The organism is Nonomuraea wenchangensis, from assembly GCF_900111685.1.
In the GTDB taxonomy this organism is placed as follows: Bacteria; Actinomycetota; Actinomycetes; order Streptosporangiales; family Streptosporangiaceae; genus Nonomuraea; species Nonomuraea wenchangensis.
The window spans coordinates 54,615-249,595 of sequence record NZ_FOHX01000015.1; the positions used below are offsets into that span (position 1 = coordinate 54,615).

Annotated in this window: 174 protein-coding genes and 1 pseudogene (1 of these 175 only partly in view); 89 read left to right on the forward strand and 86 right to left on the reverse strand. The window is 71.6% G+C overall.

From position 1 onward, the window contains the following. The 3 genes from BMW85_RS34910 to BMW85_RS34920 form a co-directional block, all read right to left on the reverse strand. Positions 1 to 2,057: the 5' portion of a hypothetical protein gene (locus BMW85_RS34910; RefSeq protein WP_091090192.1), read on the reverse strand. 37 nt of this gene lie to the left of the window's left edge; only the first 2,057 of its 2,094 coding nucleotides appear in the window; the start codon lies at positions 2,055 to 2,057; its stop codon lies beyond the left edge, outside the window. A gap of 193 nt (positions 2,058 to 2,250) precedes the next feature. Beyond that, positions 2,251 to 3,426, reverse strand: a complete 1,176-nt coding sequence (locus tag BMW85_RS34915) for a THUMP-like domain-containing protein (protein ID WP_091090194.1) — start codon at positions 3,424 to 3,426, stop codon at positions 2,251 to 2,253. 11 nt (positions 3,427 to 3,437) lie between these two features. Beyond that, positions 3,438 to 4,034 carry a MarR family winged helix-turn-helix transcriptional regulator gene (locus BMW85_RS34920; protein ID WP_091090197.1) on the reverse strand — a complete coding sequence of 199 codons (597 nt, stop codon included), beginning with the start codon at positions 4,032 to 4,034 and terminating at the stop codon, positions 3,438 to 3,440. A gap of 90 nt (positions 4,035 to 4,124) precedes the next feature. Here BMW85_RS34920 and BMW85_RS34925 point away from each other — a divergent pair, with 90 nt between their 5' ends. The 5 genes from BMW85_RS34925 to BMW85_RS34945 all read left to right on the forward strand — a co-directional run bounded on the left by BMW85_RS34925 (position 4,125) and on the right by BMW85_RS34945 (position 9,099). Beyond that, positions 4,125 to 5,075, forward strand: coding sequence for an NAD-dependent epimerase/dehydratase family protein (locus BMW85_RS34925; RefSeq protein ID WP_091090199.1), 951 nt, complete (start codon positions 4,125 to 4,127; stop codon positions 5,073 to 5,075). A gap of 198 nt (positions 5,076 to 5,273) precedes the next feature. Beyond that, positions 5,274 to 5,585 (forward strand): co-chaperone GroES, encoded by a 312-nt coding sequence (gene groES, locus BMW85_RS34930; protein WP_020542252.1) that lies wholly within the window; start codon positions 5,274 to 5,276, stop codon positions 5,583 to 5,585. Positions 5,586 to 5,654: 69 nt separating this feature from the next. Next, positions 5,655 to 7,274: a chaperonin GroEL gene (gene groL, locus BMW85_RS34935; RefSeq protein WP_091090202.1), complete on the forward strand. Its 1,620-nt coding sequence runs from the start codon at positions 5,655 to 5,657 to the stop codon at positions 7,272 to 7,274. Between the two features lie 263 nt (positions 7,275 to 7,537). Beyond that, the gene (locus tag BMW85_RS34940) at positions 7,538 to 8,206 is read left to right on the forward strand and encodes a DUF7711 family protein (RefSeq protein WP_091090206.1); all 669 of its coding nucleotides are present in this window, start codon (positions 7,538 to 7,540) and stop codon (positions 8,204 to 8,206) included. A gap of 257 nt (positions 8,207 to 8,463) precedes the next feature. Further along, positions 8,464 to 9,099 (forward strand): sigma-70 family RNA polymerase sigma factor, encoded by a 636-nt coding sequence (locus tag BMW85_RS34945; protein WP_085995996.1) that lies wholly within the window; start codon positions 8,464 to 8,466, stop codon positions 9,097 to 9,099. 304 nt (positions 9,100 to 9,403) lie between these two features. Here the strand turns inward: BMW85_RS34945 and BMW85_RS34950 are convergent, their stop codons facing one another. Together BMW85_RS34950 and BMW85_RS34955 are read right to left on the reverse strand one after the other, a co-directional pair. Continuing rightward, positions 9,404 to 9,781, reverse strand: a complete 378-nt coding sequence (locus BMW85_RS34950) for a DUF5319 domain-containing protein (RefSeq protein WP_091090209.1) — start codon at positions 9,779 to 9,781, stop codon at positions 9,404 to 9,406. A gap of 136 nt (positions 9,782 to 9,917) precedes the next feature. Beyond that, on the reverse strand, positions 9,918 to 10,928 hold the full coding sequence (locus BMW85_RS34955) for a helix-turn-helix transcriptional regulator (protein WP_091090212.1): 1,011 nt from the start codon (positions 10,926 to 10,928) through the stop codon (positions 9,918 to 9,920). Positions 10,929 to 11,410: 482 nt separating this feature from the next. Here BMW85_RS34955 and guaB point away from each other — a divergent pair, with 482 nt between their 5' ends. The 5 genes from guaB to BMW85_RS34980 all read left to right on the forward strand — a co-directional run bounded on the left by guaB (position 11,411) and on the right by BMW85_RS34980 (position 16,353). Beyond that, positions 11,411 to 12,892 (forward strand): IMP dehydrogenase, encoded by a 1,482-nt coding sequence (gene guaB / locus BMW85_RS34960; RefSeq protein WP_091090213.1) that lies wholly within the window; start codon positions 11,411 to 11,413, stop codon positions 12,890 to 12,892. 4 nt (positions 12,893 to 12,896) lie between these two features. Then, entirely contained in the window at positions 12,897 to 14,018 is a 1,122-nt protein-coding gene (locus BMW85_RS34965) for a GuaB3 family IMP dehydrogenase-related protein (protein ID WP_177241039.1), read from the forward strand. 110 nt (positions 14,019 to 14,128) lie between these two features. Continuing rightward, on the forward strand, positions 14,129 to 14,713 hold the full coding sequence (locus tag BMW85_RS34970) for a TetR/AcrR family transcriptional regulator (RefSeq protein ID WP_091090217.1): 585 nt from the start codon (positions 14,129 to 14,131) through the stop codon (positions 14,711 to 14,713). Next, positions 14,710 to 15,531: an alpha/beta fold hydrolase gene (locus BMW85_RS34975; protein WP_091090219.1), complete on the forward strand. Its 822-nt coding sequence runs from the start codon at positions 14,710 to 14,712 to the stop codon at positions 15,529 to 15,531. The genes BMW85_RS34970 and BMW85_RS34975 overlap by 4 nt, the downstream gene beginning before the upstream one ends. Before the next feature lie 24 nt (positions 15,532 to 15,555). Further along, positions 15,556 to 16,353: a phosphotransferase family protein gene (locus tag BMW85_RS34980; protein WP_245775240.1), complete on the forward strand. Its 798-nt coding sequence runs from the start codon at positions 15,556 to 15,558 to the stop codon at positions 16,351 to 16,353. A 23-nt stretch (positions 16,354 to 16,376) separates the two neighbouring features. Here the strand turns inward: BMW85_RS34980 and BMW85_RS34985 are convergent, their stop codons facing one another. The 4 genes from BMW85_RS34985 to BMW85_RS35000 are packed head-to-tail and all read right to left on the reverse strand — an operon-like array spanning position 16,377 to position 20,112. Next, positions 16,377 to 17,201 (reverse strand): class II fructose-bisphosphate aldolase, encoded by an 825-nt coding sequence (locus tag BMW85_RS34985; RefSeq protein WP_091090223.1) that lies wholly within the window; start codon positions 17,199 to 17,201, stop codon positions 16,377 to 16,379. A gap of 9 nt (positions 17,202 to 17,210) precedes the next feature. Further along, positions 17,211 to 18,110, reverse strand: coding sequence for a 1-phosphofructokinase family hexose kinase (locus BMW85_RS34990; RefSeq protein WP_091090224.1), 900 nt, complete (start codon positions 18,108 to 18,110; stop codon positions 17,211 to 17,213). Beyond that, complete coding sequence (nagA, locus tag BMW85_RS34995; RefSeq protein ID WP_091090227.1) at positions 18,110 to 19,243, reverse strand: N-acetylglucosamine-6-phosphate deacetylase; 1,134 nt, start codon at positions 19,241 to 19,243, stop codon at positions 18,110 to 18,112. Before nagA ends, BMW85_RS34990 begins: the two co-directional genes overlap by 1 nt. Next, entirely contained in the window at positions 19,240 to 20,112 is an 873-nt protein-coding gene (locus BMW85_RS35000) for an SIS domain-containing protein (protein ID WP_091090229.1), read from the reverse strand. Before BMW85_RS35000 ends, nagA begins: the two co-directional genes overlap by 4 nt. A gap of 125 nt (positions 20,113 to 20,237) precedes the next feature. Here BMW85_RS35000 and BMW85_RS35005 point away from each other — a divergent pair, with 125 nt between their 5' ends. Genes BMW85_RS35005 through BMW85_RS35015 form a run of 3 tightly spaced genes read left to right on the forward strand, consistent with a single transcriptional unit; the run spans position 20,238 to position 23,302 of the window. Beyond that, positions 20,238 to 21,008, forward strand: coding sequence for a DeoR/GlpR family DNA-binding transcription regulator (locus BMW85_RS35005; RefSeq protein WP_091090231.1), 771 nt, complete (start codon positions 20,238 to 20,240; stop codon positions 21,006 to 21,008). Between the two features lie 48 nt (positions 21,009 to 21,056). Further along, positions 21,057 to 22,793 (forward strand): glycerol-3-phosphate dehydrogenase/oxidase, encoded by a 1,737-nt coding sequence (locus BMW85_RS35010; RefSeq protein WP_245775241.1) that lies wholly within the window; start codon positions 21,057 to 21,059, stop codon positions 22,791 to 22,793. Next, on the forward strand, positions 22,790 to 23,302 hold the full coding sequence (locus BMW85_RS35015) for a mycothiol transferase (protein ID WP_091090236.1): 513 nt from the start codon (positions 22,790 to 22,792) through the stop codon (positions 23,300 to 23,302). The genes BMW85_RS35010 and BMW85_RS35015 overlap by 4 nt, the downstream gene beginning before the upstream one ends. Positions 23,303 to 23,311: 9 nt before the next feature. Here the strand turns inward: BMW85_RS35015 and BMW85_RS35020 are convergent, their stop codons facing one another. The 3 genes from BMW85_RS35020 to BMW85_RS35030 all read right to left on the reverse strand — a co-directional run bounded on the left by BMW85_RS35020 (position 23,312) and on the right by BMW85_RS35030 (position 28,924). Next, positions 23,312 to 24,568, reverse strand: coding sequence for a S8 family serine peptidase (locus tag BMW85_RS35020; RefSeq protein WP_091090239.1), 1,257 nt, complete (start codon positions 24,566 to 24,568; stop codon positions 23,312 to 23,314). Positions 24,569 to 24,690: 122 nt separating this feature from the next. Continuing rightward, the gene (locus tag BMW85_RS35025) at positions 24,691 to 26,643 is read right to left on the reverse strand and encodes a beta-propeller domain-containing protein (protein WP_245775242.1); all 1,953 of its coding nucleotides are present in this window, start codon (positions 26,641 to 26,643) and stop codon (positions 24,691 to 24,693) included. A 31-nt stretch (positions 26,644 to 26,674) separates the two neighbouring features. After that, positions 26,675 to 28,924 (reverse strand): protein kinase domain-containing protein, encoded by a 2,250-nt coding sequence (locus tag BMW85_RS35030; RefSeq protein ID WP_091090243.1) that lies wholly within the window; start codon positions 28,922 to 28,924, stop codon positions 26,675 to 26,677. 73 nt (positions 28,925 to 28,997) lie between these two features. Between BMW85_RS35030 and BMW85_RS35035 the strand changes: the two genes are divergently transcribed. The 3 genes from BMW85_RS35035 to BMW85_RS35045 are packed head-to-tail and all read left to right on the forward strand — an operon-like array spanning position 28,998 to position 33,201. Next, positions 28,998 to 30,503 carry a succinic semialdehyde dehydrogenase gene (locus BMW85_RS35035; protein ID WP_091090244.1) on the forward strand — a complete coding sequence of 502 codons (1,506 nt, stop codon included), beginning with the start codon at positions 28,998 to 29,000 and terminating at the stop codon, positions 30,501 to 30,503. Next, a complete protein-coding gene (locus tag BMW85_RS35040) occupies positions 30,500 to 32,149 on the forward strand; it encodes an FAD-dependent oxidoreductase (protein ID WP_091090247.1) in 1,650 nt (549 codons plus the stop codon). Before BMW85_RS35035 ends, BMW85_RS35040 begins: the two co-directional genes overlap by 4 nt. Positions 32,150 to 32,202: 53 nt before the next feature. Then, positions 32,203 to 33,201: a PLP-dependent cysteine synthase family protein gene (locus tag BMW85_RS35045; RefSeq protein WP_091090250.1), complete on the forward strand. Its 999-nt coding sequence runs from the start codon at positions 32,203 to 32,205 to the stop codon at positions 33,199 to 33,201. Here the strand turns inward: BMW85_RS35045 and BMW85_RS35050 are convergent. Next, positions 33,182 to 33,925, reverse strand: a complete 744-nt coding sequence (locus BMW85_RS35050) for an N-acetyltransferase (RefSeq protein ID WP_177241040.1) — start codon at positions 33,923 to 33,925, stop codon at positions 33,182 to 33,184. The genes BMW85_RS35045 and BMW85_RS35050 overlap by 20 nt on opposite strands. 88 nt (positions 33,926 to 34,013) lie before the next feature. On the opposite strand from BMW85_RS35050, the gene BMW85_RS35055 reads away from it, so the two are divergent. After that, positions 34,014 to 35,504, forward strand: a complete 1,491-nt coding sequence (locus BMW85_RS35055) for a DUF885 family protein (RefSeq protein WP_091090254.1) — start codon at positions 34,014 to 34,016, stop codon at positions 35,502 to 35,504. Between the two features lie 37 nt (positions 35,505 to 35,541). On the opposite strand, the gene BMW85_RS35060 is transcribed toward BMW85_RS35055, so the two are convergent. Then, on the reverse strand, positions 35,542 to 36,480 hold the full coding sequence (locus tag BMW85_RS35060) for a hypothetical protein (RefSeq protein ID WP_091090257.1): 939 nt from the start codon (positions 36,478 to 36,480) through the stop codon (positions 35,542 to 35,544). Between the two features lie 97 nt (positions 36,481 to 36,577). Between BMW85_RS35060 and guaA the strand changes: the two genes are divergently transcribed. The 4 genes from guaA to BMW85_RS35080 all read left to right on the forward strand — a co-directional run bounded on the left by guaA (position 36,578) and on the right by BMW85_RS35080 (position 41,518). Then, entirely contained in the window at positions 36,578 to 38,125 is a 1,548-nt protein-coding gene (gene guaA / locus BMW85_RS35065; RefSeq protein ID WP_091090262.1) for a glutamine-hydrolyzing GMP synthase, read from the forward strand. Between the two features lie 152 nt (positions 38,126 to 38,277). Next, the gene (locus BMW85_RS35070) at positions 38,278 to 39,468 is read left to right on the forward strand and encodes a PP2C family protein-serine/threonine phosphatase (RefSeq protein WP_091090265.1); all 1,191 of its coding nucleotides are present in this window, start codon (positions 38,278 to 38,280) and stop codon (positions 39,466 to 39,468) included. Beyond that, the gene (locus BMW85_RS35075; RefSeq protein ID WP_091090267.1) at positions 39,465 to 41,054 is read left to right on the forward strand and encodes a sensor histidine kinase; all 1,590 of its coding nucleotides are present in this window, start codon (positions 39,465 to 39,467) and stop codon (positions 41,052 to 41,054) included. Before BMW85_RS35070 ends, BMW85_RS35075 begins: the two co-directional genes overlap by 4 nt. Continuing rightward, complete coding sequence (locus BMW85_RS35080; protein WP_091090269.1) at positions 41,051 to 41,518, forward strand: response regulator; 468 nt, start codon at positions 41,051 to 41,053, stop codon at positions 41,516 to 41,518. The genes BMW85_RS35075 and BMW85_RS35080 overlap by 4 nt, the downstream gene beginning before the upstream one ends. On the opposite strand, the gene BMW85_RS35085 is transcribed toward BMW85_RS35080, so the two are convergent. The 11 genes from BMW85_RS35085 to BMW85_RS35135 form a co-directional block, all read right to left on the reverse strand. Then, a complete protein-coding gene (locus tag BMW85_RS35085; protein ID WP_177241041.1) occupies positions 41,515 to 42,648 on the reverse strand; it encodes a carboxylate-amine ligase in 1,134 nt (377 codons plus the stop codon). The genes BMW85_RS35080 and BMW85_RS35085 overlap by 4 nt on opposite strands. 25 nt (positions 42,649 to 42,673) lie before the next feature. Next, positions 42,674 to 44,149 carry a hypothetical protein gene (locus BMW85_RS35090; protein WP_091090273.1) on the reverse strand — a complete coding sequence of 492 codons (1,476 nt, stop codon included), beginning with the start codon at positions 44,147 to 44,149 and terminating at the stop codon, positions 42,674 to 42,676. Between the two features lie 34 nt (positions 44,150 to 44,183). Next, positions 44,184 to 44,885: a polysaccharide deacetylase family protein gene (locus BMW85_RS35095; protein ID WP_177241042.1), complete on the reverse strand. Its 702-nt coding sequence runs from the start codon at positions 44,883 to 44,885 to the stop codon at positions 44,184 to 44,186. A gap of 78 nt (positions 44,886 to 44,963) precedes the next feature. After that, positions 44,964 to 45,662, reverse strand: a complete 699-nt coding sequence (locus tag BMW85_RS35100; protein WP_091090278.1) for a class I SAM-dependent methyltransferase — start codon at positions 45,660 to 45,662, stop codon at positions 44,964 to 44,966. Between the two features lie 10 nt (positions 45,663 to 45,672). Then, the gene (locus BMW85_RS35105; RefSeq protein WP_091090280.1) at positions 45,673 to 46,836 is read right to left on the reverse strand and encodes a glycosyltransferase; all 1,164 of its coding nucleotides are present in this window, start codon (positions 46,834 to 46,836) and stop codon (positions 45,673 to 45,675) included. A gap of 110 nt (positions 46,837 to 46,946) precedes the next feature. Then, positions 46,947 to 49,043 carry a hypothetical protein gene (locus BMW85_RS49940; RefSeq protein WP_177241043.1) on the reverse strand — a complete coding sequence of 699 codons (2,097 nt, stop codon included), beginning with the start codon at positions 49,041 to 49,043 and terminating at the stop codon, positions 46,947 to 46,949. 293 nt (positions 49,044 to 49,336) lie between these two features. Next, positions 49,337 to 50,416, reverse strand: coding sequence for an acyl-CoA reductase (locus BMW85_RS35115; protein WP_245775243.1), 1,080 nt, complete (start codon positions 50,414 to 50,416; stop codon positions 49,337 to 49,339). A 557-nt stretch (positions 50,417 to 50,973) separates the two neighbouring features. Then, entirely contained in the window at positions 50,974 to 51,999 is a 1,026-nt protein-coding gene (locus BMW85_RS35120; RefSeq protein ID WP_091090287.1) for a LuxE/PaaK family acyltransferase, read from the reverse strand. Positions 52,000 to 52,072: 73 nt separating this feature from the next. Then, on the reverse strand, positions 52,073 to 53,356 hold the full coding sequence (locus BMW85_RS35125) for an AMP-binding protein (RefSeq protein WP_091090290.1): 1,284 nt from the start codon (positions 53,354 to 53,356) through the stop codon (positions 52,073 to 52,075). 533 nt (positions 53,357 to 53,889) lie between these two features. Next, positions 53,890 to 54,642 (reverse strand): SDR family NAD(P)-dependent oxidoreductase, encoded by a 753-nt coding sequence (locus BMW85_RS35130; protein WP_091090292.1) that lies wholly within the window; start codon positions 54,640 to 54,642, stop codon positions 53,890 to 53,892. 919 nt (positions 54,643 to 55,561) lie between these two features. Then, positions 55,562 to 55,810, reverse strand: coding sequence for an acyl carrier protein (locus tag BMW85_RS35135; protein WP_091090572.1), 249 nt, complete (start codon positions 55,808 to 55,810; stop codon positions 55,562 to 55,564). Between the two features lie 137 nt (positions 55,811 to 55,947). Here BMW85_RS35135 and BMW85_RS35140 point away from each other — a divergent pair, with 137 nt between their 5' ends. The 3 genes from BMW85_RS35140 to BMW85_RS35150 all read left to right on the forward strand — a co-directional run bounded on the left by BMW85_RS35140 (position 55,948) and on the right by BMW85_RS35150 (position 60,633). Further along, positions 55,948 to 56,811: a hypothetical protein gene (locus BMW85_RS35140; protein ID WP_091090295.1), complete on the forward strand. Its 864-nt coding sequence runs from the start codon at positions 55,948 to 55,950 to the stop codon at positions 56,809 to 56,811. Further along, complete coding sequence (locus tag BMW85_RS35145) at positions 56,808 to 58,517, forward strand: hypothetical protein (protein WP_143082512.1); 1,710 nt, start codon at positions 56,808 to 56,810, stop codon at positions 58,515 to 58,517. Before BMW85_RS35140 ends, BMW85_RS35145 begins: the two co-directional genes overlap by 4 nt. A 229-nt stretch (positions 58,518 to 58,746) precedes the next feature. Continuing rightward, complete coding sequence (locus BMW85_RS35150; protein ID WP_091090300.1) at positions 58,747 to 60,633, forward strand: glycosyltransferase family 2 protein; 1,887 nt, start codon at positions 58,747 to 58,749, stop codon at positions 60,631 to 60,633. Here BMW85_RS35150 and BMW85_RS35155 read toward each other — a convergent pair. Further along, a complete protein-coding gene (locus BMW85_RS35155) occupies positions 60,630 to 61,754 on the reverse strand; it encodes a DegT/DnrJ/EryC1/StrS family aminotransferase (protein WP_091090302.1) in 1,125 nt (374 codons plus the stop codon). The two genes, BMW85_RS35150 and BMW85_RS35155, sit on opposite strands and share 4 nt — an antisense overlap. Next, positions 61,754 to 62,731, reverse strand: a complete 978-nt coding sequence (gene pseB, locus BMW85_RS35160) for a UDP-N-acetylglucosamine 4,6-dehydratase (inverting) (RefSeq protein ID WP_091090304.1) — start codon at positions 62,729 to 62,731, stop codon at positions 61,754 to 61,756. Before pseB ends, BMW85_RS35155 begins: the two co-directional genes overlap by 1 nt. 83 nt (positions 62,732 to 62,814) lie before the next feature. Between pseB and BMW85_RS35165 the strand changes: the two genes are divergently transcribed. Continuing rightward, a complete protein-coding gene (locus BMW85_RS35165) occupies positions 62,815 to 63,552 on the forward strand; it encodes a cytidylyltransferase domain-containing protein (RefSeq protein ID WP_091090306.1) in 738 nt (245 codons plus the stop codon). After that, a complete protein-coding gene (locus BMW85_RS35170) occupies positions 63,549 to 64,520 on the forward strand; it encodes a PseG/SpsG family protein (protein WP_091090308.1) in 972 nt (323 codons plus the stop codon). Before BMW85_RS35165 ends, BMW85_RS35170 begins: the two co-directional genes overlap by 4 nt. On the opposite strand, the gene pseI is transcribed toward BMW85_RS35170, so the two are convergent. Together pseI and BMW85_RS35180 are read right to left on the reverse strand one after the other, a co-directional pair. Beyond that, a complete protein-coding gene (gene pseI / locus BMW85_RS35175; protein ID WP_091090311.1) occupies positions 64,513 to 65,556 on the reverse strand; it encodes a pseudaminic acid synthase in 1,044 nt (347 codons plus the stop codon). The two genes, BMW85_RS35170 and pseI, sit on opposite strands and share 8 nt — an antisense overlap. Next, positions 65,553 to 66,044, reverse strand: coding sequence for a GNAT family N-acetyltransferase (locus tag BMW85_RS35180; protein ID WP_091090314.1), 492 nt, complete (start codon positions 66,042 to 66,044; stop codon positions 65,553 to 65,555). The genes pseI and BMW85_RS35180 overlap by 4 nt, the downstream gene beginning before the upstream one ends. A 150-nt stretch (positions 66,045 to 66,194) precedes the next feature. Between BMW85_RS35180 and BMW85_RS35185 the strand changes: the two genes are divergently transcribed. Genes BMW85_RS35185 through BMW85_RS35195 form a run of 3 tightly spaced genes read left to right on the forward strand, consistent with a single transcriptional unit; the run spans position 66,195 to position 69,602 of the window. Then, on the forward strand, positions 66,195 to 67,640 hold the full coding sequence (locus BMW85_RS35185) for a glycosyltransferase family 2 protein (RefSeq protein ID WP_177241044.1): 1,446 nt from the start codon (positions 66,195 to 66,197) through the stop codon (positions 67,638 to 67,640). Between the two features lie 48 nt (positions 67,641 to 67,688). Continuing rightward, positions 67,689 to 68,540 (forward strand): CDP-alcohol phosphatidyltransferase family protein, encoded by an 852-nt coding sequence (locus BMW85_RS35190; RefSeq protein WP_245775244.1) that lies wholly within the window; start codon positions 67,689 to 67,691, stop codon positions 68,538 to 68,540. Positions 68,541 to 68,561: 21 nt separating this feature from the next. Next, positions 68,562 to 69,602 (forward strand): sulfotransferase family protein, encoded by a 1,041-nt coding sequence (locus BMW85_RS35195; RefSeq protein WP_091090321.1) that lies wholly within the window; start codon positions 68,562 to 68,564, stop codon positions 69,600 to 69,602. Positions 69,603 to 69,629: 27 nt separating this feature from the next. Here the strand turns inward: BMW85_RS35195 and BMW85_RS35200 are convergent, their stop codons facing one another. The 8 genes from BMW85_RS35200 to BMW85_RS35235 all read right to left on the reverse strand — a co-directional run bounded on the left by BMW85_RS35200 (position 69,630) and on the right by BMW85_RS35235 (position 79,971). Next, entirely contained in the window at positions 69,630 to 70,691 is a 1,062-nt protein-coding gene (locus BMW85_RS35200; RefSeq protein WP_091090323.1) for a glycosyltransferase, read from the reverse strand. Then, positions 70,688 to 73,336, reverse strand: coding sequence for a bifunctional glycosyltransferase/CDP-glycerol:glycerophosphate glycerophosphotransferase (locus BMW85_RS35205; protein ID WP_091090325.1), 2,649 nt, complete (start codon positions 73,334 to 73,336; stop codon positions 70,688 to 70,690). The genes BMW85_RS35200 and BMW85_RS35205 overlap by 4 nt, the downstream gene beginning before the upstream one ends. Positions 73,337 to 73,429: 93 nt before the next feature. Beyond that, the gene (locus tag BMW85_RS35210) at positions 73,430 to 74,152 is read right to left on the reverse strand and encodes an SRPBCC family protein (RefSeq protein WP_091090327.1); all 723 of its coding nucleotides are present in this window, start codon (positions 74,150 to 74,152) and stop codon (positions 73,430 to 73,432) included. A gap of 94 nt (positions 74,153 to 74,246) precedes the next feature. Further along, positions 74,247 to 75,101, reverse strand: a complete 855-nt coding sequence (locus BMW85_RS35215; protein ID WP_091090329.1) for an FAD binding domain-containing protein — start codon at positions 75,099 to 75,101, stop codon at positions 74,247 to 74,249. After that, positions 75,098 to 77,497 (reverse strand): xanthine dehydrogenase family protein molybdopterin-binding subunit, encoded by a 2,400-nt coding sequence (locus BMW85_RS35220; protein WP_425434400.1) that lies wholly within the window; start codon positions 77,495 to 77,497, stop codon positions 75,098 to 75,100. The genes BMW85_RS35215 and BMW85_RS35220 overlap by 4 nt, the downstream gene beginning before the upstream one ends. Beyond that, positions 77,494 to 77,976 carry a (2Fe-2S)-binding protein gene (locus tag BMW85_RS35225; RefSeq protein WP_091090331.1) on the reverse strand — a complete coding sequence of 161 codons (483 nt, stop codon included), beginning with the start codon at positions 77,974 to 77,976 and terminating at the stop codon, positions 77,494 to 77,496. Before BMW85_RS35225 ends, BMW85_RS35220 begins: the two co-directional genes overlap by 4 nt. Positions 77,977 to 78,050: 74 nt before the next feature. Next, positions 78,051 to 78,284 carry a hypothetical protein gene (locus tag BMW85_RS35230; RefSeq protein WP_091090333.1) on the reverse strand — a complete coding sequence of 78 codons (234 nt, stop codon included), beginning with the start codon at positions 78,282 to 78,284 and terminating at the stop codon, positions 78,051 to 78,053. Next, the gene (locus BMW85_RS35235; protein WP_177241045.1) at positions 78,274 to 79,971 is read right to left on the reverse strand and encodes a PspC domain-containing protein; all 1,698 of its coding nucleotides are present in this window, start codon (positions 79,969 to 79,971) and stop codon (positions 78,274 to 78,276) included. The genes BMW85_RS35230 and BMW85_RS35235 overlap by 11 nt, the downstream gene beginning before the upstream one ends. 113 nt (positions 79,972 to 80,084) lie before the next feature. Between BMW85_RS35235 and BMW85_RS35240 the strand changes: the two genes are divergently transcribed. The 3 genes from BMW85_RS35240 (at position 80,085) to BMW85_RS35250 (ending at position 83,042) form a co-directional block, all read left to right on the forward strand. Then, positions 80,085 to 81,299 (forward strand): ATP-binding protein, encoded by a 1,215-nt coding sequence (locus tag BMW85_RS35240; protein WP_091090338.1) that lies wholly within the window; start codon positions 80,085 to 80,087, stop codon positions 81,297 to 81,299. Further along, complete coding sequence (locus BMW85_RS35245) at positions 81,296 to 81,928, forward strand: response regulator (RefSeq protein WP_091090340.1); 633 nt, start codon at positions 81,296 to 81,298, stop codon at positions 81,926 to 81,928. Before BMW85_RS35240 ends, BMW85_RS35245 begins: the two co-directional genes overlap by 4 nt. Before the next feature lie 121 nt (positions 81,929 to 82,049). Continuing rightward, positions 82,050 to 83,042, forward strand: coding sequence for a L,D-transpeptidase (locus BMW85_RS35250; RefSeq protein ID WP_091090342.1), 993 nt, complete (start codon positions 82,050 to 82,052; stop codon positions 83,040 to 83,042). Between the two features lie 74 nt (positions 83,043 to 83,116). Here the strand turns inward: BMW85_RS35250 and pcrA are convergent, their stop codons facing one another. Beyond that, positions 83,117 to 85,354: a DNA helicase PcrA gene (gene pcrA / locus BMW85_RS35255; protein ID WP_091090344.1), complete on the reverse strand. Its 2,238-nt coding sequence runs from the start codon at positions 85,352 to 85,354 to the stop codon at positions 83,117 to 83,119. 127 nt (positions 85,355 to 85,481) lie between these two features. Here pcrA and BMW85_RS35260 point away from each other — a divergent pair, with 127 nt between their 5' ends. Next, complete coding sequence (locus tag BMW85_RS35260) at positions 85,482 to 86,201, forward strand: PIG-L deacetylase family protein (protein WP_091090346.1); 720 nt, start codon at positions 85,482 to 85,484, stop codon at positions 86,199 to 86,201. Positions 86,202 to 86,218: 17 nt separating this feature from the next. Here BMW85_RS35260 and BMW85_RS35265 read toward each other — a convergent pair whose 3' ends face one another. From BMW85_RS35265 to BMW85_RS35295, 7 genes are all read right to left on the reverse strand, one after another. Next, positions 86,219 to 86,647 carry a PIN domain-containing protein gene (locus BMW85_RS35265; RefSeq protein WP_091090349.1) on the reverse strand — a complete coding sequence of 143 codons (429 nt, stop codon included), beginning with the start codon at positions 86,645 to 86,647 and terminating at the stop codon, positions 86,219 to 86,221. Beyond that, positions 86,620 to 86,853 carry a type II toxin-antitoxin system VapB family antitoxin gene (locus BMW85_RS35270; RefSeq protein ID WP_091090352.1) on the reverse strand — a complete coding sequence of 78 codons (234 nt, stop codon included), beginning with the start codon at positions 86,851 to 86,853 and terminating at the stop codon, positions 86,620 to 86,622. Before BMW85_RS35270 ends, BMW85_RS35265 begins: the two co-directional genes overlap by 28 nt. Positions 86,854 to 87,059: 206 nt before the next feature. Continuing rightward, positions 87,060 to 87,752: a CPBP family intramembrane glutamic endopeptidase gene (locus BMW85_RS35275; protein WP_091090353.1), complete on the reverse strand. Its 693-nt coding sequence runs from the start codon at positions 87,750 to 87,752 to the stop codon at positions 87,060 to 87,062. A 46-nt stretch (positions 87,753 to 87,798) separates the two neighbouring features. After that, positions 87,799 to 88,056 carry a WhiB family transcriptional regulator gene (locus tag BMW85_RS35280; protein WP_091090576.1) on the reverse strand — a complete coding sequence of 86 codons (258 nt, stop codon included), beginning with the start codon at positions 88,054 to 88,056 and terminating at the stop codon, positions 87,799 to 87,801. Positions 88,057 to 88,153: 97 nt separating this feature from the next. Further along, positions 88,154 to 88,819: a neutral zinc metallopeptidase gene (locus BMW85_RS35285; RefSeq protein WP_091090356.1), complete on the reverse strand. Its 666-nt coding sequence runs from the start codon at positions 88,817 to 88,819 to the stop codon at positions 88,154 to 88,156. A 4-nt stretch (positions 88,820 to 88,823) separates the two neighbouring features. Further along, positions 88,824 to 90,287, reverse strand: a complete 1,464-nt coding sequence (locus BMW85_RS35290; RefSeq protein ID WP_091090358.1) for a glutamate-cysteine ligase family protein — start codon at positions 90,285 to 90,287, stop codon at positions 88,824 to 88,826. 65 nt (positions 90,288 to 90,352) lie between these two features. Beyond that, entirely contained in the window at positions 90,353 to 91,147 is a 795-nt protein-coding gene (locus BMW85_RS35295) for a hypothetical protein (RefSeq protein WP_143082513.1), read from the reverse strand. 278 nt (positions 91,148 to 91,425) lie between these two features. Here BMW85_RS35295 and sucC point away from each other — a divergent pair, with 278 nt between their 5' ends. From sucC to BMW85_RS35310, 3 genes are all read left to right on the forward strand, one after another. Next, positions 91,426 to 92,607, forward strand: coding sequence for an ADP-forming succinate--CoA ligase subunit beta (gene sucC / locus BMW85_RS35300; protein WP_091090363.1), 1,182 nt, complete (start codon positions 91,426 to 91,428; stop codon positions 92,605 to 92,607). 3 nt (positions 92,608 to 92,610) lie between these two features. Further along, positions 92,611 to 93,486 (forward strand): succinate--CoA ligase subunit alpha, encoded by an 876-nt coding sequence (gene sucD, locus BMW85_RS35305; protein WP_091090365.1) that lies wholly within the window; start codon positions 92,611 to 92,613, stop codon positions 93,484 to 93,486. Between the two features lie 135 nt (positions 93,487 to 93,621). Further along, positions 93,622 to 95,259 carry a cell division protein PerM gene (locus tag BMW85_RS35310; protein WP_091090367.1) on the forward strand — a complete coding sequence of 546 codons (1,638 nt, stop codon included), beginning with the start codon at positions 93,622 to 93,624 and terminating at the stop codon, positions 95,257 to 95,259. 15 nt (positions 95,260 to 95,274) lie between these two features. Here the strand turns inward: BMW85_RS35310 and BMW85_RS35315 are convergent, their stop codons facing one another. Then, positions 95,275 to 95,694: a hypothetical protein gene (locus BMW85_RS35315; protein WP_245775245.1), complete on the reverse strand. Its 420-nt coding sequence runs from the start codon at positions 95,692 to 95,694 to the stop codon at positions 95,275 to 95,277. A gap of 74 nt (positions 95,695 to 95,768) precedes the next feature. Between BMW85_RS35315 and purN the strand changes: the two genes are divergently transcribed. The 3 genes from purN (at position 95,769) to BMW85_RS49945 (ending at position 98,233) form a co-directional block, all read left to right on the forward strand. Beyond that, positions 95,769 to 96,398: a phosphoribosylglycinamide formyltransferase gene (purN, locus tag BMW85_RS35320; RefSeq protein WP_218156069.1), complete on the forward strand. Its 630-nt coding sequence runs from the start codon at positions 95,769 to 95,771 to the stop codon at positions 96,396 to 96,398. Further along, on the forward strand, positions 96,395 to 97,933 hold the full coding sequence (gene purH, locus BMW85_RS35325; protein WP_091090375.1) for a bifunctional phosphoribosylaminoimidazolecarboxamide formyltransferase/IMP cyclohydrolase: 1,539 nt from the start codon (positions 96,395 to 96,397) through the stop codon (positions 97,931 to 97,933). The genes purN and purH overlap by 4 nt, the downstream gene beginning before the upstream one ends. A gap of 123 nt (positions 97,934 to 98,056) precedes the next feature. Continuing rightward, positions 98,057 to 98,233, forward strand: coding sequence for a hypothetical protein (locus BMW85_RS49945; RefSeq protein ID WP_177241046.1), 177 nt, complete (start codon positions 98,057 to 98,059; stop codon positions 98,231 to 98,233). A 114-nt stretch (positions 98,234 to 98,347) separates the two neighbouring features. On the opposite strand, the pseudogene tnpA reads toward BMW85_RS49945, so the two are convergent. Then, positions 98,348 to 98,623 (reverse strand): annotated as a pseudogene (tnpA, locus tag BMW85_RS35330) (IS200/IS605 family transposase); the annotation flags it as partial. On the opposite strand from tnpA, the gene BMW85_RS35335 reads away from it, so the two are divergent. After that, entirely contained in the window at positions 98,583 to 99,401 is an 819-nt protein-coding gene (locus BMW85_RS35335) for an IS200/IS605 family accessory protein TnpB-related protein (protein WP_091090377.1), read from the forward strand. The pseudogene tnpA and the gene BMW85_RS35335 sit on opposite strands and share 41 nt — an antisense overlap. On the opposite strand, the gene BMW85_RS35340 is transcribed toward BMW85_RS35335, so the two are convergent. The 3 genes from BMW85_RS35340 to BMW85_RS35350 are packed head-to-tail and all read right to left on the reverse strand — an operon-like array spanning position 99,384 to position 105,462. Then, on the reverse strand, positions 99,384 to 100,307 hold the full coding sequence (locus BMW85_RS35340) for an ROK family protein (protein ID WP_091090379.1): 924 nt from the start codon (positions 100,305 to 100,307) through the stop codon (positions 99,384 to 99,386). The genes BMW85_RS35335 and BMW85_RS35340 overlap by 18 nt on opposite strands. Next, complete coding sequence (locus BMW85_RS35345; RefSeq protein WP_218156071.1) at positions 100,307 to 101,257, reverse strand: DUF7158 domain-containing protein; 951 nt, start codon at positions 101,255 to 101,257, stop codon at positions 100,307 to 100,309. The genes BMW85_RS35340 and BMW85_RS35345 overlap by 1 nt, the downstream gene beginning before the upstream one ends. Then, on the reverse strand, positions 101,254 to 105,462 hold the full coding sequence (locus BMW85_RS35350) for a glycoside hydrolase family 38 N-terminal domain-containing protein (protein WP_091090384.1): 4,209 nt from the start codon (positions 105,460 to 105,462) through the stop codon (positions 101,254 to 101,256). The genes BMW85_RS35345 and BMW85_RS35350 overlap by 4 nt, the downstream gene beginning before the upstream one ends. 319 nt (positions 105,463 to 105,781) lie before the next feature. Here BMW85_RS35350 and BMW85_RS35355 point away from each other — a divergent pair, with 319 nt between their 5' ends. After that, positions 105,782 to 106,627: a bifunctional methylenetetrahydrofolate dehydrogenase/methenyltetrahydrofolate cyclohydrolase gene (locus BMW85_RS35355; protein ID WP_091090386.1), complete on the forward strand. Its 846-nt coding sequence runs from the start codon at positions 105,782 to 105,784 to the stop codon at positions 106,625 to 106,627. Between the two features lie 24 nt (positions 106,628 to 106,651). Here the strand turns inward: BMW85_RS35355 and BMW85_RS35360 are convergent, their stop codons facing one another. The 6 genes from BMW85_RS35360 to BMW85_RS35385 form a co-directional block, all read right to left on the reverse strand. Continuing rightward, positions 106,652 to 108,310, reverse strand: coding sequence for a thiamine pyrophosphate-dependent enzyme (locus tag BMW85_RS35360; protein WP_091090388.1), 1,659 nt, complete (start codon positions 108,308 to 108,310; stop codon positions 106,652 to 106,654). A 9-nt stretch (positions 108,311 to 108,319) separates the two neighbouring features. Continuing rightward, positions 108,320 to 109,078: an ABC transporter permease gene (locus tag BMW85_RS35365; protein ID WP_091090390.1), complete on the reverse strand. Its 759-nt coding sequence runs from the start codon at positions 109,076 to 109,078 to the stop codon at positions 108,320 to 108,322. Continuing rightward, complete coding sequence (locus tag BMW85_RS35370) at positions 109,075 to 109,878, reverse strand: ABC transporter permease (RefSeq protein ID WP_177241048.1); 804 nt, start codon at positions 109,876 to 109,878, stop codon at positions 109,075 to 109,077. Before BMW85_RS35370 ends, BMW85_RS35365 begins: the two co-directional genes overlap by 4 nt. Beyond that, positions 109,875 to 110,843, reverse strand: coding sequence for an ABC transporter substrate-binding protein (locus BMW85_RS35375; protein WP_091090392.1), 969 nt, complete (start codon positions 110,841 to 110,843; stop codon positions 109,875 to 109,877). Before BMW85_RS35375 ends, BMW85_RS35370 begins: the two co-directional genes overlap by 4 nt. A 109-nt stretch (positions 110,844 to 110,952) precedes the next feature. After that, on the reverse strand, positions 110,953 to 111,816 hold the full coding sequence (locus tag BMW85_RS35380) for a MurR/RpiR family transcriptional regulator (protein ID WP_091090395.1): 864 nt from the start codon (positions 111,814 to 111,816) through the stop codon (positions 110,953 to 110,955). Next, positions 111,813 to 113,261 carry a glycoside hydrolase family 3 protein gene (locus BMW85_RS35385; protein ID WP_091090397.1) on the reverse strand — a complete coding sequence of 483 codons (1,449 nt, stop codon included), beginning with the start codon at positions 113,259 to 113,261 and terminating at the stop codon, positions 111,813 to 111,815. Before BMW85_RS35385 ends, BMW85_RS35380 begins: the two co-directional genes overlap by 4 nt. 87 nt (positions 113,262 to 113,348) lie before the next feature. Between BMW85_RS35385 and BMW85_RS35390 the strand changes: the two genes are divergently transcribed. Continuing rightward, positions 113,349 to 114,884, forward strand: coding sequence for a glycoside hydrolase family 10-like protein (locus BMW85_RS35390; RefSeq protein WP_245775246.1), 1,536 nt, complete (start codon positions 113,349 to 113,351; stop codon positions 114,882 to 114,884). A 201-nt stretch (positions 114,885 to 115,085) separates the two neighbouring features. On the opposite strand, the gene BMW85_RS35395 is transcribed toward BMW85_RS35390, so the two are convergent. Then, positions 115,086 to 115,736, reverse strand: coding sequence for an FHA domain-containing protein (locus BMW85_RS35395; RefSeq protein WP_020543670.1), 651 nt, complete (start codon positions 115,734 to 115,736; stop codon positions 115,086 to 115,088). 181 nt (positions 115,737 to 115,917) lie between these two features. Here BMW85_RS35395 and BMW85_RS35400 point away from each other — a divergent pair, with 181 nt between their 5' ends. From BMW85_RS35400 to BMW85_RS35415, 4 genes are all read left to right on the forward strand, one after another. After that, the gene (locus BMW85_RS35400) at positions 115,918 to 117,039 is read left to right on the forward strand and encodes a citrate/2-methylcitrate synthase (RefSeq protein WP_091090402.1); all 1,122 of its coding nucleotides are present in this window, start codon (positions 115,918 to 115,920) and stop codon (positions 117,037 to 117,039) included. Positions 117,040 to 117,109: 70 nt separating this feature from the next. Then, a complete protein-coding gene (locus BMW85_RS35405) occupies positions 117,110 to 117,415 on the forward strand; it encodes a DUF3017 domain-containing protein (RefSeq protein WP_091090405.1) in 306 nt (101 codons plus the stop codon). A gap of 53 nt (positions 117,416 to 117,468) precedes the next feature. After that, the gene (locus BMW85_RS35410; RefSeq protein WP_091090406.1) at positions 117,469 to 118,683 is read left to right on the forward strand and encodes an NADP-dependent isocitrate dehydrogenase; all 1,215 of its coding nucleotides are present in this window, start codon (positions 117,469 to 117,471) and stop codon (positions 118,681 to 118,683) included. A 193-nt stretch (positions 118,684 to 118,876) separates the two neighbouring features. Then, positions 118,877 to 119,911, forward strand: coding sequence for a polysaccharide deacetylase family protein (locus tag BMW85_RS35415; protein ID WP_245775247.1), 1,035 nt, complete (start codon positions 118,877 to 118,879; stop codon positions 119,909 to 119,911). Between the two features lie 16 nt (positions 119,912 to 119,927). Here BMW85_RS35415 and BMW85_RS35420 read toward each other — a convergent pair whose 3' ends face one another. Then, a complete protein-coding gene (locus tag BMW85_RS35420) occupies positions 119,928 to 121,055 on the reverse strand; it encodes a saccharopine dehydrogenase family protein (protein WP_091090581.1) in 1,128 nt (375 codons plus the stop codon). A 182-nt stretch (positions 121,056 to 121,237) separates the two neighbouring features. Between BMW85_RS35420 and BMW85_RS35425 the strand changes: the two genes are divergently transcribed. Next, the gene (locus BMW85_RS35425; RefSeq protein WP_091090410.1) at positions 121,238 to 123,361 is read left to right on the forward strand and encodes a serine/threonine-protein kinase; all 2,124 of its coding nucleotides are present in this window, start codon (positions 121,238 to 121,240) and stop codon (positions 123,359 to 123,361) included. A 55-nt stretch (positions 123,362 to 123,416) separates the two neighbouring features. Beyond that, positions 123,417 to 124,403 carry a malate dehydrogenase gene (locus BMW85_RS35430; RefSeq protein ID WP_091090413.1) on the forward strand — a complete coding sequence of 329 codons (987 nt, stop codon included), beginning with the start codon at positions 123,417 to 123,419 and terminating at the stop codon, positions 124,401 to 124,403. Between the two features lie 270 nt (positions 124,404 to 124,673). Here BMW85_RS35430 and galE read toward each other — a convergent pair whose 3' ends face one another. Further along, the gene (gene galE / locus BMW85_RS35435) at positions 124,674 to 125,621 is read right to left on the reverse strand and encodes a UDP-glucose 4-epimerase GalE (RefSeq protein WP_091090416.1); all 948 of its coding nucleotides are present in this window, start codon (positions 125,619 to 125,621) and stop codon (positions 124,674 to 124,676) included. Between the two features lie 86 nt (positions 125,622 to 125,707). On the opposite strand from galE, the gene BMW85_RS35440 reads away from it, so the two are divergent. After that, on the forward strand, positions 125,708 to 127,021 hold the full coding sequence (locus BMW85_RS35440) for a hemolysin family protein (protein ID WP_091090418.1): 1,314 nt from the start codon (positions 125,708 to 125,710) through the stop codon (positions 127,019 to 127,021). A gap of 14 nt (positions 127,022 to 127,035) precedes the next feature. Beyond that, entirely contained in the window at positions 127,036 to 128,040 is a 1,005-nt protein-coding gene (gene trpS, locus BMW85_RS35445) for a tryptophan--tRNA ligase (RefSeq protein ID WP_091090420.1), read from the forward strand. A 19-nt stretch (positions 128,041 to 128,059) separates the two neighbouring features. Here the strand turns inward: trpS and BMW85_RS35450 are convergent, their stop codons facing one another. Then, a complete protein-coding gene (locus tag BMW85_RS35450; RefSeq protein ID WP_091090422.1) occupies positions 128,060 to 128,767 on the reverse strand; it encodes a DUF8817 family protein in 708 nt (235 codons plus the stop codon). A 42-nt stretch (positions 128,768 to 128,809) separates the two neighbouring features. On the opposite strand from BMW85_RS35450, the gene BMW85_RS35455 reads away from it, so the two are divergent. After that, complete coding sequence (locus BMW85_RS35455; RefSeq protein ID WP_091090424.1) at positions 128,810 to 129,589, forward strand: TetR/AcrR family transcriptional regulator C-terminal domain-containing protein; 780 nt, start codon at positions 128,810 to 128,812, stop codon at positions 129,587 to 129,589. A 2-nt stretch (positions 129,590 to 129,591) separates the two neighbouring features. On the opposite strand, the gene BMW85_RS48795 is transcribed toward BMW85_RS35455, so the two are convergent. From BMW85_RS48795 to BMW85_RS35465, 3 genes are all read right to left on the reverse strand, one after another. Beyond that, complete coding sequence (locus tag BMW85_RS48795) at positions 129,592 to 129,786, reverse strand: hypothetical protein (RefSeq protein ID WP_143082515.1); 195 nt, start codon at positions 129,784 to 129,786, stop codon at positions 129,592 to 129,594. A gap of 87 nt (positions 129,787 to 129,873) precedes the next feature. Then, on the reverse strand, positions 129,874 to 131,064 hold the full coding sequence (locus BMW85_RS35460; RefSeq protein WP_091090426.1) for a helix-turn-helix domain-containing protein: 1,191 nt from the start codon (positions 131,062 to 131,064) through the stop codon (positions 129,874 to 129,876). Between the two features lie 140 nt (positions 131,065 to 131,204). Then, entirely contained in the window at positions 131,205 to 131,669 is a 465-nt protein-coding gene (locus tag BMW85_RS35465; protein WP_091090429.1) for a MarR family winged helix-turn-helix transcriptional regulator, read from the reverse strand. A gap of 80 nt (positions 131,670 to 131,749) precedes the next feature. Between BMW85_RS35465 and BMW85_RS35470 the strand changes: the two genes are divergently transcribed. Then, on the forward strand, positions 131,750 to 132,604 hold the full coding sequence (locus BMW85_RS35470; protein WP_091090432.1) for a haloalkane dehalogenase: 855 nt from the start codon (positions 131,750 to 131,752) through the stop codon (positions 132,602 to 132,604). A 98-nt stretch (positions 132,605 to 132,702) separates the two neighbouring features. After that, positions 132,703 to 133,656, forward strand: a complete 954-nt coding sequence (locus BMW85_RS35475; RefSeq protein ID WP_091090434.1) for a YihY/virulence factor BrkB family protein — start codon at positions 132,703 to 132,705, stop codon at positions 133,654 to 133,656. On the opposite strand, the gene BMW85_RS35480 is transcribed toward BMW85_RS35475, so the two are convergent. Continuing rightward, positions 133,645 to 134,772: a D-alanyl-D-alanine carboxypeptidase family protein gene (locus tag BMW85_RS35480; protein ID WP_091090436.1), complete on the reverse strand. Its 1,128-nt coding sequence runs from the start codon at positions 134,770 to 134,772 to the stop codon at positions 133,645 to 133,647. The genes BMW85_RS35475 and BMW85_RS35480 overlap by 12 nt on opposite strands. 84 nt (positions 134,773 to 134,856) lie before the next feature. Here BMW85_RS35480 and BMW85_RS35485 point away from each other — a divergent pair, with 84 nt between their 5' ends. Next, the gene (locus tag BMW85_RS35485) at positions 134,857 to 135,051 is read left to right on the forward strand and encodes an SCO4848 family membrane protein (RefSeq protein WP_245775248.1); all 195 of its coding nucleotides are present in this window, start codon (positions 134,857 to 134,859) and stop codon (positions 135,049 to 135,051) included. Here BMW85_RS35485 and BMW85_RS35490 read toward each other — a convergent pair. Next, complete coding sequence (locus BMW85_RS35490) at positions 135,038 to 136,390, reverse strand: peptide ligase PGM1-related protein (RefSeq protein ID WP_091090443.1); 1,353 nt, start codon at positions 136,388 to 136,390, stop codon at positions 135,038 to 135,040. The genes BMW85_RS35485 and BMW85_RS35490 overlap by 14 nt on opposite strands. 547 nt (positions 136,391 to 136,937) lie before the next feature. Here BMW85_RS35490 and BMW85_RS35495 point away from each other — a divergent pair. Beyond that, positions 136,938 to 138,164 (forward strand): M20 family metallopeptidase, encoded by a 1,227-nt coding sequence (locus BMW85_RS35495; protein WP_091090445.1) that lies wholly within the window; start codon positions 136,938 to 136,940, stop codon positions 138,162 to 138,164. On the opposite strand, the gene BMW85_RS35500 is transcribed toward BMW85_RS35495, so the two are convergent. Beyond that, positions 138,145 to 140,031 (reverse strand): Xaa-Pro dipeptidyl-peptidase, encoded by a 1,887-nt coding sequence (locus BMW85_RS35500; RefSeq protein ID WP_091090448.1) that lies wholly within the window; start codon positions 140,029 to 140,031, stop codon positions 138,145 to 138,147. The genes BMW85_RS35495 and BMW85_RS35500 overlap by 20 nt on opposite strands. 260 nt (positions 140,032 to 140,291) lie before the next feature. Here BMW85_RS35500 and BMW85_RS35505 point away from each other — a divergent pair, with 260 nt between their 5' ends. The 6 genes from BMW85_RS35505 (at position 140,292) to BMW85_RS35530 (ending at position 147,155) form a co-directional block, all read left to right on the forward strand. Next, the gene (locus BMW85_RS35505) at positions 140,292 to 141,362 is read left to right on the forward strand and encodes a BMP family lipoprotein (RefSeq protein ID WP_091090450.1); all 1,071 of its coding nucleotides are present in this window, start codon (positions 140,292 to 140,294) and stop codon (positions 141,360 to 141,362) included. 82 nt (positions 141,363 to 141,444) lie between these two features. Beyond that, on the forward strand, positions 141,445 to 143,055 hold the full coding sequence (locus tag BMW85_RS35510) for an ABC transporter ATP-binding protein (RefSeq protein WP_091090453.1): 1,611 nt from the start codon (positions 141,445 to 141,447) through the stop codon (positions 143,053 to 143,055). Then, complete coding sequence (locus tag BMW85_RS35515) at positions 143,055 to 144,200, forward strand: ABC transporter permease (protein ID WP_091090455.1); 1,146 nt, start codon at positions 143,055 to 143,057, stop codon at positions 144,198 to 144,200. Before BMW85_RS35510 ends, BMW85_RS35515 begins: the two co-directional genes overlap by 1 nt. Next, on the forward strand, positions 144,197 to 145,477 hold the full coding sequence (locus BMW85_RS35520; protein WP_091090456.1) for an ABC transporter permease: 1,281 nt from the start codon (positions 144,197 to 144,199) through the stop codon (positions 145,475 to 145,477). The genes BMW85_RS35515 and BMW85_RS35520 overlap by 4 nt, the downstream gene beginning before the upstream one ends. Continuing rightward, the gene (locus tag BMW85_RS35525) at positions 145,474 to 145,875 is read left to right on the forward strand and encodes a cytidine deaminase (protein ID WP_091090459.1); all 402 of its coding nucleotides are present in this window, start codon (positions 145,474 to 145,476) and stop codon (positions 145,873 to 145,875) included. The genes BMW85_RS35520 and BMW85_RS35525 overlap by 4 nt, the downstream gene beginning before the upstream one ends. Continuing rightward, the gene (locus BMW85_RS35530) at positions 145,875 to 147,155 is read left to right on the forward strand and encodes a thymidine phosphorylase (protein WP_091090462.1); all 1,281 of its coding nucleotides are present in this window, start codon (positions 145,875 to 145,877) and stop codon (positions 147,153 to 147,155) included. Before BMW85_RS35525 ends, BMW85_RS35530 begins: the two co-directional genes overlap by 1 nt. A gap of 18 nt (positions 147,156 to 147,173) precedes the next feature. Here the strand turns inward: BMW85_RS35530 and BMW85_RS35535 are convergent, their stop codons facing one another. Next, positions 147,174 to 147,572: a MarR family winged helix-turn-helix transcriptional regulator gene (locus BMW85_RS35535; protein ID WP_091090465.1), complete on the reverse strand. Its 399-nt coding sequence runs from the start codon at positions 147,570 to 147,572 to the stop codon at positions 147,174 to 147,176. 205 nt (positions 147,573 to 147,777) lie between these two features. Here BMW85_RS35535 and BMW85_RS35540 point away from each other — a divergent pair, with 205 nt between their 5' ends. Genes BMW85_RS35540 through BMW85_RS35555 form a run of 4 tightly spaced genes read left to right on the forward strand, consistent with a single transcriptional unit; the run spans position 147,778 to position 150,555 of the window. After that, positions 147,778 to 148,467: an AMIN-like domain-containing (lipo)protein gene (locus BMW85_RS35540; RefSeq protein WP_091090466.1), complete on the forward strand. Its 690-nt coding sequence runs from the start codon at positions 147,778 to 147,780 to the stop codon at positions 148,465 to 148,467. A 4-nt stretch (positions 148,468 to 148,471) separates the two neighbouring features. Beyond that, a complete protein-coding gene (locus BMW85_RS35545; protein ID WP_091090469.1) occupies positions 148,472 to 148,822 on the forward strand; it encodes a cupin domain-containing protein in 351 nt (116 codons plus the stop codon). A gap of 24 nt (positions 148,823 to 148,846) precedes the next feature. Beyond that, a complete protein-coding gene (locus BMW85_RS35550) occupies positions 148,847 to 149,920 on the forward strand; it encodes an adenosine deaminase (RefSeq protein ID WP_091090470.1) in 1,074 nt (357 codons plus the stop codon). Beyond that, positions 149,917 to 150,555 (forward strand): hypothetical protein, encoded by a 639-nt coding sequence (locus tag BMW85_RS35555; protein WP_143082516.1) that lies wholly within the window; start codon positions 149,917 to 149,919, stop codon positions 150,553 to 150,555. Before BMW85_RS35550 ends, BMW85_RS35555 begins: the two co-directional genes overlap by 4 nt. Positions 150,556 to 150,567: 12 nt before the next feature. Here BMW85_RS35555 and BMW85_RS35560 read toward each other — a convergent pair whose 3' ends face one another. From BMW85_RS35560 to BMW85_RS35590, 7 genes are all read right to left on the reverse strand, one after another. After that, a complete protein-coding gene (locus BMW85_RS35560) occupies positions 150,568 to 151,308 on the reverse strand; it encodes an enoyl-CoA hydratase/isomerase family protein (protein WP_091090474.1) in 741 nt (246 codons plus the stop codon). Beyond that, positions 151,305 to 152,783 (reverse strand): AMP-binding protein, encoded by a 1,479-nt coding sequence (locus BMW85_RS35565; protein WP_245775249.1) that lies wholly within the window; start codon positions 152,781 to 152,783, stop codon positions 151,305 to 151,307. The genes BMW85_RS35560 and BMW85_RS35565 overlap by 4 nt, the downstream gene beginning before the upstream one ends. Beyond that, positions 152,743 to 153,435, reverse strand: a complete 693-nt coding sequence (locus BMW85_RS35570) for a TetR/AcrR family transcriptional regulator (RefSeq protein ID WP_091090475.1) — start codon at positions 153,433 to 153,435, stop codon at positions 152,743 to 152,745. Before BMW85_RS35570 ends, BMW85_RS35565 begins: the two co-directional genes overlap by 41 nt. A 90-nt stretch (positions 153,436 to 153,525) precedes the next feature. After that, positions 153,526 to 155,154, reverse strand: coding sequence for a phospho-sugar mutase (locus tag BMW85_RS35575; protein WP_091090478.1), 1,629 nt, complete (start codon positions 155,152 to 155,154; stop codon positions 153,526 to 153,528). Next, positions 155,151 to 155,954: a purine-nucleoside phosphorylase gene (locus BMW85_RS35580; RefSeq protein ID WP_091090480.1), complete on the reverse strand. Its 804-nt coding sequence runs from the start codon at positions 155,952 to 155,954 to the stop codon at positions 155,151 to 155,153. Before BMW85_RS35580 ends, BMW85_RS35575 begins: the two co-directional genes overlap by 4 nt. Before the next feature lie 3 nt (positions 155,955 to 155,957). Further along, a complete protein-coding gene (locus tag BMW85_RS35585; protein ID WP_091090482.1) occupies positions 155,958 to 157,280 on the reverse strand; it encodes a M20/M25/M40 family metallo-hydrolase in 1,323 nt (440 codons plus the stop codon). Beyond that, complete coding sequence (locus BMW85_RS35590; RefSeq protein WP_091090485.1) at positions 157,277 to 158,257, reverse strand: Lrp/AsnC family transcriptional regulator; 981 nt, start codon at positions 158,255 to 158,257, stop codon at positions 157,277 to 157,279. The genes BMW85_RS35585 and BMW85_RS35590 overlap by 4 nt, the downstream gene beginning before the upstream one ends. 109 nt (positions 158,258 to 158,366) lie before the next feature. Here BMW85_RS35590 and BMW85_RS35595 point away from each other — a divergent pair, with 109 nt between their 5' ends. Next, complete coding sequence (locus tag BMW85_RS35595) at positions 158,367 to 159,671, forward strand: MFS transporter (RefSeq protein WP_091090487.1); 1,305 nt, start codon at positions 158,367 to 158,369, stop codon at positions 159,669 to 159,671. Positions 159,672 to 159,697: 26 nt separating this feature from the next. Here BMW85_RS35595 and BMW85_RS35600 read toward each other — a convergent pair whose 3' ends face one another. Then, positions 159,698 to 160,144: a gamma-glutamylcyclotransferase family protein gene (locus tag BMW85_RS35600; protein WP_091090489.1), complete on the reverse strand. Its 447-nt coding sequence runs from the start codon at positions 160,142 to 160,144 to the stop codon at positions 159,698 to 159,700. Between the two features lie 71 nt (positions 160,145 to 160,215). Between BMW85_RS35600 and BMW85_RS35605 the strand changes: the two genes are divergently transcribed. The 7 genes from BMW85_RS35605 (at position 160,216) to BMW85_RS35635 (ending at position 170,527) form a co-directional block, all read left to right on the forward strand. Continuing rightward, positions 160,216 to 161,610 (forward strand): NAD(P)H-quinone dehydrogenase, encoded by a 1,395-nt coding sequence (locus BMW85_RS35605; protein WP_091090493.1) that lies wholly within the window; start codon positions 160,216 to 160,218, stop codon positions 161,608 to 161,610. Positions 161,611 to 161,747: 137 nt separating this feature from the next. Next, positions 161,748 to 164,033 carry a TIM-barrel domain-containing protein gene (locus BMW85_RS35610; RefSeq protein ID WP_091090495.1) on the forward strand — a complete coding sequence of 762 codons (2,286 nt, stop codon included), beginning with the start codon at positions 161,748 to 161,750 and terminating at the stop codon, positions 164,031 to 164,033. Between the two features lie 19 nt (positions 164,034 to 164,052). Next, a complete protein-coding gene (locus BMW85_RS35615) occupies positions 164,053 to 165,357 on the forward strand; it encodes an ABC transporter substrate-binding protein (RefSeq protein ID WP_091090497.1) in 1,305 nt (434 codons plus the stop codon). Next, positions 165,358 to 166,221, forward strand: a complete 864-nt coding sequence (locus BMW85_RS35620; protein ID WP_091090500.1) for a carbohydrate ABC transporter permease — start codon at positions 165,358 to 165,360, stop codon at positions 166,219 to 166,221. After that, the gene (locus BMW85_RS35625) at positions 166,218 to 167,039 is read left to right on the forward strand and encodes a carbohydrate ABC transporter permease (protein ID WP_245775250.1); all 822 of its coding nucleotides are present in this window, start codon (positions 166,218 to 166,220) and stop codon (positions 167,037 to 167,039) included. The genes BMW85_RS35620 and BMW85_RS35625 overlap by 4 nt, the downstream gene beginning before the upstream one ends. A gap of 10 nt (positions 167,040 to 167,049) precedes the next feature. After that, positions 167,050 to 169,932: a glycoside hydrolase family 3 protein gene (locus tag BMW85_RS35630; protein WP_091090502.1), complete on the forward strand. Its 2,883-nt coding sequence runs from the start codon at positions 167,050 to 167,052 to the stop codon at positions 169,930 to 169,932. A 103-nt stretch (positions 169,933 to 170,035) separates the two neighbouring features. Next, the gene (locus BMW85_RS35635; protein WP_091090504.1) at positions 170,036 to 170,527 is read left to right on the forward strand and encodes a DoxX family protein; all 492 of its coding nucleotides are present in this window, start codon (positions 170,036 to 170,038) and stop codon (positions 170,525 to 170,527) included. Here the strand turns inward: BMW85_RS35635 and BMW85_RS35640 are convergent. Next, a complete protein-coding gene (locus BMW85_RS35640) occupies positions 170,484 to 171,230 on the reverse strand; it encodes a glycoside hydrolase family 16 protein (protein ID WP_091090506.1) in 747 nt (248 codons plus the stop codon). The two genes, BMW85_RS35635 and BMW85_RS35640, sit on opposite strands and share 44 nt — an antisense overlap. A gap of 189 nt (positions 171,231 to 171,419) precedes the next feature. On the opposite strand from BMW85_RS35640, the gene BMW85_RS35645 reads away from it, so the two are divergent. From BMW85_RS35645 to BMW85_RS35655, 3 genes are all read left to right on the forward strand, one after another. Further along, entirely contained in the window at positions 171,420 to 174,092 is a 2,673-nt protein-coding gene (locus tag BMW85_RS35645; protein WP_177241050.1) for a cellulose binding domain-containing protein, read from the forward strand. Positions 174,093 to 174,430: 338 nt separating this feature from the next. After that, on the forward strand, positions 174,431 to 174,634 hold the full coding sequence (locus BMW85_RS35650; protein ID WP_281249646.1) for a DUF3696 domain-containing protein: 204 nt from the start codon (positions 174,431 to 174,433) through the stop codon (positions 174,632 to 174,634). A 32-nt stretch (positions 174,635 to 174,666) separates the two neighbouring features. Beyond that, the gene (locus BMW85_RS35655; protein ID WP_091090588.1) at positions 174,667 to 175,107 is read left to right on the forward strand and encodes a hypothetical protein; all 441 of its coding nucleotides are present in this window, start codon (positions 174,667 to 174,669) and stop codon (positions 175,105 to 175,107) included. A gap of 222 nt (positions 175,108 to 175,329) precedes the next feature. On the opposite strand, the gene BMW85_RS35660 is transcribed toward BMW85_RS35655, so the two are convergent. From BMW85_RS35660 to BMW85_RS35675, 4 genes are all read right to left on the reverse strand, one after another. Beyond that, positions 175,330 to 175,659, reverse strand: coding sequence for a hypothetical protein (locus tag BMW85_RS35660; protein ID WP_143082517.1), 330 nt, complete (start codon positions 175,657 to 175,659; stop codon positions 175,330 to 175,332). Beyond that, complete coding sequence (locus BMW85_RS35665; protein ID WP_245775251.1) at positions 175,656 to 175,835, reverse strand: hypothetical protein; 180 nt, start codon at positions 175,833 to 175,835, stop codon at positions 175,656 to 175,658. The genes BMW85_RS35660 and BMW85_RS35665 overlap by 4 nt, the downstream gene beginning before the upstream one ends. Positions 175,836 to 176,067: 232 nt before the next feature. Beyond that, on the reverse strand, positions 176,068 to 177,246 hold the full coding sequence (locus tag BMW85_RS35670) for a helix-turn-helix domain-containing protein (RefSeq protein ID WP_091090516.1): 1,179 nt from the start codon (positions 177,244 to 177,246) through the stop codon (positions 176,068 to 176,070). After that, positions 177,224 to 177,883, reverse strand: a complete 660-nt coding sequence (locus BMW85_RS35675; protein ID WP_245775252.1) for an HAD family hydrolase — start codon at positions 177,881 to 177,883, stop codon at positions 177,224 to 177,226. Before BMW85_RS35675 ends, BMW85_RS35670 begins: the two co-directional genes overlap by 23 nt. A gap of 360 nt (positions 177,884 to 178,243) precedes the next feature. Between BMW85_RS35675 and BMW85_RS35685 the strand changes: the two genes are divergently transcribed. After that, complete coding sequence (locus tag BMW85_RS35685) at positions 178,244 to 178,723, forward strand: hypothetical protein (RefSeq protein WP_245775253.1); 480 nt, start codon at positions 178,244 to 178,246, stop codon at positions 178,721 to 178,723. On the opposite strand, the gene BMW85_RS35690 is transcribed toward BMW85_RS35685, so the two are convergent. Genes BMW85_RS35690 through BMW85_RS35700 form a run of 3 tightly spaced genes read right to left on the reverse strand, consistent with a single transcriptional unit; the run spans position 178,686 to position 182,234 of the window. After that, positions 178,686 to 179,609, reverse strand: coding sequence for a carbohydrate ABC transporter permease (locus BMW85_RS35690; protein ID WP_091090524.1), 924 nt, complete (start codon positions 179,607 to 179,609; stop codon positions 178,686 to 178,688). The genes BMW85_RS35685 and BMW85_RS35690 overlap by 38 nt on opposite strands. Beyond that, entirely contained in the window at positions 179,606 to 180,580 is a 975-nt protein-coding gene (locus BMW85_RS35695; RefSeq protein WP_091090526.1) for an ABC transporter permease, read from the reverse strand. The genes BMW85_RS35690 and BMW85_RS35695 overlap by 4 nt, the downstream gene beginning before the upstream one ends. Before the next feature lie 10 nt (positions 180,581 to 180,590). After that, complete coding sequence (locus BMW85_RS35700) at positions 180,591 to 182,234, reverse strand: extracellular solute-binding protein (RefSeq protein ID WP_091090528.1); 1,644 nt, start codon at positions 182,232 to 182,234, stop codon at positions 180,591 to 180,593. Between the two features lie 185 nt (positions 182,235 to 182,419). Between BMW85_RS35700 and BMW85_RS35705 the strand changes: the two genes are divergently transcribed. The 12 genes from BMW85_RS35705 (at position 182,420) to BMW85_RS35760 (ending at position 191,714) form a co-directional block, all read left to right on the forward strand. After that, positions 182,420 to 183,646 (forward strand): ROK family transcriptional regulator, encoded by a 1,227-nt coding sequence (locus BMW85_RS35705; RefSeq protein WP_091090530.1) that lies wholly within the window; start codon positions 182,420 to 182,422, stop codon positions 183,644 to 183,646. Positions 183,647 to 183,745: 99 nt separating this feature from the next. Next, the gene (locus BMW85_RS35710; RefSeq protein ID WP_091090533.1) at positions 183,746 to 186,517 is read left to right on the forward strand and encodes a glycoside hydrolase family 3 protein; all 2,772 of its coding nucleotides are present in this window, start codon (positions 183,746 to 183,748) and stop codon (positions 186,515 to 186,517) included. Then, positions 186,514 to 187,518: a LacI family DNA-binding transcriptional regulator gene (locus BMW85_RS35715; protein ID WP_091090535.1), complete on the forward strand. Its 1,005-nt coding sequence runs from the start codon at positions 186,514 to 186,516 to the stop codon at positions 187,516 to 187,518. The genes BMW85_RS35710 and BMW85_RS35715 overlap by 4 nt, the downstream gene beginning before the upstream one ends. 143 nt (positions 187,519 to 187,661) lie before the next feature. Then, positions 187,662 to 188,096, forward strand: a complete 435-nt coding sequence (gene gvpJ, locus BMW85_RS35720; RefSeq protein ID WP_091090538.1) for a gas vesicle protein GvpJ — start codon at positions 187,662 to 187,664, stop codon at positions 188,094 to 188,096. 7 nt (positions 188,097 to 188,103) lie between these two features. Next, entirely contained in the window at positions 188,104 to 188,904 is an 801-nt protein-coding gene (locus BMW85_RS35725; protein WP_091090539.1) for a GvpL/GvpF family gas vesicle protein, read from the forward strand. A gap of 3 nt (positions 188,905 to 188,907) precedes the next feature. Beyond that, on the forward strand, positions 188,908 to 189,132 hold the full coding sequence (locus BMW85_RS35730; protein WP_091090542.1) for a gas vesicle protein GvpG: 225 nt from the start codon (positions 188,908 to 188,910) through the stop codon (positions 189,130 to 189,132). A 2-nt stretch (positions 189,133 to 189,134) separates the two neighbouring features. Next, entirely contained in the window at positions 189,135 to 189,434 is a 300-nt protein-coding gene (locus tag BMW85_RS35735; RefSeq protein WP_091090543.1) for a gas vesicle protein GvpO, read from the forward strand. A 13-nt stretch (positions 189,435 to 189,447) separates the two neighbouring features. Then, positions 189,448 to 189,786, forward strand: a complete 339-nt coding sequence (gvpJ, locus tag BMW85_RS35740; protein WP_091090546.1) for a gas vesicle protein GvpJ — start codon at positions 189,448 to 189,450, stop codon at positions 189,784 to 189,786. After that, positions 189,779 to 190,555, forward strand: a complete 777-nt coding sequence (locus BMW85_RS35745) for a GvpL/GvpF family gas vesicle protein (RefSeq protein WP_091090548.1) — start codon at positions 189,779 to 189,781, stop codon at positions 190,553 to 190,555. Before gvpJ (BMW85_RS35740) ends, BMW85_RS35745 begins: the two co-directional genes overlap by 8 nt. Continuing rightward, positions 190,552 to 190,770 carry a gas vesicle protein gene (locus BMW85_RS35750; protein WP_245775254.1) on the forward strand — a complete coding sequence of 73 codons (219 nt, stop codon included), beginning with the start codon at positions 190,552 to 190,554 and terminating at the stop codon, positions 190,768 to 190,770. Before BMW85_RS35745 ends, BMW85_RS35750 begins: the two co-directional genes overlap by 4 nt. Beyond that, positions 190,767 to 191,057: a gas vesicle protein K gene (locus tag BMW85_RS35755; RefSeq protein ID WP_091090551.1), complete on the forward strand. Its 291-nt coding sequence runs from the start codon at positions 190,767 to 190,769 to the stop codon at positions 191,055 to 191,057. The genes BMW85_RS35750 and BMW85_RS35755 overlap by 4 nt, the downstream gene beginning before the upstream one ends. Positions 191,058 to 191,084: 27 nt before the next feature. Next, positions 191,085 to 191,714 (forward strand): TetR/AcrR family transcriptional regulator, encoded by a 630-nt coding sequence (locus BMW85_RS35760; RefSeq protein WP_091090553.1) that lies wholly within the window; start codon positions 191,085 to 191,087, stop codon positions 191,712 to 191,714. Here BMW85_RS35760 and BMW85_RS35765 read toward each other — a convergent pair. The 3 genes from BMW85_RS35765 to BMW85_RS35775 form a co-directional block, all read right to left on the reverse strand. Then, on the reverse strand, positions 191,695 to 192,225 hold the full coding sequence (locus BMW85_RS35765; RefSeq protein WP_091090555.1) for a GNAT family N-acetyltransferase: 531 nt from the start codon (positions 192,223 to 192,225) through the stop codon (positions 191,695 to 191,697). The genes BMW85_RS35760 and BMW85_RS35765 overlap by 20 nt on opposite strands. A 92-nt stretch (positions 192,226 to 192,317) precedes the next feature. Next, the gene (locus BMW85_RS49950; RefSeq protein WP_177241051.1) at positions 192,318 to 193,562 is read right to left on the reverse strand and encodes a hypothetical protein; all 1,245 of its coding nucleotides are present in this window, start codon (positions 193,560 to 193,562) and stop codon (positions 192,318 to 192,320) included. Between the two features lie 231 nt (positions 193,563 to 193,793). Beyond that, positions 193,794 to 194,981, reverse strand: a 1,188-nt coding sequence (locus BMW85_RS35775; protein WP_143082518.1) for an ATP-binding protein, incomplete at its 5' end; no start/stop codon positions are given.

Sequence of the window (194,981 nt, forward strand, 5' to 3'; positions counted from 1 at the left end):
GCCAGGGCCAGCATGGTCTCCTCCAGCGCGCCCAGGCGCTTGGTGAGGTCGGCCGCGGCCGGCTCGACGATGCCGGTGACGGTGCGGGCCAGCTCGTCCCGGTCGGGGCGCGAGCCCACCAGCTCGGTCAGCGCTTCGGCGGCGGCCGTCAGGCGTTCGGCCTGCTCACCGGCCTGCGAGCCGAGCAGCTCCGGCAGCCCCAGCGACGCGGGCAGCCCGTCGACCCGGCGGCCGACCGCGTCGATGCGGCCGTCGATGGCGTCGAGGTGCTCGCCGGTCTGCCCGGCGCGGGCGGCCAGCCCGGTGAGATGGGTGTCGAGGCCGTCGAAGCGGGCGTCGAAGCCGTCGAATCGTCCGCCCAGGTGCTCCTCGGCCTCCCCCAACCGCTCGTCGAGCGCGTCGAGCTGGGTGTCGAGCCTGTTGAAGTGGCCCTCGCTGCGGTTGGCGGTCTCGCCGATGCGCTGGTCGGCGGCGGCCACCCGGTCGTCGAGCGCGGTGAAGCGGGCGTCGAGGCGGGTGCCCAGCGCGTCGAAGCGGTCGTCGTGCCGGCTCAGGTGGCCGTCCACCGTGCCGAGACGCTGGCCGAGCGCGCCGAGCTGGCCGTCCATGTGGGTGAGCCGCGTGTCCACGCCGCCCATGCGGCCGTCGAGGCCGTCAAGACGGGTGTCGATGTCGGCCAGGCACTCGTCGGTCGACTCCAGCCGCCCGTCGAACCCGGTGAGCCTGGTGTCCAGGCCGGTCAGCCGGCCCTCGACGCGGTCGATCCTGGCGTCCACGCTCGCGAGGCGGTCGGCCAGGCGCTGCTCGCTCTCGCCGAGCTGCATGGTCAGGCGCTGCTCGCTCTCGCCGAGTTGCACGGCCAGGTGCTGGTCGGTCTCGTCGAGGCGGGTCGTGAGGCGCTGCTCGATGGCGGCGAGGTGGCCGTCGAGGCGTTCGTCGGTCTCCAGCAGGCGGATGGTCACCCGCGCGTCGGTCTCCTCCAGGCGGGCGGTGAGCCGCCTGCCGGTCTCCTCCACGCCGGCGGCGGCCTCGTCCAGCTTGGCGGTGAACCGCTGGTCGGTCTCGTCGAGGCGGGCGGTGAGAGCGCGGTCGGTCTCCTCCAGGCGGGCGGAGAGGGCGCGGTCGGTCTCCTCCGTCCGGACGGTGAGGGCGCGGTCGGTCTCGTCGAGCCTGGCGGCGAGGTTGCGGTCGGTCTCGCCGAGGCGGGCCGACAGGTTGCGGTCGGTCTCCTCCAGGCGGGCCGTCAGCCGCTGGTCGGTCTCCTTGAGCCGGGTGGTGAGGCGCTGGTCGGTGGCGTCGAGGCGGGCGGTGAGCTGCTTGCCGGTCTCCTCCAGGCGGGCCGCGCCGTCGTCGAGGCGCGCGGTGAGGCGCTGCTCGACGGCCTCGGCCTGGACGGAGAGCTGTTCGGCGGTGGCGGTCAGCCGGTCGTCGACGCCCTCGGACAGCTCGCCGACGACCGCCTCGACCCGGTCGGTGCGGGAGATCAGCTCAGCCACCGACCTGTCGAGCCTGGTGAAGCGGCCCGCCGCGGCCTCCATGCCGGCATGGAGACCGGCCAGCATGCCGGCGAAGTCGGACATGCCCTTGGTGATGCCGTCGGTGGTCTCCAGCACGGACTGCAGGCGCTTGAGCGCCTCGTCGACGTTCTCGCCCACGGTGCCGAGATCGGCCCAGAGGCTCGGCAGCTCGGCCACCGGGGCGACGCGGGCGTCCACGTGGCTGACCCGGTCGCCGACGGCGTCCACGTGGTCGCGTACGGCCTCGACGTGCTGTGCCAGCCCCTCCGCCCACATCGGCGGCTTGACGGAGATGTCCTCCAGCCGCCCGTTGACCGACTCCAGAGCGCCGCTGAGGCCGCCCAGCTCGCGCTCGCGCACCTCCCGCAGCAGCCACTCCATGCCTTCGAGCCGCTGGCGGATCTCGTCGAGGACGGCTCCCTGCGTGCGCTGCTCGTAGACGTGGTCCTGTGACGCGCGGTTGAGCAGGTCTCGCATCCTCTCGGAGACGTTCGTGTAGCCCCCTGCCGTGAGAAGGGTCGTGTGGTTGGAATTGTCCACCGAAAGGCTCCTTCGCTCGCCGGCGGTCTGCCGCGCAGCGGTGGGATAGGTCCGGTTTGCACGTGAATTGGCGAGAACGCGACAACCGCATCAGGGGGAGAACTCCCGCCCGCCAACCTTAGCCCTTCGATCAAGGTCAGTAAGCGCCGAACGGAAAGATCGTGGCCGACGAGAGATCGACCGTTGTCCGTGGTCAGGCAGCGGGGGAGGTGTCGCAGATAAACGCATATGGGCGCTCCATAATGCGAGTCAGGATGATTACCGCTGACTTTTCCCCATTGAGCCGCAAGTCTGCCCGGAGTCGTTCGATGTCGAGAGCCGAGCCGCGCTTCTTGATGGTGACATTTCCGATTTGTCGCTCGCGCAGCGCCGCCCGGAGTTTCTTCAGCGAGAACGTCATCACCTCGTCCACCGCGTAACGCGCGGCCCACGGGGTGTCGATCGGCTCGTCGGCGGCGATGTAGGCGATCTGCTGGTCGAGTAGCCGCCCGCCGACCAGGTCGGCCACCTCGCGCACCAGGTGCGCCCGGATCGCGGCGCCGTCGGGCTCGTAGATGTAGCGGCCCAGCGCGCCGACCGGGGCAAGGCTCTCGGGGCCGGCGGCGGCCAGGGTGTGGCCGCCGGGCAGCAGGGTGGCGCGGCGCGTCGAGCGCATGCCGGGGCCGGTCCGGATGGCCGCCTCCTTGACCTCCCCCTTGTAGGAGACCCACTCGACCTCGGAGGACTCCGGGAGGTAGGAGTAGGGGATCCCCGGGGCGACCTTGACGCAGGCGCGGTCGGCCCGCGCCACCAGGTCGAGCACCGTCGGCCACGGCGGTGAGTACGCCAGCGGGTCGAACGTGCGGCCCCGCCCCGTCCGCCGGGCGGGGTCGGCGAAGAGCACGTCGTAGTCCTCCGGCCGCACCGCCCCCGCGTTGCCCACGACCACGCTCACCCGGTCGGCGACGCCGAGCGCCTCGGCGTTCGCCCTGGCCACGGCGACGGTCAGCGGGTCGATGTCCACGGCGGTCACCGTGCAGCCGGCGCGCGCCAGGGCGAGGAGGTCGCCGCCGACGCCGCAGCAGACGTCGATCACGCTCGCTCCGGCCAGGCGGCGGGCGCGGTGCTCGGCCACCTCCTTGCGGGTGGACTGCTCCAGGCCGTGCGGGGTGAAGAACATCACCTCGGCGTCCTCGCCGAACTTCGCCCGCGCCCGTTCGCGGAGTGCCGCCTGGGTGAGCGCGGCCGAGGTGAGCGGGGCGTCGTACGTGCGGCGCAGCCTGGTGGCGGCGGCGACCGGATCGGCCCCCGTGGCGGTCAGCTCCACGGCCTCGGTGAGCGCCTGCCGGCCGCGGGAGGTCAGGAGCTGTCGGAAGGCGTCGAGGTCCACGTTGCCCGACGTTATCGCGTCGCGGAACCCCTCGTGACGCCGCTCGCGCCGGCCCCTGTGCCGCTCGCGGCTGCGTCCCCGGCGGCGTCCCCGGGGGTGCACGAGAGGGCGGGGGTGTCGCCCAGGGACAGCAGGAGCTTGCGGAGCAGGGCGGCCAGGGTGTCCCGGTCGCCCGCGGAGAGCCCGGCCAGCAGGCGGGCCTCGTTGGCCGCGTGCCGTTCGAGCACGTCGTCCGCCACCCGCCGGCCCTCGTCGGTCAGCCCGACGAACGTCATCCGCCGGTTGCCCGGGGCCGGCCACCGGTCGACGAGCCCGCGATCGAGCAGGTGGTCGATGCGGTTGGTGAGCGCGCCGGGGCTCACCATGGCGGCGGCCGAGAGGTCCTTCATGCACATGCGGACGTTCTCGGCGCGCCGGAGCGTGGCGAGCACGTCGAACTCCCACGCCTCCAGCCCGTGCTCGGCCAGGAACTCCCTGGCGGCGCGGTCCAGCAGCCGCGAGGCGCGCGTGACCCGGCCGATCACGCCCGTGGGGGAGACGTCGACGCCGGGCCGGGCCAGCGCCCACTGGCCGATGATCTCGTCCACCGCGTCGATCGCGTCGTCCATGCGGTCGATCCTACGACATTGAAATGTTCGACGCTGGACGCTATCTTCGGCGTGGAAGACTTCGATGTCGAACTTTTTGAGGTGAGAGTGATGCGGGTACTAGTGATCGGCGCGACCGGTTACATCGGGTCGGCCGTGGTCGAGCGGCTGATCGCGGGGGGCCACGAGGTGACCGCGTACGTACGCCCGGCGGCCGACGGCGCGAGACGGGTGCCGGCGGCGGCCGGCGAGCGCTACGGCGACCTGTCGGACCCGGCGGCGCTGCGGGCCGCGCTCGCGCCGGACGCCCGCCAGGGCGTCGGCCGGGGCGTCGATTCGGACGCCGGCCAGGGCATCGAGCCGGGCGCCGGGCAGGGCGTCGAGGCGGGCGCCGGCGCGGGGTTCGATGTCGTCGTGCACGCCGGGCAGCTCACCGGTGACCGTGAGACCGACCTCGCCGTCGCCGGTGTCCCATCCGCCGCGGGGGCGCGGATGGTGTACCTCAGCGGGGTCTGGGTGCTCGGCGCGATCGACGGCGGGGACGAGGGCAGCCCGGCCCGGCCGATTCCGCTCGTGGCGTACCGGGACGAGGTGGAGCGGGTGGTGCTCGGCGGCGGCGGCTCCGTCGTACGGCCGGGCGTGGTGCACGGCCGGGGCTCCGGCATCCCGGCGCTCCTTCGCGGCCTGGCCGCCGAGCGCGGCACCGGCGTGTACGTCTCGGCCGGCGGCACGGTGCCCACCTGGACGTTCGTGCACGTGGACGACCTCGCCGACCTCGTCGCGGCGGTCGTGGAGCGCGGCGGACCGGCCGTCTACCACGGCGTGAGCGAGGAGGCAGTGCCGCTCACGGACGTGGCCGAGGCGGCGGCCCGCGCGGCCGGCGTCAAGGAGGTCGCCGAGCCCTGGCCGCTGGAGGAGGCCGCGAAGGCGCTCGGGGCCGAGTTCGCCGAGGCCCTGGCCCTCGGCCAGCGGATCGGCGCCGCCCGCACCCGCCGCGAGCTCGGCTGGGCCCCGAGCCGGCCGGGCGTCGTCGCCGAGCTCACAGAGGGCTCGTACGCCTGATCGACACCCGTTGTTCCGATCGCTGTCAGCAGACTTGGACGCGTTCGTGTTGACTGTCAAGGCCCTCTTGCATATGTTTCCTGTTGGCACTCTCCCCTTGAGAGTGCCAACGTGCGACGAGGCAGGTCTGACACCCGCGACGGCAGGCCCAGCTGGTCGCCTCTTCTGATCATTCACATCTGAAGGGGAGGTCCGATCGTGACGACCGCCACCAAGGTTCCCGTTAAGCCGCTCGGCGACCGCATTGTGGTTCAGCCGCTTGAGGCCGAGCAGACCACGGCTTCCGGCCTGGTCATCCCTGACACCGCCAAGGAGAAGCCGCAGGAGGGCCGAGTGCTCGCGGTGGGTCCGGGCAACTGGGACGAGGACGGCGAGAAGCGCATTCCGCTCGACGTCTCCGAGGGCGACATCGTCCTCTACAGCAAGTACGGCGGCACCGAGGTCAAGTACAACGGCGAGGAGTACCTCGTGCTCTCCGCCCGCGACGTTCTCGCGATCATCGAGAAGTAGGCCGGATGCGTCGAGCCCCGGGCGCTTTAGGGCGGCCGGGGCTTTCGACGCCAGGAGAGGACTTTCAGCATGGCGAAGATCCTGGAGTTCGACGAGAACGCGCGGCGCGCGCTGGAGCGCGGCGTCAACGCCCTCGCGGACGCCGTGAAGGTTACCCTCGGCCCGCGGGGCCGCAACGTCGTCATCGACAAGAAGTTCGGTGCGCCGACGATCACGAACGACGGTGTGACCATCGCTCGTGAGATCGAGCTGGAGGAGCGCTACGAGAACCTCGGCGCCCAGCTCGCCAAGGAAGTGGCCACCAAGACCAACGACATCGCGGGTGACGGCACCACCACCGCCACCGTGCTCGCCCAGGCGCTGGTTCGTGAGGGCCTGCGCAACGTCGCCGCCGGCGCCTCGCCGCTGTCGCTCAAGCGCGGCATCGACAAGGCCGCGAAGGCGGTCAGCGACAAGCTGCTCGACAGCGCCCGCGAGGTCGGCGACAAGAACGAGATCGCCAACGTCGCCACCATCTCCGCCCAGGACGCCAAGATCGGCGAGCTGATCGCCGAGGCGTTCGACAAGGTGGGCAAGGACGGTGTCCTCACCGTCGAAGAGTCCAACGCCATGGGCATGGAGCTCGAGTTCACCGAGGGCATGCAGTTCGACAAGGGCTACCTGTCGGCCTACATGGTGACCGACCCCGAGCGCATGGAGGCCGTCCTCGAGGACGCCTACATCCTGCTCACCCAGGGCAAGGTCTCCTCCATCGCGGACTTCCTGCCGCTGCTGGAGAAGATCGCCCAGACCAAGAAGCCGCTGCTCGTGGTCGCCGAGGACGTCGAGGGCGAGGCCCTGGCCACCCTGGTCGTCAACAAGATCCGCGGCCTGTTCCGCTCCGTGGCCGTCAAGGCCCCGGGCTTCGGCGACCGCCGCAAGGCGATGCTGCAGGACATGGCCATCCTCACCGGCGGCCAGGTCGTCAGCGAGGAGGTCGGACTCAAGCTGGAGCACGTCGGCCTGGAGGTGCTCGGCACCGCCCGCCGCGTCGTGGTGACCAAGGACACCACGACCATCGTCGACGGCGCCGGCGACGCGCAGGCCATCGAGGACCGCGTCAAGGAGATCAAGCTCGCCATCGAGCAGTCCGACTCCGACTGGGACCGCGAGAAGCTGCAGGAGCGCCTGGCCAAGCTCGCCGGCGGCGTGTGCGTGCTGCGCGTCGGCGCGGCCACCGAGGTCGAGCTCAAGGAGAAGAAGCACCGCCTTGAGGACGCGATCTCCGCCACCCGCGCGGCGATCGAGGAGGGCATCGTCTCCGGCGGTGGCTCCGCGCTCATCCACGTCGGCAAGGACCTCGACGACCTTGGCCTGAGCGGCGACGAGGCCACGGGCGTCGGCATCGTCCGCCGTTCGCTGGTCGAGCCGGCCCGCTGGATCGCCGAGAACGCCGGCCTTGAGGGCTACGTCGTCACGCACAAGATCGCTGAGCTGTCGGCGGGCCACGGCCTCAACGCCGCCACCGGCGAGTACGGCGACCTCATCGGCCAGGGCGTCATCGACCCGGTCAAGGTCACCCGTTCGGCCGTCCAGAACGCCGCCTCGATCGCGGGCATGCTGCTCACCACCGAGGCGCTCGTGGTGGACAAGCCCGAGGAGGAGGCTCCGGCCGCCGGTCAGGGTCACGGTCACGGCCACGGCCACTGATCGGCCCTTTCTTCCGCTACACCTGTCACGGCCCGCATCCCGCTGCCGCCTTCGGGCGGAGGGGGAGGCGGGCCGTGGCGGTTTCCGGGCCCCTGGCCGCGTCGATGCCCCGGCGGCTCCGTGGCCTCGGCGGCCCCGGGGCTCTGGTGTCTCCGTGGCCTCGGCGGCTCCGTGGCTCTGGTGTTTCCGAAACCTGGCGGCTCCGGGGTCTGGCGGGGGGCGGGCCGGCGGGGTGCGTACGCTGGGCGTCGGGAGGTGGCGGGGTGCAGTATCGGCGGGCGGTGCAGAGGCTGCGGCGGCTCGCCGAGACGTGTGACCAGACGCGCCGGGTGGCGGCGGCGGAGCCGTTCCTGCGGGCGGCGTACGTGTTCGGCGACCTGCTGGAGGGAGCCGACCCGGTGGACGCCCTCGAGGTGGTTCTCGTGCTGAACCTGCCGCCCGAGGAGGTCACCTGGGGCTCGCAACCGCCGGGGACGGCCTGGCTGGTGGACTTCCTGGAGCTGGACAAGGGAGGGATCGCCTACTGGTGGCGCTCCCGCCGGGACCCGGTGTGGAACCACCACATCAGGGAGCCGGTGCGGTTCTGGTCCGTGGAGGAGGGGACGGACCAGGGCGTGCTCGACGCCCTCCGCGACGGCCGCGCCGGCCTGCTGCGGCGCGAGACTCCGGACAGCGGCCAGGAGGTACGGGCGCGCACCGCGGAGGAGTTGGAGGCGGCGCTCGAACACCTGCGTGAGGTGCACCGCTCCTACTGGGACCGCAAGTGGCGCCGGCAGCATCGCGGCGTCGGCCGTTACCCGGAGCATCATCTGTGGGAGGCGGTGCAGGGCTATCTGGAGCTCCTGGACGTCGGCGACGAGGACGACAAGGACGACAAGGGCGATGAGGACGGCGACGGCCACGGCGGCGACGGCGGCGGCGCGCCTCGTTAGGGCTCGCCCGCCGGTGCCCGGACTGGAGTTCTGTTCGGTTGGGGAAGTGTGGGAAAAGGTGGATTAATGGCGTAAACCCGCGGTGCGCGATAAGCGTCTGTCTCTGACAATTGTCGTGCATATCGGCTTATCGGGTGAAATATTATGTCAGGCCAAAGGCTTAGTGTGATCGGTCGATTACCTATCGTTATCGCCGCGTCAATGTGACCAATCCGTAGCCGTTCGCGATGACGACAGGCCCGATCAGTGAGGGCATCATGCCTATCGTGAGCGAGGGAAGCGTCGCCGACGCCAAAATTGGGGTAAGGCTCGCGTCGAGACTTCCGGCACGGACGGATGACTCCGACCTAAGGGAACTGACGAGCCTCGCCGTACAGGGGGATCGCAGCGCGATCGAATCCCTGCTCGGCGAGTTGCGTCCGATGGTGGTGCGGTATTGCCGCGCCAGGCTGGGCAGGGTTTCAGGGCAATATCACATTGCCGATGACGTGGCCCAGGAGGTCTGCATCGCGGTGTTGTCCGCGTTGCCGCGCTACCGCGACATGGGGCGGCCGTTCGCCTCGTTCGTCTTCGGGATCGCCTCGCACAAGGTGGCCGACGCGCTGCGCAGCTCGGTGCGCTCCGCCGTGCCGACGCAGGACCTGCCGGACGGGCCGGACGAGGGCCCGGGGCCGGAGGAGACGGTGGTCCGCTACATCGAGGTCGAGCACGCCCGCCGGCTGCTCGCCCGGCTGCCCGAGAACCAGCGCGAGCTGCTGCTGCTGCGAGTGGTCTCCGGTCTGTCCGCCGAGGAGACCGGTAATGTACTCGGTATGTCACCAGGTGCCGTCCGCGTCGCCCAGCATCGGGCGCTGGCCAGGCTGCGGCAGATGGCGGAGCTGGAGTCCGCTTGACGCCAGAGCACGAGACCGACGCGCTGTTCGATGTGCTCGGTCGTGGAGAGCTGCCCGGCCCCTGCTCGGGTCACGCCGGCGACCCCGCGGTGCGCCTGCTGGCCGCGCTGGTCGGTGACGTACTGGACCGGGACGTTCTGGGGCGGGACGTTCTGGATGGGGACCCTGTGGGGCGGGAAGCTGCGGATCGGGACGCGCTGGGCGGGCTCTGTGCCCTGGGAGGACGGCCTCGGCTTTCCGAGGTCGGCGACGCGGGCCGGGGCCGCTCCTCAGAGTCTTCCGATGGTTCGCCTGATGATCTCGGTCAGCGACGCTCCTCCGTGTCGATGACGCCGTCGACGTAGCCTCTGGCGTATTCCCAGGTCACGTAGTCGGCGGGGTCGGGGTGGAAGGCCGGCTCGTGCACCTGTGGCTGGCCTTTCTCGATCATCTGCCGGAGGTTGCCGCGCAGCAGCTCCCAGTCGAAGTAGTGCTGCTCACCGCATTCCGGGCAGTCGAGCACGAGACCCAGCACCCCCTGCGGTTCGAGCAGGGAGCGGAAGACCTCGACGTCGGCGAGGTCGGTGATGGCCTCGTCACGTTCGGACGCGGTCAGTGGCTCAGCGTCGTCGAGCGCGCCCATCGCCGAGGAAGGGTCGTTCGGGTCGTCCGCGAACGGGTCGCGGGGGACGTCTTCCAGCACCTTCCCACCATATGACCGATGCGGCCCGCGCGGTGAGTATCTGACACCGGCGGTGAGTGTCCCGCACCGGTGACGGTCTTGACCCGGTCATCCTCCGCCCTCGGCCAGGCCATCGCGGAAGACCTCCCGCCCCTGGTCAGCTCAGCCAGCCGCGCCTGGTCGCCTCGACGCCCGCGTGGAAACGCGTCTGCGTGCCCAGCTCGGACATGGCGTCGGCGAAGCGGGCGCGTACGGTCCGGACCGAGACGCCGAGCTGGCGGGCGATGGAATCGTCGCACATGCCCTGCGCGGCCAGGCGCAGCACCTGCACCATCCCCTCGGCCTTGCGGCCCCAGGGGAGCGGCACCGCCCGCCCCCACAGCTCGTCGAACAGCGCGCGCAGCACGCCGACGACCACGGGGGTGCGGACCAGATAGAAGTTGTAGGCGTGGTCGGGCAGGTTGCCGCCCCAGAACGGCGGCAGGCCCGCGACCTCCGGCCCGGCCGTCATGAACCAGCTCGGCACCCGGCGCAGGGTGCGCACCTGGCCGCCGGTCTCGATGAGCTCGGTGAGCTGGGCGCGGACGCCGGGCAGCGCGAGCGTGTCCACGGGAATGACCGCGTACACCGTGAGAAGTTTTCGTTTTTGCGCATCAATCCAGGGATCCGCAAATTTGCGGACAAAATCCGTCATAGTGCGCTCATCGGGGATCGCCGTCACCAATTCCATCCCCGGCGACTGCACCGCGATCCCGACGACGCTTTCGTAGAGCACGTCGGCGCCGTTCGCGAGTTCGACCGTGAAGGATCCGCTCTGGTAGTCGCGGCCGGCGTCGTAATCGCGGATCAGGCCGCGGATCGAGCCCAAGGCGGAGTCGATCATCCGGCTCTCCTCGGCCAGCCGGTCGAGGCGCTGGGCGATCACCCGGCCGAGCGCGGCGGCGGGGTGCCGGGCGAAGTACTCCCCGGAGTGCTCGTCCACCACCCCGAGCCTGACCAGGTCGTCGAGCTGGCGGCCGACCTTGTCCACGGGGCCGTCCGTCGCCTGGGCGATGTCGGTGCGCGTGGCCCTGTGCAGGCGCAGGATCGCGGTGTAGAGGGTGCGCTGGGCCGGGTCCAGGCCCAGCGTCTCCAGCGGATCTGACCGGGTGCGGGACTCGTTGCGCATTGTGTGCGGCTCCGTAGGGGGAACACGGGCGTGCCGTGAGAATAACGCCGCTTGACGCCCTTGTCCGCTTCTTGCGACGACCGGCGGTTCCCCCGCGGCCACCGGCACGCCCGGCGTGCAGCTTCGTGCAACTGCACCTATGGACATTGCGGCGCTCCCGGTGCGTAACGCAGGATTTACGTAGCGTCGGCATCTCGTCAGAGTGCGGCAGCGCAGCCCATCAGGACGCGGAGGGGGGTTCGGTGGTGCGTGGCGCCGCGGCATTGGGTTGCCGGTGGCCGGGGGATGGGACGGATCACCGACCGTCCCATCCCCCGGCACTTTGTGTTGCGGTGGATGCCGGGAGTACGACGGACCGTGGGGGTCATCGTCCTCCCGGCATCCGCGTGTCGGCCGGGCGCGATGCGCGAGGTCGGCGGTACGCGTTTGGCGGCAGGCCATAGACTGATGCGCATCAACGCAACGGCAGAGGGGGCCGCAGCATGTCCAAGTTCACCGAAACAGGACTGACCTTCGATGACGTGCTGCTGGTGCCAGCCTATTCAGACCTGCAGCCGGGCGAGGCCGACACGGCCTCCCGTCTGTCGCGCGGCATCACGTTGTCCATCCCGCTCGTCTCGGCGGCCATGGACACCGTGACCGAGGCCCGCATGGCGGTCGCCATGGCCCGGCAGGGCGGCATAGGCATCCTGCACCGCAACCTCGCGGTCGAGGAGCAGGCGCAGCAGGTCGACCTGGTCAAACGGTCCGAGGCCGGCATGGTGACCAACCCCGTCACCTGCAGCCCCGACGACACGCTGGCCGACGTGGAGCGGCTGTGCGCGACCTACCGGATCTCGGGCGTGCCCGTGACGGACGTGTCCGGCGGGCTCGTCGGCATCGTCACCAACCGCGACATGCGCTTCGAGACCGACCAGTCGCGTCCGGTGCGCGAGGTCATGACGAAGATGCCGCTGGTCACCGCCCCGGTCGGGGTGTCGCGGGACGACGCGTTCGCCCTGCTGCGGCAGAACAAGATCGAGAAGCTGCCGCTGGTCGACGAGGACGGCCGGCTGCGCGGCCTGATCACGGTGAAGGACTTCACCAAGAGCGAGCAGTATCCCCTGTCCACCAAGGACGCCGACGGCCGGCTGCTCGTGGGCGCGGCGGTGGGGGTCGGCGGCGACGCCGACCTGCGCGCCAAAGCGCTCATCGAGGCCGGGGTCGACGTCATCGTCGTGGACGTGGCCCACGGCCACTCCAAGGGCCTGGCCGACATGGTCGCCAAGGTCAAGGCCAACAGCAAGGTCCAGGTCATCGGCGGCAACATCGCCACCAGGGCGGGCGCCCAGATGCTGGTCGACGCGGGCGCCGACGCGGTCAAGGTCGGGGTCGGCCCCGGCTCGATATGCACCACCCGGGTGGTGGCCGGGGTGGGCGCGCCGCAGGTCACGGCCATCTACGAGGCGTCCAAGGCCGCCGCCCCCGCGGGCGTGCCGGTCATCGGCGACGGCGGCCTCCAGTACTCCGGCGACATCGTCAAGGCCATCGCGGCCGGCGCCGACACGGTCATGCTGGGCTCGCTGCTGGCCGGCTGCGAGGAGTCGCCCGGCGAGCTGATCTTCATCAACGGCAAGCAGTTCAAGTCCTACCGCGGCATGGGGTCGCTGGGCGCGGTGCGCAACCGCGAGCGCGGCGGCACCTCCTTCAGCAAGGACCGCTACGCCCAGGGCGACATCAGCGGCGAGGACAAGTTCATCCCCGAGGGCATCGAGGGCCAGGTGCCCTACCGCGGCCCGGTCGCGGCCGTCGCGCACCAGCTCGTCGGCGGGCTGCGCCAGGGCATGTGGTACGCGGGATGCCGCACGATCGAGCGGATGCACACCGACTGTGAGCTCATGCCGATCACCGCGGCGGGCCTCAAGGAGAGCCACCCCCACGACATCCAGATGACCGTGGAAGCTCCGAACTATCACAGAAGGTAAGTTCATGACTCAGCAGGTGGAGATCGGCCGGGGGAAGACCGGGCGGCGGGCGTACGCGCTGGACGAGATCGGTCTGGTGCCCTCGCGGCGGACCCGCGACCCGGAGGAGGTCTCGATCGCCTGGCAGATCGACGCCTACCGGTTCGAGCTGCCCGTTGTCGTCGCGCCCATGGACAGCGTGGTGTCGCCGGCCACCGCCATCGAGATCGGGCGGCTCGGCGGCCTTGCCCCGCTCGACCTCGAAGGGCTCTGGACGCGCTACGAGGACCCGCAGCCGCTGCTGGAGGAGTGCGCGGCGCTCGACGCCGAGGCGGCCACCAGGCGGCTGCAGGAGATCTACGCGGCGCCGATCAAGGAGGAGCTGATCGGCCGGCGCATCGAGGAGATCCGCGCCTCGGGGGTCACCACGGCGGTCCGGCTGTCGCCGCAGCGCACGGTCCAATACCACAAGGCCGTGATCGACGCGGGCGTCGACATCTTCGTCATCCGCGGCACCACCGTCTCGGCCGAGCACGTCTCGGGGCGGGCCGAGCCGCTCAACCTCAAGCAGTTCATCTACGAGCTGGACGTCCCGGTCATCGTGGGCGGCTGCGCCACCTACACCGCGGCCCTGCACCTCATGCGCACGGGCGCGGCCGGGGTGCTGGTCGGCTTCGGCGGCGGCGCCTCGCACACCACCCGCAACGTGCTGGGCGTGGCGGTGCCGATGGCCACGGCGATCTCCGACGTGGCGGCGGCACGGCGCGACTACATGGACGAGTCCGGCGGCCGTTACGTCCACGTCATCGCCGACGGCGGCATGGGCACCTCCGGCGACATCGCCAAGGCCATCGCCTGCGGGGCCGACGCCGTCATGGTGGGCTCGCCGCTGGCCCGCGCGGCCGAGGCGCCCGGCCGGGGCTTCCACTGGGGCTCCGAGGCGCACCACCCCGACCTGCCCAGGGGGCGGCGGGTCGAGTTCGGCACCGTGGGGACGCTGGAGCAGATCCTGCACGGGCCCTCCAGCGTGGCCGACGGCTCGATGAACCTCATGGGCGCGCTCAAGCGCACGATGGCCTCCACGGGCTACTCCGACATCAAGGAGTTCCAGCGCGTCGAGGTCGTCGTCTCGCCGATCCAGCGCTGACCGTCCCGCGACGCGACGGCCCGCCTTCCATCACCGGGAGGCGGGCCGTTCTTTTTGGCTCTGCTAACCTAGTCATCCTAGGAAGGAAGCTAGAGGCATTAGGAGAGCGGATGGCGCGAGCGGGGCTGACGGCCGAGCGCATCACGCGGGCGGCGGCCGACCTGGCCGACGAGGTCGGCTTCGACAACGTCACCGTGTCGGCGCTGGCCCGGCACTTCGGCGTCAAGGACGCGAGCCTCTACTCGCACGTCAAGAACCTGCGCGACCTGCGCACCAGGGTGGCGGTGCTCGCCGCCGGCGAGATGGTGGACCTCATCGCGGCGGCCGTGGCCGGGCGGTCGGGCAAGGACGCCCTCGCCGCCTTCGCGGGCGCCTACCGCTCGTACGCCCTGCGCCACCCCGGCCGCTACGCCGCCACGCAGAGCAAGGTGGACCTCGCGCAGGTCGCAGACCTGGCGCCGTTCCTGCGCACCGGCGAGCTGACGTACGGGATGCTGCGCGCCTACGACCTGGCCGAGCCCGACCTCACCGACGCGGTGCGGCTGCTGCGCAGCACCTTCCACGGCTACACCAGCCTGGAGGCCGCAGGCGGCTTCCAGCACTCCCGGGACGTGGACGCGTCCTGGGACCAGGCGATCGAGGCCCTGCACGTGCTGCTGACGCACTGGCCCAGGGCGAGCAAGGAGGAACGATGAAGACCGGCACGCTGCGCGTCCCCGGCGCCGAGCTGTTCCACGAGGTGCGGGGCACGGGCCCCATGCTGCTGCTGGTGCCGGGCGGGGGCGGCGACGCGGGCACCTTCGACGGCATCGCCGACGTGCTCGCCCGCGACTTCACCGTGGTCGCCGCCGACCCACGCGGCTACTCCCGCAGCCGCCTCGACAGCCCCGAGCCCGTGGACCAGCGGGTGGAGACGCAGAGCGAGGACTGCGCCCGGCTCATCGACCACCTGGGCGGCGGCAGCGCGTACGTCTTCGGCGGCAGCGACGGCGCGATCGTCGTGCTCGACCTGCTCGCCCGCCATCCCGGGCGGGTGCGGCGGGCCGTGGTCCACGAGCCGCCGTGCGTGGCGGTGCTGCCGGACGCCGCCGAGCAGCTGGGGTTCTTCGGCAGGGTGTACGACATCTACCGGGCCGAGGGGCTGGCCGCGGCGGGGGCGTACATGAGCGAGGGCATCGGCGGCACGCTCAGGCCGCTGCCGGATCCGGCGACGCTGTCACCCAGGGCCGCCGAGCGGGTGGTCAGGACGGTGGCGAACATGCCGCTGTTCATGGAGCACGAGCTGCGGCAGTTCACCGCGTACGAGCCCGACCTGGAGGCGCTGGCGGCCGTCGCCGACCGGCTGGTGCTGGCGGCGGGGCGGGAGACGCGGGGGCATCTGCCCTACCGGCCGGCGGCGGAGCTGGCCCGGCGGCTCGGGCGGGAGCTGACCGAGTTCCCCGGCGGGCACGGCGGCTACACCGAGGCGCCCGAGGAGTTCGGCGAGCTGCTGGCGCGGACGCTGCGGGGCTGAGCCGCCTGCCCTAACATGCGCGGGATGGCCGATCTTCAGCACACCCACGAGGTGGCGTTCGACGGCGACGTCGTCACCAAGCGTTACCGCGCCTCGAAGCCGGGCGCGGCCGAGCGGGAGTGGCGGGCGCTCACCCTGCTGGCCGAGCACGCGCCGGGGCTCGCGCCTGAGCCGATGGCGTTCGAGCCGGGCGTGGTGCGGATGAGCCGCCTCGCCGGGGAGCCGCTGCGCGGGCTGCCCGTGACGGGCGAGCACCTCACGGCCCTGGCCGGGGCGCTGGCCGAGCTGCACGCCGCCGTTCCCCGGCCGGTGCTGCGGGAGGTGCCGGTGCGGCCGTGGCAGCGCGAGGCGGTCCGCGACTGGCTACGCGGGCAGGGGGCGCGGTGGCGCTCCCGCGACCCGCTCGCCGACCGGGCGGTGCGCGAGGGGCTGCGCTGGCTGGAGGGGTGGCGGCCGGACGGGAGCGGGGTGCGGCCGGTGTTCGGGGGCGGTGACGGCAACCTGGCCAACTTCCTGTGGGACGGCGGCCGGGTGCGGGTGGTCGACTTCGAGGACTCGGGGCGCAGCGATCTGGCGTACGAGCTGGCGGAGCTGGCCGAGCACGTGTCCATGTGGGTGGACAACCGGGCGGAGGTCGGGGCGGAGCTCGTCGCCCGGTTGGAGCTGGGCGCGGCGGAGGAGCGGCGGCTGCGCGGGTGCCGCCGGTTGCAGGCACTGGTCTGGCTCTTCCTGCTCGCGCAGGACGACCCGGATAATCCGCGCAACCCGCCCGGCACCTTCCGGCGCCAGGCGGAGCGGGTGCTGGCGCGGCTGGACGCCTGACACTCGGCCCGTACGCCTGAGACTCAGCCAGCCAGTACGCCCAGCAGGTGGCTGACCTCGCGGCTCACCGCGTCGCGGCCCGCCTTGACGTACTTGCGCGGATCGACCACCCGCTCGTCATGGCCGAGATAGTCGCGGATCGCGCCGGTGAACGCCTTGTTCAGATGGGTGGCGATGTTGATCTTCTTCATGCCGTGCCGCACGGCGGCCCGCAGGGTGTCGTCCGGCACCCCCGACGAGCCGTGCAGCACCAGCGGCACCGGCACCGCCCCGCGCAGCTCGGCGATGAGGCCGAGGTCCAGCTCGGCGGACTTGGTGGTCATGGCGTGGGAGGTGCCGACGGCCACGGCCAGCGCGTCCACGCCGGTCCGCGCGACGTAGTCGACGGCCTCGTGCGGCTTGGTGCGCGCGCCGGGCGCGTGCACGCCGTCCTTGCCGCCGACCTCGCCCAGCTCGGCCTCCACCCACACGCCGCGTCCGTGGCACCAGGCCGCCACCTCGGCCGTGGTGCGGACGTTGTCCTCGTCGGGCAGGGCGGAGGCGTCGTACATGACCGAGCCCAGGCCCAGCTCCACCGCCTCCTCGACGAGCGCGCGGTCGGTGGCGTGGTCGAGGTGCACGGCGACCGGCACCGCGGCGCGCCGGGCCACCGCGAGCGCGCCCAGCGCGATCGGCTCCAGCGCGCCGTGGTAGCGGACGCAGTTCTCGCTGATCTGCAGCACGACCGGCAGGCCCAGGGACTCGGCCCCGGCCACGATGGCGGTGGCGTGCTCAAGCTGGATCACGTTGAAGGCACCCACCCCCGCGGGTGACTGACGGACGATGTCGCCGATGGGGGAGAGGGGCATGGTCGCTCCTTACGTGATGACGATCTGGGGAAGGACGGCGGCGTAGACGTCGCGGTCGAAGTCGCCGGCCACCGGGGCGGCCACCGCCGCGGCGCCGAGCGCCGCCGCCCGCCGCAGCCGGTCCGGCCACGGGGTCGACTCGGCCAGGCCCAGCGCCAGCCCGGCGACCAGCGAGTCGCCCGCGCCGGTGGGGTTGCCGCGCACGGTGTAGGGCATCCGGGCCCGGAACGTTCCCTCGCCGGTGACGGCGAGCAGCCCGTCGGCGCCCAGGGACACCACGACCGACTCCGCGCCCTGGTCGCGCAGCGCCCGCGCGCCCTCCTCGGGCGCGCCGGGCACGGCCCTCGCCAGCTCCTCCGCGTTGGGCTTGACGACCGCGGGCCGGCCCTTGGGGGCGTGGCGCAGCGGGTCGCCGTCGGCGTCCACGATGACCGGCGCGGCGGTGAGGCCGCTGAGCGTGGCGTAGAAGTCCGCGGGGACGCCGCGCGGCAGGCTGCCCGAGAGCACCACCACCTCGGCGCGGGTGGCCAGCTCGGTGTAGTGCCGGGTGAACGCCGCCAGCTCCTCGCCCGTGACCTCGGGGCCCGGCTCGTTGAACAGCGTCGTCGCCGGCCGCTCGCCGGTCTCGGAGACCGCGAGCGTGGTGCGGGAGTCGCCCGCGACGGCGAAGACCGCGCTCGGCAGCTCCGCCGCGCGCAGGTCGTCCTCGACGGCCTGTCCGGTCGGCCCGCCGGCCAGGCCGGTGACCAGCACCTCCCGGCCGAGCGCGGCCAGTACGCGGGCCACGTTGACGCCCTTGCCGCCCGCACGCCGGTGCACCGTCCCGACCCGGTTGACGCCGTCCCATTCGACGGCGGGCACCTGGTAGGTCACGTCGAGCGCCATGTTGAGCGTCACCGTGAGGATCATCAGGGCTCCGTGACCCAGACGCCGTCCTTCATGACCGCGTCCACCTCCAGGTCGGAGGAGAGCACGACCAGGTCGGCGGCCTTGCCGGCGGCGATCGAGCCGATGCTCCCGGCCAGGCCGAGCACCCGCGCGGGCGTCAGCGCGGTCACCTGGACGGCGTCGGGCGGCGACAGGCCGAGCTCGCGCACGGCCCGGCGGAAGGCGACGTCCATGGTGAGGGTGGAGCCCGCGATGGAGCCGCCCTCGGCGAGCCTGGCCACGCCGTCGTCGACGCGTACGCGCATGGAGCCGAGCTGGTAGTCGCCGTCGCCGAGCCCCGCGGCCGACATGGCGTCGGTGACGAGCACCGTGCGGCCGGGCCCGGCCACCTCGTACGCCAGCCGCAGCATGGCCGGATGCACGTGCACGCCGTCGTTGATCAGCTCGACCGTCACCCGCTCGTCGTCGAGCAGGGCCGCGATGGGGCCGGGCGCGCGGTGCCCGAGCTGCGGCATGGCGTTGTAGAGGTGGGTGGCGAGGCTCGCGCCCGCCTCGATGCCGGCGATGGTCAGGTCGTAGTCGGCCTCGGTGTGGCCGATGGCGGCGATCACGCCCTCGGCCACGGCCAGCCGGATCGTGTCGAGCGCCCCGGGCAGCTCGGGCGCGATGGTGAGCATGCGCACGTGCCCGCGCCCGGCCTTGACCAGCTCGGCGAACTCCTGCGGCGACGGCTCGCGCAGCGCCGCAGGGTCGTGCGCGCCGCAGCGGCCGCGCGCGATGTAGGGGCCCTCGAAGTGGATGCCGGCCAGCAGTCCTTCCTCGCAGAGCTCGGCCAGCGCCGCCGCGGCCCTCGCCAGGCCCTCGGGCGCGTCGCTGACCAGGCTCGCCATCGTGGTGGTGGTGCCGTGGCGCCGGTGCAGCGCCACGGCGGTGCGCGCCTGGTCGAGGTCGCCGGTGGGGAAGGAGCCGCCCGCGCCCCCGTGGTTGTGCACGTCGACGAAGCCGGGCACGACGTGCCGGCCGCCGAGCGCGAGGCCGGGGCCGGGGGCGCTGCCCTGGCCGACGTGCGTGATCCGGCCGTCTTCGATGGTCAGCCACCCCTCGTGCACACCTTCGGTGGTCACGATCCGGGCGTCGGCGAGAGTAAGGCTCATGGAGAAAGGATCACAGATCGCGTGAGGTGCATGGGCTCGTCGGGGTTGAGCCCGGCGGCGAAGGCGCGGGCGACCGCCACCCGCTGGGCGCGGATGAGCTCGGCCATCGGGTCGAGGCGGCTCTCGACGAACGTCGCGCCGGTCCGTTCGACCTGCGCGCGCAGGCCCTCGGGGGCCTCGCCGAGCATCCAGGTGACGCGGCCGGGGGCGCCGATGCTGATCGGGCCGTGCCGGTACTCCATCGCCGGGTACGCCTCCGTCCACGACCGGGACGCCTCGCGCATCTTGAGCGCCGCCTCCTGCGCCAGCCCGACCGTCCAGCCCGCGCCGAGGAAGCTGAACTGCTCGGCCTCCACCAGCTCGGCGGGCAGGGGTGCGGCCACGGCCTCCTCGGCGTCGGCGACGGCCTGGGTCAGGTCCTCGCCGAGGCTCGCGCGCAGCAGCGCGAGCTGCGTGGTGGCGAACCTGGTCTGCACGACCGACCGCTCGTCGGCGTAGTCGAGCACGACGACGTCGCCGGCCGCCTCCATGATCGGCGTCTTGGGGTCGGCGGTGATGGCCGTGATCCTCGCGCTGACGTGGCCCAGCAGCTCGAGCACCTCGGTCGTGGTGCCGGAGCGGCTCAGCGCGAGCACCCGGTCGTAGGCGCGGCCGACCGGGAACTCGGAGGCCGCGAAGGCGTCGGTCTCGCCGTGCCCGGCCCGCTCGCGGAGCGTGGCGTAGGCCATCGCGATGAACCACGAGGTGCCGCAGCCGACGACGGCGACCCGCTCGCCCTCGCGCGGCAGCGCGTCCGCGGGGACGTTCGCGACGGCACGCCGCCAGCACTCTGGCTGGGACGCGATCTCGGCTTCGGTGTGGGTGGTCACCCGGCCTCCCCAGGATTGATTGTTTCTGCATCTTTTATAGCAGGAAAGTGCAAGATTGGGCAGTGGTGGCTCCACCCCTCCCGGTGTGCCACGCTTGCTGCGGACCACATCCGCTAGGAGGCCACGTGTCCCGCTACGACCGCTGGAACGCCATCCTCGAACTGCTCGCCCAGGAGGGGCGGCTGACGGTGGAGGACGCGGCCCAGGCGCTCGAGGTGTCCACCGCGACCATCAGGCGGGACTTCGACCAGCTCGCGCAGCAGCAGATGCTCATGCGCACGCGCGGCGGCGCGGTCGCCCAGAGCGTCAGCTACGACCTCCCGCTGCGCTACAAGACCGCCCGGCACGCCGACGAGAAGAACCGCATCGCCATGGCCGCCGCCGAGCTGGTCCCGCCCGGCGCGGTGGTCGGGCTCAACGGCGGCACCACCACCTCCGAGCTGGCCCGCACCCTGGCGATCCGGCCCGCCCTGGAGAGCGGTTTCACCGTCGTCACCAACGCGCTCAACATCGCCGCCGAGCTGACCGTCCGCCAGCACGTCAAGATCGTGGTGACCGGAGGGGTGGCCAGGCAGCAGTCGTACGAGCTGATCGGCCCGCTCGCCTCCGGCGTCCTGGAGCAGGTGACGCTGGACATCGCCTTCCTCGGCGTGGACGGCCTGGACGTCGAGCTGGGCGCCTCCGCGCACCACGAGGGCGAGGCCAGCGTCAACAACCTGCTGATCAGCAGGGCCGCGCAGGTCGTCGTGGTGGCCGACTCCTCCAAGATCGGCAAGCGGGCGTTCTCCCGCATCTGCCCCATCACCAGGATCGACACGCTGGTCACCGACGACCGGCTCTCCGACGAGCTGGCGGGCGCGCTCAGCGACGCCGGGGTGAAGGTCGTACGCGCCTGAGGCTTATCTGTGGGTATGTAGGGGCTCAGGACGCTATCAGGGAGTGTTATGGCCTCGGGGATGGGTGCGGCCAGGCTCGGTCCAGCCGAGCGTGCCGCGGCGCTGGAGCGGATGGCCGCGCGTGAGCTGGACGTGGTCGTGGTCGGCGGCGGAGTGGTGGGGGCGGGGGTCGCGCTCGACGCGGTGACCCGCGGTTTGGACACGGGCCTGGTGGAGGCGCGGGACTTCGCCTCCGGCACCTCGTCCCGTTCGTCCAAGCTCATCCACGGCGGACTGCGCTACCTGGAACAGCTCAACTTCGAGCTGGTGCGCGAGGCGTTGCAGGAGCGCTCGCTGCTGCTCCAGCGCATCGCGCCGCACCTGGTCAGGCCGGTGCCGTTCCTGTTCCCCCTGACGCACCACCTGTGGGAGCGGCCGTACGTGGGCGCGGGAGTGGCACTGTACGACATGCTCGGCTTCGCCTCGGGCCTGACCCGGGGCGTTCCCGGCCACCGGCACCTGTCGCGCTCGCGCGCGCTCCGGCTGGCCCCGGCGCTGAAGAAGTCGGCCTTCACCGGGGCCGTCCAGTATTGGGACGCCCAGGTCGACGACGCCCGCTACGTGATGATGATGCTGCGCACGGCCGCCGAGTACGGCGCGCACGTCGCCCCGCGCACCCAGGTCGTCGGCTTCCTGCGCGAGGGCGAGCGGGTCACCGGCGTGCGCGTGCGCGACCTGGAGTCCGGCGCCGAGCAGGAGATCCGGGCCCAGCAGGTGGTCAACGCGACCGGCGTGTGGACCGACGACATCCAGGAGCTGGTCGGCGGGCGCGGCCAGATCCACGTCCGCGCGTCGAAGGGCATCCATCTGGTCGTGCCGCGCGACCGCATCCACTCGCTGACCGGGATCATCCTGCGGACCGAGAAGTCGGTGCTGTTCGTCATCCCGTGGGGCCGCCACTGGATCGTCGGCACCACCGACACCCACTGGACGCTCGACAAGTCGCACCCCGCCGCCTCCCGCGCCGACATCGACTACCTGCTCGACCACGTCAACGCGGTGCTGTCGACGCCGCTGACCCGTGACGACGTGGAGGGCGTATACGCCGGGCTGCGCCCGCTGCTGTGGGGCGAGTCCGACGAGACGTCCAAGCTGTCGCGCGAGCACGTCGTCGCGCATCCGGTGCCGGGGCTGGTGATGATCGCCGGCGGCAAGTACACCACCTACCGGGTGATGGCCCGCGACGCCGTGGACGCCGTCGCGCACGGCCTGGACCAGCGGGTGCCGCCGTCGTGCACCGACCGCGTCCCGCTGGTGGGCGCCGAGGGCTACCAGGCGCTGTGGAACTCCCGGCACCGCCTCGCCCACTCCTCCGGCCTGCACGTGGCGCGGATCGAGCACCTGCTCCAGCGCTACGGCTCGCTCATCGACGAGGTGCTGGAGCTGATCGAGCGGGACCCGTCGCTGGCCAGGCCGCTGAACGGGGCCGACGACTACCTGCGCGCCGAGATCGTGTACGCCGCCACCCACGAGGGCGCCCGGCATCTCAACGACGTCCTGACCCGGCGCACCCGCATCTCGATCGAGACCTTCCACCGGGGCCAGGCGGTGGCGCAGGAGGCCGCCGAGCTGCTGGCCGGCCCGCTCGGCTGGAACGACGAGCAGGTCAAGCGGGAGGTCGAGTACTTCACCAAGCGCGTCGAGGCCGAACGCCGCTCCCAGGAGCAGGACTCCGACCAGGAGGCGGACGCGATCCGGCTGGGCGCGCCGGAGATCGTCCCCGTCGTCGTCCCGGACCGGGCATGAGCGGCGGCGAGCCGTCGCGGCAGCTCTCCGACCCGCGTGAGCTGCTGGAGGGCTACCTCGACCACTACCGCGCCGAGGTCCTGCGGCTGCTGGAGGGCTTCCCCGACCCCGAGGTGAGCCGGGTGCCGTCCGGCTGGACGCCGGTGGCGATGCTCAAGCACCTGGCGTCCATGGAGCGGCGCTGGTTCGTGTGGGACCACGCGGGCGAGCCGCTGGACGATCCCGACGACGACCGCGACGAGTCCGGCGCGCTCAGGACCGGCGAGTCGTTCGCCGAGGTCAAGGCGTTCTACCTGGCGCAGTGCGAGCGTTCACGTCAGTTGGTCGCCGCAGGGCGACTGCCGGACCGGGCCTCGCGGATCGGCCGCTTCCGCGAGGAGGAGCCTCCGACGCTCGGGTGGATCATGTTCCACGTGCTGGAGGAGTACATGCGGCACGCCGGGCACCTCGACATCGCCCGCGAGCTGGCCGAGGCGGATCAGCGGGCGGCCCCGGGGGCCGCCCGCTGATGAGCAGGATCAGTACTTCGTGGCGTCGTGCACGTCGAGCAGCGGCTCCTTGACGCCGTCGCCCGAGTCGTCGGTCCAGTTGAAGTTGCCGGTCGAGATCAGCGTGCTGCGCACGGCCAGCGCGCCGGCCCGGTTGGTGGGCTTGCGGGTGCCCGCGGTGAGGAGGCCGGCCGCGCCGGCCACGTGCGGGCTGGCCATCGAGGTGCCGCTGATCGTGTTGTAGCCGCCGTTGCGCCAGGTCGAGTAGATGCAGGTGCCGGGCGCGGTGATCTCGACGGTGGAGCCGTAGTTGGAGTAGAACGCCGAGGTGTCGTCCTGGTCGGTCTCGCTGCGGCACGACAGCGTGCTGCCGCCGGCGCCGCCGGCCAGGCCGTCGTTGTCGGTCAGCGCCGAGACGGTGACGACGTCGGCGTGGTTGGCCGGGAAGAAGCTGGAGGTGTTGGCGTGGCTGTTGCCTGCCGCCACGACGACCACGATGCCGGCGTTGGTGGCGTTGGTGATCGCGCTGCTGATCGCGCTGCTTGAGCAGCCGCTGCAGCCGAGGCTCAGGTTGATGACCTCGATGGTGGCGGCGCGGGCCACCACCCAGTCGATGCCGGCGGCGATGGCGGACAGGGTGCCGGAGCCGGCGGAGTTGAGCACCTTCACGGCGTGGATGCGGGCGCCGGGGGCGACGCCGACCGCGCCGATGCTGTTGTCGAGGGCGCCGATGGTGCCGGCCACGTGGGAGCCGTGGCCGTTGTCGTCGGTGCCGGAGTTGTTGACGCAGATGCCGGTCTGGCAGTTGGTGCGGGCCACCACATTGAGGTCGGGGTGGGTGTAGTCCACGCCGGTGTCGACGACCGCGACGTCGGTGTTGATGCGTACGTCGTCCACGCCGTCGATGTCGAGGTTGGGGTTGCTGGGGCCGAAGATCCGGCGTACGCCCGTGGGAACGGTCTGGGCGAAGGTGTGGACCTCGGCGTCGGGCTCGACGCTCAGCACGTTGGGGTTCTTCTTGAGCCGCTCGGCCGCCTCGGCGGTGAGCTGGGCGGTGTAGCCCTTGAAGGCGTGCTCGTACACGCCGACGAGCCGGCCGCCGTACTGGGCGGTCTGGTCGGCGGCGAGCCTGCTCGGCGCCTCCCGGGTGATCGGCCTGAGCTGGACGATGTACGTGCCCTCGTCGGCGGTCGCGCCGGTCGTGACGGCGGCCGACGCGCCGAGCGGCGTCAAGGGTAACGCCAGCGCGCCGACGAGCAATGCGAGCAGGGGGGTGAGTGATCGCATGGCAGCGTGAGCCCTTTCTCGATGAAGATCGGACAGGTTGCTGTCAGCAAAAGTTTCACGACTTGTCGGGTAAGTCCATACAAAAGACGCCTGTTAACTACTAACAGGTATCTTTTGCTTGCCTAACGGAGTGGGATCCACGCTTGTGAGTCGAGGCTCGCCGCGTCGTTGACCTGCAGCCCTTCCTGCGACAGCGTCCAGACCGAGGACCCGATGACGATCGAGCGTTGGATACCGGGCTGGTATGGCTGGTCGCTGCCCTGTTGCCGCTGCGCCGGATGCCTGATCATGCCGAGCTTCGACACCCCGGAGTCGTCGATCCGCAGCACCAGCGCGCCCGACCCGTCCTGCTGGTAGAGGGGGATCACCGACAGGCCCGTCTTCGGCCAGTACAGGAACGCGTGCGGGTCCCACTCGGCCTCCGAGCCGGACTCCTTCTGGAAGAACCGCGACAGCACGCGCGGTGCGGCCGGGTCGCTGACGTCGAACAGCGAGATCTGCGTGCCCAGCGTGCGGCCCTTGTCGCTGGCCTCCTGGCCGATCCCGATCAGCCGCCCCTCGGCGCCCGGATGCAGGTACGCCGAATAGCCGGTGATCTTCAGCTCCCCCGTCACCCTCGGCCGCGCCGGATCGCGCAGGTCCAGCGTGTAGAGCGGGTCCACCTGGCGGAAGGTGACGCAGTAGCCGACCGGGCCGATGAAGCGCACCGAGTAGATGCGCTCGCCCTCGCCGAGACCGCCGACCTCACCGGTCTTCGCCAGCGTGCGGGCGTCGAGCACGTGGACGGTGCTGGAGCTCTCGCGGCCGTCGGCGGAGACGATCGTGGTGGCGGCCCGCAGGTGGCCGTCGTACTCCGACAGCGAGTACTGGTTCAGCAGGCGGCCCGCGACCTTGCCCGAGGCCACGTACGCGGGCGGGCCGGGCGAGCCGACGTCGAAGCGGTGGATCTCGGTCTCCTCCGGCGGCGCCGTCGGGGTCGGGCTCGGCTCCGTGGGTGTCGGCTCCACGGCCGGGGCCTCGCCGGTGGCCGGGGTCTCCTCGACGGGCAGCTGCGGCAGCGGGAACCACCAGCGCGGGTTGCTGGCGACGTACAGGCTGGTGCCGGTGCCGTAGACGATGTCGCCGTCGGCGGCCAGCGCGATCGGGTCGGTGCCGGCGGCGGTGAGGCCCTGCGCCAGGTCGAGGGTGTGGACGGTCAGCAGCGACGTCCCCGTGTAGTCGGCCGGGTGGCTGATCCGCTCGCACGGCACTGAGCTGTCGGTGACCTTGCCCGCGGCGTCGGTGATCTGGAGCTTCGGCAGCCAGGCGTCGAGCGGCGCGCGGCGGACCGTCTCCTGGTTGCGCTTGAGCTGCTCGGCCTCCGTCGTGTTCTCGGCCTGCGGGAACTCGATCTGCGGCTGGCTGCGGGTGACGATGCGGACGGTCGAGCCGACCATGCGGGCGTCCACGTACGTGCCCGACGGCTTGACCGTGCCGATGACCTTCGGCCGGCCGCCCGCCAGGTCCACGAGCACGTACCGGGTGTCGCCCATCGGGACCATGCGGGTGCTCTTGACCATGATGTCGCCGTAGCCGCGGAACAGCACCAGCGCCCGGTCCCCGGCCATCAGCAGGTCGGCGGGGGCGTAGTAGTGCTGGTCGCCCTCGGTCAGCTTGAGCGAGCCCGTCACCTTGCGGGTGGCGGTGTCGATGATCCGCAGGGTGCCGTTCGTGACGGTCACGACCCGGTCGCCGTCGGTCTTGACCAGGTCGGGCTCGTCCACACCGGCCTCGTGCACGTTCGTGGTGGAGTGCTCGGGCGTGCTCTGCTTCGCCGTGGCCGCCGTGTCCGAGCGCTCCATCATCATGGGCATGACGCCGCCCAGCCCCCAGGGGGACACGTTCGCGGCCGCGTGCTCGCGCAGGCCCGCCAGCAGGTCGTCGCAGCCGCTGTAGGACACCAGGCGGATCGCGCCCAGCGACGACGGCTTCTGGCGAGCGGGCGGCTCTTCCGCGGACTTCCCCGCGGAAGAGGTGCAGGCCGCCACCGCCGCCAGCGCGGCGACGGTCGCGACCGTACGGATCAACGTTCTCATGCCCCTATCACGGCTCGCGGGGGCGGGCGGTTCAGGAGCGGTGCTGCGGATTGACGGTGAACGCCGGGCTGAAGTCGAGGTCGTCGGGCACGTCGAGCAGCCTGCGCACCAGCTTTCCTGTGAAGTCGACCACCTGGATCTCGTCGACGTCGTTGTTGTCCTGCTCCCAGCAGTAGAGGTGGCTCTCGTCGTAGAAGCCGAGCACCTTGTCGCAGTCGGAGCCGAACTTGTGCACGCGCTCACCGGTCGCGGTGTCCCAGACGCAGTGGTCGCCGTCGCCGCCGTTGGGGCAGTTGGTGACGAAAGTCTTGCCGGAGGGCGAGAAGACGCTCTGCGTGCCGGCCGACAGCGTGCCGATGCCGGGCAGCGAGCGGGTCGCCTTGCCCCGGGTGTCGAAGAAGCGCAGGCCGCGGTTCTTCTCGTCGCCGTAGACGTTGATCGCGCCCTCGTCCTCGGCGTCGAAGCCGAAGGCGGTGTCGCGGACGGCGGTGTCGCTCACGTTGACCACGTCGGCCTTCTTGGCGGTCACGTCCACGAGGACGAAGCCGAGATAGACCCACTTGTCCGCGCCGGTCTTGCGCTCGATGTTGAGCAGGATCTTGGTGCCGTCCTTCGACCAGTCCCGGATGCTGCTGATCAGCGGCGACTTGACCGTCTTGATCGTCGAGCGCTCGCCGGTCGTGCGGTCGGTGACCACGACGAAGTCGTGGTTGTCGGAGCTGTAGTCGCGGCCCCGGGTGGCGAGGTAGCGGCCGTCGGGGGAGACCCTGGACTCCCAGTTGCCGGCGTACTTGGTGAACGACGTGCCCTGCAGCGAGTCGCGCGCGTAGTCGGTCCAGTCCTCCTTCTTCTTGTCGTAGACCTCGTAGGAGGTCAGGAGGACGGCGTCGGAGGGGGTCTCGTAGAGGTGGATGGCGCCGCCGGCGAGCGTCCTGCGCCGGCCCTCGCGCGGGACGCCGGTCTCGGGGGACGGCGACGGGGACGTGCTCTCCCGGGTGCTGGTGCTCTCGGAGGGGGGTCCGGACGCGACGACCTTGGCGCCGTTGTTCGACTTGTCCAGGCTGACGATCACGATGACGCCCGCGAGCAGCAGTAACGCCACGCCGGCGGTGATGCCGGCGATCAGCGGGCCGCGGCTCTTGGGGCGGGGCGGCTGCTGGCCGTACATGCTGGGGTAGGTCGGCTGGCCGTACGGCGGGGCCGGCGGCTGCCATGGCTGGGACATGGGCGGCGGGACGTGGCTCCCGTGGGCGACCGGGAGCGGACCCGACTGCGGGTACGGCACCGGCCCCGACGCCGGACCGCCCGGGTGCGGGCCGGAGTGCGGGCCTGACATCGGCCCGCTGGGCTGGGGGCCCGAGGGCCGGCCGGGTGGCGGGTAGGCGGCAGAAGGGCCGTGCGGGGCCGGCGGGCCGGCCGGGCTCTGGGGCGCGGCCTCGGCGGCGGCCTGGGCGAGGATGCCCGAGCCGGCCGCCGGATGCTGGAGCAGCCGCATGATCACCTGCTCGGCGGTGGGCCGCTGGGCGGGGTCCTTGTTGAGGCAGTCGGTGACCACGTCGAGCAGCTGGCCCTCCAGCACGCCGAGGTCGGGCTGCTGGTTGAGCACGCGGTTGATCACGGCGGGCATGGTGTCGCTGCCGAACGGCGCCCGCCCCGACGCCGCGTAGACCATCGCGCTGCCCCAGGCGAACATGTCGGCCGCCGGCCCCACGGTGTGCCCCATGATCTGCTCGGGCGGCATGTAGGACGGCGTGCCCACGACCATGCTGCTGATCGTCGAGGTGGCGTCGAGCGCGCGGGCGATGCCGAAGTCGATGACCCGCGGCCCGTCGGCGCCGATGATCACGTTGGCCGGCTTGAAGTCGCGGTGCACGATGCCGGCCTGGTGGATGGCGGCCAGGGCGGTGGCCGTGCCGATGGCCAGCCGGTGCAGCACCGATCCGGTGCGCGGCCCCTCCTCCTGCACGACGCGGTGCAGTGAGGGGCCCTCGATGTACTCGCTGACGATGTAGGGGCGGTCCTGCTCCACGCCGGTGCCGAGGACGGCGGCCGTGCAGAACGGCGCCACCTGCTGGGCCACCTGCACCTCGCGCAGGAACCGCTCCACGCTGACGGCGTCGCCGGCCTGGTCGGGGCGCAGCCATTTGACGGCCACGAGCGTGCCCGACTGGTCCTTGGCGAGGTAGACGACGCCTTGACCGCCCTCGCCGAGCCGGCCTAGGAGTTCCAGGCCCGCCAGCCGCTGCGGATCTCCTGGGCGTAGCGGAGCGAAGGATGCCATGTAGGGATTGTTGCGCTACCACGCGGATCCGCAAAAACTACCGGTGAGTAGGCAAGCGGAATATCCTTCTGCCATGCGTGCCACCGCCCCCGGCAGGACCCAGGACATCATCTCGCCCTTCACCGGCGAGACCATCGCCGAGCTCGCCCTCAGCGACGTCGAGGACGTACGGGCGGCCTACCGGCGGGCGCGCTCCGCCCAGGCCGCGTGGGCCGCGCGACCGGCCGCCGCGCGGGCGGAGCCGTTCCTGCGCCTGCACGACGCGATACTCGACCGCCGCGACGAGATCCTCGACCTCGTCCAGGACGAGACCGGCAAGGCCCGCAAGCACGCCATGGAGGAGGTGCTCGACGTCGCGGGCTGCAGCCTCTACTACGCCCGCCGGGCGCCCCGCCTGCTCGCCCCGGCCCGCCGCCAGGGCATCTTCCCGCTCGCCACCCGGGTCACCGAGCTGCGCGAGCCCAAGGGCGTGGTCGCGGTGATCTCCCCGTGGAACTACCCGCTGTCGCTCGGCGTCACCGACATCGTCCCCGCGCTGCTGGCCGGGAACGCCGTCGTCCACAAACCGGACACGCAGACCGCCCGGTCCACGCTGTGGACCATCGACCTGCTCGCCGAGCTGGGCATGCCGCGCGAGATCTGGCAGGTCGTGCTGGGCGAGCCGGCCGACATCGGCGACGCGCTGCTGGACCACGCCGACTACGTGGCGTTCACCGGCTCCACGCGCGGCGGCAGGAAGATCGCCGAGGAGGCGGCCAAGCGGCTCATCGGCTGCTCGCTGGAGCTCGGCGGCAAGAACCCGATGCTGGTGCTCGACGACGCCGACCTGGACGTGGCGGTGCAGGGCGCGCTGCGCGCCTGCTTCACCAGCGCGGGCCAGCTCTGCCTGTCGACCGAGCGCCTGTACGTGCACGAGTCCGTCTTCGAGGAGTTCGCCCGCCGCTTCGTCAGGCAGGTCGGCAACCTCAAGCTGGGCGCGGGTCACGACTGGTCGGTCCAGATGGGCTCCCTGTCCTCGCGGCGGCAGCTCGACGCGGTCGCCGCGCACGTGGACGACGCCCTCGCCAAAGGCGCGCGGCTGCTGGCCGGCGGCCGGGCCAGGCCCGACCTCGGCCCGCTGTTCTACGAGCCCACCGTGCTCGCAGGCGTCACCGAGGACATGGAGCTGTGCAGGAACGAGACGTTCGGCCCGGTCGTGGCGCTCTACCCGTTCGGGACCGACGACGAGGCGGTGGAACTCGCCAACGACACGGTCTACGGGCTCAACGCCTCCGTCTGGACCACGGATGTGGCGCGCGGACGCCGGCTCGCCGCCCGGATCAAGGCCGGCACGGTCAACATCAACGAGGGGTACGGCTCCGCGTACGCCTCCTACGACGCCCCCATGGGCGGCATGAAGTCCTCCGGCCTCGGCCGCCGCCACGGCGCTGAGGGCCTGCTGCGCTACACCGAGCCGAAGACGGTGGCCGCGCAAGCGGGCTGGCTGGGCTTCGAGCCGCCGTTCGACCTGACGGCCGAGGCGTGGGCCGGGGTCCTGGCCGGCACGCTCAAGGCGATGCGGAGGCTCGGCGTCCGATGAGCTTCGACGTCCTCGTCATCGGCTCGGGGTTCGGCGGCAGCGTCGCGGCGCTGCGCCTGGCCGAGAAGGGCTACCGGGTCGGGGTGCTGGAGGCGGGCCGCCGCTTCGACGCGACCACCCTGCCCGTCACCTCCTGGCGGATCCGCGACTTCCTCTGGGCGCCGTGGCTGGGGCTCAAGGGCATCCAGCGCATCCACCTGCTGCGTGGCGAGCGGGGCAGCAAGGTGATGGTGCTGGCGGGTGCGGGGGTCGGCGGCGGGTCCCTGGTGTACGCCAACACGCTGTACGAGCCGCTCGCCCCGTTCTTCGACGACCCGCAGTGGGCGGGCATCACCGACTGGCGGGCCGAGCTCGCCCCCCACTACGACCAGGCCAAGCGCATGCTCGGCGTGGTGCCCAACCCCACCTTCACCCCCGCCGACGAGCTCATGACCAGGGTCGCCGCGAAGATGGGCGTGGCCGACACCTTCCGCCTTGCCCCGGTCGGCGTCTACTTCGGGCCGGACGGCGTGGACCCCTACTTCGGCGGGGCGGGGCCGGAGCGGCGCGGCTGCGTCGAGTGCGGCGCGTGCATGACAGGCTGCCGCTTCGGCGCCAAGAACATGCTGACCGAGAACTACCTCCATCTCGCCGAGCGGGCCGGGGCCAGGATCTACGCGGAGTGCACGGTCACCTCGGTGCGGCCCCTGCCGTCCGGCGGCTACCAGGTGTCCGCGCACCGGACGGGCTCGCCGCTGCGCCGCCGTACGTTCACGGCCCGGCAGGTGGTCTTCGCGGCGGGCACGTACGGCACCCAGCGCCTGCTCCACAAGCTGCGCGGCGAGGGCGTGCTGCCGCGGCTGTCGTCCAGGCTGGGGGCGTTGACCCGGACCAACTCCGAGGCGCTGCTCGGCGTCGAGCGCCTGGGGAGCGGCGGCGAGAAGCTCAACGGCGGCGTGGCGATCACCTCCTCCATCCACCCCGACGCCGAGACCCACATCGAGCCCGTGCGCTACGGCGACGGCTCCAACGCCATGGGCCTGCTCCGCACCCTGCTCGTGGACGGCGGCCAGAACCGCCTGCGCGCCTTCGCCCGCGAGGTGACCAGGCAGCCGCTGCGCGCGCTGCGCCTGCTCGACCTGCGGCGCTGGTCGGAGCGGACCGTCATCGCCCTGGTCATGCAGGCCAAGGACAACTCGATCACCGTGCGCCGGAGCCGGTTCGGGCTGCGCTCCTCGCTGGGGCACGGCGAGCCCAACCCGACCTGGATCCCGGCCGGGCACGAGGCCGTGCGGCACGCCGCCGCCGAGATCGGCGGCATGCCCGGAGGGACGTGGCTCGACCTGTTCGACGTCCCGACCACGGCCCACTTCCTCGGCGGCTGCGCGATCGGCGACTCGCCAGGCGCGGGGGTCATCGACCCCTACCACCGCGTGTACGGCCACGAGGGGCTGCACGTCGTGGACGGCTCGGCGGTCTCGGCCAACCTGGGCGTGAACCCGTCGCTCACCATCACCGCCCAGGCCGAGCGCGCCCTGTCGTTCTGGCCCAACGCGGGGGAGCCCGATCCGCGTCCGCCGCTCGGCTCGGCGTACGCGCGGCTCGCCCCGGTCCGGCCCCGCCACCCGGCGGTCCCGAAGGGCGCCCCCGCCGCCCTCCCCGAGTAGGCCCCTGGCGAACGCGCGGGCTCCGGCGGGCCCGAGGATGGCAGGGTGAGGGGGTGACCTGGACCACGTCCGCGCTCGCGCTCCTCGGGCCCGAGCCGCCGACCCCGCTGATCGAGCTCCCGGTCGCCGCGCCGGGCGTCCGGCTCCTGCTCAAGGACGAGTCGCGGCAGCCCACCGGCAGCCTCAGGCACCGCCACGCGCGGGCCCTGTTCCAGCGGGCGATCGCCGAGGGCCTGGTCTCCGAGGGCACGACCGTGGTGGAGGCCACCGGGGGCAACGCCGCCGTCGCGCAGGCGTGGTTCGCGCGGCGGCTCGGCCTGCCCTACGTCGTGGTGATGCCCGGCGAGCGCACCGAGGCCCGCGCGCGGCCGGTGGAGGCGCTGGGCGGCGAGTGCCGCTTCGTGACCCCGCCGCTCGCCATCTACGACGCCGCCCGCGCGCTCGGCGGCCACTTCCTCGACCAGTTCGGCCGCGCGGCGCCGCACGACCTCGCCGACGAGCTGTTCGGCCAGGTCCGGCCCGACTGGGTGGTGACGGGCGCGGGCACCGGCGCGACCTCGGCCGGTCTCGGCGCGCGGGCCCGCGAGCTCGGCCTGCCCTGCCGCGTCGCGGTCGCCGACCCCGACAACTCCGCCTACTTCCCCGGCTGGACCCTCGACGCCTCCGACTACGGCACGGGCATGCCGTCGCGGATCGAGGGCATCGGCCGCCCCCGTGTCGAGCCCGGCTTCCGTTTCGACCTCGTCGACCTGGTCGTGCCCGTGCCCGACGCGGCGAGCGTCGCTTCGGCCCGCCGCCTGCGCGAGGTCACCGGCCTGCCGGTCGGCCCCTCCTCGGGCACCGCCCTCTGGGCGGCGCTGGAGCTGGTCGAACGCCTGCGCGCCCGGGGCGAGGGCGGCACGGTCGTGTCGCTGATCGGCGATGCCGCCGAGCGCCACCTGGCGACCTGCCATGACGACGCGTGGGCGGCGGCGAAGGGCCTCGACGTGGCGCCGCACCTGGGCACGCTCCGCGACCGCGTTCACGGGCCCGTCAGCTCAGCGGGTGGCTGACCCAGACGTTCGGCTCCACGTAGACCGCGTGGTCGTGCTCGGCGCGGCAGAGCACCGGGGTCAGCGCGCCCGGCACCTCGACCTCGCCCGAGCGGTCGAAGGGCAGGCCGGTCCACGTCCGCCACTCGGCGAGCGTGCCCGCCACCACCATCGACCGCGGGGCCACCTTCACGATCTTCCCACCCGCCCGCACGTGCACCCGCAGCCACGGGTCGTACGGCAGGCCGTCCTCGCGGGTGCGCCAGGCGTACTCCGCCATGGGGGTCCTGGGCTCCAGGTGCTTGTGGTTGGGGCGGACGGGGGCGACCAGCTCGGCGAAGCCGAGGGCGGCGGCGCGCTCGCGCATCGCCCGGAGCATGACGCCCGACAGCCCCCCGCCCTGCCGGTCCTTGCGTACGCTGATCTCCAGCGCGGAGACGCCGTTCGGGCGCTGTCCCCGCTCGCGGGCCAGCCAGCCGCGCCGGATCACGCCGTCCCAGCCGTCGTCGGGCAGCTCGGCGGCCTCCGACCGATAGGGCATCATGCAGGCCCGCGCCACCGGCCGCCCCGGGTCGGCGTCGTCATCGGCCACCAGCACGTACTCCGCGTACGTGGTGTCGGTGAAGGGGTAGAACAGGTCGGCGAGCGGGTCGTTGAGCGCGAACTCCGGCCAGGTGTGGTCCATCTCCCACAGCGTCGCGGCGAACTCCGGCCGCTCGGCGAGAGTGGTGATCGTCAGGGCCATGCTGATCATTGTCACATCCCCCTTCACCGGCAAGCGCCCGGTTTTTCACCCCTTAAAGGGATTTATCGCCGTGCGCTACCGTCGGCCCATGACAGAACTCACCCCCAGGCTGCGCGCGGTCGCCGACCTCATCGTGGCCGAGGCGCGCGAGGCCGGCGGCAGGCACGAGTACGACGGCCACGTCCAGGACCTGTCGCCCGAGGGCGTGCGCGCCGGGCTGGCGCGGCTCGGCGAGGGCGCCGCGCCCGGCGATCCGCACGACGCCGAGCACCTACAGGTGTTCGAGGAGAGCCTGCGCTTCCAGTTCGGGGAGCTGGAGCTGCACCGGAAGAACCCGATGCCGCACCTGTCCAACCTCGAACTGGCCTGCTACGACCGCGACTACGGCCCCGCCGAGGACCGCGACCGGGCCAAGGCCGCCCACCTCGCGCTCTGGCCCGAGGCCGTCGAGGGCGCGATCGCCTCCCTTGACCAGGTCAGCGCCCCCGTCGCGCGGTCGCTCATGGGCGCGGTCAAGGGCCTCGCGGCCGGCGTCACCGACGAGGCCGCGCTGGCCGCCCACGGCCGGCTCGTCGCCCACCTCGAACGCGCCGCCACCGAGGGCGACCCCGACGCCGCGCTCGGCACCGACGCCCTCAGCAGGCTCATGGGCACCGCCGAGGGCCTGCCCGTGGACCTCGGGCGGCTGGCCGAGCGCGCCGACGCCGAGCGCGACCGGCTCATGTCGCTGCTCGCCGAGTCCTGCGCCAGGCTCGGCCGCTCCGAACCGCCGCTGGAGGTCGCGAGGGAGCTGGTCAAGGAGCACCCCGACGCGGACGAGGTCATCGAGGCGGCCAGGGCCGGCACCGCCAAGGCCATCGCGTTCACCAGGGAGAAGGACCTGGTGCCGTACCACGACGGCGAGTGCCTCGTCGGCCCCGCGCCCGAGTCGCGGAGCTGGGCCATGGCGATGATGGCGTGGAACGCGCCCGCCGAGCCCGAAGGCCCGTCCTGGTACCACATCACGCCGCCGGACCCGTCCTGGCCGCGGCAGGAGCAGGAGGAGTGGCTGGAGGTCTTCAGCCACACGACGCTGCCCGCGATCAACGTCCACGAGGTCGCGCCCGGACACTTCTCGCACGCCCGCGCCATGCGCCACGCCCCCTCCGAGGTGCGCAGGCTGCTCATGTCGAGCGCCTTCGTCGAGGGCTGGGCGCACTACGCCGAGGAGCTGTGCGTCGAGGAGGGCTTCGAGCCCGACGACCCGCGCTTCGAGATCGGCGTCTGGCTGGAGGCGCTCCTCCGCGTCACCCGGCTCGCCTGCGCGATCGGCGTGCACACCGGGCAGTTCACGGTCGAGGAGGGCGCGCGGCGCTTCGAGTCCGACACGCACCTGCTCGGCCCCGCGGCGCTGTCGGAGGCCAGGCGGGCCACGTTCGACCCCACGTACGGCCGCTACACCTGGGGCAAGCTGCTCATCCTCGACCTGCGCGAGCAGGCCCGCAAGGAGTGGGGCACGGGCTTCACGGTGCAGCGCTTCCACCGGGAGCTGCTGGCGCTCGGCGCGCCGCCGCTGGGACTGATCGGCGCGATCCTGTAGGCGTCCTGACGGGCCCGCCCAAGCTCCGGCGGGCCCGTCACCAGTGGCGCTCGTGGGTCAGGACCCGCACCACGTCGCCCTCGCGCCGCACCAGCAGGCGTACGCAGTCGCCCGGCAGCACGTCCTTATAGGTGCCGTGATCCACCGCGAACGCCTTGGCCCGCTCCGAACGCCCGTCGTGCAGCGCGAGGTAGCGCGTCTCCCGCTCGGTGTCGTACCACCGTTTGACGACGTGCCCGGCCACCTCGTGCCGGCGGGGGCCGCCGGGGGCGTAGCCGGCGGGTTCGATGCCGGCCCCCTGCCAGCCGCTGCCCGTGAAGATCCACTCCCGCTGCGGCGCCGGTCCGGCCGCGACCTCCCTGCCGCGCGCGGTGAGCAGGAACCCCCGCCCGCCGAGCAGCAGGCTCCCGCCCGCCACGAACGACACCATCGTCGCGATCCCGCCCAGCCAGGACACCCCGGCCTCGGCGACGGTGACGTACCAGGGGGCGGCCAGCGCGACGGCCAGCCCGACCGGCACGAGCAGGCTGGGCCAGCGCCGCCGGGCCAGCCCCAGCTCGATCGCCCGCCGCCGGACCAGCGGCGCGAACTCGCCCTCCAGGTCGGCCCCGTCCGGCATGAGGGCGACGAGCGGCGACTCGGCCTCGTCGGCGAGATCGAGGCCCGCCAGCCGCGCCCGCACCCGCTCCAGCGCCCACCGCTGGTACGCCGGCAAAGCCTCCTCCCCGGCGAAGGGCGCCAGGGCGAGCCGGTCGCCCTCGATCCGCGCCGGCCCGCGTTCGGCCAGCTCGGACAGCGTCGCGTGGAACACCTCCTGCGCCCGCATCCCGCGCAGCAGCTCGCCCACCGCCCGCGGAGCCGGCTCCCCTGCGGGCGTCGGGGACGCGGCGGGCCGCTCCCTGCCGGCCACCACGACGGCGACGGCCAGCGCGGCCGCCCAGAGCGCCCAGGCGGTCGCCGGCCAGACAAGATCCATCGTCCTGTGTTAGCACGAGAGCCCGCGGCAGGCCAGGCGTAATATCCGGGACCGATAGACTGGAGTCACCGCACTTCGCCTTTGGGGGGTTCTCTCGGTGTCAGAATTCGACACGGTGCTGGTGGTCGACTTCGGCGCACAGTACGCGCAGCTCATCGCCCGGAGGGTGCGCGAGTGCCATGTCTACTCGGAGATCGTCCCCTCGACGATGCCCGTCGAGGAGATGATGGCGAAGAACCCCAAAGCGATCATCCTGTCCGGCGGGCCATCCTCGGTCTACGCCGAGGGAGCTCCGCCCGTGCCGCACGGCCTGTTCTCGACCGGGGTGCCCACGTTCGGCATCTGCTACGGCTTCCAGGCGATGGCCCAGGCGCTCGGCGGCACGGTCGCCCGCACCGGCACGGCCGAATACGGCGGCACCTCGCTCGACGTGCTCGACGAGGGCGTCATCTTCGCCGGGCTGCCGGCCAGCCAGCAGGTCTGGATGTCCCACGGCGACAGCGTCGCGGCGGCGCCCGAGGGCTTCACGGTGACCGCCTCCACGCGTGAGACGCCGGTCGCCGCCTTCGAGCACCCCGGCCGCGGTCTCTACGGCGTGCAGTTCCACCCGGAGGTGCTGCACTCCGAGCACGGCCAGGCGGTGCTCAGGCACTTCCTGGAGGCGGCCGGCTGCCGGCCGAGCTGGACCATGCTCAACATCGTCGAGGAGTCCGTCGAGGCGGTGCGCCGCCAGGTCGGCGACGGCCGGGCGATCTGCGCGCTGTCCGGCGGGGTCGACTCCGCGGTGGCCGCCGCGCTCGTCCAGCGGGCCATCGGCGACCGGCTGACCTGCGTCTTCGTCGACCACGGGCTGCTGCGCAAGGGCGAGGCCGAGCAGGTCGAGCGCGACTTCGTGGCCGCCACCGGCGTCAAGCTGCGGGTCGTCGACGCCGCCGAGCGTTTCCTCAAGGCGCTGTCGGGCGTCACCGACCCCGAGGAGAAGCGCAAGATCATCGGTCGCGAGTTCATCCGCGTCTTCGAGGACGAGCAGCGCGCCATCATGGCCGACGGCCCGGTCGACTTCCTGGTGCAGGGCACCCTCTACCCCGACGTCGTGGAGTCGGGCGGCGGCACCGGCACCGCCAACATCAAGTCGCATCACAACGTCGGCGGCCTGCCGGAGGACCTGCAGTTCACGCTGGTGGAGCCGCTGCGCACGCTGTTCAAGGACGAGGTCCGCCGCGTGGGCGAGGAGCTGGGCCTGCCGGCCGCGATGGTCTGGCGGCAGCCGTTCCCCGGCCCCGGCCTCGGCATCCGCATCGTCGGCGAGGTGACCCGCGAGCGGCTGGAGATCCTGCGCGAGGCCGACGCGATCGCCCGCGAGGAGCTGTCGCGGGCCGGCCTCGACCGGCAGATCTGGCAGTGCCCGGTGGTGCTGCTGGCCGACGTGCGCTCGGTGGGCGTGCAGGGCGACGGCCGCACCTACGGCCACCCGGTGGTGCTGCGCCCAGTCACCTCCGAGGACGCGATGACCGCCGACTGGTCGCGGGTCCCCTACGACGTGCTGTCGCGCATCTCCACCCGCATCACCAACGAAGTACGCGAGATCAACCGGGTGGTCCTCGACGTGACCAGCAAGCCCCCGGGCACCATCGAGTGGGAGTGAGCCCATCGATTGGCCGAGCCGCGCATAATCGTGACAACGGGGGGAAGTGAATCTGGCTCTGCGCCAACTCGCGACCAGGTTGGTGACGGGACGCCCGAGGCGCCGGCCGGCGCGGGGGCACCTGGCGCTGGCGGGAAGGATGACACGCCTGTATGCCCCAAGCTGGTGAGCACGCTGGTGAGCACGGCGGCGCGGCGCCGCTGGTCCTGCTGGTCGAGGACGACCCGCAGGACGCGCTGATCGTCCGCGAGCTGCTGGAGGACAGCGGCCTGGCCGTACGCCTGGAATGGGCGCGCTCGGTGAAGCAGGCGCGGCAGGCGCTGGCGCGGCTGCGCCCCCAGTGCGTGCTGCTCGATCTCGACCTGCCCGACGCCTACGAGTTCTCGGCGCTGTCGGCCGTGCTGGAGGAGGCCGGCGACGCGGCCGTCGTGGTGCTGACGGGCCTCGCCGAGGAGCAGGCGGGCCTCGCCGCGGTGACCGCGGGCGCGCAGGACTACCTCGTCAAGGGCCGGGTGGAGGCCGAGTGGCTGGGCCGGGCGCTGCGTTACGCCATGCAGCGCAAGCAGGCCGAGCAGGCCGCCGTGGCGCTGCACGCCGAGCGCGTACGCGCCAAGGAGAACGCCCGGCTCGAACGCGGCCTGCTGCCGACCCCGCTGCTGGAGACCATGCCGATCCAGGTCGCCTCCCGCTACCAGGCGAGCCGCGGCTCCCTCACCCTCGGCGGCGACTTCTTCGACGTCGTCGAGTCCGACGACAAGGTCGTGCACGCGGTGATCGGCGACGTGTGCGGCCACGGCCCCGACGAGGCGGCGCTCGGCGTCTGCCTGCGCATCGCCTGGCGGGCGCTGGTGCTGAGCGGCATGGAGGGCGGCGCGCTGCTGCGGCAGCTCCAGCGCATCCTGGACGCCGAGCGGTCCAGCTCCGAGATCTTCGTGACGATGTCCACGCTCGTGCTGGAGCCGGACCGGCGCACGGTGCGCCTCTGGCGGGCCGGCCACCCCGGCATGCTCGTCCACACCCCCGAGGGCATCTCCCTGGCCGAGCCGGCGCAGGGCCCCGCGCTCGGCCTGCCCTTCGAGAGCGAGTGGGAGCAGCACGTCATGGAGCTGCCGCCGGGCGGCGGGCTGACGCTGTTCACCGACGGGCTGTTCGAGCGCCGCCTGCCCGGCGAGCGGGCCCGCTGGCTGGGCGAGGAGGGCCTGCTGGAGCTGGCCAGGCGGCGGGCGCACCTCGACGGTCAGTCCTTCATCGACGCGCTGGTCGAGGACGTCGAGACCGCCGCGCCCGAGACCGCCGCCGACGACCTCGCCGTGGTCCACCTCCGCTGGAAAGACGAGCTGTGAACGATTCCCCCGCGCGCGGCTGGCGCCGCCTCACGGTCCACGCCTGGTTCGTCGCCGTGCTGGCGGTCGCGGCGGTGCTGGTGATCGTCTGCGCCGTGGTCGCCACCATCATGCTGGACCGCACCGCCCGCCTGTCCGACCAGCTCATCGACCGGCTCTCCCCGGCCAGGATCGAGGCCGCCCAGCTGGAGAACGCCCTGCTCAACCAGGAGACCGGCGTCCGCGGCTACCTCCTCACCGGGCGGCGTGACTTCCTGGACCCGTACACGCAGGGCGTGCGGGCCGAGCAGAGCAGCGTCGAGCGCATCGCGGCGCTGCTCCAGGAGCATCCGCGGCTCGTCGCGGAGGTCGAGACGGTCCGCGCGGACGCGGCGTCGTGGCGGCGGGCGTACGCGGAGCCCGCGATCGCCGCCAAGCGGGCCGACGCCACCGTCTCCGAGGCGGGCAACGAGGGCGGCAAACAGACTTTCGACGCGATCCGGTCCCGCCTCGACCGGCTCTCCGCGGAGCTGACCGGGGCCCGCGCCGCCGAGCAGGCCGACCTGCGGGCGGCGCAGCGCATCCGCGACTGGGCCTTCCTCGCCATGATCGTGCTGTTCCTGCTGGCCGGCCTCGCGATGGCGATCCTGCTGCGCCGGGCGGTCGGCCGGCCTCTGGACGAGCTGCGGGTGGCCTCCCGGCACATCGCGACCGGCGACTTCGACCATCCGATCCCCGAACGGGGCCCGGCGGACATCCGCGAGCTGTCCCGCGACGTGAACCTGATGCGCAAGAAGATGGTGCACGCGCTGCAGGAGTCGCACGAGCACCAGGGACAGCTGCGCGCCCAGGCCGCCGACCTCGACGCGCAGGCGGTGGAGCTGCGCCGCTCCAACGCCGAGCTGGAGCAGTTCGCGTACGTGGCCTCGCACGACCTCCAGGAGCCGCTGCGCAAGATCGCCACGTTCTGCCAGCTCCTGCAGAAACGCTACGGCTCGGTGCTGGACGAGCGCGGCGCCCAGTACATCCACTTCGCCGTGGACGGCGCGACCCGCATGCAGGTGCTCATCAACGACCTGCTCAGCTTCTCCCGCGTCGGCCGCATGTACGACGACCGCAAGCCGGTCGAGCTGGAAGACGTGCTCGACAAGGCGCTCGACGACCTCGGCGCGGCCGTCGAGGAGTCGGGGGCCCGCGTCGAGCGCCCCGCCGAGCTGCCCACCGTCATGGGCGACCGGACGATGCTCGGCCTGCTCTGGCAGAACCTCCTCGGCAACGCGATCAAGTTCCGCCGCGCGGGGGAGACCCCGGAGATCCGCATCACGTGCGAGCCCGGCGACGAGGGCGAGTGGGCGTTCGCGGTCGAGGACAACGGCATCGGCGTCGAGGCCGAGTTCGCCGAGAAGATCTTCGTCATCTTCCAGCGCCTGCACAACCGCGAGACCTACGGCGGCACGGGCATCGGCCTGGCGATGTGCCGGAAGATCGTCGAGAACCACGGTGGCCGCATCTGGCTCGACACCGGCTACACCGGAGGCACCCGCATCCGCTTCACCCTGCCCGTCTCCGGGCCCCTTTCCGAGCCCGACCAAGAAAGCGACTCATGACCACAGCGCAGGCCATAGAAGTGCTCCTCGTCGAGGACGATCCCGGCGACGAGCTGATCACCCGCGAGGCGTTCGAGGACAACAAGATCCAGAACAACCTCCACGTCGTCAGGGACGGCCTGGAGGCGCTCGACTTCGTCTACCGGCGCGGCGCCTACGCCGACGCCCCCCGCCCCGACCTCATCCTGCTCGACCTCAACCTGCCGAAGTACGACGGCCGCCAGGTCCTGGAGAAGATCAAGGGCGATCCCGAGCTGCGCGCGATCCCCGTCGTCGTCCTCACGACCTCCTCGGCCGAGGAGGACATCCTGCGCAGCTACGACCTGTTCGCCAACGCGTACGTCACCAAGCCCGTCGACCTGGAGCGGTTCCTGGCCGTCATCCGCCAGATCGACGAGTTCTTCGTCACCGTGGTGCGGCTGCCCGGCCGCCTCCAGGCGCCGGGCAGCATGCCGGGCGCCTAGGCCGCCGGCCGGTAGGAGGACGGGCCGTCCCAGGAGCACTCCCGGGTCTCGTCGAGCAGCAGGTCCACGACGTCCGACAGCCGGCCCTCCCGCTGGTAGGCCCGCCGCTGCCGGGCGGCCGAGCTGCCCCGCGCCAGCGCCTCGCGGGCCAGGACGGACACCAGCTCCCAGTCGCCCGCCTCCTCCAGCTCGGGCCGCAGCCCGTCCACCAGGTTCATGAACACCTCGGCGGCGGGCCGCGGCACGCCCTCGACCGGGTCCACGAGGTCGCCCTCCAGCCCGGACCGGGTGGCCTGCCAGGTGGCCGCGCGCACCGGCTCCAGCTGCATCTCGCGGTACGGGTCCCGCCGCACCGCCGCCAGCTCCCGGACCACCAGCGCCCGGAACAGCCCGGCGATGAGCGCGATGTCGTCCACCCGCGGGCAGGAGTCGCAGATCCGCAGCTCCACCGTCGGCACGTGCGCGGACGGCCGCACGTCGAAATAGATCATCCCGGGGTCGGTGATCGTGCCGGCCTGGATGAGATCCTGGATCATCCGCTCGTAGTCGGCGGCGGAGTCGAACTTCGCCATCGGCCCCGACGTGGGCCAGCGCTGCCACACGAGCGTGCGGTAGCTGGCGTACCCGGTGTCCTCGCCGAACCAGAACGGCGAGCTGCACGACAGCGCCAGCAGCGGCGGCAGCCACGGCGTCACGCTGTGCGCCACCGCCGTCGCGAGGTCCTTGTCCTGGATCTCGACGTGCACCTGCGTGCCGCAGATGAGCTGCTCGCGGGTGAGGAGCTGGTAGTCGTCCAGCATGCGCTCGTAGCGCGGGTCGTCCGACACCTTCATGCGCGACTTGTCGGCCAGTGGCACCGTGCCGGCCGCGACGATGCCCAGCCCCAGCTCGCGCGCGGCCTGCACGAGCTGTCCGCGCAGCTCGCAGAGGTCCGCGGCGAGGTCCTCCAGCCGGGCGAAGGGCGCGCTGTTGGCCTCGATCGTGGAACGCTGCAACTCCTCGGAGAAACGTCCCTTGGGCAGGGCGTCGAGCAGGGGCCCCGAACGGGTCGAAAGGTGCCTGGTCCGCAGGTCCACGATGTGGAACTCCTCCTCGACCCCCACCGTGAAGGATCCCGTCTGACCTGCCATGATCTCTCCCGCCTCTATGCCCTGTTCAAGGAGCCGTCCTCTTTCCAGAAATGAGCCGTTTGCACCTGTCAAAGGCATCCGTGAAGCGGGCCAGGCGCCACAGACTGCCGAGGAGCAGCGGCGCCAGCAGCGCCCCGATGAGGATCGGGGCGGCCATGTAGCGGAAGTCCTGGGCCGAGATGTTGACCAGGACCGCCAGCTGCTGCCCGGCGACCACGGCCGCGACGCCCAGCACGTACCGGTTGCGCCCGGCCAGCGCCCCCGCCGCCACCGCCAGGTACGACAGGTAGGCCCACGACGCCCCCCGCCACAGCGCCCAGTCGTACTCGGGGGCCAGCGACCCCGTCAGCCAGGGATCGGCCACCTGGTACAGCTCGTACGACAGCGGGCGCAGCGAGAACACCCACCGGCCGGGAAAGTCCGTCACCCTGCCGGGCCCGACGTAGGTGTCGGCGGTCGGCCGCAGCGACAGCCGGTACGTCGTGCCGCCCGTCAGCAGCGGGTCGCCCGCCGGCCGCCAGGCGATCGCGCCCCGGCACAGCCGCGTCTCCACCATCAGCCCGGGATCCTCGACCAGCAGCCGCCGCCACAGCGCGAGCAGCTCGCCGGCGCGCGCGTCGGCCTGCTGCCAGCTGAAGTCCTCCCGCCAGATCAGCGTGTTGACCGTGGAACAGGTGCCGCCCCACCACCAGCGGTCCAGCGGCGCCACCGACTCCAGCAGCGCCCGGTCCCGCTCGCCGAACAGCTTCGGCCGGTCACGGAACGCCACCGCGACGTCGCCGAAGGCCGTGTGGTAGACGTACGTCGGGGACGGGGGGACGATCCCGAACCGGGGGAGCACCGCGTTCGTCAGCACCAGCGGCAGCGCCGCCGCGACCACGCCGGCCAGCAGCAGCCGCACCCGGCGGGTCCGTACGACGAGGGCCAGCACCGCCACGGCCACGCCCACCACGACGAAGCCGTTCGCCCGGAACAGCCCGAGCGCCAGTGCCAGCGCCGCCAGCCCGGCGAGCCCCGGCCCGCTCACCCGCCGCGCCGCCGCGAAGCGCGCGCACACCCCCGCGACCGCCACCGCGCAGATCGTGAACGGCACGTCCTTCCACAACGTGACCGTGAACGCCCCCACGGGCGGCGCGAGCGGCATCAGCATCGCCACCGCCGTGGTGGGCCGGCGCGGCGCCCCCACCGCCTTCAGCGACTGCGCCAGGAACGTCAGCGCCGCCGCCATGGCCGTCGTCTGCCCGAACGTGACCGCGCCCAGGTCACCGGTATGCGTGAAGCTCAGCCACAGCAGCGCGTCGTAGAGCACCGAATGATCGCTCACCCACGGGCCGGCGATCGTGTGGCTGAGGTAGAGGACCGAGTCGCGGCTGAACAGGCCGGGGTAGAAGGCCGCCCACCAGCACGCGAGCACCGCCTGGGCGACGAGGAAGGTGGCGAGCGCAGGCCACCAGGGGCGCCGGGGCCGGGTCAGGCCCGCCGGGGCGTCGTCGCTCCCCATGATTCTCGCCATCGGAGCAGGGAGTCGGGCGTCGTCAGGGGTAGCTCACTCCGGCCCCCAGCGCCTTGCCGCCGCCGCGGGCCAGCGTCGGGACGGTGACGAGGTGGTAGCCCTGCTTCTTCAGCTCCTTGAGTATGCCCGGCATCGCCTTGACGGTGGCCGGGACCGTGTCGTGCATGAGGATCACGCCGTCACGTCTGGCCAGCTTGAGCACGGTCGCGGTGATCTTGCGGGCGTCGCGGAGCGACCAGTCGAGCGTCGTGCCGGTCCACATGATCTGCGACATCCCGGCCTCGTCGGCGATCCGCAGCACGCGGTCGTCGGTGTGCCCGTAGGGCGGGCGGAACATCGTCGGCCGGTATCCCGTGGCCTGCTGGATGACGTCCCGCCCGAGCCGGATCTCCTGGCTGATCTCCTCGTCCAGCAGCGCCCTGAGCGACTGGTGCGAGTAGGTGTGGTCACCGACCGCGTGCCCCTCGGCCAGCGTCTGCCTGGCGATCTTCGGGAGCTCTTCGACCCGCTTGCCGACCAGGAAGAACGTCGCCTTGGCGTTCGCCTTGCGCAGCGTCTTGAGCAGCGTGGGGGTCTGCGCGCCGGGACCGTCGTCGAAGGTCAGCGCCAGGCACTTCACGCGGGCGCAGTCCACCCGCGCCTCGGCGGCGGAGGTGGCGGCGGCGGTGGCGGCCGGGGCGGACGACAGGGTCAGGGCGGCGGCGAGGAGGGCATGAGTCACCACGACCGCAAGCCTAGAGCCAACCGGGCCCGCCCGCGCCCCCATCCTCCCACCAAGATCACATCTTGCGGCCCGGCTGGATCAGCGCTTCAGCCGGGCCCGCAGGAACAGGCTCACCCCGCGCAACGACCTGACCGGCAGATACCGCTCAGCCCGGATCACCGCCGACAACCCCGCGTTGAGCAGCGTCGGCACCTTGCTCAGATCGCTCCCCACCGACCGCCGCCGATGCCACTTGACCACGGGCCGCAGCAGCACGTTCCAGCTCCAGACGCGGTCCACCTGCAGCCCGGCCTTCTCGACCACGATCGTCAGCGACTCGCGCCGGTAGCGGCGTACGTGCCCCACCGCGTCGTCGTGCGCCGACCACAACGCCATGTCGCACGGCACCGCGATCAGCACGTGCCCACCCGGCGCCAGCACCCTCGCGATCTCCTCGGTGACCAGATGGTCCTCGCGTACGTGCTCCAGCACGTCGAACGCGGTCACCAGATCGACGCTGCCCGACCCGAACGGCAGCGCCCGCGCGTCCGCCCGGACCGCGGGGACCCCGCGTGACCGCGCCATCTCCAGGGCCGACTCGTCCATGTCGGTGGCGGTCGCGTCCCAGCCCGCCTCGGCGAGCACCCGCGTGTTGCCTCCGCCCGCCGCGCCGATGTCCAGCGCCACTCCGGGCCGGCCCAGCTCGCGCAGCTCCCGTCGCAGGATCGCGCGGCGCTCGCGGTACCACCAGTGGGCGTCTTCCAGCGCGATGAGCCGGCGGATCTCCTCGGTCTCCATTGATGTGTTCTCAGTTCCTCGTGAGGGGTGACGTGGCGGCGCGGATCACCATGAGCAGGCAGTACGCGGCGACGACCACGCCCACCTCGGCCATCCGCCCGGCCTGTGGCGGCAGCGTGTGCAGGAGGGCCACGGTGAGCGCGAGGTTCACGGCGAAGAACAGCGCCGTGCGGAAACTGAGCACGGCGCCGGCGGTGCCAGCCAGGACAAGCGCGCACGTGGCCGCCGTAGCGGGTTCCTGGAAATCCCGCATCGGCCAATAAACCATTGCATAGAGAACGGCGGAGAACAACACGTGCAGCGAGCCGGCGAACGCCCAGCCCGGCGGCCCTCCTCCTCGCAGGCGGGCCGGCCGCGCGTCCGGATGGCACGGCACCAGCTCGGGCCGGGCCAACGGAACACGGGCCCGCCCCGCCGCCATCGACCACGCCACCCGGGCGAGGCCCCGCAGATCGTCGAGCGCCGTACGGGCCACCTGGACCCGCGAGTCCAGGTCCTCGACCCAGTCCACCGGCACCTCGTGCACGCGCAGCCCGTTGTGCTCGGCGAGCAGCAGCAACTCGGTGTCGAAGAACCAGCCGTCGTCCTCGACCTTGTCCATGAGCGGCCGTACCACGCGGGCCCGCGCCGCCTTGAACCCGCACTGCGCGTCGCTGAACCCCGCACGGAACCCGTGCCTGAGCAGCGCGTTGTACCCGCGCGAGATCACCTCCCTGCGCACCGAGCGGCGGATGCGCGCGCCACGACCCAGCCGGGTGCCGATCGCGATCTCGGAATGCCCGCTGGCCACCGCCGCGACCAGCGGGAACAGCGCGTCGAGGTCCGTGGACAGATCCACGTCCATGTACGCCACGATGTCGGCCTGGCTCTCCCCCCAGGCCGCCCGCAGCGCCGCGCCCCGGCCGCGTACGTCGATCCTGCGCGCGTGCACGCGGTCGTACTCGCGGGCCAGCGCAGTCGCGACCGGCCAGGTCGCGTCGGTGCTGCCGTTGTCCACGATCGTGATCCGCCACGGCAGCGGGAAGCCGCCGTCGAGGAAGGCCGCCAGCGTACGGACGCAGCCGGGAAGGGCACGCTCCTCGTTGAGCACGGGGATGACGATGTCGACGCTCGCCGGACGGGCCGCCGTGTCCAGGACGCGGAAGGTCGGCTGCATGGCGGAACGCGTGTCCATCGAGTCCCCTGATCCCTTGCCTGGGTGGCCGTCGTTCAGGGAAATGGTGCTGGGGCCCCTCGCGGGGCGGGTGCGTTTTCTGCGCGCATTCCCCGAAGGGGGGCATCCTTTTACCCGGCCGGAAGTTCGTACACGGCGAACGCCCTGTTGCTGAAGCGCAGGGCGGCGTAGCCGTCGAGCCGCGGATCGATCCTGGTGAGAAGCCACCGCACCCCGTAGCCGGTGGCGAGCCGCCGCACGTTCTCCCGCGTCGGCGCCGCGAACACCGCGTCGTTCGCGGCGAGCCGCGCCGTGTCCGCGAACGGCACGCTCAGGTAGGACCCGCCGTACGCCCTGGCCCGGGACAACGTGCTCTCGGCGTACGCCCACCCTTCCACGAGCACCCGCCGCTCACTGAACCCCGCCACCCAGTAGTGCCTGCTGTCGCACCCCGGCGCGATGACCGGACGACAGTGCAGATCCGTCGCGACGACGTCACCGGCCCGCGAGTGCTCCCGCAACCACCGCGCCGCCTCCCGCCCACCGCGCGGCACCACCCGTTCCCGCCGCCCCTCGTCCGGCACCACATGCCGAACCATCTCGACCGCCGACGCCGGCACGCCGTACCCCGCCATGACCCCGACCACCACCAGAACCACCCCCGCCCGAGCCGGAACAAGGGGCCTCCGCCGCACCACGACCACGACCACCACCACCGTGACCGCCACCAGCACCAGATAGGGCCCCACCACCCCCATCAACCCACCCAGATCAGGTTCGACCCGCACGAACCCCCGCACCATCCCCTGGACCCCGGCGACCACCATGGCCACCCCCGCGCCGAGCGCCACCGCCACGCCCACCGCCCGCGCGGCCGACCTCCCCTCACCTGCCCACGCCCGCCCGGCCACCCCAACCCCGCAGACAGCCGCAACCGACAGATAAGGCCGGACACTCTCCAGGAAGTACAACTGCGACTCCGCCGGATGCCCCAGCACCAGAACCGCCCCGACCCCGGCACCCCCCATCCCGACCAGCAACAGAACCTCCGGCTCCCTGAGCCGCCGCCACCCCAGCCCAGCCACCCCGCCCCAGACACACGCAAGGCAGAACAACTGCACCGCCGCCAGCACCCCCAGAACCCCCGCCGGGTCGCCCTGAGAAACCCCGGTCACGCCGCTCCACAACACCCGCATGGTCGCGAACGGCTCGATCTCCGTCCCCTGAGTCCCCCTCCCGAACAGCACCGCCTGCGCCACCACCAGCCCCCCGAGCGCGAGCCCCGCCACCCCCAGCCACCGCCCCGGCGCCCGCCGCTCCACCACCCACCGAACCCCCGCCACCAGCACCGCCCCGGCCAGCAACAACGGCAGGAACGTCGCCTTGGCCCCGGCCAGCACCGCCACCAGCAGGACCAGCACCACCCAATCCCGCCCCCGCACCCCACGCACCAGCAGCAACACCACAGGCGCGAAGAGCAGCGCCCCGAACGTCTGCGTGGGACTGGCCCAGGCCGTGAACATCGACCGCGTCGTGAACACCACGCCGTCCTGCAGCACGGGCCCGAACAGGAAGTACGTGACCCCGACCGCCGCCACCCCGGCCGCCCAGCTCCCGCCCACCCGCCGCCCCACCGCCGCCACCAGCACCACCAACGCGGCGGTCATCGGCAACGTGGAGAGCCGGTAGACCAGCGTGACGGGCTCGATCCCGGTCACCCAGCTCGTCGCCGCCATCTCGGCGTACACGAACCAGTGGTAGGGGAGCGGCTCACCCAGCACCGACGGGAACGTGGGCGGCACCTGCCGCTTGACCTCCCCGAGCAGCGCCAGGTGATAGGGCATGTCCACGTACGCCCTCCCGACCGGCACCCGATACAGGAACAGCGCACTCCACACCACCAGATACCCGACCACCCCGCCCAGCGCCCACCCGCACCACCCCGGCACCCGCTCCCGCCCCGCGTTCCTCCAGAACCGCCGCAACCCAGGCACCACCACAAAAACCCCGACCACCAGCACGGACGGAACCAGCACCAGCCGCGGCATCCCGACCGCCCGAGCCGGCAGGTAGGCCAGCACCTCGACCGCATACCCGACCGCCACCCCGGCCGCCAGCTCCTCCAACCCCGCCCACGCACGCCCACCGGTCAACGCCCGCCACAAAAGCACCCCCGGCAGCGCGACCCCACCTCCGAGATACGCCCCGAACACGCCCAGGTCCCGCACGGAGACCCCACACACCAGAAACACCACAACCACGCCGACACCCAGCGCCGACGCAGGCAACCACCCCACAATTCGCCCCACCAGGGGACCACCCACCAAACCCCCGCCCACCCTCCGCCCGCCGAACTCACGTCACCACGGCGGCCCCCACCCACCCGCAATCCCTCAAGAGCGACGCAGAGGACGCCATCGGGGGACGTCGCCGAGGGACGTCGCCGGGGGACGTCACCAGGGGGGGACGTCATCGAAAGGCGCCGCCGAACGACGTCACCGAAGAACGCCGCCGAACAACGTCACCGAAGGACGCTCACCAACCGCGTGAACTCAACCGGCAGATCAACCCCATCCCAAACCCGACCAAAGCTGAGCGCACTCCCCACCGGCACCATCCGATCAACCCCCCGCCCGCCCAACCCCCTGGCCAGCTCCTCCAACTCCTCCCGCCCGAACCCGAAGTGCGTCATCGTCTGATCCCGCCGCTCCACCACCGCGCCCAGCTCCGCCAGCCCTCTGAGCCGGCAGTGCACGAACGTCCCGGCCCCCAGCCACCGCCGCGGAGCCGCCGCCTCCTCCGCCAGGGTCACGTTCGCCAGCGCGTTCCCCCGGAACTCCACGCTCTTCGCCACCCCGTCGGCGGCCAGCCCGTACGTGGCCACCCGTTTCTCCACGGCCATCCCCGGCTCCACACCCCACCCGCGCCCGTCGAGCACCCGCGCCACCTGATCGATGAAGTCGGCCCGAGCCGCGTCGCAGTCCTTCTCCGCCCCCACCCAGAACACGGTCCGCGGTGACGAGCAGGCGGCCTGATCGAACCAGTAGGCGTCGTTGACGAACCCCTCGGCCACGTTGACCCGAACCGCCCGCTCCGCGCACAACCAGGCCGCCGCCCGTACCACCGCGAACGACGACCGATCGGGAAAATCAAGCTCCCTGGCGTGCGGCGCGAGCGGGTGCCGCCGCACGTCCAGCACCGTACGGTCGCCGCCCCACACCACCCGCAGATCGCAGGCCGCGGACAAGGCCGCCGTCACCTCCTCATCCGACCGGTCATAGGTGACGATCCGCTGCGTCTCGCCCACGATGGGATCAGCCTCGGCCAACGCCTCGTGCAACGCCTCCAGGATCACCCCGGCGACCGCCCCGGCCCGCGGCGACAGCCGTACGACGTTGCGGTTGCCCATGAGCGCGGACAGAGCCCAGGAGTAGACGAAGACGGTGTCCACGTTCGCCGGCGGGATGTGGAAGACCAGCCCGCGCGGCACCCGTACGTGCTCGCCGTTGAGGGAGTCCAGGGTACGCGTCAGCTCGCTGGGCCGCAGGAAGAACCCGAGCGACCCGAGCTCGGGATGCCGCCGCGCCGGCCCAGACCGCAACAACCGCTTCCCGAACGCCCCCAGAAACCCCCGAACCCGCTCATCCCCAACCGCCAGCCCTCCACCCCGCAACCCACGGACCAGCACCTCAACGGGCACGACGCCCTGATGAGACCCAACTTCACCACCAAGGGACACGCCCCCAGAAAGGCCCACGCCCCTGACGACAGACGCACCCCCCTCAAACGCCCCGGCCTCGCCACGCAACCATCCATCCGCAACTGACACGACGCCCGTACGAGGGAACAGCACCCGCACCTGACGACCATCACCCTCTCCACCGCCCTGCCCCGACCCCAGGATCCCGCCCGACACCACCGCAACCGCCCCAGCCATCCCAGCCACCCCCACCGCCGTCCGAGCCGCCCCAGCCGACCCAACCGCTCCAGCGGTCGCCACCGACGCGTCCGCCCTTGCCCCGGTAGCGACGGAGGCGTCTGCCCGCGCCCCGGTCGCTACGGAGGCGTCCACCCTTGCCCCGGTAGTTACCGAGGCGCCCGCCCCCGCCCCCGCCGCCGACATCGACGCCTCTCCGGTCGGTGGCCCTCCGCTCGCCATCAGCGCTGTCCGAAGGTGTCGCTGCAGCCGCGTGCCTCTGCCCGTGGCAGCCTGCCCAGCACCTCGAACCGTTTTCCCGGCCAGGCCCCGTCATCGACGCCGCGCACCACGCCCAGATCCTCGGTGAGGAGCACGTGACCCGGATAGGACGTGGGCAGCGTGCTGACCACCTCGACCAGCCCCGGCACTCCGGGCGGCGCCTCCTCCCAGGTATCCGGGTCCCGGATCACGACGTCGGCGAAGTCCGGGCAGTAGAGGCCGTCCCCATCAGGCCCTTCAAGGAAGATCGTCCCGATCTGTTCGACCATCCCGTAGAAGTTGTGGACCCGGACGAGCCCGCACTCCGCCCCCAGCCGTCGCCGGAACTCCGCGTTGTCCACCGCCTGCTCGGCCAGCCGCTTCCACCCACCAGAGTGGATCAGCACCCCCTGCGACAGATCCAGGCCCAGATCCAGCAGGTAGAGCCACACCATGAAGGTGAACCCGAACACCAGGAACCGCCGGCCACCGTGCCGCGCCAGGAACGCCTTGGCCGCCTCGGCATCCACCCGCCCCTGCTCGTCCAGCACGAACGTGTGGTCGCGGCCGAAGTTCATCATCCCGAGCACCCCGGCCCCGCGGGCGCTGAGCGTCGCGTCGCGTACGACCGACCTGCTGTCGACCACCAGCATGGGCAGCCGCCGCTCGCCCAGCACCTCCTTGAGCGTCGCCGCGAGCATCCGTGTCTGCGCCGCCGCCGCCTCGCGGTCGAGATAGACGCGACTCGGCCGCTGCCCGGTGGTGCCGCTGGAGGTCAGCACCCGGAACACCCGCTCCGGCGGAACGCTGCGCAGCTCGTGCGTCTTGAACAAGCGCACCGGCAGCCAGGGCAGATCCACCAGCCGCTCGTACGGCGGCCGCACCCCGATCGCGTCCAGAATGCGCTGGTATGGCAGGCACGCCTGACGATGCCGCTCGGTCAGCTCGGCCAGCTCCCTCACGAGCCGAGCTTCCCGCTCCTCCTCGCGCAACGTGAAAACGCTCATCCCGAGCTCCTCGCATCCACTGAGCCCCACCGCCTCACGGCCGGTCGCGCCGTACGGCTCCCGGAAGTGCTGCTCATGCGCGTCCTTCCAGGGAGCGGTAGTCGACCTTTCCTGTGGCGAGCAGGGGCAGGCGGTCGATGGGACGTACGTCGAAACCGCTCCAGTGGAGCCGCAGCTCGGCCCCCAGCCGCCGGGCGAGCCCCGCGCAGCCGGCCGCGTCCAGCCCCTCTGCCCAGACCGTCACCCGGTCGTCGCCGCTGGTGGCGGCGGCCGGGCCCGCGTTGCGGAGCAGGCGTTCGACGTCGTCGAGGTTGACCCGTACGCCGAAGATCTTGGCGATGCGCTTGAGCCGCCCGGTGAGGTGGAGGAAGCCCTCCGCGTCCAGATGTCCGAGGTCGCCGGTGCGCAGGACGCCGCCGAGGTCGTCACCGCGGGCCAGGTCGGCGGCGGTCTCCGCGTAGCCCATCATGACGTTGGGCCCGTGGTAGACGACCTCGCCGCCGTCGATCTCCAGCCGCCCGCCGGGCACGGCCCGTCCCACCGAGCCGAGCTTGTCGGCCAGCCGGTCCGGAGGCAGGACGGCGATGCGGGCGGTGGCCTCCGTCTGCCCGTACATCACGAAGAACCGGTCCGCCCTCGCCGCGAACTCGCTGACCACCTCCGGAGCGAGCCGCCCGCCGGCCTGCGTGAGCGTGGCGATGGCCGGATGCTCGGAACGGTCGTAGCGCAGTCGGCGGAGCATCTCGTACTGATAGGGGACGGCGGCCAGGGACGTGCAGCGGTGCGCGTCCAGATGGGTCCAGAACGATCGCTCAAGCAGCCCCGCCTCCGTCAGCATCACGGTCGCGCCGGCCGCCAGATGGCTGTTGAGCACCGAGAGCCCGTAGCTGTAGTGCAGCGGCAGGCTCGTGGGCGCGACCTCGTCCGGGGTGATCGACAGGGCGGCGGCGATGCTCGCGGCGTTGGCGAGGACGGCCTGGCGGGACAGGCGTACGAGCTTGGGATTGCCGGTGGAACCCGAGGTGGCGAGGAGGACGGCGAGGTCGGGATGCGGCTCGGGCGTGTCGCGGCGCGCCGGCGAGGAGCCGTCGGCCGCGTGCGTGAACCCGAGCAGCGCCGCAGGCCGGAACCGCCCCGCCAGCTCCGCCAGCGTGCCCGGCGACAGGTCGGGATCCAGCAGCGCCACCGGCCGCCCGGAACGGAACGCCGCCAGATAGCGGAGCACGGAGGCGAGGTTGTTGCGCATCCCGCAGAACAGCGGGCCGGGCCGCAGCCGCGCCAGGATCTCGACCGTCCGGACGATCCGCCGCTCCAGCTCGCCGGCTCCGAGCACCACCCCTTCCCCGGCAATGATCATCCGCGCCTGAGGATGCGGAAAAACCCCTCCATCGGTGATCCCTGGAACGCCACCCATCTCCGAAACACCCGCCCCTGTCCCCGCCCCCGGCTCAGGTGCTGCGGAAGAAACGACTGCCGACCCGGCGGCGACCACCCCCGTCATCCCCGTCATCTTCGTCACCACTGTCACCCCTGTCACCGACGTGACGACCGCCTTCGCCGGCAACGCCTGTGCCGACGGAACGCCTGCTGTCTTCGGGGTATCCGGTTCTACTGATGGCTGGGCTGCCGTCTTCGGGGTCATCGGTTGTACCGATGGTGTGGGTGTTGTCTCCGGGGTGACCGGCTCTGCTGGCGGCGTGGATGCCGTCTTCGTGGTGATCGGGCCTGCCGGAGGGGCGGCTGGCGGCTTTGACGCGGCCGACCCCGCAGAAGGCTCCGGATGCGACGGCGATGGTGACGGCGGCTGGGGCGGCTCCACCCAAGCTGGTCGGAGTGGCTGCTGGTCGTCGGACCGGCCGTTCAGCTGGTCGTTGAGCTGGTCGTTTCCTGTCATGGCACCAGACCGCCGTCCACGCCGAGGACCTGGCCGGTGACGAAGTCGGCGTCGGGGGAGAGCAGGAACGCCACAGCGCTCGCGACGTCATCAGGACGGCCGAGGCGGCCGAGCGGCGTGGCGGCGATCGTGGCGGTACGGGCGTCGGGTTCGAGCGTGGACAGCATGTCGGTCTGGATGTAGCCAGGGGCCACGGCGTTGACCCTGATCCCGGAGCGACCCAGCTCTTTGGCGGCGGCGAGGGTGAGGCCGATGAGCGCCGCCTTGGAGGCAGAGTAGACGGCCTGCCCCGGGCCGCCCGCACGGCCCATGACCGAGGAGACGAGGACGATCGAGGGAGAGGTCCCGCGCCGCAGGAGCCTGAGCGCCCCCTGCAGCGTGTGGGCCGCGCCGATCGCGTTGATCTCGAAGAGACGGCCGACCGTCTCGGTGCGGACCATGCCGAGGAGACCGGCGGCGTGGATGCCGGCGTTGATGACGAGCGCGTCGAGACGGCCGTGGCGCTGGTGGATCCGCCGCATCATGGCCGAGATGAGGGTGGGGTCGGCGACGTCACCGTGCACGGAGTCCGTCAGACCGCCGGTCTGCGCCGCCACCTCGGCGGCGGCCTTCTCGGCGCGTTCCTCGTCGCGGCCGTGGAGCACGACGCGGTCGCCGTCGGCGGCAAGCCGGACTGCTGTCGCGCGGCCGATCCCTGTCGTTGAGCCTGTGATGAGGACGACGCGGGGGGAGGCGGTGGCCGGGCTCATGCGTCGCCCTGAGGAGCGGTCGGAGAAGGGCTCGGCTGTTGTAGGGCGGGTGCCTAGGCCGGTCCACGCGGTTGCGTAGTCCATGGCGGTGCCGGCGGTGCGAGGGCTGGGGGCGGCTGTCGTTCGTACGGGGCTGTTGCGGCTCGGCTCCGGTCGTGGAACGTCCGCTGCTTCGTCTTCGGAAGGCGCCGCAGCGGCAGGGCCGCCGGAAGCCGACGCTTCGACGGTGTACGCGCCGGTGAAAGCCGGCGCGGCGGCGGGCTCGCCCGGGAACACTACATCGGCCGTGAACTCGTACGGGGAGGCGACGGCGCTTGCTGGGCCGCTTGCGGGCGTTGCTTCAGTGTCGGGATCACTGGGAGACGCTGGTGTGATGGCGTGACCACCGGAAGGGGTCGGCTCGGCGGCGGCGGGGCCGTGCGGAGAGGCTGCCTCGGCGGGAGAGGCGCTCTGGGAGCAGGCTGCCGGAGCAGCGGCGGCGGCAGCGGCGGCGCTGCCGCCTTGTGGAGTCGTCGTGGTGTCGTCGTGCGGCGTCGCAGTGGTGTCCTCGTACGGAGTCACCGTGGCGTCGGCGTGCGGTGTCGCAGTGGTGTCGCTGTGCCGTGACGTCGTGGTGTCGCCGGTGTCCCTGGACGGGGGCGCGGGGGCGCGGAGCCCGGCCGCCTCCCGATCCGGTGCCGAGTCCGGTGCTGAATCCGGTGCTGGGTCCGGTGTCATCGCGTCCTCCCGTGTGCGGTAGACGCTGCCTGGTCCGTTGTCATGCCGCCCCCAATGGCTCGGACGATGGCTGGCCCGGTCTATGGCACCCCCGCTGGACCGGAGGTGAGCCGATGTGCGTCGCGAAGTGCGTCGTGGCGTCCCCCGACGCCTGCGCGCGTCGCCGGCGCGTCTGCGTGAACCCCGGTGCCCGGAGGTGCGCTCAGACGGCGGCGGTGCCGATGCCGTGCTGTTCGAGAAGCTCGGCCGCCGCCGCGAACGAGCTCATGTCGATCATCTCGTTGGTGTCGATCATGATGGAGAACTCGTCCTCCATCGCGGCGACCAGCGCCATGTGAGCCAGCGAGTCCCACTGCTGGATGGCGCGGTATTCGAGGTCGTCGACGGGTGCGTCGGCGGGAAGGTTGAGAGATCTGCGGAAGACGGCCCGCAACCGGTCGAGATGGCTCATGATCACTCACTAACTCTCTGTCCTCAGGCCACGACCGAGTGTAGCGGCATTTCCGGGTCAGGAGAAACCAAGGCCCCGCCGGGAGTAATGGAACCGTATAACGGCGAGTGGGGCATGTTCGGGGCTGGGAATGTCGCATGGGGCGCGCCAACCGCTACGGGGGAATGATGGACGAATCCAATCACTGGTACGGGCACTCGCGCATACTCGGCAGATACTGTGAGATGCCGGACGAGACGCCGAAGCGCATCCAGGGTTTCCTTCAGCACGGATGGAACTATCTGCACGGATTCCCGCCGAACGACCACTGGTGCAGCCCTGGTTATCCGCGTTTCGTATGGTCTGACGTGCTGCGTCGGCGAGGCTGGTCGATGGGCCGCAGAGGGCACTACCTGATCGGCGCGCCCTGGATCTACCTCCTCCATCTGGAGCCCGAACTGGGCGTCACCACAAAACGCGAAGGTACGATCTGGTATCCCTTCCATGGCTGGGAGAAGAGCTCTGTCAGGGGCGATCACGACCGGCTCGCCGCCGAAATCCGAGATGTCGAGACAGAGTCGGTAACGGTCTGCCTTTACTGGCTGGAATTCGCAAATCCGGACATCCGGCAGGCGTATGAATCGCGGGGATTTCGGGTTATTTGTCATGGTGAACGCGGCTCCCGCTGGGAGAGCAAGGGGCGCGACTTCCTGCGCAAGCAGCTGATCCAGCTGAGGCGTCACCGCAGGGTGGCCTCCAACCGGCTCGGCAGCGCGCTGTTCTACGGCGCGTCCGTGGGCTGCGAGGTCGCGGTGTACGGGGACCCCATGCAGTACGAGGACGAACGCCCCGAATACGGCGGCACCGCGCGCCGGATACGGCTCTGGCCCGAATTGCACGGCGTGCGCGTCGATCCGGGGCTGGCGGCCGAGGTGGCGGGGCGGGAGCTGGGATTCGAGTATCAGGCGACACCGGAGGAGCTACGGCGCATGTTCGGATGGAAGCGGGTGCGGTACGCATGAACGAGGCACCCGGGAACGTCCGCTTGGTCGGAGGGGAGATGCTGCTGTGGTCGGATATGGCCGACATGTCGGGCGGCGTCACCGACTGGCGAGGGGCGGCACTTGAGCTGATCAGGCGGATGGTGCCGGCGAGCGGCAAGGTGCTGCTGGTCGGACCGCACCCGCAGACGGTGGTGGACGAGGTGATCGCCCAAGCCGGGCTGACGGGGGAGGAGTCGGCCGCCCCAGCTGGGCTGGCGGAGGACGAGACGGTCCTCACCCCACTCGCGGGGAGGGTGGCCGTGCTGGTGCGGTCCTATCCTGACGCCTGCGCCCTCGCCGAACGCCACTCCGCCCTGGACGTCTTCTGCGGCAGGCTGGAGGCGTTCGCCGCCGACGAGCCGTACGATCTCGTGCTGGCGCTCGACGGCCTGCTGCGGACGCATTCCGCCGAGGCGCCGGCCGCGTCCTGGGCCGAGTCGCTCGACGCCCTGTCGGCCCTGGTCGCGCCCGGCGGGAGGCTCGTGCTCGGCGTACACAACGACCTGGGCGTGGACCGCCTCCTGGAGGCGCGCCCGGCCGACCGGGACGGCGGCGACGACCAGTGGGCGCCGCACGGCTTCGACCCCAGCTACCCCAGCGGGCCGGGAGCGTTGGACGCCGCGCTGGAGTCGGCGGGGCTGAGCGTGCAGCGCTGCTACGCGGCCTATCCGTCGCGGCACGCGCCGCGCGCGTTGCTCGCCCGCGAGGCGCTGGCCTTCGACCTGCCGGACGCGCTGGCGTTCCCGCTGAGCGCCAGGGACGGTGACCGCATGCTGGTGGCCGACCCGCTGCGCCTGACCCGCCTGGTGTTCCGGCACCGCCTGGGCGAGGAGCTGGCCCCGGCGTGGCTCGCCGTCACCGTACGGCCCCCGCTGCTCACCAAGGAGCGGGACGACGCCGACGCGGAGGAGCGTGCGTACACGGCACTGCCCCTCGGTCTCGTCCAGGAGGGCGGCACCCTGTACGAGCTCACCCACACCGGCCTCAGGCAACTGCCCGACGGCGGCGAACGTCCCATCCCCGCCGGCCGTGTCCTGGAGGAGATCCTCGTCGAGGCGTGCGCCCGCGAGGACACCGCGACCGTCCGCGAGCTGCTGACCGCCCTGGCGGACTGGGTGGAGGACGGCGGCGACCCGGCGGCGGCGGCCGACAGCCTCGTGTACGACGGCGTGAGGTTCGCCCCCATAGGCGACCTCCAGGGCCCGCCGGCCCCGCCCGACCCCCGGATCGTCCTGTGCCGGATCCTGCTGCGGTTCGCCGTACGCCTCCAGGCGGCCGGCCATCACCACCCGTGGCCGTGGCCGCTGGACGCCGACGAGCTCACGCTGACGTTGTGCGGCATGGCGGGCCGCTCCTGCGACCCGGGCGACCTCGACCGTGCCCGCAAGCTGGACGCCGAGCTGGGGCAGCCGGCCGAGCCGGCCGGGCACGCGCCGACGTACCGCGACCTGCTGGGCGCCCGTGACCGTCTGGCGGACCAGCTCGCCGCGGCCCTGGCCAGGATCGCGCGGCTGGAGACCAAGCTCTCCTACCGGGAGCGCGAGCTGGTACGGGCCAGGGGAAAGCTGCGCAGGACCCAGCGGAAGGCGACCGCCTACCGGCGCACGCTCGGCTACCGGCTCTCGCGCCGCCTGGCCCGGCCGCGCCGGGTGGCACGGAAGGTCATCCGCCTGCTGTCCGGCTGACCGCGCGACCCGGCCCGCGCCTCGGCCAAGGACCGCGAGGACGACAGCAGGCCCCACGACGTCCCGGGCGCCAGATGACGTCCCAGGTGCCGGATGACGACTCGCCCAGACGGCGACCCGCCCAGACGGCCCACGACCACCCAGACGACCAACCACCACCCACTCAGACCACTCAGACAGCGACAGATTCAGACGGCGACAGACGACGCAGCGACGACGAGGAGTACACGTGCCGGTTCTCTCGGTGATCGTCCCGTTCCACAACGTCGAGAAGTACATCGGCCCCTGCCTGGACTCCATCCGCGCCCAGACCCTGGACGACCTGGAGGTGATCTGCGTCGACGACGGCAGCGACGACCACGGCCCGGACGTCGTACGGGCCAGGCAGGCCGAGGACCCGCGCATCGCCCTCGTCGTCCAGGCCAACCAGGGCGTGGGCCGGGCCCGCAACGTCGGCCTGGCCCGGGCGACGGGCCGCTACCTGGCGTTCGTGGACGGTGACGACACGGTCCCGCGTGAGGCGTTCCAGCGGATGGTCGCCTCCCTGGAGGCCACCGGCTCGGACCTGGCCTGCGGCAACGTCATGCGCCTGCACCGCAACCTGCTGGTCCCGTCGTGGGCGCACCGGGAGGCGTTCGCCGAGCCGAGGCGGCGTACCCACATCACCCGCCACCCGCTGCTGATCCGCGACCGGATGTTGTGGAACAAGGTCTACCGCCGCTCCTTCTGGGACCGGCTGGGGCTGAGCTTCCCCGAGCGCATGTACGAGGACCAGCCCGTCGCCATGGCCGCCCACGTCGGCGCGCGTTCGGTGGACGTCCTCGCCAGGGTCGTCTACCACTGGCGCGAACGCGACGAGCCGGGCGCCTCGATCACCCAGCGCAGCCTGGAGGTGGGCAACCTGCGCGACCGCCTGCTGTCGGTGCTGGAGACCGCGGACCTGCTGGCCCGCCGCGCTCCCCGGCTGAAGCCCGCCTTCGACCGCGACACGATGGACATCGACATGAGCGTCGCCGCCGAGGCCGTGGCCGGGATGGGCGGCGCCGCGGATCCGGAGCTGGTCGGGCTGATCGTCCGCTACCTCGACGGCGTGTCCCGCGAGGCGTGGCTGAGCGTGCCGTTCGCGCGCCGGCTGCAGCTTCATCTCCTGCGCGGGCACTGCCTGCCCGAGCTGGGCGACGTGCACGCCCAGGCCCGCGACGGCCGGCTGCGGCCACCGGTACGGCCCGCGGGGATCCTGCGCAGGCGCTGGCACGCCCGCCATCCCTGGCTGCCGGGCGGCCTGTCGGACGTCTCGGAGGAGCTGAGGCTCGCCGCCCGCCTGGTGGAGCTCGGCTGGCGGCGCGGGGTCCTGGTGGGCGAGGGCCGGGTGGGCGTCGGCAGCTTCGACGTGGGCGTGCTGCGCCGGGCGCGGGTGCGCGTGTGGCTGGAGGAGCGCCGCACCGGCGAGCGCGTACGGCTGTCCGACCAGGAGTCCGCGCCCGCCTGGGAGAGCGTCGAGGAGGAGGACGGGGTGCGGCTGCCACAGCACGTGTTCCCGTTCGCCTTCGCCTTCGACCCGGCCGCGCTCTCGGCCGCGCAGCTCACCCGGCGCGGCCAGTGGGACCTGCGCCTGCAGCTCAGGGGGCACGGGCTGCGGCTGGAGGGCCGGGTGGCCGGGCCGCGCTGGCTGCCGCCCGCCGTTCCGGCCCCGCGGCGCGCGTCCGGCGTGTGGGTGGTGCCGGTCCGTACCGCGAAGGGGGCCTGGGGCCTGCGCCTGCGCCTGGCCGAGGTGATCATCGGCGAGTGCCGGATGGACGGCGGCGACCTGGTGTTCTCGGGGGAGCTGGCCGACGTCGGCGACGGCGAGCCGGTGCTGCGGCTGCGCCGCAGGAGCGACGGCGAGGAGATGTACTTCCCGGTGGCGCTCGCCGGGCAGGACTTCCACGCCAGGGTGCCGCTCGCCGACCTCGACGAGAGCGTGGGCCAGGAGTCGTGGTGGGAGGTCGTGATCGACCAGGGCAAGGCGCTGCGCCCGCTGGTGCGCACCGGGCAGCGGCCGGTCGCCCTGGTGGCCGACCGGCGTTTCCTGGTGGACCGGAGCGAGGACGGCTGCCTGCTGCTCGCCGAGCGCTAACGCAGGATCGCGGCCAGCGTGTCGACGACGCGGTCCTGCTCGGCGTCGGTCAGGTCAGGGAAGAGCGGCAGCGACAGCTCCTCGGCGTAGTAGGCCTCTGCGGCCGGGCACATGCCCCGCTGGTAGCCGAGATCCTCGAACACCGGATGCCAGTAGACCGGGATGTAGTTGACCTGCACGCCGATGCCGGCCGCCCGCATGCGGTCGTAGACCTCGCGCCGCCGCCCATGGCGGACGCGCACGGGGTAGAGGTGCCAGTTGGGCGACACGTACGCCCGCCGCACGGGCAGCGTGAGCCCGGGAACGTCGCGCAGCAGCACGTTGTAGCGGGCCACCAGCTCGGCGCGGCGCTCGCGGAAGCGGGCCAGGCGCCGGAGCTGGCTGACGCCGAGCGCGCACAGCACGTCGGGCAGCCGGTAGTTGAGCCCGAACGCGTGCACCTCCTGGTGCCAGCCGCCCACGCCGGGGTCGCGCTGCGCGGCCTGCTCGCGCACGAGCCCGTGGTTCATGAAGCGGGCGGCCCGCAGCAGCAGCTCGGGGTCGGCCGCCGCGACCGCGCCGCCCTCGGCCGTGGTGACGGTCTTGGTGGGGAAGAACGAGAACGTCGTGAGGTCGGCGAGCGTCCCCACCGGCTGGCCCTTGTAAGCGGCCCCCAGCGAGTGGGCCGCGTCGGCGATCAGCAGCGCGCCGGCCCGCTCGGCGACCTCCCGGAGCTGGTCGTAGTCGGCGGGATGGCCCGCGTAGTCGACGGCGGTGACCGCGCGCGTGCGGCCGGTGACGAGCGCGGTCACCGCGTCGGGATCGAGGTTGCCGGTGTCGGGCTGCACGTCGGCGAAGCGCACCCGCGCGCCGAGCAGCGCGGCCGTGGCCGCCGTCGCCACGAACGTCAGCGGCGTGGTGATGACCTCGTCGCCCGGCCGCACGTCCGCCGCGACGTAGGCGACGTGCAGCGCGGCCGTGCCGGAGGTGACCGCCACGCACGGCACGCCGCCGGTCCAGCGCGCCAGCTCGGACTCGAACGCGGCGACCGCCGGCCCCGTGGTCAGCCAGTCGCCGCGCAGCACGGTGGTCACCGCCGCCACGTCGCTCTCGTCGACGGATTGCCGTCCGTAGGGGAGCATCAGCCGGTCACCATGTCGCGCAGGTCGTCGACGGTGAGCCACTGGTCGTTGGTGTCGGAGCGGTAGGCGAAGCCCTCGGGCAGCAGCTCCCCGCTCTGCGGCGGGCGGTAGCCCCAGGTGGCGATCGTGGGCTGCACGACGTAGCGGTCGGCCAGCCGCAGCGTGCGGCGGCCGTCGTCGGGGCCGATCATCTCCTCGTGCAGCTTCTCGCCGGGCCTGATGCCGATCTCGTAGATGGGGCTCTGCGGCGCCAGCGCCTCGGCGAGGTCGGTGATGCGCATGCTGGGGATGCGCGGGACGTAGAGCTCGCCGCCCTGCATCAGCTCGAAGGAGTCGACGACGAAGCGGACGGCCTGGTCGAGGGTGATCCAGAACCGGGTCATGCGCTTGTCGGTGATCGGCAGGCTGTCGCCCTGCTCGGCGAGGCGCTGGAAGAGCGGGATCACCGAGCCTCTGCTGCCCACGACGTTGCCGTAGCGGACCACGGAGAAGCGGGTCTCGTGGGCGGCGGCGTAGTGGTTGGCGGAGACGAACAGCTTGTCGGCGACCAGCTTGGTGGCGCCGTAGAGGTTGATGGGGCTGGAGGCCTTGTCGGTGGACAGCGCCACCACCTTGCGCACGCCGCAGTCGATGGCGGCCTCCACCACGTTTTGAGAGCCGGCGACGTTGGTGCGGACGTATTCGAACGGGTTGTACTCGGCCGTGTCGACCTGCTTGAGCGCGGCGGCGTGCACGACGTGGTCGACGCCGTGCATGGCCCTGGTCAGCCGCTCGCGGTCGCGGACGTCGCCGATGAACCAGCGCAGCCGCTCGTCGTCGGCGAAGAGCCGGCGGACTTCGTACTGCTTGAGCTCGTCGCGGGAGAAGACCACCAGGCGCCGCACCCCGATCGAGTCGAGCGCGTGGCGGATGAAGGCCTTTCCGAAAGACCCCGTGCCCCCGGTGATCAACATCGACGACCCATGGAGAATGCTCACGTCGCCCCCTGAAATCATGTGCCGGGCGGTAGCATAACGCGATCGGCCTATGACGCACTGTCACACGGGGGAATGGGGCTTTCGTGCGTATTGTCGGAATCATTCAGGCCAGGATGGGATCCACCCGGCTGCCCGGCAAGGTGCTGCGACAACTCGGCGACGGTGACCGGTCGGTGCTCGGCTGGGTGGTCCGCGCGGCCCGCGAGTCGGCCGCGCTCGACGAGCTGATCGTCGCCACCACCACGCTCCCCGAGGACGACGCGGTGGCCGCCGAGTCCGCCGGGCTCGGCGTCCGCTGCCACCGCGGCCCGGTCGACGACGTGCTCACCCGGTTCACGCAGGCGCTGGGGGAGCGGCCAGGAGAGGCCGTCATGCGGTTCACCGCCGACTGCCCGCTGCTCGACCCGACGGTCGTCAGGGAGGCCGCGCTCGTCTTCCAGGCCGTCCCCGGGCTCGACTACCTCAGCACGAGCCTGGCCCGCACCCTGCCGCGCGGCCTCGACGTCGAGATCATCGCGCGGGCGGCCCTGGAGCGCTGCGACCGCGAGGCCGTCTCCTACCACCGCACCCACGTCACCTCCCACATCTACACCGAGGCCGCCGGCGACGCCCGGCTGCTCGGGCTCGCCTACCACCCCCTCGCCGCCGACCTCCGGCTGACGCTCGACACCGAGGACGACTGGCTGCTCATCTCCCGCGTGGTGGGCGAGCTGGGCGACCGCTGCGTGCCGATGCGGGCGCTGGTGAGCTGGCTGCGCGACCGCCCCGAGGTGTGCGGGCTCAACGCCCACGTACGCCAGAAGGCGCTGCAGGACGCGTGAGCGCCGGGCCGCGCGTCGGGTTCCGCTGCGACGCGGGCGCGGGCAGCGGGGTCGGCCACCTCGTCCGCTGCGTCGCCCTGGCCGAGGAGCTGCGCTCACGCGGCGCGCGCCCGGTCTTCCTGGGAGCGGTGCGCGACTCGCCCTGGGCACTCGCCCAGCTCCGCGAGCGCGTACTCCCGCTCACCCCCGCACCCGAGTCGCCGGCCGCCCTGGCCGCGCTGGCCCGCGCGCTCCGGCTGGACGCGGTCGTCCTCGACTCCTACGACCTGCCGCCCGGCACGGGCGAGGAGCTGCGCCGCCACGGGCTGCCCGTGCTCGCCGTCGTCGACGGCGACCCGCTCGGCCAGCACGCCGACCTCTACCTCGACCAGAACCTCGGCGCCGAACACCGTCCGTTCCCCGCCGGGCCGGTGCTGGCCGGCGCCCGTTACGTGCTGCTGCGCGACAGCGTACGCCGACGCGCCCGCGCACCCCGCCGCCCGGACCGCGTCCCGGACGTCCTGTGCTTCTTCGGCGGCACCGACGCCGCCGGGGTCGCCCCGGCCTGGGCGCAGGCCCTGGGCGCGACCGGCGTGCCGTTCACCGCCACGGTGATCAGCCCGGCCCCGTTCGCAGCCGAGTCGCCGATCACCGTCATCCCGCCCACCGACCGGCTGCCGGAGCTGATGGCCGCCGCCGACCTCGTGGTCACCGCCGCGGGCTCGGCCATCTGGGAGCTGCTCTACCTGGGCGTGCCCACGGCGCTCAGCTGGGTGGCCGACAACCAGCTCATCGGCTACGACGAGCTGGTGGGGAGGGGCGTGGCGGCGGGACTCGGCGGCGCGCCCGGCCCTGAGGCTGTGGCCGTCCTGGCCAGGCTGCTGTCCGACCCGGCCGCCCGCGAGGAGCACGGCCGCCGGGGCGGAGGGCTGGTGGACGGCCGGGGCAGGGAGCGCGTCGCGGACGCCCTCCTCGCGCTGGTCAGATGAGGTCCCAGGTCAGCGGCGTGCCCTTCGGCACGTCGCGGACGAAGCGCCGCCCCGTCACCTCGCGCGCCGCGTCCGGCGGCAGCCCTCCGGCGGGCCGGACCGACCGTACGTTGCCAGGCCCCACCTCCTCGCCGGCCCGCACGTCGCGCACCACGTAGAGGGAGCGGCGAAAGCGCAGCCCCTCCCGCTCGGACGGCCGCGGCCCGAGCACCGGCTCGCCCAGCGCCTCCCAGGCCCGCGCGCTCTCCGTCACCAGCGCGGCCAGCTCGGCCGGCTCCAGCGAGAACGCGGAGTCCACCCCGCCGTCGGCCCGCGCCAGCGTGACGTGCTTCTCGATCAGGCACGCCCCTAGCGCCACCGCCGCCAGCGGCACGCCGATGCCGGGCGTGTGGTCGGAGAGGCCGACGACCTCGCCGGTGAGCGCGGCCAGCAGCGGCAGCGCCCGCAGGTTGCTCTCCGCCGGCGCCGCCGGGTAGGAGGCCGTGCAGGCCAGCACGGCGAGCCGGGTGCAGCCCGCCTCCCTGGCGGCGGTCACGGCCGCGCCGATCTCGCCGGCCGTCCCCATGCCGGTCGAGATGATCAGCGGCTTGCCCGTGGCCGCCGCGAGCCGGATCAGCGGCAGGTCCACCAGCTCGGACGAGGCGATCTTGTAAGCCGGCACGTCCAGCTTCTCCAGGAATTCGACGGCCGTCGGGTCGAACGGCGAGGAGAAGGCGGCGAGCCCCCGCTCCCGAGCCCGCGCGAACAGCGGCTCGTGCCACTCCCACGGCGTGCGGGCCCGCTGATAGAGGTCGTAGAGGCGTTCGCCGCCCCACAGCGAGTGCGCGTCGCCCAGCCGGAACGCCGGCCCGTCGGCGTCGACGGTCAGCGTGTCCGGTGTGTACGTCTGCAGCTTCAGCGCGTGCGCCCCCGCGTCGGCCACCGCGTCGACGATGGCGAGGGCCCGCTCCAGGCTGCCGTTGTGGTTGCCGGACAGCTCGGCCACGACGTACGGCGGATGGCCGGGACCGATGGCCCGGCCCGCGATGGAGATCATGCGTCTTCCCTCCTGAGCTCGATGGCGACGACGTCGCGCGGCACCCCGTCGACGACCCGGCGGTAGGCGGCGACCTCGGCGAACCCGAAGCGCCGGTGCAGCGATCTGACCGGCGCGTTGTCGGCCAGCACCTCGCCCCGCAGGACCGTCAGGCCGAGCGGGCCGAAGGCGTGCTCGATGGCCTCCCGCTCCAGCCCGGCCCAGGCCCGCAGCAGCGCCCCCGACCGTTCGAGGCCGTCGAGGTCGAGGTAGAAGCCCCAGTCGGCGCTCGCGGGCGACAGGTCGGAGTAGGCGACCACGCCGGCGGGGACGCCGTCGTGGTCGTAGATCAGCACCCGCCGGGTGGCGTCGGCGCGGACGGCCGCCCACCAGCGGGCGTGCTCGTCGGCGCCGATCTCGTGCGTGGTGAAGCTGGCGGCGCGCACCCGCGGGTGGTTGCGCCAGCGCCGCATGGCCGGGAGGTCGTCGTCGTGCGCGCCGCGAAGCATTCCGCCCCCTACCGTTCGTGCCCGTCCTGATGCTCAACGTAGCCGATCGGGCCGCCGGTAAAGAGCTCTTCAGGCGCGGGTCCCCGGCGCGGGCGGCGCGGCATGCTGCCCTCGAACGCACTTCCGCGAGGTCAAGGAGCCGCATCGGCCATGATCCCCCTGCTCAGCGTCATCGTCCCGTTCCACAACGTGGAGCCTTACATCACCGAGTGTCTGAAGTCGCTCGCCGCCCAGTCGCTGGACGACCTGGAGGTCGTCCTGGTGGACGACGGCTCCCTCGACGGCGCCAGGCGTGTCGCCGAGGACTTCGCCGCCGCCGATCCACGGTTCGTGCTGGTCACGCAGCGCAACCAGGGCCCGGGGCCGGCCCGCAACGCCGGGATCCGGGTGGCGCGGGGCACGTACCTGGCCTTCGCCGACGCCGACGACGTCGTGCCGCCCGAGGCGTACGAGCGGATGATCGGCAAGCTCGCCGAGACCGGCTCCGACCTCGCCTGCGGGGCGGTGGGGCGGCTCGTGGACGGCGTGCTGGAGGAGTCCACGCTGCACGAGAAGGTGTTCAGGCGGCCGGTGCTGTGCACGCACATCACCGACAAGCAGGTGCTGGTGCGCGACCGTACGGTGTGGAACAAGGTCTACCGGCGTGACTTCTGGGAGCGCGCCGGGCTGACCTTCCCCGCCGGGATCTACGAGGACGTGCCGGTCGCCATGCAGGCCCATGTGCTGGCCGGCAGCGTGGACATGCTGGGCGAGGTGGTCTACCACTGGCGGCGGCGCGAGGAGGGGGAGGACTCGATCACCCAGCGCCGCAACGAGCTGTCCAACCTCAACGAGCGCCTGGCCGCCATCCGCTCGGTGCGCGCCTTCCTCGACGAGCGGGCGCCGGAGCTGCTCGACGGCTTCGACGCGCTGGTGCTGGAGAAGGACATCCTCTTCCTGTTCCAGGCGCTGGAGAGGTGCGAGGAGCCGGGCCCGCTGCTCGACCTGGCCCGCGCCTGGGTGGCCGAGCTGGGGCCGGGGGCGGTCGCCGCCGCGCCGTCGCTGCGCCGCCTGGAGCTGCACCTGATGACGCGGGGGCTGGTGGCGGAGCTGCGGAAGGTACGCGACTTCCGCCGCGCCCGCGCCGAGTCCGGCACCCGCGTGGTGCCGCGCGGCTGGCGTACCACCGGCTGGTACGGCGACTACCCGTTCTTCCGCGACCGCCGGCTGCGCATCCCCGACGAGGTGTTCGACGCCCGCGACGAGCTCAAGCTGCTGGCCAGGGTCGACTCCTGCGCGTGGACGGGCGCGGAGTACCGCGTGCGCGGCGAGCTGGCCGTCCACCGCGTGGACCGGCGGATCGACCGGATGAACCTGTGGCTGAGCGACGGCCGCCGCAAGGTGCCGCTGGAGGTGAGCAGGACGGGCCGTGGGGGGTTCGTGACCGCGTTCGACCCGGCGCGGCTGGCGGGCGGCGGGCCGGCCTGGCGGCTCCAGGCCCGTACGGAGACCCGCGGCCTGGTGCTGAAGGGCTGGTGCAGGGACGGCGAGGCCGGGGGCACGTGGCGATTCACCGTGCCGGGTTGGTCAAGAACCGGCATGGACATCCCCCAGTAGTTCCAGACAGTAATCGCCAGAGCGCGCCCCGTGTTCATGCTGGTTGGCATGAGGACCTATTCGCTCGATGACGTCCACGAGACACGCAAGCGGAGAGACTCCTGGTGGACCGTGTATTTCGTGGACCCGGTCGCCTGCCGGGTCGCACTGCCCGTCGCCAACCACACCCGGATCACACCCAACGGCCTGACCGTGCTCTCGCTGGTCCTCGGCGTGGCGTCGGCCACCTGTTTCGCCATGAACCAGCTCCTGGCGGGCGCTGCGATCTTCTATCTCAGCTTCATGATCGACTGCGTGGACGGCAAAATCGCCCGGCTGAAGGGCACGGGGACGCCCTTCGGCCTCTGGCTCGACTACGTGGGGGACCGGATCAGGGTCGTGCTGTGCGCCGCGGGCCTGGCGTACGGGCAGTACGCGGTGACCGGCGACGTCGGCTATGTGGTCCTGGGCGCGGCGGTGGCCGTGCTGGACCTTTTCAGGTACGTCAACGCGCCGCAGATGAAGCGGGTCCGCGAGGCCGTCAGGGACGAGCGCCAGGGGGTGGCGCACGGGACGGCGGGGCCGCTGGGACCGGCAATGGAGCCCGTGGGGCCGCCGGAGCCGGACGATGACACCCAGCCGCTGGAGCGGGTGCCGCGCCCGTCCGGCTTCTTCCGCCGGCTGAACAGGTTCCTGGCCCGGCACCGGGTGCGTTCGCACCTGATCAGCGGCATCGAGTTCCATGCGGCGGTGTTCGTGATCGCGCCTCTTGCGGGGGCATGGGCGCTGATCCCGCTCGCCGCGGCGGCCGGGGTGCTGCTGCTGGCCAACGAGGTCTTTCTTGTCTACCGGATGTGGCGCTTCACGCGCAGGCACGCCGTCGCCTCCTCTCGGGAGAGCCGAGAGCACGTTCTCGTCTAAGTTTTCGGGGGTTAGTACGAAATGTCCGACAGGCCAGTCTTCGTCATCGGATGCCCGCGCTCCGGCACCACGATGCTCCAGCTCATGCTGCACTCGCACCCGCACATGGCGGTGCCGCCCGAGACCCGCTTCCTCGTACCCGCCTACTACCGCCGCCGCGCCTGGGGCGACCTGCGGATCGACGCGCGCCGCAGGGCGCTCGCGCAGTGGATCGCGACCGACCGCAGCACCAAGTTCCGCGAACTCAAGATCGACAAGGACGAGTTCGTCCAGCAGGCGGTCGAGGGCCCCGGCTCGCTCGGCTCCGTGATCGGCACGGCCTTCCGGATGTACGCCGACCGCTTCGACAAGGCCCGCTGGGGCGACAAGCGCCCAAGCTACGTCAAGCAGGTCGACATGCTGCTGCGGCTCTTCCCCGACGCCCAGTTCGTCCACCTCATCAGGGACGGCCGCGACTGCGTGGCCTCGCTGAAGGAGATGCCCTGGTACACGCTGGACTCCTTCCACGCCGTCTCCACCTGGGCCGAGGCGATCGACGCGGGGGCCAAGCTCAAGCGCACCCTGCCCGAGGACACCTACTACGAGCTGCGCTACGAGGACCTCACCGACGACCCCGCGACCGAGCTGAAGAAGCTCTGCCACTTCCTGGAGGAGGACTTCTCCGTCTCGATGATCTCCCCGCGCGAGGCGGCCAGCGTCGCCGTGCCCGAGCACAAGGTCTGGCACAGCAACACGCACGGCGAGGTCATCCGCAGCCGCGTCGGGAGCTGGGCCAACCGGCTCGACGACTGGGAGATCTCCCTGTGCGAGCACATGCTCGGCGACCGCCTGGAGGCCATGGGCTACGAGCTGACCGGCGCGGCCAGGCCGGCCAAGGAGCACATCGTGGCCGCCCAGAAGACCATGCAGAAGCGCCGGGCCAGCCGCCTGCGCAAGCACATGCGCGACCGCTTCAACCGGCTGCGCGAGCCCAGCCCGGTGGCCGCCATGCTGACCACGCGCCAGCGCTCGCTGTCCGGCGTCCCGCGCCAGCGCACCGAGATCACCGAGCCCGCGATCTAGCGACCCCACGACATGGGCGTGGTTCGGTCAGCGGTCGACGTGGGCGAACAGCCGCTCCCAGCCGTCCAGCACGTGGTCGAGGCGGAAGGCCTCGGCCCGTGCGCGGGCGTCGGCCCCCAGCCGCCGCCGCTCCTCCACCGAATCCGCCAGCCGGCCCAGCTCGGCCGCGAAGGCGTCCACGTCCCCCGGCGGCACCAGCACCTGGCCCGCCGCGCGCACGCCGCCCGAGACGTCGAAGGCCACCGACGGCACTCCGTGCGCCCCCGACTCCAGCAGCACGACCGGCAGCCCCTCGTGCTCGCTGGTCAGCCCCAGCACCGCCGCCGACAGGTACTCGGCGGACATCTCCGCGGCCGGGACCGGACCGCGGAAGACCACCCGGCCGGCCACGCCCTCCCGCCCGGCGTGCGCGCGCAGCCGCTCCCGCTCGCCGCCGTCGCCGATCAGGTGCAGCTCCCACGGCTCCGGCACGCCCGAGCGGGCGAACGCGCTGATCAGCCGGTCGAACCGCTTGACCCCCTCCAGCCGGCCGACGCCCAGCACCCGGGGGACGTCGAGCGCGGCCATCCGCGCCGGCCAGTGGGCCAGCGGGTTGGGCAGCGCCTGGGCGTTCGGCAGCAGGGCGTGCTCGGCGAAGCTCATGGCGTCGTCCTCGCTGAGGAAGACCGCCTGGTCCAGCTCGGCGTAGTGCTTCCTGATCGAGCCCAGGTGCCAGCAGCCGCGGGCGTGGTCGTACGAGCCGTGGTACTGGCCGATCGACCGGGAACCGGCCGGTAGCAGGTCGCGCACCCGGATCACCGCCGACGGCGAGGTCATCACCGCGTATCCCGGCTCGATGCGGCCGAGCAGCCGGCGCAGCCGCCGGTCGGCGCGGACGCGGGCCAGGCGGTTGCCGGGTTCGGCGCGGCTGATGACGTGGTGGTGGTAGCGCGGGCGGTCCACGTACCGGAACGGGGAGCGGGCCCGGTGCAGGCCGATGACGTGCACGTCGTGGCCCCGCCCGGCCAGGCCCTGGGCGAGGGTGTGCGTGACCTGCTGGATGCCGCCCAGCGTGTCGGCGTCCACGCAGGCGAAGACGACACGGCTCATCGGCGGGCCCCCACCCGGAAGAAGTCGTCGACGATCCGCGCCGCCGCGTCGCCGCGCTCGTCGGCGCACCACAGCTCGCGGAAGGCCGCGTAGCGTGCGGCGTGGGCCGCGTGCTCCTCGTCCAGGCGCCGCAGCACGTCCACCAGCTCCTCGGTCGTCGTGACGCACGGGCCGGGGGCGATGGCGGGCAGGTCGTGGTAGACGCCGCGCTCGGACAGCCGGTAGTCGTCCCAGTCGTCGAGGTAGAACACCATGGGCCTGCCGGTGATCGCGTAGTCGCACATCAGGGACGAGTAGTCGGTCAGCAGCGCGTCCGAGGCCAGCATCAGATCGTTGACCTCCGGATACCGCCCGGCGAAGCGGACGAAGTGCCTGAGGTGCTCGGGCGTCTCGTAGCGCTCCACCGGATGGGTGCGCAGCACCACCACCCACTCCCCGGCCAGCTCCTCGGCCAGCAGCTCCAGGTCGGCCCGTACCGACTGGCCGCTGCCCATGGCCCGGTCGCGGTAGGTGGGCGCGTAGAGCAGTACCCGCCGCCCCGGCGGAAGGTCCAGGAGCCCGCGTACGTCGCCGGCCGGCTCGCCGCGCACCAGGGCGTCGCAGCGCGGCGTCCCGTACCGGTAGACCTTGCCGGTGTAGCCGTTGGACGGCACGAAGATGCGGGAGAACTCCGCGCTCGGCGACACCAGCGCGTCCCACCGCGCCACCGCCGCGCGCCACTGCGCGCGCGGCCGGTCGAAGTCGGAGCGCAGGTCGGGCGCGTCGAAGCCGATCGACTTGATGCCCTGGCCGTGCCAGGTCTGCAGGTAGCGGGTGCCGCGCGGCTTCGGGTAGTCCAGCGGGAAGCCGTGGCTGTCCACCCAGATGCCGGCCCGCGCCATCGTCCAGAGGTGACGCCAGCTTCCGCGCCGTACCCTGCGGGCGCCGGGCGGGACGCCGCCATGCCCCTTGGCCAGCGACCAGACGACCTCGATCGGCAGGTCTCGGCGGCGCAGCTCCTCGTAGAGGGCGCGCGGGCTGCCGCAGCAGCCCTTGCCGACGTCGGACTCGAACAGGGCGAGGTCCGGGCGCGGGCGCAGCACCTTGACGAGCACCTTGTACGCCCGCAGCTTGTTCCGCGGCGTGCCGACCCTCCGTACGAGCCCCCGCCACAGCCGCCCGCCCAGCCGCCGCGCGCGTGAGCGCCCGGTGCTCGCGGCCCGTACGCACAGGTAGGCCGCGTGCCCCTCGGCCTGCACCCGGCCGCCGGGCAGCTCGATCGGCCGCAGGCGCGGGTCCACGATGATCCGGTCGGTCGTCGTGTGCCCGTCGGAGACGCGGGTGAAGCCGATCCTCGGCTCGCACTTCCCTGCGGGCGTGAAGGCGACCTCGCTGACGTAGCCACCCTCGCCGGACGGCTCCGGCCTGATCGGCACACGTTCCCTGCCGACCTGAAGGAACGCCGTCCATTCCGCCGGCAGCGCGCCGAACGGGTCGAAGGTGCGCACGGTCATCCGCACCCGGTCCCCGTCGCGTACCGGCTCGCTCGCCTCGTGCCGCAGCCGGGCGGCGGCGAAGGGCAGCTCGGCCAGCCGCAGCGGGGTGATGTCCAGGTCGGGGGAGACCGTCGTCCCCCAGTACGTGCGCCCGTCGAGCCGCACCGCCGCCCGGGGCGCGGCCCGCGGCCCGGTGAGCGAGCCGGCCGCGACGCGCAGGTCCTCGATCCGGTCGTCGAGGATGAGCCGGCAGCACACCCGTTCCATGGGCGCGGCCTCCTCCAGCACCTCGGCCGGGAGCCGCGCCAGGTACGGCCGGATGATCGAGGCGAACTCCTTGACCCACACCAGGTCGCGGGCCGGCAGCGGGTTGAGGTAGACCCGCAGGTCCTGCCGGACGAAGCGGCGCTGCCGGTGCGGCACCAGGTCCACGGCCCCGTGGGCGCGCAGCCGGTCGTCGCTCATGCGGGCGGCGAGGACCCGCTGCCGGACGTTGTCCAGGTCGTCCACGCTCAGCGAGATCGAGACGCCGTCACTGGCGCGGTGCCAGTGGTAGACCGTCCACGGGACGACCGCGAAGCGGTGGGCGAGGGCGTACAGGCCGGCGGCGAAGACGTGGTCCTCGTAGTCGAGGTCCTCGGGGAAACGCAGCCCCCGCTCGCGCAGCCAGGCCGTGTCGTAGAGCTTGTTGGTGCTGAAGGAGTCGAGGAACAGCTCCGGGTCCTCGCGGATGCCGGCCACCACGCGGCGGCGGGCGAACAGCGACGGGTAGTAGGGCCGAAGCTTGCCGCTGGGCTCGTACAGGCGGGAGATCTGTCCCGAGACGAACTGGGCGCCGGTGCGCTCGATCTCGGCGAGCAGGCTCTTGCAGGCGTGCCGGGGCAACTCGTCGTCGCTGTCGAGGAACATGACGTACGGGGCCGCCGCGACGTCCGCGCCGTCGTTGCGCGGCGCCCCGCAGTGCCCGCTGTTGACCTTCCTGCGCACGTAGCGCACCCGCGGGTCCTCCGCGACCAGGCTCTCGGCCACCTCCCGCGTGCCGTCCGTGCTCGCGTCGTCGGCGATGATCACTTCGAGGTCGCGCAGCGACTGGCGGAGCACGGAGCGCACGGCCCTGGGCAGCCGGGCGGCGTCGTTGTACGTGATGACGACCACGCTGCAGTCCGGCATCCCAAGTCCCCCCGCTGGTCGAACCATCTGCGGGGAGGGCCCTGCCCCCGAGCTGCGTGAAGTGTCCGGACTTGATGGAGTATTTGCCGAAAATCACCGCCGCAGACGACGAACGATCCAGATGACGATCAGCAGCGCCGCGAGCGCGCCCGCCACCGGCGCCAGCCGCTTGAGCACCGGCTGCCCGGCGATCTCCAGCAGGTCGAGCGCCTCCTCGTCGGGGGAGCGCGAGGTGCGGACCGTGCCCTGCGCGTGAGGTGGCGCCGGCTCGGGAGTGGGCACGGCCGTCAGGTGCCGTTCCTCCTCGTTCGGCTGCTCCTCGGCGGGCTCCTCGGCGGGCTGCTCCTGGACCTGGGGCTGCTCTCGTGGCTCGGACAGCAGCTCGGCGAGGTTGCCGGCGAACCTGTCCAGCAGCCGCGAGCCCACCTCAGCCATCACCCCGCGGCCGAACTGCGCAGGCCGCCCCGTCACGTGGAACGTCGTCTCCACGGCCACCGCCGTCGACTCCTCGCGCGGCGTCAGCCGGGCCTTGACCGTGGCCGACGCCGTGCCCGAGCCGCGGGCCTCCTTGCCCGACGCCTGGATGGTGAGCGAGCGGGAGTCCTTGTCCACGTCCTCGAACCTGGCCGAGCCCCGATAGGTGACGGTGATCGGGCCGACCTTGACCTTCATCCTGCCGGTGAACTCGTCACCCTCGTGAACGTCGAGCGTGGCCCCGGGCAGGCAGGGGGCGATCCGCTCGACGTCGAGCAGGACGGCCCACGCCTGCTCGACCGGAACCGGAACAGTGAACTCGTGCTCGAACCGCATCGCCATCGATCCGCTCCTTCTGCCGATGGTTCCCGACACTACGACGCGGCGGGGGCGCCCGGAAGAGACGCCCCCGCCAGGTCCTCAGCGGACAGGCCCGTCAGGGCGTGCCCGTGGCGGCGCGCACCGCCCGATGGGTCAGCACCCGGGCCAGGTGCCTGCGGTAGTCCGGCCGGCCGTGCAGGTCGGCCGGCGGCTCGGTGTCCGCCGCCGCCTCCTCACAGGCCCGCCGCACCTGGTCGCCGAGCTCCGCGCCCTGGAGCGCCGCCTCGGCCGCGTGGGCCCGGACCGGCGTCGAGCCCATGTTCGTCAGCCCGATCCTGGCCTCGGCGATCGAGCCGTTCGACCGTCTGACCGCCGCGGCCACGCCGACGATGGCCCACGCCTGCGCCGTACGGTGGAACTTCTCGTAGTGGAAGCCCCAGCCTGGCCCCAGCTTCGGGATCCTCACCCCGGCCAGGATCTCGCCGGCGTCGAGCGCGTTCTCCAGATAGTCGACGAAGAACTCGGCGGCCGGGATCTCCCGCTCGCCCCCCGCCGAGCGCGCCACGAACACGCCGTCCAGCGCCAGCACCACCGCGGGCAGGTCGCCCGCCGGATCGGCGTGCGCCAGCGAGCCGCCGAACGTACCCCGGTGCCGGATCGCCCGATCCGCCACATGGGCGGTGGCCAGCGCCACCAGCGGGCAGCCGTCGTTGACCGCCTCGGAGCGCATCACCTCGTCGTGCGTGGTCAGCGCGCCGATGTAGACATGGTCGCCGCGGTCGTGCACGCCCCGCAGCTCCGCCAGCCGCCCCACGTCCACCAGCTTCGACGGGTACGCCAGCCGCAGCCGCAGCAGCGGCAGCAGCGACTGCCCGCCGGCCAGCACCTTCGCGTCCTCGTCTTCGGCCAGGACCTGCGACGCCTCGGCCAGCGAGTCCGGGCGCACGTACTCGAACTGCGCGGGAATCATCGGCGCGCTCCTTCCAGTGCCCGCCACACCCGCTCCGGCGTGCACGGCATCTCGACGTCGCGCACGCCGGACGGGCGCAGCGCGTCCACGACGGCGTTCACCACGGCCGGGGTCGAGGCGATCGTGCCCGCCTCGCCGACGCCCTTGACGCCCAGAGGGTTGCTGGTGGCCGGGGTCTCGGTCCGGTCGAGCTGGAACGTCGGCAGGTCGGCCGCCGACGGCAGCAGGTAGTCGGCCATCGTCGTGGTGAGCAGGTTGCCGTCGGCGTCGTAGACGGCCTCCTCGTACAGGGCCTGCGCGACGCCCTGCGCGATGCCGCCGTGCACCTGGCCCTCCACGATGAGCGGGTTCACCACCTTGCCGACGTCGTCCACGGCCACGTACGAGCGGATCCGCACCATGCCCGTCTCGGTGTCCACCTCCACGGCGCACAGGTGGGTGCCGTGCGGGAAGGAGTAGTTGTCCGGGTCGAACGTGGCGTCGGCGTCCAGCCGCGCCTCCACGCCCTCGGGCAGGTCGTGGGCCGTGAACGCGGCGTAGGCGAGCTCCTGGATGGTCCGCTGCGCGTCCGTGCCCCGCACCTTGAACGCGCCCGCGGCGAACTCCAGGTCGTCGGGCGAGCATTCCAGCAGGTGCGCGGCCAGCGTACGGGCCTTGTCCTTGACCTTGTCGCACGCCCTCAGCACGGCGATGCCGCCCACCACGAGCGAGCGCGAGCCGTAGGTGTCCATGCCCTTGTGGGAGATCGCCGTGTCGCCGTGCAGCACCGTGACGTCCTCGAACGGCACGCCGAGCGAGTCGGCCACGATCTGGCTCCACGACGTCACGTGGCCCTGCCCGTGCGGGCTGGTGCCGGTGATGACCTCGACCTTGCCCGTCGGCAGCATGCGGATCGAGCCGTGCTCCCAGCCGCCCGCGCCGTAGTTCGACTCGCCGAGCAGCCGGGACGGCGCCAGCCCGCACATCTCGGTGTAGGTGCTGACGCCGATGCCGAGCTGCACCGGGTCGCCCCGGTCCCGCCGGTCGGCCTGTTCGGCGCGCAGCTTGTCGTAGCCGAACATCGACAGCGCCTTGTCCGTCGCCGCCTCGTAGTTGCCGGAGTCGTAGGTGAGCCCCGCGATCGTGGTGTACGGGAACTCCTCGTGCCTGATCCAGTTGCGCCGGCGCACCTCCAGCGGATCCACGCCCAGCTCGGCGGCGAGCTCGTCCATCATGCGCTCGATGCCGAACGTCGCCTCCGGCCGGCCCGCGCCCCGGTAGGCGTCGGTCGGCATCTTGGTGGTGAACACGCCGGTGCAGGCGAACTCGTAGGCGTCCATCTTGTAGATCGCGTTGAACATGGCCGCGCCCAGCATCGGCACGCCCGGCGTGACCAGCATCAGGTAAGCGCCCATGTCGGCCAGCAGATCGACCCGGAGCCCGCGCAGCCGCCCGTCGGCGTCGGCGGCCAGCCGCAGGCGCTGGAGCTGGTCCCGGCCGTGGTGCACGGTCAGGTTGCCCTCGGAGCGGCTCTCGGTCCACTTGACCGCCCTGCCGAGCCTGCGGGCCAGCAGCAGGCAGAGCACCTCCTCGGCCGTCACCTGCAGCTTCGAGCCGAACCCGCCGCCGACGTCGGGCGCGACCACCCGCAGCCGGTGCTCGGGGATGCCGGTCACCACCGCCAGCATCACCCGCAGGACGTGCGGGATCTGCGTGGAGGTCCAGACGGTGAACGTGTCGCCGTCGGTGTCGGCGAGCACCGCCCGCGGCTCCATCGCGCTCGGGATGAGCCGCTGCTGGCGGAAGGTGCGCTCGATGACGACCGGCGCGTCACGGAAGGCCGCCTCGACGTCACCCGAGACGATCTTCGTGCTGAACGCCTTGTTGCCCGCCTCGTGCACCTTCGGGCTGCCGTCGGTCAGCGCCTCCTCCATGTCGAGCACCGCGGGCAGCGGCTCGTAGTCGACCTCGATGGCCTCCAGCGCGTCGGCCGCCTTGTAGCGGTCGGTGGCGATCACGCAGGCCACGGCCTCGCCGACGTACCGGACCTCGGAGACCGCCATCGGCGGGTGGTCGGGGATGACGATGTCCTCGCTGACCGGCCACGCGCACGGCAGGCTGCCCTGCTCGTCCGCGAAGTCCTGGCCGCTGAAGGCCGCCACGACCCCGGGCAGCCCGCGTGCCCCTGACACGTCCACCCGGGTGATCCTGGCGTGCGCCATCGGGCTGCGCAGGAAGACCACGTGCAGCAGGCCGGGACGGGTCAGGTTGTCCGTCCACCGCGTACGCCCCGTCAGCAGCCGCGCGTCCTCCTTGCGCCGCCGTGGCCGGCCCAGCTCCGGCGTGGCCGCCGGCTCGTTGATCTGGTCGCTCTGCGCTATCTGCTCGGCCACCGCGCCGGTGTCCAGCTCGCTCACTGCGTGCTCACCGCCTGACCCATCTCCTGGGCGCCCCGGCGCACCGCCCGGACGATGTTGCAGTAGCCGGTGCAGCGGCACAGGTTGCCCTCAAGCCCTTGCCTGATGGCGTCCTCCGACGGGTCCGGGTCGTCCCGGAGCAGGTCGATCGCCGCCATGACCATGCCGGGGGTGCAGTAGCCGCACTGCAGCGCGTGCTCTTCGTGGAAGGCCCGCTGCATCGGGTGCATCGAGCCGGCCGTGCCGAGGCCCTCGATGGTGACGACCTCGCAGCCGTCGGCCTGCACGGCCAGCACCGAGCAGCTCTTGGCGCTCTTGCCGTCCAGCATGACCGTGCAGGCGCCGCAGTTGCTGGTGTCACAGCCGATGGGGGTGCCGGTCCTGCCGAGGCGGTCTCTGAGCAGATGGACGAGCAGGAGTCGCGGCTCGACGTCCTCCTCGTAGGTGATTCCGTCCACGGTGACGGAGATTCGGGGCATACGTCCTCCCTCTCAGGAGCGGGGGGAAAGGCGGACACACCCGAAATTACGCTTGTGTTACGTCCGGTCAAGGGTCACTTACCGCGAACCGCCCTCGCGATGATCGCCACGAGGCCCGCGAAAGCCAGCCCGAGCACCAGCACACCCATCAGGACCAGGGCATCCGTGAGCGCACGGGTCACCACCAAGATCCCGAGCACGAGGAAGAGCACGCCGCTCAGCAGCGCCATCCAGTCCGTACGGTGCACCCGCCGGGGCCGCTCCACCTCGTACGCCGCCCGGTCCCACGGCCCCGTCTCACGCCCCACGCCGCACCTCCATGTCGCCGAGCCCGCCCTTCAGGTCGAGCACGATCGTCGAGACCTTGCCCTCCGGCTTCGTCTCCGGCTCCAGCACCTGGTTGACGCGGACGTTCACGCCGCCGTGGATCCGCTGGTCGATGCGGATGTCGCCGACCCGGTTGCTGGCGTGCACCTCCAGCCGCACCGTGGGCGGCACGATCACCTCCAGCTCGCCCATCGAGATCCTGGCCTCGACGGACGCGGTCGTGCCCGGGGGCAGCTTCAGCTCCGACAGGTCCAGCAGGCCCTGGCCCGCGCCGACGTCGTACACGGGGACCGAGGCCAGCTCGCTCAACGTGCTCGGCGCCCACTCGGAGGGGCCGAAATTACGCGGCAGGCCGCCCAGCGCGAGGCCGGCGCTCACCGCGAGCGCCACCGCGACGCCGGCGGCGACCAGCCCGGCGCCGCGGCCCCACCAGGTCGCGACCAGGAGGCCGGCGCCGATGGTGATGAGCATCGCGCCGCCGACGATGGTCGGGCTCACGCCGGCGGCGGACCTGGTCTGGACCGCCACGACGATCCCTCCAATGATGATGGCGAGCAGGATGGTGATGACGCCGATGAACGACTTGGGGCGCGGCGCGCGCTGCGGGCGCCTGGGCGTGGGGCGGGTGTAGAGGGCCGGGTCGTACGGCGAGGAGTAGTCGCCGGCGCGCCTGGCGGGGTCGAGGGGCCGGTAGGGGCCTTTGGGCGCGAACGGCTCGCCGTAGGCGACGGCGGTGCGCGGCCGATACGCGGCCGACTCGTCCTGGTCCTCGTCCTCGGGCAACCACCGCCCGGCCGCCTGCGGCCCGGCCGTCTGGTGCTCGGCCGTCTGGTGCCCAGCGGCCTGGTGCCCGGCCGTCTGCTGCCCGGCAGCCTGCGGCCCGGCCGTCTCGTGCCCGGCCTCGTGTGCGGCCTCCTGCGCGGTCGTCCCGTCCCCGGTTTCGTGCGCGGCCGGCTCGTGCGGCGGCACGGGGTGCTCCGCCGTCACCGCGTCGTCCACGCCCACCTCGTCCACGCGGGGCTCGGTCGCGGGCGCTCCAACCGTGTTCGCCGAGTTCGCCGTGTTGGCTGGGGGTGCCGTGGGGGCCGCCTGCGTGGCGGGCGTGAAGTGCGCGGCCGGTGCCGAAGGCATGGTGGGCGTCGGGTGGGGAGCGTGGCGGACCGGCGGTGTGGGCTGCGGGCTCGCGTACGTGGGCGCGGGCTGCCCGGCCCGTGGCCGCTGCCTCAGCCGCTCCGGCATCGACCGGGCCAGCCCCAGCAGATCGACCCCGTTGGCGTGCGCGGCCAGCAGCGACACCGCCAGGAACACGCCCACCACGAGCGTCCCCGCGTCGATCCAGATCGTCGCCAGGTTGAGCCCCAGCCCGACCCCGAGCACCGCCGTCAGCAACGCCAGCACGGTCTCGGCGTCGAAGTCGCGCCGCGTCCACTGCTCGATGATGCCCGGGCTCCCGTTCGGCTCCTTCATCAACAGGAATGCCGCGATATACAAGAAAAGCCCCACGCCCGAGCCGAGCAGCAGCACGGCGAAGGCCACCCGGAACACCACCGGGTCGATCCCGGTGTGGCGGCCCAGCCCCGCGCACACCCCCATGAAGATGCGCCCTTCGCCGCTGCGTCGCAGTACGGTGGGGGGAGCTGCCGGATCCCTGGGCGGAGCTTCTGTCATGCCACCATCGTGGCCCCACCGGCGCACCGCCCGCATCCGGGACACCCCTGACCCGACCCGGGGGTCGTTCCCTGATGCCCGGTCCGCCCCTTACGTGTGACGATGACGGTGTTATGGCTGACCAGAAGACACTCGCCGAGCCGGGCACCGGCGGAGAAGCGCCGTACCGGCGGATGATGCGCCCGATGGAGGGCCGCCTGCTCGGCGGGGTGGCCCAGGGCCTGGCCGCGCAGCTCAAGCTCGATCCCGTGGTGATCAGGCTGATGTTCGTGCTGCTCAGCGTGGTGGACGGCGTCGGCATGGTGGCCTACGCCGTGCTGTGGATGGTCACGCCACGCGAGCCGTACGAGGGGCCGCAGCCGCAGCGTGACTGGAGCCAGCTCTCCGCGTTCACCGCGATCGGGGTGGCGCTGGCCGCGTTCGGCTGGCTCACCGGGGCGTCGGCGGGCGGCATCGGGATGTTGCCGTTCGCGGTGGGCGGGATCGGCGCGCTGATCCTGTGGCAGCAGGCCGACCCTGAGCGCCGCCGGAGCTGGATGAGCGGGGCGACGCTCAGCATCAGGAAGAACCGCGTGCGCACGGTGCTCGGCGTGGGTCTGGTGGTGATCGGGGCGGCCGGGTTCCTCTACTCGCAGGGCGAGCTGGCCCAGGCGCGGCCGGGGATGCTGTTCACCGTCGTGGTGGTCGGCGGCCTGGCGGTCATCGCCGCGCCCTGGCTGGCCGGCCTGTGGAAGGAGCTCCAGCTCGAACGGCGCGAGCGCATCAGGCAGGAGGAGCGCGCCGAGGTCGCCGCCATGGTGCACGACTCGGTGCTGCACACCCTGACGCTGATCCAGCGCGTCGCGCACGACTCGCGCGAGGTCACCCGCCTGGCCCGCTCGCAGGAGCGCGAGCTGCGCAACTGGCTCTACCAGCCGGCCCAGGACGCCGACGCGACGGTGGCGGCGGCCGTGCGCAGGATCGCGGCCGAGGAGGAGGACGCGCACGGCGTGCCGATCGAGGTCGTGTGCGTCGGTGACGTGCCGTTCGACTCGGGCGGCCGGCTCGCGGCCATGATGAAGGCGGCCCGCCAGGCCATGGTCAACGCGGCCAAGTACAGCGAGAGCGACTCCATCTCGGTGTACGCGGAAGTCGAGGGTGAAGAAGTGGCCGTTTTCGTGAAGGATCGGGGCAAGGGCTTCGATCTCGACGCGGTCCCCCTCGACCGGATGGGGATCAGGGAGTCCATCATCGGAAGAATGGAACGCCACGGTGGCTCCGCCCGGATCCGCACCGAACCAGGCGAGGGCACGGAAGTGATGTTGACCATGAAGGTGGAGAGAGAATGACGCGCGTGCTGATCGTCGACGATCACCGGCTCTTCCGCTCGGGCGTACGCGCCGAGCTAGGCGACTCGATCGAGGTCGTGGGCGAGGCCGAGGACGTCGAGTCGGCCGTCAAGGCGATCGCCGAGCTGCAGCCGGACGTCGTCCTGCTGGACGTGCACATGCCGGGCGGCGGCGGCCAGGAGGTGCTGCGCCGGGTGCTCGGCGCCGGCTCGACGGTCCGCTTCCTCGCGCTGTCGGTCTCCGACGCGGCCGAGGACGTCATCGGCGTCATCCGGGGCGGCGCCCGCGGCTACGTCACCAAGAACATCAGCGGCAAGGAGCTGACCGACGCCGTCCGCCGGGTGGCCGAGGGTGACGCGGTGTTCTCGCCGCGGCTGGCGGGGTTCGTGCTGGACGCGTTCGCCTCCTCCGAGGCGCCCTCGATCGACCCGGAGCTCGACTCGCTGACCCAGCGGGAGCGGGAGGTGCTGCGGCTGATCGCGCGGGGTTACGCGTACAAGGAGATCGCGAAGGAGCTGTTCATCTCGGTGAAGACCGTGGAGACGCACGTGTCGTCCGTGCTGCGCAAGCTGCAGCTCTCCAACCGCCACGAGCTGTCCCGCTGGGCCACCGCGCGCCGGCTGGTCTGAGGCCGATTCGGCCGGATTTGGACCGTTACAGGATAGTTATCGGCTAACTGCCTACGAATCAGGCGTCTCGTTTGTCACACAGAGAGGTACCGAATGAGCACTTAGTCCAGGAGTAACCCCCTTGAAGCGCGTCACCCGGATGCTTCCGGCTCTGTTCGCCCTGGTCGTCGCGACGGCCTGTGCGGCGGAGACCGCCCCCATCCCGCAAGCCCGCCCCACGGCGGCGGCCCCCCAGGGCCAGGCCGCCGTCGCCCCGGCCGCGGCCACCACCACCCCGTCGCCCACCCCGACGACCACGGCCAAGATCAAGCTGGGCATCGCGGACATCACCCCCATGGGGGAGAAGACCGAGAAGGTGGGCGTCGGTTTCCCGATCATCGTCACGTTCGACCGTGACGTGAAGACCAAGGACCGCGCCACGGTCGAGGCCCTGCTGCAGGTGGAGTCCGACAAGCCCAACGAGGGCGCCTGGCGGTGGGTGTCGACCCGAAAGATCATCTATCGGACGAAGGCGTACTGGAAGCCGTACCAGAAGGTGCTCTTCACCGCGCGGCTGTCCGAGCTGCCCGGCAACACCGGCGCCAAGAACGTCTCCCGCCGCTTCGCCGTCGGCTCCCAGAACATCTCCCTCGTCGACACGCGCAAGCACGTCATGAAGGTCTACCGCAACGGCAAGCTGGCCAAGAAGATCCCGATCAGCGCCGGCCGCGGCGGCCTGGTGCGCGGTGGCGTGGACGTCTACCTCACCACCAGCGGCACCCACCTCACCATGGGCAAGAAGGCCGTCGAGACCATGACCTCCTCCTGGATGGGCGTGACGGATCCGAAGGACCCGCGCTACTACAAGGAGGAGATCCCCTGGGCCGTGCGGATCTCCGACAGCGGTGAGTACGTCCACCAGAGCGCCGGCTACTACCAGTATCTCGGCCGCTCCAACCAGAGCCACGGCTGCGTCCGCGCCACCCCCGAGGGGGCCAAGTGGTTCTACACGATCGCCCAGCGCGGCGACGTGGTGAAGATCACCGGCACCAAGCGCAAGCTGCAGTGGAACAACGGCTGGAGCTACTGGCAGCTCAGCTACAGCCAGTGGAAGAAGGGCAGCGCACTGAAGTAGAGCTTCCCGAACGAGACGAAGGCGCGCCGCCGGCAGATCCTGGACGCCGGCGGCGCGCCTTCGCGTCGGTGCACCTAAAGCTTCTCCAGCGGCGCGTACGCCAGCAGCAACGTCTTCTCCCCGCCGCTGCCGAAGTCGACCTTGACCTTGGTCTTCTCCGCCACGCCGTCCACCGACACCACCGTGCCGAGGCCGAACTGGTCGTGCGTCACCCGGTCACCGGGCGTCAGCGACGGCACCTTGCGCCCGCCCGCGCCCGCCGCGCCGCCCCTGGCCGGCGCCGGCCGCGCCGCGGGCTCCCTGCGGGTGGCGGCGCTCCACGCCGACTTCTCCGGATCGGTGCGCCAGTCGATGAGCGTGCCCGGCACCTCGTTGACGAAGCGCGAGGCCGGGTTGAACGCCGGCGCCCCCCACGAGCTGCGCACGGCCGCCCGCGTCAGGTAGAGCCGCTGCTGCGCCCGGGTGATGCCGACGTAGGCCAGCCGCCGCTCCTCCTCCAGCTCCTTGGGCTCGCCCAGCGACCGGACGTGCGGGAACACGCCGTCCTCCATCGCCGTCAGGAACACCACAGGGAACTCCAGGCCCTTGGCGGTGTGCAGGGTCATCAGCGTGACGACCCCCTGCCCGCCGTCGGCCTCGGGGATCTGGTCGGCGTCGGCCACCAGCGAGACCTGCTCCAGGAACTCGACCAGCGTGCCCTCCGGGTTGGCCTCCTCGAACTCGGAGGCCACGGAGATCAGCTCGTTGAGGTTTTCCAGGCGGGACTCGTCCTGAGGGTCCTCGGACGCCTCCAGCTCGGCGCGGTAGCCGGTGGCCACCAGCACCTCCTCGGCCAGCGCCGACGGCGGCACGCCCTCGGCCTTGGCGATCAGCTCCTCCAGCATCGCGACGAACTCGCGCACCGCGTTGAGCGAGCGCGTCGCCATGCCGTAAGCCTCGTCGGCCCGTCGCAGCGCCTCCCAGTAGGTGATCCGCTCGCGCGCCGCCAGCGCCTCGACCATCGCCTCGGCCCGCTCGCCGATGCCCCGCTTGGGCACGTTGAGAATGCGCCGCAGGGACACGACGTCGCTGGGGTTGGCCAGCACCCGCAGGTAGGCCAGCAGGTCCTTGACCTCCTTGCGCTCGTAGAAGCGCACGCCCCCGACCACCTTGTAGGGCAGCCCGGTGCGGATGAAGATCTCCTCGAACACGCGGGAGGCCGCGTTGGTGCGATAGAAGACCGCCACGTCGCCCGGCCTGACGCCCTCCTCGTCGCTCAGCCGGTCGACCTCCTGGGCCACGAACACGGCCTCGTCGTGCTCGTTGTCGGCGACGTAGCCGACGATCTTGGGGCCGTCGCCCTGGTCGGACCAGAGGTTCTTCGGCTTGCGCGACTCGTTGCGGGCGATGACGGCGTTGGCCGCGGCCAGGATGTTCTGGGTCGAGCGGTAGTTCTGCTCCAGCAGGATCGTACGGGCGTCGGGGTAGTCGCGCTCGAACTCCAGGATGTTGCGGATCGTCGCGCCGCGGAAGGCGTAGATCGACTGGTCGGCGTCGCCGACCACGCACAGCTCGGACTGGCTGGTGCCGGAGCGCACCTGCTCGCCGTCGGAGGTGCGCAGCTCGGGATGGCCGACCAGCTCCCTGATCAGGATGTATTGGGCGTGGTTGGTGTCCTGGTATTCGTCGACCAGCACGTGCCTGAACCGCATGCGGTAGTGCTCGGCCACGTCGGGGAAGAGCTGGAACAACGTCACCGTGTTCATGATGATGTCGTCGAAGTCCATCGCCCCGGCCTCGGTGAGCTTGAGCTGGTAGGACTTGTAGGCCTGCGCGAGCGTCTTCTCCAGGTGCGAGCCGGCCCGGTCGATCGCGCTCTCGTAGTCGATCAGCTCGTTCTTGAAGTTGCTGACCTGCGCCGAGAACGAGCGCGGCGGGTAGCGCTTGGGGTCGAGGTCCATCTCGCGGCAGACCATCGCCATGAGCCGCTGCGAGTCGGCCTGGTCGTAGATGGAGAAACTGGACGGGAACCCGAGCCGCTTGGCCTCCCGCCGCAGGATGCGCATGCACGCGCTGTGGAACGTCATCACCCACATGGCCCGCGAGCGCGGCCCGATGAGCTTGTCGATGCGCTCCTTCATCTCCTTGGCGGCCTTGTTGGTGAACGTGATCGCCAGGATCTCGCCCGGATGCACGTCACGCTCGGCCAGCAGATAGGCGATGCGGTGGGTGAGCACCCGAGTCTTCCCCGACCCCGCTCCCGCCACGATGAGCAGGGGGCTGCCGTGATGGATCACGGCCTCCCGCTGCTGCGGGTTGAGGCCGTCGAGCAAGGGGTGGTCAACAGAGACTTGGGTCGGCACCTATCTAGGTTAGGACGCCCCACCGACAACCGGCGCCCGGAATGCGATTCGCCGGCCGCCGGTTCTCCTGTCAAGAACACTCTGCGAAAGGGGAGTCATGCTGCCGCAGGCCGAGATCAACCGGGTGCTGTACGTGACCGCGCATCCCGACGACGTCGATTTCGGCGCGGCCGGGAGCGCGGCGCTCTTCGTGGACCGGGGGACCGAGGTCACATACCTGCTGGTGACCGACGGCGACGCGGGCGGCAACGAGCGCACGCTGGACAACACGGGGATGGCCGAGCTGCGGCGGACCGAGCAGCGCGCGGCGGCCAAGGCCGTGGGCGTCACCGACGTCCGTTTCCTCGGCTACCCCGACGGCCAGGTGGTGCCGTCCCTGGAGCTGCGGCGTTCCATCGCCCGCGTGATCCGGCAGGTGCGTCCCGACCTGGTGGTGACCCACCACCCCGACCGCAACTACCGTTTCGTCGCCCCGAGCCACCCCGACCACCGTGCCGTCGGCGGCGCCGCCCTGGACGCCGTCTACCCCGACGCCCGCAACCCGTATGCCTTCCCTGAGCTGCTGCTGGAGGAGGGGCTGGAGGCGTGGACGGTCCGCGAGGTCTGGCTGACCGGCGGGCCCGCGCCCGACCATTACGTGGACGTCACCGACGTCATCGACCGCAAGCTCGCGGCCCTGCAGTCGCATGTGAGCCAGGTGGCGCACGTGGAGGGGTTCGCCGAGGGGGTCAAGAGCCGCTTCGCCGCGTGGGGCGAGCAGGCCGGCTTCGGCCCTGGCCGCTACGCGGAGGCGTTCCAGGTCGTCCCCACGGCCTGACCGGGGCAGGCGCGCGCTCAGGGGATGGAGCCGGGCGGCGCCACCCAGAGCGCGGGCTGCCCGGTCACCTCGGCGATGAGGTCGAAGTCGCGGTCGTAGTGCAGCACCGTAGCCCCGTGCACCTCGGCGCAGGCGGCGATCAGCAGATCGCGCACCCCGACGCCGCGGTGCCGGGAGCGCGCGAGGAGCTGCTGCTGCACCTCCAGGGCCCGCCTCGCCACCGCCAGGTCGAGGGGGAGCGAGACGCACTGCCGCTGGGCGGCCAGGGCGGCGCGGCCCTGGACGGGGTCACGGGCGCCGTAGACCGCCTCCAGGTCGATGATGACGCAGGTGGCCACGGCTCGGGCCGCGAAGAGCGGGCGCAGCGCCCCGGCGACGACCTCATTCGTGCGGAGGCGGGCCAGGGCGCTTTTGTCGATCAGGTACAGCCGTCCTGGTGGCACCACGCATGCTTCATGATCTCCGGGTTCAGCAGATCCTCGCTGTTCCTCGTCCGCCAGAACTCGAACGCCTCGATAGCGCCCGCCTTCGCCGCGTCCCGATCGACGATCGCACGGAGCGCGGCGTGCACCGTCTCCGTCATGGTCGCCGTCCCGAGCTCCCGCTGGGCCGCTTCCAGAAGCTCCTTGTCGATGTCGATGACCGTGCGCATGCGGCATCACCTCCGTGCCCTCCATCAGAATGAGTGATCATGAACGCGCTTCCCTCCGGCGGCACCGGCCGTGGGAAGCGCGCTCACGGAAGGTAGAGCATCAACATGACGGAATTTTGGAGCGGTCCAATATCGGTGCAGGATCCTCGTCCTGCGAGGCAAGGATCTTCCTTCTCAGGTGGGGGGACGCCCCTCCGAGCAAGCAATCACTTTTTATCGTCTTTTTTCGCGGCGATTCGGGCGAAAAAGTAACCGAGCGAGTTCGTGGCCAGATGCAGCATGACCGGAGCCAGGAGGCCGCGCCGGCGTCGCAGCTCGCAGAAGAGCACGCCCGCCGCCGCAGTCGAGACCACGCTCCCCGCCACCACCCGCGCGGTGTCGAGCCGCGCGGGAGACTCGCCGGCCGTCAGGGCGCCGAGCGCCGGGTTGGCGCGGGCCATGTCGGCGGCCGGGAGGATGTGCCACAGGCCGAACAGGGCCGAGGAGAGCGCCGTGGCCGCCGGCGTGCCGTGCCGGCGGCGCAGCATGGCGTACAGGGCGCCACGGAAGCCGACCTCCTCCAGCAGGACCGTGGCCAGCGGCACCTGGACCAGGGCCTCCTCCAGCAGGCGGGCGCGCGACAGCGACAGGGCGCGCTCGTCGTGGAAGAGCGGCCTGGTGCGGGGCAGCGCGACGCCGGCGGTGTAGCCGGCGGCCACGACCCCCGCCAGGACGCCGCCCGCGACCGCGCCCCGCCGGCCGTGCTCGAACCCCATCTCCTCCCACGTGGCGCCCGACCTGCGCGCCATCGCCACCAGGGCGGCGGTGGCGAGGGCGGAGGTGAGCGGGCCCAGGCGGGGGGCGACCTTGTTGTTCATGACGTTGGCGGCGGCCAGCACGGCGACGGAGCGGAGGATCACCTCTGCAGGCTACGTCCGCCCCCGCCCGCCCGGCGGTCCCGTGAGGTCAGGAGGCGGCGGAGTCGCGCCAGCCGGCCGGGAAGCGGGAGCGGCGGCGCTCCTGCGGCGTCAGGCCGCCCCAGATGCCGTCCGGCTCGCCGGCTCGTAACGCGTACGCGCGGCACTCCTCCAGCACCTGGCAGCTCGCGCAGACCGCTTTGGCCCGCGCCTCCTGCAGCGGTGAGGGGGCGAGCGGGAAGAAGAGGTCAGGGTCGCTGGACCTGCACGCCCCCCGGCGCAGCCAGCCGATCTCCTCCAGTGGCATGGACCCACCGTACGGCTCCGACATGATCGACCACATCATCCTCCGGGTTGATGGGGGTATACGCCCTGGGATGACCTCCGCGCCCGGAACGCCGGGCTCAGCAGGCGCCCACGCCGCTCCGGTACCCCTCCGCGAAGGACGACTGCCGCTGCTCGGCGGTGCCGTGCGCGGCCGGGTCGAGCCAGTCGTCCGTGGGGTCGCCGGCCGCCTCCAGGCTCAGCAGCAGCTCGTCCTCGTCGCCCGGCTCCGCGCGCAGCGCGCCCCCGCTGACCAGGGCCGACAGGGTGCCGCCCGCGTAGCAGTCGGCCTGCAGCTCGGCCTGGACGTTGAGCTGGAACGCCGAGCGGAGCTGGGCCTGGACCGCGTGACCGAACTCGTGCGGGATGATCACGTACACCGAGCCGTCGCCCATGTCGTTCCACAGGCCCTCCATCCAGTCCCGGTCGAAGGCGATGAAGTGGCCGATCGGGCAGTAGAAGGCGTTGTCGGGCACGGCCGGCTGGCCGCCGCAGCTCGGCCCGGCGGAGCCGGAGTAGGGGATGAACTCGGTGATCGGCCGATAGGTCCGGCCGAGCCGGGCGAACTGCTGCTTCCAGAACTCCTCGGTCAGCGTCCGCGCCGAGACGACGTCGTCCTCGAACGTGTCCTCCTGCTGCGCGTCGCCGGGCGGGTTCATCGACGGCGGCCGGCCGAGGCCGCAGGACAGCAGGGAGCCCGCCACGAGGAGGAGGGCGAGCAGGCAGCGGAGGGGCGCGCGGGTCACGGGCTCAGACTTCCCACGTATGCACGGGCTCATTCGTATGCATACGCCCGATGTAGTCCAGGGTCATCGCCCGCAGCGCCTCGTGCCGGTCGCCGCCTTCCGCGCGTACCCGCCGTATCTGCCAGTCCGCGCCGGTGACCCCGCTCAGGCAGCGTTCCTCGATGATGCCGAGCAGCCGGTCGGCGACCGGCCGGTCCACGCCCCACAAGGCCAGCCCCTCGTGGGCCGCGGGCAGCAGCCGGCGCAGGATCAGCTCAGACGCGGGCACCTCGCCGAGGCCCGGCCAGTAGAGCCGCGCGTCGAGGCCGTGCCGGGCGGCGGCGGCCAGGTTGTCCTCGGCGGTCCTGAAGGACATCCGGCTCCAGATCGGCCGCTCGTCGTACGGCAGCACGCGCATCAGCCCGTAGTAGAAGGCGGCGTTGGCGGCGACGTCGGCGACGGTGGGCCCCGCGGGCAGGACGCGGTTCTCCACCCGCAGGTGCGGCAGGCCGTCCACGACCGCGTACACGGGCCGGTTCCAGCGGTAGATCGTGCCGTTGTGCAGGGTCAGCTCGTGCAGCTGGGGGATGCGGCCCTGCTCCAGCTCGGTACGCGGGTCCTCGTCCGCGCAGAGGGGGAGCAGCGCGGGGTAGTAGGTGACGTTCTCCTCGAACAGGTCGAAGACGCTGGTGATCCACCGCTCGCCGAACCACACACGCGGCCGTACGCCCTGCGCCTTCAGCTCGGTCGGCCGGGTGTCCGTGGCCTGCTCGAACAGCGCGATCCTGGTCTCGTGGTGCAGCTCCTTGCCGAACAGGTACGGCGAGTTGGCCGCGACGGCGACCTGCGCGCCCGCGATCGCCTGGGCGGCGTTCCAGTGCGCGGCGAAGGACTCGGGGCTGACCTGGAGGTGGAGCTGGACGCTGGTGCAGGCGGCCTCGGGCGTGATGCTGTCGGCGCGGGTGTCGAGGCGTTCCGTGCCCTCGATGCACAGGTGCAGGTCCTCGCCCCGGGCGGCGAAGATCTGCTCGTTGAGCAGCCGGTAGCGGGGGTTGGCCGACAGCGAGCCCTCCTCGACGTCCCGCTCGCGCAGGGTGGGGAGGATGCCGACCAGCATCAGGTGGCCGCCGAGGGAGCGGGCGCGCTCCTCGGCGTGGTTCAGCCGGGCGCGTACGTCGTCCTCCAGCCGCCGCGGCCCGTCGCCGCGGAGCTCCTGCGGCTCGACGTTGATCTCGATGTTGAACTGGCCCAGCTCGGTCGCCCAGTCCGGGCGCGCGATGGCGGCCAGCACCTCGGCGTTGCACATGGCGGCCTCGCCGCGCCCGTCCACGAGGTTGAGCTCGATCTCCAGGCCGGCGAGCGGGCGTTCGAGCTCGAACCGGGACTCGCGCAACATCTGGGCGAAGACGTCGAGGCACCGGCGTACCTTCTCGCGGTACTTCCTGCGGTCCTCACGGCTGAACACGACGACCGGCACGTCCCTGCCCATATCATGCAATGTCGCATGCCGAGGGCCACATGACCAGGCGGGACGCGCCGATCGGCGGGGAAAGCTCAGTACGCGTACACGTCGAACGCGCTCTGCGGGATCTCCTCCGGCACGGCGGAGTCCTCTCCGAGGTCGTTGGCGTCCACCCACGTGCTCTCGGCCGGAGCCTTGACGCTCACGCGGGAGCCCCAGCCGGTGTAGCGGGTCTCGGTGACGCCGACGGTCTTGCCGAGCACGCCGAAGTCGAGCGTCCAGGAGGTCCGCAGCCGGGTGACCAGGCCCTTGCCGTTCACGCCGAGCGCGTACGACACCTTGATCTTGCTGACCGGGCCCGTCAGCTTGCTCCCGTACGCCTTGGCGATGTCCTTGTAGGAGATCTCGCCCGTGTACGTGCCGCCCTTGGAGCTCTTCGCCTTCGTCAGCAGCAGCCTCAGCACCTTCGGCTCGAAGACGTCGACCGGCTGGTTCATGGTGGCGCCGGTGGGGGCGTCGGAATAACGCACCCACTTCTTGCCCTCGGGCAGATCCTTTCCGTAGATGCCGCCCTGCACGTAAGTGTGGCCGCCCACGCTGATCAGCCGGTCGGGGCTGAGGGACGTGCTGCGACGGTTCTTGGTGGAAACGTCGAGGGCGACGACGCCGCTCTTGCCGAACGCGAGCCGGCCGCTCGACTTCTCATTGGCCATGGTCTTTCCGTTGACCGTGGTGCGGGCCGTCTCGGTGAAACGCACGCCGTGACCGGGCACGTACTGCTTGCCCAGCGCCTTGACCGGGTCGATCGGGGCGGCCTGGGCGGCGGGCGTGGCGATCACGAGTGTCGCGGCGCAGGCACTCGCCAGGCCCGCGAGAAATCGCTTCATGGGATTCCCTTGATTCGGTTAATGAGGGGTCCGGGAATCCTGTCAATCGAAGATCACGAGCATATCTCGACCCCCTCGTACGGCGGTGCCGATTCGGTGCGCATTTCGTGCAGGCGTCGCTCTCCGGAAGTGAGATGACCGTCACACAAGGGGAGAACCGCGACCCGGTGACCTGGGCAGGGCGCGCTTCGGGCTAGGCTTCACTGGCGGAAACGCCCGGCACGCACGGGGTTGCCCGGGCCGTCGAACATCAGTCGGATAAGCAAGGACGGACCCTCGTGGACCTGTTCGAACATCAGGCGAAGGAGCTCTTCGCTGACTACGGCATCCCGGTGCCGCGCGGCATCGTCGCCAACACCGTGGAGGAGGTGCGGGCGGCGGCCGAGGAGCTGACCGGCCGCGTCGTTGTCAAGGCCCAGGTCAAGACGGGTGGCCGAGGCAAGGCCGGCGGAGTGAAGGTGGCCGACGACGCCGCCGACGCCGTCGGTAAGGCCACCGCCATCCTCGGCATGGACATCAAGGGCCACACGGTCCACAAGGTGCTCGTGGAGGAGGCCAGCGCGATCGCGGAGGAGTACTACTTCTCCTTCCTGCTCGACCGCGCCAACCGCACCTTCCTCGCGATCTGCTCCGCCGCCGGCGGCATGGACATCGAAGAGGTCGCCCACAACACCCCGGAGAAGGTCGCCAAGGTGCCGGTCTCGGCGCTGGACGGCGTCGACCGGGCCAAGGCCCGCGAGATCGCGCAGGCCGGCGGCCTGCCGGAGCGGGCGCTCGACGGCGCCGCCGAGCTCATCGAGAAGCTCTGGAACTGCTTCGTCGACGAGGACGCCACGCTCGTCGAGGTCAACCCCATGATCCTGTCCGCCGACGGCCAGGTGAAGGCGCTCGACGGCAAGGTCACGCTCGACGACAACGCCGTCTTCCGTCAGTCCGACCACGAGGCCCTGGCCGACAAGGCGTCCGAGGACCCGCTGGAGGCGCGGGCCAAGGAGAAGGACCTCAACTACGTCAAGCTCGACGGCGACGTCGGCATCATCGGCAACGGCGCGGGCCTGGTCATGTCCACCCTCGACGTGGTCGCCTACGCCGGCGAGGCGTTCCCCGGCAAGCCCTCCCCGGCCAACTTCCTCGACATCGGCGGCGGCGCCTCGGCCGAGGTCATGGCGGCCGGCCTGGAGATCATCCTCTCCGACCCCGACGTCAAGTCGATCTTCGTGAACGTCTTCGGTGGCATCACCGCCTGCGACGCCGTCGCCAACGGCATCGTCTCGGCGTTCAAGCTGCTGGAGAGCCGCGGCGAGGCCGTGACCCACCCCCTGGTGGTCCGCCTCGACGGCAACAACGCCCAGCTCGGGCGGCAGATTCTGGCCGACGCCGCGCTCCCGCGCGTCGAGCTGGTGGACACGATGGACGAAGCGGCCAAGCGTGCCGCCGAGCTCGCTGCGGTAGGTGCGTGACTTATGGCCATCTGGTTGACGGAGAACAGCAAGATCATCGTCCAGGGCATGACCGGCGGTGAGGGCACCAAGCACACCCGCCGCATGCTCGCCTCGGGCGCCAAGGTCGTCGGCGGCGTCAACGCCCGCAAGGCCGGCATCACCCACGAGGGCCTGCCGGTGTTCGGCACGGTCAAGGAGGCCATGGAGCAGACCGGCGCCGACGTGTCGGTCGTCTTCGTGCCGCCGGCCCACGCCAAGGCCGCCGTCAAGGAGGCCGTCGACGCCGAGATCCCGCTCTGCGTGGTCATCACCGAGGGCATCCCGGTGCACGACTCCACCGAGTTCTGGGCCTACGCCGTCGCGAAGGGCAACAAGACCCGCGTCATCGGCCCCAACTGCCCCGGCATCGCCTCCCCCGGCGCCTCCAACGCGGGCATCATCCCGGCCGACATCACCACCGCCGGCCGCATCGGACTCGTCTCCAAGTCCGGCACCCTCACCTACCAGCTCATGTACGAGCTGCGTGACATCGGCTTCTCCACCTGCGTCGGCATCGGCGGCGACCCCGTCATCGGCACCACGCACATCGATGCCCTCCAGGCGTTCCAGGACGACCCCGACACGGACGCCATCGTGATGATCGGTGAGATCGGCGGCGACGCCGAGGAGCGGGCCGCGGCCTACATCGAGGAGCACGTCACCAAGCCCGTCGTCGCCTACGTGGCCGGTTTCACCGCGCCCGAGGGCAAGACCATGGGCCACGCCGGGGCCATCGTGTCCGGCTCGGCCGGCACCGCCCAGGCCAAGAAGGAGGCCCTGGAGAAGGTCGGCGTCCGCGTCGGCAAGACCCCCTCCGAGACGGCCCGCCTCATGCGCGAGGTCATGCAGTCCCGTTGACCTTCTCGCGCCGGCGACACCGAAGCCCTGGCTTCCCCGTGTCGCCGGCGCGGGTCACGGGTGCTTTGAGGTAAATGGCGATCGGCGGCGCGTCAACCAAGCTTTGGTTGGGAAAGATTGAGAAAATCGCCTACTGTGACGGCGATTCTCGACCAGCTGCGGACTGCCCCCCGCTCGGTCCTCGGCAAGCTCCCCGGGGTCTCCGGCGACGACGACGAGACCCGCAGGCCGCTGCCGGTGTCGGGGATGCTGGCCGCCGCCTGCACGCTGGGGGTCGGCCTGGCCGCCCTCACCACGCTCACCCTGGTCGGCTGGATCGCCGCGCCGCGCGGCGCGCTGGGCTCGGGCCTGCCGGGCGTCTTCCGTACGGCCGCGCAGCTCTGGCTGGCCGCCCACCACGCCGGGTTCGCCATCCCCGGCGGCCGGGTCGGGCTGCTGCCGCTCGGCCTCACCATCCTGCCCGCGATGCTGCTCTACCGGGCCGGCCGGTGGATGGCCCGCGACGCCGACCTGCGGCTGCGCCTGCCCGCCCGGCTGCCCAAGAACAGCCCCCGCGAGCAGGCCAGGGCCCGCCGCCGCGCCCAGCTCGTGCTGGTGGCCCAGGCCGGGGTGTCGCTCGCGGCCCCCTACGCGCTGCTGGCCGGGCTGATCGCGCTCGTGGCGAGCAACGAGATCACCCAGCCGTTCCTCGGCGAGGTGCTGCTCAGCCACTTCGTGCTGGCGTTCCTCGCGGGGGCGCTGGCCACCGCGCGGATGATCGGGCCGTGGCGGGTCATGCTGCGGCTGCTGCCCGAGCGGGTGCGCGCGCTGACCGTCGGCACCGCGGTCGCCACCGCGCTGCTGCTGGTGGCCGGGCTGGTCCTGGTGCTGGTCGCCGTCGTGCTCAACTTCGGCCAGGTCAAGCAGCTCTCCGACGTCCTGTCGCCCGGGTTCGTGGGCGGCGTGCTGCTGGCGCTGCTCCAGCTTCTCTACCTGCTGAACGCGGTCATCTGGGCCTCGTCGTACATCTCGGGACCCGGGTTCGCGATCGGCGCCGACACCCTGGTCGCGCCCACCGGGGTGCAGCTCGGCACGGTGCCGAGCCTGCCGCTGCTGGGCGCGCTGCCGGAGAGCGGGCCGGTGCCGGCGTGGATGATGGCGGTGGTCGCGCTGCCGTTCGCGGCGGGGGCGGTGGCCGGGGTGTTCGTGGCCCGGATCTCGCCGTCGCCGTCGTACGAGGCCGCGCCGCTCTGGGGGTTCCTCACCGGCGTCTCAGCGGGCGTCGTCGCGGGCGTGCTGGCGGCGCTGTCCGGCGGCCCGATCGGCGGCGGCCGGCTCGCCACCGTGGGCCCCTCGCCCTGGGAGGTGGCGCTGTCGGTCGCGCTGGAGGTCGGGGTCGCCTCCGGGATCTCCGCGGGCGTGACCAACCTGCTGCTGCTCAGCAAGCGCGCCCGCACGCCGCTCGACAAGGCCGCCGCGCCCGTGCGCAAGGCGGGGGCCGCGATCGCGAAGGCGGCCAGCAAGGTCGGTCTCGCCGAGGCCGATCCGCGCCCGCTGCCCGGCCACTGGATGGACGCCACCGAGGCCGACACCCAGGAGATCCCGGTCATCAGGGACGACTGGCAGGACGAGCACGCCACGGCGGAGGCCGAGACCCTGGCCCAGGCCCGGCCGCGCCCGCCGGAGCCGGCCCCCGACCCGTCACGGCCGGCCCGCAAGGACATCGTGGACGAGTTCGACGACCGGGGCGGCCACGTCATCTACGTGGACCCGTACGCCTGGGACCGCGACTGAGCGCGCGGCCCCGGCTCAGGTCTCCATGGCGCCGAGGATCTCCAGCACGTCGGGCGGCAGCTTGCGCTGGGCCGCCTCCCTGAACTGGGCGAAGCACTCGCCCTGCGACGAGACCGTGGTCGCGCCCTTCATGCACTCCTGGTAGGCGGAGTATTCGTTCATGAGGTAGAGCTGCATGCCCGTGGCCAGGGCCGACAGCAGCAGCGCGATGGAGGACACGGTGATCCCGCCGACGGCCGCGCCCGTGGGTTTGCCGGCCCCCTTGAGCAGTGGCAGCGCCCGCAGGCCCGCCACGAGCGCGAACAGCGCCATGACCAGACCGGCCAGCGGCAACATGAACGTCATGGCGAGCGCCGCGATCGCCAACCAGATCGCGCGGCGCCCCGCCGACTCGGCGGGCTGCTGGCCTGCCGGTGCCTGCACCGGTGTCGACACCTGACCTCCTCTGCGTCGCCGGACCAGGAACAGATACCCTGGCAGCCCCACCCTGTTTCCTCATTGGAGTGTGCGTGTCAAAGGCTGGGCGGCTCGTCGTCCTCGTCTCCGGCTCTGGAACCAACCTACAGGCCCTTCTGGACGCTTCCGCCGACCCGGCGTACGGTGCTCGCGTGGTAGCGGTCGGTGCCGACAGGGAGGGAATCGAAGGGCTGGCCAGGGCTACCAGGGCACAAGTCCCGACTTTCGTCGAAAAACTGGGCGAGCATCCGACGCGCGCGGACTGGGACGCCGCGATCGCGGCCAGGATCGCCGCGTACGAGCCCGACCTGGTGGTGTCGGCGGGCTTCATGAAGATCCTGGGCACGCCCACGCTCCGGGCGTTTCCCGTGCTCAACACGCATCCGGCACTGCTGCCGTCGTTCCCGGGGGCCCACGGCGTGCGCGACGCGCTGGCCCACGGGGTCAAGGTCACCGGCTGCACGGTCATGCTGGCCGACGAGGGGATCGACACCGGCCCCATCGTCGCCCAGGAGGCCGTGCCCGTGCTCCCGGACGACGACGAGGCGGTCCTGCACGAGCGCATCAAGACCGTCGAGCGCCGACTGCTCGTCGAGATCGTCGGCCGGATGGCCCGCGAGGGCTGGACGGTCAGCGGACGCACCGTCCGCATCGGCAACCAATCAGGAGGGGAATCCACGTGACTCGCATCGCCATCCGGCGCGCGCTGATCGCCGTCTACGACAAGTCCGGCCTCGAGGAACTGGCCAGGGCCCTCGACGGTGCCGGAGTGGAGATCGTCTCGACCGGTGGCACGGCCGCCGCGATCGCGTCGTACGGGATCCCGGTGACCAAGGTCGAGCAGCTGACCGGGTTCCCCGAGTGCCTGGACGGGCGGGTCAAGACCCTGCACCCGCGCGTGCACGCCGGGCTGCTGGCCGACCTGACCAAGCCCAGCCACGTCGCCCAGCTCGAGGAGCTGGAGATCGACCCGTTCCAGCTCGTCGTGGTCAACCTCTACCCGTTCCAGCAGACGGTGGCCTCCGGCGCCGCAGACGAGGAGTGCGTCGAGCAGATCGACATCGGCGGGCCCGCGATGATCCGCGGCGCGGCCAAGAACCACAGCAGCTGCGCTGTCGTGGTCGACCCCGGCTACTACGGCGAGGTGTTCAAGGCGCTGAGCGAGGGCGGCTTCACGCTGACCGAGCGGCGCCGGCTGGCCGGCATCGCGTACGCGCACACGGCCTCCTACGACGTGGCCGTGGCCAACTGGTTCGGGCAGACGTACGGCGGGGAGGAGTTCCCGGTCTTCGCCGGGGTCGCGTACGAGCGCAAGGCCACCCTCCGCTACGGCGAGAACCCGCACCAGAGCGCCGCGCTCTACACGGACGGCACGGGCGGGCTCGCGGGCGCCGAGCAGCTGCACGGCAAGGAGATGTCCTACAACAACTACCTCGACTCCGACGCCGCCTGGCGGGCCGCCTGGGACTTCTCCGACCCGTGCGTCGCCATCATCAAGCACCAGAACCCGTGCGGCATCGCCGTCGGGGCCGACGTCGCCGAGGCGCACCGCAAGGCGCACGCCTGCGACCCGGTGTCGGCGTACGGAGGCGTGATCGCCGTCAACCGGCCGGTCAGCGTCGAGCTGGCCCGCCAGATCGCCGAGGTGTTCACCGAGGTGGTCATCGCGCCCGCGTACGACGCCGAGGCCCTCGACGTGCTGCGCGAGAAGAAGAACCTGCGCCTGCTGGCCTGCCCGGAGGGCCCGTCCGAGCCGACCGAGTTCCGCCGCGTGGACGGCGGCCTGCTCGTGCAGACGGTGGACCGGGTGGACGCGCCCGGCGACGCGGCCGACCGGTGGGAGCTCAAGGCCGGCGCGCCTGCCTCGCCCGAGGTGCTGGCCGACCTGGAGTTCGCCTGGCGGGCCTGCCGCTCGGTGAAGTCCAACGCCATCCTGCTGGCCGGCGACGGGGCCACCGTGGGCGTGGGCATGGGCCAGGTCAACCGCGTCGACTCCTGCCGTCTCGCGGTCACCCGCGCGGGTGAGCGCGCGAGCGGCTCGGTGGCCGCCTCCGACGCCTTCTTCCCGTTCCCCGACGGGCTGGAGGTGCTGGCCGAGGCCGGCGTGAAGGCGATCGTCGAGCCCGGCGGCTCCATCCGTGACGACCAGGTGATCGAGGCCGCCGAGAAGGCCGGCATCACCCTCTACTTCACCGGAACCCGCCACTTCTTCCACTGATCGTCACCAAAAGGGCGACATGAGTGGATCATGCCGCCCTTTGGCAATTTCCGGGGCAAGCATCGGTCATGAGCGGTTAGCCTAAAACCCGCCCTTCTACCCATCGAGTCTCCGGAGAAACCCTTGCTCGACACGATGCTGCAGGCCTTCGTCACCTTGAACGGCGTGGCGACCAGCCCCTTCGTCCTGCTGGTCTTCGCCTTCGCCGGCGCCTACCTCGGCATGCGCGTCGTGGAGATCGTGCCGTTCACCCGCCGCATCATCGAGCGCCGCGAGGCCCGCTTCGCCAACCGCGACTGACCCGCCCGGGAGCTCGACGATCGCCTGGCGACGGGGTCGGGCGGTCTCATCGGCCAACTCCACGCCCACGAGCAACTCGGCCACAGCAATCGCGGCGATCGTCGGCGTCGCCGATCACGGTGTCCACGGACGCCTTGCCTCGCTCGGCCGCGAACAGGACACGGCGAGATACGAGGGGGACCAGAAATGGCCGCCCCACAGATACCGGCGGATGTGGACCGGAAACTCCTTGCGCGGCAGCCGCGCCGAGACGCCTTTGAGAGAGTTGACCAGAGTCGAGAGCGCCACCTTGGGCGGATAGTGCTCAAGCAGGTGGACATGGTCGTGCTCGCCGTTGAACTCCACCAGCATGGCACCGAAGCTGTCGCACACCTCGATCATGATGTCTTCGCCGCAGCAGGCGGCGGCGGTGGAAGCCACTCTGGACGCCGCCAACCGAGCGGCGAATCTGGTCGCGGCACTGGCGTTCCAGCACCACTGTTTCCGTAACTTCGACCTGCGCAAGCACGCCTACGACCGGATCAAGGCCGAGTTCGGGCTGGCCGTCCAGGCCGCCCAGCATGTGATCAAGAAGGTGTGCGACGCCTATCGCACCCTGCACGCCAACCTGGCCGCCGGGCACCTGGGCAAGCCCGGATCATCGCGCCGGGCCGCCATCGAAGCCCGGCCGATCTCCTTCCGACCGCCGGCGGCCCAGCCGTATGACGACCGGTGCCTGTCCTGGCAGCATGACGCGCGGACGGTGTCGATCTGGACGACCGCCGGGCGGCTGAAAGGGGTGACCTTCACCGGCTCGGCGCGGCAACTGGCGCTGCTGGCCGCCCATCGACGCGGCGAGTCGGACCTGGTCTGCCGCGCCAAGAGCATCGTGACCGAGGCAGAACGCACCGGGCGCGGGATCGCTCTGGAGGATCTCCAGGGCATCCGCGAACGGGTACGGCTTCGCAAGCCCCAGCGGGTCACGCTGCACTCCTGGAGTTTCCACCAGTTCGGAGCTTTCATCGCCGACAAGGCGGTCCGGGCAGGAGTGGCCGTGATTCTCGTGGATGCGGCCTGCACCTCACAGCAGTGCTCGCACTGTGGGCATGCGGACAAGCGCAACCGGCCTGACCCGAAGCCATCGACGGCGAGGAGCTGCAAGCTCGGTCGTTCACGGCCGAGAAGCTGACGCGAAGGTCTGCCAGGCCAGGTTCGCGGCGCCGGCCAGTGAGGCGCGGACGCCGAGTGTGCTCTGCCTGACCCGCACCGACCGGACGAAGGCGAGCCCCGCCACGTCGTCGAGTGCCCGCTCCAACGGCTCGAACAGCACCTTCCCGGCCGCCGACACGCCTCCTCCCACGACCACGGTGCTGACCTCGACCGCCGCCGCCGTGGACGCGATCATCCCGGCCAGAGCCCGCGCTCCCCGCTCGAACGCGGCCACCGCCACGGGCTCCCTGGTGACCGCCGCCTCGGCGAGCAGCCGCGCATCCGCCTTCGCCGGGTCGCCTTCGGGGGTCCAGCCGTTGGCCAGGGCCCAGCGGACGAGGTTGGGGCCGCTGGCATAGTGCTCGACGCAGCCACGGCCGCCGCACGTGCAGCGTTCGCCGTACGGGTCGATGCTCATATGCCCGACATGTCCGGCGTTCCCGGTGGGACCCAGGAGCGGAGCGCCGTCGATCACCAGGCCGCCGCCGATGCCCGTGGACACGACGATCCCCAGCAGCGAGTCGCTGCTCCGGCCCGCGCCGAGCCAGTGCTCGCCGAGCGCGAAGCACTGCGCGTCGCCCGCCAGCACCGTGGGCAGGCCGGTCACCTTCCGTACCTCGTCACGCAGCGGGAACCCGCGCCAGCTCGGCATGTTGACCGGACTCACGGTGCCGGCGGCGAGATCCAGCGGCCCGGCGCACCCGACCCCGACGGCGACCGCCGGCACCTCGTCGCCGGTCACCTCCTCGATCAGCGCCGCCAAGGCGGTCATGACGTCCGTACGCGGCGTCGGCCGCGTGCCGGAACGCGACGCGGACCCTTCCTCGTCCACCAGCGCGGCGGCGAGCTTGGTCCCTCCGATGTCGACGGCGAGTACGTGGGCCATCAGTGCTTGTGGTGGTTGTCGGGCTGGCGAGGGTCGCCAGGGTGTTCCAGTCCGGGCACCAGCGCGACCTGCTCGGCACGCGTCCGGTCGAGCCATCGGGCGAAGGTCCTCCGGCGGGCGGCCCGCAGCAGGTCGGCTTGTGGTGACCATGGTCGCTGGTGTGGCTGTGGCGATGCTGGCATCGGTAGGATCGCTTCTCCTTCATCCGGCGGAGACGGTGGTGTTGTGGCGGCTGAAGCCGATCGGCCGGTGGAGGAGGAGTCCGGCGTGGCGAGGGCCACGTGCCAGCCCAGGCCGTCCTGGACCGGGCCGACCAGGGTGCCGTGCGGGTGGCTGGTGATGGCCTCGGCGAGGGCGGCCGGCAGCGAGGCGAGCTCCACCCGGCCGAGTGACTCCAGGTCGTCCGCGGTGGCGCGCTCGGCGGCGGCGCGGTCAGGGAACAGGCGGTGGCGTACGTGGTGGGCGCCGGTGCTCGGGCGGGACGGCCGGGGCCGCCACGCGGCGGGAACCGCGCTGTCCGCCGTGACGTGCTCGAACACGGCGCGCACCCAAGGATTGCCGTTGTAGGCGGCGGCGTTGATCGAGCCCAGTTCGACGGCCGCCAGGCGGTCCAGCGGCGGGCCGTCGAGTGGAGCCAGCCCTTCGACCCTGGCGGTGGCCTCGCACAGGACCTCGGTCAGGACGACCTGGGTCAACCACCTGGCGAGCTGGCGGGCCTCCGCGCTGCCCGGGGCGGGAAGGGCGGCCTTGAGCGGGCCGTGCCGAAGGGCGGCGATGCGGCGGTCGAGGAGGTCACGCGGGACCGGCCGACCGCCGACCCAGCCGATCACCCGACCGACACCGGGCGCGGTCGCCGCTCCCGTCGCGGGAGGACCGCCGGCTCCGACGTCGTCCGCAGCAGGAGGAGCCGTGGGGGTGACGAGCGACCGGGCATGGGAGCGGGAGGTCATCGGGTCACCTCCAGGCGGATCGCCGGGGTGTACTGGCAGCGGCCGTACCACATGACCTTGGCCAGAGCCCAGGCGTGGCCGGTCGGCGCGTCCTCGGGGACCTGGACCGGGAACGACACCTCGCCCGTCTCGCCCGCCCCCACGGCGAACCCCTGGATGACCTGCGGGAGCAGGGCCCAGGTGCCCCAGGGGGAGGCGAGCTGCGCCTCGCCGCGAATCTCGTCGGCGGTGGAGTTGTGCAGCCGGAGCGTGAGGGCGGCGCGGTCGCCGGGGCGCAGGCTGAGGGCGTCCGTGACCGGGGTGACGGACAGACCGGTGGGCCGGGCGTCGTCGGCGGTGGTGCCCCCGAGGGCGTCGCCCATGGACGGCGGCGGGCCAGGAACGGGGAGCTCGGGGAGGTCGTCGCCGACGGCGACGGTGGTGACGTCCTCGACGATCTGGCCGCCCACGGCGGTGCGGGCGGAGATGAAGTGCAGGCCCGTGGCGGGGGACGCGGGCGGGGTCACGGTCACCGGGAAGCGCAGGTGACCGCCGGGCGGAAGGCGGAAGGGACGCCGGGACGGGGTGGCGGCCCAGCCGCCGGGGACACGGAGGTCCACCACGCCCTCGTGGCTGTCGGCGGTGAGCTGGGAGGAGAGGACCACCTCCACCTCGAACGGCTCGGTCGCGGCGGGAACGAGGCCCGGCGTGATGGACACGGCGACCGGCAGGTAGCCGAGCGGGGCCGGACCCTTGTTGTGCAGCCAGTAGCGGCTGTAGACGGGCTGGGCGAGTTCGGTCGTGGCGCCGAGATCGGGCGCTTCGGAGGGTGGAGGTGGAGCGGGGGTCAGGTAGGTGGCGACCTCGAAGCCGGTCAGGGTGAGGTCGCGGACTGGGTTTCCGGCGTCTTCGCGAGCTTCGGGGCGTTCCAGCAGGTCGGCGGGGGTGAGGGTGTCGAGGGGGAGGACCGGGGAGCTGAGCTCGACCTGGGCGCCGAGGCCCGTGGACTCGATCAGGCGGAGGGTGACGCTCCCGTCGGTGGTGTCGGCCGGGCTGGGAAGGTGGCCGTGGGCGAGGGGGTTGCCGGTGGACTTCAGGGTGCTCAGCAGGACGTCGCGAGCCGGGGTGACGCTCAGAAGGGAGTGGGCCGGGGGGAGAGGGCCGTCCTGCGGGCCCAGGACGCGGGGGAGCAGCGGGGTGATGTGCTCCTGCCCCCGTGCGGGCAGGTGCAGGTCGCGCCAGTCGCCCTCGCCCGCCACCAGCGAATACGCGAACTCATGCGTCCAGTGCTGAAGCTGGAACCCGGAGCCGTCCGGAGCGGTGCGGCGCGGCGGATCGAGCCAGATGCCCGAGGGCCAGCCCGTGCACGACCGCATCAGCGACAGGTGCAGCGCCCCCGACGGGTCGACGGCGAAACCGGGCAGCCCGTAGGTGAGGAGCGCGACCGTGCGGAGGTCGAGGCGTTCGGCGCCCAGCGGGCACAGGGCCTCGATCGTGGCGTCGGCGAGGTCGGCCACCAGGTCGTCGACCGGGCCGGCGACGATCAGGGCGGGCAGGGCACGCAGGTCGCGCAGGTCGGCGCTGGGCTGCCAGACCTCGGCGAGCGGCCGTTCGGCCGGGATCCAGACCCGGGGCGCGCCGGACTTGAGCGCGTCGAGATAGGCCGGGTCGGCGCGGTCCAGCAGCTCGGCGGCCACCGGATTGGTGTCCGGGCCGCCGAGGACGATGCGTACGTCCGGCAGGTTGGAGTCGACGTCGAGCCAGCCGTAGCGGGTGCCGGGCGCGGTGGACGTGGTTGCCGTCACGCCGGCCCGCGCCAGGGCCACCACCAGGTCGCGGGCCTCCGGGGCGTCGGCGGCGTCGGGCACCACGACCTCGGCCACGCCCAGCGCCCGCGCCCCCGCCTCGCCGAGATCGACCTTCGCCGTGGCGGACAGGCCGAACCAGGTGTTGGCCGGGTTGTCGAGCGTCCACGGGTGCTCGGCCGCGTCGACGTCGGGCAGCGCGAACCCGCGGCCCACCACCGCCCCCGCCACGTCGGACACCGGCAGTGCGCCCTCCACGAAGGCCGGGAAACGCACCCGCAGCAGGCGGTCGGCGCCCGTGTGGTCGAGTACGCGGGTGGTGAAGTCGATGCGGTCGGAGCCGGTCAGCAGGGTGACGACCTGCTCGTAGGCGATCTCGCCGACCTGGCCGGTCACCGTGAGGCGGCTGCCGAGCGGGCTCCTCTCGGCGCGTACGTCCCGCGCGGGGCCCTCACCCGACCCGGTGACCGCGCCCGTGGGCATGAGGTGCCAAGGACCTTCGCCCATGTCGGGATGAGCCGGGTATTCGTGGTAGAGACGCAGCTCGTTGCCGAGCCCGGTGAGCAGCTCGCGCCCGGTGGCCAGATCGACGACCGAGGTCAGCGCGCCGCCCCTGGCCGGGTCGGCGCTCACCCGCCAGCGGTCGTTCGCGATGGTGGCGCCGTCGAGCGGACGCCAGGTCGCGGGCGAGCCCTCGACCACCTGGTAAGTCCGCCAGCCCAGCGACGGCACGTCCCGCGCCAGGAAGGCCAGCGTGCCGTCCTCGGCGACGGCCGGCACCTCCTCCTCCGGCTCCTCCGGCGACGGGCCGGCCACGGTGTGCCCCGGCGGCAGCGGCACGCGGACCAGGCCGTCACGGGCGAACGACAGCGTGTTGGTCACCACCACGCCAGGCCCGGCCAGCTTGACCTGCCCGGTGAGCGCGTCGAGCGCGTTGTCCCTGGCCTCGCCCGCCAGGTCGTACGCCTCCCGCCACCCCGTCAGCAGGTCGATGTAGACCTGGTCGGACTCGGACCCGGTGATCGCGTCGTGGTGCGCGCCGTAGGAGAGCTGCCGCCACACCTTGTCGAGCGCGGTGTGCGGGTAGCGGCCGAGGCCGAGCGCCGCCGCGAACGCCGACAGCCGCTCGGCGTCCAGCGCGGCCACCTCGGCGGCGCGCTGGGCCTGCTTGGTGTCGATGTAGGAGACGTCCTTGCCGGTGTAGACCGGGTTCATGTCGCGGGTCTGGGGGCTGTAGCGCGGCAGCTCGGCGCGTACGGCGTCCAGGAAGTCGCGCGGCGTGGCGCAGACGAACCGGGGCCACACGTAGCGGGCCGCCCAGGCGCGGTGGATGTCGGTGACCCACTTGTTGGGCGGCGTGTAGTCGGTGCCGACCGGCAGCAGGACGTGCCTGGTCGCGGCCACCGGCTTGAGCGAGCGATAGAGGTCGAGGACCGCCTGGCAGGCGTCCTCCAGGGTGGGCGCGGAGTCCATCCACCATCCGGCGGAGTAGTGGGCGGGCATGTAGTGGGTGAGCACGCCGCGCCCGGACGGCGAGATCCACTCGAACTCGCTCGGGAACTGCATGAGGGCCGCGTCCTTCTTGGCCTCCCGGAAGTTCTTGCTGATCGGGCCCCACTGGTGGAACGGGCCGCGCGCCCACGCGCTCCCGGTGAGCCCGGCCGCCGCGAGATGGCCGGGGAACTGCGGATCGTGCCCGAACACGTCGAGCTGCCAGGCCGTACGCGGATCGCCGCCGAGGATGTCGCGCTGGTAGCCGATGCCGTGGACGAGGTTGCGGATCGTGGTCTCGGCGCCGGTGAGGTTGGTGTTGGGCTCGTTGTAGGTGCCGCCCACCAGCTCGGCCCGGCCCTCGGCCATGAGGGCGCGCAGGTCGGCGCGGCGCTCGGGATGGGTGTCGAAGAACGGCTTGAGATAGTCGACCTCGGCCAGCACGAAACGGTAGTCGGGGTCGCGCAGCGCCAGCTCGATGTGCGCCTCGGCCAGCGCGAACGCGTTGCGCTCCCAGAGTGGCCGGGTGGTGGCGTCGGCGGAGAGCAGCTCCCACGGGCTGGTGTAGGCGGCCTGGGTGTTCCACCACACGGGGTCGTAGTGGAAGTGGGAGACCAGGTGCACGGTCCAGCCGGGCTCCTCGGCCGTGACCGTGACCTCCAGGGACTCCTCGCCGTCCAGGGTCAGCACGCAGGGCACCGCCGTGCCGGGCGGCACGGCGACCTCCAGCGGCACCTCCAGGACGCCGGCCGCGTCGGCGGGGACGGTGACCGCCCCGCCCGCCAGCCGGACGCCGTCGCCGCGCAGCTCCAGGACGGCCTCGCGATCGGCCCGGGAGGCGAGGGTGAGGCGCAGGACCTGGTGCGGGGCGGCCTCGGTGCCGACGAACAGGTCGGTCGGCTCGGCGGAGAGCAGGCGGCGGGAAGGCAAGGGGGACCTCCGGGTGAAGCGCGGACCTCCGGACGGAAGGTGGAAGGTGGAAGGAGCATGCCGGCGCCCGTAACACTAGGCCCTCGTGATGGCGATGACAACGATGTCATCTGCCACCTGTGGACAACGCCGACCGCCCCGCCCACCCCTGTGGACAACGCCGGGCGCAGGGCCCGCGAGGGGAACGGCCGCCGGGGCGCACGCCCGCGAGGAGAAACCGCCGCCCGGACGTGTCCGCGAGGGGGCGTGGCCGCCGGGGCGGCCCGGCGGAGGGGAGCGGGTGTGCGGCGGGTGGGGCCCGGCATGGAAGGATTGCGGCATGAGCGCAGTGAAACTCGACGGCAAGGCCACGGCCGCCAAGATCAAGGCAGACCTCACGACCCGGGTGGCCGCGCTCAAGGAGCGCGGCATCACGCCGGGCCTCGGCACCATCCTCGTCGGCGACGACCCCGGCAGCCAGATCTACGTGGCGGGCAAGCACCGCGACTGCGCCGAGGTCGGCATCGCCTCCATCCGCGTCGACCTGCCGGCCACCGCCACCCAGGCCGAGGTCGAGTCGGCCATCGACGAGCTCAACGCCTCCCCCGAGTGCACCGGCTACATCGTCCAGCTCCCGCTGCCCAAGCACCTCGACACCATGGCCCTGCTGGAGCGGATGGACCCGGCCAAGGACGCCGACGGCCTCCACCCGGTCAACCTCGGCCGTCTCGTCCACATGGTCGAGGCCCCGCTCCCGTGCACCCCGCACGGCATCGTGCTGCTTCTCCAGGAGTACGACGTACCGATCAAGGGCGCCGAGGTCGTCGTCGTGGGCCGCGGCATCACCGTGGGCCGCTCGCTCGGCCTCCTGCTGACCCGCCGCAGCGAGAACGCCACCGTCACCCTCTGCCACACCGGCACCCAGGACCTCGCCGCGCACACCCGCATGGCCGACATCGTCGTGGCCGCGGCCGGGGTGCCCGAGCTGATCAAGGCCGACATGATCAAGCCGGGCGCGGCCGTGCTCGACGTCGGCGTCTCCCGCGTCGAGGGCAAGATCGCCGGTGACGTGTCGCCCGAGGTCGAGGAGGTCGCGGGCTTCCTCACGCCCAACCCCGGCGGCGTCGGCCCGATGACCAGGGCGCTGCTGCTGTCCAACGTCGTCGAGGCCGCCGAGCGCCTCTGACGTCTCAGAACGGGCCCGTACGGCTCAGGGCTGGAAGTCGGGGTCGACGGTCACGCTCACGTCGAGCAGCAGGGGCTCCTCGCGGGCGGCCAGCGTGGGCACCACCTCCTCCAGCGCCGCGACCAGCTCGGTGTGACCGTCCACCTTGCGCGCGGGGCAGCCGAGCGAACGGGCCAGGGCGGCCAGGTCCACCTCGTTGAACGGCGGCCACGGGGCCTTGCCGCCCCGCTGGTCGGCCAGCCGGTCCATGATCGCGTAGCGGCCGTTCGCCAGCACCAGGAACAGCGCGCCCACCCGGTAGTGGGCGGCGCTCCACAGGGCGTGTACGCCGTACAACGCCGAGCCGTCGCCGACGACCGCGACCACGGGCCGGTCGGGGAGCGCCATGCGCAGGCCGACCGCCGCGGGGAGGGCGAAGCCGAGGCCGCCCATGGCGGCCGACACGAAGCCGAGCGGGTTCCTGGCGGGGACGAGCCGGTGCAGGTCGGGGCGGGAGGACGGGGTCTCCTCGACGAGCACGGCGTCGGCGGGCAGCCGCAGGGCCAGCTCATGCAGCACATGCGCGGCCCGCAACGGCCGCCCGCCGGCAGGCAACACAGGCAACACGACGCCGTCCGCCCCAGCGCCGCCTGCCCCAGCGCCGCCTGGCCCGGTGCCGCCTGGTCCGACGCCCGGCACCGAAGCACGGGTCGCGACGGCCGGCGCAGGGGTGGTGGGGAGGAGGGCTGACAGGCGGGTGCAGGTCGCGGCCGGCGCCGCCAAGTACGCCAGGTCGGCCGCGCTCCGATGAGCCTCCGACGGATCGTCGGTGACGACCACGACCGTCGTCCCCGGCGACACCAGCGGCCCCGGCACGTACGGGTACTGCCGGAACACCGGCGCCCCCACCGCCAGCACCACGTCGTACGCCCCCAGTGCCGCCCGCAGCCGCGCCCGGTCGGCGGGCAGCACCCCGGCGTACTGCGGGTGGTCCTGCGGGAACCCGGCCCGTCCGCCGAACGACTCCTGGAACACCGGGCACCCCAGCCGCTCCGCCAGCGCCACCAGGGACCCCCAGTCCGCCCCCGCCCCCGACACGATCGCCGGCGCGCGCGCCCCGGACAGCAGCGTCACGAGCGGCGCGAGGTCGGCGTCGGCCACGCCGGCGGGCCGTACCACCCGCGCGGGCACGGCGACGACGTCCTCGGCCCATTCGGCGTCCCAGTCGTCCATCGGCACCACGACCAGGGCGGGCCCGCGCCCGGTGACCGCCTCGTGGCAGGCGCGCGCGACGGCTCCGGGCACGTCCTGGGGGCGTACCGGCTGGTCCACCCGTACGGGGTAGTCGCCGGCGAGCCCGTCGAGCCGTCCGGCGAGGAACGGCTCCAGCGCCAGGTGCCGCCGGTCCTGCTGCCCGACCAGGATCACCAGCGGCGCCCGGTTGACCCGGGCGGTGGCGATGGCCCCGACGGCGTTGCCGAGCCCGGCCGTGGTGTGCAGCACGGCGAGGGCGGGGGCCTCGCGCCCGAGGGCGAAGCCGGTCGCCATGCCGACCACCGACCCCTCGTGCAGGGCCAGGACGAAGCGCAGGTCGTCGGGGAGCCCGGTCAGCAGCGACACCTCGGTGGAGCCGGGGTTGGCGAAGATCGTGGTCAGCCCGTGCCGCCTGAGCACGTCGAACGTGGCCTCCCTGACGGTGCCCACCGCGCCTCCCTAGCCTGCCGAACCGATGCCCGCCCCACCGCCGTGGTACCACGCCAGTACCCGCCGTTCCACCTGACGGAACAGGGCTGACAGCCCGAGCCCGAGCAGGCCGAGCAGCAGGATGCCGCTCCACATCTCGGCGATCTGGAACTGCCGCTGGAACAGCACGATCGTGAACCCGAGCCCGCTGGAGCTGGCGAACATCTCGCTGATGACTATGAGGATGATCCCGATCGACAGGGCCTGCCGCAGGCCGGTCATGATCTGCGGGCTGGCCCCGCGCAGCACGAAGCGGCGCAGCCGGGACTGCCCGCGTACGCCGTACATGCGGCAGGTGTCGGACAGCACCTCGTCCAGCGCGCGCACGCCCTCGACGGTGTTCAGCAGCACCGGCCACACGCAGCCGGAGACGATGACCAGCACCTTCATCGGCGTCTCGATCCCGGCCAGCAGCATGATCAGCGGCACCAGCACGGGCGGCGGGATCGCGCGGAAGAACTCCAGTACGGGCTCCAGCGTGGCGCGCAGCCGCGCCGACAGCCCGATCGGCACCCCGAGCGCCACGCCGAGCACCCCGGCCAGGGCGTAGCCGGCCAGCAGCCGGCCGACGCTCGGCAGCACGTCGTCGAGCAGCCGCGCGGAGAACCACGTCTCGGCGAACGCCCTGCCCACGGTCACGGGGTCCGGCAGGTAGAACGTGCTCCCGCTGACCGCCCACCACACGCCGACCAGCAGCGCGGGCAGCGCCAGCAGCCGGACGGCCCTCACGCCGCCGCCTCCGACCGTACGGAAGGATGCCAGGCCAGCACCCGGCGTTCGAGCAGCCGTACGGCGGCGTTGACCGCGATGCCGACCAGCCCCGCCAGCACGATCAGCGCGTACACGGCCGGGACGGCGCCGCTGCTCTGCGCCACCTGGATCTCCGCGCCGAGGCCGGGGCTGCCGATCACCAGCTCCGCGGTGACCGCCAGGATGAACGCCACCGCCGCCGCCAGCCGGAGCCCGGTCATCACGTACGGCAGCGCGGTCGGCCACAGCAGGTGCCGCACCCGCGACCAGGCCGACAGCCCGTACGCGCGGGCGGTGTCGTGGGCGACGGGGTCCACGGCGGCGACGCCGTACAGGACCTGGATGAGGACCTGCCAGAACGCCGCGTAGACCACGAGCAGGAGCGTCGAGCCGAGCGACGGCCCGAACAGCAGCGTGGCCAGCGGCACCAGCGCGACCGACGGGATCGGGCGCAGGAACTCGACGGTCGAGTTCGTCATGGCGCGCAGGCCGGGCACGATCCCGATGACCACCCCGGCGGCCACGGCGGCGGCGAAGGCGATGGCCAGCCCCAGCGCCCAGCCGCGCAGGGTCGCGCCGAGCGCCGCCCACAGCTCGGGCGTGCCAAGTTCGGCGGCCAGCGTGGCGAGGACGCGGGAGGCGGGCGGCAGGAACCGTTCGTCCACCAGGCCGAGCCGCGGCACGGCCTCCAGCAGCAGCAGGAGGCCGCCGAGTCCCACCAGCCCGTGGCCCGCGCGGACGAGCGCCGCCGCCTTCGGAGGGAGGCCGGGACGGCTCACGGCACGAGCGCCGCGACGTCGACCTTCTCCTTCAGCACCCCGTCCCGCAGCGCCAGGTCGGCGACGGTCTGCACGGAGGCCCGGTTGACCTCGGCCGGCCACTTCGGCAGTGTGATCTTCGCGATCACCTCGGGCGCGATCTTCGTGTACGTCCCGAGCACGTCCCTGACCTCGTCGGGATGCCCGTCGGCGTACTCCAGCGACTTGGTGATCGCCGCCGAGAACCGCTTGGTCAGGGCGGGGTCGGTGCGGCCGGTGGTGAAGTACATGGCGACGGTCAGGTCCGGGGCGGTGTCGGCGAAGTTCCAGGCCACGGGGCGCGCTCCCTGGCTGACGGCCTGGCTGACGAACGGCTCGACCACCCAGATCGCGTCCACCCGGCCGCTCTGCAGCGCCGCGGGCGCGTCGGGGAAGGGCAGCTCGACGAACTCGATGCCGCCCGGGTCGCCGCCGGCCTTCCGTACGGACGCGCGTACGGTCGTGTCGCCGATGTTCTTGAGCTGGTTGACCGAGATCTTCCTGCCCGCCAGGTCCTTCGGGCTCCTGATGGGGCTGTCGGGCCTGACCAGGACGGCGCTGAAGTCCTTGCCCTGCTCGCCGGTGGAGGAGACGCCGTTGGCGATGACCTTGACGTCGAGGCCCTGCTGCTTGGCGGTGAGCAGCGAGGTGACGTTGGCGAAGGCGAACTGGAACTGGCCGCTGACCGCGCCCGTGACGGCCGCCGCCCCGCCCTGGACGGGGGTGATGGTGAGGTCGATGCCCTGCTCGCGGAAGAAGCCCTTGGCGAGGCCGAGGTGGATCGGGGCGGTGTCGACGATGGCGATGACCCCGGCGTTGACCTTGGCCGGCCCGGACGCGCCGGGCCCGCCGGTCGCCGCGGGCTCCGCGCCGCCGCACCCGGCGGCGGACAGGACGGTGGACAGGGCGGCGACGGAGGCGGTGAGGAGGACGAGAGCGCGACGCACGGCTGCTCCTGTTGTGTTCGCTATGCGCACAGAACTTCTCTGACCGAACGATCCCGTATCGCGGAAGCTACGCCTCTCCTGGCTCGTGTCAAGGGATCACGGTCGCTCCTCAGCGGGCGCGGTAGCGGTCGGTCGCCTGGCGGGTGGCGCGGATGGCGGCGTCGGCCCGGTCGTACGTCCGCTGCGCGAGGCCCACGAAGATGCAGTCCACGATCAGCAACTGGCTGATCCGGCTGGCCAGCGCGCCGGGGCGGAAGGCCGTCTCGCGCCCCGCCGACACCAGCGTGTGATCGGCCAGCTCGGCGAGCGACGAGCGCGGGTTGTTGGTGATCGCGACGACCGCCGCCCCCGCCTCGGCCGCCGTCCGGGCGGGCACCAGCACGTCGGGCGTCTCCCCGCTGCAGCTGATCGCCACCACCACGTCACCGTCCTTGAGCAGGGCGGCGCTGGTCAGGGCCAGGTGGGCGTCGCTGAAGGGGTGGCTGGACAGGCCGATGCGCAGCAGTTTCTGCGACATGTCGGCGGCGACCAGGCCCGAGGCGGCGACGCCGTACACGTCCACCCGGCGGGCCGCCGCGATGGCCGACACCACTTCGCCGAGCTGCTCCGGGTCGAGCTGGGCGGAGGTGTCGGCGAGCGCGTCCGACTCGGCCCGCGCGACCTTGGCGATCACGTCGGTCAGCGGGTCGTCCGGGCCGAGGTCGCCGGGCACCAGCCGTTCGGGCTCCTTGGCGACGGCGGCGGCGAGGGCGAAGCGCATCTGCGAGTAGCCGCCGAAGCCGAGGGCCCGCGCGGTCCGTACGATCGTGGCCTCGCTGGTGCCGGAGACCGCGCTGAACTCGGTGATCGTGCTCCGTACGACCAGGCCCGGGTCGTCGAGGATGATGCGGGCGATGGCCTGGGCCGCCGGGGTGAGTGAGGGCAGCACGGCCCGTACGGCGGCGACGGGGCTGGCCGGCTCGACGGTGCTCACCTGGCCAGCCGTTCGGCGGCGGCCTGCGCGGAGACGCGGGAGATGCCGTGCGTGGCGACGTGCGTCGCGCCGGAGGGCGGGCCGGGGACGCCGGTGTCCACGACGATCGCGTCCGGACGGGCCGCGACCGCCGCGTCCACGACGTCCCGCACCCAGGTGTGCCGCGCCGCGTCATGCACCACCAACACCACCGGCCGCCCGCCGTCCGGATCTGGACTGCCGAGGTCGGGGAGGGGGGCGTCGCGTTCCAGGCGGACCATGGTCGTGCCGGGCAGCAGCGTGGTCAGTGCGGCGGTGATGCCGGTCGGTGTGTCCGGGTCCACGGCCTGGCTGAGCCGGGTGTTGACCTCGACGACGAGCGGCGCCCGGTCGAGCCGGGCGGTCCCGGTCACGGTGAGCGCCTCGCGGGCGGCCGTGAGGCCGACGCCGGGATCGACGTCGGCGCGGGCGGCCTCGCGGTCGGCGGGGCGGGCGGCGTACCAGTCGGACAGCGCCCGCACCCGCCCGGCCGCCTCGGCCAGGCGCTCCTCGGGCAGGACGCCGTCCCGTACGGCGGCCACGACGGCGTCGCGGATCTCGCGCAGCCCGTCCTCGCCGGCGATCCCGATGCAGATGGCGTCGGCGCCGGCGTTGAGCGCGCGCACCGCGATCTCGCCGGGTGAGGCCATCGCGGCCACCGCCCGCATCTCGATGGCGTCGGTGACGACCATGCCGTCGAAGCCGAGCTCGCCCCTGAGGAGCTCGGTCAGCGCGGCCTGGCTGAGCGTCGCCGGCGCGTCGGGGTCGAGCGCGGGCACCAGCAGGTGACCGGTCATGACAGACCGCACCCCGGCCTCGATCGCGGCACGGAACGGCGGGAGGTCGCGGGCGAGCAGCTCCTCGCGGGAGGCGTGCACGGTGGGCAGCGCCAGGTGGGAGTCGGTGACGGTGTCGCCGTGGCCGGGGAAGTGCTTGGCGCAGGCGGCCACGCCCGCGCCCTGCACGCCCCGGACGAACGCCGCCGTGTGCCGGGCCACCAGGTCGGGATCGGGGCCGAACGAGCGGACCCCGATGACCGGATTGGCGGGGTTGGCGTTGACGTCGGCGGAAGGCGCGTAGTCGAGGGTGATGTCCAGCTCCGCGAGCATGCGGCCGATCTGCCGGCCCACCCGCTCGGTGAGCCCGGCGTCGTCCACCACGCCCAGCGCCCTGTTGCCGGGGAAGGAGCTGCCGGCGCCCACTTCGAGCCGGGTGACGGTGCCGCCCTCCTCGTCGATGGCGACGACGACGCCGGGGTTCTCGGCGCGCAGCTCCTTGACGAGCGGGGCGCCTATGGCGTTGCGCGCGAACAGCACGACCCCGCCGAGACCCTCGCCCAGCGCGCGGCGCAGCCAGTCGGGGGCCGAGGTTCCTTCGAACCCCGGGTGCAGCACCGCCAGCGCCAGTCTGTACAGGTCACGGCTCATCGGCATTTTCCTTCACAGTTGTTGATCTGAAGGTAATTTTCTGTCATCGTCGCCTTCGATACAACCACTTCCGAGAGGCCACCCCCCATGCCGAGCAGAAGGACTCTTCTGAAGGGTCTCGCCCTCGCCGCCGCCGCCACGGCGGTGCCGCTGCCCGCCTTCGCCGAGACCGACGCCGCGTACGTGCCCCCGCTGCACCAGATGCGCGGCATGTGGATCGCGTCCGTCGTCAACATCAACTGGCCGTCCAAGCAGGGGCTCACCGCCGACCAGCAGAAGGCCGAGTATCTCGCCTGGCTGGACCTCGCCGTGCAGCGCGGGCTCAACTCGGTGTTCGTGCAGATCCGGCCGACGGCCGACGCCTTCTGGCCGTCGCCGTTCGAGCCGTGGTCGGAGTACCTGACCGGCAAGCAGGGCCAGGACCCCGGCTACGACCCCCTGGGCTTCGCCGTCGAGGAGACGCACAAGCGCGGGCTGGCCTTCCACGCGTGGTTCAACCCCTACCGGGTGTCGATGCAGGCCGACCCGGCCAAGCTCCACCCCGACCACCCCGGACGCAAGCACCCCGACTGGATCCTGCCGTTCGGCGGCAAGCTCTACTACAACCCCGGCATGCCGGAGGTCAGGAAGTTCTGCCAGGACGCCATGATGGACGCGGTCACCCGCTACGACATCGACGGCCTGCACTTCGACGACTACTTCTACCCGACGAACACCACGGCCTTCGACGACAGCGCCGCCTTCGCCCAGTACGGCGCCGGCTTCCCCGACCTCGCCGCCTGGCGGCGCAACAACGTCGACCTCATGGTCCAGGAGATGCAGCAGCGCGTGCTCCAGGCCAAGCCGGACATCGCCTGGGGCATCAGCCCGTCGGGCATCTGGCGCAACAAGGGCACCGACCCGCTGGGCTCCGAGACCAACGGCGGGCAGTCCTACGACAACCTGCACGCCGACACCCGCGGCTGGGTCAAGAAGGGCTGGCTGGACTACATCGCCCCGCAGCTCTACTGGTACATCGGCCAGCCGCCGGCCGACTACTCCAAGCTCGTCCCGTGGTGGTCGGACGTGGCGAGCGGCACCCGTACGCTGCTGTGGATCGGGCAGGCCGCTTACAAGGCGGGCGACCCCGCGCAGGCCGCCGAGTGGCAGGCGCCGGGTGAGCTGTCCAGGCACCTCACGCTCAACCGCGAGCACCCGGAGATCAGCGGCGACATCTGGTACAACGCCAACGACGTCAAGGTCGACAGGATCGGCTCGATCTCGACCGCGATCAAGGACCACTACCAGCGGCCCGCGCTCGCGCCCGTGCTGCCCAGGCTGGCGAACGGCGAGCCGCCGCGCCGCCCGGTGGTGGCGTACGCGCTGCGCCGCCACGGCGGCGTCGAGGTGCGGGCCGTGGCGACGGGCAAGGACGAGCCGTTCCTGTTCGCGATCTTCCGCTTCGACCGGCCGGCCGCCGGCGACGCCTTCGCCGACGCCCGCAACCTGGTCGCGGTCGTGCCCGGCGACCGCCAGATCCAGTGGACCGACCCCGACGGCAAGCGCGGCGACCACTACTACGTCGTGGCGGTGGACCGGGCCAACCGGACCAGCAAGCCCAGCAACGGTTTCAGGACCCTGTGAGCCGAGCCGGCCACGCGCGTCGCGGGCGTGCTCCGCGCACGCGCGTCGCCGGCCCGTCCCTGACCAGCCACGAGCACGGCGGGCGACGGCACCGGATCCCGTGAGGATCCGGTGCGCGGCGCTCGCCGCCGCTCCAACCCACGTCGTGGCTCCGAACGCTGCCGGAACCCCTCGCCGCGGCCCCGGTCGCGATGAGCTCGCCTACGAAGCCCTGCGCCCTGCCGGTGACGGCTGCTGCTCGGCCGGGGCTCCCGATGACCGCTGCGGGGGGACCACAGGGGTCGGGCGCACCAGTCCGAGCGCGACCACCTCGTTGGCGAGGCGGGTGCGCCGGTTGGTGCCCTCGGGGATCCTGAACTTCTGGTAGAGCCGCAGCAGGTGCTGCTTCACCGCGGCCTCCGTCACGACCAGGTCGTCGGCGATCTCGCGTGCGGTCGCGGGGGCGACGAACGCCTCGTCCGACAGCGCCGGCCGGCAGAGCGAGGTCAGCACGTCGACCTCGCGCCTGGTCAGCTCGGGCGCCGCGGCCCTGCGCAGCTCGACCTCGGGGGTGAAGTCCTCACGAGGGACTCCACCGATGCGACCCCGTGCCGCGCCGAACGAGACGACGTCGCCGTCGTCAAGGACCCTCCGGGCGATCGGCCTGCCGTTCACCCGCGTGCCGTTCCTGGACAAGCCCAGGTCGACGACATACAGGTAGGGTCCTCGTCTGACGAACTCGGCATGGAGTCGAGACACGCTGGGATCGGTGAGCCGGATGTCGACACCCCGGCCTCTCCCGACCGTCGTGATCTCGGGGCGCAACGGGATCACCTCACCGGTGTCCTCGATGCGTATGAACGGCCCCTCCACGGCAGTTCCTCCCCAGGTAGCCCGCCGTAACTATTACTACAGCTCCGGCTTACCCAAACGAGGGGATGGGGAATCGCCTTTGCCGAAAGGAGAATCGTACGCGAAATTGGTCTTGACCTTCGCGGCCGGTTTTACCAGCTCACAGGTAGACTTCGGAGGGAGATAAGCGGAGGAAGCAGTCATGGCGGACAAGCCCACGAAAGGTCTCGCCGATGTCGTAGCCGCGTCCACAGCGCTGAGCGACATTGACGGAAAGGCCGGCCGTCTCTTCTATCGCGGATACGACATCCACGATCTGGCCGGCCGCGCCACGTTCGAGGAGGTCGCGCACCTGCTCCAGCGCGGCAAGCTGCCCGACCGCGCCGAGCTCGCGGGCTATTCCGAGTCCCTGGCGGCGGGGCGCGAGCCCGGCCCGCTGGCCGCGGCCAACATCGACGAGATCGCCGGGAAGCAGACGCCCATGGAGGCGCTGCGCTCGCTGGTCTCGCTGTCGGCCGCCGACGACCCCGACAAGGACTCGATCGCGCCAGAGGCCAACCTGCGCAAGGCCGCCCGCCTGACCGCCCAGCAACCCGTGCTCGTCGCGCGCTACCACGCCGCCCGCACCGGCGGCAGCGTCCCCGACGCCGACCCCGAGCTGAGCATCGCGGGCAACTTCCTGCTCCAGGTCACCGGGCGCCGCCCCGGGCCGCGCGAGGTCGAGATCTTCGACGAGTGCCTGGTGCTGCACGCCGACCACACCATGAACGCCTCCACGTTCGCCGCCCGGGTGTGCGCCGCGACGCTCTCGGACATGCACTCCGCCATCGTCGCCGCCATCGGCACCCTCAAGGGCCCCCTGCACGGCGGCGCGAACGAGCAGGTCATGAAGACGCTGGAGTCGATCCCCGCCGACGGCGTGGCCCAGGCCGTCCGCGACAAGCTCGCCGGCGGCGAGAAGATCATGGGCTTCGGGCACCGCGTCTACAAGACCGAGGACCCGCGCGCCACGCACCTGCGCAGGATGTCCGCCGAGCTGGCCGAGGCCGCCGGCGACGACACGTACTATCGGATGTCCAAGGAGATGGAGGAGGTCGTCTTCGAGGCCAAGGGCCTCTACCCGAATGTCGACTTCTACGCCGCCTCGGTCTACCACTACCTTGGCATCCCGACCGACCTGTTCACCCCGGTCTTCTCGATCAGCCGCATGTCAGGCTGGACGGCACACGTCATCGAGCAGCACGCCGACAACCGCCTCATCCGCCCCGACAGCGAGTACATCGGTGAGACCGACCAGAAATGGAAGCCGATCGACGAGCGATGAGCCTGGGCCGGAGAGAGCGAGGAACGATGCCAACGCAGGCCCGTAGCGAATGCGACCATGAGCAGGTGCGTTGAGCGCCGACAGAAGCACAGAACGTGAGAGCTGGGGGCCGTACCCGCTGATTCTGGCGGGTGCGGTCGTCGGGGTGTCCCTGACTTTCCTGGTGGGCCCGCGCTGGGGCGGGTTCGCGCTGGGGGCCGTCATCATGGTCGCCGCCGCGCTGCGGTTCGCCGGCTACGCCGGCCAGCTCGCGATCAGGAGCAGGAGGAACGACGTCACCACCCTGGCCGTCTTCGGGTTCGTGCTGGTCCTGACCTCCTTGCTGCTCGACGACGATCAGCTGAAGGCGATGATCCTGTCCCTTTTCGCCCGATGAGCTGGCCGTCCGATAGCCTCAACGCATCAATTCATCGAAGGGGAACCATTCGCATGCCCAAGATCAAGGTGGAGGGTCCGGTCGTCGAGCTTGACGGCGACGAGATGACCCGGATCATCTGGCAGTTCATCAAGGACCAGCTGATCCTTCCCTACCTCGACGTCGACCTGAAGTACTACGACCTCGGCATCGAGCACCGAGACGCCACGGACGACCAGGTCACCATCGACGCCGCCAACGCCATCAGGAAGTACGGCGTCGGCGTGAAGTGCGCCACCATCACCCCGGACGAGGCGCGGGTCGAGGAGTTCGGTCTCAAGAAGATGTGGAAGTCCCCCAACGGGACCATCCGCAACATCCTCGGCGGTGTCATCTTCCGCGAGCCGATCATCATGTCGAACGTGCCGCGGCTGGTGCCGGGCTGGACCAAGCCGATCGTGGTCGGCCGTCACGCCTTCGGCGACCAGTACCGCGCGACGGACCTGAAGATCCCGGGCGAGGGCACGCTGACGCTGACGTACACGCCGAAGGACGGCTCCGAGCCGATCGAGCTCGACGTGTACGACTTCCCCGGCGCCGGCGTGGCGCTGGCGATGTACAACCTGGACGAGTCGATCCGCGACTTCGCCCGCGCCTCCATGCGTTACGGCCTCAACCGCAACTACCCGGTCTACCTGTCGACGAAGAACACCATCCTCAAGGCGTACGACGGCCGCTTCAAGGACATCTTCGCCGAGGTCTACGAGACCGAGTTCAAGACCGAGTTCGAGAAGGCCGGCCTGACCTACGAGCACCGCCTCATCGACGACATGGTCGCCGCGGCGCTCAAGTGGGAGGGCGGCTACGTCTGGGCGGCCAAGAACTACGACGGCGACGTGCAGTCCGACACGGTCGCGCAGGGCTTCGGCTCGCTCGGCCTGATGACGTCGGTGCTGATGACCCCCGACGGCCGCACGGTCGAGGCCGAGGCCGCGCACGGCACGGTGACCCGCCACTACCGCCAGCACCAGCAGGGCAAGCCGACCTCCACCAACCCGATCGCCTCGATCTTCGCGTGGACGCGTGGCCTGGCCCACCGCGGCAAGCTGGACAACACCCCCGCGGTCACCGAGTTCGCGAACACGCTGGAGCAGGTTTGCGTCGAGACGGTCGAGGGCGGCCAGATGACCAAGGACCTCGCGCTCCTGGTCGGCGGCGACGCCGCGTGGCTGACCACCCAGGACTTCCTGGGCGCGCTGGACGAGAACCTGAAGAAGAAGATGGCCTGACGGCCACCCCGAGACGGAACGGCCTCCACCCCGCGGCGTGCCGCCGGGCGGAGGCCGTTTCGCTTGCCGCCGCCCGGGCCGGGCACCCCGCCGCCCGGCTTTGCCCAGGTCTTGACGGTCACCCGGCGTGGCACAGTTGATCAGCTGGGTAAGAGCCCCCTCGTAACAGTCGTGCGCGTCTCGGGGGGTTCGAATGCGACTGCGTTTCCTGGGGGGATTGGGGGTGCTTGCCGCCGCGGCGATCCTGACGACGGGGTGCGACTCGCAGCCCGCAGACACCGTCAAGATGGCGGACAGCAAGGCCGACGCTGCGGCCAAGGCCAAGGCGAGCAAGGCCGCCAAGGTCCAGCGCGCCGCCGCGGTCAAGGCCAACGAGCTGGGCCAGATCCCGGTGCTGATGTTCCACCGCGTCGTGGAGAAGCCGGGCACGACCGACGACCGCTCGCCCGCGCAGTTCCGCGCGGACCTGGAGCGGCTGGTCAAGGAGGACTACGTGCCGATCACGGCCGCCGAGATGGTGGCCGGCAGGATCGACATCCCGGCCGGCAAGCACCCGGTGGTCCTGACCTTCGACGACTCCTCGCCCTCGCAGCTCACGCTCAACGAGGTGGGCGTCCCGCAGAAGGACACGGCCGTGGCGATCCTCAAGGAGGTCGCGGCCAAGCACCCGGGCTTCCGCCCGGTCGCCACCATGTACATCACCCGCGACATGTTCGGCAAGACCGTGCGCGAGGAGCAGGCCCAGACGCTGCAGTGGCTCAAGGACAACGGCTTCGACCTCGGCAACCACACCCGCGACCACATCAACCTGCGCGGCCGTTCGCAGAAGGAGGTCGAGGAGCAGATCAGCACGATCGGCAAGCAGATCGCGTCGCTGTCGGGCGTCAAGCCCACCACGATCGCGCTGCCGTACGGCAACCAGCCGAAGAACAAGAACTGGGCGCTGCACGGCCCGGGCTACCACCACGACGGCGCGTTCCTGGCCGGGTACACGCCCTCGCCGGCGCCGTTCAGCAAGGCGTTCGAGCCGGCCGGCATCCCGCGGATCAAGGTCATGGAGAAGAAGGGCGACTGCTCCCAGTTCTGCTCGGAGGCGTGGCTGGACTGGCTCAACAAGAACCCGGACATGCGGTACGTGTCGGACGGCGACCCGCGGACGGTCGCGTATCCGAAGTTCAAGAACCCTTACCTGCGCAAGACCTTCACCACCTGGGCCCTGCCCTATTGACGGGCCCTACTGACGCTCATCCGCGGGTCGTGAACGAGATGCCCGCGCGTACCAGCCGGTCGATCAGCGCCTGGCCCATCGCCGAGGCGGTGGTGAGCTGGCCCGCCCGCTCCGGCAGGTCGTCGAAGGCCAGGCACAGCGCGGACTCGCCGAGCATCTTGGCCGTCTCGTCGTAACCGGGGTCGCCGCCGGCGACCTCGGTGATCACCCGCTCGCCGCCGCCCTCGCCCAGGAACGTGACCCGGAACCAGCTCTTCGCGCGCTGCTCCGGCGACGGGCCCTGGCCGGGCCGCAGGCGGGCGCGGAGCAGGTCGCGGGCCGGCGGGAGCGCCGCGGCCACCGCCAGCGCCCCCGCGCCCGCCGCCACCGCGAGGGCGCGGGGGAGCGTGCGGACCGCGAAGTGCTGGCGGTAGGTGAAGTCGGGGCCGTAGCGGTCGAGCAGCCGGGCCGAGCGGCCCACGATCATCGGGTCGAGGGTGGGCATCGGCAGCGCCCAGCCGCCCACGTAACGCACCCCACCCGCCCTGGAGCTGACCCTGCGGCCTTTGGGGCGGGGCTCGGCCGCGCGGCGCTGTGCGGCGGCCTCGGCGGCCTGGCGGGGCCGGCCCGCGATGGTGAGCACGGTCGACAGCGTGCCCCCGGACGGCCGGCCGTTCACCCGCAGGAAGCCGCTGACGGTGAGCGGGACGTTCTCGGGGAGCAGGCCGACGGTGTGGAGCACGCCGAGGTCCCACGGGATCGAGTCGAAGCCGCAGGCGTGCACGAGCTTGGCGCCGGTGCGGGCGGCCAGGTCGTGGTGGCGCAGATAGGTCCGGTCGACGAACTCGGGCTCGCCGGTCAGGTCGAGGTAGTGGGTGCCGGCCTCGGCGCAGGCGGCCACCAGCGGCCCGCCGTGGGTGACGTACGGGCCGACCGTGGTGGCGAGCACCCTCGTCCTGGCGGCCAGGTCGGCGAGCGCGGGCCGGTCGGTCGCGTCGGCCCGCAGGATCGGCACGTCGAGGCCGAGCCGTTCGAGCTTGGCGGGGTCGCGGCCGGCCAACGCCCACCGTGTGCCGGGCGGCGCGGCGGCGGCGAGGTAGGCGGCGGTGAGTGCGCCGGTGAAGCCGCTCGCGCCGAAGAGCACGATGTCGTAGGGACGGTCCATGATCCTGAGCCTCTCCGCCGAGTCGCGCCCGCGCAAGGGCCTGCGTTGATCGGCAAAATTGCCGGTTTTCGTGACAAAGTGTGGCGAACCGTGACGTCACGAACGGTTAACGGATCCCTGTGAACTAGCTGAGCGTCGTAAAGTTTGCCTCGTTGGGATCGAGTAAACGTGGGGACAGACGAATGCCGCAGATCGCGCCACTGGTGGCCGGTGATCCCCCGCACCTGGGATCATTCCGGCTGTCCGGACGCATCGGCGAGGGCGGTCAGGGCATCGTTTACCTCGGTGTCAATGACGAGGGCGAGCGCGCCGCCATCAAGCTGTTGCACGTGAAATTCTCCGGCGACACGATCGCCCGCTCCCGCTTCGCCCGCGAGCTCAAGGCGGCGCAGCGGGTGGCGTCGTTCTGCACGGCGCGGGTGATGGAGGCCGACCTCGACGGCGACACGCCGTACATCGCGAGCGAGTACATCGAGGGCCGCTCGCTCAGGGAGCTGATCGAGACCGACGGGCCGCTGAGCGGCACCCCGCTGGACCGGCTCGCGATCGGCACCGCCACCGCGCTCACCGCCATCCACCACGCGCACATCGTCCACCGCGACTTCAAGCCCGACAACGTGCTGATCGCCGCCGACGGGCCGCGCGTGGTCGACTTCGGCATCGCGCGCATCATCGACTCCACCGGCACGATCACCAGCCGGGCCATCGGCACGCCCGCCTACATGGCCCCCGAGCAGATCGCCGGCGACGACGTCGGGCCCTACACCGACGTCTTCTCGTGGGGGGCGACGATCGCCTTCGCGGCGACCGGCCAGGTGGTCTTCGAGGGCAAGTCCATCGCGACCGTGCTCAACCGCATCCTCAACCACGAGGTCGACGTCACCATGCTGCCTGAGCCGCTGCGCGGCGTGGTGGCGGGGGCGCTGGCCAAGGCGCCCGCCGAGCGGCCCTCCGCCGACCAGATCCTGCTGCGGCTGCTCGGGCAGTCCACCGGCGTCGGTGCCTCCACCGCCGTGCTCACGCGCGGTGTGCAGGTCGCGGGCGACGACACGACGCCGTTCAGCCGGGTCAACGCGAGGTCCGTCACCGACCTGCCCGCCCGCAGGGGCGCGGGGTCCCTGGTGCCGGCCGAGCACGGCCCGCCCGCCCAGGGACAGCCCGGCACCGCCGGGCAGGGCCATGCCGGCGGCACCGGGCAGGGCCACGCCGGCGCCACCGGACAGGGGCACACCGGCTCAGCCGGCCAGGGACAGCTCGGCTCCGCCGGCCACGGGCACGCCGGGGCCGGCGGTGGGCGGGCGCACGAGGGTCAGGGGGCGGCGCTGACCACCCCGCCCGTGCCCCGGTCCGGCGACGTGGCCGGCGGCGGGCCGGGCGAGGGCGGGCAGCCCTCCTACCCCGCGCCCACCGAGCCGTCGTCGGCACCCGCACGGCGGCGGCGCTCCCGCTGGCGGCTGTGGGCGGCCTTCGCCGGCGTGCTCGTGCTGGTGGCCGGCGCCGCGATGGTCGCCGCGATGAACGGCTGGCCCCTGGCCTTCCGTGAGCAGGGCGCCGAGCCGACCACGCCGGGGGCGCCGTCGTACGCCTCCGTGGTGGACAAGGTGGCCACCACCGGCAGGATCGTCATCGGCGTCAAGGGCGACCTGCCCGGCGTCGGGCTGCAGAACGGCCAGGCGTTCGAGGGCTTCGACATCGAGCTGGCCCGGCGCATCGCGTCCGGCCTCGGGGCCAGGGAGACGGAGTTCGTCCGGGTCAGCAGGGACGACCGGCCCGCCGGGCTGGCGCAGGGCAAGCTCGACCTGGTCGTGGCGACGTACGTCATCGACGGCCGCACCCCGTTCGCCGGCCCCTACTACCTGGCACACCGCGACGTGCTCGTCCGCGCGGGCGGCGGCATCGACGAGCTCGGCGACCTGGCGGGCAAACGGGTGTGCGCCCCGAGCAGCCCGTCCGTCGGCGAGGTCCAGGACCGCGTGAAGGTCAAGCCCGTGCTCGCCGGCAACTACGCCGAGTGCATGGACCTCCTGCGCACCGGCAAGGTCGATGCCGTCCCTGGCGAGGACGTGATCCTGGCCGGCTTCGCCAACCGCGAGCCGCTGCGCTACAAGATCCTCGGCGCGAAGCTCAGCAACGAGCGCTACGGCGTCGGCATCCGCCCGGGCGACGCGGCCACCTGCAAGGCGGTCAACGGCATCATCGCCGACCTCTATCGCAGCGGCGCCATGAAGGAACTCATCGACCAGTATTTCGGCAAGGTCGACTTCAAACCGGAGCTACGGCAACCCGCGATGGAAACCTGCGGATGACGAGCGGGTAACATCCCCAACGTCCGACATTCTGCTGCGAGTTAGGGGAAAGGCCATGGCGTCGTCAGCCACTGCGCCCGTCAAGGTGACCGTCACCGGAGCCGCCGGCCAGATCGGCTACGCACTGCTGTTCCGCATCGCTTCGGGTCAGCTTCTCGGCGCCGACGTGCCGGTCAAGCTCAGCCTGCTGGAGATCCCGGCCGCCGTGAAGGCCGCCGAGGGCACCGCGATGGAGCTGGACGACTGCGCGTTCCCGTTGCTGTCCGGCATCGAGATCACCGACAGCCCCGACGTCGCGTTCGACGGCACCAGCGTCGCGCTGCTCGTCGGAGCCATGCCGCGCAAGGCCGGCATGGAGCGCGGCGACCTGCTCGGCGCGAACGGCGGCATCTTCGGCCCGCAGGGCAAGGCCATCAACGACCACGCGGCCGACGACATCCGGGTCCTGGTCGTGGGCAACCCGGCCAACACCAACGCCCTCATCGCGCAGCAGCACGCCCCCGACGTGCCGGCCGAGCGCTTCACCGCGATGACCCGGCTCGACCACAACCGCGCGCTCTCGCAGCTCGCCGCCAAGCTCCAGGTGCCGGTGACCGAGATCAGGAAGATGACGATCTGGGGCAACCACTCCGCCACCCAGTACCCTGACCTGTTCCACGCCGAGGTCGGCGGCAAGGTCGCGGCCGAGCAGGTCGACCACGAGTGGCTGAAGGACACCTTCATCCCGACGGTCGCCAAGCGCGGCGCGGCCATCATCGACGCCCGCGGCGCCTCCTCGGCCGCCTCGGCCGCCAACGCCGCCATCGACCACGTGTACGACTGGGTCAACGGCACCGAGTGGACCTCCGCCGCGGTCGTCTCCGACGGCTCGTACGGCGTGCCCGAGGGCCTCATCTCGTCGTTCCCCGTCCGCGCCGCCGGCGGGAAGTTCGAGATCATCCAGGGCCTGGAGATCGACGCCTTCTCCCGCGAGCGCATCGACGCCAGCGTGCGCGAGCTGGAGGAGGAGCGCACCGCCGTCAAGGAGCTCGGCCTCATCTGAGCCGCCCCGCCCGCGCCGGACGCCCCTCGCCGACCATCGGCGGGGGGCGTCCGCGTTGCCCGGCGCACCCGCCGTCCGTTCCGTCGCTCCGCGCGGGACAGGTCGCCTGCGGACCGGGGTGGGCGGTCGCCTCCGGGGTGGCGAACACCACTCCGGCGGCGGCGAGCAGGCTGCCTGCCACGATGAGAGCGCCAAAGATCGGTTTCGTGACCCTCGGTGAAATGCTCTTCACGTTTCGGTACTACAGCACATATAGCGCCGCCGTATGGCTCATTTGCCGGAAAGCGCCTCCCAGGCGTCGGAGACGATGTCGTGCAGCGACGGGCGGGCGGCCTTCCACCCCAGCTCGCGCTGGATCTTCGCGGACGAGGCGACCAGCACGGCGGGATCGCCCGGCCGCCGCTCGCCGAAGACCGCCGGGATCTCGTGGCCGGTGACCTCGCGGCAGACCGAGATCACCTCCCGCACGCTGAAGCCGGAGCCGCTGCCCAGGTTGTAGATCTTGTGCTCGCCGGGCGTGAGCGCCTCCAGCGCCAGCAGGTGCGCCCGCGCCAGGTCGGCGACGTGGACGTAGTCGCGCACGCAGGTGCCGTCCTGGGTGGGGTAGTCGGTGCCGAAGACGCTGACCGAGTCGCGCTCGCCGGTGGCGACCTTCAGCACGTTCGGGATGAGGTGGGTCTCGACCGCGTGGCGCTCGCGGAAGCGGCCGTAGGCGCCGGCCACGTTGAAGTAGCGCAGGCTCACAGCGGCCAGGCCGCGGACGCGGGCGAAGGCGCTCAGCGCCGTGTCCACGGCGAGCTTGGAGGCGCCGTAGGGGTTGGTCGGGCGCGTCGGGTCGCTCTCCTCGATGGGCGCGCGCTCCGGCTCGCCGTACGTCGCCGCCGTCGAGGAGAACACGATCCGGCCGACCCCCTTGTCCCGCATGGCCTCCAGCAGCGCGAGGGTGCCGCCCAGGTTGTTCGCCCAGTAGAGGCCGGGCTTCTCCACCGACTCGCCGACCAGCGACTTGGCCGCGAAATGGAGCACCGCGTCCACACCGTCCAGCGCGTCACCGGGCTCGGCGATGTCGGCGCGCACGAACCTGGCGCCCTCCGGCACCGCGTCCCGGTGGCCGGTCGACAGGTCGTCGAGCACGGTCACCTCGTGTCCCGCCTCCACGAGCTGGGCGGCGACGACGCTGCCGACGTATCCCGCCCCGCCGGTGACCAGCAATCTCATGTGGACTCCTGTTCAAATATGTTTGATTTTGTAAGGCTTGCTGTTCAGCATACGCGGGAAAGCACCCGTATACGCTGCCAACCACCATGTTTGACACCGTCGCGGCCAACGTCGCCCTGGTCCTGCTGTTCGTCCTGATCGGGGGCTTCTTCGCCGCCGCCGAGATCGCGATGGTCTCGCTGCGCGAGAGCCAGATCCGCAAGCTGTCCGACCGTGGCCGCAGGGGCGAACGCGTGGCCAAACTCGCCCGCGACCCCAACCGATTCCTCTCCGCCGTCCAGATCGGCGTCACCGTGGCCACCATGCTGTCGGCCGCGTTCGGCGCCGACCGGCTGGGCGCGCAGCTCACACCCGTCCTGCAGGGCTGGGGCGTGCCCGGCGGCGTCGCCCCGGTGCTCGGGCTGGTGCTGGTCACGCTGGCCATCTCGTACGTCTCACTCGTGCTCGGTGAGCTGGCGCCCAAACGCCTGGCGCTGCAGCGGGCCGAAGGGCTCTCGCTGTTCGTGGCCCCGTTCCTCGACTGGGTCGCCCGCCTGTCGCGGCCGATCATCTGGATGCTCTCCAAGTCCACCGACGTCGTCGTACGGCTGCTCGGCGGCAACCCGGAGGCCGACCGCGAGGAGGTCACCACCGAGGAGCTGCGCGACATGGTGGTCGGCCACCACGACCTGACCGCCGACGAGCGCAAGCTCATCGGCGAGGTCTTCGCCGCCGGCAAACGGCAGCTCAGGGAGGTGATGCTGCCGCGCACCGAGGTCGAGTTCATGGAGGCCGACACGCCGCTCGCCGAGGCCGCCGCGCTCGCCGCCCGGCTGCCGCACTCCCGCTTCCCCGTCTACCGCACCTCCTACGACGAGATCATCGGCTTCGTGCACGTACGCGACCTGCTCGACCCCGAGCTGTCCGGGCGCGTCGAGCCGGTCAGCGCGCTCGTCCCGATCCGCCCCGCCAAGTTCGTGCCCGCATCCAAGCGCCTGCTCAGCACGCTCAACGAGATGCGCGACGAGGGCCAGCACCTCGCCATCGTGGTCGACGAGTACGGCGGCACCGCCGGCATCATCACCCTGGAGGACCTGGTCGAGGAGCTGATCGGCGACATCAGGGACGAGTACGACATCGAGGAGGACGTCGTCGTCCTGCCCGCCGGCGAGATCGAGATCGACGGCCTGACCAACCTCAACGACTTCGCCACCGAGACCGGCATCAGGCTGCCCGACGGCCCGTACGAGACGCTGGGCGGCTTCGTCATGGCGGTGCTCGGCCACGTGGCGGCGCTCGGCGAGCGGGTCGAGGTGGACGGCTTCGACCTGGAGGTCATCGAGCTGGACGGGCGGCGGATCGCCCGGGTGCGGGTGAAACGCCGACCGGCCGTCGAGTCGCCGCCCGACCAGGATTCCTGACACAATTGCCTGCTATGGCCAGACCTCGTGTTCTCTCCGGCATCCAGCCCACCGCGGACTCCTTCCACCTGGGCAACTACCTGGGTGCGGTCCGTCAGTGGGTCACCATGCAGGAGACCCACGACGCCTTCTACTGCGTGGTCGACCTCCACGCGATCACCGTGCCGACCGAGCCCGCCGCACTGCGCCGGCGCAGCCGCGTGGCCGCCGCGCAGCTCTTCGCCGCGGGCCTCGACCCCGAGCGGGCCACCGTCTTCGTGCAGTCGCACGTACGCGAGCACACCGAGCTCGCCTGGATCCTGATCTGCCTCACCGGCATGGGCGAGGCGGGCAGGATGACGCAGTTCAAGGACAAGTCCGCCAAGTTCGGCGAGAGCGCGGCCAGCGTGGGGCTGTTCACCTACCCCATCCTCCAGGCCGCCGACATCCTCATCTACCAGGCCGACAAGGTGCCGGTGGGCGCCGACCAGAAGCAGCACCTGGAGCTGACCCGCGACCTCGGTCAGCGCTTCAACCACCGCTTCGGCGACACCTTCACGCTGCCCGAGCCCTACATCCTGAAGGAGGTCGAGAAGATCACCGACCTCCAGGAACCGACGGCGAAGATGTCGAAGTCGTCCTCCAGCCCGGCGGGCATCCTCGACGTCCTGGAGCAGCCGGGGCCGCTGCGCAAAAAGGTCATGCGGGCGGTCACCGACACCGGCACCGAGGTCCTGTTCGACGAGGAGAACAAGCCGGGCATCTCCAACCTGCTGCGCATCCAGTCGGCGTTGACCGGCACGCCGATCCCCGACCTGGTCGCCCGCTACGCCGGGCAGGGCTACGGCACGTTCAAGAAGGAGGTCGCGGAGGCCGTCGTCGAGACGTTCACGCCGATCCGCGAGCGCGCCGAGAAGCTGCTGTCCAACGAGGCGGAGCTCGACCGCATGCTCGCGGTCGGCGCCGAGCGCGCGGGGGCCGTCGCCCGGCTGACGATGGACCAGGTCCGCGACCGGGTCGGCTTCCTGCCCAAGCTCTGACGACCCCGGCGCCTCCGGCTCAGGGGTCGAGGCGGCCCGTGAGGTCCGTGGCGGCGGCGAGGTCGTCGGCCAGGGCCTCGCGCTCCGCCTCCGTCAGCTCCAGGGCGGCGACCTCGGCGAGCAGGCCCGCCGCCGCGTCCCGGTCGCCGGCGCGCAGCCGCAGCTCGGCCAGATAGACCAGGGCGGGCAGCCGCTGCGCGGGCGGCGCCGCCGCGTGCCTGGCGAGGCCGGTCTCCAGCAGCTTGACGCCGGCCGCCACGTCGCCGCGCGCGTCGGCCTGGCGGGCGGCGGCGGCGATCACCCGCGCGAGCCGTCCCTCCGCCGGGTCCGGCTCGCCGGAGTCCTCCTTGCGGCGGCTGATCCGCACCCAGTTGCCGCCGGGGTCCACCACGACGAACCCGCCCGACGTGCCCTGCACGCGCCGTGGCCGGGTCATCCTCGGGATCCCGGACACCGGCACCTTGCCGAACGCCGCCCGCAGCCCCGCCGCGAACGCCGCGTGCAGCGCCCCCGTGTCCGGCACCACCACGACCACGCTGCCCATGGACTGCTCGGGGTCGAACTCGGGCACGCCGAAGAAGTGCAGCTCGACCCCGCCGCGGCGGACGGCGGCGTACGGGTTGGGGCGCTCCTGGCGGTAGGTGACGTCGAAGCCGAGGGCGCGGTAGAAGGGCAGGACGTCGTCGAGCTGCCGGCAGGGCAGGAGGGGGATGACGGTCTCGGTCATGGAAACATCGTACGATGTTCGGAGTTTAAGGAGGCCCCTGTCATGGAGTACGCGGGCCGGGGCGACCCCGCACGGACCATGGCCCTGCTCTGGGACGGGCTCCCGGCCCCCCGGCGCGGGCCCAGGCAGCGGCTGGAGCTGGCCGCCGTCGTGGACGCCGCCGTCGCCGCGGCCGATCGGGCCGGGCCGGCCGCGCTGTCCATGCGGGCGCTGGCCCAGGAGCTGGGGATCGGCACGGCGTCGCTCTACACGTACGTGCCGGGCAAGGCCGAGCTGCTGGAGCTGATGGTCGACCGGGTGGTGGGCGGGCAGCCGCTGCCCGACGTCGCCTCAGGCTGGCGGGCCGGGCTGCGCGGCGTCGCCGAGGCCGACCTGGCCGCCTACCGGGCCCACCCGTGGCTGCTGCAGGTGTCCACTTCGCGGACCGTCTTCGGCCCCCACGTCCTCGCCAGGTACGAGGCCACGCTGGCGCTGCTGCACGGGCACGGGCTGGCCGCGGCCGACGTGGTGGGCTGTGTGGCGGCGGTGGACTCGTACACGCGGGGCGCCGCGGCGGCCGTGGTCGAGGCCGAGCAGGCGCCCGCGCAGACCGGCAGCAGCGACGACGAGTGGTGGGAGCGGCGGGCGCCGTTCCTGGAGGAGCGCATGAACGGGCGGTTCCCGCTGCTCGCCGCGCTGGAGGAGGCCGGGGCGTTCGGGGTGTCGGACACGGCGCTGCCGTACACGCTGCAGCGGGCCCTGGACCGCTTCTCCCTCGGCCTCGGCCTGGTCCTCGACGCGGTGGCCGGGCGGATCGCGACGGGCCCGGGGCGCGCGTCCTGACGTCAGCCTTCCCTGGCCTCCCGGTGGACGCGCAGGAGCGCGCGGAGGGCGGCCAGGCTCGGCCTGGTGAGCCGGAGGTCGCCGCGGGCGGCGGTCCAGCCGGCATGGTGTCGTGCGAACGCCCAGCCGGGGAACTCCCGTTCGGCTTCCTCAAGCAGTCGTTCCATGACGAGGTCGGCATACGGCGCTGTGGTCATGGACGCAGCGTGGCACCGGGACGCCGGTCCGTGACGAACTCGGGCTGAAGAACTCCGTGTTCGCCCGGACCGAACTGGGAGTTCGGGTCAGCTCTGGATGCCGTGGCGCTCGGCGAGCCGGCGGACCTCCGGCGCCCACGACGGCCTGGCCCGCCGCGCCAGCGCCCGGACCATCTCCCTGAGCAGCAGCTTGTGGTCCAGCTCCTCGGGGGACTCGCGCTCGATGCGCAGCAGGTGCAGCAGGCTGGCGGCGTCGTCGCCGAGGTCCTCGCAGGCGCGGGCGACCTCCCCGAGGTGGGTGGTGCGCCGCTCGATGGACGGGGTCGCGGCGAGGTCGATGTCGTCGGCGATACGCAGCACGTCCTCGGGGCGGCCGGCGTCGTTCTCGATGCTGGCGAGGTGGATGGCGACGTTGGTGGGGCCGAAGAAGGCGAGGTCGTAGACGTCGGAGTGGTCGCGTACCCGCTCGGCGAGGCGGCTCGCGGTGCCGCGCAGGCGTTCGCGCGCCCGGTCGTCGTCGCCCGAGCGGGACTCGCCGATGGCGGCCAGCAGGTGCAGCGCGCCGAGCGCTTTGAGGTGCCGGTCGTCGCCGTCGGGCACGTGCGGTTCGAGCAGTTCGATGCCCTGCCGGGCGACGTCGTACGCGATCTGGTGCATGTCGTCGGACAACATCGACTGCCCGAGGTTCCAGTACGCCCACGCGATCGTCAGCGGGTCCTCAGACTCCTCGGCGAGGCGCATGGCCCGGTCGGCCGCGAGGTGCGCGAGGTCCACCCGCTGCAGGTGCTTGAGCACCCCCCTGGCCAGCATGTAGGCGTCCGTGGCGACGCTGCGGGCGCGCGGCGTGCGCAGGGCGGCCAGGCTCTCGGCGTCGGTGACCAGGGACGGCAGCGCCGCCATGAGGATCGAGTAGCGCCTGGCCGAGGTGAACCAGGCGCTGCGGGCCGCGGCGACCCGTTCGGAGAGCTGGTCCGCGTCCGGCGGTTCGAGGTCGGGCGAGAGGGGCCGGCAGGTGAACATGGCCCGCTCGATGTCGCCGATCTGCGGCCTGCTGGGCTCGTGCGAGTCGCGGGGCGTCTCGCCGAGCAGCACCGCGGTCCGTACGCCGAGCACCTTGGCGATCTCGCGCAGGAGGGGGAGCGAGGGGGTGCGTTTGCCGTGCTCGATGAGTTCGATGTGTCGGGGGGTGCATCCTGACTGGGTGGCCAGCGCGGTGGTGCTCATGCCCCTTCGCTCGCGCTGAAGCCGGACCATCTGACCGGTCGTGATCTCGGTCATGGGCGTGGCGCCTCCTGCTCTGTCGCAACTGCCCACAGGCTAGGGCTCCAGGACCCCGCCTGTGAGTGGTTTCGGCACAGCCGAAAAAAGAGGGCGCGTTCGGTGTCTCCGCAGGTCAGAAAGGTGAAAGGGGTTCAGATTCAGCGGCGCGCGTGGTGCTCGTGGACGCGGGTCAGGAAGTCCGAAAACTGCTCGCGTTCGGCGGGCGTGAGCGGGGCCAGCAACTCGTCCTGGAGGGAGACGACGACCTCCTGGAGCCGGGCGAGATGCTCCCGTCCCTTTCCGGTGAGCCGGACGACGTTGCGGCGGCGGTCGGCGGGGTCGGGGGAGCGCTCGACATGGCCGCGCTCGGCCAGCTCGTTGATGACCGCGACCAGGTCGCTGCGGTAGATGCCGGTGCGCCGGCTCAGCTCGGCCTGGCTGACGGGCCCGCCCTCGCGCAGGGCCACGAGCGCGGCGTAGTGCCACTTGCGGGCGTCGAGGCGGGCCAGGCCCTCGCTCACCATCCGGTCGGCCTGCATCGCGACCAGCGACAACGTACGGCTGGGCAGGGCGCGCAGGGCCGCCGGGGTCGGCTGCCCCGCCATGGGGTCGTCGTCCGTCATGGGCAGAGCCTATTGCGTTAGTCGCCCTAACGAACTACCGTTAGTGTCACAAACGTTAGTCACGCGAACGGATTAAGGCCATGATGATCGACGTGCTCGGCTCCTCCCTCCACTACGAGGACTCCGGCGACGGCGTCCCCTTCGTCTTCCTGCACGGCAACCCCTCCTCCTCCCGCCAGTGGCGGAACGTGCTGCCCGGCGTGGCCGCCCCGGGCCGCCGCCTGCTCGCCCCCGACCTCATCGGCATGGGCCGCTCCGGCAAGCCCGACCTCCCCTACCGCTTCGGCGACCACGCCCGCTACCTGGACGCCTGGTTCGACGCGCTCGGCCTGGAGGACGTGGTGCTGATCGGCCACGACTGGGGCGGCGCGCTCGCCTGCGACTGGGCGGCCCGGCATCCGGAGCGGGTGCGCGGCGTGGCGCTCATGGAGGCGGTCGTCCGCGGGACCAGCCTGGACGAGCTGGGCGAGGGCCCGCGCCGCCGCGCCGAGACCATCCGCGGCCCCGAGGGCGAGAAGCTGGTGCTCGACGGCGACTTCCTCATCCGCACCGCCTACACCGGCGGCGTGCTGACGCCTCTGGACGAGGAGGACCTGCGGCCCTACCTGGAGCCCTACCCGACCCGCGAGAGCTGCAGGCCGCTGTTGGAGTGGGCGCGCTCGCTGCCGCTCGACGGGGAGCCGGCCGACGTGGCCGAGCGGGTGACCTCCTTCGGCAAGTGGCTGGGGGCCTCGGGCGAGGTGCCGAAGCTGCTGCTCACCTTCGACTCCTCGCCGACGCTGCTGATCACCCCGCAGGTGGCGGAGTGGTGCGCGGACAATGTCGCGGCGCTGGAGACCCTGCACCTCGGCCCGGCCGGGCACCACGCCACCGAGGACAGGCCGCACGAGATCGCCGCCGCGATCGCCGCCTGGGCCGCCCGCCACGGCCTCTGACGGGGACCCGCGCCTGTAGGCTCGCCGCTCGGCGGGCGTGCGGCGCGCCCCGCTGGGCAGATGCCGCACCGTGACCTGGTGAGGCCGGGAGGCGTGGAATGGCGAGTCTGTGGCGGCGCGTCGAGGCGGTCCGGGCCTGGGGGCGCCGGACGGTCGACCACTGGCGGGTGCGCAGGCTGTCGCTCGACCACCTCATCCGCGGCGTGCAGCGCTACCAGGGCCAGAACGGCGACCGGCTGGCCGGCGCGGTCACCTACTTCGCGTTCCTGTCGTTCTTCCCGCTGGTGGCGCTCGCGTACGCGGTGCTCGGCTACGTGGTGGCCACCAGCGAGGCCACCAGGGAGGCCCTCGCGGCCGCCATCACCGAGCGGCTGCCCGGCATCGCCGACCAGCTCAACCTCAAGTCCATCGCCGAGGCCAAGGCGACCGCCGGCATCATCGGCCTGCTCGGCCTCCTCTACGCCGGGCTCGGCGCGCTGGACGCCCTGCGCGGGTCGCTGCGCGAGATCTACATGACCACCCAGCCGCCGCTCAACTTCTTCCTCGGCAAGCTGCGCGACCTGAGCTCGCTCCTGATGATCGGGATCGCGATGATCACGTCCGTGCTGGTCGGCGGGTTCGCCACCAGCGCGACCGACAAGGTCCTGCACCTCGTCTTCGGCAGCGAGTCACCCCTGGCCACCTTCGGGCTGCGGCTGGCGGGCCTGGTCGCCGGGCTCGCCGCCGACTGGGTGCTGTTCCTCATCCTGCTCGGCTGGGTGGCCAAGCCGGTCCAGCCGTTCAAGGTGATCGCCCAGGGGTCGCTGATCGGCGCGATCGGGTTCGGCGTGCTCAAGCAGCTCGCCACCCTGCTGCTCGCCCACACGCTGCGCAACCCCGTCTACGGCACGTTCGCGGTGATCGTGGGCCTGCTCGTGTGGATCAACATCTCGGCCCGGCTCGTCCTGCACGTCGCCGCCTGGACGGCCACGGCCGGCTACTGCCCGCCGCCCGCGCCCACGCCGGTGCCCTCGCCGATCGTGAAACCGTCGGAGGAGGGCTCAGACACCTGAGCCGCCGCGCCGCCGGCGGCGGATGCCGTACACCAGCCAGACGACCCCGAACAGCAGTCCGCCGCCGATCACCGCGGCCCCGACGGCCTTGGTGTGGTCGGTCTGCCTCTGGGCGGCGGTGTCCAGCAGCGGCGGCTGGTGGGCGGGGGTCACCTGGGTGACCGGGCCGCCGGAGACCCGCGCCTGCGGCGCGGCCGGCGCCTGGGCCGGCAGCGGGTCCACGAGCTGCCCGACCGGGGTCACCTTGCCCCGCACCGAGAAGCCCCAGTCCATGAGCTTGCCGACCTCCTCCCAGAAGTAGCCCTCGTGGCGCATGACGCTCACCACGATCGTGTGGCCGCCGCGGGTGGCCGCGCCGACGAAGCTGCCGAGGGCCTTGGAGGTCCAGCCGTTCTTGACGCCGATCATGCCCTGATAGCGCCAGAGCAGCTTGTTGTGGTTGCTGATCTGGTACGTCTTGCCCTTCGGGGCCGGGAAGTTCGCCGTCTTCGTGCTGATGTAGCGGAGGAAGTCGGGGTTGGCCAGGCCGGCGCGGGCGATGAGCGCCAGGTCGTAGGCCGAGCTGCTCTGGCCGGGCTTGTCGAGGCCGCTCGGCGTCTTGGCGACGGTGTCGTTCGCCTGGAGCCGCTTCGCCTCCTCGTTCATCTCCCGCATGGTCTTGGCCAGGCCGCCGTTGACCTCGGCGAGCGCCATGGCCGCGTCGTTGCCCGAGGACATCATCAGGCCCTTGAACAGGTCGTCGACCCGGTACGTCGCCTTAGGCGTGAGCCCGACCGCGGTGCCCTCCTGGTTGCAGGCGTTCTGGCTGGGCCGGATCCTGAGGTTCTTGTTCAGCTTCGGGATCAGGGTGAGCGCGGTCAGCGTCTTCAGGGTGCTGGCCGGCAGGTAGCGCCCGTGGGCGTCCTTGGCGGCGAGCACCTGGCCCGTCTCCACGTCCGCTATGACGTACGACGTAGCCTTGGTCTTGGGCGGCTTCTTGACGCCCTCGGGGGCGACCAGGCCACGGCTGCCCAGCGCCGGGCCGCCCACGGGGGTGGCCGGGGCGGCGTACGCGGTCCCGCCGGTGAGCGAGGCCGACGCGACGAACGCCGTGATCAGTACGGTTTTGGTCCACATGGCGGGTCTCAGCGTAGCCCTGGATGAATGCCCATGTGGCGACACATCCCCCGATGATCCACCTTCGATACTAGAGAGATGGTCATGTCACGAAAGATCGCCGCGTTCCTCGTCGTACTGGGCGCGTTCATGATCTTTGAATGGATCAACCTCGGCTTCAACCTGGCCGACGGGCACCCCACCAGCTTCTACGTGGTACACGGCATCCTGATCGCGGTCAACATCGTGCTCGGCCTGGTCCTGATGTTCCTCGGGGTCCGCGCGCTCAGAGTGCGCTGAGGAGCCGGCGCGTGAGCGCGTGCAGCTCGTCCGCCTCCTGCCTGGAGTCGCCGATCGAGGTGAAGCCCAGCTTGCCGTGCTCGGGGATCGCGCCGAGCAGGTGGAAGACGTTGCCGGTGCGGCGTTCGTGGTCGAAGCCGAGACCGAGGCGGCCGGCCGCGCGCATGACCTCGCCTGGCGTGCGGCCGCGCAGGCAGCCGGCGGCGTAGTTGTCGGTCGCGGTGTAGTACTTCGGCTGGTCACCGGCCATGAGCAGGCCGGTGCCGGGGTCGTAGACGGCGCCGGTGGTCAGCGTGACGGCGCCGTACGGGTGCGTGGTGCCGCCGATGCGCAGGTTGATCTCGCAGAGCAGCGCCGCGTACCCGGCGTCGGCCTTGAGCGCGAAGAAGTCCATGCCGAACACGCCCACCACGCCGCGCTCGGCCAGGACCCGCGCGATGCGCCCTGCCGACGCGCCCACCTCGGCGCGGTACTCGGGGGCCGCGGGGAACGTGCAGCCCTGGTAGACCTGGCCGCTGTCGCCGCCGAGCACCTGGTCGTGCGTGGCCAGCACCCGGGCCTGCCCGCCCGGCGAGATGGCCGCGAGTGCGCTCGGGTAGTAGAGCGGCCGGTGCTCGATGTACTCCTCCACGACCGCGCCCCGGTCCCTGATCTTGGCGGAGAAGGCATCCCAGGTCTCGTCGCCGGCCGAGAAGTCGATCCGCGAGCGGTCGCTCTTGGTGACGATGGCGTTGCCCAGCCCGGAGTAGGCGTCGTTGAGCTTGATGATCACGCGCTCGCCCGGCAGGGCCTCGACGGCCTCCTCGATCTCCAGCGGCGTCCGCAGGTCGCCGAAGCCGCGCGCCATGGGCACGCCGGCCTCTTGGCCGAGCTCGCGGGCGCCGCTCTTGGAGCCGTAGTAGGCGAAGGAGGTGGCCGGACCGTAGATGGGGACGTTGAGTGACGAGGCGAGCTCCTCCTCCAGCTCGCTCAGCACGAACGGCACCAGCAACGCGTCGCCGTCGATCTCCGCCCGCAGCTGCTCCAGCACGTCGGGACGGCTGAGCAGGGTCCTGGTCAGCGGCTGGGACCAGGGGTCGTCGAGCGTGATCAGCGTGAGCCGCTTGGCGGCGTCCTCCGGGTCGGGCAGGAACGAGAAGTAGTAGTCGATGATGCCGGGATCGATGGGCACGGAGGAGAGGTAGACCACCTTTACCCCGGGTTCCCGGAGCGTCAGCAGGAGGAAGAGCAGGCGCTCCTCGTACGACCTGGCCGCCTTGATGCGGCGGAGCTCGTCCTGGGGAAGGGAGAGCGAGGGTACGACCACCAGGGTCCCCTCACTCGGCTCGAAGATGCTCAACCCAGCATACTTCTCCCCGAACGGGATAGTAGTGATCATATAGCGAGTGAAACACCGATTAACCCCGAAAACAGCCAGCGGCGAAGTGTGATGACCATGACAGAAGGTGACAGGATTCGGAATCGCTCACCACGTTTGGAAGTAGCGACGACGGGTCACCATCTAATGATCCCTTATGACTATTTCCGGACCAGGCGGAACATCACGTAAGGTGACAAGCAGGGGTTACGGACCTGCAGTCGGCTAACTTTTGGTGTATCTGTCGGCGCGGAGCCGCGGACGAGCGATAGAGTCGGACCCATCGCCACCGGGCTCACGGCCGACCGCTGTGCTCCCTGGCTGCACAGCGGCACTCGCGACCGACGCACGCAAGGCCCAAGCCGACGATCTCACGCACCCGAACCAGCGGGTGTGTTTTTTGATTTCGCCGAGTCGGCCCGCTTTTGACCGAGGCGGCCCACGGCGGGATGACGAGTACGACAGCGCACTAGCCGCGCCGGCTTCAGTTGCTTCCAGGGCGCGCGGCATTGGGACGGAGTGGTGACATATGCGGGGACGTGAGCTGCGGGGCGAACTCGACGCGTTCCTGGCCGAGAGCGAGCAGGATCTCGTGGCGTTCCGCCGCGACCTCCACATGCACCCCGAGCTGGCCTTCGCCGAATATCGCACGACACAGCGCATCGCCGAGCGGCTCACCGCCGCCGGGCTGAGCCCGCGGGTGCTCCCCAAGGGCACCGGCCTGATCTGCGACGTCGGCAGCGGCGACGGCCCCACGGTCGCCCTGCGCGCCGACATCGACGCGCTGCCGCTGCAGGACGAGAAGGACGTGCCCTACCGCTCGACCGTGCCCGGGGTCTGCCACGCCTGCGGTCACGACGTGCACACGACCGTGCTGCTCGGCACCTCGCTCTTCCTCGCCCAGCAGGCCGCGGCGGGCCTCCTGCCCGGCCGGGTCCGGCTGATCTTCCAGCCGGCCGAGGAGGCCCCTGGCGGCGCCCTCGAGGTCATGGCGCACGGCGGCATCAGCGGCGTGGACCGCATCTTCGGCCTGCACTGCGACCCGCGGGTGGACGTCGGCCAGCTCGGCCTGCGCGTCGGCCCGATCACCTCCGCCTGCGACCGGATGACCGTCCGGGTCTCCGGCCCCGGCGGCCACACCGCCCGCCCCCACCTGACCGCCGACCTCGTCTTCGCGCTGGCCAAGATCCTCACCGAGCTGCCCGCCGCGCTGTCGCGCCGGATCGACCCGCGCTCCTCGCTCAGCCTCGTCTGGGGCCGCGTCGAGGCCGGCTCGGCCGCCAACGCGATCCCCGACGACGGCGTGGCCGAGGGCACCGTGCGCTGCCTCGACGAGGAGGCCTGGCACGCCGCCCCCGACCTGATCAAGTCGCTGCTGGAGTCGGTCGCGAGCGCCTACGGCATCGAGGCCACGATGGACTACACCCGCGGCGTGCCTCCGGTCGTCAACGACGAGGTCAGCGTCGAGATGCTGGGCGAGGCCGCCGAGCGCGTGCTGGGCGCGGGCGCGGTCGTCCCGACCCAGCAGTCGCTCGGCGGCGAGGACTTCGCCTGGTATCTCGAGTCGGTCCCCGGCGCGTTCGCCCGCCTCGGCACCCGCTCGCCCGACGGCGTCACCTACGACATCCACCAGGGCACCTTCGACGTGGACGAGCAGGCGATCGCCATGGGCGTGCGCGTCATGGCCGCCACCGCCTTCACCGCCCTGTGGGACGTCGGGCCGCTCGACTCGACGGTCACCAGCGCGCTGGCGTGACCACCGGCAGCTTCAGCGCCGACTTGCCGGGCGCGACCGTGAACTTCGTGCCCGGCGGGTAGCGCAGGGTGTAGTCGTAGTCGGTGGAGATGATCACCAGGCCCAGCCGGTGGCCCTTCTTGAACACGTGGTCCGTCGGCTGGAAGTCCCAGGTGAAGTCATACTCCTTGCCCGCCTTCAGCGGTTGCGTACGGTCCGCGCGGACGCGGTTGCGGACGTCCAGCCAGCCCCGGGTGACGATCTTGTAAGGGGTCGTGGCCGTGCCCAGCGTCCGCAGCGCGGTGCACCCGGTGTCGCCAGGCACGCCCTGGCCGTAACACAGGGTCTCGCCCGTCGGCACCAGGGTGCCGTTGGCCCGCACGTCGGCCCCGTAGTCGACGAGCAGCGCCGTCAGGTACGGCGAGGCGCCGTCCCGCACCGAGGCCCGCACCGACACCGTCGGCGTCCCGGAGATCCGCACGTCGGCCGGCAGCTCACCTGTCGTGTACGCGAGCCGGTTCGGATCCGCGCCGGTGGCCTCGACGAGCTGCTCGGCCGTCCTCGTCTTCTGGTCGGTGAACGTCTCGCGCGGCGACAGCGGCCGCGGCAGCAGGCCCAGCTGCCCGCCGGAGCCCAGGTGGAGCGGGACGGACGCGGTGCCGGGCAGCGGCCACGAGGCGTGCCGCCCCCACTGGCCGGGGCCGATCTCGACGTCGGCCTGCGGCTCGCGCATGATGCCCGAGTCGATGCCGTGCAGCCAGTAGTCGAACCAGCCGTGGAGCTGGCGCAGCCACTCGGCGGTGCGCAGCGAGAACGGGTTCATGTGCGTGCCCTGGTGCAGCCAGATCTTGCGCGGCACGTGCCGCTTGGCCAGGGCGTACCACCATTGGGCGAACTGCTTGGTCTTGACGTTCCAGTCGTTCAGGCCGTGCACGACGAAGACGCTGGCCTTGACCTTGTTCACGTCGTTGAGGTAGTTGCGGGCGTCCCAGAGCGGGCTGTAGTCGCCGGTGATCCGGTCCTGGCCCGTGGTGATGGAGTCGATCAGGGCGCCGCACGCCTCCTGGCCGTTCTGCCTGGTGAGGACGTACTTGGCGAGCACGTCCAGGTCCTCGCCCTGGAAGCCTCCGGGGGCGAGGACGCCGCCGTTGGCGCGGTAGTAGTCGTACCAGCTGGAGATCGCGGCGATCGGGACGATCGTCTTCAGTCCCTCGACGCCGGTCGCGGCGACGGCGTTGGGCAGGGTGCCGTTGTAGGAGACGCCGATCATGCCGACCTTGCCGGTGGACCAGCCGGCCGCCACCGGGTTGCCGTCGGCGTCGAAGCCGCGGGCGCGGCCGTTGAGCCAGTCGATCGCGGCCTTCGGGCCGGCGGTCTCGTTGCGGTCGCCGGAGGTCGGGCAGCCCGTGGCCCGGCCGCTGCCGAGGTTCTCGACCAGGGCGATGGCGTACCCGCGGGGCAGGAAGTAGTTGTCGTAGTAGCCGGCGAAGGGCTCGGCGGCGAGCTTGTTCGCGAGTGATCTCAGCGTGGGGAGCGGGTTGCCGTTCTCGTCCACGTCCACGGTGTGGTTGGCGACGTCGTTGCCGCCCGCGTAGTAGGGACTGGCCTCCATGATGACCGGGACCTTGAGCCCGGCGTCGGTCTCCTTGGGGCGCAGGATGTCCACGGCGACCCGGTCGGGGGCTCCGTCGTTGTCGCTGTCGGTGCCCGCGACCTCGACGTACACGGTCTGCTTGATGGCGTCGGCGCGGGAGAAGACCGGCTGGGTCGCGTGGTTCTCGACCTTGATGCCGGGGGTGTCTGCTGCTGCGGCGGCGGGGGTGGTGCCGGTCAGAGCCGCGACGAGAAGCGCGGCCAGCGGCATGGCGAGTGCCTTACGGGAGGGCATGCTTGGAATCTCCGCCAAGATCGGCCGTCAAGCAAGAGGTGATTCCCACCCCAAAGTTGGGCAAAACAGCACAGCCCCGCTAGCGTGTCCGATGGCGCGGACCTCAGGTCACGGTCGCGCTTGATGTCGATAACGGAGCGGTTGCGACCCTGTGCGCCGGTTTGGTCTGCCCTGGTCAAGCAACTATCTTCCGTGCAGGTGCCGTACGTTTATTCGCGCCTGCGATGAACCCGACGGCGGGGAAATGGAAGGGAGTCGCCTTGCTCGGCAAGCGATTCAACAGGATGGCGCTCGGCTCCGTGGCCGGCGTCATGCTCATGGCAGCGGCCGCCTGTGGCGGCGACAGCGGGGGAACCACGGCCAGCGAGGCGCCGAGCAGCGCCGGAGCCTCCAGCGAGGCGGCGAAGGGCGCGCTCAAGGTCGGCCTGGCCTTCGACATCGGCGGGCGCGGTGACAAGTCCTTCAACGACGCGGCGTACGCGGGCCTGGAGAAGGCCAAGACGGACCTCGGCGCCGAGATCAAGGAGCTGAGCCCGGCGGCCGACGGCTCCAACCGCGGCGACCTGCTGCGTCAGCTCGCCGACGCGGGCTACAACCCGATCATCGGCGTGGGCTTCGCCTACGGCGATGACATCAAGAAGACGGCCGAGGAATACCCGGACATCCAGTTCGCGGTCGTCGACTCCGCCTCCAACGGGCCCAACGTGACTGGCCTGCTGTTCGCCGAGGAGCAGGGCTCCTACCTGGCGGGCGTCGCGGCCGCGCTCAAGTCGAAGGAAGGCCACGTCGGCTTCGTCGGCGGCGTCGAGAACGACCTGATCAAGAAGTTCCAGGCGGGCTTCCAGGCGGGTGTGAAGTCGGTCAAGGCGGACGCCAAGATCGATGTCACGTATATCAGCCCCGACGGCGACTTCTCCGGCTTCAAGGCCCCCGACAAGGGCAAGATCGCGGCCCAGAAGATGTACCAGGACGGCGCGGACATCGTCTACCACGCCTCCGGCGACTCCGGTCTCGGCGTCTTCCAGGCGGCGGCCGCGGCCGGGAAGCTGGCCATCGGCGTCGACTCCGACCAGCGCCAGACGGTCAAGGAGGCCGACCTGCAGAAGGTCATCATGACCTCGATGCTGAAGCGGGTGGACGTCGGCGTCTTCGAGTTCATCAAGGCCATCCAGGGCGGCGCCAAGGGCGGCACCGACACCGTCTACGACCTGAAGGTCGACGGCGTGGGCCTCTCCACCACCGGTGGCGAGATCGACGACATCAAGGACAAGCTCGACGCTGCCAAGCAGGACATCGTCGACGGCAAGATCACGGTTCCGGCCAAGCCGTAACCCTGGGCAGGACCGACATCGAGGGCCCGAAGGCAGCTTCGGGCCCTCTGTCTACCCCCGCCCTGCTCCTAGGAGAGGCGAAATGAGTGCTGACACCCTGGCCACGGCGCGACCCGCCGTAGAGCTGGAGGGCATCACCAAGCGTTTCCCCGGTGTCGTCGCGAACCATGACATCCGCATCGTCGTCGAACCCGGGACGGTGCACGCCATCGTCGGGGAGAACGGCGCGGGCAAGTCCACCCTGATGAAGATCCTCTACGGCATGCAGAAGCCGGACGAGGGCACCATCAAGGTGAACGGCGAAGAAGTGAGCTTCCGCTCGCCGAGCGACGCCATCGCCGTCGGCATCGGCATGGTGCACCAGCACTTCATGCTGGCCGACAACCTCACCGTGCTGGAGAACATCGTTCTCGGCGCGGAGCCCACCCGGGCCGGGCTGCTCGACACCGGCAGGGCCCGCGCCCGCATCGCCGAGCTGGCCGAGGCGCACGGCCTGCGGGTCGACCCCGACCGGCTCGTGGAGGACCTCGGCGTCGGCGACCGCCAGCGGGTCGAGATCCTCAAGGTGCTCTACCGGGGCGCCCGCATCCTCATTCTCGACGAGCCGACGGCCGTCCTGGTGCCCCAGGAGGTCGAGGAGCTCTTCCAGAACCTGCGCGAGCTCAAGGCCGAGGGCCTGACCGTCATCTTCATCTCCCACAAGCTCGACGAGGTGCTCGGCATCGCCGACGCGATCACCGTGATCCGGCGCGGCACCACCGTCGCCGCCATGCCGCGCGCCGAGGTGACCAGCGCCCGCCAGCTCGCCGAGCTGATGGTCGGCAGCGAGCTGCCCACCCCCGAGACCCGCGAGTCCACCGTGACCGACCGGCTGGCGTTCCGGGTCGCGCACCTCACCGTGGAGGCCGACGGCCACCACCCCGCGCCCAAGGGCGTCCCGGTCGAGGAGTACGCCGCCCAGCTGCGCGCCGACGGCACGCGGCTGCTGCTGGATGACGTGTCGTTCGACATCCACCAGGGCGAGATCCTCGGCATCGCCGGCGTCGAGGGCAACGGCCAGTCCGAGCTGATCGAGGCCATCATGGGCATCCGCGCCGCGCACGGCGCGATCGCGCTCGGCGAGCAGGACATGAGCTCCTGGCCGACGTTGCGCCGCCGCGAGGCCGGCATCGGCTACATCCCCGAGGACCGTCACCGCCAGGGGCTGCTCCTGGAGGCATCGCTCTGGGAGAACCGGGTGCTCGGCCACCAGACCAGGAAGCCCGCCAGGAAGGGCATCTGGATCGACCGGCGCGCCGCCAGGGAGGACACCGAGCGCATCGTCAAGGACTACGACGTCCGCACTCCGGGCGTCGAAACCCTGGCACTCGCGCTGTCCGGCGGCAACCAGCAGAAGCTCATCGTCGGCCGCGAGATGAGCGGCGAGCCCAGGTTCCTCATCGCCGCGCACCCCACGCGCGGTGTGGATGTCGGCGCGCAGGCCGCCATCTGGGACCATCTCCGCGACGCCCGTGCGGCGGGCCTCGCCGTGCTGCTGATCTCCGCCGACCTCGACGAGCTGATCGGCCTGTCCGACACCATCCGGGTCATCTACCGAGGGCGCCTCGTGGCGTCGCTCGACCCGTCCGACATCACGCCCGAGCGGCTGGGCGGCTACATGACCGGCGCCATCGCCGGCAATGAGGAGTCGTGATGCCCGCGGGGCTCAACCGGGCGCTGCTCACCGTGGCCGGCGTCGTCATCGCGATCGTGCTGGCCATCGCGATCTCCAGCGTGGCGATCACCGCGGCGGGCGCCAGTCCACTGGACGCCTTCGCCGCCTTCTTCGACTTCGGCGACAGCGAGCGGGCCCAGTCGAACGGCATCGCGGCCTTCCTCAACCGGGCGGTGCCGCTGTTCATCGCCGGCCTGGCCGTGTCCGTCGGCTTCCGCATGAACCTCTTCAACATCGGCGTGGAGGGCCAGTACCGGCTCGCCGCGATCGTCGCGGCCTACGTGGGCTCCACGTTCACCGCGCCCGCGCCGATCCAGATCGCGGTGATCATCATCGTGGCGGCGGCCACCGGCGGCCTCTACGCGCTCATCCCCGCGGTCATGAAGGTGACCAGGGGCGTGAACGAGGTCATCGCCACGATCATGCTCAACTACATCGCGCTCAGCCTGACGGCCTACCTGGTGCGCGGGCCGTTCGCGGGCGAGCGCGCGGCCGGGCAGCTCACCACGACCACTCCGAAGCTGCCGGAGTCGGCCATGTTCCCGAACCTCAACTTCATCTTCGACTGGTTCGGGCTGGTCGCGCCCACCCGCGGCGGCGGCCTGCAGGGTTTCCTGCTGGTGGCGATCGTGCTCGGCGTGATCGTCTGGATCGTGCTGGAGCGCACCCGCTTCGGCTTCGACGTCAAGGCCAGCGGGCTCAACGGCCCGGCGGCGCTCGCCTCCGGCGTCAACCCCAAGAAGATGATCATCGCGGCGATGGTGATGTCCGGCGGCATCGCCGGGCTCATCGGACTGCCCGAGATCCTCGGGGACAAGGGCGCGTTCAACTCCAACTTCACCGCGGGCCTCGGCTTCCTCGGCATCGCCGTGGCGCTGCTCGGCCGCAACAAGCCGGTCGGCATCGCGTTCGCCGCGCTGCTGTTCGCCTTCCTCGACCGGGCGCAGGGCTCGCTGCAGTTCGCGGGGGTGCCGTCGTCGGTGGTCACCATCATCCAGGCGGTGATCGTGCTGCTGGTCGTCATCGCCAACGAGGTCACGAACCGGCTGGCGCTGCGCATCGAGGAGCGCCGGGCGGCGCAGCAGCTCGGCAGGGACAATGATCCGGTTGAGGTGACCGCATGACCAGGGTACGCAAATACCACCTGACGCTCATCGGCGTCGCCGCGCTCCTGCTGGTGGTGTCGCTGGTGCGGGTCATCACCGGTCACAACGACATCACCTCGTCCGGCATGTTCTCCGCGGCCCTGCTGCTGGCCGTGCCCATCGGCCTCGCCGGGCTCGGCGGCCTCTGGGCCGAACGGGCCGGCGTGGTGAACATCGGTCTCGAAGGCATGATGGTGCTCGGCACCTGGTCCGCCGGCTGGGCGGGCTACCAGTGGGGCCCGTGGGCCGCGCTCGTCGCCGGCCTGCTGGCCGGCGCGATCGGCGGGCTCATCCACGCCGTCGCCACCATCTCCTTCGGCGTCGACCACATCATCAGCGGCGTCGCCATCAACCTGCTCGGCCCCGGCGTCACCCGCTTCCTGTCCGAAGTCCTCTACAAGGAGGGCACGACGGCCTCGGTGGCCGGCGCGGGCATCACCACCTCGCCGCCGCTCAGCTCGCCGCCGCCGACGCCGAGCCTGCCGCTGCTGTCGGACGGGCCCGACCTGCTCGGCAAGCTGGAGAGCACGCACTGGTTCCTGCTGTCCGACCTCGCCGGCCTGCTGCGCGGTCTGACGCACGAGGTCAACCTGCTGCTCGTGCTGGCGGTGCTGCTGTTGCCGCTGACGTACGCCGTGCTCTGGCGCACCTCCTTCGGCCTGCGGCTGCGCTCGGCGGGGGAGAACCCGTGGGCGGCCGAGTCGCTGGGCGTCAACGTCTACCGGATCAAGTACATCGCGGTCGTCATCTCCGGCGCGTTCGCCGGACTCGGCGGCGTGTTCCTGGTCTTCTTCGCCAACAAGTACGTCGAGGGCCAGACGCAGGGACGCGGCTTCATCGGCCTGGCCACCATGATCTTCGGCAACTGGCGGCCCGGTGGCCTCGCCGCCGGCGCGGCGCTGTTCGGCTACGCCGACGGCCTGCAGCTGCGCAGCAAGGAGGCCGTCGTCTCCTTCTTCCTGTTCGGAGCGGTGCTGCTGCTCGCCTACCTGGTGATCCAGATCCGCCGCCTGACCGCGCCCGACCGGCCCGCCGACCTGGTGGCCGGCGCCTCACGGCAGTACGTGAGGATGGCCTTCGCCACCCTCGGTATGATCGTGCTGTTCTGGCTCTGGCTGACCGTTGACCGGCTTCCGGACGAGTTCGTCTACATCACACCACACGTGCTCACGCTGCTCGTGCTGCTGGTGGCTTCGCAGCGGCTGCGGATGCCCAAGGCCGACGGCGTGCGCTATCGCCGGGGGGAACAGCATTGAGCGAGCACATTCAATGGGAGCCGCTGCGTGAGGCGGCGGCCGAGGCCATGCGCTACGCGTACGCGCCCTACTCGAAGTTCCCGGTGGGGGCGGCCGCCCTCGTCGACGACGGACGGGTCGTCACCGGGTGCAACGTCGAGAACGCCTCCTACGGCGTCGGCCTGTGCGCCGAGTGCGGGCTCGTGTCGGAGCTGCAGCGCACCGGCGGCGGCCGGCTCGTGGCCTTCACCTGCGTGGACGGCCACGGCGAGCTGCTGATGCCGTGCGGGCGCTGCCGTCAGCTCCTCTACGAGTTCGGCGGCGACGACCTGCTGGTCGAGACCGTCGACGGGCCCAAGACGATGACGGAGATCCTGCCGTACGCGTTCGGGCCGCAGGACCTCAGCCGGAGCTCGTGATGGACGCCATCGAGGTCATCCGCGCCAAGCGCGACCGCGGCGAGCTGACCACCGCCCAGATCGACTGGGTGATCGCCGCCTACACGCGCGGCGACGTGGCCGACGAGCAGATGTCGGCGCTGGCCATGGCCATCCTGCTCAACGGCATGAACCGGCGCGAGATCGCCGACTGGACGCAGGCCATGATCCGCTCGGGCGAGCGGATGGACTGGTCGGCGCTGGACCGGCCGACCGCCGACAAGCACTCGACCGGCGGCGTCGGCGACAAGATCACGCTGCCGCTGGCGCCGCTCGTGGCGGCCTGCGGCGCGTACGTCCCGCAGCTGTCCGGGCGCGGCCTCGGCCACACCGGCGGCACGCTCGACAAGCTGGAGTCCATCCCCGGCTGGCGGGCCTCGCTCTCGAACGACGAGATGCTGGACGTGCTCCGCACGGCGGGCGCCGTCGTGTGCGCGGCCGGCTCGGGGCTGGCCCCCGCCGACAAGAAGCTGTACGCGCTCCGCGACGTCACCGGCACCGTCGAGTCCATCCCGCTCATCGCCTCGTCGATCATGTCGAAGAAGATCGCCGAGGGCACGGGCTCGCTGGTCCTCGACGTCAAGGTGGGCTCTGGGGCGTTCATGAAGGACGTCACGACCGCCCGCGAGCTGGCCGAGACCATGGTCGCGCTCGGCACCGACGCGGGGGTCCGCACGGTCGCCCTGCTGACCGCCATGGACCGGCCGCTCGGGCGGGCCGTGGGCAACGCGCTGGAGGTCGAGGAGTCCGTCGAGGTCCTCGCCGGCGGCGGGCCCGAGGACGTGGTGGAGCTGACCGTGCGGCTGGCGCGGGAGATGCTGGAGGCCGCCGGGGTGTCCGGGGCCAAGGATCCGGCGAAGGCGCTCCAGGACGGCTCGGCCATGGACGCCTGGCGGCGGATGATCGCCGCCCAGGGCGGCGACCCGGACGCCGCGCTGCCGCGCGCGGCCGAGACCCTGACCGTGGAGGCGCCCGGCTCCGGAGTGCTGAGCCGGCTGGACGCGTACGCGGTGGGCCTGGCCGCCTGGCGGCTCGGGGCCGGACGGGCCCGCAAGGAGGACCCGGTGTCCTTCGGCGCGGGCGTCACCCTGCACGCCAAGCCTGGTGATGCGGTGCGGGCCGGTCAGCCGCTGCTGACCCTGCACGCCGACGACACGTCCCGCTTCGAGCGCGCGCTGGAGGCGCTGGACGGCGGCTACACGGTGAGCGAGGCTGCCGTGGACCACCTGCCCCTGGTCATCGACCGGGTCACCGCCGAGTAGCTCGCCCCGGGCCGGCGGTCAGCGGGCCGCCAGGCCGGGGAGGGCAGGGGCCTCGGCGAAGATCTCCTGGAGGACGGCGCGCTGCGTCGGCAGCGCCGCCGCATGGCGCGTGCGTCCTTCGGGCGTGATGCACACGAAGATGCCACGCCGGTCGGAGCTGCAGGCGTCGCGCGTGACCAGCGCGGCCTTCTCCAGCCGGGCGACCACCCGCGAGAGCGCGCTCTGGCTCAGGTGCACCTCGTCGCAGAGCTCCTGCAGCCGGAGTTTGCGGTCGTGGTGGACGATCCGGTCGAGCACCTCGAACTCGCTCGGCCCCAGCCCGTGCCGATCGCCCAGCTCGCGCTCCAGCGCGCACATGGCCTTGGAATGCATGGCCAGGACGTAACGCCAGGTGCCGACCACGACTTGCTCGTCCATGGGGCGGACAGTACCACCCGGCGAAAGCTCATGCAATGGCATCTAATGCAGGTGCATAATATGTATGTCCAGGTATCGCTCTGGGTGTCGGCGTCCCGGCAAGGCCGACATATGCGGATAAGGGCGGCCGGGCGGGCCGCGAAAAAACGCGGTCCGATCAGGGGAAACGCCGCTTGCGGTGGCGCGCGGTGGGCATTTACCGGGCATGCGACCGTCATCCCCGTCCGGCGTCCGGCCGCCGCGTCTCCGCGTCGCCGTCCACCTCGCCGGTCTAGCCGCGCTCGCCGTGCTCACCGCGTGCGGCCCGGCGACCCAGACCGCCATGTCCGGCGGCCCGCCCGCGTCCCGGTCCTCGTCGGAGGACCCGCGGGAAGACTCGTCGGGGGACCCCGTGGGGGAGGCGCCTGAGGACTCGTACGAGGACCAGGGCCCGTCGGGCGGCTCCACGACCTCCGGCGGCAGCACCTCGACCAGCACCAGCGAGGTGGACGTCGACCGGGACGACATGGAGCCGGCCGTCGTGACCTCCGTCCGCTACGCCGCCCACGACACCTACGACCGCGTCGTCATCGACCTCGACGGCGACGTGCCCGGCTACAACGTCAAATGGGTGGACGAGTTCGTCCAGGACGGCTCAGGCCGCCCGATCGACGTGCGCGGCGGGGCCTACCTGCAGATCACGCTCTTCCCCGCGCACGCGCACGACGAGAACGGCGTGCCCACCTGGAAGGGCGGCCCGGTCTACCCGGCCGACCTCGACAACCTCACCGACGTCGTACGCACCGGCGACTTCGAGGGCCGCGTCGGCATCGGCCTGGTGCTCGCCAGACAGGCGGCCTTCCAGATCCAGGAGCAGGGCGGGCCGAACCGGCTGGTGCTCGACGTGGCACACTGACCCCGTGGTGAGAAAGATCGAGGGCCCGGCCCGCATCCCCGTCCCCGGCGGAAAGCTCATCGACGAGCACATCGGCCGTGTCAACAGCGGCGACGAGGCGGTCTCCATCGCCCACATGACCGCCCCGCCCGGCTGGGAGGAGCCGCCGCAGACGCCGTCGTTCACCGAGTACACCCTCGTCCTGCGCGGCTCGGTGATCGTCGAGCACGACGGCGGCCGTACGGAGATCGCGGCCGGGCAGTCGGTGGTCACCGAGCCGGGCGAGAGGATCCGCTACAGCGCGGGCCCCGAAGGGGCCGAATACGTCGCCGTGTGCCTGCCCGCGTTCTCGCCCGACGGCGCCGGTCGCGACTGACGCCGCTGGTCATATCATGGGCGGATGAGTCCTCAGCTTGACGACATCCGGCGGGCTCCCAAGGTGCTGCTGCACGATCACCTCGACGGCGGGCTCCGCGCCGAGACGATCGTCGAGCTGGCCAGGGAGTCCGGCTACGACCGGCTGCCCACGACCGATTCCGACCAGCTCCGGCAGTGGTTCGAGGAGGCCGCGGACTCGGGCTCGCTCGAACGTTATCTGGAGACGTTCGACCACACGGTGGCCGTCATGCAGACGCGCGAGTCGCTGGCGCGGGTCGCCGCCGAGTGCGCCGAGGACCTCGCCGCCGACGGCGTCGTCTACGCCGAGGTCCGCTTCGCGCCCGAGCAGCACACCAGCATGGGGCTCAGCCTCGACCAGGTGGTGGAGGCGGTGCTCGAGGGCTTCGCGCGGGGCTCGGCCGGCCGGGGCATCCGGGTCGGCACGCTGCTGACCGCCATGCGCCACCAGGCCAGGTCCATGGAGATCGCCGAGCTGGCCGTGCGCTACCGCGACGTGGGCGTGGTGGGCTTCGACATCGCCGGGGCCGAGGCCGGCTACCCGCCCACCCGGCACCTCGACGCCTTCGAATACCTCCAGCGGGAGAACGCCCACTTCACCATCCACGCGGGCGAGGCGTTCGGACTGCCGTCGATCTGGCAGGCCATCCAGTGGTGCGGCGCCGACCGGCTCGGCCACGGCGTGCGCATCATCGACGACATCGCGGTCGGTGACGACGGCGGCGCCAAGCTCGGGCGGCTGGCGGCCTACGTCCGCGACAAGCGCATCCCGCTGGAGATGTGCCCCACGTCCAACCTGCAGACCGGGGCCGCCGCGTCCATCGCCGAGCACCCGATCGGGCTGCTGCGGCGGCTGCACTTCCGGGTCACGGTCAACACCGACAACCGGCTGATGAGCCGCACCAGCCTGTCGCTGGAGTTCGCCAAGCTGGTGGAGGCGTTCGGCTACGGCTGGGACGACCTGCAGTGGTTCACGGTCAACGCCATGAAGTCGGCGTTCCTGCCGTTCGACGAGCGGCTGGCGCTCATCAACGGGCGCATCAAGCCCGGGTTCGCGCAGCTCAAGTGGCAGCCGTGAAGCAGACCTACCGCTCCAGGTCCGCGTTCGTGATGGCGTGGTTCTGGCTGGCGTTCGTCGCCTTCAACGTCTACGACCTGATCAACAAGTACACCGGCAAGGCGTCGATGGTGGCGCTCGCCGTGCTGGCCGTGCTGACCGTCATCGTCTACGTCGTCGCGCTGCGGCCCGCCACCGTGTTCACCGAGCACGAGTTGGTGGGCCGCAACCCGCTGCGCACCGTACGGGTGCCGTGGGCGGCGATCGACGACGTCACCGTGTCCCACGCCATCAGCGTCCACCACGGCGGGGGCGAGGACGGGAGCGGCGACGGCGGCGTGCTGCGCCTCTGGACGCCGATGAGCAGCGCCAGGGAGCGGGCCAAGGCCCAGCGGCGCGGCATGCCGAGCCAGCGGCGGCGCGGGCGGTTCGCGACCGAGCCGGCGGTGAGCCGGGCCGAGCAGGCGGCGCAGGAGGCGCTGGCCGGCCGGACGCACGCCGACTGGGTGGGCGACCAGATCCGCGAGCGCGCCGAGGGCGCCCGCCGCCGCACCGGCGAGCAGCCGGTCCAGGTCCGCACCACGTGGGCGTACGACGCCATCGCGGTCGCGGCCGCCGCCCTGGCCCTGGTGATCGCCGCGATCGTCGTCCCCTAGACGCACCGGTGGTCAGTGTTGCCTGGGGGGTCTCGACTCGATGAAGCGGGTCATGCCCGCCTGGGCGATGCCGCTCGCCTCGACCTGTTCGGCGGCCGAGGTCTCGGCGGCGAAGGCGCGTTCGACGTCGGCGGCCGGCGGGCGCAGCAGCGCCAGGTGCACGGCGGTGGCGGTGCCGGGCTCGCTCCAGTGCCGCGCCCGCGCCACGGCCGTGTCCACCAGCGCCTCCGGGGCGACGAGCTCGTCCAGCAGGCCGGCGGCGAGCGCGTCGGCCGCGTCCAGCCGGGCCGAGTCGAGCACGAGCCGCAGCGCCCGGCCGCCGCCGACCAGGCGGGGGAGCAGCAGGCTGGCCGCGTTCGAGACCGACAGGCCGAGGTGGTTCTCGGGGAAGAAGTACTCGGTCGCGCCGACGCCGATGCGGGCGTCGAAGCACAGTGTCCACTCGGCGGCCCCGCCCACGGCCAGGCCGTTGACGGCGGCCACGACCGGCACCCGGCTCTCCAGCACCGCCCTCGTCATGTCGTGGAACAGCTCCACCTCGCCGACGAGCGAGCGCCCGGCGGCCTCGTGCAGGTCCTCGCCGGCCGAGAACGCCCGCCCGGTGCCGGTGACCACGATGCCCCTGCCGCTCCTGCCGTGCTCGCGGACGACGGCGGCGAGGTCGGCGCGCATGGCGGCGGTGAGCGCGTTCAGCTTGTCGGGACGGGTCAGCGTGATCACGGCCACCTCGTCGCGGACGGTTACCTCGATCATCGGCTCTCCTCCTGGAGGACGGGGATGGCGGGCGCGGCGCGCTGGTCGCGGCCGGGCGGGAGCAGGTGGCGCTTCTCGATGCGGGCCGACGGGGTCAGCGAGAACGCCTCCACGAACTCGACGTAGGCGGGCACCTTGAACCGGGCCAGCCGCTGCCTGGCGTGCTCGGCCACGCTCCTGGCCGTCGCCGCGTCGGCGGCGTGGCCGGGGCGGAGCTTGAGGAACGCCTTCGGCAGCTCGCCCCACAGCTCGTCGGGGATCGGCACCAGCGCCGCCTGGAGCACCGCGGGATGCTGGGTGAGCACGCTCTCGACCTCGGCGCACGAGATGTTCTCGCCGCCCCTGCGGACCATGTCCTTGATCCGCCCGGCGTGCACGATGTGGCCCCGGGCGTCGCGGACCCCGAGGTCGCCGGTGTGGTACCAGCCGCCGCGGAAGACCTGGGCGGTGGCCTCCGGGTGGTTCCAGTAGCCCTTCATCATGGGCAGGCCGCGGACCAGGATCTCGCCGGTCTCCTCGTCGAGCGTGACCTCCTTGCCGGGCGGCGGCAGGCCCATCCCGCCGGTCCCGACGCACTCCGCGTCGTCCACGGGGACGAGCAGGTCGGGGCCGCTCTCGGTGGAGCCGTACAGCTCGCGCCAGGGCGCGCCCCAGCGCTCCTCGAACTCCCGGTGCAGGTCGGGGCGGATGCCGGAGCAGAGCACCAGGCGCATCCGGTTCGCGCGGTCCTCGGGGGCGGGCGGCTGCTTGTGCAGCAGGAGCGGCATGGTGCCCAGCACGTACGTGAGCGTCGCCCCGTGCTCCCGCGCCGCCGGCCAGAAGCCGGAGGCGGAGAACCGTGGCAGCACGACCAGCGGGATCCCGCCGGCCAGGCAGACCAGGGTGGCCCACTGCGTGTCCATGTACGAGTACGCCTGCGTCATCATCAGCACGTCGTCGTCCCGCAGCCGTACGGCCTCGGCGACGACGCGCGCGGTCCTCAGCCAGTAGTCGTGGGTGAGCAGGCACGCCTTGGGGAAGCCGGTCGTGCCGGAGGTGTACTGGAAGTTGGCGACGTCCTCGGGCCCGGCGGCGACGACGGGCGCGGGCGCGTCCTCGGTGAGCGTGTCGAACAGGTGCACGGCGCCCGGGACGTGCGGGGCGTACTCCGCGGTGGTGACGGTGGCGACGGCCCCGGAGTCGCGCAGCACGTGCTCCAGGTCGGCGGCCCGGTAGCGGACGTTGACCGGCACCGCGACGCCGCCCGCCCTGAGGACCGCCAGCCAGGTGAGCGGCCAGGCGGGGACGTTGTCCAGCATGATCGCGACCCGGTCGCCGGGCCGGACGCCGCGCGCGGCGAGCGCTCCGGCCAGGCGGTCGGTGGTGGCGTCGGCGTCGGTGAAGGTCAGTGAGGGGTGACCGGGGAAGCGGAGGAACTCGCGGCGGCCGTGCCGGTCAGCGGCCTGCCTCAGCAGATGAGGGATCGTTTCTGACATGCGGCGGCTCCCAGGGGAACTCGGGCAGCAGAGAGGGGTCGGGGGCGGCGGCGGCCCGGACGGAGGAGCGTACGGCGGCCAGCCCGATCGCCACGAACTCCGCGCACACCTGCTCCAGCGTGGAGTCCCCGTCGGGGCGGTACCACTCGCTGGTGCCGGTGCACATGGACATGAGCGCGAGGCGGGTGAGCCGCTGGTCGGCGATGCGGAAGGAGCCGTCGGCGACGCCGTCGGCGATGGCGCGCCTCCAGTGCTCCTCGTAGGCGTCGCGCAGGGCGATGATCTCGTCGCGGGCGGGGGAGCCGGGGGTCAGGGAGCGGAGCTCGCCGTCCATGACCCGGGTCGTCATGGGGCTGAGTGCGTGGGTGGCGGTGAGCGAGCTGATCAGCAGGGCCAGGCGGTCGGCGGGGGCGTGGACGTCGCGCAGCATGTGCTCGGTGGCGTCGATGAGCCCCTGCTGCGCGCCGCGCATGAGGTCGGCGAGCAGGGCCTCCTTGCTCGCCACGTGGTGGTAGACGCCGGCGTTGGTCATGCCGACCTCACGGGCCAGGTCGCGGACGCTGGTGGCGGCGTAGCCGCGCCGGGCGAACAGCAGCACCGCCGCCGTCCTGATGCGCCGGCTCGCGTCCGCGTCCCGGTCCTTGAGGTCCATCGCAGGCTCCTACCGAACGTTCGGTCGTACCTATGCCGCGAAAGTACCTCACTCCATGGCAAAACGCCATGGATCAGTACCAGTTGCCGCTCAGAGCCCGAGCGCCACCGTGAGATCGGCTCCGACGGCGTTGAGAGCGGTGGTGGCCGTGACGCGGGCCTCGGTGACCTCGCCGGTGACCGGGACGACGACCTCCAGGTAGCACTTCAGCTTGGGCTCGGTGCCCGACGGGCGGACCACCACGCGGGCGTCGCCCTCCAGCCGGTAGCGCAGGCCGTCGGTGGGCGGCAGGCCGCCCGCGCCCTCGGCCAGGTCGTCCACCGCCAGGACCTTGCGCCCGCCCAGCTCCGCCGGAGTCTCGGCCCGCAGCCGGTCCATCGCCCCGGCGATCTGGGAGAGCTCGGCGACGCGGAAGGAGAGCTGCGTCGTGGCGTGCAGGCCGTAGCGGCGGGCCTGGTCGTCCAGCAGGTCCAGCAGCGTACGGCCGTCGCGCTTGGCGGCGGCGGCGATGGCGGCCACGGTCAGGGCGGCCCCGATGCCGTCCTTGTCGTGGACCGGCAGCCCGGCGTCGGAGCCGACGCTGTAGCCGATGGCCTCCTCGTAGCCGAACACCAGGCCGGGACCTGCCTTGATGATCCACTTGAAGCCGGTCAGCGTCTCGCCGTACCGGACGCCGTGCGCGGCGGCGATCTTGCCGAGCAGGGTGGAGGAGACGATCGTGGTGGCCACCATGCGGTCGCCGGTGGTGTGCGTGATGACGTGCTCGGCCAGCAGCCCGCCGACCTCGTCGCCGGTCAGCATGCGGCAGCCGCCGCCGGGCAGCGGCACGCCGACCGCGCACCGGTCGGCGTCCGGGTCGTTGGCCAGCACCAGGTCGGCGCCCGTCGCGGCGGCCAGGGCGACGGCGAGGTCCATCGCGCCCGGCTCCTCCGGGTTGGGGAAGGCGACGGTCGGGAAGTCGGGGTCGGGGTCGCGCTGCTCCTCGACCGACATCGGCGAAGGGAAGCCGGCGGCCAGGAACGCCCCCGTGAGCGTGGCCGCGCCCACCCCGTGCAGCGGCGTGTACGCCACCCGCAGGTCACGCGCGTCACCCAGCGGCAGCGCCGTGATCGCGTCGAGGTAGTCGTCCACGATGCCCTCGCCCAGCTCGGTCAGCGTGCCGGGGGCGCCGAGCGGGAGCTGGTCGACCGGGCCGACCGCGTCGATGGCGGCCGAGATGCGGCTGTCGATCGGCGGCACGATCTGCGAGCCGTCGCCCCAGTAGACCTTGTAGCCGTTGTCGCGCGGCGGGTTGTGGCTGGCCGTCACCGTCACCCCGGCGTCGGCCTCCAGGTGGCGGACGGCGAAGGCGAGGACGGGCGTCGGCAGCGGGCAGGGCAGCAGGGTGGCGTGCAGCCCCGCGCCGGTCAGCACGGCGGCGGTGTCGCGGGCGAACACGTCGGACTTGTGCCGGGCGTCGTAGCCGATGACGACGTGCTTGCCCGGCCCGAGCACCGCGGCGAGCCCGGCGGCGGCGCGCATGACGGTGACGCGGTTCATCCGGTTGGGCCCGGCGCCCAGCTCGCCGCGCAGCCCCGCGGTGCCGAACTCCAGCTTGGCGCCGAAGCGGTCCTGCAGCGCGTCGAGGTATTCGCGCTCGATCAGCGTGCCCAGCTCGGCCCGGGTGTCGGGGTCGGGGTCCTGCGCCAGCCAGGCGCGCGCCTGCTCGATCAGGTTCACAGCTTGTCCACCACCTGGGCCAGCAGCACGCCCATGCGGGCGGCCGTGGCGCGGCCGACCTCCAGGACCTCCTCGTGGTTCAGCGGCTCGCCCGCCAGGCCCGCGCCGGGGTTGGTGACGAGGGAGACGCCGAGCACTTCCAGGTTGGCCTCGCGGGCGGCGATGGCCTCAAGCACGGTGGACATGCCGACCATGTCCCCGCCGAGGGTGCGCAGCATGCGGATCTCGGCCGGCGTTTCGTACGTCGGCCCGCGGAAGGCGACGTAGACGCCGTCGGCGAGGGTGGGGTCCACCTCGCGGACCAGGGCGCGCAGCCGGCTGGAGTAGACCTCGGTGAGGTCGATGAAGGTCGTGCCGGTGATCGGGTTGGCGCCGGTGAGGTTGATGTGGTCGCTGATCAGGACCGGGTCGCCGACGTTCTGCGTCTCGGGCCGCAGGCCGCCGGCGGCGTTGGTGAGCACGAGCGTGCGGACGCCGGCCGCGGCGGCGGTGCGCACGCCGTGCACGACGGCGTCCACGCCGAGACCCTCGTAGAGGTGCGTGCGCCCGAGGAAGACCAGGGCGTGCCGCCCGGCGGCGGTGCGCACGACGCGGATCTTGCCGCCGTGCCCGGCCACCGCCGGAGCCCGGAATCCGGGCAGGTCCGTGAACGGGACCTCGCTCACCGTCTCACCGATCGCGTCGGCGGCGGGCACCCACCCCGACCCCATGACGAGCGCCACGTCGAAGGTGTCGAGGCCGGTCGCGGCGTGCAGCGCCGCGGCGGCCTCACTGGCCAGGGTGTATGCGTCTTTGCTCACATCTCAGTAGTTTAGGAGCAGCCTGTCCAGCACCCGAACGCCGAACTGCAGCGCCTCGACCGGCACCCGCTCGTCCACGCCGTGAAACATCGCCGCGAAGTCCATCCCGGCGGGCAGGCGCAGCGGCACGAACCCGAACCCGCGCACCTCAAGGTCGGCGAAGAACGTCTTGTTGTCCGTGCCGCCCGACATGCAGTAGGGGATCGCCCGCGCCGTCGGGTCCTCGGCCTTCAGCGCCGCGATCATCGACTCCACCAGCGCCCCGTCGAACGACGTCTCCAGCGCGATGTCGTGGTGGATGAACTCGCGCCGCACCTTCGGCCCGAGGAGTGAGTCGATCGTCTTGAAGAAGTCCTCCTCGAAGCCGGGCAGGAAACGCCCGTCGATCACCGCGGTGGCCTGCCCGGGGATGACGTTGGACTTGTAGCCGGCGGTGAGCTGGGTGGGGTTCGTGGTGTTGCGGAGCGTGGCGCCCACGAAGCGCACCAGCGGCCCGATCTTGTCCAGCACCGGCTGAGGGTCGTCCTCGTCGAACGGGATCCCGAACGCGTCCGCCACCTCGGTGAGGAAGGTGCGCACGGTCGGCGTGTACGTGAGCGGCCAGTCGTGCTCACCGATCCGCGCCACCGCGCGGGCGACCTCGGTGACCGCGTTGTCGCCGTTGAGCATCGAGCCGTGCCCGGCGGTGCCGTCGGCGATCAGCTTCATCCAGGCCAGGCCCTTCTGGGCGGTCTCGATGAGGTAGAGCCGCAGCGACGGGTCCACCTCCAGCGAGTAGCCGCCGACCTCGCTGATCGCCTCGGTGACGCCCTCGAACAGCTCGGGGTGGTGGGCGGTGAGGTATTTGGCGCCGTAGACGCCGCCGGCCTCCTCGTCGGCCACCCAGGCGAAGACGAGGTCGCGGCGGGGCCGCCGGCCCTCGCGCTTCAACTGGCGCAGCACGGCCAGCATCATCGCGTCCATGTCCTTCATGTCCACCGCGCCGCGGCCCCAGATGTAACCGTCGCGCACCTCCCCGGCGAACGGGTCCACCGACCAGTCGGCGGCGTTGGCCGGCACCACGTCCAGGTGGCCGTGCACCAGCAGCGCGGGCAGCGACGGGTCGGTGCCCTCCACGCGGGTGACGACGTTGCCGCGGCCCGGCTCGCTCTCCACGTAGGTGGCCTCGATGCCGACCTCGGCCAGCCGCGCCATGACGACCTCGGCCGCGGCCCGCTCGCCGGGGCCGCTGCCGTCCCCGTAGTTGCTGCTGTCCACGCGGATCAGCTCCACGCAGAGGTCGGCGACCTCCTTCTCGGCGGGCGTCAGGGAATCGGCAGCTGTCATGTCGTCTTCTCCAGGGTGAGCAGTCCGGACTTGCGGAGGTGGCCGCGCTTGTAGGCGCGGGTGATCAGGGTCAGGTCACTGTCGGCGATCTCGTCGTACGAGCCGACGACGCCGGTCATGAAACGGTAGAGGTCGGCCTCGTGTGCGGTGACCACCTGGACGATGAGGGAGTGGGTGCCCGAGGTGGCGGCACAGTAACGCACATTGGGGTGCCCGGCCAGCCGCTGTCCGACCAGGTCCAGCGCGTACGGCCGGACCTTGAGCCACAGCATGGCCTCCACCTCCAGCCCGAGCAGCGCGGGCTCGACCTCGGCGCGGGGCAGCAGCAGCCGCCGCTCCAGCAGCGAGCAGAGCCGGCGGCGGGCGGTCGGCACGGACATGCCGAGGTGTTCGGCGACGGCGCTGAAGGCGATGCGGCCGTCGGCGGTCAGCAGCTCGGCGATCTCCCGCTCCAGAGGTGTCAGCCGTTCGACGTCGGGCAGTGCGTCCGGGGGCGGCGGCGGGCTCAGCTCGGCCACCTCCTCCTCGGTCAGGTAGGGCGCGTGCCACTCGGCGACGGTGCGGAAGGTGTGGAGGACGACCTGCGTCTGTGTCTGCAGCACGCCGCCGACGGCGCTGATCTCGGTGGACAGGGTGCGGTGCAGGGCCTCCCGCGACGGCGAGACGAGCTCGCAGCCGAGGTCGGCCGCGCCGGTCAGGGCGTAGACCGAGCGGGTGTCGGGCCGGTCGGCGAGGGCCTCGGCGACCTTGGGCGCGCTGCCGGGCCGCACGTGGACGTGCAGGTGCGCGGGACGCCCGTGCCCGGTGCGGAAGTCGTCGTAGATGGCCGTGACCCGGACCACGCCCTCGGCGATGAGGCGCTGGAGGCGGCGCGCGACGGTGCGCTCGTGCTCGCCGACGACGCGGGCGATCTCGCCCCACGAGGCGCGCGGGCTCACCTGGAGGGCGGCGACCAGGCGCCGGTCGAGAACGTCCACCCGCAACACTCCCCATGTCGGGAAAGTAAAAAAATTACGAGACATTTGACTGATTCGCGCTTACCTTTGCACAGTAAGCCATCAGGCACCCGTCAGCAAAGGAGCCTCCGTGGCGACACCCCCTCTGTCGCGATCCCCCCTCGGCATCCCCAAGAGCCGAGTACGTCAGCTCATGGCGGCGAGCATCGGCAACGTCGTCGAATGGTACGACTGGTACGCCTACACCTTCCTCGCGATCTACTTCTCCTCCCAGGTCTTCCCCAGCGGCGCGGCCAACAGCCTGGTGCCGCTGCTCAGCTCGTTCGCGGTCTTCGCGGTCGGGTTCTTCATGCGCCCGCTCGGCGGCCTGCTGGTCGGCGCGTTCGCCGACCGCTACGGCCGCAAGTCCGCCATGACGTTCACCATCGTGCTGATGGGCGCGGGCTCGCTGCTGGTCGGTCTGACCCCCACGTACGAGGCCGTCGGCGTGCTGGCGCCGATCATCCTGACCCTCGCCCGGCTGGTGCAGGGCCTGTCGGTGGGCGGTGAGTTCGCCGCCGCGACCACGTTCCTGGTGGAGTCGGCCCCGCCCGGCCGGCGCGGCCTGTTCTCCAGCTTCCAGTACGTGAGCACCACCATCGGCCAGCTCCTCGCCTCCGGCCTGGCGGCGCTGCTGGCCACGGCGCTCGCCGAGAGCGACATGAGCTCCTACGGCTGGCGCATCCCGTTCGTCGTGGGCGCCGTGCTCAGCCTCGTGGGCCTGTGGATCCGCAAGGGCGCCGACGAGACCTCGGCCGTGGCGGAGGACATCAGGCGCGGCGATACGGAACGGCCGAAGCTGTTCGACTTCCTGCGGCACCACCCGCGTTCGGCGGCCACCATCGTCGGCATCACGGTCGCCGGCACCGTGGCCTACTACACCTGGACCAGTTTCCTGCCGACGTACGCGCAGATCACCGTCGGCTTCGACAAGGCCGACTCGCTCCAGATCGGCACCATCTCGCTGGTCTTCTTCATGATCCTGCAGCCGCTGCTCGGCATGCTGTCGGACCGGGTCGGGCGCCGGCCGATGCTGATCGCGTTCGGGCTAGGGTTCCTGGTCCTGCCGGTGCCGCTGCTCGGGATGCTCACGACGTCCTACGGCAGCCTGCTGGCCGTGCAGCTCGTCGGCATGGTGTTCCTCGGCTGCTTCACCTCGATCTCGGCCGCGGTCAACTCCGAGCTCTTCCCGACGCGGGTGCGGGCGGCGGGGGCGGGCTTTCCTTACTCGCTGACCGTGGCGCTCTTCGGCGGCACCGCGCCGCTCATCGGCACCGCGCTGCAGGAGGCCGGCAACCCCGGCCTCTTCCCGTGGTACATGTCGGCGCTGGCGCTGGTCTCCACGCTGGTCTACGTCTTCGTGCTGCGCGAGACCAAGGACCAGCCGCTGCGCTGACGATCAGGAACGAGCTGCGGGGCGGCTCAGAACGAGGTGCAGGGGCGCTCCCGCAGCTCCTTGACGTAGTCGTCGGGAGCGCCCGCCCGCTCGGCCGCCTCCGCGAGGCTGCCGAGGTAGCGGGCCGAGGGCAGGCCGCCCTCGTAGCCGTCGAGGACGTAGAACCAGGCGAGCACGTCGCCGTCGAGCGTCTGGACCCGCAGCCGCACCTTGTGGTAGGCGCCGCGGACCGCGCCCTCCCACTGGTCGAGCGAGGTCTCCTCCCACTCGGGCACGTCGTAGAGCACGACGAACACGTGCTCGTCGGCGTCCTCGACGATCGTGGCGAGCGCTCCGCCCCAGGCCGGGTCGTGCCCGCCGAAGGTCAGCCGCCAGCCGGGCAACCAGCCGACACCCCTGATCGGGGAGTGCGGGGCGCGCATGGCCATCTGCTCTGGATCGAGGTTGCTGCCGTAGGCGGCGTACACAGGCACAGCAGCCAAGACTAGCGCGTGGAGGGCCGACCCGTTCGATGTCACGCCGGAGCATGGGCGAGAATGGACATGTGACGAGGATCGTGATCATCGGTGGCGGACCAGGCGGCTACGAGGCGGCGCTGGTGGCCGCTCAGCTAGGTGGACAGGTCACGATGGTCGAGCAGGACGGCCCAGGCGGCGCGTGCGTGCTGACCGACTGCGTGCCGTCCAAGACGCTGATCGCGACCTCCGTCCGCAAGCAGGCGCTGCTCGACTCGCCCTCGCTGGGCATCTCCTTCGACGGCGGCGTCGACGGCGACGCCGGCACGGTCGGCGTCGATCTGCCGCTGGTCAACAAGCGGGTCAAGGAGCTGGCGCGGGCCCAGTCCGCCGACATCGCGGCCCGGGTCGAGGCCGAGGGCGTCGAGATCATCAGGGCCCGCGGCCGGCTGGTCGATCCGCAGGTCGTGCGGGCCGGCGACCGCACCGTCCGGGCCGACGTGGTGCTCGTGGCCACCGGCGCGACGCCGCGCGTGCTGCCGGGGGCCGAGCCCGACGGGGAGCGCATACTCAACTGGCGGCAGCTCTACGACCTGGAGGAGCTGCCCGAGCACCTGATCGTGGTCGGCTCGGGGGTGACCGGGGCCGAGTTCGCCGGCGCCTACCGCTCGCTCGGCTCCGAGGTCACGCTGGTCTCCAGCCGCGACCGCATGATGCCCAACGAGGACGCCGACGGCGCCGAGGTGCTCGAAGAGGTCTACCGCCGGCGCGGCATGAACGTCATGGGCCGCTCACGGGCCTCCTCCGTCAAGCGCACGGCCGACGGCGTCGTGGTCACGCTGGAGGACGGCCGCACGGCCGAGGGCAGCCACGCGCTGATGACGGTCGGCATGGTCCCCAACACCTCCGGCATGGGCCTGGAGGAGGCCGGGGTCCAGCTCGACCGGGGCGGCTTCATCAAGGTCGACAAGGTCTCGCGCACCTCCGCGCCCGGCGTGTACGCCGCCGGCGACTGCACGGGCGTGCTCATGCTGGCCTCGGTCGCCGCCATGCAGGGCCGCATCGCGGTGTGGCACGCGCTCGGCGAGGCCGTGCAGCCGCTGCGGCTGGCCACCGTGGCCTCCAACATCTTCACCGACCCCGAGATCGCGGCCGTCGGCGTGGCGCAGCGGGCCATCGAGGCCGGCGAGATCGAGGCCAACGTCGTCAAGCTGCCGCTGGCCACCAACGCGCGGGCCAAGATGCAGGGCTTCAACGACGGCTTCGTCAAGGTGTTCTGCCGCCCGCACACGGGCATCGTGCTCGGCGGGGTCGTGGTGGCGCCGCGCGCCTCCGAGCTGATCCTCGCCGTGTCGGTGGCCGTGCAGCAGCGGCTGACGGTCGACCAGCTCGCGCACACCTTCGCGGTCTACCCGTCGCTGTCCGGCTCGATCACCGAGGCGGCCCGCCGCCTCATGCAGCCGCAGACCGAGTCCGGGATCTGACCTCACTCCACGCGCACCGCAGGGGGCCGCCCTGCGGTGCTTGCGCATGCTCGTCGGCCGCGCCCAACCGTTGACGTTTGTTGGTATGGGCACCAAACTAACTCACGGAGTTGGCGCAGCCGTTCAAAGGAGCTTCCATGCCCTATCGCCCCCCATTGGTCGCGCACGAGTACTTTGTCGCGGATCCGCCGGAGCTGCCGGTCCGTACGCGAAACGAGGGCGGCCTGTCGGCGGTGACCTCGGCCGAGCTGGTCGCGGCCGACGGCGCCGAGGTGATGCTCAAGGCGGTCACCACGGCGGAGGAGACGCTGGTCGTCCAGGTGGGCGTGGCCGGCGAGGGCGTGATCCGGGTGCGGCTGTCGGAGGACGCGGCGGCCCGCCCCCGCTCGGCGGCGGCCATCGAGCTGGTGAACCCCGGCACGTACTCAGGGGCCCGTGCCGGGGTCGCGCCGGGCGAGCCGATCGTCGTGGACGCGGGCCCGCTCCGGGCCGAGATCCGGCTCGCCCCGTGGCACCTGCGCTTCACCGACGCCGCCGGGCGAACGCTGGTCGAGCAGGACCGCGGCCACATCGACATCAGCGGCCGGCTGCGTACGCTGCCGTTCGGCCGCTCCAGCGCGAACGGGAGCGCCGTCGCCTATCACGAGAGCTTCGCCGCCGCGCCCGACGAGGCGTTCACCGGCTTCGGCGAGTCCTTCACCCGGCTGGACAAGCGCGGGCAGCGCCCGCTCATGTGGAACTTCGACGCCTTCGGCGCGGAGTCGCAGCGCGCCTACAAGAACGTCCCCCTCTACCTGTCCAGCCGCGGCTACGGCGTGCTGCTCGACAGCGGCGCGCCGAGCGAGTTCGACGTCTGCCAGTCCACGCACAGCGTCGTGCAGCTCGTGGTGCCTGACGACGTCCTGGACTACTACGTGATCGCCGGGCCGACGCCGCCGGAGATCCTCGACCGCTACGACCGGCTGACCTGCCGTCCGGCGCTGCCGCCGAAGTGGGCGTTCGGCACCTGGATCTCCTCCGGGTTCTGCGTGGACAGCCAGGAGCGGGTGCTGAACCGGGCGCGCACGATCAGGGAGCGCGGGATCCCGTGCGACGTGCTGCATCTGGACACGTACTGGCAGAGCGACGGGCACTGGTCGGACCTGCGGTGGGACCCGGTCAACTTCCCCGAGCCGGAGCGGATGCTGGACGAGCTGCACGGGATGGGGTTCAAGGTCTGCCTGTGGATGAACCCGTACGTGTCGCACCTGAGCCCGGCGTTCGAGCCGGCCGCCAAGGCCGGATATTTCTTGAAGAATGAGCATGGTGAGCCGTACGTCGCCGACTGCTGGCACGGCTCCTTCCCCGCCTGCGGCATCGTCGACCTGACCAACCCGGCCGCCGTCGCCTGGTTCCAGGGGCTGCTGCGCGACCTGCTGCGCCAGGGCGTGGACACCTTCAAGACCGACTTCGCCGAGGGCGTGCCCGCCGACGCCGTCGCCGCCAACGGCATGACAGGCACCGACCTGCACAACGTCTACACCCTGCTGTTCAACGACGCCGTCGCCGACGTCACCCGCGAGGTCAACGGGCACTCGCTCGTGTGGGCGCGCTCGTCGTACCTGGGCGGGCAGCGCCACAGCGCCCAGTGGAACGGCGACACCTACACCAGCTACGCCGCCATGGGCAGCACGATCAGGGGCGGGCTCGCGCACGGCCTGTCCGGCGTGCCGTTCTGGAGCCACGACGCGGGCGGCTTCACCGGCCGCCCCAGCGACGACCTGTACGTCCGCTGGACCCAGTTCGGCGCCCTGTCCCCGCTGGTCCGCCTGCACGGCACGACCACCCGCGAGCCGTGGGAGTTCCCCGCCGTCGAGGAGCAGGCCGTGGCCGCGCTCAGGCTGCGCTACCGGCTCATGCCCTACCTCTACTCGGCGGCCGTCGAGGCCGCGGCCACCGGCGCGCCCATGATGCGGGCCCTCTGCGTGGACTTCCCCGAGGACCCGGTCGCCTGGCAGGCCGACCTGGAGTACCTGCTCGGCCGTGACCTGCTCGTCGCCCCCATGACCTCACCGGAGGGCGTCCGCCAGGTCTACCTGCCGCGCGGCACGTGGATCGACTACTGGACCGGCGACACCCTGGGCGGCGGCCGGTACGTCACCGCCACCAAGCCGCTCGACCAGATCCCGCTGTACGTCCGGCACGGCGCGCTCATCCCCGTCACCGACGCGGGCGACACCGTGACCGTGCCGGAGGAGATCACGCTCGTCGCCTTCGGGGGCGGCGACGGCACCACCAGCGTGCACGACGAGGACGGCGTGACGTTCGCCGTCGCCACCAGGCACGGCGACGAGCTGCGCGTCGCCGTCACCGGCCCGAAGCGCGTCACCGGGATCGAGATCGTCCCGGTGGCCGGAGCTCCCGCGCGGGCCGTCCTTCAGTAACACTCCCCTTGGAGGGATCATGGTGAGATTCAGAGGCGCCGCGGTGCTGGCCGCCGCGGTCCTGGTCCTGTCGGCCTGCGGCTCGGGCTCGGAGACCCCCGCGCCCGCGTCGAGCTCCCAGCCGCGCGTGCTGAAGCTCTGGCACTACGAGAGCGCCGACAGCGCCATGGGCAAAGCGTGGGACGAGGCGATCAAGAAGTTCGAGGCGTCGCACCCCAACGTGAAGGTCCAGTTCGAGGCCAAGGGCTTCGAGCAGATCCAGAAGACGGCCAGCATGGTGCTGAACTCCGACGAGGCGCCGGACATCATGGAGTACAACAAGGGCAACGCCACCGCCGGACTGCTGTCCAAGCAGGGCCTGCTCACCGACCTCACCGAGGAGGCCGCCAAGCGCGGCTGGGACAAACTCCTGCCCGGCGGCCTGCAGACCACCGCCAAGTACGACGACCGCGGCGTCATGGGCAACGGCAAGTGGTACGGCGTCCCCAACTACGGCGAGTTCGTGATGGTCTATTACAACAAGGACCTGTTCGCCAAGCACAAGGTCGAGGTCCCCACCACGTTCGAGGAGTTCACGGCGGCCCTGGACACCTTCGTCAAGGCGGGCGTGACGCCCATCGCCAACGCCGGCGCCGAATACCCGGCGCAGCAGATCCTCTACCAGCTCGCGCTCACCAAGGCGCAGAAGCCGTGGCTGTCGGCGTTCCAGTCCTACCAGGGCAAGGTGGACTTCCACGGTCCCGAGTTCACCTACGGCGCGCAGACCTTCGCCGACTGGGTGAAGAAGGGCTACATCGCCAAGAACTCCTCCGGCCTCAAGGCCGAGGACATGGGCGTGGCGTTCATGAACGGCAAGTTCCCGATGATGATCAGCGGGAGCTGGTGGTTCGGCCGCGTCGCCTCCACGATCAAGGACTTCGAGTGGGGGCACTTCCTGTTCCCCGGCGCCACGCTCTCGCCCGGCTCCAGCGGCAACCTGTGGATCGTCCCCGAGAAGTCGGAGAACAAGGACCTGGCCTACGACTTCATCGACATCACCATGAGCAAGGACATCCAGAACCTGCTCGGCAACTCCGGCGGGCTGCCCGTGGCCGCCGACCCGGCCGCGATCACCGACGCGAGGAGCAAGGAGCTGATCGAGACCTTCAACAAGCTCACCAGCACCGACGGCCTGGCCTTCTACCCCGACTGGCCGGCCCCCGGCTACTACGACGTCCTCGTGGCCGGCGTCCAGAACCTCATCAACGGCAGCAAGACGCCCGAGCAGGTGCTGGACGAGATCGCGGGGCCGTACGAGGACAACCTCGCCGACATTGGCAACTGAATGAGAGTGCGCACGAGGGGATACTGGCTCTACCTGGTCCCCAGCCTCGTCCTGTTCGTGGCCGTGATCGTCGTGCCGTTCCTGATGAACGTGGGCGCGAGTTTCACCCGCTGGTCCGGGGTGGGCACGCCGCGCTGGATCGGGTTCGACAACTACGCCCGGCTGCTGGAGGACGAGCGGTTCTGGCAGTCGTTCCAGCACAACGTGGGGCTGATCGTGGCGATGGCCGTCGTGCCGACCGCGATCGGCCTCGTGCTGGCGGCGGCGCTGTTCGACTACATCGGCAAGCGGTTCGGGCCGCGCACGGCCTCGGCGCTGCGCGCGGCGTACTACCTGCCGCAGGTCCTGCCGGTGGCGGTGGCCGGCGTGGTGTGGGGCTGGCTGCTGCACCCGTCGTACGGCGCCGTCAACGAGATGCTCGGGCTGGACCTCGACTGGCTCGGCGACCCCGACCTGGCGCTGGCCACGGTCATGGCCGTCATGGTGTGGTTCCAGCTCGGCTATCCGGTCGTCATCTTCATGGCCGGGTTGCAGCGTGTCGATCCGGCCTACTACGAGGCGGCCGAGATCGACGGGGCCTCCTGGTTCCGGAGGTTCTGGCACATCACGATCCCGCAGATCCGGCCGGAGATCTTCGTGGTGCTGCTGACGTGCACGATCGCCGCGCTCAAGGTGTTCGGGCCGATCTTCGTGCTGACCAGGGGAGGGCCGGGCAACGCGACCATGGTGCCGTCGTACTTCTCGTACCTGAACTTCTTCCAGAAGAGCAACGTCGGGTACGGCTCGGCCATCGCCACGGTGCTGGCGCTGATCATCATCGTGGTGACGTTCCTGTTCCTGCGCGTCCAGGAGCGTGAGCAGTGAGGGGGCCGGGGCGCTGGGCGGTGCTCGCCGCGCTGGCCGTGCTGGCGGTCGTCATGCTGTTCCCGTTCGCGCTGGTGGCGCTCAACGCGGTCAAGTCGCCTGCGGACTACAGCACGCAGGGGCCGCTCGCCCTGCCGGACGGGCTCTACCTCCAGGGCCTGGTCGACTTCTGGAACCGGGTCGGCTTCGGCGGCAAGCTCTGGAACAGCTTCGTCATCAGCGGCTCCGTGGCGGTGCTCGCCGTGGTGCTGTCGGTGCTCAACGCGTACGCGCTGGGCATCGGCCGGGTCAAGGGGCGGCTGTCGATCCTGGTGCTGTTCCTGGTGGCCAACACGCTGCCGCAGGAGGCGCTGGCCTACCCGCTCTACTACCTGGCCAAGGCCGTGGGACTGTACGACACCCAGCTCGCCGTGATCATCGTCATGACCGTGATCCAGGCGGCGTTCGGCACCTACCTGCTGAGCGCGGTGCTGGGCCAGTTCCCGAAGGAGATCCTGGAGGCCGCGGCCATCGACGGCGCGGGGCGGCTGCGCGCCCTGTGGCAGATCGTGGTGCCGATCAGCAGGCCCACACTCAACGTCCTGCTGATCTTCTTCTTCATCTGGACCTGGAACGAGTTCTTCCTGCCGCTCGTCTTCCTCATCTCCAACGACACCCAGACGGTGCCCGTCGCCCTCGCCGTCCTGCAGGGGGAGAAGTACATGGACGCCACCATGTCCAGCGCCTCCGCCCTGCTCGGCATCGTGCCGGCGGTCGCCTTCTTCCTGATCTTCCAGCGCACGCTGACCCGAGGTGTGACGGTCGGCGCCATCAAGTGACGGAGTGCCCATGCGTTCACGTGTCCCCTTGTTAGCCACCCTGACCCTGGCGGCCTCGCTGCTCGCGGTCCCGCCTGCCCAGGCGGCGGACTTCCCGTTCCAGAACCCGCGCCTGCCCCTGGAGCAGCGGGTGGACGACCTGCTCGGCCGGCTCACGCTGGACGAGAAGCTGGGCCTGCTGCACCAGTCGCAGGCCGCGATCCCGCGCCTCGGCATCGCCTACCACAAGAACGGCACCGAGGCCCTGCACGGCGTCGCCTGGTCCAACGACCTCAATGACGGCTGGCGGCAGAAGTTCGCCAGCGGCACGGTGTTCCCGCAGGCCGTCGGCCTGGCCAGCACCTGGGACCCGGCCCTCATCAGGAAGGTCGGCTCGGCCGTCGGCGACGAGGCGCGCGGCTACAACGCCGCCGACCCGGTGCTGTGGGGCACCCAGGTGTGGGCTCCCGTGGTGGACCTGCTGCGCGATCCGCGGGCGGGCCGCAACGAGGAGGGCTACTCGGAGGATCCTTACCTGACGGGGGCGATCTCGACCGCGTACGGCAAGGGCCTCCAAGGCGACGACCCCTTCTACCTGAAGACCGCGCCGGTGCTGAAGCACTACCTCGCCTACAACAACGAGACCGACCGCGGGATCACCTCCTCCAACCTGACGCCCAAGCTCAAGCACGAGTACTACGAGCCGGCGTTCAAGGCGGCGATCTCGGCGGACGCGGCGACCGGCGTCATGGCCTCCTACAACCTGGTCAACGGCCGCCCGAACCACGTCAACCCGGACCTCGACGCCGTGGTCCGCTCGTGGACCGGCAAGACCCTCTACAACGTCAGCGACGCCTGGGGGCCGCACGCGCTCACCGACCTGGAGCACTACTACGACAACAAGCCCGAGGCGTTCGCCGCCGTGCTCAAGTCGGGGCTCGACAGCTACACCATCGACGACAACAACAGCGGCCCGATGGTCACGCATCTCAAGTCGGCGCTGGACCAGGGCCTGATCGCCGAGTCCGACGTCAACGACGCGGTGCGGCACGTCCTGTCGATCAGGACGAGGCTCGGGCACTTCGACCCGGACGGCGGGCCGTACAAGAAGATCACGCCGGCGGTGATCAACAGCCCGGCGAACCAGAAGCTCAACAGGGAGACCGCGGCCAAGGCCGCCGTGCTGCTGCGCAACTCCGGCACGCTGCCGCTCGCCCGGCCGAAGTCCGCGGCCGTGGTCGGGCCGCTGGCCGACCGGCTGCACCGGGACTGGTACTCGGGGCAGTTCCCGTACGAGGTGACGCCGCTGGCCGGGATCAAGGAGCGGGTGAGCGACGTCAGCACCGGGCAGGGGCTGGAGCGCGTCGCGCTCAAGCACCTGGCCTCCGGCAAGTACGTCACCGCCACCGGCACCGGCCCCGACGACAATGCCGCGCTGCTCGACACCAAGCCCACGGCCGCCTCCCAGTGGGACCTCACCGACTGGACCGGCGGCGTCTCCACGCTGCGCAACGCGGGCAACGGCAAGCTGCTCGGCGGCGACTGGCGCTCGCTCGACACCGACGACGCCGAGCCCGACGGCTGGTACGTGCAGCAGCAGTTCGCCCTGGAGCGGCAGCCCGACGGCAGCTACCTCATCCGGTACGCCGGTTATGAGACGGTCGAGGGCTGGTACGCCCTGTCCGACCCGTACGTGACCGTCACCGCGGACGGCGCCCTCGCCCTCGCCCCGAAGGCCGAGGCGGCGAGGTTCGGCAAGGAGGTCGTCTCCGACGGCATCGCCGAGGCCGCCGCGCAGGCCGCCAAGGCGGAGGTCGCGGTCGTGGTCGTGGGCAGCCACCCGTTCGTGTCCGGCCGCGAGTTCCACGACCGCCCGAACCTGCAGCTCGGCGAGGGGCAGCGGCGGCTCATCGAGGCCGTGCGCAAGGCCAACAAGAGGACCGTCGTGGTGCTGGAGACCAGCTACCCGGTCGTCGTGGACGCCCCGACGCTGCTGTGGACCACGCACGCGGGCGCGGAGACCGGGCACGCGGTCGCCGACGTGCTCTTCGGCGACGTCAACCCGGCGGGCCGGCTCACCCAGACCTGGCCGGCGAGCGACGACCTGCCGAGCAGGTTCGACTACGACCTGACCAAGACCGGCATGACCTACCTGTACGGGAAGAGCCGGCCGCTCTACGCGTTCGGGCACGGGCTGAGCTACACCAGCTTCGGCTACCAGGCGCTCCGGGTCCAGGGCGAGCAGGTGACCGTCAAGGTCACCAACACCGGCCGGGTCCGGGGCGACGAGGTCGTGCAGCTCTACACGCACCAGCGCGAGTCCCGCTTCGTCCAGCCGGTCAAGCAGCTGCGCGGCTTCCAGCGGGTCACCCTGAACCCGGGCGAGAGCCGTACGGTCACCTTCCCGCTGAAGAAGTCCGACCTCGCGGTGTGGGACCACACGCGCGGCAAGTGGGTCGTCGAGAGCGCCACCCATGACGTGCTCGTCGGCTCGGCCTCCGACCGGATCAGGCAGGCGACGACACTGCGCGTGTCCGGCGAGAGCGTCCCGGTCCGTGACCTCACGCGGACCACCCGGGCCATGGACTTCGACGACTACTCGGGTGTCGTCTTCGCCGACGAGAGCAAGGTCGCGGGCGAGGTCGTCGAGGGTTCGGCGGGCGACTGGGTGTCGTTCACCAAGGCGTCGTGGGGCTCGCGGCTGACGGCGGCGGTGGCGTCGGCGGGCGGCGGCTCGTTCGAGGTGCGCTCCGGCTCGCCGACCGGCCCGCTGCTCGCCACCGTGCCGGTGCCCGCCACCGGCGGGATCTATCAGTACGGGACGGTGAGTGCGACGGTGAAGGCCGGGTCGGGCGCGCTGTACCTGGTGTTCAAGGGCGACCTGCGGCTGAAGGACTTCGCCCTGGCCCGATGACTTCCGTGGCGGCCATGAGCATGGTCGTGGCCGCCACGGAACCCTCTTTGGATAGTAGAGTTATCTAACATATAGATAGTGCTGCTATCCAAGAGGAGTCGTGATGACGGTAATCGTCCTGCTGGTCGCCACTTTGGCGTTCCGGTCGCTGGGCGCGCTGGGCGTGGCCCGGTTCGCCACCTGGCGGGTCAGCGCCGCCCACGGGCTGGCCGTCATGCTGGTCATGACGGCGAGCGCGCACTTCGTCCCCGCGAGCGTGACGTTCATGCCGAACCACGCCGACATGGTGGCGATGGTGCCGCCGTTCGTGCCGTTCCCCGCCCTCGTCGTCATCCTGACCGGCGTGCTGGAGCTGGCCGGGGCGGCCGGGCTCGTGCTGGAGCGCACCCGGCGGGCCGCCGGGATCTGCCTGGCGCTGCTGTTCGTCGCCATGCTGCCGGCGAACGTCCACGCCGCGCTCAACGACGTCACCCTCGGCGGCGAGCCCGCCACGCCGCTGTGGCAGCGCGTCCCCGAGCAGGTCCTCTACATCGCGATCGCGCTCTGGGCGGCTATCGAGGTCCGCGCGCGTAGCCTCGCACGTAGTCCACGGTGAACTCCTTCGGGTACGCGCCGGAGCCCGGACGGAACTCGTAGACGCCGAGCGTGAGCTGCATCGGGTAGGCGGGCGACTGCCGCACCGTCCGCACGTGCCGCCCGTCCACCTCGAACGACACCTGCTCCGGCGTCCAGTCGGCGGCGTAGACGTGGAACTCGCGGGCGTCGATCGGCAGCTCCTCCACGGTGAAGTCGTCGGTGATCGACGGGTCGCCGAAGGGGTGCACGCCCATGCCGACCCGTGCGCGGTCCGGGCCGACGTCCTTGCCGAAGATCTCGGCGACGCAGATCTCGGCCGAGCGCTCCGGCGCGTCCTCGTAGCCGATCATCCAGAGCGCGACCATGGAGTCCGGGTCGTCGAGGGCCTTCGCGCGCATCTCGATCCGGGCGTACTGCGGGGTGTAGAGCCGCCGCGCGGACTGCTCCTCGCGGACCACCAGGCCGCCGCGCCCGTGCTGGCCGACGGCGCTGGCGACCGGCCCGGAGAACACGCCCGTCTGGAGCGAGGAGACCCGCAGCTCGCCCTCGGCCTCCGGATTCCACGGCGGCTGGTCCTCCTCGACGCGCAGCCGCAGCAGCCCGCCGCCCAGCCGGTGGCGGGCCCGCGCCGCCTCCCGGCCGGTCCATTGCGGCAGGTAGTAGGGGATCCACTTCGTCTCGTCCAGGTGCTCGCCGTCGAAGTCGTCCTCGAACTCCAGCACTTCCGCTGCTCCTTTAATTCGTTGTACGTCCAAACTATTGACCTTCGACGCGGGGATGTGTGAGCCTTCTGGGGAAGCTCATGCGCGGAAGGCGCGGAGACGGTCAGGGTCTCGCACTCTGCTCGTGCATGGCGGTCATCCGATGCCTTGGGGCCGCCCTCCGGCGTGCCCGGAAAGGAAGAGCCGCGCATGCGAAAAAGGTTATTGGCCTGCCTGGCGACGTTCGCCGTCCTCCTGGTGGTGGCCGTCGTCAGGATGACACCGGTCTCGGCGGTCGCCTCGGATCCGTACGCGTACAAGAACGTACGCATCGACGGCGGCGGGTTCATCCCGGGGATCATCTTCAACCCGACCGAACGCAACCTCATCTACGCCCGCACGGACATCGGCGGCGCGTACCGCTGGAACCAGTCCACGAAGTCCTGGACCCCGCTGCTCGACTGGGCCGGCTGGGACAAATGGGGCTACAACGGCGTGATCAGCCTCGCCACCGACCCCGTACAGACCAACCGCGTGTACGCCGCCGTCGGCATGTACACCAACAGCTGGGACCCCAACAACGGCGCCATCCTGCGCTCCACCGACAAGGGCGACACCTGGCAGGCCACGGCGCTGCCGTTCAAACTCGGCGGCAACATGCCGGGACGCGGCATGGGCGAGGCGCTGTCCGTCGACCCCAACGACAACCGCGTGCTCTACTTCGGCACGCCCAACGGCAACGGCCTCTGGCGCAGCACCGACTACGGCGCCACCTGGGCCAAGGTCGCCAGTTTCCCCAACGCCGGCAACTACGCCCAGGACCCCAGCGACCCCAACGGCTACCTCAGCCACCGCCCCGGCGTCGTCTGGGTGACCTACGACAAGCGCTCCTCCAGCGCCGGCACCGCCACCAAGACCATCTACGTGGGCGTCGCCGACAAGGAGAACACCGTCTACCGCACCACGGACGGCGGCGCCACCTGGTCGCGCCTCGCCGGCCAGCCCACCGGGTACATCGCACACAAGGGCGTGCTCGACACCGTCAACGGCTACCTCTACCTCGCCACCAGCGACACCGGCGGGCCGTACGACGGGGGCAAGGGCGACGTGTGGCGCTACGCCACCGCCACCGGGACGTGGACGCAGATCAGCCCCGTCCCGTCCTCCTCCGGCGACGACTACTTCGGCTACAGCGGCCTCACCATCGACCGGCAGAAGCCCGGCACGCTGATGGTCGCCACCCAGATCTCCTGGTGGCCGGACGTCATCTTCTTCCGCTCCACCGACTCCGGCGCCACCTGGACCCGGGTCTGGGACTGGACGTCGTACCCGAACCGCAGCTTCCGCTACACCATGAACATCACCGAGAACCCGTGGCTGACCTTCGGCACCAACCCGCAGCCGCCCGAGGTCACCCCCAAGCTCGGCTGGATGACCGAGTCGCTGGAGATCGACCCGTTCGACTCCAACCGCATGATGTACGGCACCGGCGCCACCCTCTACGGCACCGAGAACCTCACCCAGTGGGACGCGGGCGGCCAGTTCACCATCAGGCCCATGGCCAAGGGGATCGAGGAGACCGCCGTGCTCGACCTGATCAGCCCGCCCAGCGGCGCGCCCCTGATCAGCGGCCTCGGCGACATCGCCGGCTTCCGCCACACCAACCTGGACGCCGTACCGCCGATGATGTTCACCCAGCCGCTGTTCACCTCCACCACCAGCCTCGACTACGCCGAGAAGAACCCGTCGGTGATGGTCCGGGCCGGCAACTTCACCGACGCCGACCGCCCCAACGACAGCCACGTCGCCTTCTCCACGGACGGCGGCGCGAACTGGTTCCAGGGCACCGAGCCGGGCGGCGTCAACGAGGGCGGCACGGTGGCCGCCGCGGCCGACGGCTCCCGCTTCGTGTGGGCGCCCAAGGGCATCACGCCCGTCTACTCGGTCGGCTACGGCAACTCCTGGCAGACCGCCTCCGGCCTGCCGACGGACGCCGTGGTCGAGTCCGACCGGGTCAACGCGAGCAAGTTCTACGGCCTGAGCGGCGGCCGCCTCTACCTCAGCACGAACGGCGGCGCCACGTTCACCGCCACCGCCGCGACCGGCCTGCCCACCACGGGCAAGTTCAAGGCCGTGCCCGGCATCGAGGGCGACCTGTGGGTCGCCGGCGACGGCGGCCTCTGGCACTCCACCAACAGCGGCACGTCCTTCACCAAGGTCAGCGGCATCACCAAGTCGGTGAACGTCGGCTTCGGCAAGGCGGCGCCCGGTGGGACGTACCAGGCGATCTACACGGTCGCCACGATCGACAACGTCACCGGCCTCTACCGCTCCGACAACGGCGGGTCGAGCTGGCTGCGCATCAACGACGACAAGCACCAGTGGGGCAACATGGGCGAGGCGCTGACCGGCGACCCGCGCGTGTACGGCCGGGTCTACCTGGGCACGAACGGCCGCGGCATCATCTACGGCGACCGCACCGGCCCCCCGGTCACCGTCACCCCGACGGCCACCGTCACCCCGACCGTGACCCCGACGGTAACGGTCAGCCCGACGGTGACCCCGACGGTGACCCCCACCACCGGCAGAGGCTGCACCGCGACCTGGCGTCCGGGCAACAGCTGGCCCGGCGGCTTCGGCGCCGAGGTGGCCGTCCAGAACACCGGCTCCTCGTCGATCACCGGCTGGAAGGTCACCTGGACCTGGCCCGGCAGCCAGACCATCACCTCATTGTGGAGCGGCACCGTCACCCAGTCGGGCACGAACGTGACCGTGACGAACGCCGCCTACAACGGCAACCTGGCCGCCAACGCGTCCACGTCGTTCGGCTTCAACGGCTCCGGCACAGCCACCACCCCCACCCTCACCTGCACCCCCGCCTGAAAAAAGGTCCTCGCTCCGCTCGGGCGTCTTTCCCCGGGGGTCGCGGCTCCGCCCCGATCCCCGGGCGAGAGGGCTTCCAGCCCTCTCGCGCTCTCCCGGATGACCGGCCACCAGACGCGCTGGGCCAGGAATTATGCCGCCTTATGACCCAGGACGTGCCCTCGGCGTCGGCAACGTAAGGCTTTGACCGCCTCTCATGCTGACGAGATCGGTGACTTGCCCGGCTCATGACCACTAAAGTGCCTGCTGGGAATGCTATGGCGCTCGGCGTGGGCCGCTGGAGAGACGAAGGTCGATGATCACATATCTCAGGCTGCAGAATTTCAAGGCTTGGGCGGATAGCGGAAAGACTCGAGCCTGAGGACTGCCTGCTCTACTTCTGTCAGACGGATGGCGCCGCATCCACGATCGACAGGCTCGACCTCGATCCCTTCGGTAACATCACGAACTGGCCCGACGATTTCTTCGGCAACCCATTCGAGGAAGCCGCCGCCATGAACCGCGCGGCACGTAACCGAGCGAATGATGAGAAAACCGGTTGAACCACCCGTCTCGTGTCGTCATCGACACCAATGTGCTGATCGTCGCCAATGGCAAGGCCGATCACGTGGGCTCCGGCTGCATGAACTCGGCAGCCGAGTTCCTGGAGCACGCCGAGAGCCGCGCAGTTGTCGTTCTCGACAGCTCTTGGCAGATCTTCGAAGAGTACGAGAGATATTGCTCGTTCAAGGGGCAGCCCGGGCTCGGCGACCACTTCTTCCTTCACCTGCACCGTCGGCAGGCAGACCCGCGCCGTGTCCAGAAGGTCCACATAACCCCTGACGGCGACGGCTCCTACGAGGAGATCCCTGACGGTTTACGGACCTTTGACCCATCCGACCACAAGTTCGTGGCGACGGTCATAGCGGACGAGCGTAAATCTGTGATCGTCAATTGCGCAGACTCGGACTGGCGGCAGGCCGCGCAGGAACTGACACAAAATCACATTGTGGTCATAGAAATCTGCGGCAGCTGACGCACGGGCCACGCCCCCACGAACCCTCGTTCGGCTTCAACGGCTCCGACCGCCACCACTCCCATTCTCCACTTGCACCCCGCCTGAGGAGCGACCCCAGAAAGGCCCTGGAACTCTTTCGCCTCGGATAGATCTTACGGGGGGCGGCCTGAACCCCTGGGTGTCCGTCAGGCCGCCCGAGGCCCCGCCGGCTGGGGTCGACATCCTGACCGGCGAGGCGGCTCATTGGGCCTGGCCGGCGAGCAGGCGGCGCCACCATTCGAGCGCTTCCCCGCGCCGCCACCGCTGGACCGTCCAGGACACGGGCGGCACGCCCCGGCGAGGAAGGGTGCGGCGGCGGATCTGGTAGACGCCGCCGCAGGCGACCAGCTCGTAGGCGGTCATGCGGCAGGAGCAGGTGTACGCGACGACCCGGCCGGGCGCGAGGCCCTGCCCGATCCACCGCAGCGCCGTACGCTCCGGGCGTGGCGCGGCCGGATGCGGCGAAATGCCTGGACAGTCCTCCTCCGCGAGGGCATCAGGTAGAGCGAGAACGACGGCGGACGCGGTCACCGGGCCATCCATAGGGATGGGCGAGTCCGCTCAGCAATGCTCTCCTGCTCCGCGATGGCCTGGCACAGCTTCACCAGGTCGTCGGCGTCGACCGTACGGTGCGCGCCCGCGTCCTCGACGGTCTGGGAGAACGGCCGCTCACGCGTCGCCCAGAACCGTCCGGCGTCACTGCGCATGATCCGCCATCCCGCGAACACCGGACGATCGGCGGCTGCATCCCTGTCGTGTGTCATGGGTCAGGACCACCATCCTGATCAGGGACCCGTCGGCGATGTAGGGCATCGGTGGCGGGTCCGCTTCAGCAGGCAGTGGTTTCGAGGCTCCTACCTGCGTCACCGGCTTGGACGACCCCAATCCTGATGCGCAGAGTAAACGTCAAATGACACACCGTGTGTCACGCGAGAGTTGTCAGGACAAGCCAAGCCATTCGGCGAAGCCGCACAGTTCATCACTGCTGGCGCGGTGGAGGCGCAGGAGCGTCTCGACGTCCTCGCGTACCCAGCGGTGCTCGCGCGTGTGTTGGGGCGCGATCCGGCGTGCGCTTCTCAACGCGTCGAAGGCGGCGTCTCTCATGCCGGCCCAAAGTCGGGCACGCGCCAATTCGATGAAGAAGCCACTCTGGCGTTCGGCGGGCATGCTGGACGGTGGCGCCCAGGTGTCCCCGATGTCGAGAGCAGGCCGCAGATGGCCGTCGCCGAGGCTGACGGCGAACGAGACCTCATGAATGCGCACCGAGTCCGGCCCGAAGGCCGTCCCGTAATAAATGCCCTCGGGGACGATGCCGCCGAGCCGCTGAGCCTCGACCTGATGGCTCAAGGCGTCTTCCACCTGACCGGCGCGGGCCGCGACGACGGCAGCGCGCATGTGCAGCGACCCCAGTACGCCCGTGTACTGGAGACTCGTTTCCTCACGCGTGCGAAGGCGGTCGATTTCGCATTCGAGGGCCCGGAGTCCCGCCCCGTAGGTGTGCGTGGCGAAGAAGACTTCGGTCCGTACGTAAGCCGCTGACGCCGCGAGCAGCGGGTCATCCACGAGCATGGAGGTTCGGCGCATCAGGTCGATCAGCCGGGCCGACAGGTCCAGGTAGCCGTACTTGTAGGCGACTGCGTCGGCCGCGCGGTACGAGGTGACCAACAGCGGTGCGAGAGCAGATGCCGTCCGAAGTCCTCGAACGAGCTCCCTGATCAGCTCTGGAAGCACGTAAGACAGCCGGACGTACTGGGATTCCAAGCGCCACCGGACCGCTTCGCGTACGGCGACTTGCAGCTCAGGCAGGGGGCGCACTGGACCCTCGTCGGGGAAGTCGCAGGTGGTGATCACCTGACGCAGGAGGGGGATCGTGCCGTGGACCCGACTGTCTGTGCGGTTGGTGCCATGCAGAAGCCGCGACGGATCGATACCAAGGGCCGCGGCGATGGCATCGAGAACTGTGTCGCCCGGGTTTCGGCTTCCCTGTTCCAGCTTGCGGATCATGCTGAGGGAGACGTTCGCTGCCCGTGCGAGATCGCTCTGAGTCATGCGGCGCGTGCTGCGGATCGCCGCGATGCGATCTCCCGCGCCTGCGCTATTTTTCCTCGCCGAGGGCATCAGGGCTCCGTCCGGTCAGCTCCAGGAGAGCGGGAAGGTCTGTGAGCCCGTTGATTCGCAGGTCGGCAGGTACGGCCGGGTCGTCGCCCCAGAGAAGCCCCCACGGCCCCCGTCGGATGAGGCAGGTGACGAGGCCCGCCGCCTTCGCTGGAATGACATCGTTCACAGGATGATCGCCGACGTAGAGCGTTTCCCTGGGGGCCACGCCGGCGAGCTTGATGACGCGGTCGAAGAAGGCGGTATCCGGCTTGGCCACCCCCCATTCCGCCGAGGTGGCAATGGCGTCAGCGGGAAGGCGCAGGCCGCGCAGCAGTTCGCCGACCTTGGCTGTCTGGTTCCCGGCGATGCAGACGCGTAGGCTCATGTCCTGCAGGGCCTGAAGTCCATCCCGCACGTCGGGGTACAGGTCGGTGTCGTCCAGAAACTCACCCCGACCGGCGTTCTCGCGATCCCTGTACGCCGCCTGGAGGTCGATGCCGGGGCGGATCATACGGAGCGCTTCGGCGTTGTCCAAGCCCAACGCCGTCACCGCGCCGACGAGCGCCGACATCGTGTGGCGGGATACCCCGAGCCAGTCAGCCCATGACCCCCAATACCGATCGTCGCTGACCAGCGTCTCGCCGATGTCGAACACCACAGACCGGACCACGTCGACAGCGTAAGCCGCTTGACTGCCCTCATGCGGGTGTCTTCACGACTGAGCTTCAGAACGGCTCCCGACGGCGCCCGGCCGATCTTCACTCCTGCGGAATTGAGTGCGTTCCTGTCGGGTGCCCGTCGGGGCGAGTTTGACGTGTGACTGCTTCTGCCGATGAATCCTCGAACCTGACCCGCGCCGCCTCGTACGCGGCCCCCGCGCCCGGCCGGCTCATGATCTCGGCCCTCTTGCCGGCCCAGGACGTGTGTTCTCCCATGACATCCGCCCTTCGTCCGTCACAGCAATAGCACGAGCGTAACGCGGGGAGCCCCGGGTAGCGGCCCGGGCATGCATACGCTCGTGAGAGGTCTGATCGCGGGAGCGGCCGGGACCAGCGCGCTCAACGCCGTCACCTACCTCGACATGGCGATCCGCGCCCGCCCCGCCAGCAGCACCCCCCAGCAGGCCGTGGACAAGATGGCGGACCTGGTCGATGTGGACCTCGGGGAGGGGGAGCAGGCGGACAGCCGCAGGGAGGCGCTGGGCTCGCTGCTCGGCTACGGCACCGGCGCCGGGGCGGCGCTCTGTTTCGGGCTCGCGGCCGAGCGGTGGCGGCCGTCGTGGCCGGTCGGGGTGCTGGCGCTCACCGCACTGGCCATGGTGGGCTCCAACGCCCCGCTGACGCTGCTCGGCACCACCGACCCGCGCTCGTGGTCGGCCACCGACTGGATCTCGGACGTCGTGCCGCACCTGGCGTACGGCGTCACCGCCTACGCCGCCCACCGCCTGCTGAGCACGAGCGTCACCCCTTCACGGCGCCGACGATCACGCCCTTGGTGAAGTGCCGCTGGACGAAGGGGTAGATGATCAGGGCGGGCAGCACCGCGATCACCACGATCGCCATCTTGATGGCCAGCGTCGGCGGGGCGTCCCCGGTGACCCCGGCCGTCGCCGCCGGCAGCGGGTTGGAGTCGACGACGTACTGGCGCAGGATCAGCGCGAGCGGCCACCTGCGGGTGTCGTCGATGTAGAGCATGGCGTTGAACCACGCGTTCCAGTAGCCGACGGCGTAGAACATCGAGACGACGGCCGTCACCGCCTTCGACATGGGCAGCACGATCCGCCACAGGATGCGCCACTCGCCGGCCCCGTCGATGCGGGCGCTGTCCAGCACCTCGCCGGGGATGTTCATGAAGAACGAGCGCAGCACCACCACGTTGAACGCCGAGACGGCCGTCGGCAGGATCAGCGACCAGTAGCTGTCCTTCAGCCCGAGCCCGCTCACCATCAAATAGACAGGGATGATCCCGGGGAAGAAGACGAACATCAGCAGGATGCTGAACAGCAGCGGCCGGTGCAGGAAGGAGCCGGGGCGCGACAGCGAGTACGCCCCCAGCACGCTCACCCCGGTGCTGATCAGCGTCCCCGCGAGGGTCACCCCCGTGCTCACCAGCACGGCCCGGCTGACCACGGTGTCGGAGAAGATCTGCCGGTACGCCTCCAGGGTGATGCCGTCCGGCACCAGCACCAGCCCGCCGGCCCGGTTCACGGTGGCGGCGGGGCTGAGGCTGGTCAGGACGATCGTGTAGAGCGGGCCGAGCACGGCGAGCACGATCAGCGTGACGATCGTGCCCTTGCCGAGCTGCCCGGCGGGGGAGGGCCGCTCCTCCCAGGGAGCCAGCCGGGCCGGCCGCCGCCGCCCCGGCCGGGAGGTCAGAGTGGTCATGATCGCGAGTACACCCCTCGTTCGCCGAGCGCGTGCGCCATCCGGTTCGCCGCGAGGATCAGCAGCAGCCCGACCAGCCCCTTGAACAGGCCGGCCGCCGCCCCGTACCCCAGGTCACCGGTACGCAGCCCCGACCAGTACACGAACGTGTCGAACACCTCCGACGCCCCGCTGCCGACCGCGCTGCGTTGCAGCATGAACTGCTCGAAGCCGACGTTGAGCGCGTCACCGAGCCGCAGGATGAGCAGCAGCACGATCACCGGGCGCAGGCCGGGCAGCGTGATGTGCCAGAGGCGCCGCCAGCGGCGGGCGCCGTCCACGGCGGCGGCCTCGTACAGGTTGGGGTCGATGGTGCTGAGCGCGGCCAGGAAGATGATCGCTCCCCAGCCGGCGTCCTTCCAGATGGTCTGGGTGGTGATGAGCAGGATGAACGTGTCGGAGTTCGTCATCCAGTCCACGCCTTCGTGGCCGCGTTCGCGCAGGAGCTGGGCGAGCAGCCCGGCCCCGCCGAACATCTGCTGGAAGATGGCGACGACCAGCACCCAGGAGAAGAAGTACGGCATGTAGACCACGCCCTGCACGAACGCCCGCAGCCGGGCCGAGACGATGCTGTGCAGCAGCAGCGCCAGCATGATCGGCACGGGGAAGTAGAAGACGAGCTGGAAGGCGGTGATCGACAGCGTGTTGAGCATCGCGCGCAGGAACTGGGGGTCCTGGAAGAGCAGCGCGAAGTTGGTGAAGCCGATGACGGGGCTGCCCAGGACGCCGCCGGTGTAGGGGTTGTAGTCCTGGAAAGCGATGATGTTGCCGAGCGCCGGCACCCACCAGAAGGCGAGCACCAGCAGCAGCATCGGCAGGTTCATGAGCAGCAGCGACCGGTCGCGTCGCAGCTTGGCCCGCCAGGTGAGCTTGTGCTCGTCCCGCTGCGGGGGGCTTTCCACGTTGATCGGCCGTGCGGTCATCACGCCCACGCCGGGCCCCTCACAGCCGCCCGTTCTCGCGCGCGACCTTCATGTAGAACTCGCGCGCCTCGTTGCCGCCCTGGTCCTGCCACTCCTTGAGGATCTTCGGCCACTCGGAGATCGGGCGCTTGCCGCGGAAGATCTCCTGCATCTTGTCCTCGGTGGGGGTGACGAGACCCGCCATCTTGGACGGCGTCTCGACCCTGAGACCCACGAAGGGGTCGGCCTCCAGCAGCGTGGCGGCCTGCGTCTCCCAGTCGTGGAGCGCCTGGACCAGGCCCTCGTACTGGCTCTTCTCGTTGGCGCTGGGCCGGCCGGACAGGAACATGTAGGTGGGCGCGACCTCCTTGCGGCCGAGCGCGGTCTGCTTGATCTTGCCGTTCTCGACCGTGTAGTGCTTGCCCTCGACGCCGTTGAAGACCAGCTCGTACTCCTGGGTGCCGAAGGGCGCGGAGGTCCAGTTGGCGAGCGAGATGAGCTCGCGGGTCCGCGCGTCGCCGAGGCCCTTCTTGATGAAGGCGAACATGCTGGCGGGCTCGTTGCGCCACACGATGGTCCGGCCGCCGGCCTGGGCCGGGTAGGGGGCGACGATCTGCTGGTCGAACTTGGGGTTGTCGGCCTGGAAGCGGCCCAGGTTCTCGTGCCAGGAGCCGAGGCCGTCGCGGTAGATCACCATCTGGCCGCTGCCGAAGATGCCCTTGTTGTCGGCGTCCTTGTTGGCCACGATGTCGGGGTGCACGTGACCGGCCGCGAAGAGCTTGACCATGAACTCGATGGCGGCGGCCCATTCGGGGGTCTCGTACTTGTACTCCAGAGTGCCGTCGGCCTTCTTGCGCCACTCGCGGGGCGCGCCGAAGGCCCGCTGCATCTCCTGCTCCATGCCGCCGCCGAAGGCCCAGCGCTTCTTCTTCGGGTCGGTGATGGCCTTGCCGAGGGCGAGCAGGTCGTCGCCGCTCTTCGGCTGCTCCAGGCCCAGCTCCTTCAGGATGTCCTGGCGGACGAAGGTGGCGAACGGGAACGGATCGTTCTGCCAGGGGATGCCCTGGAGCACGCCGCCGAAGACGCTGTACTGCCAGGCGGCGGTGTCGTAGTTGGCGAGGAGCGGGAACTCCTTGGCCTTGTCCCCGGCGAGGTAGGGCGACAGGTCGGCGAAGAGCTTGTTGGCGGCCTCGGTGAAGTGCGCGATCTTGATGAGCTCCCACTGCGGCACGCACACCATCTCGGGCACGTCGCCGCTGGCCAGCAGCGTGCTGAGCTTCTGACCGTAGGTGTTGCCGTCGGAGATGTTGAAGCGTACGGGGCCGCCGAGGCGCTCGTTGACGATGTCGTAGTAGGAGTTGTCGCCGAGGCCGGGCGGCACGGTGCCCCACAGCGGCGTCATCGCGGTCACCTCCTTGCCGCTGGTGAGCGGCTTGGTGGTGACGGCCTGCACCATGGTGGCGGGGCGGCTCAGGAAGCCGGGCGCGACGAACTCGCTGCCGGGCAGGTCGGGCTTGAGCCCGGGGATCTCGAAGGGGACCCGCGTCGGCACCAGGCTCTTCAGCTTGTCGGCCGCGACGGCGGTGCCCTTGGACGCCGACTGCTTCTCGGCGCAGCCGGCGACCAGGATGCTCGCGCCGACGAGGCCGAGGAAACCGCGGCGGGTCGTGGGGGTTGATGGCATGGCTCGTCCCTTCGACGGACGGGAGGGGCCCGAGGAAAATCAGCCTCGAAGTTAGTTGGTATTCCGACCAAACAAATTAGTAGACTGTGAGCGCGGCCACAAGGGACCGGAGCGGTCACAGGTTGGTGAAGGAGGCCCACGATGCGGCATGCTTGGGTCATCTCATGGCGGGAACGGGGCTGATATTGATCACTTCTACGACCGGCCCGCAGCCGGCCGACTTCGCCGACGTACGGGCCACCAATCTCGCGGTCGTGCTGCGGTTCGTCCGTGAGCACGCGCCCTGCTCGCGGGCCGACATCGCGGCCTCCACCGGCCTCAACAAGGCGACCGTGTCCAGCCTGGTGGCCGACCTCATCGACCGCCGCCTGGTCCGCGAGACCGGGCTCACCGAGAACCGCGTCGGCCGCCCCGCCACCATGCTCGTCCTCGACGGCTCCCCCTACGCCGCCATCGGGGTGGAGATCAACGTCGACCACGTCTCGGCCGTGGCCACCGACCTCGCGGGGGAGCGGCTGCTCACCTGGCGGCGCTCGTTCTCGGCCGGCGACTCGGTCAACCAGGGGGTGGCGAGCGTCGGCGCGATCGTCCGGCGGGTGATCAACCGCATGGCCAAGGAGGAGCGCCAGGTGCTCGGCCTCGCCGTGGCGGTGCCGGGGCTGGTCGACGTGCAGGGCACCGTACGCCTGGCGCCCAACCTCGGCTGGCGCGACGCCGACCTCGGCGGCGACCTCGCCAAGGCGCTGCGCGACCCCGGCTTCCCGATCCAGGTGGACAACGACGCCAACCTCGCCGCCCTGGCCGAGCAGCGCTTCGGCGCGCACGCCGGCGCGGCCGACCTCGTCTACCTGACCGGGGAGATCGGCGTCGGCGCGGGCATCATCCTCGACGGCCGGCTGCGCAGGGGCGGCCTCGGCTACAGCGGCGAGATCGGCCACGTCCAGCTCGACCCCGACGGCCCGCCGTGCCACTGCGGGCGGCGCGGCTGCCTGGAGGCGATGGCCGGCATCGGGTCCGTGCTGCGCGGGATCCCGGCGCCCGCCGAGCTCCACCCCGCCGAGATCCAGATCGAGATCGAGGAGGTCGTACGGCTGGCCCGCGCGGGCAATGCCGGCACACTCGCCACGCTGTCGGCGGCCGGGCGGAGCCTGGGCCGGGGCGTGTCCATCCTGGCCAACCTGCTCGATCCCGAGGTGGTCGTGCTCGGCGGCCACTACGTCCCGCTCGCGCCCTGGCTGCTGCCGGCCGTGCACGCCGAGCTGGGCCACCGGGTGCTCGCCCCCGACGCGGGCGGCTGCCGGGTCGTGGCCTCGACGCTCGGTCAGGACGCCGCCGCGCTGGGGGGCGCGGCCCGGGTGCTCGACTCCGTCGACTCGGGAAGATTGCCCGGAGGATTGTCGCGAATCCCTTGACCTTGGTCACGCGGAAGTGCACCCTTCAGTCAACCCACCGAAATGTCCGCGTAACTTCCCCAGGCCGGTCGTCGAAGCGCTTCGACACTCTTTCGAGGGATGACCATGCACGAACCCCCCTTCCGAGACCCGTCGGCCCCCCTGACCGACCGGATCGACGATCTGGCGCGCAGGCTCACGCTCGCGGAGAAGGTCGGTCTGCTCCACCAGTACCAGGCGCCGGTCGAGCGGCTGGGCCTCGGCCCGTTCCGCACCGGCACCGAGGCGCTGCACGGGCTCGCGTGGCTGGGGCCGGCCACGGTCTTCCCGCAGGCGGTCGGCCTGGCCTCCACCTGGGACCTCGACCTCGTACGCCGGGTCGGCGAGGCCACCGGCGAGGAGGTCGTGGCCTTCCACCACAAGGACCCGGCCGGGGCCGGGCTCAACGTCTGGGCCCCGGTGGTCAACCCGCTGCGGGACCCGCGCTGGGGCCGGAACGAGGAAGGCTACTCGGAGGACCCCTGGCTGACCGGCGTCATGGGAGCGGCTTACGCGCACGGCCTTCGTGGGAGCGCTCCCGAAAGGCTCAGGACCGCCCCCACGCTCAAGCACTTCCTCGCCTACAACAACGAGACCGACCGCTGCACCACCTCCAGCGGCCTGCCGCCGCGCGTGCTGCACGAGTACGAGCTGCCCGCCTTCCGCCCGGCCGTCGAGCAGGGCGCGGCCGTGGCCGTCATGCCCTCCTACAACCTGGTCAACGGCCGGCCCGCGCACCTCAGCCCGCTCATCAACGAGCTCCTGCGCGCCTGGGCGCCGGACGAGCTGCTGGTCGTCAGCGACGCGTACGCCCCCGGCAACCTCACCGGCATCCAGGGCTTCCACGACACGCCCGCCGAGGCGTACGCGCACGCCGTCAAGGCCGGACTGGACAGCTTCACCCAGGACGACGACCGCCCCGAGACCACCCTCGCCCACCTGCGCGCCGCCCTCGACCAGGGCCTGCTGGCCGAGTCCGACGTGGACACGGCGGTGCGGCACGTGCTGTCGATCAGGTTCAGGCTCGGCGAGTTCGACCCGGCCACGCCGTACGACGAGATCACCGACGGCGTGGTCAACTGCCCCGAGCACCAGGCGCTGGCCAGGGAGGCGGCCCGCCGCTCGATCGTGCTGCTGCGCAACGACGGCCTGCTGCCGCTCTCCGGCCGCCCCCGGATCGCGGTCATCGGGCAGCTCGGCGACACCCTCATGGAGGACTGGTACAGCGGCACCCTGCCCTACTCCGTCACCGCCCGCGCCGGGTTGGCCGAGCGCGGCGAGACGGTCTTCTGCGAGGCCGTGGACAGGGTGACGTTCACCGCGGAGTCCGGCCCGGTCAGCGCCGACCCCGCAGGGGGGCCGCTCAGCGCCGGAGCGGCGGAGACGGGCGCGTTCGACCTGTTCGACTGGGGCGGAGGGGCCTACGCCCTGCGCTCGGTCACCACCGGCCGCTACGTCTCCGTCAACGACGGCACCCTCGTCAACGACCAGCCCGGGCCGAACGGGTGGGAGGTGCGCGAGACGTTCCGCATGGAGGAGCGCCCGCGCGGCACGCTCGCCCTGCGCCACATCTCGACCGGCTGCTACGTCGGCGCCGCCGGCGACGGCGTCCTGCGCCTGGTGGACGACGCCGACCAGGCCGTCTGGCTGGCCATGGACGTGGTGCGCAGCGGCGTCGAGCAGGCCGCCGCGCTCGCCGCTGCGGCCGACGTGGCGGTCGTCGTGGTCGGCGACCACCCCCTGGTCAACGGCCGCGAGACCGAGGACCGCCTGACCCTGGCCCTCGCCCCCGCCCAGAACGCCGTGCTCACCGCCGTGCGCAAGGCCAACCCGCGCACCGTCATGGTCATCACCAGCGGCTACCCGCTCACCTGGACCGACGACGAGGTCCCGGCCGTGCTGTGGTCGGCGCACGGTGGCCAGGAGTACGGCCACGCCCTGGCCGAGGTGCTGTTCGGCGACGCCGACCCCGAGGGCCGCCTCACCCAGACCTGGTACCGCTCCGAGCAGGAGCTGCCCGACCTGCTCGACTACGACATCATCGCCTCCGACGCCACCTACCTGTACTTCCGCGGCACCCCGCTGCACCCCTTCGGCCACGGCCTCAGCTACACCACCTTCGACTACGCCGACCTGCGCGTGTCCGTCGAGGACGGCACGGTCACGGCGCAGGCGACGGTGACCAACACCGGCGACCGGCCCGGCGTCGAGGTCGTGCAGTTCTACACCCACCAGCAGCGCTCCCGCGTCAAGCAGCCGCTGCGCCGGCTGCGCGGCTTCGAGAAGGTACGCCTGGAGCCCGGCGAGAGCCGCGCCGTCACGCTCTCCCTGCCGGTCGCCGAGCTGGCCTTCTGGGACGTCACCCGCGACCGGTTCGTCGTGGAGCGCGCCCCGCACCAGCTCATGGTCGGCCGCAGCGCCACCGACCTGCGGCTGAGCGCCCGCTTCGAGGTGGACGGCGAGGTCGTCCCGCCCCAGCGGGGCCCGCTGCGCGCCGCCGCCCACGACGAGTACGACGCCGTCACGTTCACGGCCGAGACCCGGCAGGCCGGCGACGCCGTACGCGCCGACGCCGAGGGCGCCTGGATCCTGTTCCGCCAGGTGGACCTCACCGGCGTGCGGAGCTGCGTGGCCACGGCCGGCGGCGCGGAGGGCGGCATGATCACCCTGCGCCGCGGCGACCCGCTCTACGGCCAGGAGCTCGCGACCTTCCCCGTCCCCCGGACAGACCGGTACGACCACCACGCCATCACCTCCTCCCTTGCGCCCGCCGACGGAGTGCACGATCTTTATGTCGTGTTCGAGAACGACGGCGTGCGGCTGGTCCGGCTCGACTTCGGAGCCGGGGCTTGAGCCGGCGCACCGTCACCATCTCCGAGGTCGCCAAACACGCGGGCGTGGCGGTGAGCACGGTGTCGTACGTGCTCAGCGGCAAACGCACGATCTCGGCCGACACCCGGCGGCGGGTGCTCGACAGCATCAACGCGCTCGGCTACCACCCCAACGCCGGCGCCCGCGCGCTGGCCAGCAAACGGTCCAACGTGATCGCCCTGGTGCTGCCGCTGCGGGCCGGCATGCACGTGCCGGTGCTGATGCGCTTCGCCAGCGCGGTCGTCACCGCCGCCCGCCGCTTCGACCACGACGTGCTGCTGCTGACCGCCGACGAGGGCACGGCCGGCATCCGCCGGGTGGCGGCGAGCGCGCTGGTGGACGCGCTGGTCCTCATGGACGTCGAGCTGGACGACCGTCGTGTCCCGCTGCTGCGCGAGCTGGCCGAGCCGAGCGTGCTCATCGGCTTCCCCGCCCGCCCGGCCGGGCTGACCTGCGTGGACCTCGACTTCCACGCGGCCGGCGCGCGCTGCGCCGAGCACCTGGCCGAACGCGGCCACCAGGAGATCGCGCTGCTCGGCGCGCCCTCGGTGGTCTACGACCGGGGCACCGGCTTCGCCACCCGCACCCGCGACGGCTTCGCGGCCGCGGTGGCCGACCTCGGGCTGAAGGGCGTGGCGCTGCCCTGTGAGGAGACCTTCGACGAGGTCTACGAGACCGTACGCGACCTGCTGCTCGACCACCCCGGCCTGTCCGGCGTGGTCGTGCACAACGAGGCCGCGGTCAGCCACGTGCTGGCCGCGCTGCGCCAGCTCGGCCGCCGGGTGCCGCAGGACATGGCGGTCGTCGCGATCTGCCCGGAGGACGTGGCCGAGCGGGCGAGCCCGCCGCTGACCTCGGTGCTGATCCCGGCCGAGGAGGTGGGCCGGGAGGCGGTGCGGCTGGTCATGGACAAGCTGGAGGGCCGCGTGGTCCCCGACTCGACGCTGCTGGCCCCGTTGCTGGCCGTACGTAGCAGCACCTGACGCGGGGCGTTCAGCCTCCGGTCAAGGCTGCCCGATATCTCGCCATATGGCGTTGGCTGTCGCCTGCCGCTGGGGAAGTCGGCTGTGGCGGGCCGCCGTCGTCCTCCCGAGGGGAGGGCCGGCCGCGGCGGGAGGGGAAAGCCATGACCACGTCAGTGCAGCCGGCCGGCGGCGGCGGGCAGATGAGCGGCGGCAAGTCGTCCTCGTCGGGCCTGGCCGACGTCATCGACACGATTCTCGACAAGGGTCTCGTGATCGACGCGTACGTCCGGGTCTCCCTTGTGGGCATCGAGATCCTGACCATCGACGCCCGGGTCGTCATCGCCAGCGTCGACACCTATCTCCGCTTCGCCGAGGCCGTGAACCGGCTCGACCTGACGAAGACCGAGAAGGGCCTGCCGGAGGCGGTCGCCCAGGTCACGGGCGGGCAGTCCGCCGAGGCCGGCCCCGCCGACGAGCACAAGGAAGTGATCCAGGGCGTGCTGGAGTCGGCCCGCGAGGAGCCCGCCGACCCCGCCGTCCAGGCGGCGAAGCAACAGGAGCGGCAGTCGGAGACCCGCGTCGAGCGAGAGGACTGACAGGGAAATGTCACGACCGGCCAAGGCGCGGGGCGCGCCCGAGCAGGACACCGAGGTCACCCTCGGCGTGTACGTCTACGGCATCGTGCCCGCGGGCACGAAGGTGCCGCCGGACGAGCACGGCCTCGGCGACCCGGCCGGCGAGGTGCGCCTCATCCGCCACGGCGACATCGGCGCCCTCGTCAGCGAGGTGGACGTCGACCAGCCGATCGGCCGGCCCGGCGACTTCCTCGCCCACGAGCGGCTGCTCGACGCCGTCTCCCGCAAGGGCGCGGTGCTGCCGTTCCGCTTCGGCTCGGTGCTCACGAACGAGGACGCCGTCGCAGAGGAGCTGCTCGCGCCGCACCACGACGACTTCCTCGCCGCGCTCCAGGAGCTGGAGGGCTGCGCCGAGTACATCGTCAAGGGCCGCTACGTCGAGGACGCCCTCATGAGCGAGATCCTCGCCGAGAACCCGGAGGCGGCGAGCCTGCGCGAGGCCATCCGCGGCACCTCCGAGGACGCCACCAGGAACGAGCGCATCCGGCTCGGCGAGATCATCGCGGGCAGCGTCGAGGCCAAGCGCGACCTGGACACGAGCACCCTGCTCGACGCCCTGGAGGGCTGCTACGCGCAGGCGGTCATCAGGGAGCCGTCACACGAGCAGGACGCGGTCAACCTCGCCCTGCTCATGCGCACCGGCGAGCAGGAGACCCTGGAGCAGCGGCTCGGCGAGTTCGCCGAGCGCTGGGCCGGGCGGGTGAACGTGCGGCTGCTCGGGCCGCTGGCGCCGTACGACTTCGTCGTCGCGCAGGCGGCGGAGGAGTGAGACGTGAATCTGTTCGTCGAGCTGCTCCTCCTGCCGATCGCGCCGGTGCGGTTCGTGATCAAGCTCGGCGAGGTCATCCAGGACCAGGCGGAGCAGCAGATGAGGAGCCCCGTCGCGATCCGGCGGCAGTTGGAGGAGATCGACGCGGCCCTGGAGGCCGGGCAGATCTCGGAGGAGGAGCACGACGAGGCCGTGACCCTCGTGCTCCGCAGAGCCACTGGAAGGTGACCATGCCCGACATCGATGAGCAGCGGGCCGCGGGCACGCTGAGCGCGGCCACGGCCGGCGAGGCGGCGCTGCGCCTCATCGCCGACCTCACGACCAAGGAGACCGAGGGGGTGACCGCGGTCACCCCGGCCCAGGACGGCTGGATCGTCAGCGTGGAGGTCGTCGAGGACCGCCGGATCCCCTCCACCGGCGACATCCTCGCGCTCTACCAGGTCGAGATCGACGAGGAGGGGAACTTGCTGGCATACAAGAGGCTGCGCCGCTACCGGCGAGGCAGCAGCGACAACGGGGAGAACGCATGAGCGCGGGCGTGACGTGGACACGGTAGCGAACCGCGGGCCGGTCGCCCGCCCCTCGTACGGGCCGGCCTCGTCCGGCCACGAGGCGGCCAACCTGGGCGACATCCTGGAGCGGGTGCTCGACCGGGGCATCGTCATCGCCGGCGACATCCGGGTCAACCTGCTCGACATCGAGCTGCTGACGATCAAGCTGCGGCTGGTCATCGCCTCCGTGGACACCGCGAGGGAGCTCGGCATCGACTGGTGGAAGCACGATCCCTTCCTGACCGGCAGGGACCGGGAGCTGGTCGACGAGAACCGCCGGCTGCGCCGCCGCCTCGCGGCCATCGAGGACCGGACGGCGATCGATGAGTGACACGGGGACCTACCTGTACGCGGTCGCCCGCGACGAGGTGGCCGCCTGCCCGCCGGGTGTGGCGGACGCCGACGTGCGCACGATCGTGCGCGGCGGGCTGGTCGCGTACGTGAGCAGCGTGCCCATGGAACGCTTCGGCGAGGAGCCGCTGCGCCGCTCGCTGGAGGACATGGACTGGCTGGCCGGCACCGCCCGCGCCCACCACCGCGTGGTGGACGCCGTCGCCGCGGCCACCGCAACCGCGCCCGTGCGGCTGGTCACCGTCTACGACGGCGACGAGCAGGTGAGCGACCTGCTGGAGCGCCGGGCCGGTGACTTCGCCGAGGTGCTGGCGCAGGTCACCGGGCGCAGGGAATGGGGGGTCAAGGCGTTCGTCGACCCCGCGTCGGAGGAGCGGCCGGACGAGCGGTCCGGCCGGGACGGCTGCGAGCAGGCGGGCAAGCCGGGCAAGCCGGGCACCGCCTACCTCCAGCGGCGGCGGGCGAACCTGCGCGGGCGCGAGCAGAACAGGCGGCAGGCGCTGGCGCGGGCCGAGCACATCCACGCCGCGCTCGCCACGGTCGCCGTCGCCAGCCGCCGGCACCGCCCGCAGGATCCGCGCCTGTCGGGGCGGGCGGACTGGATGCTGCTCAACGGGGCCTATCTGGTGGACGAGGGCCGGGTGGCGGAGTTCGCCGGCCTGGCGGAGGAGCTGGGCGGCGGAGGGATCGAGGTGACGGTGACGGGGCCGTGGGCGCCGTACTCGTTCACGGTGATGGAGACCCGGTGACGGACTGGCCGGCGCGGGGGGTGTCCGCCGACGAGATCATCCTGAGCGACCGGCTGCCGGCCGAGCGGGTCTCGCTCGTGGACCTGCTGGACCGGCTGCTCGCCGGCGGGGTCGTCCTGAGCGGCGACATCATCCTGTCCATCGCGGACATCGACCTGGTGTGCATCTCGCTGCGGACGGTCCTCGCCTCCGCCGACACCCTGGAGGACGCGTGAGCGAGGAGGGCGCCCGCTGGCGCATCGCCGCCGACCCGGACACGGTCCAGCGTGACCTGTCCCGCCTGGTCCTCACCATCGTCGAGCTGGTGCGCCAGCTCGTCGAGCGCCAGTGCGTACGCAGGATGGACGCGGGCAACCTGACCGACGAGCAGGTGGAGGCCCTGGGGGTGACGCTGATGCGCCTGGAGGAGGCCATGGGGGACCTGTGCGAGCGCTTCGAGCTGACCCCGGCCGACCTCAACCTCGACCTCGGCCCGCTCGGCACCCTCCTGCCGACCGAGTGACCTCCGCACGAGTGGTACGAATTACTCATGCGAGTAACCTCCGGCGGACACACCTTCACGGGGGCGGCGCGGCGCGCGCAGATCGTGGCCGCCACCATCGACACGATCGCCGAGCTCGGCTACAACCAGGCCAGCTTCGCCAGGATCGCCGCGCGGGCGGGGCTGAGCAGCACGCGGCTGATCTCGTACCACTTCGCCGGCAAGGACGAGCTGATGGCGGCCGTGCTGGCTGAGGTGCTGGGGGAGCTGAGCCGGCACATGACCGAGCAGGTGGGCGCGGCCCCCGACGCACGGGGGCGGCTGCGGGCGTACATCACCGGGCTGGTCGGGTTCGTCGCCGGGCACCGGGCGCGGATGAAGGCGGTCATGGAGATCTTCCTGCATCCCCGGGGGGAGCGCGCCTTCTACGGCCCCGAGCAGGACGGCGACACGCTCCGGCACCTGGAGGCCATCCTGCGGGACGGGCAGGAACGCGGTGAGTTCCGCCCGTTCGACACCTTCGTCATGGCCGCGGCGATCCAGCGGAGCATCGACGGTCTGCCGTTCCTGCTCCAGACCCGGCCCGAGCTGGACCTGGAGGTCTACGCGCGGGAGCTGGCCACCGCCTTCGACCTGGCGACCCGGGCGCCTGCCGGTCTCACACCATCTCCACCGTGACGGCCCAGCGCTCGTGGTCGCGCCAGGCGCCGTTGATGAGCTGGAAGTTCGGCGAGAAGCCCTCGCGCTGGAAACCGGCCCGCTTGGCCACGTTGAGCGAGGCGGTGTTGTCCGGCTGGATGTTGGCCTCCAGCCGGTGCAGCCCCAGCTCCTCGAAGGCGTACGCGACCAGCAGCCGCAGTCCCTCGGTCATGTAGCCGCGGCCGGTCGTCGAGGCGTAGGCGGCGTAGCCGACGGTGCCGGCCTGGTGGGTGCCGCGGATGATGTTGTTGACGTTGATCCGGCCGGCGATCCCGCCGGTGTCGAGCCGGCAGATCACGAAACCCTCGTGCGCGCCGCCCTCGAACCGGCCGAGGTAGGACTCGAACTCCTCGTGCGTGATGACCGGCCGGCCGGGCAGCCACGGGCCGTGCAGGTCGAGACTCTCCCTGTTCAGCGCCACGATCTCGGCCGCGTCCTCCATGACGAGGTGACGGAGGCCGACCCGGTCGGCGTACGCGAGATAGCTCACTCGCCCGATCGTCCGCGTCTGCCCGCCCGGAAAAGGCGGACGCCCCTCGCGGATGGTCCGCGAGGGGCGTCGCCGGGTGTCCGGACGGGTGGTTACCAGTCGCCGCCGCCGAAGTCGCCGCCGCCGAAGTCGCCTCCGCCACCGAAGTCGCCCCAGCCGCCGAAGTCGCCGCCACCGCCGCCGAGGTCGCCACCGCCGCCGTCGGCGTAGCCCTCCGCGTAGCCGGCGCCGTAGCCGCCGTGGCCGAAGCCGCCGAGCATGCTGCCCATCATGGTGCCGATGAACATGCCGGTCATCACGTCGCCGAAGCCGCCGTAGTAGCCGGAGGCGTAGGGCTGGTAGGCCGGGCCCGCGTCGTAGTAGGGGCGGCGCTGGCCGTCGACCATGACCTCACGCATCTGCGGGTCGAAGCCGCGCTCCACGGCCTCGGCGTCGGCCCGGCAGGCGGGCACGTCGCGGACGGCGCCGCCGGGCGGGGCCCAGCGCACGTCGCGAACGGACGGGCCGTGCTGCGGGTTGAAGAAGCAGGGGGCGCGCCGCTCGGGCACCGGCTCGTTGTTGACCTTGGCCTTGACCACGGCCAGCGCGTAGCGGCCGTCCTCAAGGGTCTGGGTGACCTCGCGCACCTGGTCGGCCCGCTCCACCGTGGCGAGCTGGGTCTTGGCCTTCTCGTAGGAGTCGAGCGCGGTCTCCCACTCCTGGATGTGCTGACCGCCCTCGCCGGCGAGCTTGACGTCGGTGTCGAGGGTGGTGATCTCCTCGCCGAGCTTGGTGACGTCCTCGTCGACGGTCTGCTTGACCGCGGCGAGGTCCTTGGCGTCCTGGATGGCCTGCTTCTTCTTCTTGTTCCTGGAGTAGAGGAAGTAGCCGCCGCCGCCGACCAGGGCCAGCGTGCCGAGACCGACCAGCGCGGCGGTGCCGCCGGCGCCGGGGTTGGCCTGGCTGCCCGAGTTGAGCGCGGAGCGGTCGCCGGACAGGGCGAGGTCGACGCGGTGGGCGAAGTCCTTGAACCCGTCGACGACGTCGGAGTTGGCGCTGGTGGCGCGGTTGGACAACTGGGCCGCGAGGTTTTGGGGCATGGCGGTGGACGCCACGAACATCGTCATGCCGTCGAGCACCACGACGGTGGCGCTGGGCCGCCCCGCGCTCTTCAGCGCCGAGGTGAGCTGGCTGGTGTAGGAAGCGACGTTGCTCTGGTCGATCGTGCCGTCGGGCAACGCCACGGCATAGATCTTGCTGTCGGCCCCCTTCAGCGCGTCATTGATCTCGCTCTGCTGGTCGGACGTCAAAGGGGAGCCGGACTCCGTGTAGAGCGGCGCCTTCTTCCAGTGGGACACAACCGTCTGAGCATCAGGGGGAGCCGCCGCGTTGGCGGCAGGGGACAGCGCAAGAACGACGAATAGACCGGCGATCAGAGCCGCGATCGCGGCCCCTGCTCGGCGCAGCGAATGGGTCATTGGCAGCAAGCCTCCTTCGCCCATGAGGACGAACGGGCGGTCGGCAAAGTTCCTCACCGTTCACGCTACCGGATCTGTCCGCGGCGCTCGGGCCTCCGAGCGACCCGGCCGTCAGGCGTCCTTGATCTCGCAGATCACGGCGCCGGAGGTGACCGTCTGCCCGATGGCCGCCGCCAGGCCGGTGACCGTGCCGGACTTGTGCGCGGTGAGCGGCTGCTCCATCTTCATGGCCTCAAGCACCACGATCGTGTCGCCCTCGGCCACGGTGTCGCCGTCGGCGGCCACCACCTTGACGATCGTGCCTTGCATCGGGCTGACCAGGGTGTCACCGCCGGCGGCGGGCTTGCGGGCCCCGGCGCGCCCGCGCTTCTGGGGCGCCTTGTTCGCCGAGGGCGTAGCGGAAGCGGCGCCGAGCCCGGCCGGCAGGAGGACCTCCAGCCGCTTGCCGCCGACCTCCACGGTCACCCGCTCGAACGCCGCCTCCTCGGCCGTGGCCACCGTCCCCTGGTACGGCTCGACCGTGTTGTCCCACTCGGTCTCGATCCACCGGGTGTGGACGGAGAACGGCTCCCCGGTGAACGCCGGATCCGTCACGACGGCCCGGTGGAAGGGCAGCACGGTCGGCATCCCGTCGATCTCGAACTCCGCGAGCGCCCGCCGGGCCCGGTCGAGCGCCTCGCGCCGGTCGCGCCCGGTGACGACGAGCTTGGCCACGAGCGAGTCGAACGCCCCCGGCACCGTCATCCCCGCCTCGTAGCCGGCGTCCAGGCGCACGCCGGGACCGGCCGGCGCGCGCATCGAGGTGAGCGTGCCCGGCGCGGGCAGGAAGCCCCGGCCGGGGTCCTCGGCGTTGATCCGGAACTCGATGGAGTGGCCGCGCAGCGGCGGGTCGTCGTAGCCGAGCGGCTCGCCGGCGGCGATGCGGAACATCTCGCGGACCAGGTCGACGCCGGCGACCTCCTCGGTGACCGGGTGCTCGACCTGGAGGCGGGTGTTGACCTCCAGGAAGGAGACGGTGCCGTCCTGGCCGACCAGGAACTCGCAGGTGCCGGCGCCGACGTAGCCGGCCTCGCGCAGGATGGCCTTGGACGACTCGCGCAGCAGCCTTTCCTGCTCGGGGGTGAGGAACGGGGCCGGGGCCTCCTCCACCAGCTTCTGGTGGCGGCGCTGCAGCGAGCAGTCGCGGGTGGAGACCACGACGACGTTGCCGTGGGCGTCGGCCAGGCACTGCGTCTCGACGTGGCGGGGCCGGTCGAGGTAGCGCTCGACGAAGCACTCGCCGCGCCCGAACGCGGCCAC

Bases quoted from the DNA above. Each gene is read 5' to 3' on its own strand.
- BMW85_RS34920 (WP_091090197.1), bottom strand. From the start codon at position 4,034: ATGGACGACGCGATCGACGCGGTGGACGAGATCATCGGCCAGTGGGCG.
- BMW85_RS34925 (WP_091090199.1), top strand. From the start codon at position 4,125: ATGCGGGTACTAGTGATCGGCGCGACCGGTTACATCGGGTCGGCCGTG.
- groL (WP_091090202.1), top strand. From the start codon at position 5,655: ATGGCGAAGATCCTGGAGTTCGACGAGAACGCGCGGCGCGCGCTGGAG.
- BMW85_RS34945 (WP_085995996.1), top strand. From the start codon at position 8,464: ATGCCTATCGTGAGCGAGGGAAGCGTCGCCGACGCCAAAATTGGGGTA.
- BMW85_RS34955 (WP_091090212.1), bottom strand. From the start codon at position 10,928: ATGCGCAACGAGTCCCGCACCCGGTCAGATCCGCTGGAGACGCTGGGC.
- guaB (WP_091090213.1), top strand. From the start codon at position 11,411: ATGTCCAAGTTCACCGAAACAGGACTGACCTTCGATGACGTGCTGCTG.
- BMW85_RS34965 (WP_177241039.1), top strand. From the start codon at position 12,897: ATGACTCAGCAGGTGGAGATCGGCCGGGGGAAGACCGGGCGGCGGGCG.
- BMW85_RS34970 (WP_091090217.1), top strand. From the start codon at position 14,129: ATGGCGCGAGCGGGGCTGACGGCCGAGCGCATCACGCGGGCGGCGGCC.
- BMW85_RS34975 (WP_091090219.1), top strand. From the start codon at position 14,710: ATGAAGACCGGCACGCTGCGCGTCCCCGGCGCCGAGCTGTTCCACGAG.
- BMW85_RS34980 (WP_245775240.1), top strand. From the start codon at position 15,556: ATGGCCGATCTTCAGCACACCCACGAGGTGGCGTTCGACGGCGACGTC.
- BMW85_RS34985 (WP_091090223.1), bottom strand. From the start codon at position 17,201: ATGCCCCTCTCCCCCATCGGCGACATCGTCCGTCAGTCACCCGCGGGG.
- BMW85_RS34990 (WP_091090224.1), bottom strand. From the start codon at position 18,110: ATGATCCTCACGGTGACGCTCAACATGGCGCTCGACGTGACCTACCAG.
- nagA (WP_091090227.1), bottom strand. From the start codon at position 19,243: ATGAGCCTTACTCTCGCCGACGCCCGGATCGTGACCACCGAAGGTGTG.
- BMW85_RS35010 (WP_245775241.1), top strand. From the start codon at position 21,057: ATGGCCTCGGGGATGGGTGCGGCCAGGCTCGGTCCAGCCGAGCGTGCC.
- BMW85_RS35015 (WP_091090236.1), top strand. From the start codon at position 22,790: ATGAGCGGCGGCGAGCCGTCGCGGCAGCTCTCCGACCCGCGTGAGCTG.
- BMW85_RS35020 (WP_091090239.1), bottom strand. From the start codon at position 24,568: ATGCGATCACTCACCCCCCTGCTCGCATTGCTCGTCGGCGCGCTGGCG.
- BMW85_RS35025 (WP_245775242.1), bottom strand. From the start codon at position 26,643: ATGAGAACGTTGATCCGTACGGTCGCGACCGTCGCCGCGCTGGCGGCG.
- BMW85_RS35030 (WP_091090243.1), bottom strand. From the start codon at position 28,924: ATGGCATCCTTCGCTCCGCTACGCCCAGGAGATCCGCAGCGGCTGGCG.
- BMW85_RS35035 (WP_091090244.1), top strand. From the start codon at position 28,998: ATGCGTGCCACCGCCCCCGGCAGGACCCAGGACATCATCTCGCCCTTC.
- BMW85_RS35040 (WP_091090247.1), top strand. From the start codon at position 30,500: ATGAGCTTCGACGTCCTCGTCATCGGCTCGGGGTTCGGCGGCAGCGTC.
- BMW85_RS35050 (WP_177241040.1), bottom strand. From the start codon at position 33,925: ATGGCCCTGACGATCACCACTCTCGCCGAGCGGCCGGAGTTCGCCGCG.
- BMW85_RS35055 (WP_091090254.1), top strand. From the start codon at position 34,014: ATGACAGAACTCACCCCCAGGCTGCGCGCGGTCGCCGACCTCATCGTG.
- BMW85_RS35060 (WP_091090257.1), bottom strand. From the start codon at position 36,480: ATGGATCTTGTCTGGCCGGCGACCGCCTGGGCGCTCTGGGCGGCCGCG.
- BMW85_RS35070 (WP_091090265.1), top strand. From the start codon at position 38,278: ATGCCCCAAGCTGGTGAGCACGCTGGTGAGCACGGCGGCGCGGCGCCG.
- BMW85_RS35080 (WP_091090269.1), top strand. From the start codon at position 41,051: ATGACCACAGCGCAGGCCATAGAAGTGCTCCTCGTCGAGGACGATCCC.
- BMW85_RS35085 (WP_177241041.1), bottom strand. From the start codon at position 42,648: ATGGCAGGTCAGACGGGATCCTTCACGGTGGGGGTCGAGGAGGAGTTC.
- BMW85_RS35090 (WP_091090273.1), bottom strand. From the start codon at position 44,149: ATGGGGAGCGACGACGCCCCGGCGGGCCTGACCCGGCCCCGGCGCCCC.
- BMW85_RS35100 (WP_091090278.1), bottom strand. From the start codon at position 45,662: ATGGAGACCGAGGAGATCCGCCGGCTCATCGCGCTGGAAGACGCCCAC.
- BMW85_RS35105 (WP_091090280.1), bottom strand. From the start codon at position 46,836: ATGGACACGCGTTCCGCCATGCAGCCGACCTTCCGCGTCCTGGACACG.
- BMW85_RS35120 (WP_091090287.1), bottom strand. From the start codon at position 51,999: ATGAGCGTTTTCACGTTGCGCGAGGAGGAGCGGGAAGCTCGGCTCGTG.
- BMW85_RS35125 (WP_091090290.1), bottom strand. From the start codon at position 53,356: ATGATCATTGCCGGGGAAGGGGTGGTGCTCGGAGCCGGCGAGCTGGAG.
- BMW85_RS35130 (WP_091090292.1), bottom strand. From the start codon at position 54,642: ATGAGCCCGGCCACCGCCTCCCCCCGCGTCGTCCTCATCACAGGCTCA.
- BMW85_RS35135 (WP_091090572.1), bottom strand. From the start codon at position 55,810: ATGAGCCATCTCGACCGGTTGCGGGCCGTCTTCCGCAGATCTCTCAAC.
- BMW85_RS35140 (WP_091090295.1), top strand. From the start codon at position 55,948: ATGGGGCGCGCCAACCGCTACGGGGGAATGATGGACGAATCCAATCAC.
- BMW85_RS35145 (WP_143082512.1), top strand. From the start codon at position 56,808: ATGAACGAGGCACCCGGGAACGTCCGCTTGGTCGGAGGGGAGATGCTG.
- BMW85_RS35155 (WP_091090302.1), bottom strand. From the start codon at position 61,754: ATGCTCCCCTACGGACGGCAATCCGTCGACGAGAGCGACGTGGCGGCG.
- pseI (WP_091090311.1), bottom strand. From the start codon at position 65,556: ATGATCTCCATCGCGGGCCGGGCCATCGGTCCCGGCCATCCGCCGTAC.
- BMW85_RS35180 (WP_091090314.1), bottom strand. From the start codon at position 66,044: ATGCTTCGCGGCGCGCACGACGACGACCTCCCGGCCATGCGGCGCTGG.
- BMW85_RS35185 (WP_177241044.1), top strand. From the start codon at position 66,195: ATGATCCCCCTGCTCAGCGTCATCGTCCCGTTCCACAACGTGGAGCCT.
- BMW85_RS35190 (WP_245775244.1), top strand. From the start codon at position 67,689: ATGAGGACCTATTCGCTCGATGACGTCCACGAGACACGCAAGCGGAGA.
- BMW85_RS35195 (WP_091090321.1), top strand. From the start codon at position 68,562: ATGTCCGACAGGCCAGTCTTCGTCATCGGATGCCCGCGCTCCGGCACC.
- BMW85_RS35200 (WP_091090323.1), bottom strand. From the start codon at position 70,691: ATGAGCCGTGTCGTCTTCGCCTGCGTGGACGCCGACACGCTGGGCGGC.
- BMW85_RS35205 (WP_091090325.1), bottom strand. From the start codon at position 73,336: ATGCCGGACTGCAGCGTGGTCGTCATCACGTACAACGACGCCGCCCGG.
- BMW85_RS35210 (WP_091090327.1), bottom strand. From the start codon at position 74,152: ATGGCGATGCGGTTCGAGCACGAGTTCACTGTTCCGGTTCCGGTCGAG.
- BMW85_RS35215 (WP_091090329.1), bottom strand. From the start codon at position 75,101: ATGATTCCCGCGCAGTTCGAGTACGTGCGCCCGGACTCGCTGGCCGAG.
- BMW85_RS35225 (WP_091090331.1), bottom strand. From the start codon at position 77,976: ATGCCCCGAATCTCCGTCACCGTGGACGGAATCACCTACGAGGAGGAC.
- BMW85_RS35235 (WP_177241045.1), bottom strand. From the start codon at position 79,971: ATGACAGAAGCTCCGCCCAGGGATCCGGCAGCTCCCCCCACCGTACTG.
- BMW85_RS35240 (WP_091090338.1), top strand. From the start codon at position 80,085: ATGGCTGACCAGAAGACACTCGCCGAGCCGGGCACCGGCGGAGAAGCG.
- BMW85_RS35245 (WP_091090340.1), top strand. From the start codon at position 81,296: ATGACGCGCGTGCTGATCGTCGACGATCACCGGCTCTTCCGCTCGGGC.
- BMW85_RS35260 (WP_091090346.1), top strand. From the start codon at position 85,482: ATGCTGCCGCAGGCCGAGATCAACCGGGTGCTGTACGTGACCGCGCAT.
- BMW85_RS35270 (WP_091090352.1), bottom strand. From the start codon at position 86,853: ATGCGCACGGTCATCGACATCGACAAGGAGCTTCTGGAAGCGGCCCAG.
- BMW85_RS35280 (WP_091090576.1), bottom strand. From the start codon at position 88,056: ATGCCACTGGAGGAGATCGGCTGGCTGCGCCGGGGGGCGTGCAGGTCC.
- BMW85_RS35290 (WP_091090358.1), bottom strand. From the start codon at position 90,287: ATGGGCAGGGACGTGCCGGTCGTCGTGTTCAGCCGTGAGGACCGCAGG.
- BMW85_RS35295 (WP_143082513.1), bottom strand. From the start codon at position 91,147: ATGAAGCGATTTCTCGCGGGCCTGGCGAGTGCCTGCGCCGCGACACTC.
- sucD (WP_091090365.1), top strand. From the start codon at position 92,611: ATGGCCATCTGGTTGACGGAGAACAGCAAGATCATCGTCCAGGGCATG.
- BMW85_RS35335 (WP_091090377.1), top strand. From the start codon at position 98,583: ATGGCACCGAAGCTGTCGCACACCTCGATCATGATGTCTTCGCCGCAG.
- BMW85_RS35340 (WP_091090379.1), bottom strand. From the start codon at position 100,307: ATGGCCCACGTACTCGCCGTCGACATCGGAGGGACCAAGCTCGCCGCC.
- BMW85_RS35345 (WP_218156071.1), bottom strand. From the start codon at position 101,257: ATGACCTCCCGCTCCCATGCCCGGTCGCTCGTCACCCCCACGGCTCCT.
- BMW85_RS35355 (WP_091090386.1), top strand. From the start codon at position 105,782: ATGAGCGCAGTGAAACTCGACGGCAAGGCCACGGCCGCCAAGATCAAG.
- BMW85_RS35385 (WP_091090397.1), bottom strand. From the start codon at position 113,261: ATGAGCCGTGACCTGTACAGACTGGCGCTGGCGGTGCTGCACCCGGGG.
- BMW85_RS35390 (WP_245775246.1), top strand. From the start codon at position 113,349: ATGCCGAGCAGAAGGACTCTTCTGAAGGGTCTCGCCCTCGCCGCCGCC.
- BMW85_RS35400 (WP_091090402.1), top strand. From the start codon at position 115,918: ATGGCGGACAAGCCCACGAAAGGTCTCGCCGATGTCGTAGCCGCGTCC.
- BMW85_RS35410 (WP_091090406.1), top strand. From the start codon at position 117,469: ATGCCCAAGATCAAGGTGGAGGGTCCGGTCGTCGAGCTTGACGGCGAC.
- BMW85_RS35415 (WP_245775247.1), top strand. From the start codon at position 118,877: ATGCGACTGCGTTTCCTGGGGGGATTGGGGGTGCTTGCCGCCGCGGCG.
- BMW85_RS35420 (WP_091090581.1), bottom strand. From the start codon at position 121,055: ATGGACCGTCCCTACGACATCGTGCTCTTCGGCGCGAGCGGCTTCACC.
- BMW85_RS35425 (WP_091090410.1), top strand. From the start codon at position 121,238: ATGCCGCAGATCGCGCCACTGGTGGCCGGTGATCCCCCGCACCTGGGA.
- BMW85_RS35430 (WP_091090413.1), top strand. From the start codon at position 123,417: ATGGCGTCGTCAGCCACTGCGCCCGTCAAGGTGACCGTCACCGGAGCC.
- galE (WP_091090416.1), bottom strand. From the start codon at position 125,621: ATGAGATTGCTGGTCACCGGCGGGGCGGGATACGTCGGCAGCGTCGTC.
- BMW85_RS35440 (WP_091090418.1), top strand. From the start codon at position 125,708: ATGTTTGACACCGTCGCGGCCAACGTCGCCCTGGTCCTGCTGTTCGTC.
- trpS (WP_091090420.1), top strand. From the start codon at position 127,036: ATGGCCAGACCTCGTGTTCTCTCCGGCATCCAGCCCACCGCGGACTCC.
- BMW85_RS35450 (WP_091090422.1), bottom strand. From the start codon at position 128,767: ATGACCGAGACCGTCATCCCCCTCCTGCCCTGCCGGCAGCTCGACGAC.
- BMW85_RS35455 (WP_091090424.1), top strand. From the start codon at position 128,810: ATGGAGTACGCGGGCCGGGGCGACCCCGCACGGACCATGGCCCTGCTC.
- BMW85_RS48795 (WP_143082515.1), bottom strand. From the start codon at position 129,786: ATGACCACAGCGCCGTATGCCGACCTCGTCATGGAACGACTGCTTGAG.
- BMW85_RS35460 (WP_091090426.1), bottom strand. From the start codon at position 131,064: ATGACCGAGATCACGACCGGTCAGATGGTCCGGCTTCAGCGCGAGCGA.
- BMW85_RS35465 (WP_091090429.1), bottom strand. From the start codon at position 131,669: ATGACGGACGACGACCCCATGGCGGGGCAGCCGACCCCGGCGGCCCTG.
- BMW85_RS35470 (WP_091090432.1), top strand. From the start codon at position 131,750: ATGATGATCGACGTGCTCGGCTCCTCCCTCCACTACGAGGACTCCGGC.
- BMW85_RS35475 (WP_091090434.1), top strand. From the start codon at position 132,703: ATGGCGAGTCTGTGGCGGCGCGTCGAGGCGGTCCGGGCCTGGGGGCGC.
- BMW85_RS35480 (WP_091090436.1), bottom strand. From the start codon at position 134,772: ATGTGGACCAAAACCGTACTGATCACGGCGTTCGTCGCGTCGGCCTCG.
- BMW85_RS35485 (WP_245775248.1), top strand. From the start codon at position 134,857: ATGTCACGAAAGATCGCCGCGTTCCTCGTCGTACTGGGCGCGTTCATG.
- BMW85_RS35495 (WP_091090445.1), top strand. From the start codon at position 136,938: ATGCGGGGACGTGAGCTGCGGGGCGAACTCGACGCGTTCCTGGCCGAG.
- BMW85_RS35500 (WP_091090448.1), bottom strand. From the start codon at position 140,031: ATGCCCTCCCGTAAGGCACTCGCCATGCCGCTGGCCGCGCTTCTCGTC.
- BMW85_RS35510 (WP_091090453.1), top strand. From the start codon at position 141,445: ATGAGTGCTGACACCCTGGCCACGGCGCGACCCGCCGTAGAGCTGGAG.
- BMW85_RS35515 (WP_091090455.1), top strand. From the start codon at position 143,055: ATGCCCGCGGGGCTCAACCGGGCGCTGCTCACCGTGGCCGGCGTCGTC.
- BMW85_RS35520 (WP_091090456.1), top strand. From the start codon at position 144,197: ATGACCAGGGTACGCAAATACCACCTGACGCTCATCGGCGTCGCCGCG.
- BMW85_RS35530 (WP_091090462.1), top strand. From the start codon at position 145,875: ATGGACGCCATCGAGGTCATCCGCGCCAAGCGCGACCGCGGCGAGCTG.
- BMW85_RS35535 (WP_091090465.1), bottom strand. From the start codon at position 147,572: ATGGACGAGCAAGTCGTGGTCGGCACCTGGCGTTACGTCCTGGCCATG.
- BMW85_RS35540 (WP_091090466.1), top strand. From the start codon at position 147,778: ATGCGACCGTCATCCCCGTCCGGCGTCCGGCCGCCGCGTCTCCGCGTC.
- BMW85_RS35550 (WP_091090470.1), top strand. From the start codon at position 148,847: ATGAGTCCTCAGCTTGACGACATCCGGCGGGCTCCCAAGGTGCTGCTG.
- BMW85_RS35560 (WP_091090474.1), bottom strand. From the start codon at position 151,308: ATGATCGAGGTAACCGTCCGCGACGAGGTGGCCGTGATCACGCTGACC.
- BMW85_RS35565 (WP_245775249.1), bottom strand. From the start codon at position 152,783: ATGTCAGAAACGATCCCTCATCTGCTGAGGCAGGCCGCTGACCGGCAC.
- BMW85_RS35570 (WP_091090475.1), bottom strand. From the start codon at position 153,435: ATGGACCTCAAGGACCGGGACGCGGACGCGAGCCGGCGCATCAGGACG.
- BMW85_RS35585 (WP_091090482.1), bottom strand. From the start codon at position 157,280: ATGACAGCTGCCGATTCCCTGACGCCCGCCGAGAAGGAGGTCGCCGAC.
- BMW85_RS35610 (WP_091090495.1), top strand. From the start codon at position 161,748: ATGCCCTATCGCCCCCCATTGGTCGCGCACGAGTACTTTGTCGCGGAT.
- BMW85_RS35615 (WP_091090497.1), top strand. From the start codon at position 164,053: ATGGTGAGATTCAGAGGCGCCGCGGTGCTGGCCGCCGCGGTCCTGGTC.
- BMW85_RS35620 (WP_091090500.1), top strand. From the start codon at position 165,358: ATGAGAGTGCGCACGAGGGGATACTGGCTCTACCTGGTCCCCAGCCTC.
- BMW85_RS35630 (WP_091090502.1), top strand. From the start codon at position 167,050: ATGCGTTCACGTGTCCCCTTGTTAGCCACCCTGACCCTGGCGGCCTCG.
- BMW85_RS35635 (WP_091090504.1), top strand. From the start codon at position 170,036: ATGACGGTAATCGTCCTGCTGGTCGCCACTTTGGCGTTCCGGTCGCTG.
- BMW85_RS35645 (WP_177241050.1), top strand. From the start codon at position 171,420: ATGCGAAAAAGGTTATTGGCCTGCCTGGCGACGTTCGCCGTCCTCCTG.
- BMW85_RS35665 (WP_245775251.1), bottom strand. From the start codon at position 175,835: ATGCGCAGTGACGCCGGACGGTTCTGGGCGACGCGTGAGCGGCCGTTC.
- BMW85_RS35670 (WP_091090516.1), bottom strand. From the start codon at position 177,246: ATGCCCTCGGCGAGGAAAAATAGCGCAGGCGCGGGAGATCGCATCGCG.
- BMW85_RS35690 (WP_091090524.1), bottom strand. From the start codon at position 179,609: ATGACCACTCTGACCTCCCGGCCGGGGCGGCGGCGGCCGGCCCGGCTG.
- BMW85_RS35700 (WP_091090528.1), bottom strand. From the start codon at position 182,234: ATGCCATCAACCCCCACGACCCGCCGCGGTTTCCTCGGCCTCGTCGGC.
- BMW85_RS35710 (WP_091090533.1), top strand. From the start codon at position 183,746: ATGACCATGCACGAACCCCCCTTCCGAGACCCGTCGGCCCCCCTGACC.
- gvpJ (WP_091090538.1), top strand. From the start codon at position 187,662: ATGACCACGTCAGTGCAGCCGGCCGGCGGCGGCGGGCAGATGAGCGGC.
- BMW85_RS35725 (WP_091090539.1), top strand. From the start codon at position 188,104: ATGTCACGACCGGCCAAGGCGCGGGGCGCGCCCGAGCAGGACACCGAG.
- BMW85_RS35735 (WP_091090543.1), top strand. From the start codon at position 189,135: ATGCCCGACATCGATGAGCAGCGGGCCGCGGGCACGCTGAGCGCGGCC.
- BMW85_RS35745 (WP_091090548.1), top strand. From the start codon at position 189,779: ATGAGTGACACGGGGACCTACCTGTACGCGGTCGCCCGCGACGAGGTG.
- BMW85_RS35760 (WP_091090553.1), top strand. From the start codon at position 191,085: ATGCGAGTAACCTCCGGCGGACACACCTTCACGGGGGCGGCGCGGCGC.